Source organism: Salinigranum rubrum (assembly GCF_002906575.1).
GTDB lineage: Archaea > Halobacteriota > Halobacteria > Halobacteriales > Haloferacaceae > Salinigranum > Salinigranum rubrum.
Genome location: NZ_CP026309.1, coordinates 2604092 through 2834777, shown reverse-complemented (window position 1 = coordinate 2834777; position 230686 = coordinate 2604092). Strand labels below are relative to the sequence as shown.

General features: G+C 62.6%; 210 protein-coding genes, 1 tRNA gene and 14 pseudogenes (2 of these 225 cut by a window edge). 114 read left to right on the top strand and 111 right to left on the bottom strand.

Annotated elements, in window-relative coordinates:
* Both C2R22_RS25120 and C2R22_RS13935 read left to right on the top strand, forming a co-directional pair.
* A protein-coding gene (locus tag C2R22_RS25120; protein ID WP_162562504.1) for a DUF7289 family protein crosses the window boundary here: on the top strand, nt 1-232 show its 3' portion. The gene continues 1799 nt to the left of window position 1, outside the view; only the last 232 of its 2031 coding nucleotides appear in the window; its start codon lies beyond the left edge, outside the window; the stop codon is at nt 230-232.
* 135 nt (nt 233-367) lie between these two features.
* Nucleotides 368-442, top strand: a tRNA-Val gene (locus C2R22_RS13935).
* A gap of 110 nt (nt 443-552) precedes the next feature.
* Here C2R22_RS13935 and C2R22_RS13930 read toward each other — a convergent pair.
* Nucleotides 553-744 carry a hypothetical protein gene (locus C2R22_RS13930; protein ID WP_103426292.1) on the bottom strand — a complete coding sequence of 64 codons (192 nt, stop codon included), beginning with the start codon at nt 742-744 and terminating at the stop codon, nt 553-555.
* 405 nt (nt 745-1149) lie between these two features.
* On the opposite strand from C2R22_RS13930, the gene C2R22_RS13925 reads away from it, so the two are divergent.
* Nucleotides 1150-1428 (top strand): hypothetical protein, encoded by a 279-nt coding sequence (locus tag C2R22_RS13925; RefSeq protein WP_103426291.1) that lies wholly within the window; start codon nt 1150-1152, stop codon nt 1426-1428.
* 399 nt (nt 1429-1827) lie between these two features.
* Here C2R22_RS13925 and C2R22_RS13920 read toward each other — a convergent pair whose 3' ends face one another.
* The 13 genes and pseudogenes from C2R22_RS13920 to C2R22_RS13860 all read right to left on the bottom strand — a co-directional run bounded on the left by C2R22_RS13920 (nt 1828) and on the right by C2R22_RS13860 (nt 13176).
* Complete coding sequence (locus C2R22_RS13920) at nt 1828-2538, bottom strand: hypothetical protein (RefSeq protein ID WP_103426290.1); 711 nt, start codon at nt 2536-2538, stop codon at nt 1828-1830.
* The gene (locus C2R22_RS13915; RefSeq protein ID WP_162562503.1) at nt 2475-3068 is read right to left on the bottom strand and encodes a DolP-mannose mannosyltransferase; all 594 of its coding nucleotides are present in this window, start codon (nt 3066-3068) and stop codon (nt 2475-2477) included. Before C2R22_RS13915 ends, C2R22_RS13920 begins: the two co-directional genes overlap by 64 nt.
* 430 nt (nt 3069-3498) lie before the next feature.
* On the bottom strand, nt 3499-4263 hold the full coding sequence (locus C2R22_RS13910) for a glycosyltransferase family 2 protein (RefSeq protein WP_245902770.1): 765 nt from the start codon (nt 4261-4263) through the stop codon (nt 3499-3501).
* A 141-nt stretch (nt 4264-4404) separates the two neighbouring features.
* On the bottom strand, nt 4405-5574 hold the full coding sequence (locus tag C2R22_RS13905) for a Gfo/Idh/MocA family protein (protein ID WP_103426287.1): 1170 nt from the start codon (nt 5572-5574) through the stop codon (nt 4405-4407).
* A 365-nt stretch (nt 5575-5939) separates the two neighbouring features.
* Complete coding sequence (locus tag C2R22_RS13900; protein ID WP_103426286.1) at nt 5940-6830, bottom strand: energy-coupling factor ABC transporter ATP-binding protein; 891 nt, start codon at nt 6828-6830, stop codon at nt 5940-5942.
* Nucleotides 6827-7642, bottom strand: coding sequence for an energy-coupling factor transporter transmembrane component T family protein (locus tag C2R22_RS13895; protein ID WP_103426285.1), 816 nt, complete (start codon nt 7640-7642; stop codon nt 6827-6829). The genes C2R22_RS13900 and C2R22_RS13895 overlap by 4 nt, the downstream gene beginning before the upstream one ends.
* Before the next feature lie 2 nt (nt 7643-7644).
* The gene (locus C2R22_RS13890) at nt 7645-7968 is read right to left on the bottom strand and encodes a cobalamin transport operon protein (RefSeq protein ID WP_103426284.1); all 324 of its coding nucleotides are present in this window, start codon (nt 7966-7968) and stop codon (nt 7645-7647) included.
* On the bottom strand, nt 7968-8648 hold the full coding sequence (locus C2R22_RS13885; protein ID WP_103426283.1) for an energy-coupling factor ABC transporter permease: 681 nt from the start codon (nt 8646-8648) through the stop codon (nt 7968-7970). The genes C2R22_RS13890 and C2R22_RS13885 overlap by 1 nt, the downstream gene beginning before the upstream one ends.
* Nucleotides 8649-8804: 156 nt before the next feature.
* Nucleotides 8805-9478 (bottom strand): annotated as a pseudogene (locus tag C2R22_RS13880) (ABC transporter ATP-binding protein).
* Nucleotides 9479-9582: 104 nt separating this feature from the next.
* Entirely contained in the window at nt 9583-10425 is an 843-nt protein-coding gene (locus C2R22_RS13875; RefSeq protein WP_103426282.1) for an ABC transporter permease, read from the bottom strand.
* Nucleotides 10422-11453, bottom strand: a complete 1032-nt coding sequence (locus tag C2R22_RS13870) for an ABC transporter substrate-binding protein (protein WP_103426281.1) — start codon at nt 11451-11453, stop codon at nt 10422-10424. Before C2R22_RS13870 ends, C2R22_RS13875 begins: the two co-directional genes overlap by 4 nt.
* A gap of 96 nt (nt 11454-11549) precedes the next feature.
* Nucleotides 11550-11987 (bottom strand): annotated as a pseudogene (locus C2R22_RS13865) (erythromycin esterase family protein); the annotation flags it as partial.
* A gap of 13 nt (nt 11988-12000) precedes the next feature.
* Nucleotides 12001-13176: an FG-GAP repeat domain-containing protein gene (locus C2R22_RS13860; RefSeq protein WP_103426279.1), complete on the bottom strand. Its 1176-nt coding sequence runs from the start codon at nt 13174-13176 to the stop codon at nt 12001-12003.
* Between the two features lie 216 nt (nt 13177-13392).
* Between C2R22_RS13860 and C2R22_RS13855 the strand changes: the two genes are divergently transcribed.
* Entirely contained in the window at nt 13393-13692 is a 300-nt protein-coding gene (locus C2R22_RS13855; protein ID WP_162562502.1) for a hypothetical protein, read from the top strand.
* A gap of 151 nt (nt 13693-13843) precedes the next feature.
* Here the strand turns inward: C2R22_RS13855 and C2R22_RS13850 are convergent, their stop codons facing one another.
* Complete coding sequence (locus C2R22_RS13850) at nt 13844-14599, bottom strand: glycosyltransferase family 2 protein (protein ID WP_162562501.1); 756 nt, start codon at nt 14597-14599, stop codon at nt 13844-13846.
* Between the two features lie 598 nt (nt 14600-15197).
* On the opposite strand from C2R22_RS13850, the gene C2R22_RS13845 reads away from it, so the two are divergent.
* Entirely contained in the window at nt 15198-15530 is a 333-nt protein-coding gene (locus C2R22_RS13845; protein ID WP_162562500.1) for a hypothetical protein, read from the top strand.
* Entirely contained in the window at nt 15515-16951 is a 1437-nt protein-coding gene (locus tag C2R22_RS13840; RefSeq protein ID WP_103426275.1) for a carbohydrate-binding domain-containing protein, read from the top strand. Before C2R22_RS13845 ends, C2R22_RS13840 begins: the two co-directional genes overlap by 16 nt.
* A 25-nt stretch (nt 16952-16976) precedes the next feature.
* Here the strand turns inward: C2R22_RS13840 and C2R22_RS13835 are convergent, their stop codons facing one another.
* Nucleotides 16977-18230, bottom strand: coding sequence for a sulfatase (locus C2R22_RS13835; protein ID WP_103426274.1), 1254 nt, complete (start codon nt 18228-18230; stop codon nt 16977-16979).
* A 711-nt stretch (nt 18231-18941) separates the two neighbouring features.
* Between C2R22_RS13835 and C2R22_RS13825 the strand changes: the two genes are divergently transcribed.
* The 3 genes from C2R22_RS13825 to C2R22_RS13815 all read left to right on the top strand — a co-directional run bounded on the left by C2R22_RS13825 (nt 18942) and on the right by C2R22_RS13815 (nt 21503).
* Nucleotides 18942-19889, top strand: a complete 948-nt coding sequence (locus tag C2R22_RS13825; protein ID WP_103426272.1) for a glycosyltransferase family 2 protein — start codon at nt 18942-18944, stop codon at nt 19887-19889.
* Nucleotides 19890-20161: 272 nt separating this feature from the next.
* Nucleotides 20162-20497: a hypothetical protein gene (locus tag C2R22_RS13820; RefSeq protein ID WP_162562499.1), complete on the top strand. Its 336-nt coding sequence runs from the start codon at nt 20162-20164 to the stop codon at nt 20495-20497.
* Entirely contained in the window at nt 20448-21503 is a 1056-nt protein-coding gene (locus tag C2R22_RS13815; RefSeq protein WP_103426270.1) for a right-handed parallel beta-helix repeat-containing protein, read from the top strand. Before C2R22_RS13820 ends, C2R22_RS13815 begins: the two co-directional genes overlap by 50 nt.
* A gap of 77 nt (nt 21504-21580) precedes the next feature.
* On the opposite strand, the gene C2R22_RS13810 is transcribed toward C2R22_RS13815, so the two are convergent.
* Both C2R22_RS13810 and C2R22_RS13805 read right to left on the bottom strand, forming a co-directional pair.
* Nucleotides 21581-22705, bottom strand: a complete 1125-nt coding sequence (locus C2R22_RS13810) for a glycosyltransferase (protein WP_103426269.1) — start codon at nt 22703-22705, stop codon at nt 21581-21583.
* A gap of 74 nt (nt 22706-22779) precedes the next feature.
* Nucleotides 22780-24651: a hypothetical protein gene (locus C2R22_RS13805; protein ID WP_103426268.1), complete on the bottom strand. Its 1872-nt coding sequence runs from the start codon at nt 24649-24651 to the stop codon at nt 22780-22782.
* A gap of 503 nt (nt 24652-25154) precedes the next feature.
* On the opposite strand from C2R22_RS13805, the gene C2R22_RS13800 reads away from it, so the two are divergent.
* The 6 genes from C2R22_RS13800 to C2R22_RS13775 all read left to right on the top strand — a co-directional run bounded on the left by C2R22_RS13800 (nt 25155) and on the right by C2R22_RS13775 (nt 32785).
* Nucleotides 25155-26654, top strand: a complete 1500-nt coding sequence (locus tag C2R22_RS13800; protein WP_103426267.1) for a lipopolysaccharide biosynthesis protein — start codon at nt 25155-25157, stop codon at nt 26652-26654.
* Between the two features lie 176 nt (nt 26655-26830).
* Nucleotides 26831-27055, top strand: a complete 225-nt coding sequence (locus tag C2R22_RS13795) for a hypothetical protein (protein ID WP_103426266.1) — start codon at nt 26831-26833, stop codon at nt 27053-27055.
* Between the two features lies 1 nt (nt 27056).
* Nucleotides 27057-28277 (top strand): glycosyltransferase family 4 protein, encoded by a 1221-nt coding sequence (locus tag C2R22_RS13790; RefSeq protein ID WP_103426265.1) that lies wholly within the window; start codon nt 27057-27059, stop codon nt 28275-28277.
* Between the two features lie 146 nt (nt 28278-28423).
* A complete protein-coding gene (locus tag C2R22_RS13785; protein WP_103426264.1) occupies nt 28424-29431 on the top strand; it encodes a DUF1616 domain-containing protein in 1008 nt (335 codons plus the stop codon).
* Between the two features lie 224 nt (nt 29432-29655).
* The gene (locus C2R22_RS13780; protein WP_103426263.1) at nt 29656-30837 is read left to right on the top strand and encodes a glycosyltransferase family 4 protein; all 1182 of its coding nucleotides are present in this window, start codon (nt 29656-29658) and stop codon (nt 30835-30837) included.
* A gap of 148 nt (nt 30838-30985) precedes the next feature.
* Nucleotides 30986-32785 (top strand): heparinase II/III family protein, encoded by a 1800-nt coding sequence (locus tag C2R22_RS13775; protein ID WP_103426262.1) that lies wholly within the window; start codon nt 30986-30988, stop codon nt 32783-32785.
* A 181-nt stretch (nt 32786-32966) separates the two neighbouring features.
* Here C2R22_RS13775 and C2R22_RS13770 read toward each other — a convergent pair whose 3' ends face one another.
* The 6 genes from C2R22_RS13770 to C2R22_RS13745 form a co-directional block, all read right to left on the bottom strand.
* Nucleotides 32967-34301, bottom strand: a complete 1335-nt coding sequence (locus C2R22_RS13770; protein WP_103426261.1) for a right-handed parallel beta-helix repeat-containing protein — start codon at nt 34299-34301, stop codon at nt 32967-32969.
* Nucleotides 34302-34582: 281 nt separating this feature from the next.
* Nucleotides 34583-36454, bottom strand: a complete 1872-nt coding sequence (locus C2R22_RS13765; RefSeq protein WP_103426260.1) for an asparagine synthase-related protein — start codon at nt 36452-36454, stop codon at nt 34583-34585.
* Between the two features lie 186 nt (nt 36455-36640).
* Nucleotides 36641-37483 carry an ABC transporter permease gene (locus tag C2R22_RS13760; RefSeq protein WP_103427682.1) on the bottom strand — a complete coding sequence of 281 codons (843 nt, stop codon included), beginning with the start codon at nt 37481-37483 and terminating at the stop codon, nt 36641-36643.
* A gap of 8 nt (nt 37484-37491) precedes the next feature.
* On the bottom strand, nt 37492-38535 hold the full coding sequence (locus C2R22_RS13755; RefSeq protein ID WP_103426259.1) for an ABC transporter ATP-binding protein: 1044 nt from the start codon (nt 38533-38535) through the stop codon (nt 37492-37494).
* A 102-nt stretch (nt 38536-38637) separates the two neighbouring features.
* The gene (locus C2R22_RS13750) at nt 38638-39705 is read right to left on the bottom strand and encodes a hypothetical protein (protein ID WP_103426258.1); all 1068 of its coding nucleotides are present in this window, start codon (nt 39703-39705) and stop codon (nt 38638-38640) included.
* Between the two features lie 257 nt (nt 39706-39962).
* Nucleotides 39963-41237 (bottom strand): beta-propeller fold lactonase family protein, encoded by a 1275-nt coding sequence (locus C2R22_RS13745; RefSeq protein WP_103426257.1) that lies wholly within the window; start codon nt 41235-41237, stop codon nt 39963-39965.
* Between the two features lie 352 nt (nt 41238-41589).
* On the opposite strand from C2R22_RS13745, the gene C2R22_RS13740 reads away from it, so the two are divergent.
* A complete protein-coding gene (locus C2R22_RS13740; protein ID WP_103426256.1) occupies nt 41590-42426 on the top strand; it encodes a hypothetical protein in 837 nt (278 codons plus the stop codon).
* A gap of 123 nt (nt 42427-42549) precedes the next feature.
* Here the strand turns inward: C2R22_RS13740 and C2R22_RS13735 are convergent, their stop codons facing one another.
* A complete protein-coding gene (locus tag C2R22_RS13735; protein WP_103426255.1) occupies nt 42550-45030 on the bottom strand; it encodes a PGF-pre-PGF domain-containing protein in 2481 nt (826 codons plus the stop codon).
* 221 nt (nt 45031-45251) lie between these two features.
* On the opposite strand from C2R22_RS13735, the gene C2R22_RS13730 reads away from it, so the two are divergent.
* A complete protein-coding gene (locus C2R22_RS13730; RefSeq protein WP_103426254.1) occupies nt 45252-46328 on the top strand; it encodes a hypothetical protein in 1077 nt (358 codons plus the stop codon).
* Between the two features lie 220 nt (nt 46329-46548).
* Here the strand turns inward: C2R22_RS13730 and C2R22_RS13725 are convergent, their stop codons facing one another.
* Nucleotides 46549-47103, bottom strand: coding sequence for a metal-dependent hydrolase (locus C2R22_RS13725; protein ID WP_103426253.1), 555 nt, complete (start codon nt 47101-47103; stop codon nt 46549-46551).
* 236 nt (nt 47104-47339) lie between these two features.
* Between C2R22_RS13725 and C2R22_RS13720 the strand changes: the two genes are divergently transcribed.
* Both C2R22_RS13720 and C2R22_RS13715 read left to right on the top strand, forming a co-directional pair.
* The gene (locus tag C2R22_RS13720) at nt 47340-47681 is read left to right on the top strand and encodes a HalOD1 output domain-containing protein (RefSeq protein WP_162562498.1); all 342 of its coding nucleotides are present in this window, start codon (nt 47340-47342) and stop codon (nt 47679-47681) included.
* Between the two features lie 109 nt (nt 47682-47790).
* Nucleotides 47791-48804: a DUF1616 domain-containing protein gene (locus C2R22_RS13715; protein ID WP_103426252.1), complete on the top strand. Its 1014-nt coding sequence runs from the start codon at nt 47791-47793 to the stop codon at nt 48802-48804.
* 10 nt (nt 48805-48814) lie between these two features.
* On the opposite strand, the gene C2R22_RS13710 is transcribed toward C2R22_RS13715, so the two are convergent.
* Nucleotides 48815-49540 (bottom strand): hypothetical protein, encoded by a 726-nt coding sequence (locus C2R22_RS13710; RefSeq protein ID WP_103426251.1) that lies wholly within the window; start codon nt 49538-49540, stop codon nt 48815-48817.
* The gene (locus C2R22_RS13705; RefSeq protein ID WP_162562497.1) at nt 49540-50679 is read right to left on the bottom strand and encodes a hypothetical protein; all 1140 of its coding nucleotides are present in this window, start codon (nt 50677-50679) and stop codon (nt 49540-49542) included. Before C2R22_RS13705 ends, C2R22_RS13710 begins: the two co-directional genes overlap by 1 nt.
* 117 nt (nt 50680-50796) lie before the next feature.
* Between C2R22_RS13705 and C2R22_RS13700 the strand changes: the two genes are divergently transcribed.
* Both C2R22_RS13700 and C2R22_RS13695 read left to right on the top strand, forming a co-directional pair.
* Entirely contained in the window at nt 50797-51363 is a 567-nt protein-coding gene (locus tag C2R22_RS13700) for a zinc metalloprotease (RefSeq protein ID WP_162562496.1), read from the top strand.
* Between the two features lie 84 nt (nt 51364-51447).
* Nucleotides 51448-52752, top strand: a complete 1305-nt coding sequence (locus tag C2R22_RS13695) for an acetamidase/formamidase family protein (protein WP_103426248.1) — start codon at nt 51448-51450, stop codon at nt 52750-52752.
* Between the two features lie 64 nt (nt 52753-52816).
* Here the strand turns inward: C2R22_RS13695 and C2R22_RS13690 are convergent, their stop codons facing one another.
* A complete protein-coding gene (locus C2R22_RS13690) occupies nt 52817-53077 on the bottom strand; it encodes a ubiquitin-like small modifier protein 1 (RefSeq protein ID WP_103426247.1) in 261 nt (86 codons plus the stop codon).
* 177 nt (nt 53078-53254) lie between these two features.
* Between C2R22_RS13690 and C2R22_RS13685 the strand changes: the two genes are divergently transcribed.
* From C2R22_RS13685 to C2R22_RS13660, 6 genes are all read left to right on the top strand, one after another.
* Entirely contained in the window at nt 53255-54940 is a 1686-nt protein-coding gene (locus C2R22_RS13685) for an FtsX-like permease family protein (protein ID WP_103426246.1), read from the top strand.
* Nucleotides 54937-56265: an FtsX-like permease family protein gene (locus C2R22_RS13680; RefSeq protein ID WP_103426245.1), complete on the top strand. Its 1329-nt coding sequence runs from the start codon at nt 54937-54939 to the stop codon at nt 56263-56265. Before C2R22_RS13685 ends, C2R22_RS13680 begins: the two co-directional genes overlap by 4 nt.
* A complete protein-coding gene (locus C2R22_RS13675; protein WP_103426244.1) occupies nt 56258-56884 on the top strand; it encodes a hypothetical protein in 627 nt (208 codons plus the stop codon). The genes C2R22_RS13680 and C2R22_RS13675 overlap by 8 nt, the downstream gene beginning before the upstream one ends.
* Nucleotides 56863-57948, top strand: a complete 1086-nt coding sequence (locus C2R22_RS13670; protein ID WP_162562495.1) for a hypothetical protein — start codon at nt 56863-56865, stop codon at nt 57946-57948. Before C2R22_RS13675 ends, C2R22_RS13670 begins: the two co-directional genes overlap by 22 nt.
* A gap of 368 nt (nt 57949-58316) precedes the next feature.
* Nucleotides 58317-61253, top strand: a complete 2937-nt coding sequence (locus C2R22_RS13665; RefSeq protein ID WP_103426242.1) for a hybrid sensor histidine kinase/response regulator — start codon at nt 58317-58319, stop codon at nt 61251-61253.
* A 353-nt stretch (nt 61254-61606) separates the two neighbouring features.
* Nucleotides 61607-62020, top strand: coding sequence for a DUF7475 family protein (locus C2R22_RS13660; RefSeq protein ID WP_103426241.1), 414 nt, complete (start codon nt 61607-61609; stop codon nt 62018-62020).
* Between the two features lie 33 nt (nt 62021-62053).
* On the opposite strand, the gene C2R22_RS25115 is transcribed toward C2R22_RS13660, so the two are convergent.
* From C2R22_RS25115 to C2R22_RS13630, 6 genes are all read right to left on the bottom strand, one after another.
* A complete protein-coding gene (locus C2R22_RS25115; RefSeq protein WP_162562494.1) occupies nt 62054-63742 on the bottom strand; it encodes a hypothetical protein in 1689 nt (562 codons plus the stop codon).
* A 19-nt stretch (nt 63743-63761) separates the two neighbouring features.
* Nucleotides 63762-64877: a LamG-like jellyroll fold domain-containing protein gene (locus C2R22_RS13650; RefSeq protein ID WP_103426240.1), complete on the bottom strand. Its 1116-nt coding sequence runs from the start codon at nt 64875-64877 to the stop codon at nt 63762-63764.
* 156 nt (nt 64878-65033) lie between these two features.
* The gene (locus C2R22_RS13645) at nt 65034-69506 is read right to left on the bottom strand and encodes an OmpA family protein (protein ID WP_103426239.1); all 4473 of its coding nucleotides are present in this window, start codon (nt 69504-69506) and stop codon (nt 65034-65036) included.
* Between the two features lie 298 nt (nt 69507-69804).
* A complete protein-coding gene (locus tag C2R22_RS13640; protein WP_103426238.1) occupies nt 69805-71814 on the bottom strand; it encodes a bacterio-opsin activator domain-containing protein in 2010 nt (669 codons plus the stop codon).
* A 131-nt stretch (nt 71815-71945) separates the two neighbouring features.
* Nucleotides 71946-72377, bottom strand: a complete 432-nt coding sequence (locus tag C2R22_RS13635) for a DUF5518 domain-containing protein (RefSeq protein ID WP_103426237.1) — start codon at nt 72375-72377, stop codon at nt 71946-71948.
* Nucleotides 72374-73153, bottom strand: coding sequence for a hypothetical protein (locus tag C2R22_RS13630; protein ID WP_103426236.1), 780 nt, complete (start codon nt 73151-73153; stop codon nt 72374-72376). The genes C2R22_RS13635 and C2R22_RS13630 overlap by 4 nt, the downstream gene beginning before the upstream one ends.
* A 223-nt stretch (nt 73154-73376) precedes the next feature.
* Between C2R22_RS13630 and C2R22_RS26400 the strand changes: the two are divergent.
* Nucleotides 73377-73544, top strand: a pseudogene (locus tag C2R22_RS26400) (RNA-guided endonuclease TnpB family protein); the annotation flags it as partial.
* On the opposite strand, the gene C2R22_RS13620 reads toward C2R22_RS26400, so the two are convergent.
* Nucleotides 73545-74312 carry an MFS transporter gene (locus C2R22_RS13620; RefSeq protein ID WP_245902769.1) on the bottom strand — a complete coding sequence of 256 codons (768 nt, stop codon included), beginning with the start codon at nt 74310-74312 and terminating at the stop codon, nt 73545-73547. It lies immediately after the preceding pseudogene.
* Nucleotides 74313-74881: 569 nt separating this feature from the next.
* Between C2R22_RS13620 and C2R22_RS25110 the strand changes: the two genes are divergently transcribed.
* Both C2R22_RS25110 and C2R22_RS13615 read left to right on the top strand, forming a co-directional pair.
* Nucleotides 74882-75067, top strand: a complete 186-nt coding sequence (locus C2R22_RS25110; protein WP_162562493.1) for a hypothetical protein — start codon at nt 74882-74884, stop codon at nt 75065-75067.
* A 133-nt stretch (nt 75068-75200) separates the two neighbouring features.
* Nucleotides 75201-75884: an ABC transporter ATP-binding protein gene (locus C2R22_RS13615; protein ID WP_103426235.1), complete on the top strand. Its 684-nt coding sequence runs from the start codon at nt 75201-75203 to the stop codon at nt 75882-75884.
* Nucleotides 75885-76451: 567 nt separating this feature from the next.
* On the opposite strand, the gene C2R22_RS25105 is transcribed toward C2R22_RS13615, so the two are convergent.
* Nucleotides 76452-76697, bottom strand: a complete 246-nt coding sequence (locus C2R22_RS25105; protein ID WP_162562492.1) for a hypothetical protein — start codon at nt 76695-76697, stop codon at nt 76452-76454.
* Between C2R22_RS25105 and C2R22_RS27500 the strand changes: the two are divergent.
* The 4 genes and pseudogenes from C2R22_RS27500 to C2R22_RS13600 all read left to right on the top strand — a co-directional run.
* Nucleotides 76591-77046: pseudogene (locus C2R22_RS27500) on the top strand (FtsX-like permease family protein); the annotation flags it as partial. The gene C2R22_RS25105 and the pseudogene C2R22_RS27500 overlap by 107 nt on opposite strands.
* A gap of 304 nt (nt 77047-77350) precedes the next feature.
* The gene (locus tag C2R22_RS25100) at nt 77351-78592 is read left to right on the top strand and encodes a carboxypeptidase-like regulatory domain-containing protein (RefSeq protein WP_162562491.1); all 1242 of its coding nucleotides are present in this window, start codon (nt 77351-77353) and stop codon (nt 78590-78592) included.
* A complete protein-coding gene (locus C2R22_RS13605; protein WP_162562490.1) occupies nt 78589-79143 on the top strand; it encodes an FtsX-like permease family protein in 555 nt (184 codons plus the stop codon). Before C2R22_RS25100 ends, C2R22_RS13605 begins: the two co-directional genes overlap by 4 nt.
* A gap of 226 nt (nt 79144-79369) precedes the next feature.
* Nucleotides 79370-80614 (top strand): glycosyltransferase family 2 protein, encoded by a 1245-nt coding sequence (locus C2R22_RS13600; protein ID WP_103426233.1) that lies wholly within the window; start codon nt 79370-79372, stop codon nt 80612-80614.
* A gap of 45 nt (nt 80615-80659) precedes the next feature.
* On the opposite strand, the gene C2R22_RS13595 is transcribed toward C2R22_RS13600, so the two are convergent.
* Nucleotides 80660-81715, bottom strand: coding sequence for an NAD-dependent epimerase/dehydratase family protein (locus C2R22_RS13595; RefSeq protein ID WP_103426232.1), 1056 nt, complete (start codon nt 81713-81715; stop codon nt 80660-80662).
* A gap of 126 nt (nt 81716-81841) precedes the next feature.
* Between C2R22_RS13595 and C2R22_RS13590 the strand changes: the two genes are divergently transcribed.
* Nucleotides 81842-82915: an AAA family ATPase gene (locus C2R22_RS13590; RefSeq protein ID WP_103426231.1), complete on the top strand. Its 1074-nt coding sequence runs from the start codon at nt 81842-81844 to the stop codon at nt 82913-82915.
* Nucleotides 82916-83379: 464 nt separating this feature from the next.
* On the opposite strand, the gene C2R22_RS13580 is transcribed toward C2R22_RS13590, so the two are convergent.
* From C2R22_RS13580 to C2R22_RS13545, 6 genes are all read right to left on the bottom strand, one after another.
* The gene (locus C2R22_RS13580) at nt 83380-83910 is read right to left on the bottom strand and encodes a DUF7342 family protein (RefSeq protein WP_103426229.1); all 531 of its coding nucleotides are present in this window, start codon (nt 83908-83910) and stop codon (nt 83380-83382) included.
* A gap of 566 nt (nt 83911-84476) precedes the next feature.
* The gene (locus C2R22_RS13570) at nt 84477-84998 is read right to left on the bottom strand and encodes a DUF7342 family protein (protein WP_103426228.1); all 522 of its coding nucleotides are present in this window, start codon (nt 84996-84998) and stop codon (nt 84477-84479) included.
* Between the two features lie 71 nt (nt 84999-85069).
* Nucleotides 85070-85987, bottom strand: a complete 918-nt coding sequence (locus C2R22_RS13565) for a hypothetical protein (protein ID WP_103426227.1) — start codon at nt 85985-85987, stop codon at nt 85070-85072.
* Complete coding sequence (locus C2R22_RS13560) at nt 85984-86427, bottom strand: hypothetical protein (protein ID WP_162562489.1); 444 nt, start codon at nt 86425-86427, stop codon at nt 85984-85986. The genes C2R22_RS13565 and C2R22_RS13560 overlap by 4 nt, the downstream gene beginning before the upstream one ends.
* Nucleotides 86428-86649: 222 nt before the next feature.
* Nucleotides 86650-89154, bottom strand: coding sequence for a DUF4350 domain-containing protein (locus C2R22_RS25900; protein ID WP_216824735.1), 2505 nt, complete (start codon nt 89152-89154; stop codon nt 86650-86652).
* A 1-nt stretch (nt 89155) separates the two neighbouring features.
* On the bottom strand, nt 89156-89383 hold the full coding sequence (locus C2R22_RS13545; RefSeq protein WP_394342395.1) for a hypothetical protein: 228 nt from the start codon (nt 89381-89383) through the stop codon (nt 89156-89158).
* A 210-nt stretch (nt 89384-89593) separates the two neighbouring features.
* Here C2R22_RS13545 and C2R22_RS13540 point away from each other — a divergent pair, with 210 nt between their 5' ends.
* Entirely contained in the window at nt 89594-90670 is a 1077-nt protein-coding gene (locus C2R22_RS13540; protein ID WP_103426223.1) for an NAD-dependent epimerase/dehydratase family protein, read from the top strand.
* A 31-nt stretch (nt 90671-90701) separates the two neighbouring features.
* Here the strand turns inward: C2R22_RS13540 and C2R22_RS13535 are convergent, their stop codons facing one another.
* The 4 genes from C2R22_RS13535 to C2R22_RS13520 form a co-directional block, all read right to left on the bottom strand.
* Entirely contained in the window at nt 90702-92564 is a 1863-nt protein-coding gene (locus C2R22_RS13535; protein ID WP_103426222.1) for a hypothetical protein, read from the bottom strand.
* Nucleotides 92565-92938: 374 nt separating this feature from the next.
* Nucleotides 92939-95017, bottom strand: a complete 2079-nt coding sequence (locus C2R22_RS13530; RefSeq protein WP_103426221.1) for an ArnT family glycosyltransferase — start codon at nt 95015-95017, stop codon at nt 92939-92941.
* A gap of 234 nt (nt 95018-95251) precedes the next feature.
* The gene (locus C2R22_RS13525; RefSeq protein WP_103426220.1) at nt 95252-96235 is read right to left on the bottom strand and encodes a lysylphosphatidylglycerol synthase transmembrane domain-containing protein; all 984 of its coding nucleotides are present in this window, start codon (nt 96233-96235) and stop codon (nt 95252-95254) included.
* Nucleotides 96232-96873 carry a PHP domain-containing protein gene (locus C2R22_RS13520; protein WP_103426219.1) on the bottom strand — a complete coding sequence of 214 codons (642 nt, stop codon included), beginning with the start codon at nt 96871-96873 and terminating at the stop codon, nt 96232-96234. Before C2R22_RS13520 ends, C2R22_RS13525 begins: the two co-directional genes overlap by 4 nt.
* Before the next feature lie 126 nt (nt 96874-96999).
* Here C2R22_RS13520 and C2R22_RS13515 point away from each other — a divergent pair, with 126 nt between their 5' ends.
* Together C2R22_RS13515 and C2R22_RS13510 are read left to right on the top strand one after the other, a co-directional pair.
* Nucleotides 97000-98004 (top strand): NAD-dependent epimerase/dehydratase family protein, encoded by a 1005-nt coding sequence (locus tag C2R22_RS13515; protein WP_103426218.1) that lies wholly within the window; start codon nt 97000-97002, stop codon nt 98002-98004.
* 3 nt (nt 98005-98007) lie between these two features.
* Nucleotides 98008-98946, top strand: coding sequence for a UbiA prenyltransferase family protein (locus C2R22_RS13510; protein WP_103426217.1), 939 nt, complete (start codon nt 98008-98010; stop codon nt 98944-98946).
* A 58-nt stretch (nt 98947-99004) separates the two neighbouring features.
* Here the strand turns inward: C2R22_RS13510 and C2R22_RS26395 are convergent, their stop codons facing one another.
* Nucleotides 99005-99361 (bottom strand): glycosyltransferase, encoded by a 357-nt coding sequence (locus tag C2R22_RS26395; RefSeq protein ID WP_245902768.1) that lies wholly within the window; start codon nt 99359-99361, stop codon nt 99005-99007.
* On the bottom strand, nt 99358-99516 hold the full coding sequence (locus tag C2R22_RS26390; protein ID WP_245902767.1) for a hypothetical protein: 159 nt from the start codon (nt 99514-99516) through the stop codon (nt 99358-99360). Before C2R22_RS26390 ends, C2R22_RS26395 begins: the two co-directional genes overlap by 4 nt.
* 173 nt (nt 99517-99689) lie before the next feature.
* Here C2R22_RS26390 and C2R22_RS13500 point away from each other — a divergent pair.
* The 3 genes and pseudogenes from C2R22_RS13500 to C2R22_RS13490 all read left to right on the top strand — a co-directional run.
* A pseudogene (locus C2R22_RS13500) lies at nt 99690-100147 on the top strand (transposase); the annotation flags it as partial.
* Nucleotides 100148-101121: 974 nt separating this feature from the next.
* Nucleotides 101122-103002 carry a DUF2206 domain-containing protein gene (locus tag C2R22_RS13495; protein WP_162562488.1) on the top strand — a complete coding sequence of 627 codons (1881 nt, stop codon included), beginning with the start codon at nt 101122-101124 and terminating at the stop codon, nt 103000-103002.
* 6 nt (nt 103003-103008) lie between these two features.
* Nucleotides 103009-104451 (top strand): flippase, encoded by a 1443-nt coding sequence (locus C2R22_RS13490; protein ID WP_103426215.1) that lies wholly within the window; start codon nt 103009-103011, stop codon nt 104449-104451.
* 31 nt (nt 104452-104482) lie between these two features.
* On the opposite strand, the gene C2R22_RS13485 is transcribed toward C2R22_RS13490, so the two are convergent.
* The 5 genes from C2R22_RS13485 to C2R22_RS13465 are packed head-to-tail and all read right to left on the bottom strand — an operon-like array spanning nt 104483 to nt 109752.
* On the bottom strand, nt 104483-105796 hold the full coding sequence (locus tag C2R22_RS13485; protein WP_103426214.1) for a sulfatase-like hydrolase/transferase: 1314 nt from the start codon (nt 105794-105796) through the stop codon (nt 104483-104485).
* A 33-nt stretch (nt 105797-105829) separates the two neighbouring features.
* Nucleotides 105830-107056 (bottom strand): glycosyltransferase family 4 protein, encoded by a 1227-nt coding sequence (locus C2R22_RS13480; RefSeq protein WP_162562487.1) that lies wholly within the window; start codon nt 107054-107056, stop codon nt 105830-105832.
* Complete coding sequence (locus tag C2R22_RS13475; RefSeq protein ID WP_103426212.1) at nt 107049-108218, bottom strand: glycosyltransferase family 4 protein; 1170 nt, start codon at nt 108216-108218, stop codon at nt 107049-107051. Before C2R22_RS13475 ends, C2R22_RS13480 begins: the two co-directional genes overlap by 8 nt.
* A 10-nt stretch (nt 108219-108228) precedes the next feature.
* The gene (locus tag C2R22_RS13470) at nt 108229-109524 is read right to left on the bottom strand and encodes a sulfatase (RefSeq protein WP_103426211.1); all 1296 of its coding nucleotides are present in this window, start codon (nt 109522-109524) and stop codon (nt 108229-108231) included.
* A 12-nt stretch (nt 109525-109536) separates the two neighbouring features.
* Nucleotides 109537-109752 carry a CopG family transcriptional regulator gene (locus tag C2R22_RS13465; RefSeq protein ID WP_103426210.1) on the bottom strand — a complete coding sequence of 72 codons (216 nt, stop codon included), beginning with the start codon at nt 109750-109752 and terminating at the stop codon, nt 109537-109539.
* A 362-nt stretch (nt 109753-110114) separates the two neighbouring features.
* Between C2R22_RS13465 and C2R22_RS13460 the strand changes: the two are divergent.
* Nucleotides 110115-110441 (top strand): annotated as a pseudogene (locus tag C2R22_RS13460) (IS4 family transposase); the annotation flags it as partial.
* A gap of 191 nt (nt 110442-110632) precedes the next feature.
* Here C2R22_RS13460 and C2R22_RS13455 read toward each other — a convergent pair.
* Entirely contained in the window at nt 110633-111208 is a 576-nt protein-coding gene (locus tag C2R22_RS13455; RefSeq protein WP_162562486.1) for a hypothetical protein, read from the bottom strand.
* Complete coding sequence (locus C2R22_RS25095) at nt 111205-111612, bottom strand: hypothetical protein (RefSeq protein WP_162562485.1); 408 nt, start codon at nt 111610-111612, stop codon at nt 111205-111207. Before C2R22_RS25095 ends, C2R22_RS13455 begins: the two co-directional genes overlap by 4 nt.
* A 312-nt stretch (nt 111613-111924) precedes the next feature.
* On the opposite strand from C2R22_RS25095, the gene C2R22_RS13450 reads away from it, so the two are divergent.
* Nucleotides 111925-112131, top strand: coding sequence for a winged helix-turn-helix transcriptional regulator (locus tag C2R22_RS13450; protein ID WP_103426208.1), 207 nt, complete (start codon nt 111925-111927; stop codon nt 112129-112131).
* 105 nt (nt 112132-112236) lie between these two features.
* Here the strand turns inward: C2R22_RS13450 and C2R22_RS13445 are convergent, their stop codons facing one another.
* Entirely contained in the window at nt 112237-112941 is a 705-nt protein-coding gene (locus tag C2R22_RS13445; protein ID WP_103426207.1) for a hypothetical protein, read from the bottom strand.
* Nucleotides 112942-112948: 7 nt separating this feature from the next.
* Nucleotides 112949-113272 carry a hypothetical protein gene (locus tag C2R22_RS13440; protein WP_103426206.1) on the bottom strand — a complete coding sequence of 108 codons (324 nt, stop codon included), beginning with the start codon at nt 113270-113272 and terminating at the stop codon, nt 112949-112951.
* Between the two features lie 1235 nt (nt 113273-114507).
* Here C2R22_RS13440 and C2R22_RS13430 point away from each other — a divergent pair.
* From C2R22_RS13430 to C2R22_RS13405, 6 genes are all read left to right on the top strand, one after another.
* Nucleotides 114508-115608, top strand: a complete 1101-nt coding sequence (locus C2R22_RS13430; RefSeq protein WP_103426205.1) for an ABC transporter ATP-binding protein — start codon at nt 114508-114510, stop codon at nt 115606-115608.
* A complete protein-coding gene (locus tag C2R22_RS13425) occupies nt 115605-116516 on the top strand; it encodes an ABC transporter permease (RefSeq protein WP_103426204.1) in 912 nt (303 codons plus the stop codon). The genes C2R22_RS13430 and C2R22_RS13425 overlap by 4 nt, the downstream gene beginning before the upstream one ends.
* Nucleotides 116516-117316, top strand: coding sequence for an ABC transporter permease (locus C2R22_RS13420; RefSeq protein WP_103426203.1), 801 nt, complete (start codon nt 116516-116518; stop codon nt 117314-117316). Before C2R22_RS13425 ends, C2R22_RS13420 begins: the two co-directional genes overlap by 1 nt.
* Nucleotides 117317-117468: 152 nt before the next feature.
* Nucleotides 117469-118764, top strand: coding sequence for an ABC transporter substrate-binding protein (locus C2R22_RS13415; RefSeq protein ID WP_103426202.1), 1296 nt, complete (start codon nt 117469-117471; stop codon nt 118762-118764).
* A 204-nt stretch (nt 118765-118968) separates the two neighbouring features.
* The gene (locus tag C2R22_RS13410) at nt 118969-119931 is read left to right on the top strand and encodes a DUF6885 family protein (protein ID WP_103426201.1); all 963 of its coding nucleotides are present in this window, start codon (nt 118969-118971) and stop codon (nt 119929-119931) included.
* Nucleotides 119928-121457 carry a M20 family metallopeptidase gene (locus tag C2R22_RS13405; protein ID WP_162562484.1) on the top strand — a complete coding sequence of 510 codons (1530 nt, stop codon included), beginning with the start codon at nt 119928-119930 and terminating at the stop codon, nt 121455-121457. The genes C2R22_RS13410 and C2R22_RS13405 overlap by 4 nt, the downstream gene beginning before the upstream one ends.
* A gap of 165 nt (nt 121458-121622) precedes the next feature.
* Here C2R22_RS13405 and C2R22_RS13400 read toward each other — a convergent pair whose 3' ends face one another.
* Both C2R22_RS13400 and C2R22_RS13395 read right to left on the bottom strand, forming a co-directional pair.
* Nucleotides 121623-122723, bottom strand: a complete 1101-nt coding sequence (locus tag C2R22_RS13400; protein WP_103426199.1) for an amidohydrolase family protein — start codon at nt 122721-122723, stop codon at nt 121623-121625.
* A 136-nt stretch (nt 122724-122859) separates the two neighbouring features.
* Nucleotides 122860-124179 (bottom strand): aspartate aminotransferase family protein, encoded by a 1320-nt coding sequence (locus C2R22_RS13395; RefSeq protein ID WP_103426198.1) that lies wholly within the window; start codon nt 124177-124179, stop codon nt 122860-122862.
* 93 nt (nt 124180-124272) lie between these two features.
* On the opposite strand from C2R22_RS13395, the gene C2R22_RS13390 reads away from it, so the two are divergent.
* Nucleotides 124273-125058, top strand: a complete 786-nt coding sequence (locus C2R22_RS13390) for a M14 family metallopeptidase (RefSeq protein WP_162562483.1) — start codon at nt 124273-124275, stop codon at nt 125056-125058.
* A gap of 24 nt (nt 125059-125082) precedes the next feature.
* Here C2R22_RS13390 and glnA2 read toward each other — a convergent pair whose 3' ends face one another.
* Nucleotides 125083-126429: a gamma-glutamylputrescine synthetase gene (gene glnA2 / locus C2R22_RS13385; protein WP_103426196.1), complete on the bottom strand. Its 1347-nt coding sequence runs from the start codon at nt 126427-126429 to the stop codon at nt 125083-125085.
* A 132-nt stretch (nt 126430-126561) separates the two neighbouring features.
* Nucleotides 126562-126921, bottom strand: coding sequence for a MarR family transcriptional regulator (locus tag C2R22_RS13380; protein ID WP_103426195.1), 360 nt, complete (start codon nt 126919-126921; stop codon nt 126562-126564).
* A gap of 137 nt (nt 126922-127058) precedes the next feature.
* Here C2R22_RS13380 and C2R22_RS26385 point away from each other — a divergent pair.
* Nucleotides 127059-127241 (top strand): annotated as a pseudogene (locus C2R22_RS26385) (transposase); the annotation flags it as partial.
* A 134-nt stretch (nt 127242-127375) separates the two neighbouring features.
* Here the strand turns inward: C2R22_RS26385 and C2R22_RS25090 are convergent.
* Nucleotides 127376-127546 (bottom strand): hypothetical protein, encoded by a 171-nt coding sequence (locus tag C2R22_RS25090; RefSeq protein ID WP_162562482.1) that lies wholly within the window; start codon nt 127544-127546, stop codon nt 127376-127378.
* 176 nt (nt 127547-127722) lie between these two features.
* On the opposite strand from C2R22_RS25090, the gene C2R22_RS13370 reads away from it, so the two are divergent.
* The gene (locus C2R22_RS13370) at nt 127723-129531 is read left to right on the top strand and encodes an SLC13 family permease (protein WP_103426194.1); all 1809 of its coding nucleotides are present in this window, start codon (nt 127723-127725) and stop codon (nt 129529-129531) included.
* Between the two features lie 151 nt (nt 129532-129682).
* Nucleotides 129683-130411 (top strand): hypothetical protein, encoded by a 729-nt coding sequence (locus C2R22_RS13365; protein WP_245902766.1) that lies wholly within the window; start codon nt 129683-129685, stop codon nt 130409-130411.
* Nucleotides 130412-130696: 285 nt separating this feature from the next.
* Here the strand turns inward: C2R22_RS13365 and C2R22_RS13360 are convergent, their stop codons facing one another.
* From C2R22_RS13360 to C2R22_RS13350, 3 genes are all read right to left on the bottom strand, one after another.
* The gene (locus C2R22_RS13360) at nt 130697-132022 is read right to left on the bottom strand and encodes an MFS transporter (protein ID WP_103426193.1); all 1326 of its coding nucleotides are present in this window, start codon (nt 132020-132022) and stop codon (nt 130697-130699) included.
* Between the two features lie 562 nt (nt 132023-132584).
* The gene (locus C2R22_RS13355; RefSeq protein WP_103426192.1) at nt 132585-133916 is read right to left on the bottom strand and encodes a hemolysin family protein; all 1332 of its coding nucleotides are present in this window, start codon (nt 133914-133916) and stop codon (nt 132585-132587) included.
* Nucleotides 133917-134284: 368 nt separating this feature from the next.
* Nucleotides 134285-135004, bottom strand: coding sequence for a YIP1 family protein (locus C2R22_RS13350; RefSeq protein ID WP_162562481.1), 720 nt, complete (start codon nt 135002-135004; stop codon nt 134285-134287).
* Nucleotides 135005-135350: 346 nt separating this feature from the next.
* Between C2R22_RS13350 and C2R22_RS13345 the strand changes: the two genes are divergently transcribed.
* The 5 genes from C2R22_RS13345 to C2R22_RS13325 all read left to right on the top strand — a co-directional run bounded on the left by C2R22_RS13345 (nt 135351) and on the right by C2R22_RS13325 (nt 141428).
* Nucleotides 135351-136673: a hypothetical protein gene (locus tag C2R22_RS13345; protein WP_103426190.1), complete on the top strand. Its 1323-nt coding sequence runs from the start codon at nt 135351-135353 to the stop codon at nt 136671-136673.
* 107 nt (nt 136674-136780) lie between these two features.
* The gene (locus C2R22_RS13340) at nt 136781-137140 is read left to right on the top strand and encodes a winged helix-turn-helix domain-containing protein (protein WP_103426189.1); all 360 of its coding nucleotides are present in this window, start codon (nt 136781-136783) and stop codon (nt 137138-137140) included.
* Nucleotide 137141: 1 nt separating this feature from the next.
* Nucleotides 137142-137486, top strand: a complete 345-nt coding sequence (locus tag C2R22_RS13335; protein WP_103426188.1) for a DUF7521 family protein — start codon at nt 137142-137144, stop codon at nt 137484-137486.
* A gap of 775 nt (nt 137487-138261) precedes the next feature.
* Entirely contained in the window at nt 138262-138729 is a 468-nt protein-coding gene (locus C2R22_RS13330) for a plastocyanin/azurin family copper-binding protein (RefSeq protein WP_103426187.1), read from the top strand.
* Between the two features lie 278 nt (nt 138730-139007).
* Nucleotides 139008-141428, top strand: coding sequence for a heavy metal translocating P-type ATPase (locus tag C2R22_RS13325; RefSeq protein WP_103426186.1), 2421 nt, complete (start codon nt 139008-139010; stop codon nt 141426-141428).
* Between the two features lie 38 nt (nt 141429-141466).
* On the opposite strand, the gene C2R22_RS13320 is transcribed toward C2R22_RS13325, so the two are convergent.
* The 3 genes from C2R22_RS13320 to C2R22_RS13310 form a co-directional block, all read right to left on the bottom strand.
* Nucleotides 141467-142168 carry a hypothetical protein gene (locus tag C2R22_RS13320; protein WP_216824734.1) on the bottom strand — a complete coding sequence of 234 codons (702 nt, stop codon included), beginning with the start codon at nt 142166-142168 and terminating at the stop codon, nt 141467-141469.
* A gap of 133 nt (nt 142169-142301) precedes the next feature.
* Nucleotides 142302-144032 (bottom strand): cytochrome c oxidase subunit I, encoded by a 1731-nt coding sequence (locus C2R22_RS13315; protein ID WP_103426184.1) that lies wholly within the window; start codon nt 144030-144032, stop codon nt 142302-142304.
* A complete protein-coding gene (locus C2R22_RS13310) occupies nt 144029-144574 on the bottom strand; it encodes a cupredoxin domain-containing protein (RefSeq protein WP_103426183.1) in 546 nt (181 codons plus the stop codon). The genes C2R22_RS13315 and C2R22_RS13310 overlap by 4 nt, the downstream gene beginning before the upstream one ends.
* Nucleotides 144575-144999: 425 nt before the next feature.
* Here C2R22_RS13310 and C2R22_RS13305 point away from each other — a divergent pair, with 425 nt between their 5' ends.
* From C2R22_RS13305 to C2R22_RS13290, 3 genes are all read left to right on the top strand, one after another.
* Nucleotides 145000-145473: a redoxin domain-containing protein gene (locus C2R22_RS13305; protein ID WP_103427679.1), complete on the top strand. Its 474-nt coding sequence runs from the start codon at nt 145000-145002 to the stop codon at nt 145471-145473.
* Between the two features lie 560 nt (nt 145474-146033).
* A complete protein-coding gene (locus C2R22_RS13295) occupies nt 146034-146420 on the top strand; it encodes a cupin domain-containing protein (protein ID WP_103426182.1) in 387 nt (128 codons plus the stop codon).
* 23 nt (nt 146421-146443) lie between these two features.
* The gene (locus C2R22_RS13290) at nt 146444-146722 is read left to right on the top strand and encodes a cupin domain-containing protein (RefSeq protein WP_245902765.1); all 279 of its coding nucleotides are present in this window, start codon (nt 146444-146446) and stop codon (nt 146720-146722) included.
* Nucleotides 146723-146955: 233 nt separating this feature from the next.
* On the opposite strand, the gene C2R22_RS13285 is transcribed toward C2R22_RS13290, so the two are convergent.
* Together C2R22_RS13285 and C2R22_RS27495 are read right to left on the bottom strand one after the other, a co-directional pair.
* Nucleotides 146956-148224, bottom strand: a complete 1269-nt coding sequence (locus tag C2R22_RS13285; RefSeq protein ID WP_103426180.1) for an RNA-guided endonuclease InsQ/TnpB family protein — start codon at nt 148222-148224, stop codon at nt 146956-146958.
* 216 nt (nt 148225-148440) lie between these two features.
* A complete protein-coding gene (locus C2R22_RS27495; RefSeq protein WP_103426179.1) occupies nt 148441-148857 on the bottom strand; it encodes an SRPBCC family protein in 417 nt (138 codons plus the stop codon).
* A 271-nt stretch (nt 148858-149128) separates the two neighbouring features.
* On the opposite strand from C2R22_RS27495, the gene C2R22_RS13275 reads away from it, so the two are divergent.
* The 4 genes and pseudogenes from C2R22_RS13275 (at nt 149129) to C2R22_RS13260 (ending at nt 151209) form a co-directional block, all read left to right on the top strand.
* Nucleotides 149129-149452: a CGCGG family putative rSAM-modified RiPP protein gene (locus C2R22_RS13275; RefSeq protein WP_103426178.1), complete on the top strand. Its 324-nt coding sequence runs from the start codon at nt 149129-149131 to the stop codon at nt 149450-149452.
* Between the two features lie 92 nt (nt 149453-149544).
* Nucleotides 149545-149820: pseudogene (locus C2R22_RS13270) on the top strand (NifU family protein); the annotation flags it as partial.
* A 110-nt stretch (nt 149821-149930) separates the two neighbouring features.
* The gene (locus C2R22_RS13265; protein ID WP_103427677.1) at nt 149931-150524 is read left to right on the top strand and encodes a hypothetical protein; all 594 of its coding nucleotides are present in this window, start codon (nt 149931-149933) and stop codon (nt 150522-150524) included.
* Between the two features lie 100 nt (nt 150525-150624).
* Nucleotides 150625-151209 carry a cyclodeaminase/cyclohydrolase family protein gene (locus C2R22_RS13260; RefSeq protein WP_162562480.1) on the top strand — a complete coding sequence of 195 codons (585 nt, stop codon included), beginning with the start codon at nt 150625-150627 and terminating at the stop codon, nt 151207-151209.
* A gap of 119 nt (nt 151210-151328) precedes the next feature.
* Here C2R22_RS13260 and C2R22_RS13255 read toward each other — a convergent pair whose 3' ends face one another.
* Nucleotides 151329-152699 carry a hypothetical protein gene (locus tag C2R22_RS13255; protein ID WP_103426175.1) on the bottom strand — a complete coding sequence of 457 codons (1371 nt, stop codon included), beginning with the start codon at nt 152697-152699 and terminating at the stop codon, nt 151329-151331.
* A gap of 282 nt (nt 152700-152981) precedes the next feature.
* On the opposite strand from C2R22_RS13255, the gene tnpA reads away from it, so the two are divergent.
* The gene (tnpA, locus tag C2R22_RS13250) at nt 152982-153374 is read left to right on the top strand and encodes an IS200/IS605 family transposase (protein WP_103426174.1); all 393 of its coding nucleotides are present in this window, start codon (nt 152982-152984) and stop codon (nt 153372-153374) included.
* Between the two features lie 2 nt (nt 153375-153376).
* Nucleotides 153377-154690 (top strand): RNA-guided endonuclease TnpB family protein, encoded by a 1314-nt coding sequence (locus tag C2R22_RS13245; protein WP_103426173.1) that lies wholly within the window; start codon nt 153377-153379, stop codon nt 154688-154690.
* A gap of 509 nt (nt 154691-155199) precedes the next feature.
* On the opposite strand, the gene C2R22_RS13240 is transcribed toward C2R22_RS13245, so the two are convergent.
* Nucleotides 155200-156963, bottom strand: a complete 1764-nt coding sequence (locus tag C2R22_RS13240) for a cbb3-type cytochrome c oxidase subunit I (protein WP_103427676.1) — start codon at nt 156961-156963, stop codon at nt 155200-155202.
* Nucleotides 156964-157057: 94 nt separating this feature from the next.
* On the opposite strand from C2R22_RS13240, the gene C2R22_RS13235 reads away from it, so the two are divergent.
* Nucleotides 157058-158044 carry a transcription initiation factor IIB gene (locus C2R22_RS13235; RefSeq protein ID WP_103426172.1) on the top strand — a complete coding sequence of 329 codons (987 nt, stop codon included), beginning with the start codon at nt 157058-157060 and terminating at the stop codon, nt 158042-158044.
* 45 nt (nt 158045-158089) lie between these two features.
* On the opposite strand, the gene C2R22_RS13230 is transcribed toward C2R22_RS13235, so the two are convergent.
* The 4 genes and pseudogenes from C2R22_RS13230 to C2R22_RS26375 all read right to left on the bottom strand — a co-directional run.
* Entirely contained in the window at nt 158090-158569 is a 480-nt protein-coding gene (locus C2R22_RS13230; protein ID WP_245902763.1) for a DUF7321 family protein, read from the bottom strand.
* A 184-nt stretch (nt 158570-158753) separates the two neighbouring features.
* Nucleotides 158754-159818, bottom strand: a complete 1065-nt coding sequence (gene cyoE / locus C2R22_RS13225; RefSeq protein WP_103426170.1) for a heme o synthase — start codon at nt 159816-159818, stop codon at nt 158754-158756.
* A 133-nt stretch (nt 159819-159951) separates the two neighbouring features.
* Nucleotides 159952-160260 (bottom strand): glutamyl-tRNA reductase, encoded by a 309-nt coding sequence (locus C2R22_RS13220; RefSeq protein WP_103426169.1) that lies wholly within the window; start codon nt 160258-160260, stop codon nt 159952-159954.
* 102 nt (nt 160261-160362) lie between these two features.
* Nucleotides 160363-160536: pseudogene (locus C2R22_RS26375) on the bottom strand (radical SAM/SPASM domain-containing protein); the annotation flags it as partial.
* Nucleotides 160537-160779: 243 nt separating this feature from the next.
* On the opposite strand from C2R22_RS26375, the gene C2R22_RS27490 reads away from it, so the two are divergent.
* Together C2R22_RS27490 and C2R22_RS13205 are read left to right on the top strand one after the other, a co-directional pair.
* On the top strand, nt 160780-161043 hold the full coding sequence (locus C2R22_RS27490) for a DUF2249 domain-containing protein (RefSeq protein WP_103427675.1): 264 nt from the start codon (nt 160780-160782) through the stop codon (nt 161041-161043).
* Between the two features lie 163 nt (nt 161044-161206).
* A complete protein-coding gene (locus C2R22_RS13205) occupies nt 161207-162481 on the top strand; it encodes an RNA-guided endonuclease InsQ/TnpB family protein (RefSeq protein WP_103426168.1) in 1275 nt (424 codons plus the stop codon).
* Between the two features lie 59 nt (nt 162482-162540).
* On the opposite strand, the gene C2R22_RS13200 is transcribed toward C2R22_RS13205, so the two are convergent.
* On the bottom strand, nt 162541-162774 hold the full coding sequence (locus tag C2R22_RS13200; protein WP_103426167.1) for a DUF2249 domain-containing protein: 234 nt from the start codon (nt 162772-162774) through the stop codon (nt 162541-162543).
* A 49-nt stretch (nt 162775-162823) separates the two neighbouring features.
* Complete coding sequence (locus C2R22_RS13195) at nt 162824-163060, bottom strand: DUF2249 domain-containing protein (protein ID WP_103426166.1); 237 nt, start codon at nt 163058-163060, stop codon at nt 162824-162826.
* Between the two features lie 142 nt (nt 163061-163202).
* Here C2R22_RS13195 and C2R22_RS13190 point away from each other — a divergent pair, with 142 nt between their 5' ends.
* On the top strand, nt 163203-163859 hold the full coding sequence (locus tag C2R22_RS13190; protein WP_103426165.1) for a helix-turn-helix domain-containing protein: 657 nt from the start codon (nt 163203-163205) through the stop codon (nt 163857-163859).
* A 158-nt stretch (nt 163860-164017) separates the two neighbouring features.
* Here C2R22_RS13190 and C2R22_RS27485 read toward each other — a convergent pair.
* A pseudogene (locus C2R22_RS27485) lies at nt 164018-164152 on the bottom strand (TetR/AcrR family transcriptional regulator); the annotation flags it as partial.
* Nucleotides 164153-164336: 184 nt separating this feature from the next.
* On the opposite strand from C2R22_RS27485, the gene C2R22_RS13180 reads away from it, so the two are divergent.
* Nucleotides 164337-164927 (top strand): TetR/AcrR family transcriptional regulator, encoded by a 591-nt coding sequence (locus tag C2R22_RS13180; protein ID WP_103426164.1) that lies wholly within the window; start codon nt 164337-164339, stop codon nt 164925-164927.
* A 123-nt stretch (nt 164928-165050) separates the two neighbouring features.
* On the opposite strand, the gene C2R22_RS13175 is transcribed toward C2R22_RS13180, so the two are convergent.
* On the bottom strand, nt 165051-165899 hold the full coding sequence (locus tag C2R22_RS13175; RefSeq protein WP_173862832.1) for a formate/nitrite transporter family protein: 849 nt from the start codon (nt 165897-165899) through the stop codon (nt 165051-165053).
* 194 nt (nt 165900-166093) lie between these two features.
* On the bottom strand, nt 166094-166735 hold the full coding sequence (locus tag C2R22_RS13170; RefSeq protein WP_103426163.1) for an FAD-dependent oxidoreductase: 642 nt from the start codon (nt 166733-166735) through the stop codon (nt 166094-166096).
* A 180-nt stretch (nt 166736-166915) separates the two neighbouring features.
* Here C2R22_RS13170 and C2R22_RS13165 point away from each other — a divergent pair, with 180 nt between their 5' ends.
* Both C2R22_RS13165 and C2R22_RS13160 read left to right on the top strand, forming a co-directional pair.
* On the top strand, nt 166916-167938 hold the full coding sequence (locus C2R22_RS13165; RefSeq protein ID WP_103426162.1) for an LLM class flavin-dependent oxidoreductase: 1023 nt from the start codon (nt 166916-166918) through the stop codon (nt 167936-167938).
* A gap of 56 nt (nt 167939-167994) precedes the next feature.
* Nucleotides 167995-169629 (top strand): potassium channel family protein, encoded by a 1635-nt coding sequence (locus C2R22_RS13160; RefSeq protein ID WP_103426161.1) that lies wholly within the window; start codon nt 167995-167997, stop codon nt 169627-169629.
* Between the two features lie 31 nt (nt 169630-169660).
* Here C2R22_RS13160 and C2R22_RS13155 read toward each other — a convergent pair whose 3' ends face one another.
* Together C2R22_RS13155 and C2R22_RS13150 are read right to left on the bottom strand one after the other, a co-directional pair.
* Nucleotides 169661-171838, bottom strand: coding sequence for an amino acid permease (locus C2R22_RS13155; protein ID WP_103426160.1), 2178 nt, complete (start codon nt 171836-171838; stop codon nt 169661-169663).
* Complete coding sequence (locus tag C2R22_RS13150) at nt 171835-172329, bottom strand: NAD(P)-binding protein (RefSeq protein WP_245902762.1); 495 nt, start codon at nt 172327-172329, stop codon at nt 171835-171837. The genes C2R22_RS13155 and C2R22_RS13150 overlap by 4 nt, the downstream gene beginning before the upstream one ends.
* Nucleotides 172330-172498: 169 nt before the next feature.
* Between C2R22_RS13150 and C2R22_RS13145 the strand changes: the two genes are divergently transcribed.
* The 3 genes from C2R22_RS13145 (at nt 172499) to C2R22_RS13135 (ending at nt 174284) form a co-directional block, all read left to right on the top strand.
* A complete protein-coding gene (locus C2R22_RS13145) occupies nt 172499-173002 on the top strand; it encodes an Lrp/AsnC family transcriptional regulator (protein WP_103426158.1) in 504 nt (167 codons plus the stop codon).
* 353 nt (nt 173003-173355) lie between these two features.
* Complete coding sequence (locus C2R22_RS13140) at nt 173356-173532, top strand: hypothetical protein (protein WP_245902761.1); 177 nt, start codon at nt 173356-173358, stop codon at nt 173530-173532.
* A 200-nt stretch (nt 173533-173732) separates the two neighbouring features.
* Nucleotides 173733-174284 (top strand): hypothetical protein, encoded by a 552-nt coding sequence (locus C2R22_RS13135; RefSeq protein ID WP_103426156.1) that lies wholly within the window; start codon nt 173733-173735, stop codon nt 174282-174284.
* 31 nt (nt 174285-174315) lie between these two features.
* Here the strand turns inward: C2R22_RS13135 and C2R22_RS13130 are convergent, their stop codons facing one another.
* Nucleotides 174316-174837 (bottom strand): GbsR/MarR family transcriptional regulator, encoded by a 522-nt coding sequence (locus tag C2R22_RS13130; RefSeq protein ID WP_103426155.1) that lies wholly within the window; start codon nt 174835-174837, stop codon nt 174316-174318.
* Between the two features lie 241 nt (nt 174838-175078).
* On the opposite strand from C2R22_RS13130, the gene C2R22_RS13125 reads away from it, so the two are divergent.
* Nucleotides 175079-175399, top strand: coding sequence for an ArsR/SmtB family transcription factor (locus C2R22_RS13125; RefSeq protein WP_245902759.1), 321 nt, complete (start codon nt 175079-175081; stop codon nt 175397-175399).
* Nucleotides 175400-176278: 879 nt separating this feature from the next.
* Here the strand turns inward: C2R22_RS13125 and C2R22_RS13120 are convergent.
* The 4 genes from C2R22_RS13120 to C2R22_RS13105 form a co-directional block, all read right to left on the bottom strand.
* A complete protein-coding gene (locus C2R22_RS13120) occupies nt 176279-177427 on the bottom strand; it encodes an ABC transporter ATP-binding protein (protein WP_216824732.1) in 1149 nt (382 codons plus the stop codon).
* A 133-nt stretch (nt 177428-177560) separates the two neighbouring features.
* Nucleotides 177561-178418, bottom strand: a complete 858-nt coding sequence (locus C2R22_RS13115; protein ID WP_103426153.1) for a carbohydrate ABC transporter permease — start codon at nt 178416-178418, stop codon at nt 177561-177563.
* Nucleotides 178415-179260: a carbohydrate ABC transporter permease gene (locus C2R22_RS13110; RefSeq protein ID WP_245902758.1), complete on the bottom strand. Its 846-nt coding sequence runs from the start codon at nt 179258-179260 to the stop codon at nt 178415-178417. Before C2R22_RS13110 ends, C2R22_RS13115 begins: the two co-directional genes overlap by 4 nt.
* 142 nt (nt 179261-179402) lie before the next feature.
* On the bottom strand, nt 179403-180950 hold the full coding sequence (locus C2R22_RS13105; RefSeq protein WP_162562478.1) for an extracellular solute-binding protein: 1548 nt from the start codon (nt 180948-180950) through the stop codon (nt 179403-179405).
* Nucleotides 180951-181119: 169 nt separating this feature from the next.
* On the opposite strand from C2R22_RS13105, the pseudogene C2R22_RS13095 reads away from it, so the two are divergent.
* Nucleotides 181120-182183, top strand: a pseudogene (locus C2R22_RS13095) (Ldh family oxidoreductase).
* Here C2R22_RS13095 and C2R22_RS13090 read toward each other — a convergent pair.
* Complete coding sequence (locus tag C2R22_RS13090; RefSeq protein ID WP_103426148.1) at nt 182184-182948, bottom strand: SDR family NAD(P)-dependent oxidoreductase; 765 nt, start codon at nt 182946-182948, stop codon at nt 182184-182186. It abuts the pseudogene before it with no gap.
* Nucleotides 182949-183013: 65 nt separating this feature from the next.
* Nucleotides 183014-183418, bottom strand: coding sequence for a PPC domain-containing DNA-binding protein (locus C2R22_RS13085; protein WP_216824731.1), 405 nt, complete (start codon nt 183416-183418; stop codon nt 183014-183016).
* A gap of 248 nt (nt 183419-183666) precedes the next feature.
* Here C2R22_RS13085 and C2R22_RS13080 point away from each other — a divergent pair.
* Together C2R22_RS13080 and C2R22_RS13075 are read left to right on the top strand one after the other, a co-directional pair.
* Nucleotides 183667-184538: pseudogene (locus C2R22_RS13080) on the top strand (fumarylacetoacetate hydrolase family protein).
* An 854-nt stretch (nt 184539-185392) separates the two neighbouring features.
* Entirely contained in the window at nt 185393-186157 is a 765-nt protein-coding gene (locus tag C2R22_RS13075; RefSeq protein WP_103426146.1) for an IclR family transcriptional regulator, read from the top strand.
* Between the two features lie 53 nt (nt 186158-186210).
* Here C2R22_RS13075 and C2R22_RS13070 read toward each other — a convergent pair whose 3' ends face one another.
* Nucleotides 186211-187251, bottom strand: a complete 1041-nt coding sequence (locus C2R22_RS13070; protein WP_216824730.1) for a mannonate dehydratase — start codon at nt 187249-187251, stop codon at nt 186211-186213.
* A 249-nt stretch (nt 187252-187500) separates the two neighbouring features.
* Nucleotides 187501-188475 carry a mannonate dehydratase gene (locus C2R22_RS13065; RefSeq protein WP_103426145.1) on the bottom strand — a complete coding sequence of 325 codons (975 nt, stop codon included), beginning with the start codon at nt 188473-188475 and terminating at the stop codon, nt 187501-187503.
* Between the two features lie 107 nt (nt 188476-188582).
* On the opposite strand from C2R22_RS13065, the gene xacF reads away from it, so the two are divergent.
* Nucleotides 188583-189989, top strand: a complete 1407-nt coding sequence (gene xacF / locus C2R22_RS13060; RefSeq protein ID WP_103426144.1) for a 2,5-dioxovalerate dehydrogenase — start codon at nt 188583-188585, stop codon at nt 189987-189989.
* A 741-nt stretch (nt 189990-190730) separates the two neighbouring features.
* Here the strand turns inward: xacF and gvpO are convergent.
* Both gvpO and gvpA read right to left on the bottom strand, forming a co-directional pair.
* The gene (gene gvpO, locus C2R22_RS13055) at nt 190731-191213 is read right to left on the bottom strand and encodes a gas vesicle protein GvpO, halophile-type (protein WP_103426143.1); all 483 of its coding nucleotides are present in this window, start codon (nt 191211-191213) and stop codon (nt 190731-190733) included.
* A 12-nt stretch (nt 191214-191225) separates the two neighbouring features.
* A complete protein-coding gene (gene gvpA / locus C2R22_RS13050; protein WP_394342364.1) occupies nt 191226-191519 on the bottom strand; it encodes a gas vesicle protein GvpA in 294 nt (97 codons plus the stop codon).
* Nucleotides 191520-191693: 174 nt separating this feature from the next.
* Between gvpA and C2R22_RS13045 the strand changes: the two genes are divergently transcribed.
* From C2R22_RS13045 to C2R22_RS13010, 8 genes are read left to right on the top strand one after another with little or no spacing between them, the layout of a single operon-like run.
* The gene (locus tag C2R22_RS13045; RefSeq protein WP_103426141.1) at nt 191694-192314 is read left to right on the top strand and encodes a GvpL/GvpF family gas vesicle protein; all 621 of its coding nucleotides are present in this window, start codon (nt 191694-191696) and stop codon (nt 192312-192314) included.
* 6 nt (nt 192315-192320) lie between these two features.
* Nucleotides 192321-192572 (top strand): gas vesicle protein GvpG, encoded by a 252-nt coding sequence (gene gvpG, locus C2R22_RS13040; RefSeq protein ID WP_103426140.1) that lies wholly within the window; start codon nt 192321-192323, stop codon nt 192570-192572.
* Nucleotides 192569-193492 carry a hypothetical protein gene (locus C2R22_RS25085; RefSeq protein WP_162562477.1) on the top strand — a complete coding sequence of 308 codons (924 nt, stop codon included), beginning with the start codon at nt 192569-192571 and terminating at the stop codon, nt 193490-193492. Before gvpG ends, C2R22_RS25085 begins: the two co-directional genes overlap by 4 nt.
* Nucleotides 193485-193985 (top strand): gas vesicle protein GvpJ, encoded by a 501-nt coding sequence (gene gvpJ / locus C2R22_RS27480; RefSeq protein WP_103426139.1) that lies wholly within the window; start codon nt 193485-193487, stop codon nt 193983-193985. The genes C2R22_RS25085 and gvpJ overlap by 8 nt, the downstream gene beginning before the upstream one ends.
* Nucleotides 193972-194322 (top strand): gas vesicle protein K, encoded by a 351-nt coding sequence (locus C2R22_RS13025; protein WP_103426138.1) that lies wholly within the window; start codon nt 193972-193974, stop codon nt 194320-194322. The genes gvpJ and C2R22_RS13025 overlap by 14 nt, the downstream gene beginning before the upstream one ends.
* Nucleotides 194319-195170 (top strand): gas vesicle protein GvpL, encoded by an 852-nt coding sequence (gene gvpL / locus C2R22_RS13020; protein WP_103426137.1) that lies wholly within the window; start codon nt 194319-194321, stop codon nt 195168-195170. Before C2R22_RS13025 ends, gvpL begins: the two co-directional genes overlap by 4 nt.
* The gene (locus C2R22_RS27165; RefSeq protein WP_394342363.1) at nt 195160-195444 is read left to right on the top strand and encodes a gas vesicle protein; all 285 of its coding nucleotides are present in this window, start codon (nt 195160-195162) and stop codon (nt 195442-195444) included. Before gvpL ends, C2R22_RS27165 begins: the two co-directional genes overlap by 11 nt.
* A 51-nt stretch (nt 195445-195495) precedes the next feature.
* The gene (locus C2R22_RS13010; protein ID WP_103426135.1) at nt 195496-196014 is read left to right on the top strand and encodes a hypothetical protein; all 519 of its coding nucleotides are present in this window, start codon (nt 195496-195498) and stop codon (nt 196012-196014) included.
* A 242-nt stretch (nt 196015-196256) separates the two neighbouring features.
* Here the strand turns inward: C2R22_RS13010 and C2R22_RS13005 are convergent, their stop codons facing one another.
* On the bottom strand, nt 196257-196448 hold the full coding sequence (locus tag C2R22_RS13005) for a DUF1328 family protein (RefSeq protein WP_103426134.1): 192 nt from the start codon (nt 196446-196448) through the stop codon (nt 196257-196259).
* Between the two features lie 508 nt (nt 196449-196956).
* Between C2R22_RS13005 and C2R22_RS13000 the strand changes: the two genes are divergently transcribed.
* Nucleotides 196957-197241 (top strand): AbrB/MazE/SpoVT family DNA-binding domain-containing protein, encoded by a 285-nt coding sequence (locus C2R22_RS13000; protein ID WP_103426133.1) that lies wholly within the window; start codon nt 196957-196959, stop codon nt 197239-197241.
* Complete coding sequence (locus C2R22_RS12995; protein WP_103426132.1) at nt 197234-197701, top strand: type II toxin-antitoxin system VapC family toxin; 468 nt, start codon at nt 197234-197236, stop codon at nt 197699-197701. The genes C2R22_RS13000 and C2R22_RS12995 overlap by 8 nt, the downstream gene beginning before the upstream one ends.
* A gap of 451 nt (nt 197702-198152) precedes the next feature.
* Here the strand turns inward: C2R22_RS12995 and C2R22_RS12990 are convergent, their stop codons facing one another.
* Entirely contained in the window at nt 198153-198938 is a 786-nt protein-coding gene (locus C2R22_RS12990) for an SDR family NAD(P)-dependent oxidoreductase (RefSeq protein ID WP_103426131.1), read from the bottom strand.
* Nucleotides 198939-199127: 189 nt separating this feature from the next.
* Here C2R22_RS12990 and C2R22_RS12985 point away from each other — a divergent pair, with 189 nt between their 5' ends.
* Complete coding sequence (locus tag C2R22_RS12985; RefSeq protein WP_103426130.1) at nt 199128-199481, top strand: winged helix-turn-helix transcriptional regulator; 354 nt, start codon at nt 199128-199130, stop codon at nt 199479-199481.
* 7 nt (nt 199482-199488) lie between these two features.
* On the opposite strand, the gene C2R22_RS27475 is transcribed toward C2R22_RS12985, so the two are convergent.
* Nucleotides 199489-199665: a hypothetical protein gene (locus tag C2R22_RS27475; RefSeq protein WP_394342394.1), complete on the bottom strand. Its 177-nt coding sequence runs from the start codon at nt 199663-199665 to the stop codon at nt 199489-199491.
* A gap of 175 nt (nt 199666-199840) precedes the next feature.
* Here C2R22_RS27475 and C2R22_RS12975 point away from each other — a divergent pair, with 175 nt between their 5' ends.
* From C2R22_RS12975 to C2R22_RS12965, 3 genes are all read left to right on the top strand, one after another.
* A complete protein-coding gene (locus C2R22_RS12975) occupies nt 199841-200035 on the top strand; it encodes a heavy-metal-associated domain-containing protein (RefSeq protein ID WP_103426128.1) in 195 nt (64 codons plus the stop codon).
* 152 nt (nt 200036-200187) lie between these two features.
* Nucleotides 200188-202527, top strand: coding sequence for a heavy metal translocating P-type ATPase (locus C2R22_RS12970; protein ID WP_103426127.1), 2340 nt, complete (start codon nt 200188-200190; stop codon nt 202525-202527).
* A gap of 216 nt (nt 202528-202743) precedes the next feature.
* Nucleotides 202744-203628 (top strand): arginase family protein, encoded by an 885-nt coding sequence (locus C2R22_RS12965; protein ID WP_103426126.1) that lies wholly within the window; start codon nt 202744-202746, stop codon nt 203626-203628.
* Between the two features lie 15 nt (nt 203629-203643).
* Here the strand turns inward: C2R22_RS12965 and C2R22_RS12960 are convergent, their stop codons facing one another.
* On the bottom strand, nt 203644-203880 hold the full coding sequence (locus C2R22_RS12960; RefSeq protein ID WP_162562476.1) for a hypothetical protein: 237 nt from the start codon (nt 203878-203880) through the stop codon (nt 203644-203646).
* A 236-nt stretch (nt 203881-204116) separates the two neighbouring features.
* Between C2R22_RS12960 and C2R22_RS12955 the strand changes: the two genes are divergently transcribed.
* A complete protein-coding gene (locus C2R22_RS12955) occupies nt 204117-204656 on the top strand; it encodes a DoxX family protein (RefSeq protein WP_216824729.1) in 540 nt (179 codons plus the stop codon).
* A 152-nt stretch (nt 204657-204808) separates the two neighbouring features.
* Here C2R22_RS12955 and C2R22_RS12950 read toward each other — a convergent pair whose 3' ends face one another.
* Nucleotides 204809-205087, bottom strand: a complete 279-nt coding sequence (locus C2R22_RS12950) for a hypothetical protein (RefSeq protein ID WP_103426124.1) — start codon at nt 205085-205087, stop codon at nt 204809-204811.
* Nucleotides 205088-205476: 389 nt separating this feature from the next.
* Nucleotides 205477-206139 carry a helix-turn-helix domain-containing protein gene (locus C2R22_RS12945; protein ID WP_103426123.1) on the bottom strand — a complete coding sequence of 221 codons (663 nt, stop codon included), beginning with the start codon at nt 206137-206139 and terminating at the stop codon, nt 205477-205479.
* An 88-nt stretch (nt 206140-206227) separates the two neighbouring features.
* Between C2R22_RS12945 and C2R22_RS12940 the strand changes: the two genes are divergently transcribed.
* Nucleotides 206228-207250, top strand: coding sequence for an NAD-dependent epimerase/dehydratase family protein (locus C2R22_RS12940; RefSeq protein WP_103426122.1), 1023 nt, complete (start codon nt 206228-206230; stop codon nt 207248-207250).
* A gap of 342 nt (nt 207251-207592) precedes the next feature.
* Here C2R22_RS12940 and C2R22_RS12935 read toward each other — a convergent pair.
* Nucleotides 207593-210198: pseudogene (locus C2R22_RS12935) on the bottom strand (heavy metal translocating P-type ATPase).
* A 457-nt stretch (nt 210199-210655) separates the two neighbouring features.
* Here C2R22_RS12935 and C2R22_RS12925 point away from each other — a divergent pair.
* Nucleotides 210656-211003 (top strand): hypothetical protein, encoded by a 348-nt coding sequence (locus C2R22_RS12925; protein WP_103426120.1) that lies wholly within the window; start codon nt 210656-210658, stop codon nt 211001-211003.
* Here the strand turns inward: C2R22_RS12925 and C2R22_RS12920 are convergent.
* The 3 genes and pseudogenes from C2R22_RS12920 to C2R22_RS12910 form a co-directional block, all read right to left on the bottom strand.
* Nucleotides 211000-211746 carry a nucleotidyltransferase family protein gene (locus C2R22_RS12920; protein WP_103426119.1) on the bottom strand — a complete coding sequence of 249 codons (747 nt, stop codon included), beginning with the start codon at nt 211744-211746 and terminating at the stop codon, nt 211000-211002. The two genes, C2R22_RS12925 and C2R22_RS12920, sit on opposite strands and share 4 nt — an antisense overlap.
* A pseudogene (locus C2R22_RS12915) lies at nt 211743-212953 on the bottom strand (molybdopterin molybdotransferase MoeA). The gene C2R22_RS12920 and the pseudogene C2R22_RS12915 overlap by 4 nt, the downstream one beginning before the upstream one ends.
* A gap of 109 nt (nt 212954-213062) precedes the next feature.
* Nucleotides 213063-213485 carry a hypothetical protein gene (locus C2R22_RS12910; protein WP_103426118.1) on the bottom strand — a complete coding sequence of 141 codons (423 nt, stop codon included), beginning with the start codon at nt 213483-213485 and terminating at the stop codon, nt 213063-213065.
* A gap of 122 nt (nt 213486-213607) precedes the next feature.
* Between C2R22_RS12910 and C2R22_RS12905 the strand changes: the two genes are divergently transcribed.
* From C2R22_RS12905 to C2R22_RS25890, 11 genes are all read left to right on the top strand, one after another.
* On the top strand, nt 213608-213769 hold the full coding sequence (locus tag C2R22_RS12905; protein WP_103426117.1) for an AbrB/MazE/SpoVT family DNA-binding domain-containing protein: 162 nt from the start codon (nt 213608-213610) through the stop codon (nt 213767-213769).
* A gap of 180 nt (nt 213770-213949) precedes the next feature.
* Nucleotides 213950-214540, top strand: a complete 591-nt coding sequence (locus C2R22_RS12900) for a CoxG family protein (protein WP_103426116.1) — start codon at nt 213950-213952, stop codon at nt 214538-214540.
* 12 nt (nt 214541-214552) lie between these two features.
* Nucleotides 214553-215413 carry an FAD binding domain-containing protein gene (locus C2R22_RS12895; RefSeq protein ID WP_103426115.1) on the top strand — a complete coding sequence of 287 codons (861 nt, stop codon included), beginning with the start codon at nt 214553-214555 and terminating at the stop codon, nt 215411-215413.
* Nucleotides 215414-216028, top strand: a complete 615-nt coding sequence (locus C2R22_RS12890; protein WP_103426114.1) for a (2Fe-2S)-binding protein — start codon at nt 215414-215416, stop codon at nt 216026-216028.
* Complete coding sequence (locus C2R22_RS12885) at nt 216025-218508, top strand: aerobic carbon-monoxide dehydrogenase large subunit (protein WP_103426113.1); 2484 nt, start codon at nt 216025-216027, stop codon at nt 218506-218508. The genes C2R22_RS12890 and C2R22_RS12885 overlap by 4 nt, the downstream gene beginning before the upstream one ends.
* A 234-nt stretch (nt 218509-218742) precedes the next feature.
* Nucleotides 218743-219849 (top strand): XdhC family protein, encoded by a 1107-nt coding sequence (locus C2R22_RS12880; protein ID WP_103426112.1) that lies wholly within the window; start codon nt 218743-218745, stop codon nt 219847-219849.
* Entirely contained in the window at nt 219846-220823 is a 978-nt protein-coding gene (locus C2R22_RS12875; RefSeq protein ID WP_103426111.1) for an AAA family ATPase, read from the top strand. Before C2R22_RS12880 ends, C2R22_RS12875 begins: the two co-directional genes overlap by 4 nt.
* A 12-nt stretch (nt 220824-220835) precedes the next feature.
* Nucleotides 220836-222158: a VWA domain-containing protein gene (locus C2R22_RS12870; protein ID WP_103426110.1), complete on the top strand. Its 1323-nt coding sequence runs from the start codon at nt 220836-220838 to the stop codon at nt 222156-222158.
* Nucleotide 222159: 1 nt separating this feature from the next.
* Complete coding sequence (locus C2R22_RS12865) at nt 222160-223002, top strand: Rossmann-like domain-containing protein (RefSeq protein ID WP_103426109.1); 843 nt, start codon at nt 222160-222162, stop codon at nt 223000-223002.
* Nucleotides 222999-223586, top strand: coding sequence for an XdhC family protein (locus C2R22_RS25895; protein ID WP_216824727.1), 588 nt, complete (start codon nt 222999-223001; stop codon nt 223584-223586). Before C2R22_RS12865 ends, C2R22_RS25895 begins: the two co-directional genes overlap by 4 nt.
* Nucleotides 223583-224179, top strand: coding sequence for an XdhC family protein (locus tag C2R22_RS25890; protein ID WP_216824726.1), 597 nt, complete (start codon nt 223583-223585; stop codon nt 224177-224179). Before C2R22_RS25895 ends, C2R22_RS25890 begins: the two co-directional genes overlap by 4 nt.
* A 19-nt stretch (nt 224180-224198) precedes the next feature.
* On the opposite strand, the gene C2R22_RS12855 is transcribed toward C2R22_RS25890, so the two are convergent.
* A complete protein-coding gene (locus C2R22_RS12855) occupies nt 224199-224792 on the bottom strand; it encodes a 5' nucleotidase, NT5C type (protein ID WP_103426108.1) in 594 nt (197 codons plus the stop codon).
* A 401-nt stretch (nt 224793-225193) separates the two neighbouring features.
* Here C2R22_RS12855 and msrA point away from each other — a divergent pair, with 401 nt between their 5' ends.
* Nucleotides 225194-225730, top strand: a complete 537-nt coding sequence (msrA, locus tag C2R22_RS12850) for a peptide-methionine (S)-S-oxide reductase MsrA (protein WP_103426107.1) — start codon at nt 225194-225196, stop codon at nt 225728-225730.
* Nucleotides 225731-225768: 38 nt separating this feature from the next.
* Nucleotides 225769-226059, top strand: coding sequence for a polysaccharide biosynthesis C-terminal domain-containing protein (locus tag C2R22_RS12845; RefSeq protein ID WP_162562475.1), 291 nt, complete (start codon nt 225769-225771; stop codon nt 226057-226059).
* 94 nt (nt 226060-226153) lie between these two features.
* Here the strand turns inward: C2R22_RS12845 and hpt are convergent, their stop codons facing one another.
* Nucleotides 226154-226729, bottom strand: a complete 576-nt coding sequence (hpt, locus tag C2R22_RS12840; protein WP_103426105.1) for a hypoxanthine/guanine phosphoribosyltransferase — start codon at nt 226727-226729, stop codon at nt 226154-226156.
* Between the two features lie 65 nt (nt 226730-226794).
* On the bottom strand, nt 226795-227235 hold the full coding sequence (locus tag C2R22_RS12835) for a CBS domain-containing protein (protein ID WP_245902754.1): 441 nt from the start codon (nt 227233-227235) through the stop codon (nt 226795-226797).
* Nucleotides 227236-227335: 100 nt separating this feature from the next.
* Here C2R22_RS12835 and C2R22_RS12830 point away from each other — a divergent pair, with 100 nt between their 5' ends.
* The gene (locus C2R22_RS12830; RefSeq protein ID WP_103426104.1) at nt 227336-227635 is read left to right on the top strand and encodes a hypothetical protein; all 300 of its coding nucleotides are present in this window, start codon (nt 227336-227338) and stop codon (nt 227633-227635) included.
* Between the two features lie 154 nt (nt 227636-227789).
* Here the strand turns inward: C2R22_RS12830 and sucD are convergent, their stop codons facing one another.
* Together sucD and sucC are read right to left on the bottom strand one after the other, a co-directional pair.
* Nucleotides 227790-228662: a succinate--CoA ligase subunit alpha gene (gene sucD / locus C2R22_RS12825; RefSeq protein WP_103427670.1), complete on the bottom strand. Its 873-nt coding sequence runs from the start codon at nt 228660-228662 to the stop codon at nt 227790-227792.
* Between the two features lie 70 nt (nt 228663-228732).
* Nucleotides 228733-229878 (bottom strand): ADP-forming succinate--CoA ligase subunit beta, encoded by a 1146-nt coding sequence (gene sucC, locus C2R22_RS12820; RefSeq protein WP_103426103.1) that lies wholly within the window; start codon nt 229876-229878, stop codon nt 228733-228735.
* Between the two features lie 403 nt (nt 229879-230281).
* Here sucC and C2R22_RS12815 point away from each other — a divergent pair, with 403 nt between their 5' ends.
* Nucleotides 230282-230686: the 5' portion of a hypothetical protein gene (locus tag C2R22_RS12815; protein ID WP_103426102.1), read on the top strand. Its footprint extends 129 nt past the window's final position; the window shows 405 of its 534 coding nt (coding positions 1-405); the start codon lies at nt 230282-230284; the stop codon falls past the right edge of the window.

Below are 230686 nucleotides of genomic sequence, written 5' to 3'. Positions count from 1 at the left end.
CGGCGACCTCGCCGGTGTGGAGATCATCGTCGAGGACGTCAACGGGACCTGTGGGGTACAGACGCTCACACCCGGCGCGACCGGTAGCGCCGCCACGGGCGTGGAGACGATCACTTTCGGGAGCCACACGGGTCCGTCCCAGTGTACGCCCGGCGGCGAGTACGAGGTGACACTCACGGCCACGGACGCGAACGGGAACACCGCAAGCGAGACGGGGTCCGAGAGCGCCTGACCCTCTGGGGTCGCGTCGGACGACCGCCCGACGCGCGCCGCGGAATCGCTTGCCGACTCCTGACTTCGCAACCCTTAATTAGGTCCCCGGGATACGGAGTAATGCGTTCGAGACGAACGCCGCACGCAACCGGATGGGTTGGTGGTCTAGTCTGGTTATGACACCTCCTTGACATGGAGGAGGCCGGCAGTTCAAATCTGCCCCAACCCACTCCTTTATTGCGGTTTCACCTACACAAGTAGGCTCTTCAAGTACGGACTTGTCGAACTCCCGAGTAGGCTGTGGAGCGCTCGGTGGTGGTGACCCGCTCCGTCGGACTCCTAGTCGCTCTCGGCCTGCTCGCTGACTCCCTCGATCTCGTCCGCTCCCTCGCAGTCACGGCAGAAGAAGTCCATTCGTTGGACGTGACCGTCCTCCAAGCGAACGTCGACGACGACCTCTTCCGACCCACAGTACGGGCATTCGGCCCACGGTTCGGGAGTTACGCGCACCGGAAACGTCTCGCGTTCCATACGTCACCGTGTCACCGCTCCCGGTCAAAAGGGTGGTGCCTGCCTCTGACACGTGGCCCACGTGGTGAGCGGGAGACACGTCTATAGGGGACGCTCACCGACTCGCTCTCACCTGCCGGTCGTGGTCGTGGCTCCGGCCCGCCGACCGTCGTTCGCGGTTCAGCAGCACCGACGCAGTCGCATCGCCACTGCTTCAGGAGAGACTGTGTTGACGTGCGCCTCGGCCAGAATGTGTCAATTTTATAAATTCACGCCCCGAAACGTGGGTCGGCCCCTGACAACGTGCTCCCCTCCATTCCACAGTCGTCCGGCCCCTCCGTCAGCGACAGCGCCCGTCCCTCGGGTGCTGTTCGGCGAGCGTCGGGCGCGAGCACGGACGTGCAGGTGCGCTTCACGTCACCACGTATGATCGAAGACATCACCACCTTGGTCCCCGGTGACCTGGTCAAGGTCCCCGTAGAGAACCAGACGCACAAACGACTCCTCATCGTCGACGACCGGTCCCCCGACCGCGACGGCGCCGTTCCGCTCCTCGGCGAGCGGGGCGGGCAGTATCACTTAGAGCAGACGAAGGACGTCGTCCACCTGAACCACCTCACACAGCGCCGCGGTGACTGGATCGGCGAGGAGACGTTCACCGTCGATCAGATAGAGGTCAACCCAGAGGTCGAACTCGAACACTGAGCGGCCCGACGGCGTCGATAGCGTCACTCGGCACAGGTAGGGCCGCCTGCCTCAGTGCCACACGAGAGCGCCGCGGTTCCGGTCGGACGGTGAGCGTCTCGGACTCCGACTGTGCCTCGTGGGCGAACGGGCGCTACCGTCACCGGAGACGACCCGTTCGGCGATGAACGTTCCCCGAAGTACGTCGGCCCCTCGAACGATTCGGCCAGCAGGCGTCACCCGAGCGGCACGGCACCGCTCCCTGCCGGGTACACCGTCTCGGGGACGAGCGGTTCGAGAGAACGAAGCGCTCGCGCCGTCACAAGCGGCTCCGGCTCTCGGACGATTCCGAGGGCCCCGCACTGTTTCCCCCGCGGCCGCATCGACTCCGATTCGAGCCCCGACCGGACGGCGTCGCCGTCACAGGAGGTGGAGCAGCCCCCCGCTCCCGCGGTCGCGTTGAACCGCCCGGACCTCCTGGAGGTCACTACAGCCCGATAGGTCGCCGCCTCCGACTGACTGCAGCCAGTTGACCTCCATCAGCGAGAGCCGGTAGTGGCACGTCTCGGGCACCTCTCGGTTCCAGTAGTAGTACCTGACGTCGTGGGTGTCGTCCGAGACGGCCGAGAGTTCGAGCGCACGCTCGTTCGTGCGGAGGTCGTCCATCGGGACGGGCGCAGGCGTATCCGTGGCGGGGAACACCAGTCCGACGGAGCCGAACGCGACGAGGTTCACCACGACGACGCTCACGAGCGCGGCCGTCAGCGCGTACCGCAGTCGCTCCGTCGTCAGTTTCGCCGACAGGAGGCCGACGCCGATTGCGACGAACGCGAGCCCCGGAATCAGATCGGTGTATCCCCCGACGTCGAAGTCGACGAACAGGATGACGAATCCGAACCAGCCCGCACCGACGAGAAGCCACCAGTCTTCACGTTCTAGTTGATCGCGTGCCCCGCGCCAGAGCCCGTACACTCCGAGGAGGACGAACGGGGACGCCCACTTGAAGTGAACGACGCCGGCGACGAGACGCTCGAAGAGCCTCGCGCTGTCGTCGGCCAGCATCGGAATCAGCACCACCTGTGCGACCATCTCCGAGGTCGAGTGCCACAACACGACGGTCGGGGCGAGCATGACGACGGTGAAGACGACCCCCCGAGTACGACGGCACCGGCCGTCCGCACGTCCGACCGGTGGAACGCGAGTCCGACCACGAGCAGCGGAAAGATGGCACCGAGTTGCCAGTAGCCGACGCTCGCGGCGGCCAGGGCCCCGCTCGCGAAGGGATGGTCGTTGAGAATCAGATAGATCGCGAGTAGACCAGTGAGGAGAAGCAGATACTTGGCTTTGAACCCGTACGCCGGGCGAATCGCGAAGCCCGGGAGGAGCAGCATGGAGAACCCGGCGACAGTGCTCGCGAACGCGTTGCCCGTCAACTGGTGAGTGAGTGCACCGACGAGGAGGACGATTCCGATGACCGCGAGCACCATCAACCCGACGTTGAGATACTGGTAGAGGTACATGTCGTCGCCAGCGATCAGCGAGAGAATCGCCGTGGTCTCGAACGGCAACGGTAGTTTGGGCTCCCACACGTCGACGTAGAGTCGTCCCCCGTTCGCCAGGTGCCATCCGATGTGCTGAAAGACACCCGCATCTGGAGTCATCGGCGGTCGTTCGTACGCCGAAGTCAGTCGCCATACCTCGACGAACTCGACGAGCGCCGTTATGACGACCAGTGTCGTCACCCACCACCGCTGGTTGGACGAACTTCCTCGACTGCGTAGCAGGTCTAACGGGAGGGCTTGACGGAAGCGATTCATGTGTTGGAGGGGCGAGGGGAGAGAGGGCTAGCCCGTGCGTGGCTGCCGCTATGCTGGATGTGCATCGGTTATCTGTGGGCGGGGAGGGCGCGTTGGTCTGAATTCGTTTCGTAATCTTCGCTATCGTTCGGTTTTCCTGTCACTTGTTCTACTTTTTCCGAGGCCGTACGTCAGTAAAAGCCTTCTGGCCCGATCCGATCCCACTCCGTCTTGAGCGCACGAATCTCCAGCTTCCCACGTAATATGTGTGTCAAAGAGATACCGAACGATCAGATTATCGCTGGGACCGTCGTTTCGAGGCGAGCCCCATGATGCGCCCGGCCCCACGCGCGAGCGTCCCACCGGCTTTCACCAGCGTGAGCTTCGGGGTTCGACGAACGTAGTGAAGCGGGTTGAGTATCGATTTGATGACGGCGAGCCACTGTTGCTGCACCGGCATTCCCCGTCGATCCCAGTAGTACGGGGTCTGTTTTTCGAGTTTGTACTGCTTCAGCCAGTAGTCCGAGATCGAGTTGGCGTACGGGTGGTCGACCACCGCCTCGGGTTCGTAGTAGATCCGATACCGCTCGATGACCCTGTCGGCGAGTTCCTTCTCCTCGTGTCCCCAGCCCATCTCCTCGTCCCACCAGCCGACGTCCGCGAGTACCTCCTTTCGGATCGCCATGTTGCACCCCCAGAACCGGTTGATGTACCGCGGTTCGTCGCCGAAGTCGTAGTGACTCGTCAGTTCACTCTCGAAGATGTCGTTATGCGGGTGAACCGTGCGCCCCGAGAGCGCGTCCTCCGTCTCGAGCGCCTCCGAGACACGGCGCAGATAACCCTCCCGCGGTCGGGAGTCATCGTCTATGAAGACGATTTTTTCCGCTTGGGCCGCCCTCGCTCCCTCGTTGCGGGCCTTCGTGACGGGATACTCGTCCTGTATGAGGACTTCGTAGTCGTCGAAATCCCCCTGCTCGAGGTGTTCTATCGCCTCTACCTCTCCCCGTGGTTTTAACGTTGGTATTACAACGCTGATGTCCATCCTTCCCTTTCCACTCATCTGGTTGTTTGTGTCCAGTCGTTTAAATATTCGGTACTTTCTGTCTCACGCTGCTTTCCCGGTTGAGGGTATCGTCCCACAGGGCGGCAGTCCCGCGCGGCGAGTCGGTAACCGCCACTGGGGATTGAACGAGCGGTTCGCTCACGAAGACGAGGCACTCGACGACGGCTGAACCGGGAGGTGACCGTCGGTAACCATCTCTTCGAGCGGGTTCGTTTCGACGTCGAGCGGGAGGTCCACCCGTCCGCGTCGACGGGCGGACTCCCACGCCGCGAAGATAAGTTCCGTCGCCTGCAGCGCGTTACTCGCCGAGAGTTCCGACTCGCGCGACTCGGCCAGCGATGCGACGACGTCCGCGATGGCTCGGTCCACGAACGTGGACGGCTCCGGAACGAGGCGGTCGGCGGGGACGAGCGGAAGCCTGTCGGCGACGAACCGGACGGCGGCGGAGGCCCGACTGCTCGTCGGGCCGTGAACCGTATCGCCCTCGGTATCGACGGCCATCCATCCCGTGGTCGAACTCGACCGGAACCGAAGCGGTGGTCCGTCCTCGTGCCCGATTTCGATGACGCCGTCGTCACCGACGAGTCGCATCTGGCTCCGGAGGAGACTCTCGGCTCCGGTCGACGCCATCCCTCCCACGCCGTTTTCGTACCGCCACTGGACGATGGACTGGTTCTCGTTGTGCATCCCGAACTGGACGTTCTCTTCGGAGTAGTCGATCTGACCGAGCACGTACTCGACCGGCTCCTGTTCCGTGAAGTACCCACAGAGATCGAACAGGTGCGACCCGTAGTCGTACAGGTTTTTCCCGCCGACCTCGATGCGTTCGAGCCGTCCGATCGAGCCGTCGTCGACCAGGACCTTCGCCTTCCGAAACGGGTGACCGAACCGTCGCTGGTGGTTGAACGTGAGTTGGATGTCGTGTTCGTCGCAGACGCGGGCCATCTCGCGGCACTCGCCCCACGTGCCGGCCATCGGCTTCTCGCAGTGAATCGCTTGCGGGACGTCACTCTCCGCACAGCCGATGACGATGTCCGCGTGAATCGCCGGCGGGACACAGACGCTGACGATGTCGGGTTCGGCCTCCTCGAGCATCGTCTCGTACTCTCTGAACACCCCGTCCTCGTCGATGTCATACTCCGCCGCGAACCGTCGTGCGTTCTCGATGACGATGTCCGCACAGGCGGCGACACGACACGACTCCAACCGACTGTACGCCCGTGCGTGACGGTACGCCATCGCGAACCCGTCCGTGCTGGGGTCGTCGGGGTCCGCACCGGTACCGACGAGTGCCACGTCGTATGTCACTGGTAGGACCTGTGGAAACCACATATTTAAAAATAGCCTTGTCGAGACTCGGGACCGTCCCGATTCTGAGCGGCACTGCCTGCTGACCAGGGAGGGCGTATCGGTCGAGCCGTTCTCACCGTCACAACTGCGACGCTACCGGATCACCGTGTCCACGCTTCACACGCAGCGGAACGCTCCTCTCGGCGGTGACGGGGCGTCGTCGGCAGGTATCGACCGCGCGCAGACCGGGGTCCGAGGATACCGATGCGCTGGGCGACCACATCCACGACCACGAACTTCACCCACGTCCGCGGAATCCACCGAGTGAACGGCTCGGTACCCGTCACCCGAGACGTAGTCGTGTGAGCCGCCAGAGGAGGCGCTCAGTCTCCGCCGCTGCAATCGAGCGACCCCGCTCGAACTGTCCCGGACGCAGCAGCGCGGTCGGCGAGGAGCGTCACGAGGTCGGCTTCTGTGACTGGCTGAGTGCTGGTATCGAGCCCCGCGTTCCGGGCGATGCGGACCGCCGCTGGCGGGTGGAGGTTCGCCCGCTCCAGCAGCGCGTCGTCGTAGAACACCTCTCGGGGCGTCCCGCTTCCGACGACGTTGCCCGCTGCCATCACGCAGACCCGGTCGGCGATTTCGGCGGCGAACTCGAGATCGTGGGTCGACACCACCACGCTGATACCCTCCCGGTGGATCTGACGGATCCGGTCGGCGACCAACAGCGAGCGTTCCGGGTCGAGGCCCGCCAGCGGCTCGTCGAGGACGACCACGCTCGGTTCCAACACGAGCACGCCGGCGAGGCCAACGAGGCGTTTTTCACCACCGCTGAGATAGTGCGGGATTCGCTCTTCGAGGTGTGCGGCGTCGACAGTCGCCAGTGCTTCACGTGCTCGTCGTTTGGCCTCCTCTCCCGACACGCCGTAGTTCTGGAGACCGAACATCACGTCGTCCAGCACCGTGGGAGCGACCAGTTGGGTGTCGGCATCCTGAAAGACGAACCCGACCTCCCTCCGGGCGTATGCCTTGTTATCCTCGGTGATCGCCGTGCCGCCGACGACGAGTTCGCCCTCGTCGGGCACCAGCGTCGCGTTCAGATGTTCGAGGAGCGTCGACTTGCCCGCCCCGTTGCCCCCGACGAGCGCGACCACCTCGTCGTGGTGTACGGAGAAGTCGACGTCGTGCATCCCGACCGTCCCGTCTGGGTACGTGTGGGCTTCGCACTGGAGGTCGACCAGCGGCGTCCGTTCCCCCGCGTGGTCGGCGCTCATAGCTGGACCACCCCATAGACCGCGACGAGTCCGTAGAGCACGACGCCGGCGTAGCAGGCGACCACGACGAAGAGTTCACGAGGCGGCGGACGCGGGACGTCGCCGTACAGCGTGATGTCGCCATCGTAGCCGCGGGCCTCCATCGACTTGACGAGCCGTTCTGAGCGCTCGATCGCCGTCAGCAGCGTCATCCCGAGGATCCGAGCGTAGGTCCTGCGGTTCGCCCAGAACTCCGAGAGGGATGCGCCGCGGGCGAGCACGCCCTTCACCAGGTCCTCGAGCGTCTCGATCATGACGAACGTGAACCGGTAGGTGAGGAGGGCGACCTGGTCGACCGGTCGGGGGAGGAGGCGACCGAGCAGATAGGCGATGTCGGCGTACCGGGTGGTCATCGTCGTGGTCAGCGCGAACGTGGCGACGGTGAGCGACCGGCAGGTCAGCTCCCCGAACAGCGAAGCGCCTGCCCACGTGACCGACAGCTCTCCGACCGGGGTGGCGAGCGCCCCGCCGATCGGTACCCCTGGTTCGAGGAACGCGAGCGGTCCCGCCACCGAGACGACGAACAGCAACGGCAGCGTGTACCAGTAGACGAGCCGTCCGTACGGGAGCCCGGAAATCCCGTAGACCGCGAGCGTCGCTGCGTAGAGGCCCGCGAGTACCGCGAGGCTGTCGACGACGGTCACTGCGAGGACGAGCGCGCCGACGACCCCGACCTTCGTCCACGGGTTGACCCGGTGGAGCGGCCCCTCACGGTGCTCGGCGTAGGCCGTGATGAGCCGCGGGTCCGGGACGTGGTTCGAGAGAGTCGTCACGGTCACCGGGTCGCACGGTCCGACTCATCGTGCTCACGGTAGCGGTCGGCGTACACGTACAGGCCAATCCCGATGACCGCGAGCAAGACGACGACGCCGACGAACTCGAGCATCATTCCGCCGTTGCGGATCGGACCGGCGACGACGATGCCGCGACCGGTGTCGACGAGTGCACCGCCGCTCTGCTGGACCCCACGTTGGAGCGCCTGTGCGGAGCGATTGGCCCAGGGGAGTGCGCCGCCGGTCGAGGTGAACCCCCAGAGACCGGCAGCGAGGCAGACTGCGAACAACCCGGCGAGCCCGCCGTACTGCTTCCAGCGGTCCATCAGGCGGTCACCCCGGTGGACTCCTCACCGGCGGTGCGGTCTGCGAGGCCGACGAGGTCGGGCCGAACCGAGGCGAGGAACTGGACGACGAAGCCGGTCAGGACCCCCTCGATGACGGCGACGCCGAGGTTGAGCCCGACTAAGCCGGCGACGGCAATGGTCAGGTCTCCGCGGGGCAGCGCGCTGCCGTTCACGCCACTGATGACGATGATAGCGCCCATCAGGACGGCTCCAGCCGAGAGGCCAAGCGTCGCAGCGCTCGCACCGGCGGGGAAGACGTCCCAGTCCATCCGCAGCAGGGCTTTGAACGCGTAGTAGGCGACGATCGCTTCGGAGGCGTTCACCAGCGTGTTAGCCCCGAGCAGGCCGACAGCGCCGTGGCCAAGCGCGGCCGAGAAGATGTTGACCACCAGCGCGATAAGCGCACCGAGCAACGGCCCAGCGAGAATGCCCACGAGGCCGGTGAGATTCATGTGAATGCCGCCCCACACGGGGATGTTCAGCTGGAAGATCGCGAAACTCGCCGCCGCGCCGATTCCGGCGAGGGCGATCTGGTGGGTCTCAACTCCGCCCTTTCGGACCCGGTAGACGACCGCGCTAACGAGTGCGACACCGAGGGTCGTCCACAGCACGAGCGCCCACAGCGGGAACGAGCCTTCACCGAGATGGATGTGTGCCATATCTATGTTACTAATTCATCCGTCGAATATAATAAATTTGCCATTGTTAGATGGATACAGATAATAATTATTCGGGGTGAGAACGAATACAGTTGATAACGAGTCGGCCGTACCTCCAACGCTTCCGCAGCTATTCGTTACGTAGAGCTGGCAACATCAGCAGCCTGTGCTACGTGGACCTCCGAGGTGGTCCCTGATCCGTGCGACGTAGTCGACGAAGTCGTGAGCCGTCCGTTCGCGCGGGCGCGCTAGGTCGATGGAGACGGTCGAGTGGACGGTGCCGGGGTCGGCGTCCATGACGATGACCCGATCAGCCAGCGTTACCGCCTCGTCGATGTCGTGGGTGACGAACAGGACGGTTTGAGCCGTCTGTGACCAGATGTCGAGCAGTTCGCCGTGTAGCCGGTCCCGAGTACGGGCGTCGACACTCCCGAACGGTTCGTCCATCAGCAGGATCGCCGGATCGACGGCGAGCGCGCGGGCGATCCCGACGCGCTGTTTCATCCCCCCGACAGTTCCTTCGGGTACGCGCGCTCGAACCCGTCGAGCCCGACGAGGTCGATCAGTTCTCGGACTCGCGCCTCGCAGTCCGGACAGTCACACGCGGGCCGATCAAGGCCGAACCGGACGTTGCCGCGCACGGTCCGCCACGGGAACAGCGCGTACTCCTGAAACACCATCCCCCGGTCGAGACCGGGACCGGTGACCGGGTCCTCGCCGACGAGCACTGACCCGCTATCGGGCGTTTCGAGCCCAGCAATCGTCCGCAGCAGCGTGGTCTTTCCACAGCCAGACGGGCCGACGACGCAGCAGAACTCGCCTTTCGCCACGGAAAACGAGACGTCTGCGAGCGCCTGCGTCGAGTCGTACGTTTTACTGACGTTCCGGACGGTGATCTCCCCGCCGGCCTCCCGTTCGGACGCGGAGGCGCGACTCAGCGCCACGCGAGAACCCTCCGCTCGACGAGTCGAAAGCCGACGTCCATACACAGGAAGGCGAGGCTGATGAGAAACATGTAGGCGACGCTGGTCGCCATCGCGAGGTTGTTCGAGGCGTTGACGATTTCGTAGCCGACGCCGGGCGCGCCGAACAGTTCGGCCCCGACGACGATCATCCAGCAGCGACCGATGCTCGTCCGGAACCCGGTCAACACCTGAGGCGCGGCGCTCGGCAGCGCGACGAGTCGTAGCATCGAGAGGTCACGCTCGACGCCGAGCGTCGAGGCGGCGTCCGTCAACTCGCCCGAGACGCCTTCCACCCCTCCGTAGGCGCCGTAGAAGTTGATCCAGAACGCCCCGACGAAGACGATGAACGCCGCGCCGGTGTGGTGAATCCCGAACCACACGATGGCGAAGACGATCCACGCCAGCGGGGGAATCGGGCGAAGCACCCGAACGAGCGGCTGTATCCAGTCGTCGAGGGTCTCGTTCCAACCCGTCGCCAGTCCGAGACCGATCCCGGCAGTCGCCCCGAGGAGCAACCCGGGAACGTAGTGAAACAGCGTCTGTGCGAGGTGTGCGAGCCCAGTCGGGAGGACGACCTCGGCACGCACGACGGGCACGACGACGGAGGTCGAGGTCGCGAACAGTTCGAGGAACGCCCGGGTCGAGTCGAGCGGCCCCGGCACGAGGTACGACGGCTGGGTCGTCGCCGCGCCGACCCACCAGACGGCGAGAAAGATGCCGAGGCCGCCGAGCCCCCGGAGATGTCGACGGAGTTCGCTCTCGAACCGGGTGGGCTCGGTCGTCTCGGTGCTGACACCCGTCCTGAGACTCATGACTGGAGCGCGTCGTAGGCCTCGACGGCGAACAGGTCCTCCGTCGGGACTGGCTCGTCGATGTTGCCGACGCTCGCGACGAACTCGCCCATCGTCGCTGCCTGGTCGGTGACGGTGTGCGGATTGGAGAGGAAATCGGCGGCGCGGGACTGCATCGCCGCCGCAGCGAGGTCCTCGTTCACCCCGGCACCGATCACGGACGCGGCGTGGCTGGCAGCGATGTCCGGCGATTCGGTCGTGAACTCGGTCGCCGCGACGTGCTGTTCGACCAGCGATTGGGCGACCTCGCTGGCGTCGATCACCCGCTGGTTCGCGAACAGCACCGTGACGGGATGATCTTCGAGGACGCTGCCGGACCACGCGAGTTCATCGAACGCGTCGTCCTGGCCGATGATCGTCGCGAAGGGCTCTTGCACGACCGTCGCGTCGATGTCCCCGGACTGAATGGTCTGGACTGCCTTCGCTGGCGGGACCGTCGACTTGGCGATGACGGACTCCATCTCGCCGACGCCGAGGGCCTCCTGGACCCAGTACCGGAGGACGATGTCAGGGACGCTTCCGTCCGGTGGGGCCCCGAATCGGATCTTGCGCCCCTCGGCGTGTTCGAACCGCGCGAAGGTGGCCGGGCCTTCTTCTTCGAACAGGTCGGCGATTTCGGCCGTCGCCATGATTTTGAAGCCGTTCCGGGAGTTCGCTGCGAGGATTCCGGCCCGGGTTCCCTTGTCGACGAGCACCATCGCCGGGGTGATGCCGAACAGGGCGACGTCCACGTCGCCGCTGGCAAACGCCTTCACGACACTCGGGCCGGAACTGAAGCGTTCGAACGTGACGTCGGCCGGGACCTCGTCGTAGTAGCCCTCCTCGGCCATTACGTAGTGTTGCATGTTCGGATAGATCGGCACGTACGCGACAGAGAGGGCGTCGAGCGTTCCACCCTCGCTCCGACCGAGACAACCGGCGATACCTGCAACCGCGACCATGCTCGCGCCGGCACTGTGGAGCGCCTTCCGTCGAGTGAGGGGCGTCATCTGATTATTAATTCTATACAACAAAATAATAAAGGCTATGATTATGAATTAGATATTTATTATCTCGGGAGGAGAACGGGTGAACGAGTCGAGTCGTCACTCCGACAGCGGTACCCCTGAGAGACGGACGGGCTCACCGAAGACGCGTATTCTCAGACGCGTTCTCCGCGGAGACGGCTCCGTTCGAGCGCTTTCTCCGAGCGATAGCGGCGACGTCTCGTCGACGAAGACGACCCAGTCGAACCCGCTGAGGTCGGAGGAGCGATAGTGTACGGGGCTGTCGCCATCGGGATGTCCGCCCCAGATATCGTGTCGTTGTGGCTGTGTCCGAAGCCACTCCCGTACTGACGGAGCGTCGTAGAGTTCGTCGACCGAGACGGAGAACAGCGGGTCGTCGACCCTTCGGAACACGTCTGGAATCGACCCTGGCGGTGGAGACGGGATGGGGTACTCGACGATGTCCCTCGTTTCTCCGTCCAGCGCGGCTACCACCCCGCCTCCGAGTTCGAGTCCGACCGGGGTCAACCGTCCCCGCGTCCGCTCCCGGTTAGGGTTCGTTGTACCAGACGTCCACGTGGGCGGTCTGGAGGGTCGGACCGTACGACTTCCCGGCGACGTCCAACCGACCGTCGTCGTTCATATCGACGGCCTTGGCCTCGTGGGTGGCGACGCCGTCGGCGACGACCCGCTCTTCGAACTGACACTCTCCGTCGTTCACGAAGAGGTAGTGTGTCGGGTTCTCGTTGTCGCTGATACCCATCTCGGCCACGTAGATGTCGACGGAACCGGAGCCGGTGAAGTCGCCGACCTGAAGCGAGTGTGGGTTGACGAGCTCCTCGTGGAGGAACGTCCCGGTCCAGTCGTCGCCGTCTCGGTCGAACCAGGCGACGCGTCCCAGGCGGGAGCCGAGCGCCGGCGAGTCCCCCTCGGAGTAGACGAGTTCGAGCTCTCCGTCGCCGTCGAGGTCGGCGACCGCGACCCGGTTGTCGTCCCAGCCCGTCGCAACCGCCTCGCGCGTCCACTCCTGACCGGCCGACGAGGGCTGGTGATAGATCTGCGTCCCGGCGAGGATCTCGTTTCGCCCGTCGTCGTCGACGTCGACGATCGCCAGCCCCTCGACGCGGATGTCGTCGTCGACGACGGTGAGATGCGAATCGGGCCACGGTTCCTGGAACGGGTCGTCGGGGACGTCGTAGTAAAACACCGTCTCGCTCTCCTGTGACAACCCGACCAACTCGGCGTCCCCGTCGCCGTCGACGTCGCCGAACGCGACGTCGTGATACTTCTCGAACCGGCTCGTGACGTGGTGTTTCGACCACTCCGCTCTGGGGTCCGTGGGCTGTTCGAACCAGTAGATGTCGTGGTCGTTGAGTCCCTCCCCGGCGACGATGTCGAGGCGGCCGTTGCCGGAGACGTCGTGGAGGGTCCCGGCGACGTCGAGTTTGAGCGTCGGGTCGGGTGAGATTACGTGCCGTTCCCACCCGGGATTCTCGTACCAGAAGAGCTTGGTCTGTGTCTCGTGGACCGCACGGAAGCGCCGTTCGATCAGCGAACGGAGCCGTCGAAGCGGCGGGTCGTCGGAGGTGATGGGCTCTCGTCCGAACGGGCCGTGCCCGCCGACGATGACGTCCGGACGACCGCTTCCGGTGAGGTCTGTCGTCAGACAGAACCCGAGGTGATCACAGGGCGGATGTGAGTCGATTCGCTCGTGCCGAAAGCGCATTCTGTCCCTTCCGTCCGCCTACCGGATAATAAATCGCCCGCCTCGATAGCGTGTGCGACCCGCTTGCCCCGTGTGACTATCGATCGCTGGCGCGACGGGTGGCGTCTCGTCAGACGGGGGAGTCGCTGCTCGGAACCGTCGTCCGCTCCGCGGGACGAATACACAGGATAAATACGCACCCGGAACGTACCGGTGCTAACACGTGGAACTGATACGATGGTCGATTGGGACACAGCCGAATCCGACGGAATGAGTCTCACCCGAGGGCAGTTGGTTCCTGTCGTCGTAGCGGTGTGGCTGGGAATCGCGTACGGACTGCTCGTGTTCATCGGCGCCTACACCGTCGAACTCTACTTCACCGTCTCGTTTATCGGCTTTCTCGTCATCGGGTTCCTGTTTGCGCCCCCGCAGACGAGCCGACGGTGGTGGTCGCTGTTCCGGTTGGTCACGGTCCCCGCCCTCCTCGTGTTCGGGTACATCGTCTTTCAGCGCATCATGGCCGTCGTCCAGGGTTAGGGTCACAGTCCGGTCGTTCTCGTGTCGGCCGAGCGTTCGTCGCACGCAGTCTCCACTCCGAACGAACGTCACACGTCTCTGAGACCGTTCGACGGCTGTTCACGTCGGTCGCCCTCCCGTCGGACTCACCTCGCTCGACGAACTGGGGCGATCAACCCAGCCGACGCTCGTTGTACACCCGCGAGAAAATGTTCACGAGCAGCACGAGGCCCTGAACCACTGGATTGTGCGTGTTCGCGTCCTGGACGTCGTACGTGATGTTGATCGGGGCTTCGACGATTTCGTGGCCGGCCTCGGCGGCCTCGAAGAGGATGTCGATACTGGCGTCCATCCCCTCACCGAGCGTCTCCGACTGGCTCATCGTCGCGATCGCGTCGGCGTCGTAGATCCGGAAGCCGCTCTGTGTGTCACTGATGCGCGGGGTCGCGTACGCCAACTGCAGCCCGAAGTTGGTGAGCGTGTTGATCACGCTCAGGCCGAAGCGACGGTACAGGGGGGCGTCGCTCTCGGACCCCGGTGCGAACCGACTCCCGATGACGACCGATGCACCGGTCGAGTGCTGGGCTTCGACGATTCTGGCGAGGTCGCTCGGGTCGTGTTGCCCGTCGGCATCGAGGATCGCGAGGTGGTCGACGTCGCGCTCGTCAGCCTCCGTGAATATCGTCTGGAGGGCGGAGCCGTAGCCCCGGTTCTGCCCGTGTTCGACGACCGTCGCTCCGGCGGTACGCGCGAGCGCCGCCGTTCGGTCGCTGCTTCCGTCGTCGACGACGATCACGTCATCGACGTACGCGTGCGCCTCGGTGACGATGTCCTCGATGGTCGCTTCCTCGTTGTACGCGGGGATGCCGACGACGACCGAACAGGTGGTTTCGGCCGTGGGCGCCGGAGAGACGATCTCCCGTGTCATATTAGCTGGTGAGTCCGCACGGCCGTCGATACGAGTCGGCCGAGACGTTCGGTTTCGGGTAGGGAACCATGTATGTGCATGTATTGGGGGCATTTGGCGGGATGAATCCTGCTCTCTTAACCGTTGGCAAGTCTATTGGACAAGATCTGGTATCCTGCCATCGTGAACGTTTGATGTGCTTGAACGATTGGGTGCGCGCTATATCGGTATAGTCCAGTTACCCCAGTCTAACGACTAGTTAACTGCCCCGTCCGCTCCGGTGACACGCGCGTTCACGCAAATTTCGCCGGATGATGGACCGTCCTTCCCGGTGAACCGGCCACGGCCGCGGTGAGTGAACTCCCGCGCTCGTTTCCCGGCGTCGCGCGACGCGGGAACCGACGCCGAACGGTCGTCGGCACGGATAAACGACGGGCGGAGTCGGGACCGGGAGAACGCGACTCGATGTCGTCGAAGCGACTCGTTACAACGTCGTTAAAATCTGTTTTGATTGTCTCAAAAGGGCGTGAATGCCTCAATTATCGATGCTAGCTAGGTAGATATCTGATTTGATATTTTAAACTGAACGCTTAACTTTAATCTCCGTCTCGTGACCCTCATGAGAAGGGAACAATCCGAAGAACCAGACCAAGCTAGCCAAGACGATACCGTTCGGTTGAGTCGCCGGTCGTATCTGAAGATGGCCGGGCTCTCGGTCGCGGCGGCAGCGGCGATAACCAACCAGTCGAACGGGGCCACGGTACCGGACGCGACGCGGATGGGAATCTACGGCTACGGCGGCAATCAGGTCTTCGAACAGCAGGGGTCGCTCACCGTGAGCGGGTTCTCCGGCACGGTTCAGGACCTCACCCCACGAGCGAGTCCGAGTCGAACGACCGACAGGCGACGGCGGACAAGGTCAGTCTCGGGTCGACCGTGTCGGCGGCGCTGACGCCGGCAGAGGTCGACTGGTACGCGTTCGAGGCGGCCGCCGGCCAGACGGTCGTTATCGAGTTGGACCGGGACGAGGACGACGGCATCACGGCGCTTATCCTGTACGACTCCGACGGCGACTACCTCAACCTCAAATACGTCGGAACGGGTCAGCCAGAGCGGATCGACCTCGATTCGGCGCCGAAAGCCGGGACGTATTTCGTGCAGGTCGTCGACGTTCAGTCCGGGAGCGGCCCGTACACGCTCACCGTGCAGGACGCACAGAACATCACTCCTGAGCCGACGGCGACGCCGACGCCCGAACCGACGGCGACGCCGACGCCCGAACCGACGGCGACGCCGACACCCACGCCGGTACCCGAGCAATCCCCCTACTACGGGACGGTGCGGGACGGAACGGACCGCATCGAGGCAGAGCAGTACGACGAGGGAGGCGAAGGCGTCGCGTATCACGACACCACTGACTCGAACCAGGGCGGCGCGTACAGGGACGGTGGGGTCGACATCGAGCGGACGGCCGACGACAACGGCTACAACGTCGGCTGGATCAAAGACGGGGAGTGGCTCGAATACACGATCACACTTCCGGCGGGGTCGTACGACTTCGAGGCTCGCGTCGCCTCGTGGGGAACCGACCGCAAACTGCGCGTCCTCCTCGACGGCAGTGAACTCGGCGTCGTCGACGTTCCCGAAACGGGCGGGTCACAGAACTGGCAAACCGTGACGCTCCCGAATCTCGAGGTCAGCACGGACGGGGAACACGTCCTCCGCGTGGAGGCTGTCGGCAGTGGCTTCAACCTCAACTGGGTTCGGTTCGTCACGCGTGTCCCCGAGGTCGAACCCGGACAGACGCCGTACGGTGGGGCCGCACGGGCGATTCCGGGACGCATCCAGGCCGAAGACTTCGACGAGGGCGGACAGGACGTCGCGTTCAGCGACACCGACGACGTGAACCGACTCGGGGAGTACCGCGCTGCCGGTCCGGACATCGAACTGTCCGGCGAGGCGTCCGGCGACTACAGCATCGGATGGACGGCGAGCGACGAGTGGCTCGAGTACACCGTCGACGTCACCGCGGGGACGTACGACGTCTCCCTGCGGGTCTCGTCGGCCCGGAGCGGAAAGCGGATTCGGGTCACGCTCGGCGGTGAGGCGCTCGGCGTCATCGAGGTGCCGAACACGAACGGATGGAAGAACTGGACGTCCGTCACTCTCAGCGGCGTCGATATCAGCGCCGAGGGGCTGCAGATCCTCCGTATCGAGTCGCTCGACGGCGACTTCACCTTCGGCTGGATCGAGTTCACGCAGGCGGTCGTCACGCCGACCCCCACGCCGACCGTGACGCCGACACCCACACCTGAGGCCACCTTAGGTTCACAGGGATACGGCGAGTTCGGCTACGGCGGCATGGGCGATTAGTCGCCGGATTGAGTCGCTCTGTGCATCAGGACGGCTGAATCGAGGCGCGCCCGACCGCGGAGATGGTCGCGCCCTGGGTGTCCTGCTGGGACGTCCGCTGCCGGACGATAGCCTCGCACAGGTCGAGCAGGTCCTCGTTGTCGATCGTCTCGTGCTCGTTCGCCGCGAGCGAGTAAAGCGCCGACGAGTCGGCATCGCCGATGTATTTCCACGACGACCCGACGACCGCGACGTTCGAGGCGTCGAGCGTCTGCGAGACGACGTACGGTCTCCCGAACGCGTCGAGGGAATCACCCTGACGGAGGGCGTGAATCATCCCCGGGAGCTCTTCGAGCGTCACGGGCGCCTCGACCGTCCCGCGTTCGGCGCCGGACACGAGGAACGGGACGTGGATGTTCTCCTGGTAGAGGTCGTAACCGTGGCTGTACGAGCCGTGTTCTCCGAACCCCTCGCCGTGGTCGCCGTGAAAGACGACGATCGGGTCGGTGTCGGCGACGTCCTCGTACAGCCGTTCGACGAACGCGTCCGTGTACCGGAGCGTGTCGTCGTACGCCGTGAGCAGCCGCTCCGTCGTCCGCTCGTCGAGCGACGTGCCGTTACGGAGCGCCTGCCAGAACTTCCAGTTCGCCTCGTGCATCCGCACCCACGACTGCGACCGGTACTCCGACGGGACGAGGAACGGGAAGTGCGGATCCATCAGGTGGACCCAGAGGAAGTACGGCTCCTCGGCGTCCGAGAGCCACGCCTCGATCTCGCCGTAGTAGTTCTCCCACGGCTTGAACACCTCCTCTTGTTTCACCGCGTTGAGCCCCATCCGAGCCAGCGAGACGACCGGGCCGAGCGTGTCGATCTTCTCGAAGAGGAACTCGTAGAACGACGAACGCGAGTCGGAGATGAAGTCCTCGAAGTGATCGAACCCCTCGTCGAAGCCGGTGAACCGCGACGTGTACGGGTTCGGCGTGAACCCGCCCGTTTCGTACCCGTCACGCGCGAGTTGGTCGGGGATGGTCTGGCGGGCTCGCATGTGCGGCTGGAAGAACTCGCGTCTGGCCTTCAGTTCCGACGACGTGTCCGTCTCCCGTTTGACTGGGTAGTCGCCCGTGAAGATCGCAGGCATCGACTGCGTCGTCGACGGTCCGGGAGCGATCGCCGACTCGAACACGAGACCGTCGTCCGCAAGCCGATCGAGCGTCGGAGTCGTCTCCGCATCGTACCCCATAAACCCGCAGTGGTCGGCACGAATGCTGTCTGCCGTGATCAGGACGATGTTTCGGGCCATCGTTCCTCACTTGTCCAGATAGCCGAGCGCCTGGAGTCGTTCTTCGACCTCGTCCTCGTCGAGGGTCTCCCCGTTCGGTTCCGACGCCTCGTCGAGTTCGAGTAGCACCTCTTCGAGGACGAACGTGATGTACTCGCCGGCCGACTCGAAGGCCGTACCTCGGATACGACCGTCGATGTCGGAGACCAGCGTGTTCGGAAGTTCGACCGACGTGCGTTCTCCCCCGGATATCTGGAGTCCTGCTCACTCCCAGATGACATACTTGTGTATTCTGACACGGGTAGTTAGTGTTTACCACGGTTATACCGGGTCGCGAGACACCCCACCGGGGTCGGTCTCGGGACGGCTCCGACAACAGCCGAACCGACCACGCCGGCTCGTTTCGAGACGGCACGCGTCGTCTCAGCGCCTCCCCTCCGTCGTGACCGCCCTGCGGCGGAGTCGCTTGGCTTCCGTCCGACGTGTCCTCGCGTCTCGGACAGACCTTTTTAATATCCCCGTCGTCTACCGTCCGGTGACGCGGACCGTCAGTTCGTCCATGATTCGCCAAGCACAAACGACAGCGACCGGCCTCAGAGCACACGGCAGCGCGGACGACGGCGACGCACGCCGGACGGCGGGACATCCCAACTGTTGGCGCGTCGGCGGGGCCGAAACAGGCCCGACCGACAGTTCGGTCGGAGCTCCGTCCACGGCTGCGGGGAGACGAGAATGAGTGACTCCGGGCCGCTGGTCAGCGTCGTCCTGCCCACGTACAACCGCCCCGACTATCTCACCGCCGCCGCGCGGGCGGTGAACGAACAGACGTACGACCGGATCGAACTGGTGGTGGTGGACGACCACTCGTCGGTACCCGCCGCGGACGTTCTCGAGGACGTCCCCCTCGACTCGCTAGAGCGCCTCACGCACGTCCGTCACGAGACGAACAAGGGCGCGAACGCGGCCCGAAACAACGGGATACGGACGGCCGAGGGCGAGTTCGTCGCCTTCCTCGACGACGACGATCAGTGGGACCCCCACAAGATCGAACGGCAGGTCGAGACGTTCCGGACCGCCGGACCGGAGACGGGCGTCGTCTACACGTGGCTCCAGTACTGCGACGCGGACGGGAACCCACTCAACACCAAAACCCCCGACACCCGCGGTGACGTGACGTACGCGCTCCTCACCGGCAAGCGGGTCGCGGAGTTCTCCGCGCTCATGGTCCGAGCGAGCGTCGTCGAACCCGCCGGGCTCCTCGACGAGCGCTTCGAGAGTTGGCAGGACCGGGAGTGGCTCATCCGACTCTCGCGCCACTGCGAGTTCCAGCCCGTCCCGGAGCTGTTGACTACCCGTTTCATGGAACACGGCGACCAGATATCGGACGACTTCGAGACGAAGCGGGACCTCTCGTACCCGCTCCTCGTCGAGAAGCACCGCTCGCTCGCCGCCGAGTACGGAGCCGTCTGCGAGCGGCGATTCGTCGCCGAACACTCGCGGATCCTCGCCTCGTCGGCGATCCGAAACGGCTACTACGCCGATGCACGTCGATGTCTCCTCCGGGCCATCCGTCTCTACCCGCTGTCGACGGAGTCGTACCTCTACCTGTTCGCTTCCCTCGGTGGGAGACACACACACCGGATCGCACGACGCCTCAAACAGACGGTCGCGTCGTCGTAGCGCCCCGTTCGGCGCGGGAGGACCCGATTCCGCCACCGTGTCGACGCGGCAGGCACTGACCGGACAGCGACTAAACGTAGTGCATAAGTAGGTTCGATTAGATATATTTGATAACAGTGCAGGGTCCCCGAGGGTCCCTCCAGACCAGTTGCAACACGAGCGACCGTCGCAGATGTATATGATCGACACCCGCAGTTTCCAGCGTGAGACGCCCTTCGCTGGTGAACGCTTTCTTCGACCGATGAGCCTCGGCCACGCACCACCCATACACGATGCTAGACTCTGACTCTGATATCCCTCGTCGGAAGGCGTTGGCTGCGATCAGTGCAACGGCCGCCAGCGCGCTCGCCGTAGGATACGGTATCAACGAGATCACGTCCACGCGGTCGGGACCCCAGAATCCTCCGTCTGGGTCGAACTCCGAGACCGACTCGGGCTCGGGCTCGGGGTCCGGGTCCGGCGTCACGACGGCGGACCCCGACGCGCTCGACCTCACGGACTTCGGAGCGGCAGTAGACGGAGAAACCGACGACACGCCGGCGTTCGAGGAGGCGCTCGATGCGGTCGAGCCCGGGGGACACTCCGCCTCCCGCCGGGCGATATCATGATCTCCTCGCAGCAGTTCGAGGAGCAGGCCGCGATTCTGTTCACCGAGTCCATCCCCAACCTGACAATCGAGGGGGCTGGCCCGTTGCGCACGCGGATCAACATGGCGTCCGGGCACGAGAACAACTACATCGGTTTCCGGGCCATGGACTCGGTCGACATGGGGGGCTGACGTTCCGGAACCTCCAAATCGACGGGAACTGGCGGAACCAGTCCGCACCGAACGGCTTCGGCGTCGAGATTCGTGGAACGGGGATCGACCCGATCACGTTCGAGGGCTGTCGAATCTCCAACTGGGGAACCAACGGGGGCAACCTCAACACGAACGCCGTCATTCGCTCCTGTGACTTCATCGGAAACGGACACGGCGCGGCACGGTACGACCGACTCGGACACGGGCTCAACGTCACGCTCGACGCGTCGAACGACGAGACGCTCCTCGTCGAGAACTGCCTGTTCCGCAACAACACCGGCGCCGCGATCGACAGCCAGCAGGGCGAGATCACGTTCCGAAACACCGTCGTGGAGGAGAGCGGCTTCGGCTTCAAACACCACAAGGACACCCACCTGACCGTCGAGAATTGTCGGTTCAGAAATATTTCGAGCCGGCCGTGGTACATGATTCCGGGTCGGCAGCGGCTCGGGACGGTTCGGTGTATCGACACGGTGTTCGAGAACGCCGGGTGGCCGGCGTTCGACTTCCCCTCCCCCGCCGACTTCCGGGGTGACAACATCCTCATCATCGGGGCGAACCAGAACAACGAGCGGGACGGGTCGTTCTACGCCCGCGCGGGAGGCAACTTCGACCTGGGTCGGCTCTCGATTCACGACAGCGCACACGGCGCTGCACTCGAGTTGCTCGACTGCTCCGGGCGGATCGAGGAACTCGTCCACAGCGGGAACCCCGGTGGTGTCGGTGTCACCGAGGGTGTCGAAATCGGGACGGTCACGCGAGGCGATCCGATCTCTCTCGACCCCCCGGTCGCCGAGGACGTCGGCGCGAGATAGGGCGACCGTCTTTCCCGCGCGTGAGTGTGAGCGTGCGCGAGCGTCGGAGCGAGAGTTATCGGCGAGCCAGACTCGCCTCACCGAGCGTCGCTTACGTCCCTGATGTACGTCTCGTAGCGGTCGAGCGAGTTGGCCATCGAGAAGTGGTCCGCGCGCTCGAGACACCGCTCGACCGGGGTCGGGTCGTCGAGGGCCTGGAGGATGCCGTCGGCCAGCGCGTCGGGGTCGCCGACGGGTGTGAGACGGCCGTACGTCCCGTCGTCCAGGATCTCCCGTGGCCCGTGGGGACAGTCCGTCGAGACGATCGTACACCCGCACGCGAGCGCTTCGATCAACACGGTCGGGAGGCCCTCGAACTCCGAGGAGAGGGCGAAGACGGAGGCACCGTTCATGTACGCGTACGGGTTGTCGACGAAACCGGGGAAGTCGACGACATCGGAGAGGCCGAGGCGTTCGGTCCGGTCGACGAGTCGGTCGCGCTCGGAGCCCTTCCCGACCACGACGAGTCGAGTGTCGGGACGCGCATCGTGGACCCGGTCGAACGCCGAGAGGAGCGTCGTCAGGCTCTTCTGTGGTTCGAGGCGTCCGACGCTCACGATCGGACTGACGTCGTCGGAGCCGAACCAGTCGTGATCCACCGACGCCGCCGCCTCCCGCTTGACCTCTTCGACGTGGATCGGGTTGTGGAGAACGGTCGTGTCCGCGATGTCGATGTGCGTGTTCGCGGCGACGCTTTCGGCGACGCCGGCGGAGACGGTGACGACGTCGTCCGCGTACCGGTAGAGATACTTCGCCATCGCGCTCGTGATCCGCTTTTTGAGTTCGGTGTCGGCACCGAACGCGAGGTGTTCCGTGACGGCGACGTGCGTCGACGAGTTCGAACCGAGCGAGGCGAGGACGGCGACGTCGTTCGCGTGCGTGAGACAGGCGAACATCACGGCGGGGTTCTCGGCGGCGAGGTACGACCGGAGACGGGGGATTACGGCGAACAGCCCGATCCCCGGGACGGACGGCGCGTCCAGATCGACGACGGTGACCTCCTCGCTGATGTCGGAGACGAACTCGCCTTCGAGGCGCGCGACGACGAGGTCGACGTCGTGGCCCCGCTCGGCGAGTCCGTTCGCGATCGTGATCGTGACCTTTTGTGCACCGCCGTAGGTGGGGGCCGCCATAAAGAAGGAGACGTGAAGCGACGTGGACATGGGGACTTACCTCCCGGTTCGCACAGGTGCGGTGAAAAGACTGTCGTGTCGACGGCTCGTCTCGACCGCTCAGGTCAGACGGCTCGCCCGTGAGAACGCGTCGGGAGCGGCGTGACCACCGACGAGGCCGTGGCGTTCTGCTGGGTCGTGCTGTTCGCCAGTCCCTCGACGCCGTAGGCGGTGAAGTCGCCGTTGTCGTAGAGGCGGTTGACGCTTTGGTCCCGCTCGAGGCGGTCGAACTCCTCGGGGGTGTACCGCCAGAACCGCTGGTAGTTCGGGAACTTGGTCGGGTAGGTGATTCGCCCGAGCCGAGCGAGGATGAGGTAGTTGTCCTCCTCGTAGTCCATCCCGTACTGCGAGTGGACGGTATAGTTGAAGTGGGGTGGCGGATAGGTGTCTTCGATCCGTACCTGGTCTCCGAGCGAGATACCGTACATCGCGTGGTAGAACCGGTACTGGCGGATGCCGAACTCCTCGATCTCTCGGCCTTCGTCGCGGTTCTCGAAGAGCCACTCCGAGCCGTCGAGTTCCATCTCCGTCACCTGCTGGTTCACCCGCGACGACAGCGGCGACCAGTAGAGGGTGAACGTCGCGAGGTAAACGAGGAGCAGGAGGACGAAGACGACCGAGGCGGTCGCCCCGACGTCGAACTTGCGCCCGACGGTGAACTGTCGGCTGAAGCGCCAGAGCAGGTAGACGAATCCGCCGCCGAGGATGACGCCGAACATCTTCGCGAACTGGAGCGGGCGCCGCGTCCCGACGATCAGGTCGAACAGCAAGAACGCGGCTGCCCCGGCAGCGAACGCGAACATGGAGATGCCGAAGACGGTCGTGAAGAGGTCCATCTCGTGTTCGTCGCGCCACCACATGTACACCGAGAGCGCGAGGGCTGCGGTTCCCAGCCCGACGAGGACCATCGCGACCCCGTACTTGTACGTCGCGATCCGTGCCAGATCAGACAGCTCCGGGCTGGTGGACGAGATGGTGGAACTGTACTCGTTGATCGGTGCGTCCCCGCTGTCTTCGAGGAACACCTCGACGATGCCCTCGAAGCGGATGATCATCCCCGTGAAGTTGAGATACCACGCGGCGAAGACGACCGAGAGGAGGGTGACGATGTTCGTCCGCTTCGTCTCGTCGGCTCTGAACCACTGCGTCCACTTGGCGACCACCCAGGTCAGGAACACCATCAACAAGAAGACGGCGGTCAGCGGGTGGTAGATGACGAGCGAGACGAGCGCGACCGCGAGTGCCGCACGGACCGAGACGGCCCCACTCTGCTGGTCCTTCACGAACAGGTACAGCACGAAGGGGACGAACAGGATGCTGAGTCGGAACGGGGTCGTCCCGAGGTGTGCGATGTCGTACGCCGGGAGCAGAATCAGCGGGAGGCCGACGAGCGCCCGGGTCCGGGACTCGAACACGTGTCCCAGGAGGAGGAACATCGACCCGAAGTAGACGAGCGTAACCGCGGGCGCGACCGCGTTGAGGACCGCCATCGGCTCCAGTCCGGTCGCGTAGGCGAAGATCCGGATCAGCAGATGCGTGTTCGGATAGATGTTCCCGCCGCCCGCGACGCCGGTCTCGGTGATGATCCGGATGTACCCGAGGTGGCTCATCGGGTCCGCGCGTCCGTACATCGGGTACCCCCGAATGTACGGCATGAGCACCAACACCGCGTTCGTCAGGAGGACCGTCGCTGCGCCGAACAGCCAGAACCGGTCGCCCTCGCGCTCGGAGAGCGCGCTCGTGAGTATCGTGAGGCTCCCGACGAGGAGACTCCCGACCACCAGCACCCAGTAGTACCACGGGAAGCTAGTGTAGATCGAAATCTCGTACTGCTCCGCGGGCGGGATCGAGATCGTGATCGCGACGACACCGAGAAGGAGTGTCACCCCGAGCAACGCCAGCGCCCGCCGGGTGTTTGCCGTAGAGGAGAGAATCATCCGACGGCCCTCGGTGTGAGCTGTCGGGTCGACAGGTCCATCTGGCTCATAGTGTTCGTGACCGTCCTTTCGTGTTACGGCCCTCTTGAGCGTTCGGTTATCCGCTCTCACAGCACGTCGTGCGACGTCGCAGCCGAGACTCGGCTGCGGGCAGCTGTTTCGACGGACGTGCTCCACACAATTATATTCTCGGAATACAGTCACCGAATCGAACCAGTCTTCCGTCTCGGTCGGTGTCGCAGACCGGGGACGGGCCGACGGTTCTCGGCGCGTCCCGGGGAGGCGCACTCGATCAGCCCGCTTCGACCCGGTCTCGTGAACGGCCGGCTTCGGAACTCGGGCTACGCACAGCGACGATTCGGGGCTGGACCCGGCAGGCGTGGTGCGTGAGACACCGTACCGGGGCGATATCGAGTCGGTGGATTTATTCAGAGTACCGGCCTGACTTCACGGGAGATGCACTGTCGACGGGCGTGCTGTCTCGATGGATCGAGCCCTCAACCATGAAGCGACTCTTCGAGCTGATCAGACGGCTCACACCGACGGGAAACGCGGGGTCACAGATCGCCAAGAGCCTCGTGTGGGTGGGGAGCCAGAACGCCCTCGGGCGCGTCATCCAGCTCTCGATGCTGGTCATCCTCGCGAGGCTCGTGGGTCCGACGGAGCTCGGGCTCGTCGGGATCGCACTCCTCGCGCTGAGCGCGCTCCGGAAATTCACCGAGATCGGACTGAACGCGGCGCTCATCCACCAGAAAGAGGACAACGTCGACAGCTACCTCGACACCGTCTGGCTGCTGGAGATCGGGAGGGGAGTCCTCGTCGGCGGAATCATGTTCCTCGCCGCACCGCTCATCGCTTCGTTCTTCGGCGAACCACGAGCCGTCGGACTGCTGCAGGCCACTGCGATCGTACCGGTGCTCACCGGGCTGAAGAACCCCGGGATCGTCTACTTCGACAAGAACCTCGACTTCCACAAGGAGTTCGCCTACCAGATCGGCGCGGAGATCGTCCGGTTCGTCGTCTCGGTCGCGTACGCCCTCGTCGAACCGACCGCGTGGGCGTTCGTCGTCGGGTTCATCGCGGGCAACGTCACCCGGTTCGGGCTCTCCTACGCCATCGACAGCTACCGGCCGTGGTTCCGGTTCGATATGGACGCCGCCAAGGAGCTCATCGACTACGGCAAGTGGATGACGGGGTCGTCGATCCTGTTCTTCCTCAACACCGAGGGCGACGACGCGTTCGTCGGCTGGTTCCTCACCCCGGCCGCGCTCGGCTTCTACCAGTACGGCTACCGGCTCTCGAACGCCCCCGCGACCGAGATCACGCAGATCATCGCGCGGGTGATGTTTCCGGCGTTTTCGAAACTGCAAGACGACACGGAGCGGTTGCGTGAGGTGTACCTGAAGATGCTCCGCATGACCTCGTTCGTGAGCTTCCCCGCGGCGTTCGGCATCGCGGCGGTCACCCCGACGTTCGTCCGTGCGTTCCTCGGCCCCGACTGGACGGGGATGATCGTCGCCATGCAGATCCTCGCCGTCTACGGTCTCTTGCGGTCGGTCGGGAAGACGTTCGGCCCCGTGTGGAAAGCGACGGGACGGCCGGACATCATCACGAAACTCAGCGCGTTCCGACTCGTCCTCATCGCACTCCTGATCTATCCGCTGACCGCCCGCTACGGCATCGCGGGCACCGCACTCACCGTCACGCTCATCTACGTCTTCCCGATGATGCCGATCGACATCTACATCATCAGAGGCACTATCGACGCCACCTACCGGGAGATCTTCTACGAGTTCGTCTACCCCTTCACCGCGAGCGTCGTCATGTTCGCTGGCGTCTGGCTGGTGCACCTCAACCTCGCCATCAATCCCATCCTCAAGTTCGCCATCCTCACGGTCACCGGCATCGTGCTGTACGTCGCGAGCGTCCTCGTGCTGGAGGTACAGTTCGACTGGGGGATCCGACAGAACCTCAATACGCTCATCACGAACGTCAAGAGCTGAGCGGGCAGCTCTCCCGGTCGGGTCGACTCCTGCGGACCGTTTCGGGCGCGTCCGTCGACGAACGGTCGCGCGGATGCGCGCGTGCGCGCACTCGTCATTGAGATTGTCACAGTCCGTCGGTGTACGCGAAGCTATCTCGGACGGATTAAGTTGGGGTCACACCTAGCGGGAGACGAATGAGTACAGTCTACGTTCACGGTCCCGGCTGCGCCAGCCCTCCGACGGCCGCGATTTCGGCGAACCACGGCCGCGGTGTCATTGGGAACGGTTCCTCAGAGGCGGTCATCGAACGGCTCGAACGCGGGAGCGACTGTCCGGACGAATCCGGCCTCCCGTGCGTCGGTACCGCCTGGACCGTCGACCGATTCGAGAGTGTGGGCTTCCGCCGCACCCGGACCTGACATGTCCGGCGACACGCGCCACGTCGTCTTCGTCTCGCAGCGCTACCCGCCCGAGCAGGGGGGGAACGCCTCCCGCATCCGCGACACAGCGACGAACCTCCGAGAACACGGCTGGGACGTCACCGTGCTGTCACCGGTGAAGTCCTACCCGTTCGGCGAGTTCGAACGGTCGCGGTCGTGGCACACGACCGAGTCCGACGAGGGGATCACCGTCCACCGGTTCTGGACGTGGCAGCCACGGACGAACGACCCGAGCATCGTCAATCGGCTCGCGTACTTCCTCGTCTTCACCCTGCACGCGCTGTGGTGGCTCCTCCGCAACCGGGGGCGGTACGACATCGTCGTCACGTCGAGTCCGCCGATCACGACCGAACTCCCGGGCATCGTCCTGTCGATGCTGGGGACGCCGTGGATAGCCGACGTCAGGGACCTCTGGATCGACGCCGCGGTCGCGCTGGGACACATCGCCGAGGGGAGTGTGCCCGAGCGAGCGGCCCGGCGGTTCCAACGGTTCGCGTTGCGGACGGCCGACAGGATCAGCGTCACGACCGATGCGACGACCGAGGTGCTCGAAGAGACCTACGGCCCCGGGCTCGAGCACAAGACCGTGTTGATACCGAACGGTGTCGACATCGACGACTTCTACCCGACCGGCACGGACGAGCGTCCGGTGATCGTCTACACGGGGAACATCGGCACCGCGCAGGACCTCCACGCGTGCGTCCGAGCGATGGCGCGGATATCGAGCGACGAGGCCGTCCTGCGACTCGTCGGGAGCGGGGACGTCGAGCCGGAGCTGAAGACCCTCGCCGATGAGCTCTCGCTGAACGGCCGCATCGAGTTCACCGGACTCGTCCCCCGCCAGCAGGTCCCGGAGATTCTCAACGAGGCGACGGTCGGCGTCGCCCCGCTGAAAGACACCGAGGCGCTGGAGTACGCGATGCCCACGAAGGTGTACGAGTACCTGGCGTGCGGCCTCCCGGTGCTCGCGACCGGGGGGAGTCACCTCCGGCAGTTCGTCGAGGACTCCGGCGGCGGCGTCCACGTCGAGAACGACCCCGATCGGATCGCCGAGGCCATCGACGCGCTGCTGGCCGACGACGCGTACCGAACCGAACTGGCCGAGCGGGGCCACGAGTACGTCCTCGACCGGTACACGCGCGACAGGATCGCCGAGCGGCTGAGCGACGAACTGAACGCCGCTGTCGACGAGAAGACGTGACGACGGCGGCCGGCGTGACACCGCGCGTCGCCCGGCGCCCGTGCGGACCGGTGCGGGCCGCGGTCCGACGCTGGCGACGGGTCGCATCGACTCACAGCACAGGAGCAATCGGTTGATTAATACAGCCGAGACGTCCTTGTCGGAGTATGAACGCGAGTTCGAACGGCGGCGGCTGGCCCCTCGATATTCTCGGGGTCGCCGTCGTCGCCGCCGCGGGAGCCGCCGTGTCGCTCGCGCCCGACACGGGTCTCGTCGGGTCACCGCTGCACGTCTTTCTCGGTATTTTGTTTATCTTCGTCGTGCCCGGCGCGGCTCTCACCGCGGCGCTGTTCCCGAAGACGAGCCGAGAGACCACGCACCAGGGCTTCGGCCTCGACGCCACCCGTCAGCTGGTCTCACGGAGTCGGATCACGACGGCGGAACGCGTCGTGTTGTCGCTCGGCCTGAGTGTTGCGGTCGTCCCGTTGATCGGGCTGTTGCTGAACTTCATGCCCCAAGGGGTACAGCTGGGGACGGTGATTCCGACCATCGCCGGTCTGTCGCTGCTACTCGCCGGGATCGGTCTGGTTCGCCGCCTCCGCCTCCCTCGCGACGACCGATTCGGTGTCACCCTCGCCTCCGTGACGGACGCGACCGCGTGGATCGCGCGGCCGGACTCGTCGACGGATCGGATCGTCAACGTCGTGCTCGTCGTGGGGCTGGTGCTGGCCGCGACCGGTGTGGCGTACGCGGTCGTGGCTCCCCAACCCGGAGAGCGGTTCACCGCGCTCTATCTCCAGACGCGCGACCCCGAAACGGGGGAGTTCGTCGCCGACGACTACCCCTCCGAACTCGGGCCGGACGACGAGGCGACGCTCTACGTGGGGCTGACGAATCAGGAGCACCGCACCGTCTCGTACACGGTCGTCGTACAGCTTCAGCGCATCGAAGACCGGGACGGTTCGCGGACGTTGCTCCTGCGCGAGGAGGTCGACCGGTTCAGCACGACCCTCGAACACAACGAGTCCTGGCGGCAGGAACACGTCGTGACACCGGCCTTTTACGGGGAGGACCTCCGTCTCACGTACCTCCTCTACAAGGGTCAGCCACCGGCCACCCCGACCACGGAGAACGCGTACCGAACGGTCCACATCTGGGTCGACGTCAACAGATGACCCCGGTTCCCCCGAACGCACCGCAGCAGAGACGCCACACCGACGCCGCGGACGAGGCGCTGAACACCCAGCGTACGGAGCACGTCTCCCGTGTCGTGTGATCCGCGCGCCCGGGCGACGGACGCCACCCGTCGACGGCTTCGACGCCCGCCGAGGAGACAGGCTCCGATCCGAAGCACGAACCGTTTATGCCCTCCCACACGTCACCCGACAACGGAGAACGAATGTACTCGATAGTCGCGAGTGCAGTGAACCACCCGGATTCGGTGAACCCCTACCAGGGGCTGTTCAACCAGCGGATCCTGTCGTCTCTCGCCGAGACCGACGTCTCGCTCGACGCCGTCTCCCCCCGCCCGTTCGCCCCGCCGGTGGGGCCGTACTCCGAGTACAGCGAGTTGCCACGAGTCGAAGAGTGGGGGTCGTACGAGACGCATCTGCCGCGCTTTTGGTACCTCCTCCCCAAGCGCCTCTTTTACGGGCACGCGGGGCGGTCGTTCGCCAAGCGCGTGCCGCCGTACGTGGAGCGCACGTTCGACGTTCCCGACGTCGTCCACGCGTGTCACATCTACCTCGACGGCTACGGGATGCTCCCCTACTGCCGGGAGCACGACCTGCCGCTGTTCGTGGTCGGACACGGCGCGATCCTCAACGACTTCGACGACCTCGCGTCCGACGTCCGCAAGCAGGTCCGAGAGACGCTGGACGAGGCGACGGGCGTCCTGTGTGTCAGCGACGCGCTCGCGGAGAAAGCCCGACAGCACACCGACGCCGCCAAGGTATCGACGGTCCCGATCGGTGCTGACCCGGAGAACTTCCCGACAGAAGAGGAGGCCACACTGCGGCGGGAACTCGGGATCGATCCGGAGACGACCGTCGTCCTGTTCGTCGGCCAGTTCATCGAGCGGAAGGGCGTGGGCGAACTCGTCGAGGTGCTCCCGACGCTCGACCTGACGAACACCGAATTCGTCTTCGTGGGCTCCGGCGGCGAGATGGAGTCCGACCTCCGAGCCGCCGTGTCGGAGAGTCGGAGCCCCGCGGGGGCCGTGCGTACCGGGATATCCACGGCGAAGCTCCGACAGTGGTACGCTGTCGCCGATCTGTTGGTCCTCCCGAGCCACGCGGAGGGACGCCCGACCGTCATCTACGAGGCGATGGCGAGCGAAACCGCGGTGCTCGCCACGCCCGTCGGAGGCGTCTCCGAGCAGGTGGTCGACGGCGAGACCGGCGTCCTGATTCCGCCGGGGGACGTCGACGCGCTCGAAGCTGAACTCACGCGACTGACCGAAGACCGGGAACGGCTGGGCGAGATGGGGCGACGCGGACACGACCGACTTCGAGAGAACGAGTGGACGTGGGACGGACACGCGCGACGCGTCCGCCGACTGCACGAGGCGGCTCTCGAATGAGGCGTCCGCGTGACCGACGGCCCCTTCTCGAACGGGTGTGCGGACGCGCCGTGAGCATTGCCGAACCGACCCCGACGGGCGCGGACGACACCGACCGCGTGACCGGCCGACCCGGTGACGACAGCCCCTTGCCGTTTCACAACCCAGCATGACCGACACGAATCCGGACGTCGCCCGACACGGCCCGCTCACGACCGCCAGACTGGGCCTCCAGACGGTCTCACGGTTACAGCCTCGCCAACTCGCCGGTGTCCTCGAACGGAAGGCCAGACACGCGGTCCTGCCGCGGCTCCCTGTCGACTTCGACGACCGGTACGAGCGCCGGGTGCCGGGGACGCTTCGCGTCTCGTTCGCCGGGGTGGCAGACAACAGTGACCTCCTCCGCGACTGTCTCGAACCGCGGACCAGGGTGTCGTCCCGGTCGCGCCTCGCGGAGTTCTCCGAGGGCCGGCTGGCGTTCCTGGGCGAGGAGGTCCGGCTCGCGTCGGACCTGACGATCGATTGGGACGACGACCAGCTCACCGACGTCCCGCTCCTCTGGTGGCTGAAGTATCAGTCGCTCGAAGTGCTCTCCTGGTTCGTCTTCGGCGACGAGGAACCGGCTCGGGACCCGGCGGTCGTCTCGAACACCCTCGATCCGTGGCTCCGGGCGTTCATCTCCACCACAGAGATCGGCTCGCCCGACTACCTCCGGCGCGACTGGATCCCACACGCGGTCTCGCTCCGGATCATGCATCTGTGTCGGTACTGTGCGTGGCTCGCAGCCCACGACATGTTGGCCTCGCGTGGGTATCTCCTGACGTTCCTCTACAAGAACGCGCTCTTCCTCCGGAACCACGTCGAACACGGCGTCGGCGGGAACCACCTCGTCGAGAACGCCGTCGCGCTCCTCATGGCCGGCTTGGTGTTCGACGACAACCGCGACTGGCTTCAGACCGGTCTGACGGTGCTCTGTGAGACCGCGGAGACGCAGTTCCTCTCGGACGGCGGGCACTTCGAGCGGAGCCCGATGTATCACGTCATGGTTCTCACACGATACCTCACCGCCGTCGACCTCCTCGACCGCTACGGGCGGCCGGTTCCCCCGGCCGTTCGGCGGACGGCCCGGGATGCGACCGCGTTCCTCCGAACGCTCTCGCCGCCCGACGAACGGATACCCCTCCTGAACGACGCCGTCTTCGACGAGATGCTCGCGCTCACGGAGGTGTTGCGGTACGCCGACGCCCAGTCCATCTCACCCTCGGGTCACCGTGAACTGGCGGCGACGGGCTACTACTGGCTCGGCACCGGTGACGACCGGATGCTCGTCGACGGGGGTGCGGTCGGCCCGCCGCACCTCCCGGGGCACTCGCACGTGGACCTTCTGAGTATCATGCTGTGGCTCGACGGACAGCGGGTGCTCACCGACACGGGCGTCTACCAGTACACCGCGGACGACCGACGCATCTACGCGCGAAGCGCGCGCGCACACAACACGGTCCAGGTCGGCGCCTCCGGACCGATCGAGGTCGGCGGCCAGTACCTCATGGGTGCGCGTGTCGAACCCGAGGTCGTCTCGTACGACCCCGAGGAGGGCCGGTTCGTCGGCCAGTACCGGTGTCCCGGCTGGTCTTCGCGGTCGATCCGACATACACGAGCAATCTCCGCGGAACCGGGGCTGTGGACCGTCTCGGACACCATCACCGGTGACGTGGACCAACGGATCAGTTCCCGTCTCCACTTCCATCCCGACACGCGCGTCGACCCCGACGGCAGTGGCGCGTTCCGAATCTCGCGGCAGTCGGGCGACACACTCGGAACCGTGCGGGTCGACGACGACGTTCCCACGGAGCTCCGGCGGACACCGTACTTCCCGAGGTTCGGCGTCGTGCACGAACGCGATGCGTTAGAGATGACCTACAGTCGCGGGGAGAACACGTTCACGGTGTCCGTAGACGCAAACCGGTAGGTCACGGGTCGTCGGCGCGTTCGCGTGGGTCGTCGGCGCGTTCGCGTGAACTGACGGCGCGCGAGCGCCTGCGGTGAGGGCGCTCACAGCGAACGCCCGTGGCTCCGCAGCGTGGCTCCGCACCCAGAAACGTCTCCCCACGAGCGCCGCCGCCGGGCGAGGGGGAGAGATGAGTGGACCGTTATTCGAGTTCTTCGATGCGCTTTGCGAGTTCGCGCACTTCGGTGCCGATCGAATCGAAGTTCTCGTTGAGCGGGATGTGCCAGTCGAGTTGCCCCGCCTTGGGAGTCTGGTACGCCCCGTACTGGTCGGCGCTCTTGTAGGAGGACCCGGACCCGTCCCCGGAGCTCCCGTCTGAGCTGTCGACGGCGTAGACACCGACGTCGCTGGCCGTCGGGGTGCTGACGCTGATCGACCCGGACTTCGTGGTCGTCGAGACGGAGACGCCGCTCAGGTCCCCGATCCCACCGCTGTTGTTGCTGTGTATGAGTTCGTCGATCGAACCGCTCGCCCCGCTCTCGAACTGCACCGCGCCACCGTACTTGGTGTCGTGGACGGCGATCCGAGTGAGGTCGACGGAGGCGCTGTTCCGGTCGTACCACGCGCCGTTGCGGTAGTCGCCCGAATTACAGTTCTCGATCACGATGTCGCCCCCTTTGTACGTACACGGCGAGGGCATGTCGATGGCGGGCCAGCCGATGTTCTCGAATCGGCTCTGGGTGATCCGAAGCGTCCCCACGTAGTCCCCGGACGGGATGTAGTAGATCCCCTGGTTCGGGATGTTCTTGAACAGGCAGTTGTCGATGTGGAACTCGCCCGAGCCGGGGTTGAGCTTCGCCCCGTACTCGGTTCCATCGACGACACATTTGCGCATGGTGACGAGCCCGGCGTGGGTGTCCTGCACGTCGACCGACGTGCCGGTCATGCCCGTGAAGTAACACCGTTCGATGAGCACGTTCGAGCCTGCCCCCTCGTTGACGGCGATTCCGTGGCCGTCGCGTTTTGCGACCTTGTCGGCACCGACGCCGTTGTCGACGAAGCTGCAGTCGCGCGCGGTCCAGCCGCCGCCGAGCATGGTGAGTCCGTTGGTCGTCCAGTCCTCGAAGCGGACGTTCTCGAACAGCATGTCGTTGTCCCCCTGCGACTGCAAGAGCACGCCGAACCCGGGGTCGTCGTTCTGGTTCGCGCCGTTTCCGTCCAGCGTGAGGTCGCGGTACACCGCTCCGTCGTGGTTGTAGTCCTCCTCGTGCTTGCAGAACACCTGGTTGTGGGTGTGACCGCCCGTCAGCCGGATACGCGTCTTGTCGGGACCCGCGCCGATCAACGAGATACCGAGACGTCCCGGCGTGATCTGGAGGACCGAGTACGATTCGCCCGACGTCGCACTCACGGTGAACGTCCCCTCGGGTACCGTCACCGTTCCGTTATCACCGGCCGCATCGAAGGCATCGCGGAACGCCTGCGTGCAGTCCGAACCGTCATTCGGCGTCGCGCCGTAGTCTGTGACTGAAACCATACTATCCCGCTTCTCCACTCCGAATATATCTTTGTTGCACCGGATATCAATACCAATAGTGAAACTGGACGACCTGAAGTTCTATCCGTACAGCGATATTGAATTTCACAACAATCCAAATTATCACTTCATAAATTATCATTTCGCGTAACGACCGAAAGCGACTGAGCGGCCGAGGCTCCGAACGAACGCCTCTCGTGCCGCCACTCCCCGGAGTCGAACACGTGGCGTCCGCTTCGAATCCGTGTGCCCCCGCCGTCGCACGTGGCTCGTCCGTCTCGTTATCGGCCTTCGACCGGCCGCGCCGACTCCCGCGTCTCGCCCGCCACCCGTTCGACGACGGGCATCTCGAGGAACGACAGCAGTGTGTACAGCTCGAAACTGTTGTCCGCCCCCTCGAGATGGGCCTGATAGCTTCGCCACGCTCCGTCGCGGTCGAGAAACGGGAGGCTGTCGATGCGGTCCGCTCGTTCCCGGAGTCGCTCCGGGACGAACTCGTGTGAGCGGGTGAGTCCCTCCGTGCTGATCCACGGCCCGTGTGAGAGGTGTTCCGCCGGCGTGTCGTCGCCGGTCAGGAACTTCCACCGGAACTGGTTGGCGTACCGCCAGACGTATTCGACCGGGAACGACTGCTCGACCGGGACGCCGGTGTTTCCGTGTGGAATCGCGCCGAGGCGCTCGTCGAGTTCGGTCGTCGTCGCGTCGATCAGGTTCCGTCGCGACCGGTGTTTCAGGGGGATGCGAAGGGCGAGGTCGACGAGGCGGTTGTCGAAGAACGGACTCCAGTGCGGCATCATGCCGTTCAGCGCGTGGAAGAAGAAGTCGGACTTGTTGGAGAACGGATAGAAGTCGTCGAAGAAGACGAGTTCGTCGACGGAGCGACACTCGACCCCGTGGTGAGAGAGTCCCCCTTCCGTCGTGACGTTTCGCCGCAGGATGTCCGACAGCCGCTGGTTCGTGTCCAGGTACGCCGGGAGGGGTGCGTCGCGTCGTTTGAGAAACTCCTCGAGACTCTCCGTTCGCTGTGCCATCGGGAGGTCCACGCTCCCGAGGGGACCGATCCGGAGCGACGGGACCGGGAAGGCGTGGTCTCGAAACAGCGTGTCAGCAGCCAGCCCCGAGACGAGCACGTCGACCTCCTCGCGGAGTTGGTCACCGAACTCGTGCACGTGTGCCTCACAGAACCGGCCGGTGAAGTTCATCATCCGAGGGACCGCGTCCAACAGCCGTCGGTGCGTGTCCCGGTCACGGTGGAGTGTGTGTAGCTCCCGGTCCGCGACGTCGGCCACCCGCTCTGTGATCTGCGTTTCGCGGCTCCGCCAACTCTTCGCGTGGTACGTGCGGATGTCGACGTCGGGGTCCGCTCCCGCCAGGATGGCTCGTGAGTCGCTCCCACCGCTCAGGAGCAGACCGTACCGCGTCTCGGGGTCGAACCGCTCGTCGAGGATGCGCTCGAACCGGTCGACGAACTCGTCGACGAAGTACGAGAACGGTCTGTCGAGCGGGTCGAACCGCGGTCGCCAGTAGCGGTCCGTCTCGATCTCACCGCGCTCGAGACGGACTGTCGTCACCGACGACGGGGGTAGTTCCTCGATACCGGTCAACGGTGTCTTCACGCCACCGACGGAGCCAGTGGCGAAGTACTCGGAGAGGTACTCCACGTCGAACTCGGTGTCGACGGCTGGATGTGCCGGGAGCGACTGGATCAGCGTCGAGAACACGACCGTCTCCGGCGTCGGACGCGCGTAGTAGACCGGGTGCGTTCCGAGTCGGTCGGTGATGAGGTGGACCTCTCGTCGGTTCCGGTCGTAAACGACTCCGGCGAAGGTCCCGTTCAGTCCCGCGACGAACTCGATTCCGCGCTCCGCGTACTCGCGTGCGCAGAACTCGGCAGCCGTCTCGGACGACTGACACCGTGGTCGGTAGCCGTCTGCCCGTTCACAGCCCCACACCTGCCCCGAGACCCACACGAGCGTCCCGTCCGGCGTCCGCGCCGGCTGTGTCCGGTCGCGGCCCGGATGGACGGCACTGTGAAGCGCCACCTCGGCGTCGGCGTACGTCGTCGTCTCCTCGTGACCGGTCCACCGGAGGTCTTCCGCCATCGAGTCGATTCGGTGGTTCGGGTCACCGAGAACTCCACAGAGGCCTGTCATTGTCTTGATAGATGAAGCATGCGAAACATCCGATTAGTGGAGGGCCGTTCGCGTCTGTTGTCTCCATTCACGAGGGAGCTACTGATTAACGTTACCTTTCGTGTGGTGGGTGTGTATGTACCCTTAACAACATTTTCTGGGTACGACTCGCCGACGGCGACCGATTACCCGTGGACTACCCCGAAATCAGTAGTCGCCCAGCACGCCGAGCCGTCGCGCGCGACGCGTCGCGGCCTGAAATACGACGTAGCCGAGGAGCAGGTAGCCGAGCGCCACGACGCAGAGGACGGCGAGGTCGCCGACCGAGAACTCCCACAGCCGGGTGCCGTCGACCATCGCCCGCTGGAGCAGCGCGCTCCCCTGCGCGAGCGGGAGGAACCGGGCCCAGCCGAGGTCGAACGCCGGCAGCGAGATGAGCACGATGAACCCGAACTGCAGGAGGTTGAGCCAGTTGCCGATGCGTTTGTAGAGGATGGCGACCCCACCGGCGGCGAGGCCCAGACCCAGAACGGAGACGACGGCGAGCGTCGCCACGGGAACCACGGTCACGAGGTTCAACTGGAGGCCGGTCCCGCTCACGAGAAGCATGACCGCGAGGATGATCGAGGAGGTGACGAACGTGCGGACGACCTTCGCGACGCCCTTGAAGAGGACGACGGGGGCGAAGCCGAACGGGGTCATGAGGTGCCGTTCGAGGGTGCCCCACTGCACCTCGCTCGCGATGTCGTTCGAGATGGCGCTGTACGCGCCCACCGAGAGCGTCCACAGGAAGTAGCCGACGATGATGCCTTCGAGGGAGTCGGTGAGCGCCTGTCCGGCGACCATCTGCCCCCCGTAGAAGAGGAGGCCGAAGAAGAACAGCGAGATGACGATGCCGCCGACGGCGTTCGCGGGGTAGCGGACGAAGATGAGATACTCGCGGGTGAACACGGCCCGCGCGAGGTGACGGTAGCCCGCCGGACGCGGCGTCTCCGTGTCGTCGCGTTCACGCCCCGTCCCGCTTTCGACCTCACCGTCGACGGCGGTCAGCCTTCGGGTCACCGACTCCCTCCCCTCTCCGTCCCGTTCGTTCGGTCGGTGAGTTCGACGAACACCGATTCGAGATCGCGCGCGACGCTCGTCACGCCGTCGATGGTCACCCTGTTCTCGCGGAGGGTGTCGACGAGACGGTAGAAGCCGTCGCTGTCGACCCGGACCTCGACGTGGGTTCGACCGTCGCGGCGCTCCACGTCGGTCACGTCGAACCGCGCTTCGAGCGCGTCGATCACTTCCCTGTCGAGGTCGGGACTGGTGACGCGGTACGTTCCCGTTCCCGACCGATGCAGGAGGTTCGACACGGTGTCGTCGGCGACGACCCGCCCCTCGCTCATGATGATCACCCGGTCGCAGACGTCCTCGATGACGTCCATGTCGTGGCTCGAGAGGACGACCGTGAGGTCGCGCGCCTCGACGATGCGCCGGAGTTCCCGGCGGAGGGTGAGCGAACTCTCGACGTCGAGTCCGAGCGTCGGCTCGTCGAGGAAGACGACGTCGGACTCGGTGGCGAGGACGCTCGCGAGCGACACCTTCTGCTTCATCCCGCGGGAGAGCTTTCGCACCGGTTCATCGGCCTTGTCGGCGAGGTCGAGTTGGTCGAGGAGGCGGTCGTGTCGCGCGGTCACGGAGTCGGGGTCGACGCCGCTGATGGTCGCGAAGTACCGGAGGTTCTCCCGGACGGTCAGCCGCCAGTAGTCGTTGCGGGCGCCTTCGAGCATCGCGTCGACGTGGGCGTACGCCCTCCGGGGCTCGGCGGACACGTCGTGGCCGTGAATCGAGACCGCCCCCTCGTCGGGCAGCACCATCCCGAGGATACACTTGATGAGCGTGGTCTTGCCGGCCCCGTTCGGTCCGAGTAGCCCGACGACCGACCCGCGCTCGATGGCGAACGAGACGTCGTCGACGGCCGTCACCGCCTCGGGACCGCTCCCGAACCGCTTTCGGACCCCGTCGACGACGACGGCCGACTCGGGGTCGACGGCGCGCGTCTCGGACGGGTCGCTCCACTCGCCGTTTCGCACCCCTCGGCGCTCCGATGCGGTCATCACCAGTAGCAAGGGGTTGAGACGGAAAAGACAGTCGCCGACCCGCGTGGGTCTGTCGCAGTCGTTGGTGTGCTTCGAGAGCTGGGGTCGGTCGTCGAGTACTTACTCCAGGATCTCTTCGGCCTCGTCGATCTTCGCGAACCCGAGCTCCCGGAAGGCGAGCAACACCGGGGTGAGCGAGGTGCCGTCGGCGTTCCCTCGGACCGAGTCGGCCGCTTTCCGCGCGCTGCGGAGCGTGTTCCGCGCCTCCTTCGCGGCCTCGTGGGCCTTCTGGACGTTCCTGTCGTCGCCGTTGATGTGCGCTTTGGCCCGCCGGAGCCACTTCACCCCGTCGGCGAACTCGCGGACGACGGCGTCGAGAGCGTGGTAGGTGCCGATGTCCGCCTCGAACTGCACGACCTTCCCCTCGTACTCCTCCGTGGAGATGGAACTGACGGCGACGGTGTCGTCGACCGACGAGACCGCGAGGGCGTTGGACAGACCGCGGTCGGCCGCCGTGAGTATCGTCTGTATCTCGTCCGCGGCGGTGAGTCCGCCCTCGTAGTAGTCGCGCTCGAAGTCGGTGAGGGCACTCACGAGCTGCTCGTGGGCCTCGATGACGGCGACCTGTGCCTTCGTCGCGTGTCGGAGGAACTGCCAGCACGCGATCAGTTGCTCGGCTCGCAGCTCCTGTTCGGCGTTGGCGGCGCGCTTCGAGGCCTTGACGTAGTCCTTCTGTGCCGCCGCCAGCGCGAGTCCGACGTCGTACTCGGAGGTGAGGAAGCCGACGCTCGCCGCCGTGACGTCGGTGAGTTCCGTTCCGTACCCGTCGGTGAACGCCTCGACGACGGCCGTGATCTTCCGGTCGGCGTTCTGCAGCGTCTCGAGCCCGCGGATCTCGCTGTCGGTGAGTTCGCGCTCGGCGACCGGTTCGTTCTCGTCGACGACCTCCTCTTCGACCGGGTTCGGGACCTCCGGCTCGGGTTCGGGCTCCGGTTCCGGTTCAGGCTCGGGTTCCGGGGCCGGCGTCGCAGCCGGTATCGGTGTCGTCGTGTTGGCGACGTTCACGTTCGAGACCGGTCCCGGCGTCCGGACTGACCCTGTCGGCTCGTCCGGCCCGTCCTGGAGGGGCAGACGGGCAGAACAGCCCGTGAACAGGGCGAGAAGTCCGACGAACCCTCTTCGATTCATACGTAGCAGGGTTGTCAACCGCGGGCAAAGCTATTCTCCGCGTAACGGCGGTTCGGACGGGCGTAACCGGCCAGTGCGGCGTACCGTCCGTCCGGCCGTCGCGTCCGCGCCGTTCACGCCCGGACGGGCGGTCTTCGACCGGACGGTTAGGAAGCCGATGTGGTCGGTACGCCGCCGGGTAGGAGCGACTTAATCTCCGCCTCGATCGGTCGCAGGCGGTCGGTTCGAGAGAACGTTTTCCGCGCGCCGAGCGCCCGTCACAGTTCGTGTCCGCACGCGCAGTTGCCGATGCAGTAGGTCGTTTCGCTCTCGTGAAACGAGACGCCCATCGTCGCCAGCGCGGTGACGATGTCGTTCGCCGTCTCGAATCGCGGGCGGACGTTCGCGGCCGTCGCGCCGTAGGGCCGTGCGCCGACCGGAATCGTCGCCGTGACCTCCCCCGACGCGTGGTCGACGACCGCCACCTCGTCGTTCGTCTGGATCGGGACGTACAGTTTCTCGTGGGTCGGCTCCCACGTGCCGACGAACGCCGACCCGCCGAGGTCGATCCGCCCGCTCACCTCGTCGGCGACGAGGTCGACGACGGTGACGTCGTTCGACCCCGGCGTGAACACGTACCCCGTCTCCGAGTCGGGCCCGATCTCGCTCGTCAGCGGCCGCTCGCCGAGACCGTCGTCGGCGGTGAGTCGAACGCGCTCTTCGGGTGCCGCGGGGTCGGAGACGTCCCAGACGCTCTCCGTCCCGCTCCCCTCGTTGTGCTCGACGAGGAGCGTCTCGCCGTCGGGGGCGACCGTCGCCATCCAGGGCCGTGACTGTTCGCCAACGACCGGTTCGACGTCGACCTGTGTGACGATTTCGAACGTCTCGACGTCGATGACGGTGAGGGTGTCGCCGAAGATGTCCGGGACGTACGCGTGGGAGCCGTCGGGGTGGATCGTCACGTCGCACGGTCCCGGCCCCGCGTTGTCTCCGGTTCCGCCCTCGCTCCGGCGGTCGAGTTCGCCGGTGACCTCGCCGAACGTACTCGAAGCGGGGTCGGCGTCGAGGCGGAACTGCCTGTGGGCGGGTTCGCGCGCGCTGACGACGAGATGTCTCCCGTCCGGCGTCTGCTCCAGCCAGTTCGCGCCGGAGCCGGTCTCGAACGCGACCCGTTCGGCGAGGGACCCGGCGCGGAGGCCGCGCACGCCACGGCCGACGTTGAGCCAGAGCGTGTCGTCCGCGCTGTCGGTCAGCGTCGGCGTGTACTGGTTCGACGGGAACGACGAGGTCAGGCCGAGGTGCTGGGTCGTGAGTACCTCGTCCGTCGTCGGGTCGATGACGCTGACGGTGCTGTCGCCGGTGTTGAACACGAGGACGGTCGGCCGGGTGCGGCCGTCGTCGTCCCCGGTGGCCCCGCTCCCCGAACAGCCCGCGGTGGCTGTCATCCCTGCCGCGACGGACCCCGCGAGGAGCCGTCGGCGGGAGACGCCGAGACGGCGGCGGCCTCCCTGGGCGTTCGGATACAGGACCGGGTCTCGACGCGGAGCAGTCATTGTCGAGTGCAGTGACCGCGTCGGCTTAAGCGGTCGTCCCGGTGACCGACCGCACGCACGACCTCGGTTCGAGACATCGACGACGCTCGGTCGACTCTTACCCGATCTCCGGTTGGCTCAGTAGTCTCAAATCGGATACTCGAACGTCATCGTCGGGCACTCCCACAACCGGCCTGTGTCCGTATCGATGCCCTGTTGAACGACACGTGACTCGACCCGTCTTCAGTATCTGTTTTGATTCTCAGCCCGGTTGTTGTAAGTACCAGTCGGCCGCAGAGTCAGTATCGATGTCACGCGGATGGACACACCCCCGCCTCGTGAGACCCATCTCCGGTCCGCGAGGCGAGCGGCCATGAGCAACGGACACGACCGTCGGAACGGTACTCCGCAGTCGGCACCGACGGGGCTCCCCGGCGACGGGAGCTCTCCGGACGCCCGGCACCACCGAGACGCCCGCGTGACCGGTGGCCTCCCCCGCCCGACCCGGCGCGAACTGGCGACCATCTGGTCCGTTCCTCTCGTACTGCTGGTCGTTCACTTTCTGATCCAGCCCGCGTTCGCCGCGTGGATTCGGCTCAGATACATGCGCTACACCGTGGCGCAGACGGCGTCGCCACGCCGGCTCGCCCCGGAGCCGCTCGCCCCGTACGCGTGGGCCTGGCACGAGTTCACGCGAGTTGCCCACGTGCTGATCCACGCCCCCAGCGAGTACCACACGCACGTCTTCGGGAACGTCGCACTCATCGTGGTCGCCGCCTGGGCGCTCCTCGTCGTGCTCACCGCGCTTGGACAGCGCCGGTGGTTCGTCTTCTGCTACTGGGAACTCGTCGTGGTCGCGCCCGTCGTCGGCTCGTTCTCGTTCGATCTCTTCGGGACGACGGCGACCGGGTACGGCGCGTCGACCGTCGGCTTCGCGTTCCTCGGCGTCGTCGCCGTCGTGAGCTTTCTGGCGCTGGCGAGCGCCCTCCGCCGACGGCTCGACGAGTGTGTCGGGGCGGGTCGGCCGGTCCGTCTCGACGGCGGTCACGCGGTGAGTCCGCTCGTCGTCGCCGGCTTCTTCGTCCTCGTCGTGGCTGTCGTCGTCCTCGACCTCCTCGCCGCGTCGCCCGCGATGCCCGTCCACCAGGCCGGCGCGGGGTTCGGGATGCTCGTCGGAGCGGCGGTCGTTCCGCTCACACGTCGGTCCTGAGTGGCCGGGTTTCGGGGCGGATACGACCCGTTCGGCGTCCAGTGTTCTGAGCCGTTCGCGTGGCTCGACGTCTCGTGATGACGCGAAGCGAAAAGAGAGAGAGAGACGAGTTTGTCGCGTCGGTCAGCGCTGTCGGCGCCGCCAACCGAGCAGCAGGGCGAGGACGCCTGCGACGAGCGTCGCGGTGACGCCGAGACCGGGGAACCGCGTGTCGGTCGACGTCGGCTCCGCCGTCCGGTCGGGCTGGAGCGTCGGCGTCCCCGTCTGCGTCTGCAGCGGCTCCGCGGTCGGCGTCAGCGTTGCCGTCGGTTCATCGGTCGATTCGTCGGTCGTCGCCGACGTGCTCGCGGTCGTCTCCGCCGTCGAGACGAGGAACGTCCCGAAGGTCGAGACGTCGGCGCTGAGCGTCACCGTCTCGTCGTCCGCCGCGACGACGTCTGTGGCGAACGTCTGCCAGGTCCCGCTCCCCTCGTCGTACTGCTGGATTCGGAGGCTGTCCGCCGCGACGCCGGTCGCGTCGACCGCCGATCGCTTGAGCACGAGCGTGACGGTACCGGGCCGGTCTGCGACCTGGTTCGGCGGCGTCGTGTCGACCACCGTCAGGACGGTGTCGTAGTTACGCGGGTAGTCGGTGTCGGCTCGCGGGCGGTCGCGCTCGCCGATCGCGGTCTGGCCGGCGGTCTCCTCGGAGAACGTCAGCGAGACGCGCTGGAGCGCCTCGCTCGACTGGCCGACGTCGAAGTCGATGGACGTCCCGCCGTAGAGGAGCTTCGTCACCGAGAACAGGGTGCGCGACCCCGTCGAGACGCCGCCGCCCCCACTCCCGCTACTGACGCTGGGGCCGCTGTCCGGCTCTTCAGGCTCGGGTTCCGGCGTGACCGTCCCGGTCGGTCCCGACCCCTGAGCGATGGCGAACGGCGAGAAGCCCCCGGTCGTGGCGACGTACGTCACGTGGGTCGCGTTCTGCGACCGGATGCGCGTGTCGAGTTCGGTCCAGCGGCCCTCGGTGTAGTGCCACAGCGACACCTCGTCGGGCGCGAGACCGGCGAGGCTCGACTTCCTGACCGTCACGTCGATGGTCGACTGGTGGTCTCGAAGCTCCTCCGGCACCTCGATGTCGAGGTAGAGGGGGTCCTCCCTGTCCTCCTGTGCTTTCACCGACCGGATGCCGTTTCCGGGCGAGGAGCGCTGGGCGATCTTGACGTTTCCGCTCGCCCCCTCGCCGAAGTCGATGGTGAGGCTCGGGACGTCGTCGGAGAGCCGTGCGATCGAGACGCGGCCGTTCTCGACGCCGCCCGACTTGCTCCGTGCGGGCGTGATCGTCAGGTCGCCCCGGGTAGTCGTGAGCTCCCGGGAGTTCTCGCCGGTCGCCACGTAGAGGTAGCCGTACTGGCCGGTCGACCAGTTCTCGAACGTCTCGACCGTTACTTCCTCGGTGTCGCCGCCGTCGACGACGGTGACGCTCGCGTCGAGCGTCACGGCGTCGTTCGTCGTCCGGTCGAGCGGCGCGTCCGCCTCGGCCTGTTCGGCGACGAAGTCGACGAGGCGCGCGCCCGAGATGAGGCCCGAGACCTGCCCGTCCTGGAGGTTGCCGAGGCCGAACACGCCGGGCGAGCCAGACACCGTCGCCACGCCGTTGACGTCCCCGACCTCCCGTTCGACGCTGACGTCGTCGGCCGTGAGCCCGTTCAGATCGCCGTCGACCGTGACGGTGACGTCCTTGTTCTCGAACTGCCGTCGGTTGTAGACGACGACCGCGTGGGTCACGTCGCCGTCGCCCTGTTTGGCGTCGACGTCGAACGTGAGGTCGTCACCCGCGGTGTAGGTGGTCCGTTCGAGGCTCGCCTCCGCGGGCTGTTGGTGGACGGTGGCGACGTCGACGCCGAGGACGCGACTCTCGTTTTCGACGGCCAGTTCACCGTTCGACTCCTCGAACCCCTGGTCCGTGACGCCCCAGGTGTTCCCTCCGCGGTGGTCTTGGACGAGGAAGAAGACGTAGAAGCCCGCCCCGCGGTCCTCGTCACCGAGGTCGTACGTCCCGGTGATCTCGCCGCTCCCGTCGAGCGTCCCGTACCCCTCGACGAGGTCGAAGTGGACGTTCTCGTTGACGTCGCTCCCCGTGAGGAGGTCGAGCGCGCGCGTCGTCGTCAGCGCCGAACTCGACGAGAGGAGCTCCCGTGCCGTCTGGGTGTCCTCCTCGACGTGGGCGGCGACGAGCTGGACGTCCGCTCCCGCGAACGCGCTCGTCCCGTAGCCGGTGCCGCCGCGGAACTGCAACTGTATCTCGGCCTCGTCGTCGTAGACGGCGACCCGGTCCTTGTTCAGTCGGACCTTCCCGGGCGCGACTGCGGGGACCTCGACGAAGGGGTCGACGTTCTTGACGACCGTGTCGCCGTCGTTCGGGTCCGTCCGGAGCGGGAGCGCCGCCCGGTTCCACACCTCGACGTCACCCGAGGCGTCGACGAACTCCGACCCCGAGATGGCCGCTCGCGGCTCGGTCGGCTCCTGCGTGAACGCCCCGGCCGTGACGGCCGGCACCGTCCCGGTCACGACCAGGACGGCGACGACCGCTGCGAAAAGGCGTCTCGATGATCCGTCTTGCATACGGAACGTTCTCTACTCCCGTCACATATGTGTTGTGTTCTTCCGAACATTATCTGAGGGGAGAACGTCGTCCAACTGTCGACACCGTCGAACCCCGTCAGCGGCCGAGTCGATTCCAGAATCAGCCGGAACGAACCCGATCCGACGAACGAGACGTTCAGCAGTACTGCCCGTTTGTCTCTCGAAAGCTTCTTGCGAGTTGTCAGCGCAATAGAATCGAAATGGTATCTCGTTCGACTATCGGCATCTGTCTCGTGATCGCCACGGTCCTCGCCGTCGGGATGTTTCCACTCTCGGTCGGCGCAGCGACGTACGAACTCTCGTCACCCAGTGGAGTCGACACGCCCGACCGCACCGTGACGGCCGTCGGAACCGAGTTCGAGGTGAGCGAGACGGCACGCGTCTCGAAGGGTGATCCCATCCGGCTGGATACCGTCGGGCCGTCGGGCACGACGTACTCCGTCGAACTCCGCGACAGCGACCGGGCCTACCGGAACGACGCCGAAGCGACCGGGAACGACCGCGTGTCGTTCTCGACGGCGTCGCTCGCGCCGGGGACGTACTTCGCGGTCGTCTTCGCCAACGGCAGCGTCCAGACGCTCTACCCCATCGTCGTCAAGAAGTACGAGGTTTCCTCGATGAGCGTCCCCTCGACCGCCGAAGCCGGGGCGTCGTTCGACGTCTCTGCGGAACTGACCCAAGAGACGAGCGGGCCGCCGCTGGCCGCGGTCGAAGTCGTTGTCACCGACGAGTCGGAGGACGCCGTGGTTCAGGAGGAACTCTCCTCGGACGGGTCGAACCAGTACTCGGGGACCATCTCGGTCCCCGACGAGGGTGAGTACAACGTCTACGTCTTCCCCCGCGGCGAGGACGAACTCGACGGCGAACGGGTGTTCCTCGGCCTCTCGGACCCCGCGTCGCTCGAAGTCGAGGCGGCCAGCACGGACGACACCAGCGACGACGGTGGAAACGGTGGCAGCGGGAGTGGCGGTAGCGACGACTCCGACTCGACGGAGACGCCGACTGCGACGCCGACGGAGACGCCGACACCGACCGCGACGCCGACGGAGACCCCGGTGCCGACCGAGACGCCCACCGAGATGACGTCGACCCCCACCGAGGTGCCGACCGAAATGACCGAGGACGACAGCGCGGGCTCGTCCGGTGACTCCTCCGGCGACTCGACTGCGGAGTCGACGACCGAACCGGCGACGGAGACGTCCGCACCGCTCGGCGCGGTGCCGCTCCTCTTGGCCCTCCTCCTCGTGAGCGGCCTCGCGCTGCGACTCCGTCGGTAACGTCGCTCCTGTCCTCGGCTCGGTTCGGCTTCTCACCCAGCCGTCCCGACCGTCCTGGTTTTAATGTCAACGATATTGTTTTAATATCCGCCAGCCGGCCGTCTCCACCGTTGACGGGGCACGTTGATGGTCGAGCGAGTCGGAGCGCCACGGTTCCGCTCCGTGGACGGCGGAGGCGCGCCTGCGACGTCCTCGCGCGTCGAGGGTCGGCCGCTCGATGCTAGACTCGCACTTCGTCCTCGCGCCCGAACACCAGGGGGAGGAGCACGTCGCGGACACCGGGGTAGCCGTCGCGGGCCCAGACGACGAGGCCGACGGCGGTGAGGCCGAGGCCGAAGAGCACCCAGCCCGACGGTTCGAGCGTGGTGAAGAACTCGACGAAGCTCATGCCCTCGTCGCTCAGCGGCGCGGACGTGAGCGGCCAGAAGAGGTAGCCGAACTGAGCGAACTCTCCCTCGAACGCGGGGTAGACTCCGTCGGCGACGAGGTGTGAAGCGAACCCGAGCGCGAACGCGAGCAGTGTTCGATGGTGGCTCTCGTCGAAGAGGACGTACAACACGCCACAGACGAGGAGGAGCGCGAACACGGAGTGACCGAGACTCCGCCCGGAGGGGAGGACGCCGAACGTCCACGCGAGCGGCTTGTCGACGAGGTCCGGGAACTGCGTGCCGAACACGAGTGCGAGCGCCGCGAACCCGGCCGGCCGCGAGTTCGCTCGCGTGGTGTAGACGTGATAGAGGAGATACCCGAACGCCGCGTGAGCCCAGGGGAGCATTCGGCGGAGCGTACTGCTCGGGAACGCAAACAGGCTTCGGTCCGACGGGAGTCTCGAAAACAACTCTCGAACGAATTAATAAAAGTTTGATATTTCCGACTCGTGGCCGTGGCCCGACGTGACCCTTCGTCGTTGCCGACTGTCAGCACTATTGGTACTCGAAACGGGCCGAAGAGTCAGCTAGTGTCATCTGATATCCATAATTATTTGTGGGTCGGATATCGACGATACGTGAGATGAGGACGACGGTCGATTGTGTCTCGGTCGAGTCGCTTGCCGCCGCGGTCTCCACGGTGGTCGCGGATGTAGAGTCGTGTGAGTCTCTGGACCTTCCCCCGTTGAACGAGTCCATCGACACCGACGCGTTACAGTCGTTCTGTGAGACCGAATCCCTCCGAACCGACGGTGTGGGCGGCACGGTTTCGTTCGCCTACTCGGACTCCGTCGTCCGTGTCGCCACGGGAGACCCGGTCCGCGTTAGCGCCGCTCCAGCGACGGACGAGACGACCGCGCGGGACGTCGTCGCTCGGGACACCGACCTCCTCGACTCCGAGCACGCATCCCAGACAGACTCCTGACCGGGGACGTGCGGGTCGCCTCGGGGGGAGGCGGCTCGGTGTCCGTAGACGCTGGACGCTGAGCGTTACGACCGACTGACTTTTGTCCCGTGACCGATTCGGTCGGTGTATGGATGACGACGTCCGGTGGGGCCTCCTGGCGCCGCCGTGGCTTCGCCGCGTTCCCGCAGACCTCGCAGCGGTCGTCGTACTCACGCTCCTGACGGTCGCTGCGGTGTTCCTCCCCGTCGTCCGCGAGACGCCGCTCCGCGTCGTCCTCGGGTTGCCGTTCGTCCTGTTCGTCCCGGGCTACGCGCTCGTCGCGGCGCTGTTCCCCGAGCGGGGCGCCGAACCCATCGAGGACGACGAGACCGACGAAGTCGACAGCTCCGGTATCACGGGGCTCGAACGCGTCGCGCTCTCGTTCGGCGTCTCCATCGCGGTCGTACCGCTCGTCGGTCTCGTCCTCAACTTCACGCCGTTCGGCATCCGCCTCGTCCCCATCGTGGTCTCGCTCACCGCGCTCGTGCTGGCGCTCACCGCCGTCGCCACCCGTCGGCGACTGGCGCTCTCGGCCGACGAGCGATTTTCGGTTCCGTGGCGCGAGTGGATTCGAGCCGGCAAGACGGAACTGCTCGAACCCGAGACGCGGACGGACGGCGCGCTCAACGTCCTGCTCGTCGTCTCGCTCGTGTTGGCCGTCAGCAGCGTCGGCTACGCCGTGGCCGTCCCCAAGCAGGGCGAGTCGTTCACCGAGTTCTACCTCCTCACCGAGAACGACGAGGGCGAACTCGTCGCCGACGGCTACCCGACCGAGTTCGTCGCCGGCCAGTCACAGTCGCTCGTCGTCGGGGTCGGCAACCAAGAACACCGACAGCAGGCGTACACGGTCGTCGTCGAACTCCACGACGTGGAGGTGGAGAACAACTCCACGCGCGTCCTCGACCGGGAACGCCTGCGGACGTTCGACCTCCAGATCGAACACAACGAGACCTGGCAGCAACCCCACTCCGTGGCCCCGGAGACGACGGGCGAGCGACTCCGCCTGACCTACATGCTGTACCAGGGGAGTCCTCCCGCGACGCCGACGACCGAGAACGCCTACCGAGAACTCCACCTGTGGGTGAACGTGACGGCGCAGTAGGAAGGCTCTGTTATGCTCGGTCTCCACTCCGTTCGGAGAGTTGTTGGGACAGGGCAGCAACCTCCCTCCCTCGGGTGAGGACCAGATACGACGCCACGACGAAGCCGACGGCGAAGAAGGCGGTGTTCACGAGGTACAACGTCAGTTCCTGCGCGAGCATCGCGAGGTTGTGAATCTCCGCTCCCGCGACCATCACACTGAACCCGACGATAATCGCCGTCGACGTCCTCCCCTTGACCGCCCAGAGCTTCGAGCTCATTCCGATTACAGCGGTCGCGGCCGTCGCGACAGTCCACGTGATGATGACGGTCGTGCTCAGGCTCCCGGGTGTCTCGGCGAGAATCAGTCCGACGAAGAGCCAGCCACTAACGAACAACACGAACAGGCCACTCAGCATGAAGAAGGCCTTTGCTTGGAGACTCACTCGCCCCGGCAGCGACCGCCTCTTCGCGATGTAGTGGAGTTTCTGATACGACCTGACCACTGCGACCCCTTCGAGGAACTTCCCCGCAAGAGAGAGCAGCACCACGGACGCGAGTTGGAACCGGAGGTGGAACGGGAGGTACACGAGACCGATTCCGACAGCGATCATGAGGCGACGTAGGACGCTCCCGTCCCGATATCGCTCGTCGACCGACAACAGCCCGTACACCAGGACGACACTGCCGAGTACGAGGAGTGCTGGTGGCAGCCACGGCGGCTCGAAGTCGACGAACCAGTCCAGGCGAACGGCCATCAATCAGCCACCTCCGGGTGCAGTTCTAGCAGATGCACCGTCAGCAGGGCGACGGTGATCGGGACGTACAGCAGGATGATGACGTCGAACATCGTCCGAACGGTTGGCAGGAACTCGAAGTACGCGGTCGGATTGAGGACGAGCGCTCCGAGTACGGCCACGAGGCCGAGAACCGTGACGAACACTCGTTCAGCGACGAACTCCCCGACTGAGCTAGTGGTGGTAACGGACCGGCCGTGCAGTATCAACAACACGCCGACGACAGTGAACAGGAGGTCCGGAGAGAACCGTTCCGAGGCCAACCCGTACAGTAGTTCAGACTGGACTCGTAGCCAAGATGAGTCCCCTCCAGAGAGGACGTTCGATGCGAAGAGCACGACGACGCCGACGAGGAGGACCGATTCGAGCCGTGACCCCCAGGTGACCACCTGGTACCGGCGCTGATTCACGCCCGCGAAGAACCGTTCCCAGTCGATGTCGTCGTCGAAGTGCCAACTCGACCCGCCGAGGACCGTCGCCAACACACCGAACAACGGTTTCAACAGCCTGCGTGCCTCGGTGTGGGTCGCGACTCCGGGAGTGAGGAGATACCGTATCTGCCGGTGTATCTTGAAGACGAACGCGCCGACCACGAACAGCGGGACCGAGACGACGAAGGGGATTCCCTTGAACTTCGTAACGACGGCCACGAGCAGTCCGTTGGCGACGGCGTACGGAATCGACGAGAGAAAGAAGAAGCCCACTCCACCGACGAGGAAACAGAAAAGCAGGCCGGGGAAGTAGACGACGTGGACGAGCCCACCCAGCGTGTCCGCCATCGATTGATACGCGACGAGTCGGACGACGTCGACGTTCAGTGGAGTGCCGAGAGACGCGAGGATTCGTCGTGGCCCGTCGGTCGTGTAGACGTAGAGGTACGCGATCAGCCCCACGAGTTGCCACGTACTTCCGACAAATTTGCTCCCCGTCCGACTCTTGAACGGGTTCACAGAGACCTGATCGGCGACTTCGTCTAGCTCGTAGTCCGGCCTGGTCGCTTTCTCTCGCTGAGAGATGTTCATCGAGAACGCAAAGGAGATGAAGTACAGGACGAGTGGAACACCGAACAGCGCCACCTCCATCGGGTCCGAGGGAAACATGTCTCTGTATGATGTATTATGGAAAGCCGTGAATCTAGGGGTTCGAACAGCTTGATCTCACTCTATATTTCTCTCTCGAAGTAATGTTTATGTGCGGATATGTCCACCGTTGAACTAGTGAATCTCGACATCCTCCCGATCGGAGACGTTTCCTCGAACGACCTGGATGTGATTGCGAGCGCGCTTCGTGACCATTACCGGGTCGATGTCTCCATCCACGCACCCTACTCGTTGGCTGATCTGCCGGAGGGGACGTACTCCGCCAGCCGTGACCGGTACAACGGTAACGAACTCGCGGCACTCGCAGGCGCCAACGGCGACGGTGAGCTCAACCTCGTCGTCACGTCGGCGGACCTGTTTGCCGCCGAAACGGAACACATCTCGGAGAAGACGTTCGTCTTCGGCTGTTCGTTTCTGGAGGGTAACGGGGCGGTGATGTCGACTCACCGGTTGAAGCCACAGGGGGTTCGGTCGCTCCTCTCGCGCGGTTCGAACGAACTGGTTACGAACCGGTTGCGAGTACAGGCGGTCAAGCACGTCGGACACATGATCGGACTGGACGGCTGTACCGACGCCACCTGCGTCCTGGCTCAGTCGACCGACCTCGACGCGCTCGACGAACGGGAGCCACGGTTCTGTCGGTCGTGTTCGCGGTCTACCACGCGGTTCGACGTGGTTCGCTGAGACGGTTGGCAGATGCAGCGGCGGGCTTGTCCAGGTACCCGACAGCACCAATAGCTAACACACTGTAGTCGAATCGAACACTGTATGTCTCAACAGATAGCAGACGTCCTCGACGTAGACGAGTTCACGCTGGGCCTCGTCGGTCCCGACCAGGAGTGGGCTGGGACCGTCCGCGACGGCGGAACGGTCAAAACGCACACGCCCGCGGGGTGTTGGGGGCCGATGATCACCCCCGAGTTCCGCGGCGGCCACGAAGTGACCCGGCCCATCTACGTCGAGAACGCCGAACCCGGCGACGCACTCGTCGTCCGCATCAAGGACGTCGAGGTGACGAGCATCGCGACCAGTACCGGGAGCATGGCCGAACGCGAGGGAGCCTTCGGCGACGACCCCTTCGTCGACCACAAGTGTCCGGAGTGTGGGACGCCGTGGCCCGAGACGGTCGTCGAGGGGACGGGCGAGGAGTCGATCCGCTGTGCGGAGTGTGGGGCGAACGCCTCCTCGTTCGGCTTCGAGTACGGCTACACCGTGGTTTTCGACGACGACCGGACCGTCGGTATCACCGTCGGTTCCGAGGGCGCACACGACCTGGCCGAACGGGCAGACGAGGCGATGGCGCTCCCGGAGAACTCGCGACAGCACCCCATCCTCCTGTACGAACCCGACGAGATGCCCGGGACGCTCGGCCGCCTCCAGCCCTTTATCGGCAACATCGGGACGACGCCGACTGTCGAACTCCCCGATTCGCACAACGCGGGCGACTTCGGGCAGTTCCTCATCGGTGCGAGCCACGACTGGGGACTCCCCGACGAGGAGGCACTGGAAGCGCGGACGGACGGCCACCTGGACTCGAACGACGTCCGCCCCGGCGCGACGCTCATCTGTCCCGTCCGCGTCGAGGGTGCCGGCCTCTACGTCGGCGACCTCCACGCGAACCAGGGCGACGGCGAACTCTCGCTGCACACGACCGACGTCAGCGGGCGGACGGAACTCGAAGTCGAGGTCATCAAGGGCCTCGACCTGCCGGGTCCGTTGCTCCTCCCGAACGAGGAGGACCTCCCGCACATCGCGAAGCCGTACACCGACGAGGAGCGGGCGGCCGGCGAGGACCTCGCGGCCGCCTACGGCGTCGACCACCTCCACGACGCCGGGCCCATCCAGTTCATCGGGTCTGGCGCGACGGTCAACGACGCGACGCAGAACGCCTTCGACCGCGCCTGTGAACTGTTCGGTCTCTCCGAAGGAGAGGTCCGCTCGCGGTGTACGTTCACCGGTGGTGTCGAAATCGCTCGACTCCCGGGCGTCGTCCAGTTGTCGATGCTCGCCCCGATGGAGTTGCTCGAAGCGGCCGGACTCGCCGAGACGGTGAAGGCACAGTACGACCTCTGAGGATTTACGGAACCCCGCGCCGTCGACTCCCGATACGCCGTTTTTCTGTATTGTTCGTCGTCGGTCAGCCACCACGCATCGCCGGGAACAGTTGCATCGAGTCCGCGTCGGCGACGGACTCATCGAGGTCGACCTTCCGCTCGCCGACCAGTACGCGGACGCTCGGCCGCAGGGCTCCCTCGTCGTCGGTGAGATGCGCTCCGGCGCGCGGGTACGCGTCGACGAAGGCCTCGAGCACGTCGCGGACCGTCTCGCCCTCGGAGTCGACCTGTACCGTCTTCTCGCCGGTCGCAGAGCGGAGCGGGCCGTAGACGGTGAGTTCCATGTGGTCGAGTCCACCGACCGAACGCAGATAACAGTTGTCGCACCGTCTTCAACACGGCTCTGGTTTCGGTGCGAGTACGAATCCGAGAGACACCGCGGTTCCGATGAAACGTCCTCAACGATTTAAGACGATCAGAGCGCACACTTTATTCTCGTCGCGGTGACAGACTCTACCTGAATGGGGTATCGCCAGGCACTCGCCCTCCGCTGGTCGCGCCGCGACCGTCTCGCCGTCCTCGTCATCGCCGTCACCATCGCGTTCCTGACGGGGGTGACGCTCCTCGGGTTAGCGATGGCCGGGCAGACGACCGCCATCGCCGCCGACTTCGACTCCCCGGGGACCGTCGAGTCGTTCGACTCGGTCGCTGACGCGCGGGCCGCGGCCGGGAGCGGCGAGTACGTCCTCCCCGTCACTTCGGTCTCGCTCGACGGCGAACGGCGGACCGTCATCGGGATTCCCGCGCCGCCGCCCGAGGTGAGCATCCGCGAGCAGACCGTCGCCCTGCCGACGGGGAGCGACGGCGTGCTCGCGGCGACGACACAGCAGCAAACGGTACAGGGGTCGGTCGAGACGGCGTCCGGCACGCAGCAGATCACGCTCGCGCCGCGGCCGTCAGGGGACGTGGTCCCGGACGGGTGGTACGTGACGACTGCCGCGACGGTCGAATCGCTCGGCCCGACGGGGGCGTTCGTCCTCTCACCCGACAGTCCGGGGCTCGTCCCCTCGGGTGAGGCGGTGCCGCTCCTCTCCGTCCTCGCCTTTTTCGTCCTCGGGACGCGCCAACTGGTCGACCTCCTCCTCCTGACGAGCCTCGCGGGCGGCGTCCTCGTCGCGGTGACGACGTTCAGCGTCACCCGCGTCGTCGTCGAGGACCGCCGCGAGACCATCTCCGTCGTGCGGTCGACCGGGGCGTCGCCCCTCTCGGTCTACGCCATCTTCGGCGTCCGTGCCCTCTTGCTCACCGGAATCGGTGTCGCGCTCGGCTACGCGCTCGGCCTCGTACTCGTCCGGAGCGTGGTCAACGCCGCCGTCTTCGTCGGGGCACCGACCTCCCTCTCCGTCTCGGTCTCCGCGGAGGCGGTTCGACTGCTCGCCCCGACGAGCGCGTTCGTGGTTCTCCTCGGGGGACTCGCGGGCGTCGTCGCCGCTCGCCCGGCCGTCCGACCGCCGCCAGCGACTGTCGCGCGCCCCTCGACCACGCTACCGACGAGAGGTGGCTCCCTCAGCGAGGTCCGCCGACGGCTCCGGCCCACGCTCTTGAGTTGGGACGCGCTCGTCCCCTCGACGGCGACGCTCTCGGTGTTCGTCCTGTTCGTCCTCCTCATCGCGGCGTCGGGCGGCGCGCTCGCGTCTCTCACTCCCGACGACCAACAGACCATCACCGAGGCGGACGCCTCTCACCCCATCGAGAGCAAGGTCCCGGTCTCGTACGCCGAAACGCTCCAGCAGCAGGGCATCGCCGCGAGCCCCGAGATACTGCTCTTCGAGGTCTCCCGTGGCGAGCCGTTCCTCGTTCGCGCCGTCGAGTACGACTCGTACGCGTCCGTCTCGAACCCCCAACTGGTTCGGGGCCGCACGCCACAGACCGCCGACGAGGCCGTCATCGGTGCGGACCTCGCCCGGACGCTGAACGTCGGCGTCGGCGACACGCTCACGCTCGGGGGCAGCACCAGACCGGCGTTCACGCGCGTCGAACTCGTCGGCGTGTTCACCGGCGAGGGCGTCGAGGACGACCAGCTCCTCGTCTCGCTCGAAACGGGGAGCGCCTCACAGCCACCCGAGAGGGCGAGGTCAACTTCATCCGAACCGAGCCGATCGAGGCCGATGCGGGCGGCGGACCGACCCTTTCGATACTCGGTGTGACGGCGAACTCGAACGACGACGAGACGTCGCTCCGGCTCATCGTCCAGAACTACGGCCTCGCGCCCATCGACGAGCAAGTCACCGTACAGTTCGGCGACGACACTAGCGACCTCGACCTCGACCTTCAGCCCGGACAGACACGCGGGGTTTCGCTCACCTTCCCGCCGCGAGAGCCCGGTGAGTACGACCTCCGCGTGGCCGGCTACAGTCAGTCGGTGCAGGTCGGTTCGGGCGGGAACAACGCGCTGACCGTCGACCTCCCGGCCGAACTCCCCCCGGGGTCGGAGCCGCAGGTGACCGTCGTGCGCGGCAGCCAACCGGTCGCCAACGCGACGGTGCAGCTTCAGGGGCGCGAGGGGACGTGGACGACGAACGACGAGGGCGTCGTCCGCGTTCCGTTCCCCGAGGGGGGGAGCTACACGGTCGTGGCGACCCGTGGCGAGGAACGGGCACGCGCAGATGTCCGGGTGGTCGAGGGAGCCGAACGTCGGTTCACCGCGAGCATCCGCGTCCAGCCCTCGACGCCCTCCATCGCGACGCGCCCCACCGCCGTCGCCACGCTCAAGAACCCCTGGGAGCAACCAGTCACGCAGACTGTGACGCTCGTCCAGGGCGAGAACGCCGCCGAACGCGACCTGACCCTCCAGCCCGGCGCGAGCGCGGAGCACCGCCTCCAGCTCCCCCCGCGTGCGGCCGGCAGCTACACCGTGATGCTCTTGCAGAGCGGGCGGAACACCTCCGCGACGACGTTCGAGGTCCAGGGTGACGAACGGCTGGCCGCGGCGCTCGCCAGCAGCGGCCGGCAATCGAGCGGTGGGGGAATCGCTCAGGCGATCACCATCGTCTTCGGAAACATCCGGGTGCTGGTCGCGGCGATGGTCGCGCTCGTGGGCCTCATGACCGTCGGCGCGACGACGGCCTCGTTCGCCCGGAGTATCCACGCTGCCCGCGACGAGGTGGGCGTCCGCCGCGCCGTCGGTGCCTCGCCCGGAGGCATCTACCGACTCGTCATCGGCGACGTGCTCCGCGTGGGCGGTGCGAGCGCCGTCCTCGCCGTCGGTATCGCCAGCGCCCTCGTCTGGCTCCTGCTCTCGCTCGGCGAACTCCGCCTCTTCGGCATCGTCCTCCGCCCGACGTTCTCGCCGACGCTCCTGCTCGCCGCGGGCGGCTGTGCGCTCGCCCTTGCACTCCTCAGCGCCATCGTCGCCGCGTTCTCGCTCGTCTCCGCCGCTCCGGCGACGCTGCTCGCGCCGGTCTCCCGGGAGGCACCCAAGCGCCCAGATCGTCCGGGGATGACCCAGTCGGAGGTGGGGAGCGATGACTGACGTCGAGCACCACGGCTCGACGCGCGGGTCGACCGAGCCGAGAACGCGAACCACGACCGCGCTGGGCCACGGGCACGGCCTGGGCACGCGCGGTCGCCGCGGACTCGCCATCGCGTTCCTGCTGGCCGTCGCTGCCGTCGCGCGATTCCTCCCGCTGTACTGGAGTCCGCACCCGGCGACGACGGACGGCTTCCAGTACGCGTGGTTCGCGACCGAAGCGCTCCGGACGGGCGCGTATCCCATCCCCGAGTTCCGAGTCGACAGTTTCGTCTACACCGGCCTCATCGCGAGCGTCTCGGCCGTCGTCGGTGTGGACCCGCTCCGCGTCACCCAGCCGCTCTCGTCGCTCATCGGGGTCGGGGGTGTCTTCACGGGAATCGCGGTCGCCCACCGCGTCGCGAGCGAGTTCGACTGGCCGCGCCGACGCGTCTCGGCCGCCGTCGTCGCGACGGGGGCGTTCCTCGCGCTCGACGGCATCTACCTCCGCCGAACGATGGTCGCCGACGAGGAGGTGATGGCGTACGTCCTCATCCCGCTCTTGCTGCTCGCGTTGCATCTCTGGCTCGCCGATGGGCGCAGGACGAGACGCTGGGGGTGGTGCTCGGCCTCCTCCTCGTGACGATGCCGCTCTTGCACATCCTCTCGACGCTCGTCGCCGCCCTTTCGATGGTCGGCCTCGTCGTGGCCCACGCCGTCCGCAACCCGGGCCGTCGGACGCTCGTCGGCGGTGGCCTCGTCGCCGCCGGGTTCTGGCTCTACTTCGGGACCTACTACCAACTCGCCGCCACGGTGATGCAACTCGCGTACGTCGACCGCATCACGGCGTTCCCGGGGCTGTTCCTCGCGTGGGTCATCATCCTCGTCGTCGGCGTCGCGTGGGCGTGGACCACCTCGTCGCGGGCGCGCGCTCTCGCCGTGGTCGTTCCCCTTCTGGTGTTTTACGCCGTCACCGTCGTGAACGTCTTCATCGCCGTCTACCCGGGGACGCCGCAGACGCCGCTTTTAGTACTGGTTCCGGTGCTGTCGCTCGCGCTTCCGTTGCTCGTCGGGGCACTCGGCATGGGGCTCCTCTCGCCGCAGCGTCCTGCGGGTGCACTCGTGGTCGGCCTGCTCGCGGGACCGCTCGCCCTCCTCGGCTTCTCGCTGACCGCCGCGCTGACGCCCGAGTACGTCGGGACGGCGATTCGCGGTCAGACGTTCGGCCACCTCCCGCTCGCCATCCTGGTCGGCCTCGTCGTCGCCCGTCTGCTGGCTCGTGGCGTCGACACGGGTAGCGTGTCGCTCCCGGGTTCCCGCTCTGTCGTCCGCACGCTCGTCGTCCTCGTCGTCCTCGTCGCCACCGTCGGCAGCCTCCCGTTCGCGTACATCAATCTCGACACGGGGTCGTACCCGAGTACGACGTTCGACTCGGAGTTCCGGGGCGTCGCGTTCGCCTCCGAGCGGACGGAGGGGCCGTGGACCACCGACCACTCCCTCTCTCGGTCGGGTATCCACTACTTCCGGAGCGAGACGGGCGTGTCCGCGACGGCGAGTTGGGTCTCCGGCGGTGCGAGCCCGACGTGTCCCGTCTTGTCGCAGGAGTCGTGGACGACCACGGGCGCACACCTGTTCCCCTTCGCCCCGACACCGTCTCCGAGGAGCGATACGAGGAGTGGCTCGGGGGTCGGCAGGTCGTGTACGTGAACACGGGCCGCGACCCGGTGACGATTTCACTGCCGGTGGACCCCGCCGGGCAGGGGTGTTGAACTGCGCACACGACCACGACCGACGCGGATCTCTCTCCGAGAGAATTGACATCCTCTCATCCCTGAAGGGGTGGGCTGAGAGAGGTTGCCGAGTGATCGGGGGGACCGATCGGACGCTTCGCTTCGGTCATCGCTCCCGTTATGGACTGAGTTGATATGAAATAGCCAAATAAAATATCGTATCGGGTATTTTTGAACACACAATATAACTGTCCTTTCATCCCTCTCAGACACTCCTGAACTATACTCGCCTCCCCGTGAGTTTTTACGCCGGTGTGTTTATTCGTTTCAGGGGAGTCCAAACGGATGCAATCTATCGGTGGGGATATCCACGTTCTTCACGTCGACGACGAACCGGACTTCGCAGCGTTGGCGGGAGCCTTCGTCGAGCGAGAGGACGACCGGTTCACCGTCGAGTCCGCGACAAGTGCTGAAGCGGGGCTCGAAAGACTTGCCGACGGGCACTTCGACTGCGTCGTCTCCGATTACGACATGCCGGGAACGAACGGGCTCGAGTTCCTCGAAGCCGTCCGCGCTACGTATCCTGACCTCCCGTTCATCCTCTTCACCGGCAAGGGGAGCGAGGAGATCGCGAGTCGCGCGATCTCTGCCGGCGTGACCGACTACCTCCAGAAGGAACACGGTACCGACCAGTACACGATCCTGGCGAACCGGATTCGGAACGCCGTGGAGGGAGCGCGTGCGGAGCGTGAGCGCAGGCGGATGCGCGAGCGGATGGAACTCGCTCTCGAAGAGACCGAGTCGGTGATCTTCGAGATGGACTTCGAGACGGGTACGGTATCACGACACGGTGCGGTCGAATCGTTTTTCGAGCTGGATCCCGAGCGCATCTCGACCAAGCGGGAGTACTTCGAACGGTTCGTGCATCCGGACGACCGTGCACGGATTCGAGCGTCTTACGAGCGACTCCGAACGAGCGACCAGGACCACGCCGTCATCGAATATCGAACGAACCCGGACCTCGGGAGCGTGCGCTGGTTGCAAGACCATATGTACGTCACCTCGGATGACAGCGGCACCCGCGTGCTCGGGTTAGCCAGAGACATCACCGAGCGGAAGCAACGGGAACGCGAGTTAGAGCAGTACGAGGCCTACCTGCAGAACTCGACGGATATCGTCACCGTCCTCGACGACTCCGGGACGATCAAGTACGGGAGTCCGTCGATCACGCGGATACTCGGCTACGAACCGGGGGAACTGATCGGCGAACACGCGTTCGACTACGTCCATCCCGACGACGTCGATCGGGCTCTCGAGGCGTTTCGTGAGCTCGTTACCGAACCCGGAGCGACGCTTACCGCCGAATTCCGCTTCCGCACCGCTGCCGACGAGTGGTGCTGGCTCGAGGTTCGCGGGACGAATCAGCTCGACAATCCCGCAATCGAGGGTGTCGTGGTCAACAACCGTGACATCACCGAGCGTAAGACGCGCGAACAGGAACTCCAGCTGAAGGAACGGCGGTATCAGGCGGTTTTCAACGACCCGAACATCCTGGTCGGGTTACTCGATACCGACGGCACCGTCCGTGACATCAACCGGACGGCGATGGAGTACGTCGACGCGACGTCGGAGGAACTGATCGGAATCCCGTTCTGGGAGACGCCGTGGTTCGAGCATTCGGACGCGGTGCAGGATGACATCCGGACGTGGATCGATCGAGCAGCCAACGGTGAGTACGTCGAGTTCGACCTCGACCTCGTGCGACCGGATGGTGAACCGTACACTGTCGAGGGCGTCTTTCGACCAGTCCTCAACGACGTCGGCGAGGTCGTTTCACTCATCGTTTCCGACCGGGAGGTCACCGAACGCAAGGAGCGCGAACGCGACCTCGAACGGATCTGGGAGTTCTTCACCGAGGCCGAACGGCTCGGGAGTCTCGGCGCGTGGGAGTTCGATGCCGACGACAACGTCGTGTGGACAGACGGCACTCGTCGGATCCACGAGGTGGATGACTCGTTCGACCCTACCCTCGAGAAGGGGCTCTCGTTCTTCCACCCGGACGACCGTGAATCGGTCGAGCGAGCCGTCACCAGCGCGCTCGAGCGCGGCGAGAGCTACGACCTCGAAGCGCGACTGCTCACCGCCCAGGACAACGAGCGGTGGGTTCGAATCCACGGCAAGCCGATGGAAGATAGCGACACTTCGTCAGTGGTGCGCGGCTACATCCAGGACATCACCGACCAGAAACGGCGGGAGCAAGAACTGGACAGAGCGAAGTCACAGTTGGAGGCCGCGGTCGAAGCCGGTGAGGTCGCGACATGGGAATGGCATGTGCCAGAAAACGAGTTAGTCGCCGGTCCAGAATTCGCCAGGAAGTTCGGTGTCGATCCCGACGAAGCCCGTGACGGTGTCTCGCTCGACCGTTTCCTTCGATCGATCCACGAGGAAGACCGCGACCGCATCGAACGACGGATACAGGCGGTGCTCGACGAATGTGGCTCCTACGAGGAGGAGTATCGTGTGTGGAACGCTGCTGGTGAACTCCGCTGGGTCGTCGCCCGTGGACACGTCGCGTGTGACGACGACGGGACGCCGCTCAGGTTCCCCGGTGTCTTATCGGACATCACGGAGCGAAAGGAGACCGAGCGCGAATTGAAGCGGAAGAACGAACGACTCGACGAGTTCACGAGTATCGTGAGCCACGACCTTCGAAGCCCGCTGGCTGTGGCCGAGGGGAACCTCGAACTGGCTCGCCGGGAGTGTGACAGCGAGCGACTCGCCAGCATCCGCCGGGCGCACGAACGGATGCGAACGCTCATCGATGATCTCCTCACGCTGGCACGACAAGGCGAGAGTCTCCACGACGTGTCCGCTGTCGACCTCGCGGGGTTCGTGGACACCTGCTGGCGCACTGTCGAGACGGGCACAGCGACACTCTCGGTCGATATCGACCGAACCATCCGTGCGGACGAAAGCCGACTCCGACAGCTGTTCGAGAACCTCTTCAGAAACGCTGTCGTACACGGCGGTGCGGACGTGACGATCACCGTCGGTGAAATGGACGGCGGGTTCTTCGTCGAGGACGACGGTCGCGGCATTCCCGACGACCTGCGCGAAGAGGTCTTCGACGCCGGCTTTTCGACCGAAACGGGCGGGACCGGGTTTGGGCTCTCCATCGTCGAACAGGTGGCTGTCGCACACGGCTGGGAGGTCTCTGTGACGGAGGGTTCTCTGGGCGGCGCACGATTCGAAATCACTGGTGTCGCGTTCGTTGAGGACTAGGCCGGCTCTCGCATCTCTTACCGTGCAGAGCCTGGGTTCACGCCGTTGTTTTCAGCATCCAGGGCGCGACGGTCAGTCGGACGACTGGGGTGTGCGGCTGTCCGTACCGCCGACTGACTCCGACTCGCTTCTCCGTCCGAGGCCCATCCAGCGCCGACGAACAGGCGACCGGAGCGCGTCCGAGTCCGAGTCCGAGTGCTCGACCCGACTCGAAACGGAGCGAAACGAGCGTTTCGACACGAGCGGAGGTTTTTGCCACCGCCGACTCGCCAGAACCGGGCCACCCGAGTCGAATTCTCAGGAACTCGGAAGTGTAGCCTCACTTTTTTATCAGAATACACACAGTAACTACCATGGCCGCAGAATCGACCGCAGTGTCAGGCAGCGACTCGCTCGTTAGCTTCCCCTCACACCCGATCGGCTACGTCGCGATCCTCGCCGCGCTCGTGACGGCCGTCATCCACCTCGTCCTCGGTCCGCGTGTCATGGGCTTCAGTCAGACGCTCGGTATCCTGTTCATCCTCAATGGACTCGGGTTCCTCGGCGGGGTCGTCCTCTTCCTGAGCCGGTACTGGCGACGGGAACTGTACCTCGTGGCCGCCGGCTACGCCCTCGTCACGATTCTCGCGTTCTTCGCGTTCCAGGGCTTCGGTGTGGACGCGTTCTACAACCGTGGCGGCCTCAATCAGATGGCCGTCACCGCGAAGGCAATCGAACTCGTGCTCGCGGTCTGTGCCGGGTATCTGTACACGAACACCCCGCCGTAGCCTGTTGGAGTCCGCCAGTAGCCTCCAGTCCAGTCACTCACGAGCGCCTTCCATCACCAACTCCTTCAACAGGCTCCGCTTGAACAGCGGGAACTCGATACCGCTCCGTCTGTCGGCAGGGTCGGTCCGACACAGGGCACCCCAGCGGCCGTCGTACCCCTGTATCGGCCGACCCTCATCGTCAGTCACTTCGGGTGTCGTGGGCCACCATCGCTGCTCCCGTCGGTCGACGATCCGGTCGCTCACTTCTCCAGTCCAGGGCCGAACGTCGGTCGCGGTGAACTCGCTTTGCAACTGCGACACGAGGTGTTCGGGTGCCAGAACCACGCCGTAGTCGTCCTCGGCGGCCGTCTGGTCCGTCGCGTCTCCAGCGTCGACACCACTCCCCCCGCCAAGGACGCCACCATCCCCGTCACCGTTTCCATCGCCGTCGAGGTCGACACTGGACTGACTGGCCTCGATTCCGGCGGAGACAGCACCGACTCCGGCACCCAGTGCAGCCCCGGCGCCTCCAGCGATGGCGGCGCCCGCGCCAGCCCCGGCTGCGACCTTCGCCAGCGTGACCGCCGCGTCGCGCGCGTCGTCCGCGACCTCTTCGGCCACCTCGACCGTTTCGTCAGCTTTCTTGTTCACTTCCGACGCCACTTTCGCGGCCCCTTCGACGGCCTCGCACGTCGTATCGCTGAGATCCGACGAGGGTGGCGACTTCTCCCCCGCTGTCCGGTAGTTGTTGTGACTGCCACGTGCGACGTAGACGACTGGGTGGGTTCCCGCTCTCCGACCGACCTCCTGCCAGCGGTCGACCTCCATCCGCGGCCGGAACGTTCGCTTCGCGACGTCGATGTCGAGCGATTCGAGAACGCCCTTGCCCCGCCGACCGAAGCCGACGTACAGCGGTTCGGGGATTCGGTCGTGATCGACGTCGAGGTCACCGTCCTCCGCGATGTCTTCGAGCAGACTGAGCCACCCTTCCCGGTGGACGACGACGCCGACCGCCGTCCAGTCCCCCTCGTAGTTCCCGTGTCGGCCGACACCGGCGACCCGTTCACACCCGCGCGTCTCCTCTTGATGGACGGGATACAGGAAGTAGTACCAGACGACGAGGACGCTCCCGCTGAACAGTGTCTTCAGGTTTTCGAGGCTCACCGCGTCCGAACTGCGGACGAGCAGTTCTTCGAGTTCGTCCAGGTCGACGACCTCGGCCGAGTACCAGTCGACGACAGGACGAGTTCCGTCCTCCGTCTCTTCTCTCCACGACTGGTACTGGTCTCGTGCCGCGTCGATGCTGACCTCGCGGTTCGCGGTCTCCTCGGTGACGTCCGTCGTCCACGGCGGAACGATCCACTCGTCCGTGTCTCGTTTCCACCCTGTGGTGTCCAGCCAGAGGAGTCGCTCGTCGCCGCTCGTGAGATACTGTGGCCGGTTCAGGTCGTCTCGTTCGCCGATGTAGACCGGATCGGACGGCCCGCTGTCGCTCGGGTCGGTGCTGAGGTTGGACCGCTCGATGAGTGGTTTGCGGGGGAACGACTGCTGGCCCGAGCAGTCACCCCAGTTGTCCTTCGCGTGTATCGCGTCTCCACTCCCCGGCTCCGTACACCACATGGCACACGACTCCATGTAGACGCGCGGGTTCACCGGCGTGAATTTCTCTCGGGGATGGAGGACGAGAATCGGTTCGTAGGTCGCTGCGAGCGTCCGCTTCTGTTCGGGTGAGAGTTGCATTGGTGAGCCTCCTTCGCGTTCAGGTCTCCGGTGCGTCCGGCCCTCCGAACACCTCGTACACGAGGTCGAGATACGAGACGAACTCGGGGTCACACTCCGCGAGCCGATGGCCGTCTCCGGACTGGAGCCACTCTTCCGCTCCGTACTCCTGATAACACGCCCAGAGCGTCCGTTGGAACTCCCGGATACGAACCTCCCCGACCAGTTCTGCCAGCCACGCGAACCACTCCTCGAGGAGATCACGCATCGCAGCGCCCGCGATGGCGCCACAACACCACAGGTCCTGGTAGCGGCTGACGAACTCTCGGTGCGTCTGTCGGGCGGCGACGCCCTGGCTTCGCACCGCTCGCACGAGGCGCTCGACCTCCTGCCAGATGCAGTTCATCGTCTTGATCAGCGCCAGCGACCGGTCCGGGTCGTCTGCGGCCTCGCCCATCCGGTCGAAGACCGCCTTCCAGCAGGCGCGTTGCTCGCTGTCCAGCGGTCGGCAGAACAGTTGGTCGAGCCCCGCCTCGGGGTCATACTTCCACACCTTCACGTCGTCGATGAGCCCCGAGAACGTGTACCGACCGTCCCCGACCCAGTGGCCGATCTGGACTCCTTTCGGCTGGACCGACCCGACGCCGGCGTACAGGTCGTCGTTGACGGCGACGAGTTCGCCGTCGATGTACAACTGGAGCGAGGAGACGCCGTCGTGGAGATACGAGAGCCTGACCCACTCGTCGGTCGGCACCGTCCGCGTCGTCCCGTCGGGCGAGTCGTCCTCGCTGTTGGCGCCGTGCCACGTCGGGTCCGCGTCCGCGCGCGGCGGGGCGAGTATCGTCCCGATGAGGGTCCCATCGGGCTGGATGTAGAAGGCGAAGCAGCGGTCACCCTCGATGAGGTTTCGCCGCTGTCCCAACTCGTCCAGTTTCACCCACAGTTCGAGCTTCAGCGCCCGTAGTCGTTCCCACACGGGTCCCGTGGGGACCGTCACGTCGCTACTCGGCTGGGTGTACTCGAGAGCCCCCGTCTCTGCGGAGCGCCCGTCGGTGACGTGCTGTGTGTCGGTCCGCCGGCCGTGGGTGTCGTTCCCGGAGACGTCGATGGCATCACCGTTGAGTTTGTACGTGTGATGGAGTATCTGTGTGAACATCGGTTGTCTCGTGTCGGTCGGTGGTTGACAGTGCTGTGCGCTGATCTGCCATGAGTGATGAGAACGTATCGCATACACACGCTCGTAAATCGTGACGCTACGAGCGTAGGGCGTCGTTCCCGCGGTGGCGAGGCGGTGGAAGGGAAGTCGCGTCCGTCAGGGGCTCCACTCCCACTCCCAGGTGGTGTCCGCACCGGGTCGCTGCGTGGGCTTCGGGTCGGTGAGCCACAACTGGGCGTCTAGCGGCGTCAGAAGGCTGCTCCCGCCCTGGACGCCGATCGCCTCGTCGTCCTTCGTCAACCGCACCTTCGTCTTGATCGTGCTCTTCATCGGGGCCAGGTCCAGTACGACGGCGTGGACACCCGACGTGTACTCGTTGGTCGTCGCCACGCCGAACTGAATGTCGCCCATGACGCCGTGCCACGCCATCTCGGCCATCGGTCCGTCGGTCTCGAAATCGAGCCAGTCCGTCGACGTCGGCCCCTCCGGTGGCGTGTTGAGCCAGATTCCGACGTGGATTCCCCGGAAGAGGATCTTCCCTTTCAGCGTCTGCGGGTTCTCCTCCTCCCGGTTCTCGAGGATAACGTCGATGGTCTTCTGCTTGAGCGCCTGTTCGATCAGTCCCTCTCCCGAGACGAGTTCCTCGAGCGTGTTCTTCGGTTCGAAATCGAGTCGCATCCGCCACTTCGTATACTTCTTCTGGCCTTCCGGGTCGACCGGCGTCTCCGGCCGGTCGATCACCGGGACGGGCGTGTACGCACGGTACTGCAGGACGACGCTCCGCTCGGCGGGGTCTTCGATGGGGCCACCAGCGTCGACCGGTTCGGACTCCCCGACGCCCGTTACGTCTAGGATGCGGTGTGCGGGGAGTCCGAGTTCCTCGACGAGGAAGTCACGTACGGCCTTCGCTCGGTCCTCCGAGAGTTGCTGGTTCTCGTCAGCGGGCCCAGTTCGACTGGCGTGGCCTTCGATGAGCGGGATCTTCCCGTCTTCGAGAACGGGCATGAGCTGATCGCGGAGGAAGGACTTGTGCTGTTGTTTGAGCGACGACGAGCCCACGTCGAAGTCGGCCAGAAGCACCTTGCCTTTCACCCACTGGTCGCCGTGTTCGACGTCGAACTGCTTCACCGTGGGGAAGTCGCGACCGGAGGCGGGCGATTTCGTCTCGTCGGCGTTGTGAAGACGCTTCGTGCTGCGTTCGTGGTCTTCCTCACTGTAGGACCCCTCGTCGCGGGCCTTGTTCTGCGCCCGCTGGAGGTCCCGAACCCTCACCGGGTCCGCCTTCCGGTACGCCTCGTTGGCGGCGTTCTGGACGGCATCGCGTGCCGCCTCGAACGCGGCGGACTGCGACCCGCCGCCGCCACCGCCGCTCCCGCCTCCTCCGTCGCTACTGCTGGCACCGCCGCTGCCACTGCTTCCACTCCCTCCATCGCCGGAAGCGCCCCCGAGCATCGACGAGAGTGCCTCGAGCGTCTGCTTGCGGGCGTCGCCGGATTCGGTGAGCGCCTGCTTCGCGAGCGTATTCGCCGCGTCGACTGTCTCGCTCCCGAGCGACATATCACGGAAGATGTCGGGCGTCGCGAGGAGTTGGAGCGCCTGTGACAGACCCGTCGGCTGGGGCGCGCTCGGGGGTTGCTGGAGACTCACTGTCGACTGCGGAACGGTCGGCTGCAGTTGCTCGTCGGACTGTCGCGACCCGGGGGAGACGCCCGTGATATCGGGCGCCTCCGTCTGACAGCGACTCCGCTCCGTGGGCATCCGGTCGAGGTCCCGCATCTCCGTCGCGTTGCAGTGCGACAGCAACGTCTCCGCGTACACCCCGCGGGTGGGGAGGCTCACGAGCTTGCTGCTGCGGAGGTCGTCGTCGGTCACCTCCTCGTAGTTCTCGAGTTGGTCTTGGTCGAGCAGTCGGAACGCGACCGAGTTCCCCACCACCCCCAGCGGCTCGTTCTCGATGAGGTCGAGCAGCGGAACCAGTTCCGTCGAGCCGTTCTGCCTGATCGGATAGCGGTACGGCTGGAAACGAAGCGCACGCTTGTCGGGGTCTTCGTTCAGCCAGAGCCGCCGCAGGTACGCCATCCGGTTGGCCTGGACGTGGTTGATGAGTTCTTCGACCTTGCTGTAGTCCTCGTACCGACGGGTCTCCGTTTCGAGGATGTCCGGCTCCCGGACGTGGACGTTCGACCGACGGAGCGACGTATCGTCAGCCGTCAGCGTCTCGTCGACGTTCGACTCATCGAGGAGCTGGTACGACTGCGACTGCGGGAGCGACTCCATCGGGTCGGTGTGACCCGTCACGCGGAAGCGGTCGACGTCGTACTTCCGCGCCTTCTTGACCTCCTCGGTGAGGGGTGCGTCGTCCTGACCGGTGAAGAACTCACCGACCTCGCCGAGCGCGTCTCCGAGGTCGTCGACCGTCTCGCCGACGCTCTTGACGACCGTCTTCGTCGCCTTCTCCGGCGCGAAGTTGATCTCGAACGCGCTGATGGCTCCCGCGTCGACCGGGGGTGAACTGAACGAGGCCACTGCCGACCCCTCGGTCGCCTCGTCGTGCCGGAGACTGACCGTCTGCCCGTTTGTCGTGTGGACGAGAATGCTCACCCCGGGGCGCCACGCCTCCCGGAGTTCGACTGTCCAGTTCGAGATGGTGACCGTTGGCTTCGATGCCTCGTACACCTCCGGCGTGTGGACTAAGCGATACAGCGCGTCGAACGCGTCGTCGTACTCGGCCGGCACCATCTCGCGAAGCGACTCCGCGTGCTGGTCGAGCCACCCGACGAGCGGCGACTCCTCTCGGGGATCGGTACGGTCCATCACGGCCGCGGTGGCTTCCAACACCGTCTCGAAGAACGCTCCACGGTCGAAGTGCTCGGCCTTGATGTTGTAGTTCCCAAACAGGACGTTCTCGTCACCCTGGATTCGGCGCCGAAGATCCGCCCACGCCTTCGTAGCGAACTTCACCGGGTCGTCCTCGACGATGTAGATGTCCGACTCCTCGTCGATGAGGTCGCGTCCCGCCGTGAGGACGGCCTCCTGAATCTCGTTGATCGCTGTCTGTCTCTCGTTGACCAACTGCGTGTCACCGATCTCGTCTTGTCCCGACTGTGAGAGGAACGAGTCCATCCGGTTGCCGACCCGTGTCGCGACGGTCGCGAGCAGCGAGATACGCTCGGTCTCGTCGATCACGAACGCACTGAACGCTGGCGGGTCGTTCCACAATGCCACCGGGATTTCGTAGGGGATCATCAACACCTCGGTCTCCCGTTCGAAGTCCGTGTGGACGTTGTAGTGTTCGAGAACCTGGAAGTACTCGACGGTCAGCGCGTGGTTGCGGTTGTGGTTCTCGACCGACCGGGTCCGGACCTCGTCGCGTTCGACCTCCTGTGACTGGGTGACGACGGTCGAGCGGAGCGACCGCATACTCGACGCCCCCTGGACCACGTTGTCGACCAGGTTGTGGACGGTGCTTGCCTGGAGCTGTCGGCGGCCACCGGTCTGACTGGCCGAAGCCGCCGCACCGCCGCCGATGCTGAGTCCGACCGATCCGAGAACTCCCTGGGCCACGCCAGCGAGGCCACCGCTCACGCCGACACCGCCCTGCACCGACCTGCTCTTCCCCCACTGTTTCTCCTTGACCATCCCCTCGACGATCTCCTCGATCATCCGGTTGCGGTGGAGTTCGTGACGCTTCTGCTCGCTCACGCCCGTCCGCTCCTGTCGCCGCCCTCGCTCCGTCCGTGACCACTCGACGATAGCGACCTCCGTCGACTCACAGGGCGCGAGCGTCAGCGAGTGCAGCAGTTTCCCGAGGCTGTGACCCACCCGCGTCCACGACTGCTTGTAGACGTTCAGCGTCCCGAACGTCGGTGTGCTCGCGTGGTGGAGATACGACCGCTCCTCCTCAGGCAACTCCGCTCTGTCGGGCGGGAACGCCGGCGAGAGCTCGAAGGGAATCTGTCCGTCGAGGACGTTCTCGCCGCTCGGTCTGTCGACGGCGGTCTCCTCGAGCGACTCCGGTTTCAACCGGACCAGTTGGTTGAAGAAGTTCTCGTGGACGTCGACCTTCGCGGTGAAGTCGATCGAGCAGGTCCCGTTCTCCTCGACGACCTTCGGGTTGAACAGTTCGGGCGCGGTGAGCAGGTCGTCGATGTCCGGTGGGAGCGGGAACACCTGCTCGTCGAAGCCGTCGAAGACGGAGTCGGGGATGTCGAGCATGCCACGCTCGAAGCCGAGGTTCAGCGCGTTCGACCCGTTTCCGAGGAGCGACGACGGGTCGACGGTCGTCTGTTGTCCGCCGGTGGTGGGGGTGAACGTCACCGACTCCGCGGTGTTCAGGTCGACGCCAGAGAGGTCGACCGTCGTGAATCCGGTCGGTCCCGGAGTGGCCTTGATCGTCTCGGTCTCTCCCTCGACAGACGTGACGGTGATGTTCATCGGAACCCCACTCACGGGCTTTCCGTCGGAATCGAGGAGACGGAACTTCGCGCGCTCGCTCCGGGACGGGAGGGGATCGGTCGGGAGGTCGATGTGGTCACGCCACGTCCCGGTGACCGTCTCCTCCGACCGGTCGACGACGGGAATCGTCGACCCGCCCTCGTCACCCTCTGTAGGACTGTCGTCGTGGCTCATGCGGACTCACTCCCTCGCTCGTCGTGCCGTTCGAGCACACCATCGTCTCGGCGTTGCGTCGTCCCGACTTCGTGGTCGACCCACGGTCGCCACGCTCTCGCACTCGCCCCTCGCTGGCGTCCTCCGTTTCGATCCCCGCGGTCGGTTCTCCTGTGCTCGGTTGCGATTCTTGTAAACCATGGCTCCCTCCGATGAGGGACCCGGCTACATCCGGAAAGAAACAGACGCTACGAGTGTAGCGTCGAGACACGGCCGACGATCGACCGCGTACGTATCGGGACGAACGCGTGTTCAGCAGTCAGAGCGGTTGGTCCTCGCCGAAGTAGACCGACAGCAACTCGGCCTGTGCCTTCCGGAGGTGGGCGTGGAGCGTTGGTCTGGAGATGTCGAGCAGTTCCGCCACCTCGTCTGCGGTGCTCTCGCGGGGCCACTCGAAATACCCTGCCCGGTGTGCGGTCTCGAGTGCCTGTCGCTGACAGTCGGTGAGGTCGACCGGGAAGTCCTTCGAGAGCCACGCGGTCCGCTCGATCGGTCGTTCTCGACAGCGTTTCGCGGCGAGATGCAGTTGGGGGAAGTCCGACCGGACCCGCTCGACGAACTCGCTGCTCCCGACCGCCCGCGGAACCTCGACGACGAACTGCCCCTGACTGTCTTCGGCGGTCATCGACGTGATCCGCCCGCCGAGTCGAGCGATGGTATCGAAGAGCGGTGACCGCGTCGTCACCGCGACGATGCGTCTGTCGCCGTTCGTCCCCACGAGGCGACTCGTCTGCACGGTCGAGCGCTCCATCGCCGCGTCTCGAAACCGCTCCGCGTCGTCGGTGGGGACCGAGACGTAACACAGCCACAGCCGTTCGCCCGCGTCGACGTACCCAGTGAGCGAGAGGGAGCCGAAGAGTTCGTCGGACGTGTCCATGAGTACCCCCACCGGGGTACGGGCGTGAAACTCGAGTTCGATGACCTGCCCGGCGAACAGGAGTCGGTGGGTTCGAACCGCGTTGATCGCGAAGCCGATGGTCTCGCCGAGTATCTGGAGGGTCTGCTGTTCGCGTTCTGTGAACCCGAGCGGGCGATCCGCGTACACCGCGAGGATCCCGTAGACGGTTTCGCCGGAGACGAGCGGGATGGCAGCCGCGGACCGAACCCCGCGCTCCAGTGCGGCGTCCCGCCACGGCTCGAACGACGGGTCCGAGCGGACGTCCTGACTGACCTGCACCTCACCGGTGTTGAACGCTCGTCCACCGGGCCCACCACCGGTGTCTGCCCCGTCAGTCCTGACGACGATGCTCTCGACGTAGTCGTCGTCGACGCCCGCACAGACCTGCGGGACGATTCGGTCACCGCTCGCGTCAGGCTCGCCGATCCAGGCGAACAGGTACAGCGACGACGTCGCCAGCCGGTTACAGACGGTCTGTCTGATCACCTCCAGTGACCGTGTCCCGACCAGTTCGCGAACGATGTCGAAGAGGAGTTGGTTGATCCGGTTCAGCGTCTCCAGTTCGTCCCGTTGTCGTTCCAGTCGCTGCTCGCGTTCCTTGCGTGCGGTGATGTCACGGACGACGCCGACAGAGCCCGCGAACCCCTCATCCGGTGAGGGGTGGAGTCTGAACCGCGCCTCGGTGTGGATCGGCGTGCCGTCAGCGGGCTCGTAGGTTCCCTCGATCGTCCCCGTGCCAGTGTCGCCCGCGACGACGCGCTTGCGAACCTCGTTCGCGAGGCGCTTCTCGGCCTCGGCGTTGAACAGCTCCATCACGTCCGTCCCCAGCAACTCCTCCTCCGAACGGCCGAGCATCTCACAGAGTGCCTCGTTGACGAACGCGAATCGTCGGTCCTCGTCGAGCGCGTAGATGCCGTCCTGGACCGTCTCGATGATGGTCTCGTAGCGCTCGCGTCCCTGCTGTCCGGCCCAGTCCTCGGCGCGCTCGTCCACTCGATTCGGCCGTTGTCGCCCGGGAGTCTCGCCAGAGGAACTGTCCCGAACGACGCAGACGACACGGCCATCGCTCGTATGCAGCGAGAGGTCGACTGGAACGTCCGTGCCATCACACCGTGTGCCGACAGCCGACCCACACCACTCACCGCTGTTCCGTGCTCGATTCAGCACGTCCTGTGACGTCACCGTCTCACTCGTCGGCCGATACAGGTCCTCCCAGACGCGCCCGACGAGGTCGTCGGCCGTCTCGCACCCGTGTATCGTCACGAGTCGCTCGTTCACAAACTCGTACTGGTTATCGCTGACGACCCCCACGCCGTCGATCGATGCAGCCGCAATCGTCGCCCCATCGACGGTGCACGACGCATCGGTCATATGTTAACATGAATACACCAACAAATCAAGATTGGCACGGACGGTCGACGGAGCGGTACCGGTTGCGGTTGTACACTACCTCATCGAACGTCTCGTCACCCGTGCGACGACGCGGCTCGTCCCGAAACCGGTCACGCTCCGCTCGCGGACGACCGCTGTCGGAGCTTCTCGACTGCCCACCCGCCGACTGCGCCGCCGAGATAGCCAGCCACCGCTCCGATGCAGACGACGGCGACACCGACGAAGACGACGGATACGACGGCGACCTGTGACGACAACGCATCTCCGCGTTCGACGATACCCCGGAGAAACCAGCCGAGTCCCGGCAACGCACCGACGAGACCGGCACGGGTTCCTGCAGACTTCGCCGCTGCGGCGTCTCGCTTTGCGAGGTAGCCGGCGACGAATCCGCCGACCGTCACCATGTTGAGTGAGAAGTGACTCTCCGTCCCGGCGTACCAGTAGAGGCCAACGGTGAGCGGCATCGAGACGATTCCACCGATGAGGGCGTACCTCCACGTCCGGGGGACGAAGTCGGGGAGGACGCCGTCGGACGTGTTCACTGGTCGGCGACGGTGTTGCCCAGTGGCTGGGACGTCACCGACCCGTCGAAGCCGTCCTCGTCGTCGTCTCGAAGCTGCAGGTACGCGGCCGCCATAATTCCGTAGAGCAAGACGAACAGGACGCTACTGATCGTGTTGGTGACGAGGTCGCCGACGACCGGCGAGCCAGCCAGGTCGAGCACCGACCCGACGGCTCCGGTCACAGCACCGATGACGCCCGAGAGGATCACGACGACGGTGAGTTTCAGCCGGTTCCCCCGTGACAGTCCCCAGCTTCGCTTGAGTGCGTCGACGAACCCCCTGTCTTCGACGCTGACCGCGAAGATGAAGAACAGGAAGCAGACGGCGAGGAATATGCCGGGGAGGAAGAACAGCATCAGGCCGACCGTGACCGAAACCGTGACGATAGCTCCGCCGACGAGCATCGAGAGCGTCGCGCGTCCGAGTCGGCGCGTGAACAGGTCCGCAGGGAACGTGGAGAGTTCGGGCAGTGGTCGGGCGAGCGCCCTGGACAGCCCCACGAAGTAGACGGAGCTGAGGACGAGCGTTGCGAGGAACAGCGCGGTGGCGACAGTCCCCGAAACCGGGAGGGTGAGTCCGATCGTCTCTCCGAGTTCACCGGCCGCTTCGGGAGGGACGAAGCCGACGACCGCCGTGTTGATCGATACTTGGACGAGCAATTGAATGACGAGCAGTCCGGCGAACAGGATACCGCCGGTTCGGGTGAGTACCCGTCTGATACCGTCGCTGAACATCCGGCCGAGTTGGAGGGCCATGTGTAAGATGCTCCTCCCCTCGTGAATGTAAATATGGCTGAATGTTAAAACGAAATTTCAGCGTAATGTATGGTGGAGCCCCCGACCTCAAGGAGCGAACGAAGTGAGTGAGTAGGTCGGGGAGGAAACCGTCATGGGGACTACACCAACCACATTCAATGGCCGACTGACTCCCCTTCGAATCATTATAAATATAAAGACAAGAGCTACGTCTGAAACACGGATGGAGGTACGTCGCACCGTTCCGGTCAAGCTCAACGTGGCCGACAGCGATGCTAACCTCCTCGAAGAAACCATCTCCGAGTTCCTGTGGGCCGCCAACTACGTCGTAGACCACGCGTGGAAAGGCGAGTACAAGACTACGAGCAAAGCCGAACTCCAACGGGAAACTTTACTCTCCCGGCCACGACGGGCGCGACGAACGACCCCAGCCACCCGGCCACGCTCGCGAGCGAGACTGCCGTCCCGGCGACACTGGTGTCGACGAACTCCTGGATGGACTGGTACAGCAGTCCGATCTGGAGCTGGATGAACACCCCGCGAGAACGAGCATCGCGACCAACACGGCGACGGTGGTGCTGTAGAAGATGGCGACAGCCGCTCCCACTGCACCGGCGAACGAGGTGGCGAAGACGGGCCGTCGCCGCTGGCCCAGTACCCGATCCGACAGCCACCCACCTACGGGTCGGGCGAGGATTCCGACGGCCGGAAACAGCGCGACGAACGAGCCGCTCTCCGCCAACGACACGCCGAACCGACGCGTGATGTACGTCGGCATCAGCGAGTTGAACACCATGTACAGCGAGTAACCGAGCATGGTGATGGCCACCACCGTCCAGACATTCCGGTTCCCGAACACCCGTTTGAAGTCGGAGCGAGTGGGCACCTCGGAGGCCGTCTCGAACCGTGAGACGCGGCCGACCGCGAGGGAGAACGTGACCGACGTCAGCAGCACCGCCCCGCCGAAGACGGGAAACACCCCCGGCCACCCAACGACGCCGGCAATGCGGGGCGCACCGAGTTGCCCGAGTGCGTACCCCGCCGGATAGCCGGAGATGAGCACCGACGTCGCCGTCGCGCGCCGGTTCGGTGCAACGGTACTCGAGACGATGTTGATACTGACCACCCACAGCACGAACATCCCGACGCCAGCGAGCAACCGCGAGGCGACCAGCAGCGAGACGTCCCCCCCGACTGGCAGCGAGCCAGTCGCCGACACTCCCGCCTAAGAGAACGGCCGCTGCGACCGGCACCACCGCGCGGGTCTCGACACGGTCGAGATACACACCGACCGGGATGCCGATCACCGTTGCCGCGACCTGTGGCATCGAGACGAGTGCGGCGGCCGTGGTCTCGGTGATATCGAGGTCTTCCATCACCAGCGGGAGGATGCTGGCTGGCGCGATGAGATAGGCACCGACGAACAGGAGCATGACCCATCCGGCCGCGAGCGTTAGGCTCCGCCACGCCTGACTCCCGCCAGAACGACGGCCGTCAGCCAGTTCGGTCACACCCACACCACCGTTAGCCGGAGCCGAAAATGAATTCCATCGGTCGCGACTGACGGTTCCAGGTCCGGCATCGATTTCAACTCGTTCTTGTGTGGTCGAAATCACCGAGGAAACGACAGCGAGCGCGGTCGCCAAGCTCCTGGCGGAGAACGGTATCGGCTCAGCGGTTGTCGTTGGCCTGGAGAGTGGCCTTCCGGATTAGCTGTCCGGTCGAGGCATGGATTCGACCTCTTCGATTCGCGCACCCAGCGAGCGTCCTGCCTCCGATGCCCTCCGAGCTATGGAAGGCCTCGTCCACATCGAGACGGCAGAGAGCCAACGGCTGATCCTCGTGTCCGACGACGGTCGACAGGGAGAGACGATCGACCTCCGACCGTCGGATCCAGTGACGATCCGGTACTGACGACCTGAGCCTCTCCACCCACTCTGATCAGTCGGAGCCTTCGTGAGCGCGAGCAAGAACGAGACGGCCGTGACAGAACCCGTCTCGACGCGCGACAGGATTACGTACCGTGGGGAGATATTCACTCCCATCAATGGCTAACCCGGTCCTCCAGGGTACCGACCTCGTCGTCGAGCGCGCCGGCGAGCGGATCCTCGACGGCGTCTCCATCGCGGTCCCCGCCGACGCGACGCTGCTTATCCAGGGACCGAGCGGTGCGGGGAAGACGACGCTGTTCAACATACTCGGACTCTTGGACGTCCCCACGAGCGGGTCGCTCGTCATCGACGGGCGCGATGCGAGTTCCCTCTCGGAGAGACAGCGCGCCGTGTTGCGAAGAGACCTCATCGGCTTCGTCTTCCAGGACTTCCAGCTCATCCCCGACCTCACGGTGCGAGAGAACGCGGCGCTCCCACAGGAGCACGCGGGCGAGCGCGACGACGCGTGGCTGAACCGACTGTTCGAGGCGCTCGGCATCTCGGACCTGACCGAACAGTACCCACCGACGCTCTCGGGCGGGGAGAAACAGCGCGTGGCCATCGCGCGGGCGCTGGCGAACCGTCCCGCCGTCGTGCTCGCCGACGAGCCCACGGGACAACTCGACCCCGACACCGCCGAAGCCGTCCTCGACCTCCTGTTCGAGACGAAGGCACAGGCCGGGACGGCGCTCGTCGTCATCAGCCACGACCGTCAGCTCACGGGCCGGTTCCCACAGACGCTCACCCTCCGCGACGGCAAACTGTTCGAAGAACGCCGCGCCGCAGAGCAAGGACCATAGCACGGGTGAGGAACGCAATGTCCCCGTCTTTGCTTGTTGCCCCCCACCCGTCGCCCTCCCCGGTCGCCTCACCTACCCACCGACGACCAGTTCACGCTGCCCACGCCAGCACGCGACACCTCGACAGACAGCGATGAGTTACGCTCGCGTCTTCCTCCGGGGCTGGTCGCGACGCGAGTGGCTTACTGTTCTGGTCGTCGCCATCACGACGGCCTTCCTCCTCGGGACGGCGCTCCTCTTGGCGAGTGCGGGCGCGTACACCGAAACGCTCGAAGACGACCTCTCGGGGACCGCGACCGTCGCCGAGTACGACTCGCTCGCCGCGGCACAGAGTGCCGCTGGGGAGGGAGACGTGGTCGTCCCGCTCGCGACAGCGACCGCCGACGGCGAGGATGTCACGGTCGCGGGTATCCCACCCGATGCACCGGACATCCTCTCGGGGGCCTCCGTCGACTGGCGACAGGCGCGCTTCCCGAACGTCGAGAGGGGCGCGGCCGGTCCCGTGAGCGAGACGCGGACGGTGAACTTCGTCGGGCAGCAAGCCAGTGTGCAACTGTCGGTTCGGCCCTACGCCGAGGCGGCAGCGGGCGAGGACCCCCGCACCATCCTCCCGCCGTGGTGGTACGCCGCCCCCGCGTCGGACGTGGAGGAACTCGGGGTGTCGAGCGTCCTCGTCTTCGACAGCGACGGTGGCATCGCTGGTGCGGTGCCGACCGGCCGCCCCGCCCCACCGGGGACGCCACTGCTCGCGGCGTTGCCGTTCCTGCTCGCGGGCGTCCGTGAGTTGCTGACGGTCCTCTCGGTTGCGACCATCGGCGGTGGGGTACTCGTCCTCGTCGTGGTCTACAGCGTCACCCGGATGTCCATCAGGGATAGACACGATGACATCCGGGTGGTCCGCTCGACGGGCGGGTCGCCCCGAAGACTGTTCGCCGTCCTCTGTGCGCGGGCCGGCGGACTCGTTGTCACGGGTGTCGCGCTCGGCTACGCGCTCGGAGTGGTGTTCACGAACGCCGTGACGAATTTGGCGGTCGTTGCGGGATTGCCGGTGAACCTCACGGGGACCGTGACGCCCGCAGTGGCTCGGCTGTTGCTCACCCTCTCCGGCGTGTTGATCCTCTCGGGGCTCGTCGCGGGCGCGCTCGCGGCGTGGCCGACCGTGCGGACCCCGCCCGCGCAACTCCGTCTCCGCACCCGGAGGTCGAATCGTCCGCGGGAGGGCTCTTGTCCTCGACACGGGGACCAGCTCGGAGCGCACGGACGGTGGTCGCCCCGCTGGACTGCTCGCTCGGATTCGGGGAGGGCTCAGCCCGACGCTTCTGGATCCGCGAGCGGCGATTCCGACGACGGCCACGCTGACCGTCTTCGTCTTCGTCGTTCTCCTGGTCGGGTCGCTCTGGGGGGCGTTCGTTCCCCTCGCCGGCACTCAAAGCGGGACCATCGTCGAATCTGGTGCGGCCCACCCCTTGAACAGTCGCGTCGACGCCGGCACGGCCGAGCTGCTCCGCTCGCAGGGCATCAACGCGAGCGCGGAAGTCATCTACGCCGCCGTCCGCGACGGCCAGCCGTACATGGTCCGGGGGGCCGACTACGACGCGTTCGCGTCGGTTTCGGACACGAGGCTCGTCAGGGGGAGAGCGCCACAATCGCTCGACGAGGGAGTCATCGGCCGGCAGTTGGCGTCGACGCTCGACGTCGAGGTGGGCGACACCATCGTCCTGGGTGGGAGCGTCACGCCCGGCGTTCGGCGCGTGACGGTCGTCGGCGTGTTCGACGCACAGGGGGACAGCACGCTCAACGACATGCTGGTGATCCCGCTGGAGGCGGCACAGGGGCTCGCGACCGGGTCGGGCGACGCCCACATCATCCGGACCGAGGACCTCTCAGAAGCACAGCGCGCGCTCGTCGAGCCCGCAGAGGGAAGCGGTGTCGTCGTCACAGGTGTCGACGCCCCGTCGAGGGTTCCTCTCGGCGAGTCGTTCACGGTCAACGTCTCCCTGCGCAACCTCGACGAGACACAGGCGCGTTCGACGGTCGTCCTCGAAGGGGCGAACAACGAGACGCTCGCTCGGCAGTCGGTCACGCTCGGTCCCGAAGAGGAACGCGAACTACGGATCCCGGTGACGCTTTCATCGGCCGGGACGACGACGCTCGGCGTCGAGGGGTACACCACTCGAGTCCAGGTGTTCGACCCGAGCGCGCTCTCGATTCCCTCGGAGTTGCCGAGGCGCGCACCCCCGGGTGCGACGATGATCGTCCCCGTCGAAGCGCCGAACGGCTCGTTCTTGTCGGGAGTCGAGGTGACCGTCGGCTCTGAGTCGTACACGACCGACGGCCAGGGGGTCGCAATCGTCTCGCTTCCGAGCGAACCGGGAACGTACACCATCACCGCGGAGCGTCAGGGCTTCGCGGGGACGACGCGCGAGATTCGCATCGAAGAGGGCGCGACTCGACAGCTCTCGGTGCGCCTCAGCGTGACGCCGAAGGTCGGCAACGCGCTCACGAAGCCCACGGTCGACATCCAGGTCGGGAACCCCTGGGACCGGCGTCTCAACCGGACGCTCGTGCTCGTCTCGCCGGAGGGTCGGACGACCCGCACGGTTGAATTGGCCGCGGGTGAGGTGGCGCGCGTGGACGTCCCGACGACAGAGGCCGGACTGGACGAGCGGTTCCCCCGGGCGAGTACGAAATCCGTGTGGATTCAGTGAGCGAGAATGAAGGGACGGTGACGCTCGCGTCGACGACGTACCGAGTCCAGGGTGACAGTCGGGTCCTGTCGGTTGTGACGAGCGGCGCGAGCTACTCGCCGGGGACGCCGGTTGGCCAGGCCATCGAGAACGTTTTTGGCAATGTGCAGGTGCTGTTCGGCGCGATCGTGCTCCTCGCGGGCTTCGCCACTATTGGCGGAACGACCGCGGCCTTCGCACAGGCCGTTCACGCACGGGGGCGGACCATTGGGATTCACCGGGCGACGGGCGCGACCGACAGGCAAGTGTTGTGGATGCTGGTCCGCGACGCCGTGGTGATCGCACTCCCTTCGACGCTCGTGGGCGTGTTGATTGCGTATGTGGCGCTGCGCGTCCTGGAGTTCTCGGGCTTGCTAGTGGTGTTCGGGATTCGGCTGTCGATTCCCGCGGTTCCGTGGCTCGTCGCGATGGTGATTGTTGGCGGGTTGCTGTTGTCGATGACGAGCGTCGTGGCTGGAGCATTAGGGTTCCTGCGCGCGCCGCCGACGCGGCTGTTGCGGCTGCGGGAGTGATGACGGTGTGTCGAGCGCGTAATCTCGACTCCGGTTGCCGACCGAACACGACAGAGCTACTCCATTTTATAATATAATTAATATAGCGGGATACGGCTTAACCACCTATTGAAACATCTCATGTATTTATATAATATAGACAGCAGAAATAGCAAGCATTTTGTCAACGCTCTCGGTTACCACGACATAACAGGGGCACTCGTATCTCAACATCAAATATGAACCTATGGTAAAACAAAACGCCGCCACCACGACGGTTCCTCCCGATGCCCGGACGAACGGCACGAGCAAGGTAGAACAGAAGAAGCGCTCTGGAGACGAACTGCTTCTCGGAGCCGACAGCGACCAGGTGCCGACGCTCTCGGTGGTGATGCCGACGCTCAACGAGGAGGAGGGCATCGCTGAGTGCATCGAGCGCATCAAGAACGCGCTCGAGGAACTCCAGATTCACGGTGAGATCGTCGTCTCGGACGACTCCACGGACAGAACGCCCGAAATCGCCCGGGAGATGGGTGCTATCGTCGTCACCCCCGACAAGAAGGGGTACGGCTACGCCTACCTCTACGCGTTCGAACGGGTGAGAGGCGACATCATCGCGATGGGCGACGCCGACACGACATACGACTTCGAGGAGCTTCCCAAGCTGTACGAACTCGTCGAGTCGGGACAGGCCGATATGGCGATGGGCTCTCGACTCGACGGTGAGATCAAACCCGGGTCGATGCCGCCGCTCCACCAGTACGTCGGCAACCCGCTCCTGACGAAGTTCCTCAACGCCTTCTACGGCGCTGGCGTGTCGGATGCCCACTCGGGGATGCGGGTGTTCACTCGAGAGGCGTATGAGGTCATGAACCCCGAGACGACCGGGATGGAGTTCGCCTCGGAGATGATTATGCGCGCCGGTGCGGAGGACCTGGAGATCAAAGAGATTCCGATTACGTACCACCCGCGTGAGGGGGAGGCCAACCTGGAGAGCTTCCCCGACGGCTGGCGGCACGTGAAGTTCATGCTCGTGAACGCGCCCGGTTATCTCTTCTCGGGGCCGGGGATCAGTCTCGCGCTCGCCGGACTGTTGGTGATGCTGGTCGCGCTTTCGGGTCTGAGCATCGGTGGGATGACCCTCGGCGTGAACTCGATGATTGCGGGTGGCCTGTTCACCATCGTCGGCGCACAGGTCGCGTCGTTCGGTGCGTTCGCTACCGTCGCGGGTGAGCCGATTCGGGAGGCGACGGACCCGCTCACGACGCTTCTCGTCGAGCGGATCAACCTCGAACACGGGGCGACCGCAGGTTTACTCGTGTTCGCGGTTGGGGCTGTCTACTCCGCGTACGTCCTCTGGCAGTGGACGACAACCGGGTTCGTCGCCGTTCCCGTGGCTGAGGTGAACGTCGCGGCGTTCACTGCAGTCGTCCTCGGCGTCCAGCTCGTGTTCACCTCGTTCTTATTGAGCACGCTCGTCGAGAAGGCGTAAGTGTCGATTCGAGCTGGGTTTCCAGACCAGTTTTCGTCGAAGGACTCAGGAGACGTTCCGTAGCAGTCGAAGAATCTGTTGTTTGGGGGCTGTCCGATGAGCGCTCCCGCTATCGCTCGTCGCTTCGATGTCGTTCTGGGCGTACCAGTCGTACGCCCGCTCGAACACGTCGAAGTTGCTGTCGACCGGCTCCCACCCCAGTTCGTCCTGCGCCTTCGAGATGTCGAAGTAGTACGGGCGATGCACGGTTTTGTAGTGCCACGCGGCGAGCGGCGAGATCTTGAGCGCGTCCAGCGCCTGTAAGAGGAGGCTCGCCGGTTTCGCGGGAATCCACTGGATCGTCGACTCGGAGTCGGCGTAGTCGATGACGTGTTCGAGGTCCTCGCCCAAGGTCGTGTAGTCGGCGTTGCCGATGTTGTAGATCTCGCCCGTGTGTTCGGACTCCGCGGCGCGTTTCGAGGCGTCCGCGATGTCACGTGCGCTCACGAGCTGGAAGAGGTTCGACCCGTCGCCGAGCATGTAGACCCGCGCGTCGCGGTCCATCCAGTCGAAGAGGATCTGATAGATGCCTGCACGGCGCTCGTCCACGACCGTCCGCGGCCGGATGATGTTGACCGGGAGGCCCTTCGCCGCGTGTTTGAGCGCGACGTGGTCGGCTGCGAGCTTGGACATCCCATACTGCCCGATGGGGTTCACGGGCGTCTCCTCGGTCACGGGCATCGTCGAGAGGTCGTACACTGCGCTTGAGGAGACGTGCGTGACTCCCTCGACGCCCTCTTCGTGAGCGAGACGCAACACGTTCTCCGTCCCGCCGACGTTCACCTCCCAGAACTCCCTGCCCGCCTTCGTGAGTGGGACCAACGCCACGTTGTGATGGACGTAGTCGACGTCGTCGAGTGCTCGACGGACGGCGCCCTTGTCGCGGACGTCGCCTCTGACGTACTCGGCACGTTCGCCGATATCTGTCCCGGGAATATCCGGCGATGCGCGGTCGAAGAGGCGGACGTCCTCACCCTGGTCGAGAAGATACTCGGCGGTGTGGCTCCCGACGAAGCCGGCTCCGCCCGTAACGAGATGCAGCGGCACGTCTGCACGCTCCATCGGGCGGCACTTGAACGTACCTCCGTCTCGGTTAAAGGGACTGTCACCTCCTGCGTGAGAGCGTGGTGACAGTGGCACAACAAAACAAACAAAGTAATTTAACGGTTCAGTCGCTCGTTATGGCTAATGAAAACTCCCGCGGAGATCTTCGCGGCCCTCCGAGACGAGGCGGGGACGGTTCTCATCGGGAACGAGGACATCGTCGAACACGTCCTCATCGCGACACTCACCGAGGGCCACGTCCTCCTCGAGGGGCCGCCCGGTGTCGCGAAGACCACCATCGCACGCCTGTTCGCGAGCCTGACCGACCTCGAATACAGCCGGATCCAGCTGATGCCCGACCTCCTTCCGAGCGACGTCACCGGGACGGACGTCTACCGCGAGCAGACCGGCGAGTTCGAGTTTCGCGAGGGACCGGTCTTCGCGAACGTCGTCCTCGCGGACGAGATCAACCGGGCAACGCCGAAGACCCAGTCGGCGCTGCTCGAAGCGATGCAAGAACGCATCGTCACGGTCGCGTCGACGACGAAGCCACTGCCGGAGCCGTTCATCCTCATCGCGACCCAGAACCCGATCGAAACGGAGGGGACGTATCGACTTCCGATCGCACAGCGTGACCGCTTCCAATTCAAGCTGCAGGTTGACCTTCCGGACAGGGACGACGAGCGGGAACTCTTCGACCGGTTCAACGCCGAACCGGATCTCGCACCCGAGAACGTCCATCCGGTCATGTCCGCAGAGGCCATCCGTCACGCGAAGGAGGCCGTCAACCAGGTGTACGTCGACGACAAGATTCGCGAGTACGTCCTCGATATCGTCGAGGCCTCACGCGAGCATCCGATGATCGAACACGGCGCGTCGCCGCGTGCCACACTCGCGTTCCTCAGGGCGGGGAAAGCGAAAGCTGCTATCCGCGGGCGCGAGTACGTCATCCCGAGCGACGTCAGGTCACTCGCACAGCAGGTCCTCGCACACCGACTGGTGCTGGACGCCGACGCGGAGTTCGGGGGGCAGAGTGCTCGTGACGTCGTCGACGAACTCGTCGATAACGTGGAGGTCCCCGGTGCCAACATCGGTGCCGACGAGACGTTCGAGGAGGCTGCAGTGAGTGACGGTGGCGATCCGGAATCCCGTGAGCAACCAGTAGATGACGGATTCGAGTACACTGGCGAAGACGGTCCGGAGTCGGACGGTCGCTGAGCGTTTGCGGTATTTGCGGTCCACTCAAGTATCGAATTCGTCCCAGACTGCTCCCATTCGTTCGTACATCCATGGCGCAATCACCCGAGAGACCACCGTCCACAACGCCGCCGGATACTCTCTATTCTCACCATCCTCGTGTCGGGCGTCGGGTGGCGGGTGAAAATGGTCCCGCGTGTACTCCGTGCTTTCGTGTCTGTCCCATCGACAAAGCCACTCCTTTCCGTGGTGGTTCTCGACGTACGAAATGTGGAAGTCCCCATTCGTGTACGACTGGATTTCGATGTATGCCGCAGAAATGTGCCGACGCGGATAGTACGACTGCTCTAGCGAGAGGACGATCGAATCGGGTCGGGTCGACGGGAAGACGTCGACGCCCTCGATCCACGACTCTGCTGCGAGAAGTGATGCGAGTTCGCGGAGCTGTGCTCGATTCGGTGTTCGGCCGTGCTGCCCATCCACACCTACACCACTCCCTCGTCGAGCGGCTCGTCCTGGCGTGAACGCCGTAGCTCACGAACCTCACGCCGAATCGCGGTCCAGTTGTTCAGGTCGAGCCAGACCTGCTCAGGGTCGCCGAACTCACTGTACTCCAGCGCGTCAATGTCGCTCGGCTTCTCGACTCCGTACTTTTCCTTGTACGTCTCGTCCGCAGAGAGGAGTTCCCCGAGGCGATCGCGGTACTCGTCCTCGTCGAGTCGGGAGAGTCGGTCGAGCCGGCGCCACTCGAAGTACGACTCGTTCCGTTCGAACGCTTCCGGGTTCGCCATCACCTGATTCAATACCCCGATGTCCGCAAGTCGTCGAAGATGTCGCCGAGCCGCGTTCTTCGAACAGTCCGCGCGGTCGGCCACCGCTGCGACACGTGTTGGTGTGGTGAGTTCGAGAGCGACGCGGTACACGCGTTCGTCGGCAGGTGCGTCCCTGAGCTGCTCACCGAAGTCCTCCGAGAAATCTGCTGGTGGTGGACCGTGTTCGTCGTTCGAGGTGGTCATGTGTGTATATCCGAGTGAGTGCTCAATATATGTACCGGATGATCGTAATTCTGATTCCCGAGAGAAATTCGAGAGCGTCTCTGTCTATTTCCCGGGATAGGTGCACAGATCTACGAAGAAGAGGGCAAAGCCGTCGTCGAACCTGTGACGAACCCGAACAGACCGTCGAACGCACGGATCTCTCATTCGGATTCAAGTCTGGAGGCAAGAAGAAGCATAATCTCCCAAACAAGTTGCGTTGGATTGTTGGAGGGGAACGTATAGGCCTCGTATGAATATCCCGCTCCAGCGGTGTTCCGCTCCTGAAAATGGCCCCATCCATCGATGTGTGGATTAGGCTCGTGATGCCACCCGAAATCAGTCCTCCCATCGCGTAACTGTGGCATTGTCACGGTCGACACCCCACCGCTCTGTCGCCACGTGTGCGACAACCCGGGTGAACTCGCCTGCCGGAAATCCTCCTACCTCGGTGACTACCGGATGGCGTTCGAGTTCTTGCTGGATGCCGCGAAGCACTCGGTGAGACGCTTCCGCCGAGTCGTATGACCCGCCGTTCCCACCCATCCCTACGCAGATGCTCGGAAATCTTGATTGTAGGTCGTGTAGTTCTCAATGGCGTCCTCGACAATAGACAGACGGTATCGCACGAGTTCCCAATCACTTGCGGTCGATCGGAGGTCGCGTGTTTGTGCAGCAGTTTCCGTGTCTGCAGCACGGCCACGGAGGTCGGTAGGTGAGTCAACGCCGTACTCATCACGCCACGCTTCGATCCGAGATTGTAGTTCAGCCTTCAGCTCGATGAGTTCGTCGCGGTCGTATTGATCTAGCAAGTCCCGGAGCGTCTGCATTCGTGTATGTAGCGGGTCGGGCGAGTAGAGCGTCGTTCCCTTCCGTTCGCTCTTCAAGAGGACGTTCAGGTCGACGAGTCGCTTGAGATGTTTGCGTGCAGTGTTCTCCGCAACGTGTGCCTCGTCTGCGATATACGACGCCGGACGAGGTTGCGAGACGGTACTGGCAATCGATTGAACTCGATCAAATGCACTCGTGTGTTCCTTCCACGCCTCGATTCCAGGAGTGGTTTCGGACATGCGTCTACCCACGACCAGAACCGCAATAATGCTATTCGCGAGTCAAATAATTGACTGTGCTGCCGTTTTAACTACTGCTGCTCTTGTTCGTCTCCGTTGGAACGCGCCGTCCAGACGTACGAGACGACCGCCTCACTCTCGTCACGGCGTGCATCGGCGACCGAGACAGATGTACCAAGCGCAGTTGCCAACCCGACACCGACGAACGAGACGACGGGGTGGTCCACCCGGTCGACGGCCCCGAACGGGACGTCTCGCAGGCGCAGGGAGACACGCCGGCCCTCCCGATCGACGTCTACGTCAGCACTGTCGACCAGTTCCAATCCATCTGTCAGTCCCTCGGCGAGCTCCTGTGCCGCCGAGCGCGGCGTCTCGCTCAGTTCTCCCTGAAGCGTGTCCTCGAACTCGCGAAAGAGCGTTCGACCCGTTGGAGTGAACGCGACGCCTCGTCGGGACGCGTCCTGGGAGACGACCAGCGTCGAGCGGAGGTCGTCCGCGTTCGAGAGCGGAACCTCGTCGTTCTGTGGGACGAACAGACGGACCGTCGCCCCGTCGTCGAGGGGGACGTACCGAGCGCTGCCACTGAGCCCGAGTTCCGCTACCAGGGCACCGCGACTCTCGTCGACGGCGTCGTAGACGCCCTCGGCGATGTCGACCGGGAGGAACCGACCGGGTGTGACGAACCGCGTGAGGACGGCCGAGAAGAGGCCGATGGCTCCGATGATGAGGAGGACCTCGCGGGCGCTCGGGAACACCACCCCCGCGCCGACCGCCACGAGACCGACGAGACCCAGCCCGAGCGCTGTCCGATTGTACTCTGCACGTCGTGTGTGCCGATACTCCCGTCGGAGTCGTTCGTTCTCCACCCGGAGTCGTTCGAGTTCGTCTGCATCCCGCAGCTCCTGCGACGACACGGTCCCCTCCTCGTCGAAGCGGATGTCGGGCTGCTCGCCGTTCGCCGGCCCACCTCGATTGTCGGCTTCGCTCATTCGACACTCCTCTCGTCGTCAGCGAGGCCGAGCGCGACTCGTTCGTACCGGTGGAGCGCGTAGGCAACGAGGACGCCCACGGCGACGAGAAGCGTTGCGTTGAGCCAGAGCAGGTCGACGGCTGCGAGGCCGACCACGACGACGGCGAAGAGGGCACTCCCCGCACCGATCACTGACCGCGAGCGGAGGCTGCGAATCCGGTTCTCGGTCCCGCTTTCGTCCCGTGGGGTGATCAGCGGCCCCAGAAGCACCGCGACGAGACCCATCTCGATAAACAGCAGTTCGACGGCCGTGACCGCCTGTGCGGAGATCCCGAGCGCGAGGACGTGACCCAGCGCGTAGCTGTACACTGTGGGAGCAAACAGCCAGATGACGCCGAACACGAGTGCGAGGAGAGCGCCGAAGAGACCGCCAACGAAACTGAAGACGACTCCTGTCACTACGAGACCGAACAGACCCAAGAGCGTCCACTCGTCGCGTGGACGGGCGTCAGGAACGAGATTCGAGAGGGACACCCCCGAACGGAGTCGACTGGCTCCAGACCGAAGCGACATCACGTATCCAAGGGTGAGGCGCGACACGAATAAACACTCCTATCCACGGAATCTCACGAACGAGGTCCCTCCGGAGTGTACGCATGGGAGACCGACGCCAAACGAGCGCTACTGCGACTGTGTTCGTCTCGACTCCACGACCGTTCGGAGTCGGTCGCTGGGGGCGACCTCGAACGCTCGCACGCCACGCATGCGGTCGAGCTCGGTTCTGAATTCCTCGAACGTCCGGTACGCCTCGTAGGCCGCTTCGAGGTCGGCGAGCCCGTCGGGGGCGAAGAGGACGTGTGGCGTGAGAAAGACGCTCACGTCGTCGGCGACTCGCGTTCCGAACTGGACGCTGTCCCAGACGCGTCGCGGGTCGGAGTCGTCGGTGACGATGAGGACGCTGAGTCGGTCGTCCACCATTGCCTGCTCGCGCTGGATGGCGAGTTGGATGGGGTTCTTCTCGCCCGAGACCAGCTCGCGATGCTGCAGGCGGAAAAACGGTCGGAGACGCTCCTCGAACGACGAGTCGCCGCTACCGAGTCGGCCCGCGACACGTTGCCGTCCGACGGGCGAGGCGTACCTCCGAGTCGCGGTATTTCTCTCCCCCGTCGACTGTGGCGTCATCCGGAGCAGCGCTTCGTGAAGCGAGGTCGCACCGCCGCCCGTCACGGCCGACTGGGTCCGAGAGACGATTCCCTCCTCGTCGACACCGTAGATCGCCAGCGAGTCGAAGGCGGCGTCGGCACTGCCGACGAGTGCGAGCGCGAACTCCCGTGCGTAGGCGAACTTCGTCTCGCCTTCGGGACCGACGTTCATCGCCGGTCGCTGGTCGATGATGACGACCGCGTGACGGTCGCTCTCCTGACCGTACTGTCGGACGTGGAGGTCTCCCGTCCGCGCCGTCACGTTCCAGTCGATGTTCTTCATGACGTCACCAGGAACGTACGCGCGGATGTCCTGGGGGTCGAGTCCCCGTTCGGCCAGCTGTTTATCCTCGTCGCCGTACCAGTTCGCCACGTCCTCCGCGCCCTGCCCGACGTGGATTCCCGTCGGTCCACTGGCGTTGACGACGAGTTCGACCGGTGACCCCCGCTCGACGGTCTCAGAGAAGGATCCGTCCGTGTCCGTGAGGGTGAGTTCGAGCGGTCGGAGTTCGTGTGTCCCCGCGACGTGGAACTCGACCGTGTACGTGAACTCCGTGCTCGTCTCCCCCGCGTCGAGCGTCGCGGGGACGTAGTCGGAGATGGTCGCAGCAACTGGCGTCTGCGGCTCGATTCTGAGCGGAAGCGGGGCAGGTTCGTCGAGTTCGACCGTCACGGCCACGGGGACCTCCCGGCCGACTGTCGTCCGTTGTTCGGCCGGGTGGATCGACACGCTCAACGAGCGGTCCGTGGCTCTCACGGCACTGACGAACGCGCGCTGGTGACCGATGAGCCACCCGCCCACGCCGGCGGCACCGAACAGGAGGAGCGGTTGCGTGAAGACGACTCCACAGACCGCGAGGACGACGCCGACCGCTCCGATCTCGACCGGTCGTCTGTTCACTCTCATGTGTTCGGCCCTCGTTCGCTCATCCGTCGTCCTCGCGTCGATTCCACGCGCTCGCCACGCGTTCGATTCGCTCCTCGTCCCACTCGGGATGTTTCGCCCGTAGTCCCGCGATGAGTCGATTCGTCGCGAGCAGTGACGTCTCGTCTCCGGTGGCCCGTCCCGGACGAGGGTTCCAGCGCGGCTCACGAGGACGGCGACGACGAGGGCGGCGAGTCCGACGAGGACCTGGAGGGTTCTCGATTCCTGAACCACGACGTAAGCATAACTGAGCGGGGGAAGCGTCGCGGCGTGTGAGTAGTCGAGAAGGACCTGTTCGCGCGTCTCGAAGAGGTTCCGCACGAACTGCTGGTTCCCCGGCCGGTCGAGCATGGCGTTGATGAGCAGGCTCGGGTCCGAAACCACGACGACCTGTCCCTGGCCCACCGGTTCGACCGTCGCGACGGGCCGCTGGTTGAGCGACTCGTCACCGTCGAGTTCGGCGTTCCGGTTCGTGTCGAGATACGCGAGCGACGACGAGTTCACGAGGATCTCCGTCTGGGGGTTTTGACTCTGGTTCACGACCAGCGTCGTCCCGTGATTGAGCGTCAGTTGGTCGACATCTTCGGTGAGGGGATGCTCCGTCACGTTGTTCGCGACCGTGATGTTCGGCGACTGGTAGTAGTAGCGCTCGTCTCGGAGGAGTCGTCCGTCGACGGTAGTGCTCGCGCCGATGTCTTCGAGGAGTGTATTGGAGTGGGGTCCGAAGTCCTCTGCGACGACGAGCGTTCCGCCCCGTTCGACGAACGCGCGGACTCGTGCTGCCTCTTCGGAAGTGTAGGCTCGGTCCGGGGTGAGAATCACGGCGACGGTCTCGTTGGGGTCGACGGTCTCGTAGGCGGTGACGTTGAGTGTGAGCCGACTCTCGGTCCCTACTGCAGTCGCTTGACCCTGTAGTCCCGACGCGCCGTCCCACGCGGGGTTGTACGCGCCGAACGACGCCGAGGAGGTGCTGGCCGCCACGCCGACGGTCACAAGGAGGAGGACGACGAGACACGCGAGCAGTGCCTGCGGCGACTTGAGCCACGAGAGGTCAGCCACGTCAGAGCACCCCACTCGGGAGGATTTCGAGGATGCGCCGGACGACGATGTAGCCGAACACTAAGAGTGCAGGTGGGATGAGCCAGCGGAGTCGCCGTCGCCACGTAGGGGTGATTCGGATCGGTTCGGTGAGTTCGACGACGACGAGGAAACCGATGAGCGAGACGACGAAGAACAGCTCGTACGAGAGAGACTCCAAAAGCGCGAGGACGAGTGCCGCCGCGAGCATCCACGCTAACTGGGCGTGGACGAATCGGCGGCGACGGTTCGCGGGCACACGAAGGAGTATCTCATCTGCTCTTGTTAACGCATCGGTTGGGTCGACGGCCGTTCTCTCGACCTCGGGGCGGTGCTCCTTGCCTTCTGAGTGTCGGGTCGCACGACGATCGAACGCGGGTGAATCGATACGGTATTACACATCGACTCGGAGACTATCCGCATGAGCGGTACTGGACAGAGTAGCCAAGAGTCGATGCTCGTCACGGGCGGCACGGGCTTTCTCGGCCTACACGTCTGTGACCATTTTGCCACTCTAGGCTGGGACGTCACCGCGCTCGACCTCAAGCCGTTCGAGGAGGGCGACAACCTGAGTGACGTCGAATACGTGAAGGGAGACATCAGAGACGAGGAGCTGATGCGCGAGGCGATGGAAGGTGTCGACGTGGTGGTCCACGCCGCCGCCGCGCTCGCGCTCTGGGACGACGAGCGCATCCGGTCCGTGACGGTCGACGGGACCCGGTCGGTGCTCAACGCAGCCGCCGAGGCGGACGTCGACCGCGTGATGTTCATCTCTTCGATTACCGTCTACGGCGATGAGGCAGACTCGCCCATCACCGAGGACGCACCCCTCTCGGCGATTGGGGCGTACGGGCAGTCGAAGATCGACGCCGAACGGCTCTGCGAAGATATGCGAGACGAGTTGTGTATCTCGATCCTGCGTCCGCCGAGTTTCATCGGGCCCCGTCGATTAGGAATCTTCGAGATCCTCTTCGACTGGATCGAAGACGGTGCGAGCATCCCGCTCATCGGCTGGGGGAACAACCGCTACCAGCTATTGCACGTCGCGGATCTCGTCGACGCGATCGAACTGCTCGTCGAGGCCGACGAGGACATCGCGAACGAGACGTACAACGTCGGCGCTGACGAGTTCGAGACAATGAAGCGCGACTTCCGGGCGCCTATCGAGTACGCAGGGACGGGAAAGCGGACGATTGGAACTCCGGTCACGCCCGCCGTCTGGACGCTTCGGGTACTCGAACGTCTCGACCTCTCGCCGCTGTATCCGTGGGTCTACGAGACCGCCCACCGCGACCACTACCTCTCGGTCGAGAAGCTCAAGGCGGTCGGGTGGGAGCCGCAGTACTCCAATCGGGAGGCGCTGATCGAGACGTACCGGTGGTATCTCGAGAACTACGACGAGGACGCAGAGACCGACGAGGCGGGCGAACTGGGTCACCGCGTCGGGTGGGACCAGGGAGCGATCGGCCTCGTGAAGCCGGTGTTCAAACTGCTCTGAGCGGTTCCGAGCGTCGATATAACGGGTGAGTTCAGTTGTCCTCTCTCGACTCGGGCCGTGAGATCCGAGGATCCGAGTCGGTGACGGCCCGCGTTTCAGTCCCTGCCGCCGTTTCCGCGTCGAGTGCGTCGCGGATCTGTTCTGCGAGTAGGTACGCCTCTCCTGCAGTCGCGCGTTCGACTGGTTCTCCGGCGAACGCGGCGCGTTCGTAGAGCGCGGTGAGCCGCTCGAGGTCGTTCAGATCCTCGCCCGAGACGGCCCGGCAGACCTGGTAGAACTCCCAATGCGTCTTCGTTGCAGAGACATCGTAGGCTTCGACGAATCGAGCGCGTGCAGCCGCGTACGCGAACTGCACTGCCACGCTCGTCCGGCCGGCTTCGAGCCAGCGGTCGGCCAGTTTTAGCAGCGCAGCGTCGTCGGGGTCGTCCCCAGCGTTTGGTCCAGATCCCTGGGACGCCATCGCCGTGTCCGGAACCTCTTCGACTTTCGCTCGGTCGTACCGTCGTCGGAGTGCGACGGCCGACCCGAGCACGAGGAACGCGGCGATTGTGCGGGACCACGAGAGGTTTCGCCCGACGACGTTGAGTAGTTCCGCCTGGAAAAGGATGCTCGACGTCGCGGTGGTGTCCTCGAGGTTCGTGTCTTCATTGTCGTAAATTGCAGTAACTTCGATTGCTTCCTCGCCCCCAGCGGTCGACGGCAGTAATATAGAGGGGACCTGAATCGTCGTGTTGAATCTGCCATTTTCGTCAGTCTGTACGGTCGTGACCGGGATTCCTCCGACCGCTATCTCGACGCTTTGTCCGCCGACCGATACCCCGTTCGCCGTCGCGAGCCGCCCCCGCGTGATGACGGCTCGTCGCTCGGGTCCAGTGGCCGACGCGTTCACCCGAATCGTTTCCACGACGAGGCTCGCGTTCGTCGGGAGGAGTGTGATGTTGGTTTGTGCTTGCGTTCGGCCGATGGCGCTCGTAGAGTTCCCGACCGCGACGCGGATCGGTTGTTCGTCGACGGCGAGTTCAAGTGGCACTCGAACGGTTTTGGTGTACTGTCCCGTCTCGTCTGTCTCTTCTGTAGTTGTATTCGTGGTGACGCGCTCTCCACCCACGAACATTGAGACAGGTGCAGCAGGCACGGCTACATCGTCGGCCGACACCTCGACCGAGACTTGAACCGTGTCGTTGAATCGTGCAGTGGAAACGTTCGACGAGGCGGTCACGTCCGGGGTGACCTGTGAGATGGTCACACCGACAGTGTCGTTCGACCGCTGGTAGTCGGACTCGTTTTGCGGGACGTACACCACGTCGACCTGCTGAGTGCCGAGCGGTAACGTGATGGGACGATACTCGGTGGTGAAGCGCCCGTCATCGTCGGTTTCGGCTTCGATGCGCTGCGCCCCGATTTCGAGCTGGATGCTTCGATCTCCGAGTGGTTCTCCGCTCGCTGTCAACTGACCACGGAGCTGGACGGGATTCGTGAACGAGACGTTCGTCGACGAGGACGTGGTCTCGACAGTGAGTGACGTCGGCTCGAACTCCGCGTTCTGAATCTGTTCGACCTCGGCGGTCCGCTGGGCAACTGTCTCGTTCACGAGATCAGCGTCGTCGGAGAGGTCGACGGACGTTCGATTCGAGATTTGATCGTACTCAGAGACGAGCTCGCCTCGTGTCTGTTCGAGGTCGTCGGCAGTTCGTTGAAGTTGACGGGCGAGCTCCCGAGCACCCGACTCGTTCCCCTCTTGTCTCGCCTCTCGGTACCGTTCTCGGGTTCGACTGAGGTCCTCCAGTTGGTTCGCGAGTTGTCGCTGGTCTGTCGCCGCCTTCTTGAGTTGCTCGGCCGTCTGGTCGTCGGATTCGCCCGGCGTCTCCTCGGAGAGTTCGACGTACCGCCCCACCTCCTTTCGGTACTCTGGCCCAACGTACCCCTTGGCGAGTTCGTACTGGTCGCGGCTAATCTGGACTGAACTCTGTTCGAGACGGCTCGCAAGTGACTGTGAAAGACGGAACGAGATCGCGTCTAGATTACCCTCACTGGACTCGTTCTCCGGGTTCTCGTGCCGGACTACCGACGAGTTGTTCGGAGATGGTGATTGCGTCTGATGCACACCGACGGAGACTATCTCTATTGAGGACTGCGCCGCAAGTGTTGCAGGGTCGCTCGTCTGTTCTCCGGACGCGACCGGTGTAAGCGAGATGAGAACGAGCAAGATTACTGTAGCCACGACTATTCTGTGGCTTCTGGTCGGCGACAGTAACAACCTCAAATTGCTCACCGCTCAACCTCCACAAGGCTCACCCGTTGGTTATCGCCGATTGTACTGTTCATTATGACTCTCGTGGCCGTATCAGTCTCTGACAGAGATTCTTCGGTAAGTATAGCGTATCGCGCCCCGCTTGACTGGAGTTCGGACACTGGACCGCTCTCTAGCGGGCGCTGTGCGTAGAACGAGAACGTGTGGAAGGGCCGGTCCATCTCGCTCTCGATAAATACGAGTTCTGGCTGGGGCGACTGACGGTTCAATTCCTCTGCGAGAGACTGTTGCGCCGGATCCGCCGAAGTCGGGGGGACGCCGACGAACGAACCGACGAGGATCATCGCGACCAGAAGTGGGACGACCTTCGAGAGCGCGCTGAATGCGACCGTCGGTATCCACCCATCCAGCCGCTCCCGAATCGGCGTGGCCCACACGACAATAATCACTCCGGCGGTGAACACTACCCCCGGAACGGTGAGTTCTCCTGAGGTCGGTGTGAGCGAGTAGGCTGGCGAAACGATGAGAAGGAGTCCTGCACCGAGTGCGGCAACGAGAGCCTCAGGTCTTCTTCCACTGATAGCGTCGTCAACGATTCCCCCGACGAGCACCGCTGCAGGAACATACATCGGAAGGATGTACCACACCTTGTTTCCGATGAACGCGAACAGTCCCAATGTGGCTACCGTCCACCAGATGAGGAATCCAGCCTCCAGCTTGGAGTCCGATTTTTCGGTTATGATCCGCTGGTATGCGTAGACAGGAATTCCAACAAGCAGAATGAATGTCCATGGATGAAGTAGGTCTGGTGAAAACAATAGTTCAGTGACATACGGGTACTCCATGAACGAGAAGAGCGTGTTTGTATTTGTTCCGAAGGCTCCTCCAGCCGCTCGGTCGAACACGTATCTGACAAAGAATTCTTGAACGAAGACGTCTCCAAACCGTGAGTAGATGTAGAGTGGCCACGGGAGCGTAAGGAGACCTGTGAGACCAACCGCGAGACCCATCTCCTTTGAGATGAACACCCGTTGTGCAAAGAATGCCAGTGGGAGCACGACGATGAGGAACACACCCGCGCCGAAGCCTTTGGTGAGGACAGCAAGTCCGGCGAACAGTCCCATCGGGAAAAGCCAGCGGCGATTTCCCCGTGATGCAGCAAGCCAAGTAGTGTAGACGAACACACTCCCGAAAAACACGAGAAGACTGTCGAGTGCCCCATCGCGACCGGCGTTGAAGCCCGCGTAAACGTGTGGTGTCGTGAGGTAGACAAGCCCGGCAACGAACCCCGCTCGTCTCGACTCAATACTTCGCCCGATGAAATAAACTATAGCCACGGTGAGGACGCTCGCCGCCGCGGACGGAAAGCGGGCGGCGAACTCGTTCACTCCGAAGACGAGCATCGCTATTGCCTGAAGCCAGAGTCCGAGCGGTGGAAGTCTCAGCCACGGTTCGAAGTCGCTCGGTTGGAACCCGATCGTATAGTACATGTGAGGAACGATCCAGTAGCCATTTTGGACCATGTGTCGAGCGAGATTCGCGTAGAAGCCTTCGTCCCAGGTCGAAAGTGAGAAGTCCCCGAGTCCGTAGAAGAATACGAACACACCGCAGGCGACAAGCGGGAGGAGGTATGCGACGTCGGAACTCGTGAACGCGCTTCTGAGGAACTGACTGTCCCTTTCCGTTGTCTGAGTCCAAGAACGGGACGACTGTCGTAACCGTTCGGTCCTCGGTGTCGACGGCGTCGAGTCTTCGATCTGCACGTACTCGAACGGGTCGCGCTGTCCAGTACCCGACGACGCAGTTGCACTATCTTTTGCCGAGATATGCATCCTCTGATTTTCGCCTGACTCGGCCGCTTCGGGACCGAGAGTGCGATTACAGATCTCTATGATTTCGCGCTTTTCGGCGTCCGAGAGAGTGGGTTCCGGCGCGAAGAGTTCCTTCTCTGCGAGTGATTCGAGTCGCTCGCGGTCAGACTCGTCTACGCCGTGCGTCTCATCGAGTCGCTCGAAGTAGTCGATGTAGCTCTCGTCGGGTCGTCGACGAACGTTCGTCCGCGAGGCAATTGCTTCGACGACGCTGGACGTACTCATCTGTACGACCCTCTCACCACCACGGGAGAAGAGAGACGGCTACTCTTCTGGGAGTAGCCGAATCCGAGAGTCTGCGTGCGGGCGTTCGACGGCGACGAGAGCGAGATGGTTGTTCTCTCACGCAGCCATCGGCAGAGTCGAGCGTCAGGGCGGCCCATCCATCTGGGCGAGGGTTGTGGAGGCATCTATTTATTTGTGACTGGTATCTCGAAACCCATCTCATCACCCAGCTACTCACGAGCGCGCTCGCCAGAGTTTGAACACTCCGAATCCGACAGCTCCGAAGACCGCACCGTACCAGAGCGTCCCGACGCGGACGACGATCGTCGCGCTCGTAGCGACTGCAGCCGAGTATCCGAACGCAAGCAGGAGACCGGCGATGCTCGCCTCGGCAGCCCCCAGTCCGCCGGGGAGCATGCTCACCCCGCCAACGACGGACCCAATCCCAAAAACGGACAACGCGAAGAGTGGCTCTGCGGGCACGTCGAACCCACGAAGCACGAACCAAAGGCTGATTCCCTCGGTCGTCCACGCGAAGAGACTCAGAACGTACGAAATCGTGAGCGGGCGGAGCTGAAATAACGCGTACGAGTCCTCGTACGCGATTCTCAAGGGGTCTGTGTACCTCCCGACGACCGGAAGGGATCCGACCCACTCCAAGACGGTGAGGCAGAACGCCCGCCACTGCACGAGGAGGACGATACCGACGAACGCGGCAACGAGTCCGACGACGACCACCGCCGACCGGTTGTAGAGGACGATACCGATGGCCGCGAGCGCGGACAGCGCTAAGAGGTCAGTCGCGCGCTCGGCAAAGACCACCGGGATGACGCGACTGATGGGCACGTCCTCGGTGTCTTTCAGGAGCCACCCTTTCCAGACGCCCCCGCCCTTCATCGGTGTGATGACCATCATCAGCCCGCTGACGAAGACGAGGAGGCTCGTAGCGAGTGGCACGTCTATGCCGAGGCGACGGAGGTAGTACTCCCACTTGAGAAAGCGAAACGCGAACCCGCCCGTGGTCAGGCCCGCGACAACGAAGAGGATGGTCCAGTCGAACGCGCTGAACGTCCGTCGAACCGCCTCGGCGTCGCCGGCGACGATGAGACCGAAGAACACGGCGACTCCGAGGAGGACCGTGAGTTCCACACCGTGTTTCCGGAGGAGACTACCCATCCGGGGAACCAACGTACTACCCCCGTTCGTCTCGGATTTCATCGTGAGAGTGCCGTCCGTGCCTGGTGTATCTTCGTCGCGACGTGGCCGGAGAGATAGCCACCACGACCGCACGCTCGGACTTCGTTACTCCGGATTGAATCGATGAGGTCTCCCTCACACTTCGTGTACGCTCGTCCCACCTCTCGTGGGAAATGTGCGTCGCTCCCACCTGTGATCGGGAGCGAGTGTGCGACCGCGAACGACTGTGCGCGTCGATTAAACTGTGGGAAGACACACCGGGAGTTGATCCCCTCCACCGCGTCGACGAGTGTCGCGATCTCCTGCAGGTTCTCAGTGTAGTACTGTCGAAGGGTGTCGAACGGGTGCGAGAGGACGGCGACACCACCGTGGTCGTGGATCCACTCGATGACTTCTACCGGAGTCGTCTGCGGTGGGGGGGCTTCGACGTCGAGTGCGAGGAGGTGACCCTGTGTCGTCGTTACCTCGACCCCGGAGATAACGTTGAACGACGCTGGTGCAAGACGTTCGACTACCGCGGTGTTCTCGACGGTGTCGTGGTCCGTGATCGCAATTCCGTCGAGACCAGCCTCGACCGCCGCAGTCACGACTGCTCTCGGCGCGGTGTCCGAGCAGGGCGAGGCGTCCGTGTGGACCTGTAGATCGTACCGTCGCGTCATTCTTATCGCGTCTACCGATGTGTGGGACCGACCACAGATTAAATCCGTAGGATTAGTCCTTGCGCACGTCGTCCACAATCGCGAATCCCACACGTATAAGTTCCGCTATACATACCGCTCATTCATATGAGTATCCTCGTTACGGGTGCCCCGGGTTGGCTCGGGAACGAGCTCATCGCCCGTCTCGATGACTCTGCAGAGGAAATTCGGTGTCTCACGCTCCCCGGAGTCGACACGACCCCGCTCGACTCCTACGACGTCGACGTCTACTACGGGGACATCACTGATCAGGAGTCTCTCGACGAGGCCTACACCGATGGAGTCGATACGGTTTTTCACTGTGCGGGCATCATCCATCCGCCGAAGCTCCTCGGAGTCGATATGTTCTACGACATCAACACCCGGGGAACGCGCAACATGCTCGAAGGCGCTCGGCAACACGGAGCGGACCACTTTGTCTACATCTCCTCGAACGCGGCCCAGGGATTCAACGATTCGCGCGACGAACTGATGACCGAAGGCATGCCGTGCCGACCGGAGAGCCCCTACGGACGCTCGAAGTACCTCGCCGAGGAACACGTCCGTGGGTACGAGCGCGAGTACGGCATCGACTACACCGTGGTCCGACCCTGCTGGTACTACGGACCGGGCCAGCCAGAACGGATGGATACCCTGATGGAGATGATCGCCGAGGGGAACCCCATCATGTTCGGTGACGGGACGAACCTGCGGAGTATGACGTACATCCCCAAGCTGGTCGAAGCCCTGCAGCTCGTCATGGAGCAGTCGTCGACGGCCAAGGGTGAGACGTACTGGATCGCCGACGAGAAACCGTACACGACGAACCACATCTACGAGACCATCGCTCGGCTGATAGGCGTCGTCGACAGCTACAGTCCTCGCCGCGTCCCGAAGGTCGCGTCACAGGTACTTGAGGTCGCGGACAAGACGTTCGCGAAGCTCGGGGTATACGAGAAGAACGTCCACGTCGGCGGGGAGATGAGCCGAACCATCGCGTGTGACGTGACGAAGGCAAAAGAGGAACTGGGCTACGAACCGGCCACTGATCTCGAATCGGGCATGCGCGAGAGCATCGAATGGGCATGGGAGCACGGAGGGCTCGACGTATAACGAATGAGTGACGAGTCGTTGACCTACAGCGGGACAGCCAGCTCCACCGTCACGGGAATCGTCTACTCGCTTCGTCCGTGGCAGTGGTACAAGCAGCTCATCATCTTCGTCCCGGTCGTGTTCTCGTTTCAGTACTTCGATCCGCTTGACGTCGCCATCTGGCTCCGCGTCGTGGTCGGGGCTACCGTCTTCTCACTCACGGCTGGCTGTGTGTATATCGTCAACGACATCATGGACATCAAGGAGGACCGGAATCACCCGCGAAAGAAACACCGTCCGATCGCGAGCGGACGGGTGAGCGTTGCCGTCGCGGCAGGGGTCGCGTTTCCTGGATTGGTCGCTGGGCCGGCCGTTGGCTGGGTCATCGATCCGGCGTTCGGGTTCCTCCTCGTCGTGTACGTCGTGCAGAACGCGCTGTACAGTGTAGGGCTGAAAGACTATATTTTCGTTGACCTCCTCATCCTCGGCGTCGGCTTCGTGATCCGCGCGATTGCCGGGGTCGTCCTCGTCGGTGCCCCCATCAGCCCGTGGCTCGTGCTGTGTACGTTCTTGACTGCGCTGCTTCTCGGGACTGGAAAGCGACGGGCTGAGCTTGGTAGCGTGGAGAATGGCGAAGACATCCGACAGAGCTTGGACGATTACTCAGGTGAGTTACTGCAGGTCATGTTCATCAGCGTGTGTGCCGTCCTGTTGGTCTCGTACTCGTTGTACACGTTCTTCGTCCGCTCAGATGCGATGATGCTCACGATTCCGTTCGCGCTCTATGCCGTATTCCGGTACGGGTATTTGACCATCGAGAAGGGCATGAAACAGCCCGAGCGGATGTTCGTCGACCGGCCGATGATGGTCAATCTGCTGTTGTGGGCGCTGGTGACGTTTGCCGTGTTGTATTTCCTCCCAGTGAAAACGGTCGACGAGTTTCAGGCGATCATGTTCTCGTAGTACTGTCCGGTTGTTTCCTTCAAACGACGAACCCGAGGCGCAACTCTGGTTGGGGTCCTTATCGGGTGTCGATTGCTCGCTGATACACTTCCTCGGCCTGCTTCGCAACCGTATCCCAGTCGTACCGTGTCGCATGTTCTGTCGGAGTGGTCGGTGGTCGTTCTCCCGACAGTGCGTGGTCCAGTGCCTCAGCTACGCCATCGACCGTCGGCTCGACGAGGTATCCTGCGTCGTCGACTACTTCACCCACTGCTGAAGTGGGGTGATCCGCTGCGATGACAGTACAGACTGCGGCCATCGCTTCGGCGCGGATGATTCCAAAGACTTCTCGCGTCGACGGCGAGGCGAAAACGCGAACAGCACGCATGTGGCCGAGGACGTCCTTGTAATCGTCGAGGAACCCGAGGAAGGTCACCCGCCCTGCATGGTCGAGGGCCGACCCCCGGTCTCGAAATGCGTCGACCTGTGGACGTCCCCTACTCTTCCCAGCGTCACGTCGTACTCTTCGGCGACTCGGTTGAGCGCGTCCAGGAGCGCGTCGACACGCTTCTCTTCGATTAGTCGCCCCACGAATAGAATATCGAACCCCGGCCGTCCGTCAGCACGGTATGATTCGGTGGGAAGCGGTACGATCTGAATTTGATTAACATCACCGCTCTTCTGTAGGAGATTGCTGATGCTGTTCAGCCGTAGCTGTGGAGCCGAAGAGGACAAGGGCACCGCGTCAGCGGTGCCCGACACTGATGATTCCACTGGAAGTGTTTGGGTCGGAATCGGTCGCAGCGGACCTGCTCCAACAGGTTCGCTGGCGTGACAGTGTGACTTGTCTCCGCTGCCGTTCTGACCTGACGGTCAGAAACGGCAGCTACGGGCACTTTCAGCGGTATCTCTGTAAGGATCGCGACCGAACCTTCAACGATAAGACTGGTACGATTTTCGCTCACTCGAAGGTCGCGCTTCGGAAATGGTTGTTCTCGATCTACATGTTCCTTCGGTTCAACACGACCCTTCGCCAACTTCAGCGAGAGATCGGTGTCATCTACAAGACGATGCACTGGCCGTTGAGCGCTTCGTCTCAGCGCTTGATGTGTCTTCCCTCGCCTTGGAGGGACCGGTCGAGATGGACGAAGTGTACGTTTCTGCCGGGAAGAAGGGTCCTGAGCGCGACCGCGAGTCGCGCTCGCGTGGGGTGTTCACGCGCGAGGCGTACGAGATTATGAACCCCGAGACGACCGGTATGAAGTTCGCCTCGGAGATGATCATGCGGGCTGGGGCCGGATTTCCACATCGAGGAACAGCCGATTACGTACCACGGGCGTGAGGGCGAAGCGACCTTGGACTCGTTCCGGGACGGCTGGCGCCACGTGAAGTTCATACTCGTGAATACCCCGGGTACTTATTCTCCGAACATGAGATACTTCTCGCAATAATCGGCGTCTCCATACTCATGCTCTCGATCTCGGGAATCCAACTCAACAACGTCACATTGGGCCTGAATTCCATCATCGTCGGAAGCCTCTTCGTAATCGTAGGCGCGCGAATCGTCTATTCGGGGCGTTTGCAACCGTCGCGAGTGAACCGATCCGCACCGCTCAAGATTCCGTAACGAATCTCCTCGTCGAGACTGTGAATTTAGAGCACCGGACAACGCTTGGCCTGTCGCTACCGATTCTTAGAGGTGGTGACTGGGATAGTCATAACGATCCAAGCGATATTCTCCTCGTTTCTGCGGAGTGCGATCTCAGAGTAATCCGAGTCGCCATTGTGTCCTCACCCATCGAAGTTTATATATCACCAACAGCCTCACCTGATAACAGGACTACTCACGTGGAAACTACTTATAATAAGGGACCATAATAATGAGACGCACGGATAACATTCGGTTCTCGGTATCCCGTTCGACTCTACAGTAGTATGCTGACCGAACGAATTTTCCATAACCGGGCTCACAGACCACCGTTATTCGACAGTGTGATATTCTGGGTCGGGGTCTTCCAGCTCTGCACTATCCTTTCGACTCTTTTCGATATACCTTTACTCAGACCCGCTCTCGGGTTCGTTTTCGTGTGTCTACTCCCCGGTGCTATCGTTTCGTACTACGCGTATCCGGTATCGGATCTCGGTCCTCGAATCTTGGTCTCGGTGACTCTCAGTTTGGTGATTTCCATATGTACAGTGGTTGTGCTGAACTTTTCACTCCCACTGCTTGGAATCGCCGAACCACTCACGCTAATCAACGTTCTTTGGGGTTTAGGCGGCGTGAACACGTGTCTGGTGATTATACTCTCGACCGTGAGTGCAACCGATGAGCGTAATCCGGTCGTAACGAGAGACGCCTTTCCTTCCCTGAAGGTGCTGACGATCGGTGGCCTGCTGCTTTTGTCCGCGGTTATGGGAACGTCCGTTCTTCTCAACGACCTGGGTTTTCCCGTTTCCAACATCCTCCTTCTACTGACAATATCGAGTTTACCGATTGTGGCCGTGTTCGTTGATGAATCGAAAACTAGGGTGATGATCGTCTGGATTGCATCGATCGCGATTCTTCTGAACATGAATCTCGTTTCTTCGTATATCTGGGGGTGGGACATCCATCGGGAGTTGTTCATCTCCAACGAAGTCCTCCGACAGAGTTACTGGAACTACCAGTACCAATTCAACATCAACACCATGCTGACGTACGCAGTTCTGGCGCCGACACTTGAGTTGGTTCTTGGACTCGACATCGTCTGGGTGTTCAAGCTGGTGTACCCGGTTCTCTTCTCGCTGGTCCCTGTCGGCATCTATTACGTGTCGAAAGGGGTGTTCAAAGACGCGACCGTCGCTACCCTCGCCCCCTTCGTCTTCATCTTTTACTACGGATTCTTCAAAAACATGCCACACAAACACTACATCGCTGAGATCTTTATCGTGACGCTGCTGGTCGTGGCGTTCGAAGAAAGAATGCGAACCACTTGGAAGAGGCCGCTTCTCCTCCTCGTCGCGGCCGGCATGATAGCCTCGCATTACGGATCAGCAATACTGGTATTCGGTATTCTGACGCTAGTCGGAATAGCCAGCGTCGTGGTTCCGTTCCGCGGTACGCGAACGGTCAACTACGTGTTCAATCTCTGGTTTTTGAGCATCGTCGGAATCATGTTGACTTACTGGTATTTACAGATAGGGGATGGTATCATGGCCAATTACATCGTGGCGCGGGGCGTAATGACCGCTCAATCCATTCCGGAGTTCCTCACGTCCCCTCCGACCCGGAGCGGCGCCGGGTACGTAACCAAGGGGCGTTCTACACTACTCTGGCAGATTTACAAGGTATCCAGCATCTTGCTGGTAGGCGCCATAGGGCTCGGCGTTGCAGCGACGAGTATTCGAGCGGCTAAAGAGCAGTTGTTGAGGGTCAGGAAGAGCAGTGATGCGAGACCAGTTCCGCTTTCTAATATATCCGCCCCGTACGCGATGCTCGGTGTACTGGCCTTCGGTCTTACTGGATCCTCGGTAATACTCACGTTCGGAATGGGATTCGATCGGATCTTCCAGCTGATGTTGGTTTTCCTCTCGCCGTTCTTCGTCGTAGGTGTGAAACTCTTGATTGACACCGTGGCCTACCTGACGTCCGTGAGGCCTGGCCGGATCAAGAGCGCTCTCGCTGTTTCCACGGCGTTGTATCTCGGTCTGTATCTCACGGTGAGTTCCGGAGCCGCGTTCGTAATCGTGGGTGAACCTGCTCCCCCATACAGTATCAACATCACCGAGGAAAATCAAGAGTGGCGTGTTTACTCCGACTCCGAGACTAAATCACTCGATTGGGTCGATCGGTACGCGGGCGAGGGTGGCCCTGCGGTGTACAATCCGGGAGGCCATCTGGGTACCAGGGAAGGCGTGTTACTCACGGGCAGATTCCCACCTTCCGAAATCGACTCGCTCTCACGGTACGGCCCTCCTCCAGGGTCGCTGCTGTTGATCTCTCAGCAGCATAACGCGACGTCAAGTCCAAGTGTCGAGTCCCGGGTCTCAAGGGTTTTCGTCTCGGATGAGACGAGTCTGTTTTGGGCTTCGTCGTAATCGTCCATGACGATCCGACAAAAAATCAGCGGGTCGATTTTTGAACAGGCTTCTATCTCCTTTACCGGGCGGATTCTCGGTCGCACTGCCGATTACGGGTTGACCGCTTTCCTCGCGGCCGTTCTGGGTCCAGAGTCGCTTGGCGAGTTTGCCTTCGTACTGATCCTCTTGCGGTTCGCGTCTCTCATCGGCCGATTGGGAATGGGAACCGTCGGCCAACGCTACGTTACTATCCTCGATGGTGATGATCTGGGCGAATACGTGGCGCTTTCCATCTGTATTCCGTTAGTTATCGGGACTGTAACTGGAATAGCGGTGTTCTTCTTGCTGGTTTACTCAGGCAGACCGCTTGGAGAGAATCCAGCAATCGTGTTGGTCCTTGTGACACCGTTGCTGGCACTCTCTGAAACATTGAGTGGTATCGCGGAGGGGTTGAAGCGAGTAGAAATCAGCGTTTACGTTCGGGAAGTAGGAATATATATCCTCGGACTGGTCTTCGTAGCGATTGCGGTGTGGCTAGATGGGGGACTGATGGGTGTAGCGATTGCTTACGGCGTGGCGATTTCGATGAGCAACATAATCGGTATCTATCTGTTGTCGTCTTACCTTCCGTTTCCTCGCGTACCCGCTCTGGACTCGTCACGCGAACTGATCAAGTATGGAATCTATGCAGGGACGGAGAAAGTGGCGAACAAACTCACGGGGTGGACGGATATTCTCATGTTGGGTGCGCTCGTAACCTCCGCGTCCGTGGGGTTGTACCAGCTGTCGTTCCAAACTGCCGCGTTGTTGTCCTTCGCAATCGTTTCCGTCAACTCGATCTTCCCCTCCGTGGCATCGGGCATGTTCAACGACGGAAGGGTCGACCACCTCGAGTCGCTTTACCAGACGACTACGAAATGGATTTTCTATTTGACGTTGCTGGGAGGGGTATGGCTGATTTCGTGGAGTCCGGTCATTCTGGGCGTTTTCGGGGCAGAGTTCGTCGACGCTCGAATCCCGTTTGTCATCATCGTAGTCGGACAACTCATTGGTGCCTTGGTCGGTCCTGCCGGGTACTTGCTTCTGATGACTGATCACGAGCGACTACAGGCCACAAACGCGATCACTGCTGCCGTCATCAACGTGGTGCTGAATTACGTTCTGATACTGGAGTACGGCATCGTAGGGGCCGCGGTGGCGACGACGATCTCAATCTCTCTTCTGAACCTCGTGAGGCTCATTGAGGTAAAATATGTGTTAGGGTTCTGGCCGTACTCGAAGTCCTACATCGGTCTGCTGCCCGCACTGTTCTTGGGCGGATTGATATCTTCGGGGAGTACGCTGGTGCTACCAAACACTGTTCCGTTTGCCCTCATTAGCGGGGTCGCTGCAGTGTCAGTATTTCTTTTACTAGCGTTGAATAGAGTCACCGCGAACGATCTGTTCTTGATCGAATCCCTCCGGTAGGGAGACGAACGGTCCATAGATGTCGATTTGATTACTTGTATCCGAGTTCTTTGAGCCGCGCCTCGACCGCGGCATCAACCTCTACTTCTTGGGGTGGACCTTGTCTCGCACGCTTGTACGCGTCGTGAATCGAATCGGAGAACAGCTCTGCACCCCAGTCACAACGGTGGTCTTCGTCCAGAGTCCACACCACCTTCTCATCTCCACGCCAGGCTGCCCTCAGGGGTCGATCCCAGTGTATCATCTCTTCTGGGGGGTCGGACCCGGCGGCCATACCCAGTGTTTCGGCGCCCACTACATCCCGACCGATCTCTGGAACACTACCTCTCCTAAGCGAGCAGACGAGATCTCCTAAATCTAGATGACTTACCAAAGTCGGCTCCGTTCCTACTGACGCTGGACCGTTTAACACGTCCAGAGGGACGTGGCAAACTCCCTCGGAAAGACTGCTGGTGTGCCCCCACAGATTGTCCTCTTCCTCGTATCCCATATTCTCACCGTGATCTGCGGTAATGATGAAAACCGTGTCTTCGAGTACTTCAGCCAGTTCGCGGATCTTTCGGGTCGTGTAGTCTATCGTCGCTTCGTGATACTGTCTGTACAGTTTCTCGTCCTCTGGATCACACGAGCCACTGCTTAATTCCCATCGGTCGAGGCCTCTCGAAGACCAACTCACATCGTCCACAAAGGCCGAATTCAGTCCCCGAAAATAGCTATACGGGACGTGAGTCTCCATGAGGTTTAAAAATCCAAAGACGGGCTCGTCCGAACTCTGGAGGTATCTCTTTATCATGCGTAGTGATGATGACGTACCGTGGTCGATCGGCTCGGGGAATCTCGTGTCCATCAAGGACTTTTTCAGTTGAACGGAGGCGCCGTTCACCATACTTTTTAGAGGGTGGTCGCTTTTGATGCTCTCCCGTATAAATTCGAGATACAGCCCCATCCCGTCAGCAGTTGAGTTCCTGAACACGGACGTCGCATCAATGCCGTCCGGGAACGGCTGATACCGCGGGACATCCACGAAGTCGTCAAAGATTCTGTCGAAGCCGTACGCAGAGCTAGCGTACACGTTGCTACTGATACCAACCGTTTTACCCTCCCATCTGTCGCAGATCGTAGTGAACGCTGAGAGGTCCATGTTCTTGTTGTAGGCATGGACTCCATGTTCACTCGGCAGTCGTCCCGTGAACATACTCGCATGACTGGGGACACTCCAGCAGGAAGCGGACCGAGCTTGCTGGAACCGAATATCGGCGACCTCTCTGGTTTTCGCAACTCGGTCGTATACGTCCTTTCTTGCACTATCTAATACTATCAGGACAACATCGTTTGCTTCTGTCATTATTTTTCTGTTTTATTGATCATCGACTACGGATCACGACTGTACGAGCATCGTAGATTCGTTCAATACATCCAAATACGTCGACAACACTTCGTCGCAACGTGTTTCCCAACTGTGCTCCCGTACGACGTACTCTCTAGCAGACTCGGCGATCCGCTTTCTCGACCCGTCGTCAGACAAGAGGTCAACAATCGCCTCACTCAGCTCCGCAGGATTCTTCGGTGGCACGAGCACTCCGGTTTCACCGTGAGTGACAATCTCCGGAACACCTGCGACCGGAGTCACGACTGCGGGTAGACCACTAGCCATTGCCTCTAACACCGTCAATGGCATCCCCTCGGATAGAGATGGCCGACAAAACACGTCCGCTGACCGCATCGCTTCAGCCACACTTTGGACATACCCTACGAATCTGACCGACTCTTGTATTCCGAGCTCCTCAGTGCGGGCCTTCAATGTATTCTCCATCGGCCCCGTTCCTACTATTTTCAGGTCAGCGTCGGGTACAGACCGAAGTACCATCGGCATAGCGTCTATCAGTGTCTGAGGCCCCTTATTTTGAACCAGTCTGCCGACAAATAGAATACTATTGCTGCCGGTTCTCTCCGGGTTCGGATGGAACCTCTCTGTATCGACCCCGTTCGGGATGACGTTAGTCCGTTCAGGAACTCCACCGAGGGAGTACGAATACTCTGCAACAGCTTCACTGACCGCGATGATACGATCGCTCCGTCGAATCATTATCCGTCCGACCGTCTGTTCGAACAGTCGGGCGATGTACCCCGATAGACCCGTGATATTACTAATGTCGCCCAGATGAAGGGTCGTCACGGTGGGAACTGCAGACCTCAGTGTTGCTTGTGCGACGGTTGACGATACTGTGGTGAAGAAGAACCTGTTATGCAAATGAATAACATCAGGGTCAAAACGTTTGATCAACTGTCGAAGGTAAAACGGTGCTTCTATCGAAAATTGACTCTGTAGTCCGATTTTCTCTGTCAGGCTGATCGATTTAGACGTGTATACACTGACGTTATCGATGTCTTGGATTTCGCTGTCCTCGTTATCGACCAATGAAAACACTGCAACATTGACCCCCTTGCTCGCCAATCGAACGGCGAGGTTTTCGACTACAACCTCGACCCCTCCACCCTCCGGTGGCAGATAATCAGTACAGATGAGTACCCGCAAACCGGAGACTTCCTCTCCTGTTAGCGCTGCATCAGATTTGTCTCCGTGGTCCGAATCCGTGTTATACATGCGATTCATACATATTCATGTGTTCTTTTGCGACGTTCGACCACGACAGCTTCTCACTCATTCGCTTCGATGACTGTTTCATCTCATTCCTGTCTTCGTTACTCAGAACTTCGTGGATTGCTTCAGCTAAGCGTTCGGGGTCCTCCGGGGGTACTATCCGTCCGCTGCCGGATTCTTCTACCAGCTCCGGGAACTCACCGATGTTCGTTGCTACGACAGGCTTTCCGAAGGAAAATGCGATAGTTAGTGTTCCACTATGGCCGGCTTGAACCTTCTGAGGGATTGCTACCACAGTGGCTCGAGAGAACAGTTCAGCGACCTCTTCGTCGGGAATGTAATAATTATATACTTCGAATATTTGTTCGTATTCTTTGATTAATTCCAATAATTCCTCGGATATTTCCCCGCTTCCGGCGATTACGATTCTGAGATCCGGGAGGTCAGTCTCCGCCAGAAGCGGCGCTGCCCGTATCAGAGTGTCAAATCCTTTACTGGGAACCAGTCGTCCAAAGAGGAGTACAGTGTTCCGTTCCTCGTAACACTGGGCATCGTACGAAGAGAAGATCTCATAAGCGCCATGAGGGATTCTACTCGTGGGGACGCCGGAGCGTGTCTGTAAGATTTCCTTACTTGACTCCGTGTGGACGATATACCTTTCTACCCGCGGTCTTGGTAGAGCCGTGTTGAGAACCTTTTCGAGAGTTACGGCCGTCGCACTCATCAGTGATTCGTCTTCGCTCAAATCGTCTCCCCTGGACATCAAGCCACCCGACCGGACTGCATGATGTGTAACTACGATTGGGTACTTTTCATCCATTGAGTACCACTTCAGATAGAACGCAACGTGAGGGAGAAGGTTATCAGTAACGTGAATAATATCTGGATTAAAATCATCAATTAATGAGATGTTACGATACGATACGACGCTTCTGAAGTTCTTTATCGGTTGCAGCCCTTTCTCATTCAGAGCGACGTGTGAGAGACCGTCCGGTCTGAATACATCACGCTGTGTAACTTCATCGGAGAAGATTTCGTCCGCGGAAGTCGTAACCGGTTTGAACACATGGACATCCGTACTCTCACTTTCGACGTGGTTTGCCAGTTCCGCCGTGTATTGTGGGAGACCTCCAGTGGTTCTCGATAAGAGGTACGCGATTTTCATCGGTTTATATTTAAACGAGCAGTCTTTTATCCGCAGATTGCTCTTGGATTATGTCTTGTAGTCTCAATACCTCGCTTTCGTGCTGTCGCTGTAACTGCACCAACCGGCGGAACTGGACGACTCCGTTCTTGTACTCGTCGGATATATTCTCCAATTCTTTCGGATCCTCGGTGAGATCGTAGAGTTCCTCCTTGGTGTTGGCGTTTTCGATCACCGAATGGAATTTCAGTTGGCCCTTCCTTATAGACCTCACTTGTCGGTCTCGAACCCCATCGTACTCCGAGAGGAAAATACTCCCCTTGGATGGGTATGTTTCGGGTGTGAACGCCCCGGCAGAGATGTCATTTATCATTTTTCTAAGCTGGAGCAAGCTGATCGGTGATTCAATCGTGGAATCAGGTATGTTCTTTCCCGAAACTACGAGTGGAACGTGAACGTTCTCCTGATACAACGACGGATAAAAATGACCGTAGAAGCCGTGTTCCGCAAGGGCTTCTCCGTGATCAGCATGGATGACGTACGTCGGCTCGTGAGGTTCCAATCTCCTTTTCAGTTCTGAGAGAAACTGGTCCGCAAATTTGATGCTATCATCGTATATGTCCCGAATGCATTGCATCGTTTCGTCTGAAACTTCGATATCATAATTGTCGAGAATTCTGTAGCAAATGTAGTTATAATAATACATCTCGAGAAGATTGCTGAACTTGCGGTGGTTCTTTGGCGTCAAATAGGGGTAATGCGTGTCCATTGAAAATACCCAGAGAAAGAACGGCTCTCTACTCTCGTTCACCCATGTTTCGATTCGGTCTATGTACGACTCCCACGTCCGAAACGCCTCTTCCCTCTGGACGAAGTTTCTAATATTTCGGAGCGTAGTGTACAGATCGGATTCGGAAATGTGTTTGTCGAAGAGGCTCTGATACGATTCATTGGTGAACATGAAGTCATTAAATGAATCAAACCCATAGTCGAATCCGTAATATCTTGAGGCATAAGCGTTTGGACAGAATGCCCCGGTTCTATATCCACTACTCTTGAGATCCGACGCTATAGTCTCGTGCTTCTGAAGATGTGCACGGGAGTGTTTCGGATTCTTGACTGGCCCGTCGTAGATCATCTGCTCGCCGGTAAAGATACCCGACATTGACGGGTTCGTCCGTGAAGCGGGCGACATCGCATCGGTGTATCCGCAACCTTCGCTGAAAAACTGATCCAAGTTAGGGGTGGTATTCCTCTCATACCCCATGTGTCCGCAGTGATCTGCACGAAGACTGTCGAACGTGATCAAAACAATATTTTCTTTCATGAGTACTGAGTGTTAACTATCAATATATCCTAAGGACTCGAGACGCGATTCGACCTCCTCTTTATCAATGCGCTCCCGAGTATCGGCGCCGTCGTCCTGTTCCAACGCCGAGAAAATTACTTCAGCTAATATGAATTCTACGTACTCGTCTACTCCATCGAACCTATTCTGTGCTATTCTATCTTCGATTTTTTCATAAATAGAGTCGTCTATTTCTACCGTTTTCATTTACGATTTGTGCATTGACGGACTGGTATAAATTAGTTCGGATAACACACCTGACTCGTCACGTTTCGAGAAGCCGCCCATCCGGAAGTCACCACAAATAAACAGATGAATTTCTGCCCTCAAAACTAGAACGAGGCCGGTGCTGATAGGACTGTGGGGTGACCGCTACCTCCGAAGGGGTCACCTCTCTCAAATCAGGGTATATCGACCATCCGTGTTCGGTTAAGACGAGAGACCGAGAGACTTTGCTCTGGTGACGAAGCTATCGATGTAGACTGCGTGGGGGTGTGCTGAAGGAACTCTCACCGGACCTCATACAACGGCGATTCACGTCGCGTTTCCAGCCAAACTTATCGTAAGACATCGCGCTCGCGCGCGATGTAGTCCAACGCAACCGAGAGGTTTACATCACGACACTCGTTTGGACGCTTATCATGGGCCTCGCCGTTGAAGGCGAAGCCTGCACTATTGCCGTGTTTTAGCGCGCTTACTCTGCAACAACCAACCAGACACTCTCCCGTTCCAGCCTCTATGACCGGCTCACACCAGCTCATGCTGCATTGCTGAACGACTTCCTCAAACACGCTCTCAACGAGGTCGCGGTCCCCCACATGATAGCTTCACCGATTGAGTTGTTCCGTGAGGTGCTGATCGCCGATGCAACCGTCTTCAGGTTGCATCGGCTCCTCAGCGAGTTGTGAGCAAGCTCACCACCCGACTCGCCGAGCGGCAGTCGGGTCACAAAGAGCGCGGATGAGCGCTGTCACGACGACCCATCCACTAATCGACCCACCATCAGACGGACAGCCGCCACGCCTTGGCCGTCCTCTTCTCGATGGCCTCTCAAAACACCGAGGAAACGCCGTAGGTTTCTCCCGGTCTATTCGTCACCCCCCGTGGTGAACTCGCTCACGTCCACCGATTCATGTTGAACTACCTCACAGTCGACCAGCAACGCCTTCGACTTCCGTCGTGACCCCTTCGCCGTCTGGACGACCTCGGACTCGCGCACCCGACAGCCGGTGACGGACTCACCCATCGCCTCAACCAACTCATACGCGTAGCGTCGAGACACCCCGGTACACCCACGGATCTCCTCGGGCGTGACCGTCACCTTCGAGCCGTCGCCGCGCTTGTTGAACGCGAACGCCAGCACGGCCGCGAACTTCTCCTCCTTAGAAGTTCTTCCCGTGCCGATATCCCCGAGCGCAGCCACCCGATTCGAGAGCTCATTAACATCCTCTCGAAGCGCTCGCCGATGCTGCGCTGAGCGACGCGCTGCGGCCGGGAGTCCGTTGAGCTCTGAGATGTCCTCGTCGACGAGTGCACGCACTGCCCCGATGACGAGCGGGAGATCGTGGTTGACCAGCGGCCGGAGTTCCGACTCCAGCGCAGACACTTGTCGCTCAAGCACGGTCACGCGGTCCGCGAGAGATTCATCTGAGTCGTCGGTCACGGCGCCGACCCTCGCGTCGGTGGTGAGAACGACCGTCGCGTCGGCGTGGACACACAGAGACTGTGACGCCGTTCCCATGGGAGCGACACGACTGCCAACTGGGCGCCGACGAGGACTTCAGTCGTCCCGAGCGTCGGATTCCGGATCCCTGGCGGCGCACACGCCTCACAGTAACACCCCGCGAGGGACCATCGGGGTGCCTCTGCGGCCCGGTACGCGTACACGAACACGTCTGCTCCCTCACCCATACTGGTCCCACACGTGTCACAGAGTGCTTCGAGGGTCGCCAATCCGAGTGGGAGCCCAGTGAGTATCTGCTCGGGTGTCGTCAACACTTGCAGGCAGTCCAGGTCGTACTCGTCCGGTCGGTCCCACGGGTGGACGGAGTCGTCGCTGACCGTCATCACACCGTCCTCTTAGGAGTCTCCTTCGCCCCGACCTCGAAACACGCGAAGCAGGGGAACGGTTCAGTCTCGGTACCCTCACACCATGACTCGTCACAGGCGGTCTGGTCGTCAATATCCTTTTCAGGACGTGCAGTTGTAGTTGTCATTGCTTCTCTTCAGGGGAAGCGCGGGCGGTGTCTCCAGCACCGTCCATTCCGTTATCCCGCGCTTCATTCGTAGTACGATTTCCGAGCCCATGAAGTTTACTGACGTAAGTTTACTACGTCAACTAAGTGCACTCAAGTATATCCCTGACATATCGGAAATCGAATGAGCGATATCCGACTCAACGACACTGATATTACTCTCATTGAACGTTTGAGCCAGGGTCGGAATGTGCCTGCGAACCTTGCTGAGGAAATCGGTGTATCACGGCAGTATGTCCAGCAGCGTCTGAAGAGGATGGAAGAACACGAAGTCGTCCGGAATATCGGTCGAGGTGTCTACGAACTCGTCGAAGACCCTCGCGACGACTGACCCGATTCAGAACAGAATCGTCTCAACCGCTCCCTCCTCTCCAACGAGCGCCCGATACCACGCCTTGAGGGTCGTCCTCTCCCTGAATCCGCACACTCGACGCCCTCACCTCGGGCTTTCTTCGGATTCTTCTGGCAACTCGAACCGCTTGATCACCTCCGCCGCCAGCGAGTCCGCCTCGGCCGCGAGCGTCTCCCGAGTGAGGTCCTCATCGGCACCGTGTTCACGATACCGCTCGATGGACACGTCGACGTCCCCGAGCACCCGCTCACAGAGCGCCTCATCGACCGGCTTCCCTACCGAGCCGAGGCCGGCCTCGGCCACGTGGGTGAGCGCCAACAACTCCGCGAGCGATATCCCGAGGTGATCGGTCGCGACGCGTCGCCACACGCAGAGCCACCCGTACAACGCGAGGCGTGTGCGGACCACCGCGCGGTCACACGCTGTCACCTCCGTCGCGTCGCCGGCCCACACAGCGTCACCGACCACCTGTTCGATCACCTCGTCGACCCACCCCACACGCTCTCTGTCTACCCTGTCGTCGTACACCCTCCGAACGACGGTCTCGAGTGTTTTCCCCTGCCCACCCTCCCTATCCGACTCCGAACGCCCGCGGATCGATCCTCCCAACAGCACAGCCATCACCGCCGCCTCACGCTGTGACTCAGCGAGCGTCACCGCCTGACACCCGTGTGCCAACTGCGCGTTCGCGACCACCGACAGCGTCGACAGCATCCCCACCCGTTGGGCATACTCGAACTGGGCCATCTCGTACCGTTCCCACGGCGTCGTCCGCTCCAGTAACCCCACCCACTCGTCAATTCAACGTCGCGTCGAGAAACAGCTCGTACGTCTCGGCAAGCTCGTACTTGCCCTCCGTCTTGAGGACGTCCACCACCAGCTGCAACCGGGACACACGAAAGAGACCGCGGTCGTCCTGTTGGAGCGCATTGGCCGCCGCTTCCACCGGGCGGACCGGTTGGGGCAAGCCTTCAGTCGCCGGCGAGTAATCGAGCAGCCGCAGGTCGGTTGCATCGATGGTGAAACCGTACACCGAGTCATGAAGCGCGATCTCCACGAGTGCCTCCTCGTAGCCTTCGGTCGTCTCGTCGAGTTCGGTGCGCTCACAGTCGGAACACATGAGATGTGCAGGTGAACCCTGTGGAGTCGATTCTGTACGTGGGACACACACCTCCTTCGCGAGTGTAACTAGTGGCACCTGCTGCCCGTAAGCGAGCCTATGGAACGTTCGCATGAGCACGAGCGCATCGCCAGCTCTCCACAACGCGCAGGAGTCCCGAAGATGGGATGCCATCGATCTTGGCCATCCCAATGAATGAACCGTATTCTACACTCGCGACGGTGGTGTGTGAGTGGTGTGAGTACTGTTTTCTTTTCGACCGATACACTCGTGATGGGAGTGTGTCCACCTGCACTCAGTTCTTGTTCCGACCAATACACTCGCGACGGTGGTGTGTGAGTGCCTTACTCTTCGTCCACACATTCGCTGATACACCCGCGAGAGTGGTGTGTCCCAGCGAGTCGGGAGCAGCGTGTCGAATCGGCGACCGGGAGGGCAACGACGAACTCGACAGTGCCACACGTACCGAATGCAATCTGAGACGCAATCTCCAAGGGCGACGAGGGAATTCTCTTTCGCCTCAATCTCACGGCGAGTCCGCAGATGCCGTCGCACACCAACGGCATCCCATCATGTTAACCAACACTGGCCGGTCGTGTTGGTTACTATTTCGGGGACGGATGGAACTGAGCCCTCCCATACGCGATATAAGGTACCACACAGTCGCTGTATCGGCCTTCTGAATGCCAAGAGAGCGCTCGGGCTTCCGAGTGAATCAGAGTATCCAACATCAACACCATCCGAGTGACACGTCCCGAATACGCATCGTTGAACTCGGGTTCTCGGCGCGCCAGCTCCTCGGCACCGTATTCGAGGACGTCGTGTCCCATTGCGGTCAGTCGGTAACACGTCTAGAGGCCTTGGCTGTCGACGGTCCGTCGCTGGCGTGGCCGTGTCGCTCAGATGAGCACCTACTGCTTCAGTCACCGACCGGAACAGCAAGTCCCACCGATTGCACGACGCGGCGAAGCGAGGATAGCTCCGACGACAGTCGCGCCGCACACGACACTTCGACGGTAGCTCGACGCCGATCACTACGAGAGTGATATGATAGCTGTTAACATAATTGTTTTAGCGTTCCACTGAATCGGTCCATCCGTATCGATGAGATCGCGTCAGCAGGCGCCCAGGCGACCCGGCATTGAAGCAGCACGAACGGCACGGCAGGGCCGTGTGACGTGGACCGACGAGCGTGAGTATGGGCGTGGCCTGATAAGTGAGGGTAGGCTCCGCATATGAGTTCGTCGGCTGCAGTCGAGATCGATGGCCTCCGCAAGGAGTTCGGTGACGTAACCGCCCTGAACGGGGTGTCGTTCGACGTTCGGGACGGAGAGTTCTTCACGCTCGTCGGTCCCTCCGGGTGCGGGAAGACCACCCTGCTGCGGATCCTCGCGGGGCTCGAACGAGAGACCGAGGGGACGGTCTACATCAACGGCCAGGACATGACGGGGACGCCGGCGGAGAACCGGCCCACGAGTATGGTGTTCCAGAACCTCGCCCTGTTCCCGTACAAGAGCGTCTACGCCAACCTCGCCTTTGGACTGAAGATGGACGGCGTCCCGAAGGCCGAACGGCGCGAGCGGGCCGACGAGATGCTGTCCGTCCTCAACCTGGAGGGATACGGCGAGAAGTCGACCGACGAACTCTCCGGAGGCGAACAGCAGCGCATTGCTCTCGGACGGTCGCTTCTCACGGAACCGGACATCCTGCTGCTCGACGAACCACTCTCCTCGCTGGACGTCCAGTTGCGCAAAGAGATGCAGATCGAACTGCGGCGTATTCACCGCGATCTCGACTCGACGTTCTTCTACGTGACCCACGACCAAGAGGTCGCACTCACCGCGAGCGACCGCATCGGCGTGATGCGTGACGGGGAACTGGTCCAACGCGGGACGCCACAGGAGGTGTACGAACGGCCCAACTCGCCGTTCGTCGCGCGGTTCATCGGGAAGACGAATATCTGGCGTGGCGAGGTCGCGTCCGTCACCGGTGACGCCGTTGAGGTAATTACCGCTGACGGCCTGCGTATCCGGACGACGACCGACGACCCCGACCGTGGTGACGTGATCAAAAACGGCGAGGTCCACGTCCAGGTTCGCCCCGAACGGGTGACCGTCGGCGAGGACGCACGCGACATGGAGAACGTCTTCGAGGCGACGGTCGAAGACCGCATCTACCAGGGTGACGACATCCTCTACGAGGTACGCGTCGGCGAGACCTCTCTGCAGGTCCAGCAGCCGTCGAAGGAGCGGACCGTCCTGTACGACGTCGACAGTTCGGTGAACGTCGGGTGGAGCCGCGCGGCGAGCTATCTCATCAAGGACGGGGGCCGATGAGTTCGGAAGAGTCGGTCGCGGGGCGGCTCGAAGGGGTCGTCTCCAACCTCCGACAGCTTCCCGAGACGCGCAAGGGTCTGCTCGTCGCGCTCCCGCCGTTCCTCTTTTTAGCGCTGTTCTTCCTGATCCCGCTGCTGACGGTGTTGAGCTTCAGCGTCCGCGTCCAAGAGAACCTGCAGATGACGAGCCAGCTGACGATCGAGCCGTATGTCACGGTCCTCACGGGGGAGACGTTCCAGGCAGCGTTGCTCTACAGTATCCGAATCTCGCTCATCACGACGCTCATCACGCTCGCGCTGGGGCTGCCGGTCGGCTACTACCTCGCAGTGAAAGTGCGCGATCGCTTTCGCAACCTGCTGGTATTTCTCATCATCGCGCCGCTGTGGATCAATTTCTTCGTCCGGGCCTACGCCATCATCCAGATCGGCGGGGCACGTGGCTTTCTCAACGGGACGCTCCTTGCTGTCGGACTCGTCGACGAGCCCATCCAGTGGTTCGTCTACAGTCAGCCGTCGGTCATCTTCGGGCTGACGACACTGTGGCTCCCGCTGATGGTGCTGCCCATCTACGCGTTGCTCCGACAGATGGAGACGGCGTGGCTCGAGGCCGCACGCGATCTCGGTGCGGGCCCGCTCCGCGTCCACCGCGAGGTGACACTGCCCGCGGCGCTCCCCGGTATCATCCTCGGGTCGCTGTTCGTGTTTTTGCTGTCGCTCGGCAACCAGGCCGTGCCACGCATTCTCGGCGGCGCGAAACGGACGACGTACTCCGAGACGATCCTCCTCCAACTGGAGTCGGGTGGGTTGAACTGGCCGGTCGCGTCCGCCGCGTCGGGCGTGATGATGGTGTTCGTCATCGTTGTCCTGCTCGGCGTCTTCAGCGTCTTCGACATGGAGGAGTTGTTCTGATGGCACAGACGGTGACCCACCGAACGCTCGGGTGGCTCCTCCGCGCCGTCGTCGTGGGCGTCTACCTGGCGCTGTTCGTGCCGATCATCGTGATGGTGCTGTACTCCTTCGACGGGAGTCCGATCCCCATCTACCCGCTGAACGACCTCACGCTCAGCTGGTACACCGACCTGTTCGGGCCGTACTACAGCGACTTCATCGAACCGTTGCTCAACTCACTGTACGTCGCGTTCCTCACGAGCGTCGTCGCGACCACGCTCGGCGGCCTGGGGGGGTTCGCGATCTCGCGGTACGACTTCTACGGGAGTTCGGTCTATCCGTTCGTGCTGGCGACGCCGGCGATGGTACCGCCGCTCATCTCCGCGTTCGGCCTCTTCGCGTTCTTACAGCAGACGCTCGGGCTGCAGATGAGCGTCTACACGACCGTCGTCGGACACGTGGCGCTCACCCTCCCCTTCGCGGCGTTCATTATCGCCGGAAAGCTCGGCCCGGAGGAGGAACTCGAACGGGCGGCCCGCGACCTCGGAGCCGGCTATGTCCAGATGATCCGCGAGGTGACCATCCCCGTCCTCGGCCCCGCACTCGTGGCGAGCCTTCTGTTGACCTTCACCATCTCCTTCGGAGAGTCGGCGATGGTGTTCCTGCTCAGTGGGAGCGAGACGCTGCTGCCGGTGGCACTCAGCGAACGGTTCGCCGCCGGTGTCAGCCCCCGGTACAACGCCGTCAGCACCATCGTCATCCTGATCACGTTCGGCCTGTTCACGCTCGCAGAACTGGTTCGGCAGAACGTCGGGGAGTGACGCGGACGCACGACACCGCCTCCGTCATCGTCCACCTTTCGCCGACGGAACCCGACTAACGCCCATCCCGTCCTCACGTGCACCGATTTACATCGATATTTCACACCTTCCGGTGAACAAATACTTATAATGGGGCTTGAGAACATGTGACTATGAGCCACGACGAGATGGACTGGCGGACGCGGCGAAAGATACTGAAGGGAATCGGACTCGCGGGGATCGCGGGGCTCGCGGGGTGTAGCAGTAACGGCTCTGGAGGGGAGTCAGAGTCGGGGTCGGGGGGCGGGAGTACAGCGACCGAATCGGGCGGCGAAGCCACCGAGAGCGGGGGAACGAGCACGGCCGGCGGGGACGGGATGTCCGGCGAGTCGTACTTCGGCGTCGAGGGGCCGTTCGCCGACAGCATCCAGGGGCTGACGTGGTCCGGTTGGGACGTCCCGAGCGTGACTGGGCGGTTCCAGAACCAGACGGATCTGTCCGTCTCGACGGACTTCATCGGGAGCGACCTGCAGGGCTTCCAGAACATCCAGGGTGGGGGTGACTACCAGTTCATCGTCCCCGACACCGTCTGGGTCCAGCGGCTGGGCGAGGCGGGACTCGCTCGACCCGTCGACGAGGACCTGTTCTCCGAAGAGTTGTCGAACATGCCCGAGGGCGTCCGGAATCACCGCTCGATGTTCTACGACGACACCCGCTACGGCATCCCACCCCGGTGGGGGATCAGCGGCCTCATCTATAACAAGGACCAGGTCTCCGCCGAGGAGGTCCAGTCCTGGAGCGTCCTCTGGGACGACAAGTACGCCGACCGGTACGAGATCTTCAGCCTCCCGCTGTGGGCCGGCCCGAAAGTCGCGCTGTACCTCATCGAGGAGGGCGAGATCTCTATCGACGGCGATGTGACCGCAGAGAAGGTGTACGGCCTCCCGGAGGAGGACATGGCGAAAGTCGAAGACGCCGCAGCGGAGCTGCTCTCGAACGCCCGGCTGCTGCCCGCGTCGGCGAACGAGGCCAACCGTCCGCTGATAAACGAGACGGTCTATCTGTTCGACGGCTTCCTGTTCAACTACGCCCAGTTGAAGACCGTCGAGGCCGGCCTGGGGACCGACAAGTTCCGGTTCCAGCCCAACCCCGGGCTCGGGGGACTGTTCTGGGTGGAAGGGATGACGATGACAACCCAGGCCGAGACCGAAGAACAGCAGAACACGACGAACGCGTTCTTCAAGTGGGCAGCCTCGAAGGAGGGCCAGGCGAACATCGCTTGGACCGAACTCCGCAAGTCGCCGCCGGCGAACGACGCCGCACGAGAGTTCCTCACGGAGAACCAGATCCAAACGCTCCAACTCGACAGCCTCGACGACATCATCGCCAACTCGATCGACTACTACCCCATCGAGGAGGACAAGTGGGTTGAGACCTGGGAACGTGCCAGACAGCAGGCTTCGTCGTAAGCGTCCGATCGCGGTCTTCCGCTCGGTTCGAATCACTCGAACCCCGCCACCGTCCCCGACCGTCGTATCGTCACCCACAGTGAACCGCCTCTCACCGCACCGTCTTCCCGACAATACGATGAATCACGACCGTTCACCCGTCACCGACCGTCCCGACCCGTCGATTACCCCGGGGTCCAGAGCCACACCGATTCGAGGCGACTGATGGACCGAGACCCCCCACCGACGTATCCGCCGATCGATCTCGACGTCGCGCTCCCAGCCGGGTTCCCGGCCGTCCACGAGGCCTACCGGGTACTACGCGACCAGAAGGACATGGTCTGCGGCGCGTACGCCCTGACGTACCTCCTGCACGCGTACGGGCAGACCGAACGTGACGGGGTACCGGTCTCCGTCGACGCCGTGGCAGCAGCTGCAGGCACGACGCTGGAGCCCCGGAACGAAGCCCGGCTCGCCGCCGTCCGCGAGGCGGTCGCCGCCGGAGAGGTCCCTCCGGCCCGTGCTGGGCTGTGGTATCCGCACGACCACTTCGCGTACGACCTCGCCACCGTCGAGGACGAGGGAGGGACGAGTCCACACGGCCTCGTCGTCGCGTGCGAGGCGGCGAGCGATGGGGCGCTTACGGCCATTCCCGTTCCGGCGTGTCGGAGCGACGACGCCGCCGACGCGGTCCAGTTGACCGCAGACAGGTTCGACGACCTCCTCGAGGCAGTCTGTGACGACACGATACACGCGCAACTGATACTCAACTACAACCTCACGCAGACCCTCGCTCCCGCGAGCCTCCTGGGTCATAAGTACAACCTTGTCGCACTTCTCACTCGGTGGGATGATCCCGAGTACTTCCGGCGTCTGAACTGGGACGTCGGCCACTTCACGACGCTGGCAGGGCGGCTCACGCGCGGGTCGAGCGACAGGCGATACCTGCTCATCCGGGACTCGTACCGTTCGTTCGGCTGGCGGGGTTACCACCTCCAGCCCGAGGCGGCCATCCACGCCGGCCTCGTGCGTGCGGACGACCACCGCGACGGTGGACTCTTGCTGGTGACGCCGACACGAGATGTCGACGACGCACTCGCCTGGCTCGACAGCCACGACCTCGAGACCGGGGCATGGGACAATGGAAGCGCATACAAACCACGGACGCGCCCGTTCGACAACGAATGAACGAAGGCCTCACGTCGACGGAGCAGACGGTGCTCGACGCCGGAACCGAGTGGATCGACGCGAACACCGACCTGCTGCTGTCGTTTCTCGACGCACTCGTGGGACGTCCCGGACTCTCAGGTGAGGAGGGTGTGAGTGACGACCCCGAGACGCCCGTCGGAGTGCTGTCCGACCAGCTCGACGCTACGCTCGACGCACCGGGGTTCCACGTCGAGACACAGCGGATTCACCCCGAGCACGACTACGTCGACGCGCCCCGGGAGAACCTGTATACGATCGTCAACGGAGCCGGTGACGGAGGGTTCGTCTGCACCAGCCACACCGATGTCGTCCCGGCAGGCGACCCGACCGCGTGGCCGAACGACGACCCGTTCACTGTGACCGAGGGGACGGTCCACTGGCGTGGTGGGACGACGATCGATATCGAACTCGACGGGGAGCGCTACACCCGGGAGATACGGGAGAAGATGGCCCGCGTGTGGCGACTGCGCGACCGTGCGTCCGCGCCGGTCCTTGTCGGTCGGGGCGTCTACGACAACAAGTCGTCGAGCGTCTGCCTCGTCGGGAGTCTGCTCGGGCTACAGGCCGCGCTCGGGGCGACAGACACGCGACTGGGCGGTGACCTCGTCCACGGCCACCTCGTCGACGAGGAGGTTTACCAGATCGGCGTCAAGGAGATGGTCGGCTGGCACGGGGGCGAGAACTGGCTCGGTAACCGCTACGACTCACTGGCTGACTTCACGGCGGTCGTCTTGGAAGGGTCGTACGGGTTCGTGCCGGTCATCGGCCACCGTGGGCTCGCGTGGGTCGTCCTCGAAGCGACGGGGACGGCCGCTCACGCGTCGACACCGGAACTCGGGACGAACGCCGTCCTCGGAATGTCGCGTGCGCTGGTCGCGCTGGAGGAGGGTCTGCCTGCTCGGCTCGGCGAGATATTCGTCGACGAGGACGTCCTCGGACGGTTGACGGTTGCACCGGGGACAACCGTCGTCGGTGGCGGTGTCGAAGCCGTCGAGGCCGACAGCCGACGGGTAGAGCGCAGCGGTCTCAACTCGGTCCCCGACTGGTGTGAGGCGACGCTCGATATCCGCCTGCCACGGTGGACCGACTTCCCCAAAGGAGTCGACGACATCTGCGGCCGTCTCGTCGACCGCGTCGAATCGGTCGCGGCCGAGGCGGCCCCGGACGTCACGTTCGACGCACGCGTGCCCGACGACAACTTCTTCCCCCCGGTGGCGCTGGCCGGTTCGACCGAGGCGGCGACGGACCACCCGTTGGTGCGGACGGCGGCGACGACGACGGCCAGCCGGCTCGGATTCGACCCCGGCGTGGACGTCGCACCTGGGGCGACGGACGCCGCGTTCCTCTATCATGGGACTCGGATTCCGACGCTCGTCGAGTACGGCCCTGCGGGGGGACTCTCACACGAGGCGCTCGAGTATGTGGAACGAGACCAGGTCGTCGAGGGAGCGAAGGTGATGCTCGAACTGACGCTCCGAGAGCTCGGGATCGTCGACGCCGAGTGACGCCCTCCCGAGGCCGTCACCGCGACGACCGTCCCCGAGAGTGGCGACCGCCGCTCCGTACCGTGGCCCTAGCGGCATGTGTCACGCCACGGCCAATGACGGACATATCGTCGGGGGCTTGTAGCTTGACAAACACGAACAGCCCGCAGACGAGAGTGAGTCGTCTCAGAGGCCGTATAGCGAGTGCGCGTTCTGACGGAGCACGTTCCGCGCCACCGTCTCGGCGTACTGTTCGTCGAGGAACCCCTCAGCCACGAGGTCCTCCAGTACCGTGGTGAGGTCGGCCCGGATGCGGTCCGCGGCGAGTACGTAGAGTTCGGGAATGCAGAACGCGTCGCTCCCGTACATGACCTTGCTCGTCGGCGTCACCTCGAACACCTGTCGGAGCAGCGGTTCGACGCCGTTCTGTGCGAACGGAAGGGCCAGCGAGACGTCGAGATACGCCTCCTCGAACGTCGAGGTCACGTACCCAGCTTGGCGGACGTACGGGTAACTCGCGTGCAGAAGGACGACGGGCGTCTCGCGGTGTGTCCGCAGCAGGTCGTAGAGATACGTCGGGTCGACGAAGTGTGGATGAGCGTCGGCGTCGCCGAAGCCGGTGTGGAGCTGGACAGGGGCGTCCGCAGCTCCGGCGAGGGTACAGGCTCTGTGCAGGAAGAAGTCGACGAGCGGCTTCGATTCCAGGCGACCGTCCCAAGCGTCTCCGAGTGTATCGAAGGCTTCCCGAGCGTCACTGCGCTCGGGCGCACCGACGTTCAGGCCGGTCCGGTAGGCGACGATGGACTTCAGTGCCACGTGGTCGCCGGCCAGCGCCTCCGTCACGGTCGTCTCGAACTCGTCGACCACGTCCTCGAACGTGTCGTGGCCGTCGATGAGTTCCTCGATGACGGGTTCGATACGGAGGATAGGGCGGACGTCGGCGTCCGTGTACGCCTGGAACTCCGTCGGTGAGAGGTCGGGAAAGCCATCGTCGGCCAGGATGACCTCCGTCCCCGTCTGGCCGATGAGTTCCTTGCTGTACGACTCGAGGTCGACCTCCGAACGACGGCGCAGGAGCTCCGCCTCGTCGTCCGTCCCGAAGTGGGAGTTCAAGAGCGACAGAGCCGCCCGGTAGTTCAGCGTGTGTCGGGCGTGGTGCGGGGAGAGTTCGCCCTCGGTGAAGAACGTGCTAAACGCCTCGCGGATCGTTTCCACCGATTGTGGCTCGACCGCGTGTGCATGATTGTCGATCAGTGGTGTGGAGTCGACGACCCCTGCAATGGTCATACGTGACGATGTGTGACTCGGGACTTGAAGCCTCGCGTCGCTGGTCTCCCGAGTCCGCGTTCACGTCCGCGCTCGTTCTCGGTACTCGTAGTGCCGTCCCCGACGCTCAGCCTCGCGCTCTCGACACCGCGACCACTCACCAGCCCGCGTATCGCTCTAGGAGTTCTGAATCGAGCGTCTTCGTCCGTGCATCGGCGATCGCGGCCGCGAGCAGTTCGCACCCACGGTCCAGCTCCGTCTCGGAGATGGTGAGTGGTGGCGTCAGTTCGAGGACGTTCGACTCCATACCGACGTAGAAGACAGCGAGGCCGTGCTTCCGGGCCCAGAGGCAGGTCTTCGCGGCGAGCTCCGAGTCGGGGGCGTGGCCCTCGGCGGAGACGAGTTCGACACCGTGCATGAGCCCACGACCACGGACGTCACCGACGACCGGTGACTCCTCGGCGAGGCCCTCAAGCGACGCGCGGAGGCGCGCCCCGAGCCGTCGTGCACGCTCCGTGAGTCTTTCGTCCTCGATGACGTCCAGCGTGGCGTGTGCTGCGGCGACCGGGAGCGGGGCGGCGGCCGTGGTCATCATGTGTCCTGCGGGCTCGAAGTCCACGAGGTCGGCCCGACCGACGACCGCGCTGATCGGCAGTCCACTCCCGAGCGGTTTCCCGATGACGACCGCGTCGGGCTCGATATCGGCGTGCTGGTGAGCGAACAACTCGCCCGTCCGGCCCAGCCCCGCCTTGACCTCGTCGACGACGAGATACGCCCCGTACTCGGTGCAGAGGTCCGAGAGTCCTTCGAGGAACCCATCTGGAGGGACGAGCAGCCCGCCGTCGCTCTGCAGCGGTTCAGTGACGATACCGGCGACGTCGTGATCTCGAAGGGCCGACTCGACACTGGCGAGCGAGCGCTTAGTGAGTTCTTCTTCGTCGACGCTGTCGAGACGAGCGCGATACCGATCCGGAAACGGGAGGGTCACGACGGTGTCGGCGTCGAACCCCGCGAGCGCACTGTGTCCAGAGATGGTCGCCGCGCCGGCTGTGATGCCGTGGTACGACCCCTCGAAGGTGATGACCGTGTTCCCCTCGCCCGCTGCCGGAAGCGCCTTCGAGATCAGCTCGCCCGCTTCGGACCCCGAGTGACCGAACCAGACCTTCGTCTCGAACTCGGCGTCGAGAAGATCACGGAGTCGTTCGGCGAGCGCGATCACCGGTTCGTGCGGAACTGAGAGGACCGAGTTCGTCGCGGCCCGGTCGAGTTGCGCCGTTATTCGTTCACAGACGAGCGGGTGTCGGTAGCCCGTGTTCGCCACCGCCCACGACGCGGTGAAGTCGACGAGTGTGTCTCCGTCTACCCCGGTGAGTGTCGATCCCTCCTGCGTCTCCATGACGAACGGGAAGAACCGGATCTTCATCGCATCGGAGAGGACGTCCGTGTCGCGCTCAAGAAGGTCGCGCTCTCGGGTCATGGCACAGATGCAGTAGACGAATCAATAAATCGGTCGCCCACGTGATCCCCTCCGACCCATAACCTTTTGTGTCGCTCTCACACCATCGCCAGTGTGCGAGTCGAGACACTCGGGTCGGGTACCCCGGCGATTGCGGTCGTGGGCGGTGTACACGGCGACGAACCGTGCGGCCAGGTGGCCATCGACAGGTTCCTCGAACGCGACCCCGACCTCGACCGCCCAGTCCGGTTCGTCGTCGCAAACGAGGAGGCACTCTCCCGTGGGAGTCGATACGTCGAGCGGGACCTGAATCGTGTGTTGCCGGGGGACCCCGAGAGCGATATCCACGAGGAACGACTGGCCGTGGAGCTTCTCGAAGCGGTCGAGGGTTGTACCCCGCTTGGTATCCACTCGACTCGGTCGTACGCGGAGCCGTTCGGCGTCCTAGCGGACCCCACACCCGCAAAGCGCCGGCTGTTCAGACGAATGAACGTCTCGGCCGTGCTGGACACCACCGGCCTCTCGTCGGGGCGGTGCGTGGACCACGGCTTCCTCGACGTCGAAGCGGGGTTGCAAGGGACGGACCAGGCCGCTGACAATGCGGTCCTGTGTATCGAATCGTTCCTCGCAGCGACAGGAGCCCTCGAATCCGATGTCTCCATCGCGGAGACGGGGACGGAGACGATCCTCTACGAGGTGACCGACATCATCGAAAAAGAGCCCGAAAGCGAGTATCGGTTCCTGGCAGAGAACTTCGAGTGGGTCGAAGCCGGGACGGTGTACGCCGAACGCGACGACGAGCCGATGACCGCCGACGAGGCGTTCGTCCCCGCACTGTCCTCCAGCGACGGACACGCGTCCATTCTCGGGTACCGAACCCGTCCTGCTGGCGTGCTGTGAGGCGAGCCACTGCGACTCGACTCCTCAGAACGGGTCCGTCTGGTGCTCCAGTTCCCAGTCGGTGACGGAGCTGTTGAACTGATTCCAAAGGTACCGCTTCACGGCGAGATACGACGCGTGGAGCGGCTCACCGAGCGCCTCACGGAGCACGTCGTCGGCCTCCAGCGCATCGAGCGCGCCCGCGAGCGTCTCCGGATACCGTTCGATTCCGCGCTCGGCTCGCTCTGCGTTCGATAGTGCCGACGGGTCCGCTTCGAGCGGGGCACCTGGGTCGATCTCACGGTCGATGCCGTCTTGTCCGGCCGCGAGGAGTGCGACGAGCGCGTGGTACGGATTGGCGGTGTTGTCGATGGCCTTGAACTCGATCCGTGTCGAGCCCTCGGGGTTCGACGCCGACGCCGACGGGATTCGGACCATCGCCTCCCGGTTATCGTGACCCCAGCAGGTGAACGCCGAGGCCCACGAGTGTGGTTGCAGTCGCGTGTACGAGACGACCGAGGGCGCGGTTAGCGCCAGGATTGCCGGTCCGTGTTCGAGGATTCCACCGATGAAGTGTCGTGCTGTCCCGCTCACCCCGTACCGGCTCTCTGCGTCCGGGTCGTAGAACACGTTGTCGTCGCCGTCCCACAGCGAGATATGCAGGTGACAACCGCTTCCGGGCTTGTTTTTGAACGGTTTCGGCGAGAAGACCGCGCTCAAGCCGTGGCGTTCTGCGACCGCCTTCACGGTGAGTTTGAACAGGATGTGCTGGTCCGCAGCGGTAATCCCCGGGGAGTGCTTCACGACGAGTTCCTGCTGACCAGGGCCGTACTCGGGGTAGTACGTGGCCAACTCCATTCCCTGTGCCCGGAGGGCGTCGACCATCTCGAGGATCAGGTCGTGGGTGTTCTGCATTCCGTCGGCGGCGAAACAGCCGCTCTGGTCGAACGTCTCACGGCCCTCGTCGGTCTCTTTCGCGAGGTAGAACTCGCTCTCGAACGCGCTGACCGCTTCGTAGGGGAACTCCTCCAGAAACTCCACGAGGTTCGACCGCGGGTCGTACGCCCAGTAGTCACCGTCGAGTTCGTGGAGGTTCGCCAACATCACAGCACCACGGTCTGCGTACGGAAGCGTCGTGAACGTATCCGGGTCCGGAATCAGGCGTACCTCGCCGACGGGACCACCGACTGCTGAGTCGGGCACGGGGACCTCCGTCGCTGTGAACGCCTGCTGGACCTGTGCCAGGTTCGCCCCCTCTGTGAGCACTCCCTCAATATCGTTCGCCGGCACGACCCGTCCGCGGGTCACGCCTCCACTATCGGTGTAGAGCACGCGGACGAGAGCGATGTCGTCCGCCTCACACTGTTCGATGACCGCTTGAGTCGAAGGCATGCGGAACTTGAAACACCATCTCGCCTTAGTGTTTTCCCGCGCGCTCCCCTCCTATGAGAGTCTCATCGACTTAGACTTCGACCGGGTCGGTCACCCAGACAATGTCACCGCGTTCCAGCTCTTCGAACGCAGTCATTGTATCTCTTCGATCTCGTCGGTTCGGAGGTCTTCAAGACGCTCTTCACCGTACTGATCGTCTGCCGTCTCATGCTGTCGGTGAAGCCGGTAGGCCGACTGAAGTCGTTCTTCGTCGTCCGTGATCGCCCAGTACGGGCGCTTGTGCCGCACGAGCTCACGTTGCTTCAACCGTGAGAGAATCGCACTGACAGCGTCCGTCTCCAGCCCGAGCCGTTCGGCAATCGTCGCCGCCTTCCACGCCCGGTCGTCATTCTTGTCGAGGAACAGTACGATTCGCTCGGTATCATTCCGTTCCTCGAATTCGTCGGCGTCAGCGTCTTCGAACTCGTCGATATCGATCGTACCGCTCGACATAGACTAGTGTTGGGACTGTTGGAAGTTAGTTGTTTGGTATGTTTGTTACTCTCGACGGGAGCATTACCGTTCCCAGAAATGCGGATTAGTTATCCACGACTGAAGTCGTGGGTTCTCTCCGCGTCAGCGTATAAAAAATCGCTCGTAACCTGCTCAAGGCCCTCCACTCGGGGCAGACGTCTTCGGGTGGAGGCGTACCCTGTCAGTGTGCGCTGACGTCATGATTACTGAACCTGAACGACGAGTTCCACGCCTCTGTCGAATCGGCGGCAGAAGGAGAGTCCACTGACAAGCCCATGAATTCACTCGTGGGTTACTGACTCCGTAGAGAGAGAGAGGGGATTTCGTGTGTTTTCTGTCCACACTCAGGCGGTCTCGGCTTCGGTTTTCTCACGGGTTTCGAGCACGACTGAGCCATCGAGGTCGAGTTCGTACTCGTAGGAGTATCCACCACTCAGCCCTTCGTTTCGTTCGGTTCGGACGAGGCAAGCATCGTGAGGTCGGACAGATGTGTCTGGATGCTCTTCACCGTCGTCAGCGGCCCTGTCGCGTGAGAGCGCGCAATCTGCTCGTACCGTTGCTGGATCTCTTTCGACCGGTCGGGAAGCTCGCTCGCCCACTCCATGGAGGCGCGTGTCTCCGTCGTCTTGTGCCGGGTCGATCAAGCGCGTGTGGACCACCAGTCGTCCAGCGGGTCGAGATACCAGACCTTTTGCCACGTAACGACCTCTAGACAGTGTGTCTTTGTTTTCACTTCCGCTAGCAATCGATGGCTTGGCTTCGACACCGGTGACAGCGGAGATGCTCGTTGTCTTCGCCCTCATTCTCCTCGCTCTCGTACTCTTCGCGACCGAGCGATTTCCGATCGACGTCACCGCCATCTTGATCATGGTGCTGTTGATGGTGCTCGAACCGTGGACACAGATCTCTCCACGGGAGGGGATTTCGGGGTTCGCCAATCCCGCTACGATCACCGTCCTGGCGATGCTCATCCTGAGCACGGGAATCAATCGAACCGGCATCGTCCAGCTGATCGGCCGGAAGATGGCTGCGTTCGCGGGAACCGATCGGCGCAAGCAACTCGCCGCAACGGTCGGTGTCTCCGGGCCGATCTCGGGGTTCATCAACAATACGCCAGTCGTCGCAATTTTGGTCCCCGTCATCAACGACCTCGCCCACAACGGCAAGACCTCACCGTCGAAGCTGCTCATGCCGCTGTCGTTCGCCTCGATGCTCGGCGGGACGCTCACGCTCATCGGGACGTCGACGAACATCCTCGCAAGTGACATCGCAGCCCAACTCGGTGCGGAGTCGCCCGAGCTCGGGTTGCACGCGTTCGGGATGTTCGAGTTCACCAAACTCGGGGTGATCGTCTTCGCGGTCGGCGCGGTCTATCTGATGACGGTCGGCGTTCGACTCATTCCCGAGCGAATCCCAGCCGACGAAGACCTCGTCGAGGAGTACGCCCTCCAGGAGTACCTCGCAGACGTCGTCGTTCCGGCGAACTCGTCGTTGATCGGACAGACGGTCGGGGAGGCCCTGGGAGACGACGAACTCGACATCGACGTGTTACAGCTGATCCGATACGGCGAGCGGTTTTCCGAACCGCTCGCTCGTAAGGAGATCCGCGAGAGCGACACGCTCCGGCTCAGGACGAACCGGGAGACGCTCGAACGCATCATGGACGCGGAGGGACTCACACTGTCGGGCGGTCCGCGAACCGAGGACGACCTGCACCCGGACGAGGAGGAACCAGTCCTCGTCGAAGTCGTCATCCCGTCGGGGTCGTTCCTCGTCGGGGAGACCCTCACGAGTTCGTCGTTCCGACAGCGCTACGACGCGAACGTCCTCGCGTTTCGAACCCGCGGCGACGTCGTCAGAGACCGGTTCGAGGACATCCGTATCCGGGTCGGTGACACGCTCCTCGTGCAGGCACCGCCGGACAGTCTCACCCGCCTCGTCGAGAACGAGGACTTCATCGTCGCCCACCAGTTCGACGAGGTGGCCTACCGGAACGAGAAGATCCCCTTCGCAGTTGGCATCATCGCCGGTGTCGTCGCGCTCCCGGCACTGGACATCCTCCCGATCGTCGTCTCTGCGTTAGCAGGGGTCGTGGCGATGGTATTCACTGGGGTTCTCAAACCGACCGAACTCTACTCGTCCGTCGAGTGGAACGTGATCTTCCTGCTCGCCGGCGTCATCCCCCTCGGCATTGCGCTGCAGCAGACCGGGGCAGCAGGGCTGCTGGGCACTGCTGTCGCCTCGACGGCGACGTTCTTGCCGGCGATCGGTGTCCTGTGGGTGTTCTACGTCGCGACCGGACTGCTGACGAGCGTCATCAGCAACAACGCGAGCGTCGTGTTGATGATTCCGGTGGCTGCCAGCGCCGCCCAGTCGATCGGTGCGAACGCGTTCGCGTTCGTCCTCGCCGTGACGTTCGCCGCCTCGACGGCGTTCATGACGCCCGTCGGCTACCAGACGAACCTCTTCGTCTACGGGCCTGGTGGCTACACGTTCTCGGACTTTCTGCGGGTCGGTGGGCCGTTGCAGTTACTGCTGTCAGTCGTCACCGTCCTCGGAATTGCGTTCTTCTGGGGCGTCCGTGTTTGACCCATTCCCAAGGGATGCAGAGTAGGCTGCCCTCGAATACGAGCGACACCATCCCCCACGAGATATCGAATCCTGCCGGGTGCTCTGGCAGACGGGAGAGTGTACGACACAGCTATCGCTTCAGCGGACAGTGTCAGTGTCGCGGAACATTATGGCATCAACAACGGACCAAGCAGTGGCGGGCATCGAGCAATCGCCGACGGTGGGGCGGTGGAACTATCTGACGGTCGGCGGTCTTGCTGCACTGATTGAGGCGGCCATCTATGTGGCCGGAATCGTGTACTTCCTCGTGATTCTTGATTTTGGGGGCGTTTCCGGGCCGCTCCAACAAATCGAACTGTTCGTCGCAAATGAGACCAGTCTGTACGCGATGTACCTGCTCATATACGTGGTATTCGGCGTCATCCTGGTGGCGCTCGTCATGACAGTCCACGAGCGGCTCAAGAGCGACGCACCGATGCTGATGCGGGTAACGACCGCATTTGGGCTGATTTGGGCCGGGCTGGTTATCGCCAGCGGGATGGTCGCCAACCTCGCGACAGGCGTCGTCGTCGACCTCTACAGTACAGACCCGATACAGGCGACCACAGTCTGGCTGGCGGTCAGCCCAGTTATCGAGGGGTTGGGCGGCGGCAACGAGATGGTCGGTGGTCTCTGGACGTTGCTTGTGAGCGTCGTCGCGTTGCGGACGCGGGCGCTCCCCCGATTGGTGAACTACTTCGGCCTTGTGGTCGGGACGGCAGGCGTCCTCTCGGCTATTCCAGCGCTCGGTGAGGTCGGCGGTGGTGTCTTCGGCCTCACCCAAATCGTCTGGTTCGTTGCCCTCGGTATCCTCCTGCTACGCGCGGGTCGCCGTGAGCCGGTGTCTGTGTCGCGATGAGCCGTCCACCCCTGCGTGACGAGTGCTTCCACCGGAAGGGGTGAGAAACGACCACGGGCGGTTTGCTGACTACTCTCTGTCCCGGTCAAACGGTTACTGACGGGGATTGATCAGTTGACGAAGGCACTGCTGAAATCACAACGAAAACAGCCAGTAGTCGTATCGAATTCACTGTTCTTGGAAACCAAGAGACATATGCCGTTGCTGCCGCGAAGCGTACAGATAGACGATGGTCCCGACACAGTCCGCTGGCGGCCACACGAACCCGAAGAGAGCATCCGTCGGTCAGTCGGCCAGTCGCGGAATCACCGCCTGCCAGGAGTCCGCGTCCGACTCACGGTAGTGGAGCCACGCCGCACAGCATACCGCGGCGAGGCCCGCGGCCGTCGCGATGCCGAACGCCACCCGGTAGCCTGCCGCAGTGTAGACGCGTGCACCGGCGACAGTCTCGCCGGTCCAGTAGGTGTCGAGCGTGTACCCCATCAGCGCGGGGAAGACGGCCGCACCGAAGTACCCGATGCTGTTGACAGTGCCCGTGACGGTGCCGCTCGCACTAGCGTCGTGTCGTTCCTTGGCGACGGTGAAGTTGATAATGGTGCCGCCTTGGACGAAAAGCGCGACGAACAGCACGACGCCGATGAGCAGAAGCGGCGGGGTCACGAGGAGGAACACCAGGCCGTACGCGAGCGTAAACAGCACACAGGAGCCGAGGATGAGCTCCGTCCGCCGACCGATACGGTCCGAGACGATGCCGAGCAGCGGCGACCCGAGCAGGTAGCCGACGTTACCGGCGAAGACGAACGTCGACGCACGTTGCACGGAGACGTCATAGAGGTCCGCGATGTAGGGGACGCCCCACAGGCCGAGGACGGTGAAGTTGACACCGAAGACGAGAAACAGCATGACGCCCATCAGCCACGTCTCCCGTTCGCGGACGATCTCCTTCGTGTTGACGAGGACGGTCTGGATGTCCGTTTCTGTCTCCGGCGGCTTGACGCCGTCAAGCGGTTCGAAGCCGGCGTCGCTCGGTTGGTCGCGGACGACGAGATACGTGACGATGGCGAGGCCGAGGCCACCCACGCCGATGACACCGAGGACGGCTCGCCAGTCCGCGGCGTCGACCGCGACCGCCAGCGGTGTCGTCGCGAGCACGCCGCCGACGCCCGAGGCTGCGACGGTCCAGCCGGTCATCGAGGCGAACTCGTCCGGCCGGTACCAGCTCGCGAGAAAGCGCAGGGTCGCGGTGTAGATGACGCTCCCACCGAGCCCGAGGAGCGCACGCGAGACGAACGCGATGCCGTAGGTGGGGGCGAGCGCGAACCCGACGACCCCGAGCGTCATCACGGCCAGTCCACCCCCCGCAACGCGGCGTGGGCCGACGCGGTCGACGAGGACTCCCGCTGGGAGCTGTAGCCCTGCATAGATGTAGAAGAAGGCCGCGTGCAACAGCCCGAGTTCCGCGCCCGTGGTGTCGAACGCCCGAGTCAGATCGTCGGCTAGCACCGCGGTAGTGACGCGGTGGAAACTCACGAGGAGAAAGCCGGTCGCCAAGAGCGCCCACAGAACCCACCGCCAGCGGGTGGGTGTCGAACGAAGTGCCCTCGTCGTCACGTCTCTCGTTTCCCCTTGCATCCAGTATGAAGGTATCGCTCAACCGATGGCGTGTCGACTCCGCCGTGGTGGCTGTGGAACCGTTCCACGCCGGCATCGACTGTTCCGGGGCGTCACCAGCGAACTTCGAACCGTTCACTCGACCGGCGAGGTCGCCGAACGTCTCCGTATAAAACGCAGAGGCGTTTTCGACCGGGTCGTCGGCGACAACGGCGGGACTGTCCAAGATACCTGCCTGCGATAAGCGACACCGAACGTCGCGCCGCGCTCGACGCACCCCCACGTGTTCGGGGCGTCCTGACGACGTGCTGCATCCACCCTCTGTCTGTGTCACACCGCTCCTGACAGAACTTGGTGAGGTCTCTGCGGTCGTGCTGCATTCAGCGCGCGAATCTGGCACTGATTCCGCTATGTATTCCGATGGATGAGGCTCTGGCATTGGAAACAGGACGTATCGAGCGTCGAGCCGGTTGTAAGCGACTTCGAGTCGGACCGTGACGCGACTCCAGTGCGAAGACGGGGAGAACTCAAACGGGTCTCACCGGCAAGTCCGCACCCACACTCAGTCCACCACTGAATCATCCACCTCACGTTCGTGGACCCAGACCGTCGAAATTCGGGTCCCCTCGACGCTCGTCACCTCGATGACGTGCCCGGCGATCTCGACACGATCGCCACGTTCTGGCGCACGGTTGAGTTGTTCGAGCACCAGTCCACCGATCGTTTCGACTTCTTCACTCGCGAAGTCTCCCTCCAGTGTGTCGTTGATCTTCGACAGCGGGACGCCGCCGTCGATGTCGTACCCGCCGTCGTCACGCTGGCGAATAGAGGGTTCACGCTCGTCCACATCGAACTCGTCTCGGAGGTCTCCGACGAGCGCCTCGACCACGTCTTCAACCGTTACAATCCCCTCGAACGCCCCCCATTCGTCGATAACTGCGGCCATCTGCTGTTGATCTTCCCTGAACTGTCTCAGGAGATCGCTCAGTTCCATCGTCTCGGGGGCGATGACGATCTCGCGGGCGATGTCGCCGACTAACTCGGCGTCCCCGCCCTCCACCTCCGCTCGCAGCACGTCCTTGATATCAACGAAGCCGACCACTTGGTTGCTGTCGTCGGCATCAAGAACTGGATAGCGTGTATGACCCGCCTCGAGGATGATTGATTGGAGGTCGGAGAGCGAGGCATCAGCCGGAACGCTCACTACGTCCGGTCGTGGAACCATGACTCCCCTCACCACGGTATCGTCGAGATCGAAGACCCGCTTGACCATCGTCACTTCCGCAACGTCGATGTCTCCTTCCTCGCCGGATCGCGTCAGTACCCGAAGGAGCTCCCGCTCGCCGAGCGTCTCGTCCGTTTCGGAAGCGGGTGGCACGCCGAGCGCTCGCGTGAACGCGTTGGCGGCCCCGTTGAAGACGACGATTCCCGGATAGAGGAGGTAATAGAACATCTTCATCGGCGGGGCGAGGAACAGGGAGAGTCGCTCAGTCTGGGCGATTGCGAGCGTCTTCGGCGCGAGTTCTCCAAAGACGACGTGGAGGAACGTGATGAGACTAAAGCCGATCGCGAAGGCGACCAGATGGATGAGGTCCACGGGGAGAATCGGTGTCAGCACGGGCTCGATAAGCGACGCCACGGCTGGTTCGCCGACCCACCCCAACCCGAGCGAGGCGATGGTGATGCCGAGCTGTGTCGTCGCGAGATAGTCGTCGAGATTCACCATCACTTCTTGGAGCGTCCCCGCGCCCGGGCGCCCCTCCTCAGCGAGCTGTTCGACCGATGTCCCCCGTATCCGTACGAAGGCGAATTCTGCAGCGACAAAGAACCCGTTGAGTACCACGAGAGCCAGTGCAACGATGACCTGCGCCAGCGAGAGCGCGACGTTTACCATCGGTGAGGCTGGAAGCCCCGGCTCCTTAACTGTCCTGTGTCCATATCGCTGCATCCCGCTCCATCTACTAAAATCATTGAAAAGCCATCCCCAGAAATGTGCGACTGCGCTTCCTCCACTACAGACTCGTCTCTGAACGCTGTTCGGGAGTCATCGTCGTTCTCGACGTGCTGGGCAGTGGGCCCGTCCTGGCCGACGGACTTGGTGCAGGTGGGCTTCCGCTCCCAATCGGAACAGCGATTGCGACCACCTGTGTCGGAACGTTTCAGGCGTTTCTGGTCGGGCTCGCGGCGATTCGGTTCGCGGAGGCGATGCCTGGCCTGGGTCTAGCTGGACGGGAGACGCGCGTGTCTTCGGTCCGCTCTCTCTCATAGCATGCCGCCGATGACGACCAGTATCGCCACCGCACCTGCGATGGCCGTCGCGGCAGCGCCACTCACTTCTCGTTCGTGTTCGAGACCGTATCGCCAGATGGCCGCACTCCAGAGACTGCTCACGGCTGTCGAGACGGTCCCGATCCACTCATTCGCTCTGAGCTGCTGTTCCAGACCGGCGAACGCGCTGGAGGGAGTCTGTGCGGCTGAGAGCGTCACCGGCTCGAGAACGACCGACATGGCTACCATCGAGACTGGAATCACGAACAGCATCGGAGCCAGTCCCCACACGGTCACCGCGAACGATGCCGCCACACCGTTCGTCCCTTCTGCGAGCCACGACCCCGCGTGTATCACCGCGGTGAGGCCAATAACGAGTATCAGCATCCCGCCGAGCATCGGTCCGGCGAGTTCGCCGATGGCGTCCCAGATGATCGAGTCGATATCCCGTTCGACCTGTTGAGGCGCGTCACAGTCGCTCTCGTTGAACGGCATCGAGTCCATCTCGCTATCACAGAACATTTCGGGCGGCCGCTCGGGGTTGTCCACCATCACCGTCCCATCGATATGGGTGACGAGGAGGTAGCCGACGCCGTACACCGCTGCGAGTCCGGCGAACACCACGAGGGCGAATACGAGGATGATCCGACCGAAGTGGCGACGTCGTTCAGCGAAGAATCTACCGGGGTGGAGGAGGGGCGTACGCGGGGCCATATATGGATGCATCCGCGTGAACGGAAAAAGAATTCCGACAGCGACTGTCTGGCTGTTTCGTGCCCCCAGTCGTCTCTGTTCGACTCGTTGAGCGCCTCAGGAGTACCGCTGTGTCGACGTCGGCAGTGACCACGTGAGGCTGTTGACTGGAGGTCCCCTTCTCTGTCTTCGATCTCGGGAGTCGATGTGGTGTGTGGCCACTCGGGAGGACATCACACCCGCTGGGTTCGTACCAAAAAATACAGCACGGAGCATGAATACAACTACATCAATCTATCGCCGACCTGAGCGCCTCCGTTACTCAACGTAACAGCTGATAGTCCTGTACAACAGAGTTCAGAGTGCGATGGTTCCCACTGACGACCCGCCCTCCACCGGTGACCACACGCGTCGGGAGGTGCTCCGCGGGGGTGCGGGGCTGCTCGCGACCGGGGTCGCCACGCTCACAGCTGGTTGCACCGGTTCGTTGCCCCCGCTGGGCTCACCCCAGCAGTTCGGCCGTGTCGACGTTCCGCCCGCCGACCCACCCGAGTATCGACGGTGGCTTCCCGCGCCCTCAGCTGTCGGTGCCGGCGAGCGACCGCACTACCCGTTCCTCTTTCGGCGACCGGGGACACTCGACTATCCCGCACCCGTACGCTTTACCACTCCCAGAAAGCGACTCCTCACCGAACTCGACTACTTCGGTGTCGGATACGCGAACTACGACCGCCTGCTCCGCACCGAACTCGGGACGGTCCTTGTCGGGGGATTTGATTCGGCCACTGTCACGGACAGCCTCACTTCGAGCGGGTACAACACTGACGGCCGGTACCAGGGACACGAGCGATTCGTTCGGTCGGATGTCCGACGCCAGGCAATCGTGACCGACGATGCCATCGTCTGGTCCAGTCGACGTGTACACGAGCGTCCGAACATCGAAGCTCTCGTCGATGCACGCGAGGGTCGCGTCCCGCGATACCACGAAGAGAACGAGGCCTATCGGCGATTGAGCGACGTCATCGGCGAGAGCAGGATGGTCGAGTTCGTTCCTCCGGACGGCGAACGTCGATGGACGAAACTCGAAGGATTTCGATTCGACGGTGACGTCGCCTACCATCTCATGACGTTTCTATACCCCGAGGGGATGGCCGTTCCCGAGGACGAACTCCGCGAGCGAAGCATCGACCGAACGGTCCTCACTCGAGAAGTGGACAACGCCGACCTCCGCATCGACGGACAAGTAGCTGTCTTCGAGGGTCGCATTCCTCCGGGAGAGGGAATCCCGCCGGCAGAGATCCATCCACCGTATCCACCTCAGATCACGTGGGGCTTCACTCGCGATGACACCGAGGAAACCATCACCATCACACACCACGCGGGTGCATCGGTCCCCACTGACGACCTCCACCTCGGGTTCGAAGCGGACGTCGCCGACGAACTGTGGTCCATCCCGGAGACGCGGCCGCTTCCGACCGTCCTTGCCGAACTCGGACCGGGTGATTCAGCGACGATCGATCAGCGGGACATCCCCGACGTCTCGGTTATCCATCCAGACGACATCGACTGGGACGCCGAGGACCAGTACGCCGCCAGCGAGCCGCGTCCAGCGACGCGGATGGAGCTCCGCTATGCACCAGCCAATGGCTACCGTCCCGTCTTTGCGATCGAACTGGAGGGGGAGGCGTGACAGTCGCGTGTCGTCTCGATCGTCTCTCGGCAGTAGCGCCTCGAGACGCGCCTTCGACAACTGTTCGTCAGCCGCACTCACACACCGTCGATTTATTCCCTCTACGAATGACTGACGATTCTGTGGTGGACGACGTCGATCTCTCGGACATCGTCGGCCTGCTCGACGACGAGCACGTCCGAGTCATTCTCGCCGAGACGAGCGCCGAGCCTCTCTCGGCCGGGGCGCTCAGCGACCGCTGTGGCGTCTCGACATCGGCCATCTACCGGCGAGTCGATCGACTCGTCGAGGCCGAGCTGCTTGACGAACAGACGCGGCTACGCAGAGATGGGCACCACGATACGGTGTACGTCGCCTCGCTGGACCGATTTGAACTCGTCATCCGTGACGGTGAACTGAGATGGACCGTTGAACGGTCCGAGACGGATATCGCGGACGAACTGACTCGGTTGTGGGGGAAGTTCTGAGATGGTGCTTGACGGACTTCTCGACGGGTCGCTGCTAAACACGCTCGCCGGGGCGGCGGCCACAGGGTCGGCACTTGTCGGACTGTATATTGGCTACCAGGCGTACCGTGGCCTCCGTCGTAACGACGAACCGGCCATGCGCTATCTCTCGGTCGGGATGATCATCCTGTTCGGCGTCACGTACCTGCTTGCCGTCCTTGGCCAGGGACTGATCGCGTTCCACATTGTCACCCTGTCTTTCCAAGACGTCTTTCGATTCCTCGTCCGCGTCCTCCAACTCGTGGGACTGTCGCTTATAGGGTACTCGCTCCATATCGCGACCAAGACTGAGATGTCCGGCGGATGAATCCAATCCCCGATTTGACTCACTGTCTCATGAGGCTGTTTCGCCTCCACGGTCCCTTACGCCCACACGCCGATGCTCATGGGAGACATCGACGTGTTGACGAGGTCCGGCCCCGACCGAAGGCCCGTGGCACGGGTGTGCTTCTATCGGTCAGGGCAAACTCTCAGTTCTCGTGCCAGTGGATTGAAACCACCGAATCCGGTGATACGCATGCTATTCCAAGCTATTTGATACGCATGCTGTTCGGGCTTGCCCACGTGCGCTATCCTGACGCCGTCAGTATAGGATCCGCTCCTGGCGACACTTCAAGCGTACGGAGGTACTCAACTGCCTCTGCAATACGGTTGTCATTTCCAACATCTGTCCGCAGTCAGGACACTCCTCATCGACGATACTGACCTGTGCATCGCACTCGGGGCAGAACTCTCGATAGCAGGCTCGATCTCCCATACCCGCCAATGGAAGGCTACCGTGTAAACTGTGTCCTCCTGACGCCGGGGCTCAGTATCCTCGTAGACAATCTCCTCGGCCACTCTCACCAGATTCTAGCGCGATGCGGACCTGCGGACGAATACCCCTCATGCACCGAACATGTTCGAGACTAGCATTAACATCGTTCCATGGCTGTCATCTGTATGGAACGCACACTGAGGGAAACTGTCGGGATTACATCTCTAACTGCGAACCAACCGGTTCGCTATCCGCCCATACACAGGCGATTGGCCGAAACAGCTGATTCTCACGAGACAACTGCTCGACTGCGGGAGGACCAGTCATGAAGTTCCGACATACTCGTCGACGCGCTGTCAAATGTGTCGGGGCAGTGCTTCTTGGGGTTACGCTTGCCGGTTGCTCAGGGGATGGTGGAAACGGCGGGTCCGATGGCGACAGTGGGAACGGTAGTGGCACGACGACCGTTGAGATGACGGATGAACTCGTCTACGACCCGGAGCAGGTCACCGTCGGCGAAGGTGACACGGTAGTCTGGGAAACCGTCGGTGCAGTCGGCCACTCAGTGACCGCGTACGAGGATGGAATCCCCGAGGGGGCTGAATACTTCGCTTCAGGCGAATTCGATACGGAACAGGCTGCGAGAGACGCTTATGTCCCAGGAGACACCGACGCTGGCGACGTTCCCAGTGGAGAATCGTACGAACATACGTTCGATACCGCCGGTACTTACGAGTACTTCTGTATTCCACACGAGAGCTCGGAGATGGTTGGTACCGTGGTGGTTGAATAGTCGTGCCTCTCAACTACTAAGCCAAGACCGAGAGACCGAGGATGATTCGGCCCAGTGGAAGGTAAAGGTAGATCCGTTCGGTCGCTTCAAGAAACCGACGTGATGTGAGAGCATTATGACTGCGTTTGTGGCCCTCTCTGTCACCAAGACGGATGCGACAGGGACGGTTCGGAACGTCGTTCGACCCGCCGAGCCGTTCCAACCCTCGCGCGTGTGTGACTTCCCGGAGCCGACGTCCCGCATGTCTAGTTATCGTTCGACCAGCAGGTACTGAAGTCATGACCGACACCTGTACCCTGTGTGGGTTGCCAATCACAAACCATCCAGTCGTGGATCCGGAGGTCACGGGGGAATTTTGTTGTCGTGGCTGTCTGGAAGTCTCGCGAACGATCTGCGACGTTGAAGACGTCTCGACGGCCGAGATTCGGGAACGGACCCAGTCCAGTCCATCTGAGGAGTCAGCAACCGATCACGCTGTCGAGACAGCGGAAGCGTTTCTCGAAGTCGATGGAATGCACTGTACGACCTGCGAGTCATTCATCGCACTTCGTGGTGAGGCGTGCGAGGGCATTCGTTCGGTCGAGGCTAGCTACACGACGGATACCGCTCGCGTCCGGTATGATGCAGAGACGGTTGACCCGACCGATCTGCCTACCCTCCTGAGCGGCTACGGGTACACCGCCCGGATTCGGCATGGTACGACGACTGATCGAACTACACACGACGAGGAGACGCTTCAGCGACTGCTACTCGGTGGGTTCCTCGCGCTACTCATCATGCCGTGGTACGTTTTCTTCCTCTACCCGAGCTACGTCGGCCTCGACACCGGCGTCATCACAGTCGACATGACGACACCCGTCGGTCTCTACCTCCCCATGACGGTCGTTGGACTGTTAGCTGGGGTCGTCGTATTCTACACCGGGTGGCCGATCCTCCGTGGTGCATACGTAAGCGTCAGGACAGGACAACCGAATATGCACCTACTTCTGACAGTCGCGATAGTATCAGCTTTCGCTTACAGTACCGTCGCACTTGTGAACGGTAGCATCCACCTCTACTACGACGTCTCGGTTGCGATCGTCCTCGTCGTCACAGGAGGCAACTACTACGAGCGTCGACTGAAGCGTCAGGCCACAGGACTCCTGTCCTCCCTGACGTCGATGCGGGTAACGGAGGCGACTCGCCGCTGTGAGGACGGGTCGACAGAGACAGTCGACGTGACCGAACTCGAACCACGAGACGAAGTCGTTGTCCGTCCGGGTGAGCGCGTCCCGATTGACGGGATGGTCGTCGAAGGTACCGCCGCCGTTGACGAGGCGGTGTTGACAGGTGAATCGCTTCCAAAGACGAAACGGCAGGGAGACGATGTCGTTGGTGGAAGCGTCGTATCAGACAGTGCACTCGTCATTGCTGTTGACGCCGACGCCGAGAGCACTCTCGACCGGATCACATCACTCCTATGGGCCGTACAGAGTGAGCGACCGGCCGTTCAGCGGTTCGCCGACCGACTCGCCAGCGTGTTCGTCCCACTCGTTCTCGTCGTGGGAGTGAGTATCACTCTCTGGCGACTGAGTACCGGGGACTCGGCCTCCGCTGCGTTGCTCGCGGGGCTCACGGTCTTGGTTGCCGCTTGTCCTTGCGCCATGGGACTGGCGACTCCGCTCGCCATCGCTAGCGGACTTCGTGATGCGCTACAGCGTGGAATCGTCGTCACCAACAGCTCGCTGTTCGAGACGGCACCTGCGGTCGATACAGTGGTCTTCGACAAAACGGGCACGCTCACGACGGGCGAGATGACGGTCCAATCCGTCACCGGAGACCCAGAGGCGCTGGAGGTGGCCGCGGCCGTCGAACGACACTCGTCTCATCCTGTTGCATCCGCAATCATCGAATATGCGACTGTGGTGATTGACGGAGGGGCGAGAGGGAACGGACAGACATCACACGTCGGCTCTTCAAAGTCTGCTGCGACGGTGACCGAGTTCGAACGACACCCCGGCGACGGTGTCAGCGCCCGCGTCGACGGTGAGCGCGTCGTCGTCGGGACACCGGAACTTGTCGGGCGACGCGCCGGGTCGCTCTCGGAAGATCTTCAGACCGCGGTCGGGGAGGCTCGCTCGACTGGCCATCTACCGGTCGTGGTTGGACGCGGCGGCCAGGCTGTCGCCGTCGCCGTCGTCGGTGACAGAGAGCGCGACGACTGGCAAGCGGTGTTCGAGACGTTCGACGACAAACGAATCGTGGTCCTCACGGGGGACGACGAGGCTGCAACAACGCGTTTTCGCGACCATCCTGCCGTCGATCAGGTCTTTGCCGAGGTCCCTCCAGACGGGAAGGCCGCGACCGTTCGCGAACTGCGAACCACCGGAACAACGGCGATGATCGGAGACGGAACGAACGACGCACCGGCGCTCGGAGTCGCCGATGTCGGTATCGCGATTGCGGGGACAGCCCACGCTGCTGATGCAGCCGATGTCGTCATGGTCGGAGGGACCCTGGGTGACGTTCCAGCGGTGTTCGACCTCGCGTCGGCGACGCGGAGACGGATACGAGAGAACGTTGCCTGGGCCCTGTGTTACAATGGGATCGTGCTTCCGCTGGCGGCTTTCGGCGTCCTCAATCCACTCCTGGCGGCACTCGCGATGGCGGCAAGCAGCGTGCTCGTGGTAACCAACTCCCGGCGACCACTTCTCCGATAGGAACTGCTGTACGTCAGTTTTTGACCGGTCGTCACCCGTCACGTCATAACGGACATATCGGCAATGACTTCTGATGAGTCGCCGGGAATCAGGTCCACGCGACGGATGTACCGACGGATTGTGTCGCCGTTCTCGTCGCGGAGTTCGACTGTAAACTGTCGGTCTCCGTTTATCGTCTCGATGTCGTTGACGTTCACGTCGAAGTCGAACGGAGGCTCCTCGATTTCCTCCAGCGTCTTACCGCTGGTGGAGACGACGACGCTATCGATGCCTCGGGAATCAGAGAGGTGACAGTGAATTACGTCACCCGACTGCGTACACTGGAGCTGTGGGTTGATATTGGTGCTTTCCCCGTCCCCAGCAGGCACTTGGAACTCGAAGGTCATCACACCGAGGGGGAGGCTCCCGAGAACAAGTACCAGTAACAAGAACACTGTGATATTGGCTTTCGATCCGTGTCGAGCGAGCACGTTCCGTACGCCACCCTTTCCGGAGCGACGGAACCGGATAATCGTCGGGACCACGACCAGGTGCGTGAAGGGACCCCAGAACAACAGCGCAAAGCCGTACGCCATAACATAGTAGAGGAATCCCCAGTCCGAGCGGTACGAGAGCACGAGATTCGCGCCGGTCCAGCAGAAGAACCCCAAGAAGACGAGCGCTGCAGTCTTGAGCAACCTCCAGATCATCGTGTTCGCGTAGTACACGCTCAAGAGGTCGTTCCACGCACTTCGGAGCACCTTCCTCGTCCATGCGACGGGAGAGCCGGGATGCGTCGGTGTACTCGGTGAGTCGGCCATGTGTTTCGTGTTAGATCACGTGTTCGGGGACGATTCCGGTTGAGGGGCGTTGTGGATCGACGATGAATACAGTCTACACACCGACCGACCAGAGCTCCGTAAGCACGTACCAGTTGATCACGTACGACCCGATGAAGACGGCCATAAAGACGAGACAGATGAGGAACGTCCCCCGCATTTCGTATGCGTGCACCGGCTTGTCGTCGGTGGCTGCCCCTCCGTCTGGAACGAGATCAGCGTTGTCCTCTGGCCCGGTGACCCGGTCACCGATCAGGAGCGAAGCGACGGCGACTACGACGAAAATCGTTCCCGCCGTGATAGCAAGAATAGCGAACACGCCGAAGATTGCGAACAGTGGGGAGGCCGCCTGCAAGCTGAATTCGGTCCCAGGGATGTTCCGGACAATCTCGGCAGTCCGCCGCGGGACGCCGTACAGGATACCGACATACATCATCATGATCACTACGATGCCCATCGCGCCGGCATAGAAGAACGGCTGGAGACTCGCCATCCGGCCGAACGAAAGTCGGCGCTGGAACATCGTCCGAACGACGAAGAACACCAATCCCATGAAGGCGAGTGTCGTCCCGACTGCGACAGTCCCGTGGAAGTGTCCCACGGTTGCGAACGTGTTGTGCCAGGTCATGTTGACCTGCATCTGTCCCATCACGACGCCTGTAATTCCGCCGAGGAAGCCGAAGAGGATGATACTGAAGATGGTCGCGGAGAACACCGGATTCGCCCACGGTGCATTGGTGAGCCACCCAAACGTCCCTCCACCCTTCCCGCGTTTGCGACGTCCGGCCTCGAGACCCGCAGGGATAGCGAAGGCGTGGATCATACTCGCGAACGCCGCACCATAAAAGGCGTACGACGTGTTGAAGATTCGCCAGCCGACGGAGACGGCTGGGTCCGACATCAGGTGATGAGCGGCGCCTAAGTTGATGAAGAAGAGATAGAGGATGAACGCCGTTCGCGAGACTTTTTCGCTTATCACCTCCGCGCCGCCGACGACGTGGGTGAGGAAGTACCAGACAGTGACCATCGCAGCGAGGTTGATCTGTTGCGTGCCGTGACCGATCGTCCAGTACATCTGGCGATACCAGGCGGCGTCCATCCACTGGATGAGGTCGATCCGCCAGAGGAAGGTGACCACGAACGTAATCAGTCCTCCGACAAGCGCTTCAACGGCAATAATTGAAGTCACGAACGCTCCGAACGCAACGAGCGGCAACGATCTGTTCGGGTACTCACGTCGCTCACGCCACAGCGTCAGAAAGAACGGAAGCGCTGCGACGACGGCCCCGACGATGAAGAGGATGACGCCAGCGTAGAACGCCGGCGGTGACTGGAGGGGTGCGTATGCGGTCAGGAGCGGTGCGGTGTCGGGCGGGCTGGTGAGGAATATGGAGACGTTGATGACGAGCGCACCGAGCACCATCGAAACATACCCTGTCTGTGCCACACGCGTGATGGGAAGTCGCCGTCCCAAGACCATCGGGCCGCCCACATAGAGGATGGCGATCTCCATGAACACCATCCAGAAAATGAGGAGATTCCAGGCGTGCAACGAAAGGTGGATGTAGAAATCGGATGGCTGGAGGAGACCGACCACCTCCCAACGGGTCATCGCGACGGTGAACGCGAAGATACCGCCGACGAGGAGCGCCACCACGGCGGTCAATCCGAACAGTTTCACGTAGTTCTCCGCGCTCCGGTGGATTTTCAGCCCGGTCACAGAACACGTCCGGAAGCCTTCCGTGTCGTAGTCATTGTCGAAGAGGCCGAGCACGTCGAGATTCATCGCTCGTCCACCACCTCGATGGTTCCGTGCATCGTACGGTGGCCGTTTCCACAGTATTCGTTACAGATAACGTGGTACACGCCTGGTTCGTCGAACGTCATCGGCAGAATCCATTCGTAGCCGGGGAGCACCTGGAAGTTCATCTGTTTGCTGAGTGCGTGCTCCGGGCGGATCGAGAACCCGTGCTGGACGTCGTACGAACTGAGATGGAAGTCGTATTCGGTCCCGGCTTCGAGAACGACTGGCGTCCCGTCCCAGCTGAAACGGAACGCAGCGATAAAGACATCCGTGTCCGGCGGGACGAGTGCGTCCCCCCGTTCGCTCGCGGCCTCTTTGTATGACTGCATTTTCTCCTGATACTCCCTGGCGCTGACCTGGTACGTTACGCCGATCGGATTCTGTTCACCAATGCGAGTGAACGCACTCATCCATGCGAAAATGATGAGGGACCAGATCCCACTCAGCCCCAGCCATATCGACTCACGACGATTGATATTTCGATCCCACCACCCGTCTTCGGGGATCTCAAGCGGTGACGACATCGAATCACCCCGCTGGCACCGAGAATATATCTAGCAAGCCCCATGCGATGTACGTGAGCGCCCAAAAAAGAAGTGCGGCCGCAGCTAACAGCCAAACTCGGTCATAAAGGCGCTGAAAGAGTGGTACATCCTCTTGACTGGTTGACGACATAGTGAGACAATCCGTGTGGATTAATGATAAAGATTTGAGCGAACATGTACGGGCGAAACGGAGTTGGTACTATCGCACAAAGGATCGATCATAGAGTCGAACTGACATCTGGAAACAGAAGCTCATTATTGGGACCGGAACCAGCAGAAATTGCCCCTCTCCTGCGACCTGGTCTGCGGTTCGAACGGGGGAACTACGAATCCGTCCGCAGATCAGAGCAGAGTGAATATGTTCGGCTTTAGCTTATTGATTTTTCCGAACCACGGGTCTAATGATGTTCGAGCCAGACGACACCGCACCGATGTTCGCCGCGACGCGCGGAACGAGCGAGCACGAACCGTTTTCGCTCGAAGAACACTTGGGGGACGGTCCAGTCGTACTTGCGTTCTTCCCGGGAGCGTTTACGCCTCCGTGTACGAACGAGATGGTCGCCCTCCAAGAGCATCTCACTGCGTTCCAAGATGCAGGTGCAACTGTTTTTGGGGTGAGTGCTGACTCGCCATTCTCCCAAGGTGCGTTCCGCGACGAACATGGCATCGAGTTCGATTTGATTAGTGACATGGCCGGGGATGCAATCCGAGCCTACGACCTCGAAATCGACATCGAAGACCTCGGATTACATGGAATCGCAAATCGAGCTGTGTTCGTTATCAGTGAGAACGGGACGATATCGTATTCCTGGGTGGCCGATGATCCGACAAACGAACCTGATTACGACCAACTTCTCGAAGCTGTTCGAACTGCTTAGCGTTGCAGGCATCCATTGGGCCGTGCTCTGTACAATAGTGAAACCAGAGCGAAGACTGTATTCGTGAGAATATACAGCCGGTAGCTTCGCATGCAATGGAAGTCAGTTGATCTCATCGACGAGGGGATTCACCCTCGGAGAATTCGATACGTGCGTGGCTAATCTCCTCTCTTGGGGGAACATGTTCGCGGCAACGCTTTTTATCTGTCTCGCCCCAGCTTGACCTGATGAGTTTAGGCCTACCTAAAACAAGGCGTAGTACAGTTCTGTACGAATTCGCCCATATCGATTCTCTCGAGGTGAGGACAATTGATTCGTAATCACGCCCGGCATCTTCACGATACGATTGATAACCGGTCGTTGCCGATGCGGGGTGCTATAACTGTCGTCGCGCTCCTCTCACTCCCACTTGTCGGAACCGCTGTTCGAACCCTGAGGAGCATGCGTGGTCTCGGTCGGCTTGTCCTCCCCTTGTTGGTGCTCGCACACGTTCCGGCTGTGATCGCGCTCATCGCCGGCTGGTCGATTGGGTGTAACATCTGCCGAACGGAGGAAACAGGATGACCGCGACTGATTTCGATACGGAACGCGAGTACGACGGGGAGCGATTCTCTGCGATCGAGGTGTTTCGTACCGACCGGATGAAGGTCGTCTGCGGATACTTCGAACCTGGGCAATTCATTCCCGTTCATGCACCATCGAGCGATGTGGCGATTCACGTTCAGACTGGAACGGGTATCGTCCGCGATGGGACTGAAGAACACCATGTGGAACCAGGAGACGTCGTGGTCGTCGAGGCAGATACTGACCGCGGTGTCAGAGCCGATGACGATTCAGAACTGGAAGTACTACTCATCACTGCGCCACCGCCAACTGATGCCGAACACGAACCGGTTCGAGCTGGACTTCAGCGCGGCCAGTTCGATCCACAGCCACGAAATACATGACCCCAATCCGTACACTGGCCGACTTGGATGGACAGCCCCACGCGAACGTCTTCCCGGATGCGGAGCCGAAGACGATCCGGCTTACCCTTCCCGAAGGCGAGGAAGTCGCACCGCACTCTCATCCCGGGCGCGACATCGTGCTTTACCTCATCGAGGGAACAGTCGAGTTACAGCTTGGCGACGCAACTCACGAGATGACTGCCGGTGATATCGTCCGATTCGATGGAGACCAAGAGATTTCACCACACGCGGTCGAAGATAGCACAGCGCTGATCGTCTTGGCGAACCAATCTGACGACTGATCCGAACGGGTTCAGATACTGTCCTCTCTTCTCAGGCATCAATCGTCCTCCGCGGCTCTGGGGTGCCTGTGCAGAGCAAGCATCCGTGGCCCCGTGAGATGCTCTCACGTGTACGTTTACAATCCTCGTCGAAGCGTCCGACTTCCGTGCATTCCAGCATCGTGTCCGATCCTACAAAGCAGATTTGACATCCTCCCGCGCCTGAAGAGGCGGGAATCCCGAGCGTTGGGATATTAAGATTTGCAACTCACCTGTTCGCTCGGTGCGAAACGCCCCGAGCTTTGATTGAACAGGTAAGCTACTGGCCGTGCCAAACGACCGTTACTCATATCCTCCGACGGAGGATTCTGAGTTATCTTTCTGCGAATATTCACCGCACCATTCACGTCTGCGTTCATCGTCGCTCCGCACGACTCACAGACGTACAAGCCACGCTCTACACGATTCGCGTCACGCTTCTGACCACAGCACGAACACGTCTTTGATGTGTCTCGCTCGCTCGTTCGGTCTACGAGGATGCCGTGTTCTTCTGCCTTGTATTCGAGCAAGTGGGTGAAGCGGTCGAACTCCCATCCGTGGAGTTTCTTGTTCCCACGTTTGCCCCAGTTCCGAGAGTCACCGTTCTTGTCCTCACGAATCTGGCTCAAGTCACCGATGGCGATACGACCGACCTCGTGGTCGATGCACTGCTCTACGATGTGTTTGGAGAGGGCGTGCAGGAAGTGGTCTTTCCGCCGAGACAGCTTCTGACGGGTACGAAGCGCACGACGAGAGGGGCCGTTTTTGCCCTCGGTGTCGTACTCGTCGCGTGTGAAGTAGTGCTTGTCCTGTTTCAGCACGTTCCCCGGATACAACCTGGCGTCACCATCGTCGTAGGCGATAGCGAGGTAGTTGTTGATGCCGAGGTCAATCCCAGCGGTGTTGTCACCGGGTGCGGCCTCGACGGGGATTTCGACCTTGCAGACGAGGTGGAGTTCCCAGCGGTCGCCGTTCCACACGGCTCGAACCTGCTGGATGGTTTCGACGGTCACGTCCGGTCGGGTTTCGTACTCTGCGAGGATGAAGTCCGAGCGGTGGTTCTTGAGGTTGAAGCCTTTGCTCAGGCGAAGTTTGTTGTGCTTGGAATCGTGCTTGATGCCGTTCTGCTTCCACGTCACGGTGGAGCGTGGATGATTGTCGCCTCGCTTTCGGTAGCCGGGAGGGTGTGCGTCTGTGTCGCCGTTCTTGCGCTTTTTGAACCAGCCGGTGAACGACTCAGCGAGTTCTTCGAGAACGCGCTGACTTGACTGAGAATGTAGGTCACTGTATCGCTCGTGGTCTTTTAATTCGCGCTTGAGGTCGGCTTCGGACGGAATCTCACCCGTGTCATCCCATTCTTGTTGGATGTGGTAGCGGGCGACGTTCCACAGTTTTGATGCTGAGTGTCCGCAGTCATCGAGGTCGTCACTCACTTGGTGGTGGTTGACGATTTTCGCTCGATAGGTGCGGGTTGTTTCCAGCATTGGACTGTATTCATAAGCACTTATGAAAATTAGTGAATTAAAAGTAGTGATTGTGGCGTGGAATATCCAGCCGTGCCAGCGAACGTAGAAGGCGTCAGAGTTGTCGGATTCATCCTGACCCTAAAGGGGCAGGTATTCTCCTCGATTTCGTATAATACAGCCAAATATTATAATATTTTTGCCATTTGTTACGTCTCAGAGATCGTCCGTGGGTAGTCAGATTCCAACAACATCTTCGATATAGTCGACCTGGGCTTCTAGTTCTTTTTTGCGTTGTCGTGTTATCACAGTGGCATCGAGCACCTCTCCAACGAGAGCGACATCCAGTGCGAACTCCGTTGTCGCCGTCAGTTCAGTCCCATCAGCAACCGGCCGAAGTGTGAATATCGTCCGCATCTCCTCGAAAATCCCCTCTCGCTGTTCGTAGGCCAACGTGGCATCAGGGTCGTCCACGACCTCCAAGTCAAGACTGATCGTAGCTATTCCAACTTTGTTCGCGACGTGAATCGTCTGATCATCCACGACGACCTCGTCGAATCCTGCAGCCCGTGTGAACGGCTCGAGATCAAGCATCGCATCACGAACCTCCTCTACTGATGCGGGAACTGACCGAGTCACTGTGACAGTTTGCATATCTACTGTGACTCCGGGGAGTAGGATATCTCCCGTGGTGAACATCTTCGGGATGTCAATTCGTACTGGTACAGTACTAGAGAAAGTCAAGACCGTAGTAACGGTGATTGGTGAGCGGTTGGTGATTTTTGTCGCCTGTAGGACACTGGTGACCTCTATGCCAGAGATTACCCAGTCCAGAAATAACGCTTGACTGTTGGAAATTACTGGTACGAATCGAAGATGTTCGGCCCCACTGTTTTCAGTATCCCCTTCCTCTATACGGACGACTATGAGCACTTCTCACAACCACGATCACGAACACAGCGAAGCCGAGCCTGTGACCGACCGCACACACGACAATTCGTGGTCAGCAAACCTCGAGAAACCGCAGCATGCTGCTGATATCGATCTCGTCATCTCACAGGCGATCGATGCGATCGAACACACTGAGCCGGGGAATCACGTCAATCTCGTCACACACGGGGACCATGGTCATCCCTCAGAGTATCTCTTCGAAGCGTTCGATGAAACGGTTGATACCAGCGATATAGAGTGGGAGTACATCGAACAGTGCGGATGCGGAGGCCACGTAACGCGTGTATATGTCAACTGATTAGCGTTGCTCTATTTTATCGCGTGCTGAGACACGATAGAAGATGTTCGGGCGAATTGATTCACCCCATGGCGTTGAGGTAGGTAGTAGCCATGGAAGCCGATACTTCGACCACCTCAAATAGGGCGTCAGAAGACGTGGATGCGCTACTTGAGGAAGTAGCGTCGTTCTTGAGGCGGAATTTCCCTCAAATTGCAATGCATGGGGGGAATGCAGCAATTCAGGACCTTGATCCGGAATCAGGTGAAGTATGGATACAGCTTTCCGGAGCCTGTGGTGGATGTGGTATCTCGCCAATGACAACGCAGGCGATTCAAAGCCGTCTCCCGATGGAAATCGATGATATCACCGAGGTTCATATCCATACCGTATAACCCTTCCAGTCACTCGCTGTTGTGTTCCCTATTCCTACCCCAGCCGGCCGCTGGTGAACATGTCCGGGACCAACGATAGGAACCACACGTACGTATCGGTGGATATGGCTGGATTCCCCTCCCCCTTTGGTGGTTCCAAGGACGACGGTGAACTCTTCGACGAATACGACGAGTTCGTTCCAGAGCATCTTCCGAACCCCGGAGAATTCCTCGTAGATCACCGTGTCCTTGCGGGTGAAGACCATGTGGTCTTTCATGAACTCACTCGCGAGCTGTTTGAGGAACGAAGAGTGTACGATATGACATTCAACTATAATTTGGCGAGGTTAAATCTTGATACCCGCCACAAGAACGCCGGCTATCGATATGCAGAGGAGCAGAATGACTCAACTATCCTCCGCGCTGAATTCACGCCGACGACCCCGTTCTGTCCACAGACCCACACGCTCACCATCGGTTCCTTCCGCGCGTGGAACGACCTTTCGGAACGTCACGGGTACGAACTCATCCGTGTTCGAGCTGCTCGGATGCATCACCAGAGCGATGCAATCAACGAACAACTCGAAGAGCTAGAGAATAAATTCCTCTCAACCGGATCCGTTATGCATGTCCCCGAAGGAGATGTCGGATCGACTCCTATCGAACGTACCAAACAGAACGAACGCCAGAGCCGCGGTAGCCCGGACGCTCCATTCTGAGATGCCCTCATGACGATCTGAATCGGCTGTTGATACGCAACGAAACCATGTGGGAGTGGAGGAAAACAACCACACCAAAGCGGTCTGTGTATACAGCCGTATGAGCTACGGTGACCAACCAATCAGTGATTTTCTTGATAACGTCGCATCGGAGAGGGTGACCCCTGCTGGAGGCTCAGCTGCGGCCCTTGTTGGGGCTATCGGCACAGCCCTCTGCGAAATGGCGTGCCTGCATACCATCGGTAAAAACGGGTATGAAGACGTAGAAGAGGAGATCGCCGAGATACACGAAGCCCTCCTGAAGCAGCGGAGCTTTCTTCTAGACCTCGCGGACAAAGACGCCGAAGTAGTCGATGAACTGCTCGTGGCCTATCGTGATGGATCAGACCAGACGGTCGCGATGAAGAAAGCCACAGGAGTTCCTCTCACGATCGCTGAAGCGTGTTTACCTGTCATCGAACATGCGACTGTCGTGAGTAAAAAGGGCAACGAGAACGCCGTTCCCGACGCCGGGACTGGTTCATTTCTCGTGTATTCAGCACTCCAAGCGTCTATTTTCACCGTGCAGAGCAATCTAGACCAGCTCTCGGATTCGGAGTTCACCAAAGAGATGGAGACCCGAGCAGCCGCTATTGAGCAATCAGCCGAACTCGAATTCGAACGGGTGCTCTCAAATATCGAGTGAACAATGGTGCCGACTGGAAACGACGAGTTTGACCCCTCTATTTATCGGTGGTTAGTCCCCCTTCAGGGCGCTTACGCCAACGGCCGTACTCGATTCTGTGTATAATCATCTCACTCCCCTTACCGACTATCAGCAGTGTCAATCGGCTCTTTCGATGAGGAATCCTGATCAGTCTGAAACGTGGTGAAGAGGACACCAGGAAGTGAATGTGGGCTATGGTTCCGGATGGTTCTCACCATGTTTGTGAGGAAGAGGAGCGCGCCGACCAGCACTAGTACGCCCCCAACTGCGGCACCGATCGATGGAAGCGGAAACAGGTCGGCGATAACCAGCACCCCTGTGCCACCACCTAACAGAGCGAAGTCAACAGCCGCAATTCGATCACTGTAAAGCTCGTCGATCATCGGAACCGCTTCGTGCCCCAACAAGTCGCTATATCGGTGGACCCAGATGATGAACGGCACAATATGATAGAGCGTCCCGAGTACGACGAAGCCGATGACTCCCAAGAGGAGCAGGTGGACCGTGCCCGGTGCGCCGAACACTGTGTCTCGAGCTAATGGGTTTGTAAACCAGTACGGTATCGTGAGCACTGCCCAGACCATCATCGCAGGGACCACGACGGCGTACCGCGAAAGCATCGGCGTCCAGTCAACCTGTGATTCGTAGAGTCGCCGTCCGAGTATTACGCTGAAGCCGAGGAGTGACAGAAGAACCAGCGCCCCACCGAGACGAGCGAGTATTCCCGCGCCAATCAGTCGACCAGTCGCGAGGAATATGACACCGAAGGGATAGCCTACTTCTTCGATCCGACGCAGCTGGATATCGATTCCGTGGAGCTTGGTTTGGGTGAACATCGTCGCGAGCTGATAGAGCGCTCCGAGAACGGTCGTCAGTACGGCCCCGAATACAGCGAGTGTCGCGTGGCTCTGTACCACAGCCGAACGCGACACTGACAGCGATGGAAACACGGGATGGACGAAATCGAGCGCGAGAAGAAATCCGAGGGTCGTCAGGAGGAGGAAGAACCCGAGTGCAAGCCCAAAGTGACGCTCGGTCACATCGTAAGAGGGCAGTGACCAGAGGGTCCGTCCGATATTGTAGACGAACATCCAAAACCCGAGTACCATCGTACCTCCGAATAGCGGTAGCCATGTCAGAGCACCACTGATGAGACAGCCCCCGAACCCGAGCAGACCGACCGTCACCAGCCACAGTTGCAGGGTCGACAACCGTCGCGAGTGGAGTTGTGTACCCGACCAGACAGGGACGAACTGCGTCATCGCACCCATGATAGTGATACAGATCCAACCAGCGAGAAGGAAGTGCACATGAGCGAGGGTCATTAGGCCAGCTGTTACGTCAAGGGTGGTCGTGGTACCGATGAGTATCCCTAAGAGCAAGAACCCGAGTCCGACAACGAAATGCCGGAGCGGGACTGTCATCGGTGGCTGTTGCGTGGTTTCGAGATTCCCTGGAACGGCGCTCATTGGTGGTATTACATCTTCAGGACCCGTCTCCGTACTCCCGAACACGTTCGTGAGTAGACCTTAGCAATCAGTTCGTGTACCTATCAGCACCCCGTGCCAATCGTCCGACAGACAATGTACCGTGCCAAGACCGTTCTATCTTTTTTTCAAGGCGAGAATCCCGCCGTTCACGGCGGGCGTGAAGCCGACAACTGCCTCACGTTCCACAGTCGGTTGCAGGCCGAATACCCCACGCCAGCAACTCTTTACTAGAATTGGGTATATAGAAATTAGTACGGCCAAATGAAGTACAACCTCGAAACCGGGTCGAACACCGTCTACGCGCTCCAATATCACTTTGTGACCGTCACGAAGTATCGCGCAGACCTCCTCACCGACGAAATCGCAGAACGCATCGGTGAGATTGTCAGCGACATCTCCGAGGACTTCGGCGTGAACATCCAGAACGTCAACGGCGGTTCCGACCACGTTCACATTCTGTTCACGGCGAAGCCAACGACCGACCTCACCAAGTTCATCAACTCGCTCAAGGGGGTCACCTCCCGCAAAATCCGTGACGAGAATCCCGAGGTTCGGCAGGCGCTTGACAAAGCGTTCTGGCAACCGGGATACTTCCTCGCCACCACCGGCCAAGTGAGCATCGACGTACTCATGAAATACGTTGAGGAGCAGTAGCAATGTCCACGACCGTCACGAAGACGTTGCAGGCGACGTTCGCGCCACCTACCGCGCACAAGCAGTCGAAACTCATCGACCTGCTCGACACGTACCGTGACGGTCTGCAAGAGGCGTTCGACTCCGGGGCAAGTACCATGTCGGCGGTGAGCGACATCGTGACGCCCTACGACCTGCCGTATCAGGCGAAGGCTGCCCTCTGTAACTACGTCCCGAAACTACGGAAGACGTACAACGCGAAAGAGTTGGACGACGAACACCCGATACGGCTCACGAACCAAGCCGCGAAGTTCGACCACTCCGACGAACGCGACTACGAGTTTACGTGGTGGGTTCCCCGCCCCGGCCGGGGAACGAACTTCTGGATACCGCTCCGTATCAACCCCGAGCAGGAAGACCTCTGGCACGACCTCGTATCGGAGGACGCGAAGGCGGGCGAGATACGGCTTCAACAGCATCGACAGAACTGGGTACTACACGTCACCGTTGAGTACCCAGTTGAAGAACCAGCGACAGACGGTGACGCCACGCACATCGGCTTAGACATCGGAGAAACCGCCCTCATCACGGGCTGTGCCCTCAAGGACGGTTCTCCGACTGACCCGCTCGTGCGTAGCGGAAGCAGAGCGAAACATCTCCGCAAAGAGATGCATACGACCCTGAAACGACTCCAAGAGCGTGACGCCTCGGAGTGGCGTACCGACGAACGATTCGACCACTACCAGAACGCGCTTACCGACATCGTGGAGAAGGCGTCTCGGGAAGCCGTCGAGTACGCCACGCAGTTTGAGAACCCGGTGTTGGTGATGGAGACTCTGACGTACATCCGGGAACGACTCGACTACGGGAAGTACATGAACCGTCGCCTTCACTCGTGGGCGTTCGCCCGACTCCAAGGGCGCATCGAGGACAAGGCGACGGAAGCAGGCATCCCGGTCGAGTACGCGAATCCAGCGTACACCTCGCAGACGTGCCACTCGTGCCACCGTATCGGTCGGCGGGACTCCCAAGCCGAGTTCCGGTGTCCGCACGACGACTGTCACGTTTCGACGTTTCAGGCCGACATCAACGCTTCCGCAAATATTGTACGACGGGTTGACCCGTGGGGAGAGAGCGTCCCGCTTGACAAGGCGGAACGCGATGACTCGCCTCGGGATGGGAGCGGTAGTGACACCGCCACGACTCACCGTGAGACGAGCGAGACACCCTCACAGATGACGCTCACGGCGTTTCAAGAGTCGAAACCCTCTACCAGCGTTCACGAGACAGTGTCTCGTGAGCCAACCAGAGCCGGAGATTCTGGTGACGACGACTGACTGGTATTCCCACTGTGTGGGAAGCCCCGTCGTTTACGACGGGGAGGATGTCACTTCGTGTTATGGCGCTCGGGTGCTGTTCTGGGACTTTCGAGACGGACAGAAGTCATACTAGCATTGTTCGGGTTCGTCTTTCATATGGTGTTCCATCACTGAGGGAGTGAAGCGAACGACAACGGCTTGTTGCATCCACCCTCTGTATCTTGCACGCACTCCTATCAAGGGCTGAGGAATTCAACAGAGCCGATGATCGCTCTCATCCTACTCGCACTTATGTTTCTCCGAGATTTGCGCCGGGAGTCAGAAACCGAACACATGGTGGAGTCGAGCGAGCGAGTAGTCGACGAGAATTGGTCTGCACTCGTTCCAACCGAGCGCGAGCACGCTTTGCTTCGAGACGTCTCTGGTGCGGTGATTTAGGGTCTTCTGCTCTTTCCCCAGCCTCGAATGACGGTTGTTGCGAGCTCATTGTAACGGGCTACTGTGAGTTCCACGTGACGCAGTTCAAATCATTCTGTAGATTGATCTTCGTTTTCCATATTGGTCCCCCCGTCCATGAGTGCTGTTTCTCGCTTTCTGTCGAGCCAGTGCCACTCGTTGGTGACCATCCCGACTTCACCGAGTTCCCATGGATCGCCATCTACTATTTCCGGACCTTCCAGCCACGACGTGACGATGTTCCACGCGAAGATTAGTTGGCCGACGGCTAAGATGTACACACCGAGGGTGGCGAGTTGATGGAGATCAGTAAAGTAGGCGACTGGACCCACGGTCAAGTCATAACTGGCGTATCGACGTGGCATGCCGCCGTAACCGAGGAGGATCATCGGGAAGAAGGTCAGATTCGTTCCGATCATTGTGAGCCAGAAATGCCACTTCCCGAGCGTCTGCTGGTACCACTTTCCGGTGAATAAGGGGAACCAGTAATAGACACCCGCGAAAATCGCGAACGCGATTGCGCCCATGATGACGTAGTGGAAGTGCGCGATGACGTGATACGTGTCGTGGAGAACGAGATCAACCGGGATTGCAGCCTCGAAAACACCCGTCACACCGCCGATAATGAAGTTGGCGATGAACCCGACACAGAACAGCATCGGTGTTTTGAGTCGAAGGCTACCGTTCCACATCGTCGTCATCCAATTGAAAGTCTTGACAGCACTGGGTATCGCGATTGCAATCGACACGGCCATGAACGACGCCCGGATTCGTGGATCGATGCCGGTTGCGAACATGTGATGTGCCCAGACCCCGAAACTCAATACACCAAGTGCAAGTGTGGAATAAACCACAAATTTAAACCCGAACAGTTTCCGTCCGGTGAACCGTGGGAGGATATAACTGATCAGGCCCATCGGCGGGATGACGAGGATGTAGACCTCCGGATGGCCGAAGAACCAGAAGAGATGCTGCCACAGGATGGGGCCGCCGCCGTCGATGGTAAAGAACGTGGTTCCGAAGTTTCGGTCGAGGAGCAACATGACGAGGGCGCTTCCAAGCAGCGGAAATGCGAAGAGGATCTGACCAGATTGGACGAGTACCGTCCACGAGAAAAGGTCGAGGTTCGCCCACGTTACGTTCTCACCACGTTCTGTGAATATTGTCGCGATGAAGTTAATCGCCCCCATAGTGGCACTCACCCCGGTTAGATGTAATCCAAGGATCATCAAATCGACACCTGGATTCGTTTGCTGAATCGAAAGGGGGACATACAGTGTCCACGCAGTCTGTGCCCCTTCGATACCGATGTTCAGTGGCTCGAGTATTAGCCCACCCCAGATGAGCAGTGCTCCGGGAGGTAGTAGCCAGAATGCGATCGCATTGATCCGTGGGAACGCCATATCATCGGCACCGATCAGTAACGGGATCATATAATTCGAGAAGGCTGCCAGCATCGGCGTTCCGAATAAGAACAGCATCGTAATTCCATGTGTTGTCATGAGAGCGTTGTAGAATCCAACTCCGAGAAGATCTGCTGGTGGTGTGGCGAGCTCTGTCCGCAGTAGAACCACGGCAATGCCACCCCACGCAAAGGACAGCAGCGCAAACGTCCCATACATGAGACCGATGTCTTTGTGATCGACAGTTGTAAGCCAACGAATGAGGCCGCTCGGTTTCTCTTGGACTTTCGTTTCGTGCTGATCTGTCTCTGTCCCGCTGGCAGATACCGAATACGAACGCCACTTCTCAACGTGCATTACCCACCGAAAAACCACAATCAGGAAGAGCCCCATTACACCTGCGAGCACGAGTTGACCGGTTCCGATCTCCATGTCGTGCGGTTGTTTGTATGGCTCTATGGTGGTTATCGGGAACATCTTCGGTTCAAACGTGAAGAGTGTTCCAACAGATGGTTCCTGTACACAGATGAGTCAAGAGTGGCAGATCAAAGATACGAATCGTATCGATGGCGAACGTCAGAATTCGCATGCGTTTGAGTCAGATGCCAGTCGACATCAACCAGAAGGACATTCCTACTGCCCAGAATGTGGCGAGGATCTCATCTACGTGGCTAATCAAGCCGAGATTGTGTGTGAAGGCTGTGGGTTAGTAGTCGATGAAGAGTCGATTGATCACGGCCCAGAATGGCGGGCGTTCACTTCGACAGAAAAAGACGAACGAAGTCGTGTTGGGGCACCGATGACGAATCTACTCCATGATAAGGGGCTGAGTACGACGATTGGCTGGCGAGATTCTGACGCCCGTGGTAAGTCGATCACGTCCCGTCAGCAGAAGTTGATGCAGCGACTGCGGACGTGGGACGAACGGTTCAGAACGAAGGACGCTCACGAACGGAATCTCAAGCATGCACTGAGTGAAATCAACCGCATGGCGAGTGCCCTTAGCTTACCAGACCCGGTCCGGGAAACTGCGGGAGTGCTCTATCGACGAGCAGTTGAAGATGACCTCCTCCCCGGCCGCTCAATCGAAGGGATGGCGACTGCTTGTCTGTATGGATCCGCTCGCCAACAGGGCAATCCTCGAAGCCTCGCTGAATTCTCCAGCGTCAGCCGTGTTGACAGGCTCCGTATTCAACGGGCCTACCGATATCTCTCCCGTGAGCTCGAACTCGGGATTGCTCCGAGCAAACCCTCTGCGTATATCCGACGATTTGCCTCAGAGTTAGCCCTCAGTCAAGAAGCACAAACCGTTGCGAGTGATCTGCTTGAGACCGCAGCGAAACAGGGGGTACACAGCGGAAAAAGTCCGGTCGGTCTCGCTGCTGCAGCTCTCTACGCGGCATCGCATCTCACAAACGAGACCGTCACACAAGATGCAGTCAGCGAAGTGACTCAAGTGAGTACTGTCACGATTCGTAAACGGTACCCAGAACTCCTCGAAGCTCAAGAATGACTTAGGTGGCATAGACGACGAGCCTTCGAATTAGCTCCATAATCATCACAGGAGATACCGGTTGAGGTAGTATATGCCACCGAGGAAATACGAGCCAACCCAGAAGGTGAGATAGCCGACTATTCCGATACGGAGGCGGATTCGCCAGGTGCGGATATCTTCGTGAAGGTCGTCTATCACCACATCCGCGCCTTGGCCGGTATATAATTCGTGTCGTCTTTTGACACGGATGATTGGAACGATTCCTGAGACAGCAAATAGAAGAAATGCGTATGCTTGGAGTCCCAAAATGCCGTGTATCGTAAGGATGCCTCCAAATCGGGAGAGCAACCTAGGAAACATCCAGCCGAGAAGTGGGGCTGTGGTGAGGACAAGCCCGATTGAGATATACTGGAGATGTCTTGATAATACCCTCCACGTTACAGGGTCTGAAGTTATTATCAGCCAGGATCCATAGATGTAGAACCCTAAACTGATCGTTATCATTCCGAGTGTGGACGATGCAATGACGAAATCTGAAACCACATCGTGACCGTCTCTCGGAAGCCGTATGGTCATATATCCGAACATCATCGGGAGAAGCGTGTTTGAGACATCTCTCGGAGTCTCGCGAATAGTGATCGTCTCCTCACAGCGGTTGATGCAGACATGGTTCGAGAGGTCTGTTCTTTGTTCGCTCAGTAACCGTTATGATCGGCAGAATCACTCCTCACTCGGAGCGCGTGTCGGAATCGACCGTGAAGTCTTCCCGAACACGTTCACCCGATGGCCGGTTGATTTTTTTCGATAGCAAGCTGGTGAGTCGACTCGGCTCGTTGCCGGGAGCCCCGTTGACGCCCCGAAGCGACAGACCGAGCGTCCAGAGACGATAGAACGCAAACGGGAGGACGATAACTACTCCCATACGCACCAGCAGTTCACCTGAATCGACGACTCCGCTGAGCCCCCATGCTAAAAATACCGTGGCAAGGAAAAGATTAGAGGTAAAAAACGCTCGTACAGCAGCAGCCTCCGTTCCCTCTCGATAAAACTGAGAATAGCCGAGGACGAGACACGTACCTCCAACAATGACGGTTATCGCATACGGCGGTCGTGTAAATGGAATCGCGACCACAGCGACAAATAGCGTCACCCACACAGAGACCCACACTGATCGCTGAACACGTTTCACTGAAGCGATTGCGGGAAGTGTCGGGACGTCAGCAGCGATGAAATCGCTCCGATAGACGTACGCGAGCACCCAAGCATGAGCGGGGGTCCACGCGAACACGAGGAGTGCCAGCAAGAGCGGCTCCAACGTGAGTGGGGCGACAGCGGTCCAGCCGGCAAGGACAGGGAACGATCCTGCGGACCCCCCGAGAACGACACCGATCCAATGGCGTCGCTTCAGGAGCATCGTATACAGCCCGACGTACGAGACCAATCCGAGCCACATGTACACCACGGACGTAATCGGAAGCGTTCCGAGCGCGATTACACTTCCGAGGAGGAACAGTGCGACTGCGAAGCCGAACGCGACCCTGGGATCGAGCCGGCCGCTCGGGAGAGGTCGGTCCGCAGTTCGATTCATATACTGGTCGAGATTACGATCGTAGTAGCAATTGAACGCGGCAGCACTCGCGGCGATACAGGCTCCTGCAGCAGTAAACCCAAGACCGACTGTGAGAGATGCTCCACCGGCTGCAAACAGTGCTGTGACACCGGTTATACAAAGTAGTGCAACGATTCGTGGTTTGATCAATGACCACAGATTAGCGACTGATTTTTTGTTCATTGAGACGGTGTTTTTCGGGTTGTTTCGGCGATATGTTCGACTATGGTGGCATCGGTCATCTCCATCATCTGGTTGATTGTCGTTCTAACCCAACCAGTCAGACAACTCCGATGTTCTCCCGAAGATGTTCGTCTCACTCCCGTCGTTTCCCATCTGGATGGAAGAGTTCAATGGCGATGCGTACCGCCTCTGGATCGGATTCAGAGGCCTTTGCAAGCATCGACTCCGGAGCTGTCAGTATCTCGTCCGTAATCGTCGTTGCCATTTGGGTGATGATTTGACGCTGTTCGGTGGTGAACGTCCCACACGCTTCGAGTCGATTGAATGCCCGTTCGACTTCTCGTCGTTTGATGTCCTCGGCACGAACCCGAATCGCTTGCCGAACAATCTCCGGGTCGATCTCATCGTGGTCGGATTGTGGCGAGGACGATTTCGGGTTCATTATTTGGTCAATCAGCGGATGATACGTCACGGCCCGTGGGAGACTGTCGGGGGCGGGGACCAATGGATCACCACCGGACAAGACGACGAGTTGACTACCCTAAAATCGGCGAGCCTCATCGAAAAACCGCTTTCGTTCGCCCGTTGTGAGCTCGTCTGGATGTCGACGGATACCGGCATCGGCTCGACAGTGTTTGCAGGCTAATTCACACGCCTGAGTGAGTTCGCAAATGAGGACGAAGGGTCGCTGAGTCGTGTCAATCTCTCGTGAGTTCATCGCGAATACGTGGAGGGACTCGTAATGATTTCCCTAAGTCGTTCATCGTATTCCGAGCGCTGCACGTGATGAAACCCACTCGTCATGAAGCCGCTTTCGGTGCCTTCGAGGAAAAACGAAGCGCCGAACGTGTTCGACATCGAGTCCTGTGACTTCGCCACGGCACCCTCGGGCAATAAGATACCCGAGCACCTGAACATCTTCGGGATAATCGTCTGTATTGGCCAGGTACGACAAACGGGTATGATAGACGCGCCCGCGATCATATCGAAGACGTCTGCGCCGGACAACCATCCATGGGAGACGCTGGACGCGAGAGACCTGCCCCCACCACAGCCACTTCAGAACACACTAGAGCGGTTAGCCGACTTAGACACGGGCACAGTTCTCGTTCAGTTGAACGACCGTGCGCCACAACACCTGTACCCGAAATTAACTGACCGTGGGTACGAGTACGAGACGCTTGAGATGGACGGGATCGTCGCTACGGTCATCTGGCGCGGGTGACCGGTCGATTATACGAAATCAAGGAGAGTACCTGATCCTTTAGGGTCAGAATGAATCCGACACCATCCTACACAAAATTACCACTCGTTTGCACGGCTGGATATTCCATGATAGCCGACACTATTATCAAAACTACATTCATGACTGGTTATGAATCCAGATAATGGGTCGAACCGTCCGAACATTCGAGGCTATGATTACGACTCAGCAACAGGTTCGTGACGACCTCGACCAACTCGGATGGGCCGCCTCAAAACTCTGGAACGTCGGTCGCTACTATGCACAAGAACAGTGGGACGAAACAGGCGAGATTCCCGATGACAGGGAACTCAAAGCCGAACTCAAACGCCACGAACGCTACACGGACTTACATTCTCAATCCAGTCAGCGATTTCTTCGAGAACTCGCTGAAGCGTTCAACGGCTGGTTCAGTAAGCGTCGGAACGGCGACGACCGTGCCCGACCCCCTGGCTACCGCAAACACGGAGACTCCCACCCGCGTTCAACCGTGTCGTTCAAAACGGCTGGCTTCAAGCACGACGCACAGTTCGCCCGTGTTCGTCTCTCGAAAGGTCGCAACCTCAAACAACACCGTTCGGACTTCATCCTCTGCGAGTACCAGATTCGCCCCGATGTTGACCTGACCGAGTGGGACATTCAACAGGTTCGTGCGGTCTACACGCGCGACGAGTGGCAGCTTCAGTTCGTCTGTCGCACCGTCATCGACCCGAAACCGACGGGCAGCGAGGTTGCTGGTGTTGACCTCGGGATGTGCAATTTCGCCGCTGTCTCCTTCGGTGGTGACTCAGTGTTGTACCCCGGCGGTGCACTCAAAGAGGACGAATACTACTTCCTGAAGCAGAAAGCCAAGTGCGACGATTCCTCGTCTCGTGAAGCAACTCGGCTTGACCGCAAGCGAACGGGTCGCCGGACACACTTCTTGCACGCACTCTCGAAAACAATCGTGGAGGAGTGTGTCGAACGGGGTGTCGGAACCCTTGTCGTCGGCAATCTCGGGGGTATCCGAGAAGATGACGTGAGCAGTGAGTCCCGCAACTGGGGCGACCACGGCAACCTCGACTTGCATGGGTGGGCGTTCGACCGCTTCACGACACTGCTCGACTACAAGGCGAAAGCCGAAGGCATCGATATGGAGTTGGTGTCGGAACGCGATACATCGAAGTCGTGTTCGGCGTGCGGCCACACCGACGACAATCAGCGTGTTGAACGTGGGTTGTACGTCTGTGAGAAGTGCGATACGGTTGCGAACGCGGACGTGAATGGTGCAGAGAGTATTCGGCAAAAGGTACTCCCGAGTCTCGCCACAGATGGCGGCGATAGGGATAACGGCTGGTTGGCACAGCCAGCGGTTCACCTGTTCGACCGTAGTGAGGGCTGTTTCGCCCCACGAGCACAGGCTGCTAACCGCGAACTGTAATATCCCAACTCAGCGGTGCGGTGCCGTGGGATTCCCGCGTCTTCAGGCGCGGGAGGATGTCAATTCTTCGGAAATATCGCGATGTACTCCGCCGGTCCACGGTGTTCGACCGTATACCCATCGGCGTCGAACGCCTCGACCTCTGCTTTCATCTCGTAGAACAGTGGTTTGGGTTCGTGATCGTTGATTAGCGTTAGACTGTCTCCGCTTTCGAGCTCGGCGAAGGCGCTGTGGATCTTCGGATGCCGTTCCGCTGGCGGGATATCTCGGACATCAAGCCTTGTATCGGACATACACATCACAATACCACTCGTCCTCATAGAGGCATTGTTCCGAACATGTTCACGCTGTGGTGATCGTCACACGCCATTCGTCATCCGCTGCCTGTGACGTCATATATGTGTATCCACGCCGTTCAAGCACCGAGTAGAGCGGTTCTGGTTCGAAGCTATTGATCAGGACAAGCGTACCATCCTCGGGAAGTGAATCAAGTGCACTCATAATCTGGTCGAAAGGTTCACCATCGATGTCCCTGGCATCTAATTTTCGAGTCTTATCATCCGCTGCGTCTGGATTCATATACCTCCATTCGTGATGAGTTGACAAACTCATTCTGCCGATGATGTTCGTGTATCAAAGACTTAATCGAACGGTCGGGGTGGGCGAACATGTTCGGCAATATTTATTGGTTGCAGACCTGTATTCATATAGACGAAGTCTGATGCCACAAGCCAACCTCACAATTACGATCCCCAACGGGATCTGGATTGGTGATATCTCTCGAGGACATCCGAACGCCAGTGTACGAATATTGGCTGCTCTTACAGGTGAGGACTCCGGCGTAGGCCTCGCAGAGATCACAGCTTCCGACGTAATGGATATCGTCACCGACGTTCAGACCAGCGATTCAGTAACTGAACTCGAAATCCTGCAACGGTCGGAGAACACAGTCCTCCTGCAGTTCGAGACGACGATGCCTCTTTTGCTCTTTCCAGTTCAGGACTCCGGTGTTCCACTGGAGATGCCGTTTACGATCAATGACGGACAGGCCGAATGGGAGATCACGGCACCACAACACCGTCTCTCCGAACTCGGCACCCAGCTGAGGGAATTCGGGATACCGTTCACGGTGAACGAAGTACATCATCGCATTGAGCCTGAGCAATTACTGACAGCACGGCAACTGAGTCTCGTACACACAGCTGTCGAGCACGGCTACTACGACACGCCTCGTCAGTGCTCACTCACTGAGCTTGCAGAAGACATCGGGCTCGCCAAATCGACGTGTAGCGAGACGCTCCACCGGGCTGAAGAGAAGATAACGAAACAGTTTCTCGAGAATATCGATGAAGCGACCATCGAATCGGTCTGCCCATGAAATGATACTTGATGTCTACAGGAGCAACGTCTCACAGACTGCGCTCTGGTTACGAGAGTACTTTCGGTCAACAGTTGGGACCCCGATAACCTGCTCTCTACTCAAGGGATTATGGACCAATCAACAAATCGTGCTCACTCGCCCTGCGTCCATGGCACGTAATAGTAGTGAATGGTTGCTTTGCTCCGGTCTCCCTCGGTAGCGATGGTTTCGAGAGTCAGGTCTGCATGTCCGTACCGGCAGAGAGACCGATACGTCGCCTCTAGAATTTCAGTCGCTGTATCGTCGTCCATTGCGGTTGGTGTCTTAACTTACTAACTGGTTAGTCAAAGAGTTTTGGAGACCGCATACAGTTGCATCAAGTGTCTAATTTACGCCCCAAAGCCGCAATAAAGAGACTAATCGAACGGTAACTATATTGGAAATCATCGCACAGGTCACAACCGTTATCCAACCACAAGTAAAACTCGACATCAAATGACCGAACCATCGGACCGAACGTTCTCGGAAACTGAGGGGGCGATTATGGAGGCAACATACCGGGCTCTACGCGAACACGGATACGCTGATCTCACGATCAAACGGATTTCGGACGAATACGGGAAATCCACGGCTGCAGTGCACTACTATTACGACACGAAGGACGAACTCCTCGCGGCCTTTCTCGATTATCTCCTGAAACGATTCGTCGATTCGATTCACCACATCGATACAACCGACCCGGAGGAACGACTGGAGTTGCTGCTCGACGAACTCCTCGTCAAACCACAGGAGAACCCGGACCTCTCTATTGCGTTGCTAGAAATGCGGAGTCAGGCGCCGTACAAGGCGACGTTCAGTGAGCGCTTCCAGCAGAACGACGAATACGTTCGGTATATGCTCAAAGCAGTCGTTAACCACGGAATCGATGAAGGCGTGTTCAACGACGTCGACGCTGACCACGTAACTCGCTCACTGATGACCATCGTCGATGGTGGCCGGACTCGGGCAGTGGTGTTGGATGACCTCACGGAGCTCGAAACGGCACGACAAACAGCACGTGAGTACGTCGATGCGATGTTACGGTAGTTCGCCGCTCACTCGAGTCGCGCTCTATCGAGCGACGTCAGAGCTTTTGAGGGAGGTATCTTATCTACTGGGCCCTTTCGGACAGCGGAACCGTAGATCCGTGGATGGGTTCCTGACCGGAAATCACGCGTCCTCATCTCTCTTGGATTCGAACTCGATATCCTGATCTTCGCCAGCCAGTGCGACGTGACCATAGTTGAGTAAGCCGACGAAAATCGCGCCTCCGATGACGTTTCCAAGTGTAGTGAAGAGCAGGAATGACCCGAACTCGGTTACGGAAACAGTCCCCGTCAGAACCATCGCGGAGAGTACTTCCGTCGTTCCGAGGATTGAGTGGTGAAACGGTCCGAAGCCGATCGACGCTGTTACGAGTAACACGAGCACGACTCGGCCGATTGTATCCCGACTCGCGGCTGAGAGCCAGGTCGCCAGCCCCATCAACCATCCGGCGATAACACCGGAGAGGAGTATCACCCACCAGGGAACCCCTAAGAGCGCATCGGCGAGCGATCCGAACGAGGCCGGTTCAGCGATTCCCATCTGCGAGCTAATCACTGCGGTCAATCCGACGAATGCAGCACACCCGAGGAGATTTGCGGAGTATACCACACTCCAGAGACGGGCGACCTCTCCCAGCGATGCACGGCCGTCCAGCAGCGGGAGGACCGCCATCGTCGTGTGTGCGGTGAACAGTTCCGTCTGCCCGACGACGACGAACAAAAACGCGATCGCAGAGATACCAGCCAGTGCAACCTGTTTCGTGAGCACCGAGTCGAAACCACCGGAAAACGTCAAGACCATCGCCATGAAGAGCGCCCCAAAGCTCAGATTGAGGCCCGCTGAAACTCCCGAGAGAAACACGCCTTTGACTGGCCGGTTGATCTCTTTGAGCGCGTTCTCCATCTCCCGTTCGAGGATATTACGAGACGAGAGCGTAGCGCCGGTCGGGCCCTGGTCAGAGTCGGAAGTCATTGGTCGAACCTCATAGCCATCGAACGTACAGCCCAACGGGTGAACACGCTTGTGGTGGCTGGTCTCCGTCTCGATACCCTGTAACATCGCGAACGGAACGAAGACCAACGCCAGCGTGACTCTCGCAGCCGCGGCGTCGATACCGAACGTGTCTCTGAAGTACACAATGCCGGTCAATGCGAAGAATCCGGCAGTCAGGCGATCGGTGTACCCGAACGCGAACAACACGAGTAGGGTCGGATGCGAGCGGACGCGGTCGACAACCATGTCGACAGGAAGTCCACCGCTGGCACGTCGAAGTCGTGGAATTGCTCGCCGTTCTCTTTCGTGAGGATATTGAGCGCGGCAGCCGCGCCGTCACCAGTGGAGATGACGGCTTGCCACTCCTCGACCCGGACCATCGCACCCGTTGGGTAGGCGTCTTCGACTGACGTTTCCATCGTTACGTCTGCGTCGATAACCTCTTCGTCGGTGCATACACAGTCGAGTTCGTCGGTGAGTTCACGATTTGCCCCGGTCGCGAGCACGACGTAGTCCGCCGTATACTCGTTGTCAGCATCAGCAGTCTCGACGACGAATCCGTCATCGGTGGGTGAAACGGCAGTGACCGGGGTCTCTTGGTGACGGTCGACATCGAAATCGTCGACCTGTTCACGGAGCGTGACTCTGACGTTCGATCCGTCAGCCGACCCGATTCCGGGGTAATTGAACAGATGAGCGTTATGCATCCACGTCTCGTCGGTGTCGAAGACCGTCGTATCGAGGCCGTTCTTCGCCGTGAACAATGCGGTCCTGAGGCCCGCTGGTCCGCCGCCGATAACGAGTACCTCTGGCACAGACGCTAATTAAGTAGTTAGTACGAACATCCGTCTCATCCAAGACCCTCAGAACCGGTACGGGCGGCGTATTATGGATGAATATTTCTTTCGAATCTCTGCATGAGACTTCGATTATTTCGGCCATACAGGCTAAGCGACTAACCAAACCGTTAACCCTTGGTATCCCCGAGCCTTAGTATGGACCTTTCTGTCGTCGATCTGTCTCCCGTTCCGAACGATGGGACGGGGACAGAAGCGTACGCCAACACCGTCGAGGCCGCCAAACGGGCCGAGCAACTCGGCTACTCACGGTTCTGGGTGGCCGAGCACCACGGCATGGCCGACTCCATCGCTGGGGTAGCTCCCGAAGTGCTGATGGGCTATCTCGCCGGCGAAACGGACTCGATCCGGCTCGGATCCGGTGCGGTGCTCCTCAACCACTACAGCCCGTTCAAGGTCGCCGAACAGTTCGGTGTACTTGACGCGCTCGCGCCGGGACGTATTGACGCGGGTCTTGGGCGGGCGAACGGATCGCCTGCTGCTGACCGGGCACTCGGAACGGACCGACACGTCCAGCATCCCGATGCGGATCATGCAGAGAAGATCGAAGCCGTCGTCAACCATCTCTACGACGACTATCCCGACGGACATCCCTACAGCGACTTACAGATACCCCGTTCGGGTAAGGACGTCCCCGTTCCGTGGGTGCTTGGATCGAGTCCGTCGAGCGCGGAGATTGCAGCTACACTCGGGCTCCCGTACTGTTTTGCGGCATTCATTCGACCACAGCTCGCTTCCCACTCGTTCGAGACGTACCGCGAGCAGTTCCAGTCATCGTCACTGGCCGGCAGTGTCGACGAACCCCACGGAATGATCGCTGTCAACGCAGTCTGTGCAGAGACCGACGAGGAGGCGGCGCGGCTTCGGGCCGTGGCCGAGGCGTCGTACAAGCGTATGCAACGCGGTGTCGTCGGCACGAGGCCGTCCATCGACGAAGCCGTTGACGAACTCGGTGGGGTTCCCGACCCAACCCCTCCGACGCTCTCCACGAACGAGTGGCCGCGTGCAATCTCGGGTAGCCCGGGAACGCTCGCCGGGCTACTGGAGCAACTCGCTGCCCGTGTCGGTGTCGATGAGGTGATGATCCAACACATCCATGCAGACCACGAGGATGCGCTCCAGTCGCACGAATTACTGGCCGATGGCGTCGGACTCCGTTAGAAGTGAAGCGCGTTCACTCATGATGGTTTAATGGAGTCGACCGTGTGACACTCGGTATGGACAAATGGCAGCGACGGACTGTTTTCTATTCGCTCCTTCTCATCGGGGTGATGCTCATCTACGCGGTCCTCTATCATCATGGAATGCGAATCTACGAAGGAGAGAATCTCACGTTCCTCCATTCTTTGCAGGTCGTTGTTGAAACCTTTACCACGACTGGGTTCGGGTCAGATGCCCCCTGGGACAGCCCCGAGATGAACGCGCTAGTCATCGTGATGGACCTCACCGGCGTGGCTCTCATCTTCATGGCGCTTCCCGTATTGGCGTTCCCGTTGCTCGGGGAGGTCCTCTCGACGACGGTCCCGAAATCGGTCGACAACGGAGTCGATGACCACGTCGTCATCTGCTCGTACACCCCCCGTGCCGAGGCGCTCATCGCCGAACTCGGATCTTGGGACGTCGACTACGTCATCGTCGAACCGGATCGTGACCGTGCGACTGAACTCTACGAGGATGACTATCGCGTCATTCACGAGGATCCCGAATCAGTGGCTGGTCTCGAACAGGCAGGACTCACAGCCGCTCGGGCACTCGTCGCCGACGTCTCTGACCAGGTGGATGCAAGTATCGTCTTGACCGCCCAAGAGGTCGCCGAAGACGTGCCGATAATCAGTGTCGTCGAGGAGCCCGATCGAAGGGCGTATCATCGCCTCGCAGGTGCCGATGAGGTACTCTCTCCGCGACCGATCCTCGGCGAGAGTCTCGCGTCGAAAGTAACGACATCCGTCACAGCCGATCTGGGAGAGGCGGTCGAAATCGGCGACGACTTCGAGATCGCAGAACTCCCGATCCATCGGGGCAGTCGACTCGTGGGCAGGACGCTCGCTAACAGCGGGATTCGCGAGCAGGCGGGCGTCAACGTCATCGGGGCGTGGTTCCGCGGTGAGTTCGAGACCCCACCATCCCCGGATGCGACGCTCACGAACGGCACAGTGCTCCTCGTCACTGGACGTGAGGACCAACTCGAACAGCTTAAAAAACTCACTCTCTCGGAGGTGCGACGCTTCGACCGCGGGAACACAGTCGTCATCGGATATGGACAGGTCGGCCGCACGATCACTAGTGCTTTCGATGAAGCCGGCCTGCCGTACACGGTGGTCGACCAGACAGAAGTGGAGGGTGTCGACGTCGTCGGTGACGCGATCGAACCGGACACCCTTCAAGAAGCGGGGATCGACAGTGCCCGGTCGGCGATCCTGGCGCTGCCCGACGACACGACGGCAGAATTTGCCACGCTCGTGATTCGAGACGTGAGTCCGCAGACGGAGATCATCGCCAGGGCCGAGGAAACAGAGAGCGTCCAGAAGATGTACCGGGCCGGCGCTGACTACGTCCTCTCACTTGCCACCGTCAGCGGCCGGATGATCGCATCGACCATCCTCGAAGACGAAGACGTGCTGTCGTTAGATCAGCAGGTCGAAGTCGTCCGCACGCATGCCCCCAAGCTGGTCGGACAGACGCTCGGCGAAGCACTAGTCCGATCGAAGACCGGCTGTACAGTCGTCGGTGTCGAGCGTGACGGCACCGTGATCACCGACGTGGGTCCGGATCTCCGCGTCGAATCCGACGATGAACTCGTCATCGCCGGTACTGACGACGGAATCCGACGATTCAATGAGCAGATGACCTAAAGTGTACGCTCCGAGATACCCTCGTATTAGGTCAGAATGTAAGGCGTTCGAGTAGTCGCTGTGCGAACCGTGGTCGACGTGACTCGCGGGGATACACAGTGATCGTCGTACATCCCGGGCTTGGGAAGACCGGACGGTCATCGAACAGTATATTGCGCATTCTCTCGTCGGTGCCACGACGCACTACTACATCAGAGTTCGATGGCCTCCCCCCATCAGCTCTGATGGATTTCGCACGGACCGGAACGGAGAGCATCTCGGAGAGTTCGGACTGGTAGTCATCGATCGTCCGCTTGTACTGGGCAGTGTCCTTCCGCTCGGCAGGATACCAGAGTGAAATGTCACCGTCGTTCGCAGCGGCGATTGCTTCGGCAACGTTCACTGACAGCGGCGGGTACGGGCCACCGTCTCCGGAGAGAGCGACATGCGCTGGCCGTTCGTATCCGAGATTATCCACGAGAAGCACATCACACGGGGCATGCCGAACAACCCAGTCGATCGGATCGCCGAACAGTCGGGACCGAAGCCGAAGTGGCTCGTGTTCGGCGACGATTGTATCTACTCCCCGATTGCCCGCGAAGTTGACGATCGCATGTTTCGTGTCGTGGCTCACGATCTCGTCAGCTTCAATATCGATGTCTAACTCGGTCGAGAGCGATTCAATTCGCGTTTCGTACGAGATATCGGACGGCGATTGAACCGTCATATTCTCCGTGAGGGGGGCCTGATCAGGGACCTCTTCGAACCGAACGACAACCACACGACCGTCATCCGGACGAACCAAGTCGGCAGCGAGCGCGACGAGCGATCGTTCCCGATTCTCATCGAGATTTTTTGTGAGCGCGACGAGCACTTCACGGTGGGTGTCGTCTACAGTGGATCGAGTTTCCGTGAGTACGTTCCGTCCGACGCGACGACGAACCGCGTCCGTCGCCGCTCCCTCTCGGCTCACCCGTGGGCGGACGTAGAACAGGTACCAGCCGATGCTCCCGATGGTGATCACGACGGCACCGACGAGGGCAACCGTCCCCATCTGTGTCAACAAGAGTACCCCGGTAATCGCACCGAAGACCTGCACCCAGGGGTACAGTGGTGAGGTGAACTCGGGTTCGTACTCGGCGCTACCCTCACGGAAGGCGACAACGGCCAGGTTGATGAGTCCGAACACCAGTATCTGGAACGCGCTGGCGAGTTTGGCGATGTCGAGAATCGGGACGAACGCGATGAGCACCAACAGTACCGCACCGGTGAGCGTGATCGAGTTCACGGGTGTCCCGAATCGCTCACTCACGGTCGAGAAAGACGGCGGAACGAGGTTGTCTCGGCTCATCGCGAACGGGTAGCGCGACGAGGAGAGGATTCCCGCGTTGGCCGTCGAAATGAGCGCGAGGATCGCTGCAAGGATGACGATGACGACGCCGGTTTGACCGAGTGTCGACTCTGCAGCGACCGCGACCGGCGTCAGTGAACCGGCGACACTTCCCGGATCCGTCACGCCGACCAAGACTGCCACGATAGCCACGTACAGGACCGTCGTGAACGCGAGCGACCCGAGAATGCCGAGCGGGATATTACGGCCGGGATCTTCTACCTCCTCGGCGATACTCGCGACTTTCGTGACACCGGCGTAGGAAACGAAGACTAACCCGGTTGCAGCGAGGAGTCCACCGAGTCCGTCGGCGAAGAAGTTCACGTAATTTGCCGACTGAACGCTGGGTGCGCTCCCGGCGGCGAACCACCCGAGAGCAGCCAACATGACGACGACGATTGCGACCTGTAAACGGCCCGTCTGCTTCGCGCCGACGACGTTTATCAGTATCAACACGCCCGCGAGTCCCAGCGCAACCGGTTTCAATGGCAGATCGAACAACAGGAGCAAGTACGGGACGCCACCAACGAGCGCGAGTGCGCCCTTGAACGAGAGGGAGAACCACGTTCCGACGCCGGCGATGGTGCCAAGTAACGGGCCCATCCCTCGCTCGATGTAGATGTACGTTCCCCCGGCCTCGGGCATCGCAGTCGCCATCTCCGACTTCGAAAGTGCTGCCGGCACGACGAGTAGTCCGGCAAGAGCATATGCGAGAATCACTGCTGGCCCCGCGATCTCGAGGGCGAGAGCAGGCAGAATAAAGATACCACTGCCGATCATCGCGCCGATACTAATCGCGAGGACGGAAGGCAGACCCAAGTCGCGTTCCAGTTCTTTCATATGGCCTCACCGACCGTCTCAGACAGCGCAGTCGTCACACAGAACGGTTCGTGACCCGCATCGACAAAGAGCGAGAGACGGTCGGGATCGTTTACCAATGTGATGACCCGCGGAACGTCGAACCGCGCGCGAACGAGCTGTGCGATAAGCAGGTTCCGACGGTCCGAGCGTGTCGCAACAACGACTGTCGATGCGGCCCCTACTCCAGATTCTGAAAGGGCATCGGGAGCCGATGGATCACCGACAAATCCGGGGATATCATGAGAGTCATACGACTCATCGACGATAGCTATCCGGTGACCGTTCGCCTCTAGCTGTTCGGCGATCGCGACACCGACGTGGTCGCCGCCCAGAATGTAATGGGTGATTTCTTCCGCTTCCTTGGACGCGCCGCCTCTCTGAGATCGAGTTGGAATCATGATACTTGGTGCGAACGGTATCGATCGAACGGATTTCACGTGTTTCGTCTTCACTTTGATGACGGAAGGCATTAAACTAGCCGATTATTTTGACGACTCGTCAAAATGAATGTCATGAATATTCTCTCCCGTCAATAGACGGTGGGGGAGAGACGGACGCACGGCGAGAAAACGATGGCGGAGCACTAGCAAAGAAACGGACCAAGGCTATATTCTTCCGGCGCACCAGCGGTCAGTATTGATGAAAGACGGCGAACTGGACTCCGTTGATCGGCACATATTATACTATCTCCAGCAGGACGCGAGGGCGACGTCGTCCACAGATATCGCAGAGAAGCTCGGACTGTCGTCAAGTACAGTTCGAACCCGCCTTAACAAACTGGAGGAGAGTGGGATTATCCGAGGATATCACATCGATATCGATTATGACCTCGCCGGATATCCCCTGTACACCAAGATTATCTGTACCGCACCGGTGCCAGAGCGAGATGAACTCGCAAATGAGGCACGGGATATCCGAGGTGTGACAGCCGTACGCGAGATTATGACGGGGGAACGGAACGTCTACGTGAACGCCATTGGGAAAGACCACGACGACCTCAATCGGATCAGTAAACAACTGGACGCAGTCGGCCTCAAGATCGTCGACGAACAACTGATACGCGACGAGTACGTCTGTCCGTACCACGGGTTTTTAGACGAAAATGAGGAATTGGACGATCAAAACAACGACATACGGTCATAGAATTGGACAATGTCTTATCCCCGACAAATACATCTCGTCTTCGTATTGAGTTAATAGAGACTGAAGGGTGAACAGCACGGAGAGTTTCCAACGCTCGATGAAAGTGGCCACTAGCGAGCACAGCGAGCGGTCTACGAGTCACCCGACCCGTGGTCGTTCACATCACCCAATCACACGAAGAGGAGCAGGTGGGACGAACGCCAGAAATACGCTCTCGAACGGCGAGATAGTCTCGCTCTCGGTCCCATCGACGGTTCGAGTCGGTGAAACGAATCATTGGCAGAGCGACGTACAGCACATCTTGATTTCTCGGTGGTAACCCGCGAATCGAGGTCCGACACGGTGCGGCTTGGATGGTCGATAGTGGACAACCCTTTGTACACGTCGCGGACCTGCTCGGCGTCTCCCTCGCGAGCGTCTCCGAGGCGCTGTCGTACTGCGCACACATCGACGAACTGCGCGAGTTCGGCCGTGAAAACGCGGCGGCGTTCGACCTCCCTGTAGACGCCACATCGAGTCTGGAATGCTGAGCAGCACATCGCCCCCAGCCTACTGTTGATGACCGGATTCCCTCTTCGGATAGTCGGACCTTGCCCAGCTGTGTCGAAGGCTCTCGCGTTACTCCCCCAATTATGAAGCAGATCGCGTCGACGCGGGAGCTGTCTCGAACGACCGCGACATCTCTCGAACGGTCGATGGGATTTTGACAACCGGACAGACACTTTGTACAATGGCAACGTACGAGGCGTTCGACCCAGATATCGAGGTTCACGGCCGGACTATTCGAACGGTGGTCGACGACGCTCTGACGCGGTTTTCCGACGAGTACCAGCAGCTGGCACTCGACGCGCTGGCCGACAACGGCGTCGAAGACCCCTCGCCGGACGAGTGGTATCCCCAACAAGCTTGGCTGAACACGTTCGAGAGGATTGCTGAGGCGACGGAGCCGCACATTCTCGATCGGCTCGGCGAACAGATTCCGGATGTCGTCGACTGGCCCTCAGGCGTCTCGAGTGTCGAGGCGGGCCTCACAGCGATCGACGACGCCTACCAGTTAAACCACCGCGGGAGTACGAGTGGGGCGTATCGATTCGAGCCGGTCGACGATCAGGTCGGGAAGATGGTGTGTGAGAATCCGTATCCGTGTCCGTTCGACCGGGGGCTCATCCGCGCTGTCGCTCGCCGATATGCGCCCATCGAGGCGTTCGTCTTCGTCGAGGAACGAGGCGAGACGTGTCGCCGAAAGGGTGACGACGAGTGCACGTACACCGTCTCGTGGTAACCCTCTGGGTACGACCGTCCGTCTCGGAGTACTAATCTTCGTCTGCCGCTTGAATCGCGGAGATCAGTTCCTCGGGTGAGTGGTTCGTCGTCAGGCGAAGGAGGGTCTGGAGGCGTTCGTACGTTTCGGATAACTCTTCGATACGCTCACGGTCGCGGTCCACGTGGGCTCCGTCCCGCTGGTCGAGGTCGGCGAGTGCTCGCTCGAGCGTCCGCTGCGTCGTCTCCATCTCGCGGTCGACGTACTGTCGGAGCACGTCCTGGATGATGAACCACGGATCCGTTTCGGGGGCGAAGCGAACGCGACGACCACCGCCCTCGGACGATCGACGATGAACCATTCCGATTCGGGTGAGTTTGCGCGTCACGTTGCTGATGGTCGACTTGGCGTAGCCCGTTTCTTCGACGAGCTCAGAAATCGAAAGAGGCTCGTCAGCAAAGTAGAGTACTCCGTACACACGCCCGGCACTCCGGCTGAGGCCATACACCTCCGCGGAGCGCTCGATCGACTCGATCACGTCTTCCCTGACGGCTGCTGTCTCGTCATCTGTCATTGTCAGAGAAACCGCGAAGGAAACGCGCTCGGTTGCCAGCCATCATCCTCATCAGTGAAGCGTAAGTATTAAACTGTTTGGTTTGTTTGTTCGGTACGAGCCGAACAAAACGAAACGGACGGCTCGACAGGTCCCAGAGGTGCACGATACCGTGTCAAACCAGCTCCCACTTCGGCCCTCCATCGAACATACGCCACAATCTCGGTCAGCCCTCGTCCTCGGCGACGAGGAGTCGACAGCAGTGCTGGAGTCGCTCGCTCCGGAGACTGCCCGCAAAATCCTCTCCACACTTGCGGACCGTCCCGCGACTGCATCGGACGTGGCCGACCGCGTGGATACGTCCGTCCAGAACGCTCACTACCACCTGAGCAAACTTCGCGACGCAGATCTCGTTACCGACGCTGGCACGTGGTACTCCTCGAAAGGCAAGGAGATGACGGTCTATGCACTCACGAGCAACCGTCTCGAACTCCGGATCGGAACCGGAGAGTCAGCGACGTCTACTCCGACGGATCGTCTGCGCGCTCCGAACTCCCCGTCGTGCAACACCACCGGCGACTGATCTTCGCGGAGGCGGTCATCGTTTCCTCAATCGACTGAGTGCGTTTGCTGTTGCGAGATAACGAAGTATTCGACTGTCGGACACGAAAGTCTCTGAGCTACGGCCGGTGGCACGGCCTGTGCATCGTAACTGGGACGACCACGACTAATCGAAGCCACTACTCTCCCCGTTCCAACGAGGAGCGTCCGAACCCGCACGGGACGAGAACGCGCCCCACCCTACAGCGTGAACAACCGACACTGAGAGCGCGGTCACGAGGTGGTGTGGAACGTACTTTCTGCCGGAGATGCAAACACTGCGATCTACCGAAAAGAATCAAATTCATTGGACTTTCTAAACGACCTGACTCGCGCGCTCGACAATCACGTCTTCCGAAATCGAAAAAACCGCCGCGAGCGTCTTCGGCGACCACGCCGAGTAGCCCAGTCTGCTCGCCTTGATCGGGTCACGCTCCCGTCAGTCGCGTGGGGGACGGAAAATCACGTACGTGCGAGTTGAAAAATCTCGTCTAACGGTTCAACGCACTCTAGACGCTCGGTTTGCTCGTGACGATTCGTCTCGACAAAGCGATCTCACACATGCGTCCTTCAACAGTCGGCAACGAGTCGGACAGAATACTCGATATCGACGGTGTACCCGGAGAACGGTTGGAAACATCACCGGCGTCTACGTGAGCGCAACGAGTCCCGCTGTAGCCGGTAGCACGCAGAAGAATAATACAATTACTTCTATCTAATTTTCGAACAGAAACGAATCAATGACGCGGGTGAGTCGTCGGACTCACAGCGCAGCAGGAGGAAGTCAACGACTCACTCGTGGGTCACTGACTGACGCGGATGCCCGTGTGGCACTGCGGCGAGTCGAGACGGGAACCGCCACTCAGAGGACCCTCTCTCCGTGGTCGTCGAAGATCCAGAACTTGTCCTGTTCGATGGTGAGCGGGAGTTCTTCTCGTTCCGGGGTAACGGTGTTCTGCGGGACGACCGCTCGAATCTCGCGACCGCCCACGTCGAGATAGATCGTGTCACGGTCGCCCTGTGGTTCGATGATCTTGACCGTTCCGGAGAACAGCTCCTCACCCGGCTGTGCGACGTGGATGTACTGCGGCCGGATACCGAACATCACGACGTCGTCGGTGACGGCGTTGAAGGACTGTTCAGTGTTGATCGGCAGCGAGAACACGTCATTCTCCAAGCGGAATCCGTCGTCCGTGGGTGTGATGCGGCTCTCAATCATGTTGACCGAGGGAGAGCCGATGAACTCCGCGACGAACTGGTTCGTCGGTTCGTTGAACACGGCATACGGTGAACCGATCTGTTGGATGAGCCCATCGTTCATGATGACGATCTTGTCGCCGATCGCCATCGCCTCCTCCTGATCATGCGTCACGAACACCATCGGCGTGTCAAGACGGCGCTGGAGCTCTTTGATCTCCGTCTGCATCCGTTTTCGGAGGTTCGCGTCGAGCGCAGAGAACGGTTCGTCGAGCAGGAACGCCGCGGGTTCCATCACCATCGCCCGTCCGAGGCTCACGCGCTGTTGCTGCCCGCCGGACAGCGAACTCGGCTTCTGATCGAGTTTGTCCTCGATTCCCAGCATCCGGGCGATGTCTTCGACGCGCTCTTTCTTCTCGTCTTTCGAGAGTTTCGTCGACATGTCGAGCCCGAACCGGAGGTTCCCTCGAACGCTCTTGTGTGGAAACAGGGCGACGCTCTGGAAGACGAACGCGAGGTTCCGGTCTTTCGGTTTGACGCCGACCATGTCCACCCCGTCGATGACGATTTCGCCACTGTCGGGGACTTCCAGGCCGGAGATGCACCGGAGCGTCGTCGTCTTTCCACAGCCGGACGGGCCGAGGAGAACGACGAAGTCCTCCTGATTGATCGAGAGGTCGACTTTCTCGCAGGCGATGATGCTTCCACCGTCGTACGTCTTGCGCAGGTCGGTGATCCGGATGACTGGGTCGGCAGCCCGCTCGGCTTCGCTTCGCGTTTCCCGGTCAGATTCGCCGCTGACGGCCTCGTTCATACGCGTGTCACCATGAGGAGTGGTCTCGAAGTGCATAGATAAGCGTTTCGTCCACGGTGGCCACTCTGACCGGTGACCCGAACCGAACGAGGGGTTCCGTGTGGTCTCACGGTCGGACTGCACCAGGAGGTGCTCATGGACCGAACGCACCTCGCAGCCCCTTCTGTGCGACGAAGTAGAGAATCGCGGGAGGCGTCCCGATGATGAGTGCCTGCGCCATCAGCATCGCCCACGGGATGCTCTCGCCCTGTCCGGAGTGTAACGTCGCGTACAGCTGGACGATCGCGGGCTGGACGCCGCTACTCGTGGTGAGGAGGTTCGCAAAGAGGAACTCGTTCCATCCGTTCAGGAACGCGAGGAACCCGACAGCGATGAGCGCGGGTTTGGCAATCGGAAGGATGACACGAACGAAGGCGCCGAATTCGGTGCAGCCGTACACCTGCGCCGCTTCCTCGAGGTTCTCGGGGAGGTTACTGAAGTAATCGCGGAGGATCCAGATCGCAAACGGTGTGATGAAGATCTGGAACGCGATCCAGAGCCCGATGTACGAATCGTACAGGCCCCACTGGAGCCAACGCGCCGTGATCGGGACGACGAGAACGATCGAGGGGAACAGCAACGACAGGATGATCGCGTAGAACACGAACTGTTTGCCGACGAACTCTTTCCGGCCGAAGACGTACGCGCCTGGAATGGTGACGACCAGTGCAATGAGTGCGGTGCCGGTCGAGATGACGAAGCTGTGGAAGAGACCCTCCTGCAGTTCACCGAACCCGATCGACCACCACTCGAGCGTCGGGTTCGTCGGGAGCCAGAGCGTTGGATTCGCGAACAACTCGCTTGTCGGCGTGAACGCGACCGAGACGACGACGAACAGTGGGATGACGATCAACAGCACCAGCGTGGCGATCACACCGTAGACGGCGAGCTTGAACAAGACGTCCTCGAGATGGAGCGTCGGGCCGCCGATCGTGTCAATGCTCAGCCTCATGCCATCCCTCCGGTGTCGGCGTTGCGTTCGAACGACCTGATGTACGGAACGACGAAGAGCATCGTCAGCAGCACCAGGATCACGCCGATGGTCATCGCGAGGCCGAACCGCTGTGAGCCCTCGGTGAACCGGTAGACGAGAATCCCGAGGACGGACGTGTCAAAGCCGGGACCGCCACCCGTAATCTGGAGCGGCTGGCTTACCTTGGTGAGGTTGTAGATGGTCCGCAAGCTGACGGCGACGAGGATCGCACCTTTCAGCTGCGGGAGCGTGATGTGGAAGAACGCCTGGACCTTACTCGCCCCGTACACGCGGGCGGTCTCGTACTGCTCTTCGGGGATGCCGTCTAACGACGCGGTGAGGATAATGAACACCAACGGCCAGTACGCCCACGTCGCGGCGAACATGATGACGGCCATCGCCGAGTCACCCTGCGTCCCCCAGTAGATCGTCTGGTCGAGCAGTCCGATATCCACGAGCAACGGCAGGATCGGACCGAGGTCCGGGTGCAGAATGTACACCCAGAGCGTCCCGGAGACCAACCCTGGGATCGTGTACGGAACGACGAAGAGGGCGCTAATGTAATCGCGGAACCGGGCGTGTTTCACTGCCACGGCGGCCACTAGCGCGATTGCCAGTTGCGAGAACGTGACTAGACCGAAGATGATGGTCGCACGAACTGACGTCCAGAAGGTGTCCCATCCGAAGACGTATCGGTAGTTATCGGCGCCGACCCACTGGCGCTGGCCGAGGAAGTTGAACTCGTGGAAACTCATCCAGATGCCGTCGAGTAGTGAGCCCCAGACGAGCGTCCCCATGATGAGGAGGACCGGAAGGAGCATACTGTACGTCAACCAGTCGCGCCTGAGGACCTGTCTTACGTGACCGGCGCGCTGTCTGATCAGGTCCAAATTAACGTCAACAGTCGACATTGAGTGATGGTATCATTGATCGTTGATAACTGTTTCTAGGAAACGGCACCGCTCAGAAGAACTGGTCGCGCGCCTCCTGTGCGGCCTGATCGAGCGCCTCGCTGGCGGTTATCTCGCCCTGGAGTGCCTGCTGGATGTACCCCGGCATGATCCCCTGCTGGATCTCGCCGAAGAAGGGGGCGGCCTCCTGGATGAAGTAGCCACTCTGATCGGTGATGCAGGTGTTCGTGGCCTCGATGATCTGCGTCTGATCGTACCCCGTGGGGTCGTCGACCGCAGACCTGATGTCGTCCGGTGTGACGTCCTCGCGGATGTTCGCGCCCCCGATGGTACTGAACATCGTCCGCTGGAACTCCATCGAGTGGTACAGGTAGTTCTCGAGCATATCGGCGGCCGCCTCCTGTGCGCGGTCCCACTCGGCTTCGTCGGCGCCGTCCGTCGGATTGATGAACACGACACCGTCGCCGCCTGTGATCCCTCTCGCCCCCGACTCACCCTTCCACGCGGGACCGAAGATGAAGTCACCGTTCATCACCTGGTCTTCGGCGTTGGCCAGCAGGTCCGCGTAGGTCGCGGCGGGGACCTGCGTCATGCTCGCTTCGCCCTGAATCAGGAGCTGGGTGCCGTCCTCGTCTGACATCGACACGGTCCCCGGACTGGACAGTTCGTGCTCGACGTGGAGCGAGACGAAGTTCTCGTAGGTCGTCTTGATCGGCTCGTCGTCGATCTGTGTGTCGGTCCAGTCCTCGTTCAGGATCTTTCCGGCCTGGCCAGCCTGCGCGACAGGCCAGTCTTCCGTACACGTGTCGGTGACGTCACCCGACGACCCGTAAATCTGCCAGCCGTAGTTCCCCGGTCCGTCCTCCTGAAGCGTCTGAGCGATGCGAACGCTGTCCTCGAAGTCTGTCGGGGGGAAATCGCTCTCTGGGTCGAGGCCCGCCGCTTCGAGGTGGTCTCTCCGTGCGAGGAGGAGCCGCGGCGGTTCGCTGCTGAATTTGAACTCGTAGGCGGTGCCGTCGTACCCGCCGTACGCCTGTTCGCCGAGCGGATCCATCAGCCAGGCGGTCTGCTCGAGGAGATCGTCGCTGAACAGGTCTCTGTACTCGGGGAACGGTTTCGCGATGCCCAACTCGACGAACGGACCGACGAACCCCGACACCTGGTCCATGATGTGGGGACGCTCCCCCTCGCGTGCGAGCGTGAGCCAGCGCTGTCCCGGGTCGCCCGCGGAGTAGTTCACGTCGACGGTCGCTCCCGTGTCGTCCTCGAACCGGCTGATGGCGCCTCTGATCGCCTCGGCCGCTCTGCCCGAGTTGTTGTGGAACCGGTTCCAGTACGTGATCGTCAGGCCGTCGTACTTCCCACCGGTCGAGCCAGTGGTCGTCCCGCCGTCGCCACCGTCACCACCACTGTTGCCGTCACCGCCTCCGTTGCCGCCGCCACCACCGCCACTACCGCCTCCACCGCCGCTCCCGCCATTGTCACCGTCGCCGCCAGCACACCCTGCTAACGCGGCGACACCCACCGCACCGGCTCCCTGGAGGAACCGTCGGCGCTGCACAGTTCTATCCCTGCCTCTCGGACTGCTGTCTTGTACCATGACTCCGTCTCTCCAATGATTATTCCTAACACACATATATCTATCTGACGTCAAACCGACACAGTTCGTCTCCCTGTGCGGCTGCAAACCCGGCGAACCCGGCAAAAAGAGAGCGTCCGCCCCATGCGAATACTTATTACAAAAATGATGGTTGATGTAGCTGGAGACGATGACGCAATCAGCTACACTGCGATTCGAACCTGAGGCACTGGAACAGTTCGCCGAGGACGTCCTCGCGGGTGCAGGTCTCACTGCGCCACACCGAGAAATCGTCGCAAAGGCGCTCGTGCGTGCGGATCTTCGAGGGGTCGACTCTCATGGCGTCGCCAGACTCGAACCCTACGTCAAGCATCTCGAGGCGGGCGGGTACAACCCGGACCCGGACATCGTGCTCTCCGAGCGGAGTCCGAGCGCGCTGGTCGTCGACGCCGATCACGGCCCGGGACAGAGCGCGGGACAGAGACCATGCGACGACTCATCGAACTGGCGGCGGAGTCGGGAGTCGCGGTGGGCGTCGTCAAGCACAGTAATCACTTCGGGACCGCCGCCTACTACACCGAGATGGCAGCCGAACACGACTGCATCGGGTTCGCGATGACGAACGTGCCCGCAGAGGTGATTCCCTTCGGCGGCAGGGAGCCGTATCTCGGGACGAACCCCATCTCGGTCTCCGTCCCGTCCCCGCTCGACTACCCGATCACGCTCGACATGGCGACGAGCGTCGTGGCGATGGGGAAGATCGATCACGTCGCGGCCGAGAAGGGCGAGTCAGTGCCCGAAGAGTGGGGCGTCGACGCCGAGGGGTCTCCCACGACGGACCCGACTCGAATCGAGGCCCTCAGACCGCTCGGAGGTGCGAAGGGGTACTGTCTCGGGGTCATCGTCGACCTCCTTTGTGGCGTACTGTCCGGCGCGAACATCAGCGCAGACGTCGGCTCGCTGTACGACGACTTCGACCAGTCGATGGACGCCGGTCACTTCTTCCTCGTGATCGACATCGCCACGTTCAGAGCGCTCGACGAGTTCCTCGCGCACGTGGGTCGGTTCGTCGAGGGGCTGAAGGCGATCGAGCCGGACGCTGGCGTCGAGGAAGTACTGCTGCCGGGCGAGATCGAATCGCGGGCCCTCGTGGAGAACCGCGAACGCGGTGTCCCGGTCAACGGGAACGTTTTCGAGAAGTTGACGTCGATCGCAGCGGGATACGGGGTTGAAACACCCCCTGTGCTCGACTGATTACAGCGCGTTTCTGGTGAACCCACCGTCGACGAACAACACTTCTCCCGTGGTGTAACTCGCCGCGTCGCTGGCGAGGTACAGCGCGGAGCCGACGATCTCCTCGCGGTCGGCGACGCGACCGGCCAGCGCTCGCTCGTCGATGCCCGCACGGAGCTCTGTCCCCTCACCGTACTCCTCTTCGGTGAGTGGGGTCATCACGAACCCCGGCGCGATGGCGTTGACCCTGACGTCCGGGGCGAGTTCCCGGGCGGCACACCGCGTCAATGCGTTGACTCCGGATTTGGCCGCACAGTACGGCATCAGCCGAGCGCGAGCGAGGTCGGCCGACATCGAAGAGAGATTGACGATGCTGCCGTCGGTCATCTCTCTCGCGAAGATCTGACACGAGCGGAAGACGCCAGTGAGCAACACGTCTATGACGTGGCCCCAGTCGTCCTCTTCGAGTTCGAGAAACGGCGTTCGAGCGGCGGCGGCGCCGGAGTTGACCAGTACGTCGACACGACCGAACTCGCTGAGGACCGCGTTGCAGAGCACCTCGATGGACTCGCGGTCGGTGAGGTCACACGGCTGTTCGATCGTTCGAGCGCCGTACGATTCGATCCGCTCGGCGGTCGCCTCGACTGCAGCAGGGGTTCGACTCGTGGCGACGACGTCCGCACCGTCCTCGGCGAACGAGAGCGCGATTGCTTCCCCGATACCGCTCGTGCCGCCGATGACGACGGCCGTCTTTCCCTTCACCGTGACGGGTGGATAATCAGGCATGAGCGACAGGCTGTGTTGGGTATGTCTGCATGGATAAATACCGAGACGTGTCTCTCCCGGTTGGACTACCGACGCTGAAGCGTGTTGACATTCTTCTCGTTCGGCCTGCGGGTCAGTTCAAGCCCGTCGACCTTCCGGATGACGATCTCGCTCAGGATGTGCACTTCACACCCGTCTTCGAGGTGACCCGCGATGGTCTCTTCACCGTTGTATGCGACGAGGTGGAGGTGTGGGTCGCCGTCCGCGATTGCGCCGTCGATCGTTCCCACCTCCCACGCGCCGTCCAGATTGAGGAACGTGTTCCGCTCGGACTTCTCAGCGGGGAAGTCGGTCGTGGGCACGTAGTGGAAGTTGAGATTTCGGAACGTCCCGATACCCGAGACGATCACCCCTGAATCGACCTCGTGTTTCTCGCACGCTTCGGTGATCGATTCGAGGGCGAGGTCGCCCGGGTGGAGCAGTACAAACACGTGACCATCGTCTGATTCGAAAGTTTCCATAGGTGATTTCCTACGACCCCACCCTTAGGGGGTGAGCACTTAATGATTGTGTCTGTCAGACATGGCAGCGAACATTCCGAACCGTATTCACTGGCGTGTCAGGCTGAGAGGGAGGCCGACGGCAGGACATCGAGTCGAGTCGAGTCGAGTCGGGTCAGGTCCGTCGAATCTACCAAGTGACCACTATGTATTTATGTGATAGCAGGAATGTAGTCAGCATGCGGTACTACCAGCTAACGGGGGACAGACGCGTCCAGCGCTTCGTTGTCGAGACCGACGACGGTGTCTTCGACCTGACAGCCGCCCATCCCGGCGTGACGAAGTTCAGCGAACTCGCTCATGCCGCGTCCGTCGCGGGTGTATCGATCGATGAACTCGCCCGTCGGCAGTTCGGGTCGGCCGACCGTGTCCCGAGAGAGGCGCTTGTCAGGGACCGATTGCTCCCGCTCGTCCCCGACGAGGTCTGGGCTGCGGGTGTGACGTACGAGATCAGTGAAGCAGCGCGAAAGTCGGAGAGCTCGATGGCCGAGATCTACATCGACGTGTACGACGCCGAGCGGCCCGAAATTTTCTTCAAAGCGACAGCGGATCGGACCGTCGCCCCCGACGAACCGGTTGGAATCCGGACCGATTCGAGCTGGAACGTACCTGAACCGGAACTCGCGGTCGTCCTCTATCGCGGAGACATCGTCGGGTACACCGTCGGTAACGACGTATCGAGCCGATCGATCGAGGGGGCGAACCCGCTGTATCTCCCACAGGCGAAGATCTACGACCGCTGCTGTTCTATCGGTCCGTGCGTGGTCTCCGCCGAGTCGATCGACGACCCTCACGACCTGCGAATGTCGATGGAGATCATCCGAGACGGCGAGACGGTCTTCTCGGAGGCGACCTCGACGGCTGAGATGGTTCGGTCGTGCGACGAATTGGCCCGCTGTTTCGTCGCCCACAATGCGGTTCCGGAGGTCGCGGTGTTGATGACCGGTACGTCACTCGTTCCCCCGACGAGTTCACCCTGCACGAAGACGACATGATTCACATCGATATCGAAGAAATCGGGACGCTAGTGAATCCCGTCGTGGGTGTGTGAGCGGACCTCTACGCACCACCTGACGGCCGAACGGTTTCCAGAACCCCACTCCTCCCGACGTCAGACGACTGGTCCGACGCCACACGCCGACCCAGCCCCGGCCACCTCGTCCGACCCCAGGTCGCGGGTGTGAGTGAGCGGAAGTCGGCACCCGTAATTCGTCGAATTCGACCACTTCGACATATATTTACTAGAATACGAGTTACTCCTCGATCGCTATTGACGAATGTCCATTTTACGTGTGGTTCTTTCGAGAACGTTCATTCCGTATTACTGAACGAGCTACCGACAGTGTCGGCGTTCGGCTCAGACCCCGGAACCGATACACGTCCATGGCATAGACACACATGATTTACAGTTATACTGGTGTAATCTATGCGCGTCCTACGATACTGAACGAGGAGCTATATTGTGGAGCCATCACATCAAAACCGACCGAAACCGGGATTGAGGACCGATATCCGGAAGTTTAGAACGAAGAGCCGGATGGACGAACAGTGACCGGTATTGTAGTGTATCGTTCAGTAGTATCGAATAACCCCCATCGGCCAGGTGCGGCAGTCTGAAACGCAGGCCGTCGAGTGAAGCGGCGCTGTCGCTGGCAGACCGACTCAGTAAGTGGTTCACCGAGGAGGCGCAGTGAACGTCGGGAGTGTGAGCGGACGGGGACGCTCGAGGGAGCACGTTCGTCGACTGTGGGTCGGCAATCGGGCTGCCGACGTTCAGCGGTTCGGGCTGCTCACGTCCGACGGTGACACGAACGCTCCAGGAGGCAGGTGCCCGAACGCTATCGAGGGTGTTAGCTAGATAATATCAAACAAAGCTATATGCCCCGGACACATCGTACCGACTGTATGACTCAGAGAATCAAGAACTCGGTGAAGTCAGTCGAAACTGCATTCAGCATCCTCGATGCGCTGATGGAACTGGATGGGGCCGGGGCCACCGAACTCGCGACACACTTCGGGATGCCGAAGAGTACGATTCACAACTATCTCAGCACGCTCCACCAAGAGGAACTCGTGGTGAAAGAGGGGCCGACGTATCAGGTCGGTATTCGCTTTCTTGAGTACGGGGCGTACGCTCGGCAGCGATTGAAAATATTCGGGATTGCGACCCCCGAGGTGGACAAACTGGCCGAATCGACGGGCGAACTCGCGAACCTGATGATCGAAGAACACGGCCGAGGCTCGTACCTCCACCGTGCCCGGGGAGAGAACGCGGTCCGGGTCGAAGCCCACGTCGGGACGCGCGTAAGCCTGCACAGCACGGCGCTCGGAAAGGCTATCCTGGCGCACCTCGACGAATCGAGAGTCGAAGAGATCATCGACACTCATGGGCTAGAGCAGTCGACTCCGAACACGATTACCGACCGGGAGACGCTGTACGAGGAACTCGCGGCGATCAGGGAACGTGGCCTCGCGTTCGACGACGGCGAGCGTATCCGTGGGCTCCGGTGCGTTGCGGCACCGATCCTGAGCAACAACGACCGCGTCCTCGGCGCAGTGAGCGTCTCCGGCCCATCGAACCGCGTGCAAGGCCACTACCTCGAAGAGGAACTCGCACAAAAGCTCATGGAGACGGTGAACGTCATCGAGTTGAACGTGACGTACTCGTGAATCGCCTCTGCCCAGGCACTCGTCTCGCTTTTCTGTAGAGCTTCACGGGGTGCTCACGCGTCGTCGCGGGCGCGGTACATCGCGAGCAAGCCCTGCAGGTAGCCGACGGCGTGAGCGCGGCCGCGGTGGTCCCACTCCGAGTCGCCTTCCACGTGGGGGACGTGATCGGGGATGATCATCCCGCGAAACCCGACTTCGTCGAGCAGTTCGAAGATCCGCACGGCGTCGTAGTTTCCCTGATCGATGAACGTCTCGTTGAACCGGGGAACGGTGCCGTCGACGTCTCGAAAGTGGACGTAGAACAGTTTCTCTCGCACACCGAAGTACTGGAGTGCCGATTCGATGTCCTCACCCATCTCGGACCAACAGCCCAGACAGAACTCGAGTCCGTGGTTGTCACTCGGGACGAGTTCCATCGCACGCTGGAAGTTCTCGAAGTTCCGGAACAGCTGTGGGACGCCTCCGAGCGACGGCACGGGGGGATCGTTCGGGTGGAGGCACACCTTCAAGCCGACCTCCTCGGCGACCGGGAGGACTGCCCGCAGGAATCGTTCGTAGTTTTCCCACAGCTCCGCTTCGGTGTACTCCCGGCCGTGCGTGAACTCGTCGTCGACCGCATCGAGGTCGAACCCCGAGGCTCGCGCGTCGCCACGGACCGTCGCTTCGACGTTCCGCCACACCCCGCTCGGCATCCAGTGGTAGCCGAACATCGGAATTCCCGCCTCGCCGAGGTTCCTCACGATCTGTCGGAGGTCATCGAGCTGTTCCTCGCACCGGTCGCCGCCGAGCATGACGTGGTCGTAGAACGCGATGGGGACGTTCTCGATGGCGTTCAGCCGGATGCCCGCTCGCTCGACGCGCTCGCGGAGTTCGACCAGTGCGTCTACGGTCCACTCCTCAGGGGTGGCGAGCAACGGACGGTCGCGGTTCGGCAGGTGCGGGTAGTCCGGTGAGTACCGGTACATGTTGAGGAGCACGTCGTCTACGCCGAGTTGTTTGATGAACCGGAGTCGGGCGTCGGTCGGGTCCCTGAACTGCCCGAGCCCGATCCGCATCGGCAACTCGTCGAACGGCACGCTGTCTCTCTGATCCATGGCTCACCTCTCGTCGGGGAACGCGATAAGCGTACGCCCCATGAGCGCCCGTCGGTATCTCGTCGACATCGTTCGCACTTGCCGTCCAGCATGCTGTGAGGTGGCGCCTCCGCCCCCGAGGAGCGGGCATTGCGAGTGGGGTGGGTGGAGTTCACCGAGGTGTCCTCCGTTCGTGCCTGGCAGTCACGGAGACGCGAGGGGACGCCTCCGACTCAGTCGGGGGTCACTGACAGCGTCGCGGGCCGTCGCTCAGCCTCGGTCCGCCCGGGCGGCTTCGAGGAGCCCCCTCATGTAGCCGATGGCGAACAGTCGACCCTTAGTGTGATAGCCCGGGTTCGAGTTGTCCTCGCCTCTCATCGTCGGAACGTGGTCCGGCCGCATCGGGACGCCCTCGGCGACGTGATCGACGTAGGCGCACATCGCACTGAACATGTCTGTCGGACCCGCGTCGTGCCACGTCTCGACGAACCGATCGGCGTCACCGTCGACGTCCCGGAAGTGGACGAAGTGAATGCGCTCCGAGAATCGCTCGATCGCCGCGGGGATATCAGCGCCCATCGCCGCGAAGTTCCCTTGACAGAACGTGATGCCGTTGTACGGACTCTCGTGGAGGTCGACGACACGGTCGTACGCGTCGACGGAGGTGACGATACGCGGGATCCCTCTGAGCTCGGAGCGCGGCGGGTCGTCCGGGTGCAGGCCGAGCTTGACGCCTGCTTCCTCCGCGACGGGGACGACCTCTCCGAGGAAGTAGTCGAGCGCCTCCCACAGTTGTGCCGCATCGACGTCCTCGTAACCGGCCGTCGTCGGATGCCCCTCGGTGTCGTCGATGTCGTACGCTGTCACGTACGATCCACCCCTCGCCTCGACGTGTGCGCGCGTCCGCGCCCACCGGACCCCGACCATCCAGTCGTAACAGACAACCGGAATGCCGACGCTACCGCACGCCCGCAGGAACCGTTTGAACGTCTCGATGTCCTCGTCGCGTCCCGGTTGCCCGAGGCGGACCCGGTCCGAGATGGGGACCGACCCTTCGAGGACGGCGAACTCGAGGCCGACCTCCGCGAGCCAGTTGCGCAGGCCGAGGAGGTCGTCGTACGTCCACTGCGTTCGTCCGTCTCCGATCTCGATCGGGTGGATCACGGCCTTCGTCACACCCAGTTGGGTGGCGAGGTGCCATCGGTCGTCCGGGGTTGGGGGGAGAATCAGTGCTGGTTCGACCATGCGAGGCATCCGCGGGCAGGTGTCAAATAGTCACCGCTGACGAACAATCGAGGACCTGGGCCAGCGGACCGAAAGAAGTCTATACTGGCTGTGCATACCGGTTGCTGATGGGTAACAGTCACCACAACTTCGTCGACGGCGAGTGGATCGCAGCCGAGACGGGGGAGACGTTCGAGAACGTCAACCCGGCGGACGCGACTCGGGCAGTGGAGGCCGCGGTCGCCGCGGCCGACGGGTGGGAGACGACGCCCGGACCGGAGCGCGGTCGCATCCTGCAAGCGGCCTCCGAACGCCTCGCGGCTCGAAAAAACGAACTGACCGAGGCGCTGATTCGCGAGGAGGGAAAGGCGAGACCAGAGGCGGCAGGCGAGGTCCAGCGGGCGGTCGACATCTTCGCGTACTACGGCGCGAAAGCACGGGACTTTCGCGGGACGGTCAAGGCCGCGAGCAGTCCCGATACGACGCTGTACACCGTCCAGGAACCGATGGGCGTCGCGGCGCTCATCACCCCGTGGAACTACCCGATCGCCATCCCGGCGTGGAAACTCGCCCCGGCACTGGCAACGGGGAACGCCGTCGTGTTCAAGCCCGCGACCAACGCGCCGGACGTCGCACGAATGCTCGTCGAGTGCCTCGACGATGCCGGGTTACCGCCGGGCGTCGTCAACATGGTGACTGGGCCGGGAAGCGTCGTTGGGTCGGTGTTCACCGAGCACGAGGGCGTGGACGCCGTCTCGTTCACCGGGAGCACGAGCGTCGGCCTGGCGGTTGGCGCCGCCGCACAGGAGGCCGGCAAGCGGGTGCAGTTGGAGATGGGGGGTAAGAATCCGACGGTCGTCATGCCGAGTGCGGATCTCGAGCGGGCGGTCGACATCGTCGCGAGCGGCGCGTTCGGCGTCACCGGCCAAGCCTGTACGGCCTGCTCACGCGCAATCGTCCACGAAGACGTCTACGACGAGTTCCTCGAAGCGCTCGTCGTGGCCGCCGAGTCGATCACGGTCGGTCCCGGGCTGGACGGTGCCGACATGGGACCCCAGGTGTCGGCTGACGAACTGCAGGGTACGCTGGAGTACATCGACATCGCTCGCGGCGAAGGGGCGACCTTGCTTACGGGAGGTTCCAGACTCACCGGCGCGCCGTACGACAACGGTCACTTCGTGGAGCCGACGGTCTTCGCCGACGCCAGCCCGGAGATGCGAATCTCGTGTGAGGAAGTGTTCGGCCCCGTGCTCGCGGTCCTTCCGGTCGGCGACTTCGAGGAAGCGATGGAAGTCGCTAACGACGTGGAGTTTGGCCTCTCGGCCAGTATCGTCACGCAGGAGTTGACCGAGGCGAACCGGTTCGTTGACGAGATCGAGGCCGGCGTCGCAAAGGTCAACGACAAGACGACCGGGCTCGAACTCCACGTCCCCTTCGGCGGACAGAAAGCCTCCTCAAGCGAAACGTATCGAGAACAGGGAGACGCCGGACTCGAGTTCTACACCCTCTCGAAAACGGTCTACATGAACTACTGAATAGCTGGTCTCCTGCACCTTCGATGCCCCTGTGGAATTCGGTCGGTGTCAGTGTTTGGATTTAAGTAATTGGATTAATCGCGTGCGGCTGGGCTACCGCCGGTTCGTCTTTGAGGAGCGATGCGTAGCAGTGAATTCGTGACCGGGTTGGATTAGTTGGCTCCGAGCACCTTAGAAGTCGACATTTTCGGGTTATCGTTCTATTGCTCGTTACCTTGTCTATATCGACATAAAAATACTCTATAGTGGATATATGGTCCGATTATCTGTATTAAATACAATATTATATCTATATTCTATACATTCGGGTAGAAATAATCTCAATTTATTGTAATAGTACTTTTTCCATCGCAAGGTTATCCCCTTTGATCTTAGTTTATTTAATTACTAATATCAAAATAATCGTGGGCGGACCTCGACACGTTCGCGGAGGTTCCCGACGACGGATTCGGGTCGCTCGCGTTCGGCCGCGTCCAGTTACGCCTGCCGCCGAGACGTGACTCGCCTTCTATCAAACGTGCTCCGGTGTGCTCTCATCGACTGACAGCAGCGTATTCGATGCCATATGCAATGTTGTCGACCCCGGTTCGGACACGTCTCTCGGGGCGTACCTCCGCTCGGGGCCGGTCGTGTCCCCCCTCTCCCCCCGAAAACGAGACGGGCCGATGCTCGCGGCCGAACGCGAGCGCGACCCGGTTATCGACTCCTCCTGGGACCGGCTTCAGCGAGTCCGTGTCGCCTTCAGAGCTGTTCTTCCTGCTCCGTGTCCCCTCGCCGGGAGCGACCGACTCGGCGATACTCGGTGACGACCGGGGAGTCGTCGAGCAGGAGTTCGTACCGTCCGAGGATGTCCTGTGTGTCGGGAACGGCCGTCCGTTCGACGACCTCGACGGTCGCCGTCCAGCCCTCGTCGCGACTCGTGATCGCGACGACGTTGTCCAGCGGGTGCCCGACGAGACCGGCCGCGTTCGCGACGACCCGCTCGCGGACCTCGACGAGCGGTCCTCGCTCGACGCTCCGGTCGTCGTTCGAGCCGTCCTCGGTCTCTTCGTCCCCGTCGGTCTCCTCGCTCGCGCCGGTCTCTTCGTCCCCGTCGGCCTCGTCGACCGTCGGGTCGTCCGGCCCGTGTTGGTAGCAGAAGCCGTCGTCCTGCGCGGTGCGCTCGCATCGGTCGCCGTCGTCGGTGCGTGCCCGGCAGCGAGAGCCGTCTGAAGCAGTGGCCATCGTTCGGCGGTGTTACTGCGTCGGCGCCTGCTCGTACGAGGACGGTCGCGTCGGCGTCTCGATTTCGATGTCCTCCATGTCGGAGAGGTCCCCCGACTGTGACGCCATCTCCACTTTGGATATGCTCTGGGCGTAGTGGAGGAACGTGTCGACGGAGGAGGCGACCACGCGTGCTTCGACGGTGAGCAGTTCGATCCCGACGACGGAGATCCGTGCCCAGACGTCGATGACGATTCCTTTGTCGAGGATGCGGTCCAGCACTTCGGCGAGACTCGAAGAGTCAGGTCGTGCCATGAGACTACCCACACGGGGTTCGTGCTTGCGGCTGTTGCTTGCGCGTGCACCCTGCCGGCGCTCGCCGTCGCCCGAAACGCACCCTTCGTCGGACTCCCTCGATGGCCGCGCGTGCCACGAAGCTCTCGCTCTTGGCTGCATGTGCAAGCGACGGGTTGGTGGACGTGCGTGCGAGTGTACAGTTCTATGAGCAAAGTGTACGTCTACGGGGTCACCGACGCCGCGCCGTTCACGGCGTCCCTCGACGGAGTCGAGGACGCAACGGAAGTGCGGACCGTCGAACACGACCCGCTCGCGGCCGTCGTGAGCGACGTCGAAGAGCGGGAACCGCCGCGAACGGACGAGAACGTCCAGGCACACGACGAGGTCCTCCGTTCGGTGATGACCGGTGGCGACGGGCGGACCGTGGTCCCCATGCAGTTCGGCATGGTGTTCGAGGGGGAGGGACCGCTGCGGAACGTTCTCCGGAGCGGCCGCCCCACGTTCACCCGCAGCCTCAACGAGGTCGACGGGACCTTCGAGTTCGGGGTGAAGGTCGTCGCACCCGACGATGGGGGAGTCCCGCCGGCGGTCACGGAGTCGGTCTCCGAGGAACTCGCCAGCGCGAGCGTGGCGGAAGCAGACGGTGACCAGTTCAGCGACCGACTGGTGCTGAACCGGTCGTATCTCGTCGAACGGGCCGAGCGGGAGGCGTTCGACGACGCGATCGACCGGGTTCGCGAGCGACACGACTCGCTGACCGTCCGCTACACCGGACCGTACGCGCCGTACAACTTCGTCGACATCCACATCGGTGCGGAGCGCTGACACAGGATGTTACTGCTCGATGACCTCCTCGTCCGGCCGTTCACCTTTCTCCTCCGAACGCTTCACGACATGGCGCTCGAAGAGTGCTACGACGTCGAGGGGATCCGAGACGACCTCAAGGAGAACCAGTTGCTCTACGAGATCGGCGAACGGTCCGATGCGGAGTACACCCGACGCAAGACCGAACTGGAGGACGCACTCGACATCGCGATGGAGGCTCGCGACCGCCTCAGCGGCAAGGTCGAGGTGATGAGATGACTCCGTCCGAGCGGACCACGGACGCGCTCAAACGGGTTATCGAGACGGTCGGTTCCCTCACCGAGACCGGTCCCGACGACACGCCCGAGGGTGGCTCCGAGCGGGACGGCGGGGATGCCGACCGAGCTGCGAGTGGTCCCGATGCTGACGGGAATGCCGACCCGTCTGACGGGGACGACGGACGAACCGACCGGGTCGACGCGGCGCTCGACGAGCTATCGGCGCTCACCGCGGCCGTCGAACACGCCGACAACGTCGAGGACGTCGTCGACGAACTCGGTGACCTCGCGGGTACCGTCGACGCGCTCGACCTGCTGGCGGCGCTCGACTGGGGCGACCTCCCGGACGTCGCCGACGAGTCCGACCTCCCCGTCGTCGACGGGGACGGCGCGGACGACGATGCACACCTCGACGTCACTTCGTTCGTCGACCCGAGCGACGTGTGGAGCCACGTCGACGTCCGGGAGGCGTGGCGACAGCTTCGACAGCTCGAATCGGAACTGGAAGAACTCGTCGGCGAGGACGGTGGCGGTGACAGCGACGACTCGGACGACGCCCTGCCGGACGGTTCCGCCGTGTCGTTCGTCGAGGGGTCGGAGCTCCACGGCGAGACCGCCGAGAACGCGATTCAATCGGGCGTGAGCGACGCCGTCAGCGAGTTCCGCGAGGGGCTGCTCGACCTCCACGACCGTCTCGAAGAGCTGTACGAGGCGAACCGTCAGGAGTCCGAAGCCCGGCGGTCGCAGGCGTCGCACTCCCGAAACCCGACGGCCGTCTCGACGATGTCACGGACGGGTCTCGGGCGGAACGCCGTCCGGCACTCGACCGTTCCCGAGGAGACGAGATACTCCTCCGCCCCGAACCGAAGACGAATCTACGGCCGGCGGTTCGACGACGCGAGGGGTGAGAGCGATGAGTGACCCCGGTCCCGTCAGAGCGCAGAGCGACCTCTCCGACGTGGTCGAACTGGTGCTCGACAAGGGCGTGGTCGTCAACGCGGACATCGTCGTGACCGTCGGTGACACGGAACTCCTCGGCGTCCGCGTCCGCGCGGCGATCGCGTCGTTCGACACGGCGGCCGAGTACGGGCTCGAGTTCCCCGCGGGGACCGACCAGAGGCGGCTCGAACGAGCCTCCGGCCGTCCGCCGATCACGACCGAAGGCGGCGTCGACCGCGGCTCCGACCCGTACATCTCGGCCCGGCCGGTCTCCGACGGCGAGGAGACGGGCAACGACGGCACGGGCCGTGGTTCCGATCCGTACATCTCGGTCCGCCCGACCTCCGACAGCGGGGGAGCGGAAGACGACGGCAGTCGGTCGAGCGAGCGTGAGGCGAACGACGCGGGCGAGGCCGAGAACGTGGCCGACGCCGACGCCGAGGCGCCTTCGGGGGGTGACGATGACGCGGATTGACCTCCCCGCGTCCGCCGACGGGACGGCGGAGGGCGGGGCCAACGGCCTGGTCGCACTCGTCATCGCGGTCGTCGAAATCCTCGTCGAGGTGCTCGAGCGCGAGGCGGTCCGCCGGATGGAACGCGGCGATCTCACCGACGAGGAGGTCGAGCGCCTCGGAACCCAACTCGCGACGCTCGAGACCGAGATCGAACAGCTCGCCGCCCGCGAGGGCGTCGACGACGAGGTCGACCGCCTCCGCGGCCGGCTCGACGGTCTCGTCGAGAGCGCCATCAGGCGCGTCGACGACTCCGGCGTCCCACAGCGACAGGGAGCGGCGGGAGGTGACGGTCGATGAGCCCCGAACCCGAACCCCGGGGACGGTCGGACGGCTCGGACGCGACGGCGTCGTTCGAGACGGGTCGCTACCTCTACTGCGTCGTCGAGGACGAGCCGGGTGTGACGCTCGAAGACACGGCCGGCGTCGGTGGTGGCGACGTCACGCTCGTCCGTGACGCCGGGTTCGTCGTCGCTACCCACCCGTGTCGCTCCCTCTTCGACTCGGACGACGTCGACACCGTGCGACGGTGGCTCCTCCAGCACCAGACCGTCGTCGACCGGATGGGAGAGGCGTTCGGCACGCCGCTGCCGTTCCGCTTCGACACGGTGCTCCAGGGGGACGACGCGGCGGTCCGCGCCTGGCTCCGCACCCACGAGCCGAAGCTGTCCGACGCGCTCGACTCGCTCGCGGGGACGTGGGAGTACCGGATCGAGGTGTCGTGGGACGAGTCGACGCTCGGCGACCGGCTCGCCTCGGACGACAGCCGACTCGCCGAACTCCGTCGAAAACGCGACGAGGCCAGCGACGGGCGGTCGTTCCTCGTGGGGAAACAGTACGACCGTCGGCTCGCCGAGGTGAAAGCGGCGCACCGGCAGGGGGCGATGGACGACCTCCGCGACCGACTGCGCCCGCTGGTCGACCGTCTCGAAGCGTCTTCGGGGTCGGGGTCGACCGACCTCGGCTCGGAAACGCGGGCGGACGACGACCGGGTCCGGAACACGCTGACGGTGCTCGCGCGGGAGGCTCACGAGTCGGAACTCGGCGACCGGTTGGAGGACTTCGCCTCCCGACCCGGCGTCGAAGTCCGGTTCACCGGCCCGTGGCCGCCGTACTCGTTCGCGCCGTCGCTCGGGGGTGAGCCGTGACGTGCGGCCGACGCGCGAGTCCGAGGACGCCGTCGTCGACCTCGCCGACGTCCTCCTGCGCGACGGCGTCGTCGTCGAGGCCGACGTGCTCGTCAGCGTCGCCGACGTCCCGCTCGTCGGCCTCGAACTCCGCGCCGCCGTCGCGGGCATGGCGGCGATGCGCGACGCCGGGATGCTGACCGCCTGGGACGAGGAGGTACGCCTTCAGGCGCAGCCCTCCTCCGAGTTCGAGTCCGAGTCCGGTGTCGAGCGTGGTGACGACGCCGACCGGTGACTGCAGGTGCAAGCAGAACCTACTGGCCACGTCGGTGCGACCTCCACCCGCATGAGCGATAGCCAAGCGGAACCAGCGCGTACCTGGTCGACCGACTTCGTCGAGCGAGCGATCAAACAACCCGTCCGGGAAGCCGTCCGGGAGGCGCTCGCGGAACACGATGCGACCGAGACACGCGAGGGGGTGTACGCGGACGAGACCGACGCATCGGACGCGGACGACTCGGGCGGCCACGAAGCCGACGGTGACGACGGAGACGACCCCACGTCGTCGGGCCGACCGAGCGGGAAGCGATTCCTCCTGCTCGTCGGTTTCTTGGCGGGAGGCGCGTACCTCGCGACCCGTCGACGACGAAGCGACGACCCGAGCACGGACGACTCGCTGTCGGGTGATGATGGAACCAGTACCAGCGGAGACGAGGACGCCGTCGACACCGACGACTCCACTGCGGCCGACGGCTCCGAAGCGGACGACGACGACGTCGACGCTGACGCCGACTCGGACGACGACGACGAGATTCCCGAGGGCGAACGGCCCACGGCACCCGCCGAAGACGCGGCGACGAACTGAGACCGGTCCGCGCGGACCGCGTTCGAGCCGATTCGTCCACCCGTTCCTGACACTACCTGACACTACCTGACTCACGGAGAGCGTCCCGCCGTTCACGGCGAGGAGGACGTCGTCGACCTGCGACACGCCTCTCGTCTCACGGCTGTGACGCTGGTCGTCTCTTCGTACGGTCCGCACTCTGTCGAACGAGTCGGGTCAGAACCGCGAACCTCGACGGCGGACCCGGCCGCGACACCGCCGAACTACAGGAGGAGCGAGACGACGGCCAGGACGAGGAAGACGACGACGAGTATCTTCGCGATACTCATCGTCATGCCCGCGACGCCCCGGAACCCCGCGAGGGCGGCGATTATCGCGATGATGAAGAACGCGATGGCCCAGCCGAGGAATCCGCCGGACTGCAACGGAAGCAGTGCGACCGAAGTGGGGTTCATTTGCCACCTCGTCGTGACGCGTTCTCCGTCCGGTGGTGTCTCGTCGTCTGTTCGTCTCGGTGTCGTCGTACGCGCGGGTCGGACCGACCCGCTGCGGCTGGCGTGATTCGTGTCGACTGCATCGGCTGTAACGACACCCTGTAGCTCCCAGGAAGTTGTGCTTGCAGAGCCAGCCTCGGCCCGATTTAACTCCGTCAGGGCCCATCCAAATTCTGCACGATCGTGAGCCAACGGATTCTTAGCCGAGAACCGCTGTATCCACCAATTTCGTGAACCGACGCTTGGATCACGGTGTTGGGGTTCGTTTGGCCCATCCAACTGCTGGATAGGGGTCGTTGCTGTCGTGCCTTCTAACAGAGTCGAGACCGCCTCTCCACAAAATCAATCGGTGGTTGCGATTGACAGCATATTCTCAGTAGTCGGTGAGGCGGTCTCTTTATTCAGACCCAAGAGTGGGATCGGCACTCTGACCGCAACAATCATATCTGGTCCCACCTAGAGTGGGAATATGGCTAAAGTGGATTCAAAAGGGCGAATCGTCCTCCCCAAGGAGGTTCGGGAACGCCTCGGGATCACCCCTGGCACAGAAGTGGATGTTCGCGAAGAAAACGGGAAAGCTGTCGTCGAACCCGAAGACGACCCCGAAGAAGTCCTTCATCGGATGGACCAACTGATTGCAGAGTTCTCGAAAAAGCGAGGAGAGACGAGGCCGTTCTCGGACAACGCGGACCCGATCAGCGAGGATTTCCGCGACAACGTCCGAAACGGTGCGAAGGACGAATTCGATGAGTGACGACTCTGAGCCGTACCTGTTTGACGTGGGTGTTATCGCCCTCGCCCACGCAGAGACTCCGGTTCAAGAGAACGCACTCGGGTACGTCCGTGATGCAATCGCGGGAGAAATCGACGCGATTGTTCCCCGTACAGCAGTTCTCGGAGCGCACCACGTGCTACGGAACCACCTCGGATACTCGAATACAGAGGCGGCAAAGCTGCTTCAAAATTTCTTGAGTGCGAAACGAATTCACTGGTACGATGGAATGTCTGAGGCTCTTGTCCACGAGGCTCTGTCTCGTGCAGGCAGCGCGAACATTGAGGGGTGGGACGGATACTACGCTCAGGTAGCGATCGCAGAGGGTGTGAATACTGTGTTGACGATTGACGACGACTTCGAACGATTCGATGCGTTCGACACTGAGATCATTCTCTCTCCCTCTGAGTTCACCGAACTGAACCGCCTTCTTGAAAGTTGATTCCACTCCTAAGGCTGGATAGAGGAACTGTACTGCCAACTACTGTTCGTCAAAATACTGTCCCTCACTCAGATCCACGAGCTCGCTACCTTGAGGTGATTTCCTAGAACTGATCGTTGAGGTTTCTAGCTAATACGTGACCCCGTTCAACAAGGCTGTCAAGGCGGTCAGATGTTAGCGGTAATTGATCTGGCTGTTGTTCCTCGTGATCCTCGACTGTCTCCCAAGCCAATCCAACGACGTCCAGTCACAATTAGAGGGGTTGTAACCAGTATTTTTTCCCGATTTATTCACCGATCACTATCCCCTCGATCGGTTTGAGTACCGATGAGGAACAGTGTCAATCGGTAAAAATGCCCGAGGAACCGGAAGCCTGAAAATCGGTGTCGTTCTCGTGGATGGAGAGGCTGAATCTATTGTCGGTCGACATCCCGCTGAACCGATTCGGTTTCTATCGAGCCGCCTTTCCCCCATCTATCCGAAGTGCCTCCCCAGAAACGAACGACGCCGCGTCCGACCCGAGCCAGACGATCGCTTCGGCGATCTCCTCCGGGTCAGCTATCCGGCCGAGCGGGTGATTAGCCGCGGTTTGCTCGCGGACCGCTTCGGCACCGCCGAACACGCCCTCGGTCATCGGCGTGAGCACGATTCCGGGGCTCACTGCATTGACACGGATGTCATCGGTCGCCCCTTCGAGCGCGGCCACGCGCGTGAGGGCGACCACGCCGTGCTTCGCTGCCGCGTAGGCTCCGAAGTTTTCGGCCCCCACGTGCCCGAATTCCGAGGCGGTGTTGATGATGGTTCCACCGCCGTTCTCGCGCATCGCCGGGAGCTCGTACTTCAGCGAAAGCCAGACACCGCGAAGGTTCGCATCTAGTGTGTATTCCCAGTCCTCGTCCGTGAGGCCCTCAAGCGGTCCCGGCCGGCCGACGTTACCGGCGTTGTTGACTGCGATGTCCAGTCCGTCGTAGCTCTCGACGGCCCGATCGACGAGGTGCTCGACTGCGGACTCGTCGGTTACATCAGTTCGGACAAAGATCGCGTCGCTCCCCGTCTGTTCGATCTGCTCGACCGTCTCTTTGCCTTCGGCCCCGCGCCGCCCGGCAACGACGACGCTTGCTCCATTCCGTCCGAGTGCGAGCGCCGCTGCGCGCCCGATCCCCGACGTAGCGCCCGTGACGAGCGCAACCTTGTTTTCGAGTCCCTGTACTGACGTCGTGTCTGTGAGTGTTACCATTTCGAGTATCTCCTCTCTAATCGTGGTTCGCTGTTCTGCGTCTTCGTCGCTTCCCGACGCGGTTCACCACGCTCCTGCTTGTATTGGCCCGAATATATCAATTTGGTAATATGAATGGAATTAGGTTACACCTGTGTAACCGAACCTATACATATTGCAGTTGTCGTAGTACTCGGGTAGGATTCGACCATGGAATCATGTACCCCCTGCGGCGGTTCGTCCTCACTCCAGAACCAGAACAGTAGCACCACGTGTTCTCTAGTTCACACGTTCGATCAGATCGGCTCGAAGTGGCAGTGGATCGTCGTCGACACTCTATTGGAGGGTGAGAAGCGATTCAACGAGTTGAAACGGTCGACGAACGCGAGTTCGCACACACTATCGCGGGTACTGGGTGATCTCGAAGAGAACGACCTCGTCCAGCGCCGGGTGGATGCCGATGGTGCGGTGTCAGTCCACTACGCTCTGACTGAGAAGGGACGCTCGCTCTCGTCTATGTTCGACGAGATCGATTCGTGGGCCGGTAACTGGCTAAATTTATAGAGACACCTCACGAAACGGACCGTATCGGGAGTCTCCATCGTCTCGCCGCACTTGGGGCAGTAATCTTCGATCGTGTCGTTATCTTTCTTTCAGACTGTAGTCTCGTAACTCGATCCGAGAGGGCCGGAGACGAGAGACCGACGACGTCCGTAATATCACTATACGGACAACGAACGTTCGACATCAAGATCTGGAGAATTTCGAGATCCGTTTCGTCGAGATTGCGCATGGCGGATCAACGTTTACAGGCGACTAAATCACGACGTCGGAATTACTTCGATTCTAAAGTTTTTCTGGGGGTATTGCCGATTAATCGAAGGAGAAATCCGCTAAAGGGAGGGTGACGTATGTGCTCCTGTATGACGACTATCACCGTAGAGGGAATGACCTGCGGTCACTGTGAACAGACGGTCGAAGAGGCGCTTCAAGATGTCTCTGGCGTGACCGACGTGACCGTCGACCGAGAGGAAGAACAGGTGAGCGTCGATGGTGACGCGGACGCCACGACACTCGTAGAGACCGTCGAAAACGCGGGGTATACCGCTCACATCTGACTAATACGCAATCTGAGGATAGCATCGAACACTCCTAGATGAACGACTCTCCGTTCTCTTCGGAGTTCGCCCACACCGACCCTGTCGCACGGTTTCAGGGCCCGAACGTACAGGAAGCCTGCGGAACCACCACAAGAGAGAGAAAATGACTCATGGATGATAACAAAGACGAAAACAAGAACCCCACAGGAGGGAAAAACCAGCAGGATAACGGCAGCCACCGCCAGCACAGACCCAGCGACCACGACAAAGTTGTCGACGAGCCAGACGAGCAACAAGTAGAACAGGGACTATTGGAGGAGAAAGCTCAACCTGCCGCTGAGGGTGAGACGGCTCTAAACGGGCACCACGAGCACGCAGGACACGAGGACGAGGGCCACGAAAACGGTGCCCACGGGGAGCACGGCGAGGGCCATGGCGGCATGCACGAGGGTCACGAGCAGATGTTTAGACGGCGCTTTTTCGTCTCGTCACTCCTGTCGATTCCCGTCCTTCTGTACAGCGAAATGCTACAGGAGTGGCTCGGGTTCTCTGTCCCAGCGTTCCCGGGTAGCGAATGGATCAACCCCGTATTCGCGGTACTCGTCTTCGCGTACGGTGGGGTTCCGTTCCTCCAAATGGCAGTGCCGGAGCTGAAAGATCGGTCGCCGGGGATGATGACGCTCATCTCGATGGCAATCAGCGTCGCGTTCGTCTACAGCCTGGCCACCGTCATCTTCCCTGCACAGTCGGCGTTCTTCTGGGAACTCGTCACGCTGATCGACATCATGCTATTCGGGCACTGGATCGAAATGCGGTCGGTGCGACGTGCCTCAAGCGCGGTCGACGAACTGGCGAAGCTGATGCCCGACACCGCCGAGCGGATCACCGACAACGGTGAGACCGAGGAAGTCCCTGTCGGTGAACTCACCCAAGGTGACCTCGTGCTCGTCCGACCGGGCGCGAGTGTCCCTGCTGACGGAACCGTCGAGGAGGGTGATTCAGACGTCGAGGAGTCGATGATTACGGGTGAGTCGAAACCGGTCTCGAAGGAGCCCGGTGACGAGGTCATCGGCGGGACGATCAACGGTGACGGCAGCCTCCGTGTGCGTGTCGGTGCGACGGGCGAGGAGACGACGCTCGCGGGCATCATGCGACTCGTCGAGGAAGCCCAGCAGAGCAAGTCTCAAACGCAGGTGTTGGCCGACAGAGCGGCCGGCTGGCTGTTCTACGTCGCCCTCGCGGCCGCAGTCGTGACAGCAATCGGATGGACAATCGCGGTCTCGTTCGACGCAACGGTTATCGAGCGCGTCGTAACGGTGCTCGTCATCGCCTGCCCGCACGCGCTCGGACTCGCGATCCCGCTGGTCGTCGCGATCAACACGTCTCTCGCCGCTCGTAACGGGATGCTCGTTCGCGACCGCATCGCGATGGAAGAGGCGAGAAATTTGGACGCCATCATCTTCGACAAGACAGGGACGCTCACCGAAGGCGAGCACGGCGTCGTCGATATGGCGACAGTCGACGGCGTCGCCGAGGAGGATGCGCTCGCGCTGGCGGCGGCCGTTGAGAGCGACTCAGAGCACATGATCGCGCGAGCCATCCGCGAGGCCGCCACGGAGCGAGACCTCACCGCTCCTGACGCGTCCGACTTCGAGGCCATCAAAGGGAGGGGCGTCCGTGCGACAGTCGACGTCTCCGGCTTCGCCGGAGGCCCATCGGACGGGTCCGACAGCGGAAACGAGGTGTACGTTGGCGGGCCGAACCTGTTGACCCAACTCGATAGCGAGGTTCCCGACCACCTCCAGCGCTTCGCTGACGAAGCCGGCCAAAACGCCCAGACTGTGGTGTACCTCGTTCGCGGAGGGGAGTTGATCGCCGCATTCGCGATGGCCGACGTGATCCGCGAGGAGAGTTTCCGAGTCGTCGACGCCCTGCACGACCTGGGCATCGAGGTAGCGATGCTGACCGGTGACTCCCGAGACGTCGCCACCGCCGTCGCCGACGACCTGGGCATCGACACGGTGTTCGCGGAGGTCCTTCCCGAGGACAAGGACGAGAAGGTGCGGGAACTCCAAGATCAGGGCAAGCTCGTGGGGATGGTTGGCGACGGCGTGAACGACGCGCCGGCGTTGACGCGAGCGGACGTCGGCATCGCTATCGGAAGCGGCACCGACGTCGCAGTCCAGTCGGCCGACGTCATCCTCGTCCAGAACAACCCGATGGACGTGGTTCGGCTCGTGAAGCTCAGCAAGGCGAGTTACCGGAAGATGCAGGAGAATATCGTCTGGGCGGCCGGCTACAACGTCTTCGCACTCCCGCTCGCAGCGGGCGTGTTGGCTCCGATCGGGATTCTGCTGTCGCCCGCTGTGGGCGCGCTCCTGATGTCGCTGAGTACGGTCATCGTCGCAGTCAACGCGCAACTGCTCCGGCGGGTGGATCTGTCCATCCCCGAGCTTCCAGGAGGGACACTACCGATTGACGCGCAACCTGAAGACTCGAACTCTCTCTAATCGCTTCGGGAGGACTGCTTTCGGTCAAGTGTCGCTATGCAGTCATCGATCCCGCGGTCTGCAGATACTGCTATTCCCACCACGCCACGCCTCGATTTTGTATTGTCGACGCTGTGTGGCTGTGTACACGTCCGTCACTGTATCCAGTACTCTCGGCCGAGAGGTGCGAAGATTTACCACGGCCGGTAGCGTCGGAGAACCGAACGAGGTCGTTTCATGAGCGTACAATTACTCCAAGTACCGTACCACCACGGACGGGAACGGTCCGGCATCGGGCGCGGACCCGATCGACTCGTTTCGGCAGGCATGGGGAGGCAGCTCCGCGATCGCGGTCACGAGGTTGTAGTCGAACGGGTCGACCGTCCGAGCGCATTCTCGCATGAAATCGGTGCCGCGATGGATCTCAACTCGGTCCTCTCGGACCGGGTTCAAGCGACCGTACAGGAGCGTCGCTTCCCGCTCGTCCTCGCCGGCGATTGTAATAGCAGTCTCGGCACGTGTGCCGGTCTCGGAGCGGCTGTCGACGGATCCGTGACTCCCCCCGGGATTGTCTGGTTCGACGCGCACGGAGACTACAACACCCCGGACACGTCCGCCTCGGGGTTCTTCGACGGTATGGCGCTCGCGACACTGACTGGGTCGTGCTGGGACGCACTCTGTAGCGGACTTCCGAGTCTCACGCCGGTGCCGGTGCAAAACGCACTCCTCGTCGGGACCCGCGAACTCGACGGCGGCGAAGCGGATCGGGTGGAACACTCGAGGATAGCCCACGTCGACGCAGGAGAACTCACCGAGCCGGATTCTTTCGCCTCGTTCGTCGATCCACTGTCCTCTCTGCAGACACGGGTTGACGGCGTGTATCTTCACATCGACCTCGACGTCCTCGACGCGACCCGGATAGGTCCCGCAAACGGTTTCGCGCCCCCCGGGGGACTCTCCCTCGACCTGCTCCAAGACGCGATCCGAATGGTTGGGAAGCGCTTCGAGATTCGGGCCGCTGCGCTGACGGCGTACGATCCAACGTACGACGAGGACGAACGGGTCCTGACGGCGGCCTTCGAGCTGGCAGCGACTATTTGCGACCAGATCGACGCGGACTGAAATTGGCCAAATTGGTCACGAGACGATGTCTGGAATCCAGTCTTGCACTTCGAGGTCGCCGATGGCGTCGTGTGAGTCGATGGTGTCGAGGATCGCCGCCGGGTCGGCCGCGTGGACCTGCCCAAGTTCGACCGCACGAGGCGCTGCGTCGATACCGGCGAGCAACTCGAAGGTGGCCGCCGGCACGGACCGGGAGACCTCCCCGATCCACAGACCGTCGGGCAGTCGAACGCGGAGTGTGCTTTGTATCATCGGCGGGTCGTCCGTCACGAGTAGTGGACGGCGGCCGGCCTGAGCCTTCCGCTGACGCGGCGCGTCCCCGAGCGGTTCCCACATATGGGTGAAAGTGACTGGACCCCAGAGTCGCTACCGACGTCTGTATGTCACTTGCACAGGCCGCGGAAGTCGTCGGACCGACGGGATTCACCGGAATCGAAAGCGGCGATGGGACGTCAGGATTTACTCAACCGATAGCACTCGCCGAACCGATGAGCACCACCGTAGCGACGGTGACCGAGAACCCGTACTTCGTCGACCCACTCGTTGTTCTCGTCGCGGTGACAGTCGCGACCCGACTCCTGGGTACGCTCGGCGTCGAATCGGCCAGTTCCTGGCGGAACGCGGCCCGCTACGGTCTCGCCTGCACGTTCGCGGTGACGAGCCTCTCACATTTCACCGCCACCCGCTCCGACCTAGTCCGGCTCGTCCCCGAGATCCTCCCCTACCCGGCGGCCATCGTGACGGTCACCGGGGTACTCGAACTGGCCGGAGCCGTCGGGTTGCTCCGGCGCTCGATCGCCCGCGTCACCGCGGTCGGATTGGCGCTTCTGCTCGTGGCGATGTTCCCCGCAAACGTCGTCGCGGCACGAGAAGGGATCGGTGTCGGCGGGACCCCAGCCACCCCGTTCTGGTTCCGCACCCTGGTTCAGCTGGGATTCATCGTCCTGTTGCTGTGGACGGCTCGCTCGGACTCCTCGACGGCACTCGAATCGGATACCGTGGCTGAAGGCGCCACTCCCCGACGGTGACAACCTTCCCGGCCGGGGTGCTGGGAGCGGTTCGACCGCGATGTACGGTTCGTCGCTCCTGGCTCCGGGTGCAGTCTCCGCGTTCGAGAACTCCTTCACGACGAGTGATACCGCCAGCGACATCACGTAGGCGAACACCGGGACGGCCAGCGCTATTCCGGCTGGGAAGCCAGTCGATTACATCGAACAGTTCGAGCAGAGCTGTCACCATGACGAAGGCCACCGCCGTAAATCCCTGATAGTGAGCGGGCACGGAACCAGACCGCCTGGAAGCATACGATGGTGTACAGCGCGGTGTTGATGACCAGCACGAAGCTCTGCACGACGATCATCGTCAGCGAGTATTTCGACCGTAGGACCCCATCGACGACGAGGAGCCCCGCCGGGTCGAAGCCGGCGTCACCTGCGACGTCTTGGCGCAGTGCCAGCATGCCGTCGGCCTGACGACATCAGGACGACTTTGACGGTTCTGAACGCGACGTACACGGGAGTGGCGCTTTCAGCGTACCGTCGCAGGACCGGGGAGAATGCCAGCGCGGTCCGACCGCCGCCGTGAGCAGTTCGAACACGCCCACGCCACGTCTCGGCCGTGCTTCATCGGTCCCGCGGCTAGGGTCGTCGGGGTTGTTCAGTATCGGGTCGAAGGACAGCAGGCCGGCGACAGCGAACACCGCCGCGATGAACAGGGCACCGATGACCCTGGGTGTCGTTTGAATCCTATTGTCGTTCAACGAGATGCACGACGCGGAGAGATACGTTGACGCCCGGAGCTGGGTCGGAGCGACCCGCCGTCGAACGGTCGGAACTGCGCCTGGACGCGTCACTCGGTGGCGAACGTCGCCCGAAGCACTTTCGACTCTGCTTTCCGCAGATGTTCGGCCGCCGTGCTGGGCGCACAGCCCATCCGCTCGGCGATGACTGCGTAGTCTCCTTGGCGTGGGATGTCGTAGTACCCGACCTCGAGGGCGACTTTGACGGCTTCGCGCTGGCGTGGGGAGAGCAACGTTCTATCGAGTCCCGGCGTCGCCCCCAGCCCGCCTACCGCGCTCACCGTTACCTCAAATGCCTCGGGTGCCTCCTCGATCGCGGCCTGCACCTCCTCGGTCGGTCCTACCATCGAGAATGTCACCGAGCCGTCGCCGCCGTAGACCAGCGGCGGCACGACGAGCAGGCTCCCGCGCGTGAACGTGCCGAAAAGGCGCCGCGACAGCGCGTTCAACTCGTTCCGGAGAAACGCGTAGAAGCCCTCCTCGTCCGCCGATACCATCTCGAAGTCCACCACTTCGGGAACCGTCTGAACCTCCTCCCGGAACGCGTCGGCGTCGCCCTCAGCGTAGACCATCAGACCGAGTCGGTCACCCGAGACGTTCCAGTGGAGGCCGACCACGCGGTCAAGGTAGGGGGCGGCCGAGAGCACCCGGTACATGGTAGGGAGGTCGCCCTCGCCGTCGACCGGCGTAACGGTCAACCGGACGTGTCGCATCGAGAGAAGCTACGTTCTCCTCGGCTTAAACCCCCCATAGGATTCCGGCAGTGACGCTTCGACGCTGAAGCGCCTACCTGGAACTACCATGCAAATATTCATTGCGGGAGCGACGGGCGTCATCGGACGCCGGCTGGTCGAACGTCTCACCGACGTGGGACACGACGTAACCGGACTCGTCCGGGACGACGACGGAGCGGCACTCGTCGAGGCTCGGGGCGGAACTGCTCGTTACGGCGACGTGCTCGAACCCGAGTCGCTCACTACCGCGATGGCGGGCGCTCAAGCAGTCGTGGCCGCCCAAACCGCGCTCCCGGTGAAGGACAAGCCGACCGACGAGGACTGGGCCCGCAACGATCGTGTCCGGGTCGAGGGGACCCGGAACCTGCTGGCGGCCGCCGACGAGAGCGTCCAGCGGTTCTACTTCCCGAGTATCGTTTGGATCGCTCGCCTGCCTGACGGGTCGCCGTTCGACGAGGGCGCCGACCGTCACCCGGACCGGGCCACGCAGTCCGCAGCCGACGTCGAAGACCTCCTCACGCAAGCCGCCTCGGAACGCGACTTCGACGTTACCATCCTGCGACTGGGCTTTCTCTACGCCCCGGACGCGGGCCACACTCACCAAATGGGTGAACAGCTCCTCGCCGGGGACTTGCCGATCGTCGGTGGTGGCCCATTGGGTCGTCGGGACGCGGCGCTTTCGCTGCTCCATGCCGACGATGCGGCGTCGGCGTTCGTCGCCGCGATGGACGCCGAGGTGACCGGACTCTACCACGTCGTTGACGACGAGCCGGTGACGGTGGCCGACTTCTTCGACGCGTTCGCGACCGAACTGGACGCACCGTCGCCCCGCCGGGTCCCCGGGTGGCTTGCCCGGTACTTCGTCGGCCGTGAACAGGTGAACGTGCTCACGAAGTCGTTCCCCACCGACGCCGACCGCTTCCGCCGGGCGGTCGGCTGGGAGCCGTCCTTCCCTACCTACCGGGAGGGGCTCGAACAGGTCGTCGGGACGTGGGCGACTGACGGCACGATCCGGGAATCGTCGACCGGGTACGAATGGGGCGGGGCGGGGACCGCCGAATCGCTCTCGGCCGTGATGGCCGGACCCTAACCGGCGGTCGAATCAATCACGGGGAGACGGATCGATGACTGAAGATCGCCCGGGTCGTTCGCGATGGCCAGACCAGTGCTGCCTTGACACGGTTATAGCCATCGTCCCCCTGTTCGGGTGCAACGCTGTCAGACCTGTGGCCCGTCCCGATATCGACTGTGGATCGAGAGATTCGAGTTCGGTTTTTATGGTCTGAGTGGGGAAGGCACAGACAACGCGATTCTGAGCACCCGTCTCAGCCTTTTTATCAGTCTCTCACGACTAGCTGATGCCCCGACAGATTCTGGATTCGCCCCGTCAGAGCCGATGGGCTCCCGACGGCGTCCGCCCCTCCTCGCCTCGCTACCGCCAGCGGTACAGCAGTCGGTAGTCCTCCTCGGGCGCGTACCGCCGGAACAGCAGGCTGTTCGCCAGCACCGACACCGAGGAGAACGCCATCGCCCCGGCGGCGAGCACGGGCTGGAGCAGTCCGAGGGAGGCGAGCGGGATCATCGCCGTGTTGTAACCCAGCGCCCACACGAGGTTCTGTTTGATCTTCGCGAGCGTCGCCTCCGAGATCCGAACGGCCTTCACCACGTCCAGCGGGTCGTCACGCATCAGCGTCACGTCGGCGGCCTCGATGGCGACGTCGGTCCCGCTACCGATGGCGGTCCCGACGTACGCGACGGCGAGCGCGGGGGCGTCGTTGACGCCGTCGCCGACCATCATCACCTTCCGACCCTCCGACTGGACGGCCTCGACCGCGTCGGACTTGTCCTCGGGGAGGACCTCCGCACGGACGTTCGCGGGGTCGATGCCGACCTGCTCGGCGACCGCACGGGCGGTGCGCTCGTTGTCGCCGGTGATCATCATCACGTCGACGCCGCGTTCCTGCAAGGCGCGCACCGCGTCGGCCGCGCTCTCTTTGACCGTGTCGGCGTCGGCGACGACGCCCAGGAGCTCACCGTCGGCCGCGACCAGCATCGCCGTCTTGCCCTCGCGTTCGAGCCGTTCCATCGTCCCCTCCGCCGGGGACGGGTCGACGCCGTTGTCGCGCAGGAGTTTGCGGTTGCCCACGAGCACCTCGCTCCCGTCGACGGTGGCGCGGACGCCGTGTCCGGGGACGTTCTCGAAGCTCTCGGGCTCGGGGACGTCGATACCGCGGTCTCGCGCCCCGTCGACGATGGCCCGCGCGAGCGGGTGTTCGCTTCCGCGTTCGGCGGCGGCGGCGAGGCGGAGCACCTCCCCCTCGGTGCGCCGCTCGGGGTCGTCAGCTGTCCTCCGTCCGCCGCCGCCTCACCGCCGGCGACCGGCGTGCCGTCCTCGAACGCCACGACGTCGGTCAGTTCCATCTCGCCTCTGGTGAGCGTCCCCGTCTTGTCGAAGACGACCGTGTCGACGTCCTTCGCGCGTTCGAGGACGTCGCCACCCTTGAACAGGACGCCGTGCTGTGCGCCGATAGTCGTGCCGACCATCGTCGCCGCCGGCGTTGCCAACCCGAGCGCACAGGGGCAGGCGATGAGGACGGCGCTCGCGAAGACGACGACGCTGAACTCGAACACCGACACCGTGCCCCCGGCGACGGCCGGACCGCCGGCGACGAGCCCCCACAGCGGGAGCCATTCGACGACCCCCGCGAGCGTTCCGGGGAAGAGGAACCAGACGACGGCCCAGAGGAGGGCGTTCGCGATGACCGCGGGAACGAAGTACGCCGAGATGCGGTCGGCGAGGTTCTGGATGTCGGGCTGGCGCGACTGGGCCTCCTTCACCGTCTGGACGATCTGCTGGAGCGCCGTGTCCTTGCCCACCTTGGTCGCCTCGACGACGAGGACGCCGTTCTCGTTGATGGTCGACCCGACCACCTCGTCGCCCTCGCCCTTCTCGACGGGGACCGACTCGCCGGTGACCATCGACTCGTCGACCGCCGACTGGCCCTCCACGACGACGCCGTCCGTCGGGACCTGTTCGCCGGGCCGCACCTTCATGCGGTCGCCGACCTGGACGTCTTCGAGCGGGACCTCCTCCTCGTTTCCGTCCTCGTCGACGAGGGTGGCCGTCTCGGCCTCCATCTCCAGGAGCTTCCGAAGTGCCTCGCCGGCCTGGCTCTTCGAGCGGGCTTCGAGGTAGTTCCCGAGCGTGATGAACACGAGGATGAGCGCCGCGGTGTCGAAGTAGATCCCGCCGGCGATCAGTCCGCTCAGGACGGCCACCGAGTAGACGTACGCCGTCGTCGACCCCAGCGCGATGAGGACGTCCATGTTGGCGCGGCCGTTCTTCACGAGCGCCTTGTACGAGTTCTTGTAAAACGGCCAGCCGAGCACCAACTGCACGGGCGTGGCGAGGAGGAACTCGACCCATCCGAACGCGACTCCGAAGACGCGGTCGGGGAGGACGCCTCCACCCAGGAGGAGCTTCTCGACGAGGAAGAAGAGCAAGGGGAGAGAGAGCGCCGCGCCGAACAGCGTCAGCCGGCGCTGTCGACGGAGTTCGGACGCCCGCGCCGCGTCTCTCGCGCTCGTCCCCGACTCGCCGTCCCCGCTCGTCCCGTCCTCGCGGACCGGCGTGTACCCCGCGTCCTCGATGGCGTCGTAGACGTCGCCGGGGCTCACTTCCCCAGAGTTGTACGTGACCTGCGCCTCGTCGGTCGCGTAGTTGACGTCGGCGCGAACCACTCCCGGAAGGCGTTCGAGCGCCTCCTGGACGGTCTCGGCGCAGTTCGCACACGACATGTCCGTGATGCCGACGGTCACCGACGCCGTGACCGGGCGGTAGCCGGCGTCCTCGATGGCCTCGAAGATCCGGCCGAGCGACACCCCCTCGGGGTCGTACGCGACGGTGCCCTCGTCGGTCGCGTAGTTGACGTTCACCTCCGTCACTCCGTCGAGGGAGCCGACGGCGTCGGCGATGCTCTGCGAACAGTTCGCACAGCTCATCCCCCGGATATCGATCTGACTGCGACGCTGGCTCATTACACTCTAGTACGGGTTCCCTATTCAACGTGGTTTCTCTTTCTGACGTTCGGTAATGTGCCCGTGATTTCTTGGAATCGAAAGTGGAGGTGGGAATCCGGTTCGGTTCCATCCGCCGCACCGTGGCTCCCGCCGCTCGTTCCCGCGAACGGAGCGAGTCGTCACAGCCACCGAGTGCCGAGACGGCAGCGATCCGTGGTTCCGACGGGGCCGTCCGGGTCGAGCCGAACTCTCGAAAGGGACCTCGGCACGAGAACGGACCACGTACTGGTCGGTCTGTCGACGACCAGCGCCGTCGGGAGGACGGGCTGTGACCGCTGTGAGCGGACCGCCGAGGAGGCACACCGGGAGGTCGATGGGGTGACCGACGCGCCCGCCGACCGCTCCCCGAACGCGCGATATTGACCCGAACGGTCGGTTTATATATCATCCAGCGTCCTACGGAGAGACAGACCGCGTGACGCGCCCGTGCGGGTCGGTGCCGTCGCGCCTCCACCTCATGTGTCGAGAACTGAACCGCGAACCGGCCTGGGTCGCCGCCATTAGACTCGCGTATCTCCGCGGCTGGGTCGACGTCGACAGCGTCGTCGAGGAGGCCAACCTCATTTCCGGGCGCGAACGGACCGTCGCCGACGTACTCACGACGATGTGTGACCGGGGCCTCCTCCGTGAGGGGCCGCGGTTCGACGAGACCGGCCGGTATCTCGTCGGCCCCAGCCTCCAGCAGCGGGCACCGTCGCCCGCGGCGGTCAAACGGCTCTCCAGACACGGCCTCCACCAGTGGGTGCGGCCGGCGGACGACTAGCGTCGGTCGAGGTCCGCCGGCGTGTCCACGTCGTGTCGGACGCCTTCGTCCCCGGTTTCGACGAGCGCCGAGCGCTCGCCCTCCCGGAGGATTCGACGGCCGCCCCTGTCCCCCGACACGTCGGTCAGCGCGTCGACGTGGCGGCGGTCGAAGAGGACCGGATTCCCCCGCTTTCCCTCGAAGGCGGCCGCGAGCGCCGTCCACTCCCCCGTTCGAAAGACGTCGACGAGCGCCCGCACGCTCTCGGGGGCGACCGCGGGCATGTCGCCGAGCGCGAAGACGACGGCGTCGACCCGCTCGCCTTCGCGGTCGTCTGTGAGCGCCTCGACCCCGCGTCGAACCGACGTCGCCTGTCCCTCCTCGTAGTCGGGGTTCACGACGACTGTGAAGCCGAGGCCGTCGAGCGCGGCGGCGACCCGGTCCCCGTCGTGGCCGACGACGGCAACGAGTGGGTCGAGGCCGGCGTCGACGAGCGTCCGAGCGGCGTGACGGACGAGCGGGTCCCCGTCGAGGGAAGCGAGTAGCTTGTTCGCCGCGCCGAACCGCGAACTCGTCCCCGCGGCGAGGAGGACGCCGGCCACGCGCGGGGCGGGGTCGTCTCCCGTTGGCTCCGTCGCTTCAGTCGTCTTCGTCGCGTCCGCGCCCGTCGGCGGGTGGACGACCGGCAGTCCCTCCCCTCTCGGGTCGCCGTCGGTGCCTCGCGCGTCAGCGTCTCCCCGACGCTCGTCGTCCCGCCCGGTCATCGCTCGACGACGTCGTACGGCACGACGTCGACCGCGGTTCCGGCTCTCAGGCCCGTGTCGGTGACGACGAACCCGTCCGCGCGGGTCGCGCGCGTGCTGGAGGACAGCACGCTCGGGTCGAACGTCTCGTCGTAGACGGTCAGCGGGGAGTCGACGTGCCCGAGCGGGAGCGCCTCTCTCCCATCCCCCGACAGCGTCACCGGGACGACGTAGTCGAACCCCTCGGCGCCGATGTCGAACCCTCTCGTGAGCGTGGCCGTCACCGTCGGCCGTTCGGTGTCGCCGACGAAGAACGGCCGCGCGACGAGCGTCGTGACGGCGTGCGCGCCGACGGGTTTGCCGGGGATGGCGAAGGCGACGGCATCGAACTCGGGGAGGTCGGCGACGGCGATCGGTTTGCCCGGGCGGATGCGGACGCGGTGAAAGAGCACCTCGCCGAGGTCCGCGAGCGTCCGGACGGCGTAGTCCTTCCGGCCGACGCTCGTCCCCCGGTGGTGACGACGACGTCGTACTCGGCGGCGAGTTCCCGCACGCGCTCGCGGACCGTGTCGTAGTCGTCGGGGACCGACCCCTCGTAGGTCGCCTCGTGTCCCCACGCGTCGACGAGGGCGGCGAGCATCGGCGAGTCGAGGTCGGTGTGTCGCCCCTCGTGTATCTCCGTCCCCGTGGCGAGCAACGCCACCGAGAACCGCTCGTGGACCTCGACGGACTCGTGCCCGAGGTCACGGAGCAAGATGGCGTCCTTCGGCGAGAGGCGCTCCCCCGCGGTGAAGAGCGTCTCGCCCGCCGAGACGTTGCTCCCGCGGCGGTAGACGTACGTCCACGGCGCGAGGGTCGGCCCGTCGAGGTGCTCCTCGCCCTCTCCCGTGACCGTCGCCTCCTCGCGCTTGAGGACCGCGTTCGCGCCCGCCGGGAGCGGTGCGCCCGTGGCGATGCGGACCGCCTCTCCATCCCCGAGTTCCGGGGGGTCGTCCTCGGGGAACACCGAGACGTCGCGGAGGCGGAGCGGGTAGTCGTCCGTCGCGTCGAACGCGAAGCCGTCCATCGTCGCGTGCGAGTGCGGCGGCTGGTCGGCCTCGGCGACGACGTCGGCCGCGAGCGTGCGGCCGCCGATGTCGGAGAGCGGGACGGCCTCCGTCGCGCGGGTTTCGAGGACGGACTGCCGGAGCGCGTGGACGCGCCGCGTCGCCTCGGGGATGGACAGCATCGCGTCGTACGGCGGCGACTCGTCGGCGTCGGGGGTGTCCTGTGTCACGCTCCGCGGGTTGGCGAGGGTGGTTGTTAAATCCTCTCACACACCTGCGAGAGCAGGCGAGTCACTCGTGAGGAACGTCGAGCGCAGCGGCGACCGCCGCCAGCGCCGCCCGCAGGTCGTCGTCGTCCACGTCGGTCTCGCGGATGGCGTAGTGGACGAGCATCACCATCTCGCCGTCCGGCGCGGACGCGCCCCGGTGGTCGGTGCGCTCGACCGGGAACGGTCCCCGTTCGAGCGCCGCTCTGACCCGCTCCTCGTCCGCTTCCGGGATCCGAAGCTGGACGCCGAGTCTGCGCGCCGGCGGTGCCCACACGATGCCGCTGCGGTTGAACGCGGTCACGAGGCTGTCGTCGCCGAGTCGCGCCGCCGTCGACGGGTGGAAGAAGTCGACGACGCACTGCCCTCCCGTCTGTGTCCGTCGGGGGCGAACGAGGGAGTCGTCGACCAGTTCGTCGACCAGTTCGAAGAATGGCGCACAGTCCATGGCCGCTCCCTACGCGTAGTGGGGCATAATACCAGGTGGCGACGGCGCTCACGGCCGAGACGACCGCCGACCACGGCAACGTTGATTACGCCCCGCATCTATGCACGCCCTAGGTGAACCCTATGGGAATGCTCGCGGACACCAAGATATCGGAGAAGAACCTCACAACCATCCCCAAGCCCGTTCGGAACTTCCTCGACGTCGGCGAGGGCGACCGGGTCGAGTGGCACGTCGAGGACGGCCACGTCATCGTCCGCAAGGTCGTCCCGTCGGCGGACGACTGACCCCCGACGGGAGTCGGCGACGACCCGCCCGGCCTTCCGCGTTCCCCGCGTTCACCGCCCGCGCTCTCCCTCATCTGGTTTTCCGCTGATACGAATCGTCCGGTCCTTCAGTAACGTTTATGCGAGTGGATGAGAGTCACAAGCACGAGTCTTAGCACTCGCATAGGGGCTAGTACAAAAATGGAGTTCAGTGGTGAATTCGAATTAGACGGAGTATCGCCAGAGGACGCGTGGATCGTTCTCTCGGATCCAATCGCCGTACGCGACGCCCTCAAGGGGTGTCGCTACATCACGAGGATCGACGGAGAAGACTTCAATTTCGACGAATACGAACCCGAGGAGGACATCGAGACGCTGCCGGACGCGGACCCCGAAGTGGTCGCGGAGCGGGCGTTCGTCGAGGGCGGCGTCTACGCCGCGCTGATGCAGGTCGGCGTCGGGAGCGTCAAGCCGCGGTTCGAGACGCGCGTCACGATCAAGGAACGGGAGTTCCCGCACATGGTTGCGACCGGGGGCGGCGACGCCTCGAACAGCAGCTTCGAGATGGAGTCGTGGATGGACATCGAGGAGACCGAGACGGGGTCGACCGTCAAGTGGGGGACACAGGCGGACGTCTCCGGCCGCATCGCACAGCTGGGCGGACGCGTGATGAACCCCGTGGCGGACAAGATAGTCTCGAACTTCTTCAAGAACATCCAGAAGCAGATGACCGGGTTCGAGGAGTCCGAGAAGTCGAGCGGCATTCGCGACCGACTCAGTGGACTCCTCTGACCCAGCCGTATCATGAAAGCAGCCCAATTCGAACACCACGAACCGACGACGGTCGACGAGGCCGTGAGCCTCCTCGACAGCCTCGACGAACCGGCCATCCTCGCGGGGGGGCAGAGCCTCATCCCGATGATGCGCTTTCGGCTCGCGCGCCCCGAGACCGTCATCGACCTGAACCGCGTCGAGGAACTCGACTTCCTCGAAGAAGCCGAGGGGAGCCTCCGCATCGGCGCGCTCTGCCGGCACGTCGACGTCGAGGAGTCCGACCTCATCGCCGAGAAGTACGGGAGCTTCTTCGACGCCGCGCCGCTGGTCGCGGACCCGCAGATCCGAAACAGGGGAACGGTCGTCGGCAGCGTCGCACAGTCCGACCCGAAGGGCGACTGGGGGACCGTCCTCCTGGCGCACGACGGCGAAGTCGTCGCCAACGGCCCCGACGGCGAGCGGACCATCCCCGCCGAGGAGTTCTTCCTCCTCCCGTACGACAACATGCTGGACGAGACGGAGCTCATCACGGAGCTTCGCGTCCCCGTCCCCGCCGAAGGCGAGGGGAGCGCCTACCACAAGCTGAAGCGCAAGGTCGGCGACTACGCGATGGTCGGGGTCGCCGCCCGCGTCGTGCTCGAAGACGGCGTCATCGTCGACGCCGGCGTCGCCCTCACGGCCGTCGACATCACGAACATCGCCGTCCCGGAGGCCGAGGAGAGACTCGTCGACGAGGAGCCCTCGGGCGAGTTGTTCAAGCGGGCGGGCGAGGCCGCGGCCGAGACCGCCCATCCGGAGTCGGACGAACACGGCAGCGCCGACTACAAGGAGAACATGACGCGCGTCCTGACCCAGCGAGCGCTCGCTTCGGCCGTGGAGCGTGCCAGATAAATGAGCCAGAAAGACATCACCATCACCGTCAACGGCACCGAGCGGGAACTGAGCGTCGAACCCCGTCGACTGCTGGTCCACGCCATCCGCGAGGACCTCGACCTCACCGGCACGCACATCGGCTGTGACACGGGCAACTGCGGCGCCTGCACCGTCTACAAGGACGGCGAGGCGGTCAAGTCGTGTCTCATGTTCGCCGTTCAGGCCGACGAGAGCGACGTGACCACCGTCGAGGGGATGGCGGACCTCCCCGAGGCGGGTATGGGCCGCTCGGACGACCTCCACCCCATCCAGGAGGGCTTCCGCCACATGCACGGCCTGCAGTGCGGCTACTGCACGCCCGGGATGATCATGGCGGGCAAGGCGCTCCTCGACAAGAACTCGGACCCGACCGAGGCGGAGATCAGAGAGAACATCAGCGGCAACCTCTGTCGCTGCACCGGCTACCAGAACATCGTCAAGTCCATCCAGTACGCCGCGGACGTGTACAACGACCGCGAACCCCCCGAGTCGCCGGTCGAGAACCCCCAAGAGCAGGAGGCCGCCGCCGACGGCGGGTTCGAATGTGGGTCGGGCTGCGGCTGTGACGTCGACTTCGGGGAGGAAGACCGATGAGCAGCGAGACCGAGAAACCCGACGCGAAGTACCGACACGACGAGGACGGTGGTCCCGACCCCGAGGCCCACCACGGACACGGTCGCGGCGGGATGGGCCAAGAGGTCAAGCGCAAGGAGGACCGCCGCTTCATCACGGGTCGCGGCAACTACGTCGACGACATCAAGAAGGACGGGATGCTCCACTGCCACGTCGTCCGGAGTCCTCACGCCCACGCGTACGTGAAGTCCATCAACAAGGAGCGGGCGCTCAACGTCGACGGCGTCGTCGCCGTCCTCACCGCGGAGGACCTCGCCGAGTACGACCTGGCGACGATGCCGACGCTGATGGACGACACCCAGGACGTCCTGGTCCAGGACAAGGTGAAGTTCCAGTCCCAGGAGGTCGCCGCCGTCATCGCCACCGACCGCTACATCGCGAAGGACGGCGCCGACAAGGTCGAGGTCAAGTACGAGACGCTGGATGCGGTGGTCGACGCGCGGAAGGCGCTCGAACCCGACGCGCCGCTGGTCCGAGACGACATCGAGGACAACGACTCGAACCACATCTTCACCTGGGAGACCGGCGACAAGGAGGCGACCGAGAAGGCGTTCGAGGACGCCGACGTCACCGTCGAACAGGACATGTACTACCAGCGCATCCACCCCGCGCCCATCGAGACCTGTGGGTGTGTGGCCGACTGGGACACCGCCAACGAGAAGATGACGGTCCACCTCACCTCGCAGGCGCCCCACGCGCACCGAACCCTGTTCTCGATGGTGTCGGGCATCCCCGAACACAAGGTGCGCATCGTCAGCCCCGACGTCGGCGGCGGCTTCGGGAACAAGGTGCCCATCTATCCGGGGTACGTCATCGCCGCCGCGGCGTCGTACGTCATCGGCCAGCCCGTGAAGTGGGTCGAGGAGCGCTCGGAGAACATTCAGACGACGCACTTCGCCCGCGACTACGAGATGACCGGCCGGGTCGCCGCCACGAAGGACGGAATCATCCAGGGCATCGACGTGGACGTGCTCGCCGACCACGGCGCGTACAACGCCGCGGCCCAGCCGTCGAAGTTCCCGGCGGGCTTCTTCAAGATATTCACCGGGTCGTACGACGTCCCGGCGGCGTACTGTAAGCTCGACGCGGCCTACACCAACACCGCCCCGGGCGGCATCGCCTACCGGTGTTCGTTCAGGGTGACAGAAGCGGTCTACCTCATCGAGCGCATGGTCAAAGTCCTGTCGCAGGAACTGGACATGGACCCCGCCGAGATTCGGCGGAAGAACTTCATCCCGAAGGAGGCGTTCCCGTACGAGTCGGCGACGGGATGGACCTACGACTCCGGCGACTACGAGCGCGCGCTCGACAAGGCGCTCGACGCCGTCGACTACGACGGCCTCCGCGAGGAGCAACAGCGCCGTCTCGACGCCGATGACGACAAACTGCTGGGAATCGGCTTCTCGACGTTCACCGAAATCGTCGGCGCGGGCCCCGGCAAGCAGTGCGACATCGCCGGCGTCGAGATGTTCGACTCCGCCGAGATTCGCGTCCACCCGACGGGGAACGCCACCGTCCGAATCGGCGTCCAGACGCAGGGTCAGGGCCACGAGACGACGTTCGCCCAGATCGTCGCCGAAGAACTGGGCCTCGACGTCGAGGACATCACGGTCGAACACGGCGACACCGACACCGACCCCTACGGGTTAGGAACGTACGCCTCCCGGTCGACGCCGGTCGGCGGTGCCGCGACTGCGGTCGCCGCCCGGAAGGTCCGCGAGAAGGCCAAGAGCATCGCCGCCAACGAACTTGAGGTCGCAGAAGAGGACATCGTCTGGGACCGCTCCTCGGGCGCGTTCCAGGTCAAGGGCGCACCCGACCGCGGGGTGACGATGAAGGAGGTCGCGTTTGCCTCCTACACCAACTCGCCGGCGAACGAGGAGCCCGGATTAGAGGCAGTGGACTACTACGACCCGCCGAACATGACGTTCCCGTTCGGGGCGTACGTCTGCGTCGTCGAGGTCGACCGCGAGACGGGCGAGGTGGACATCCGGAAGTTCTACGCGCTCGACGACTGCGGGAACCGGATCAACCCGATGGTCATCGAGGGACAGGTCCACGGCGGCCTCGCGCAGGGCATCGCCACCGCGATGCTCGAAGAGGTCACGTTCGACGACAACGGCAACGTGACGGCAGGAGACTTCATGAACTACCTCCTGCCGACGGCGATGGAGATTCCCCACATGGACACCGACTACACGGTGACGCCGTCGCCGCACCACCCCATCGGCGCGAAGGGCGTCGGCGAGTCCCCCACGGTGGGGTCGCCGCCGGCCATCGTCAACGCCGTCGTCGACGCGATGGCCCACGCCGGCGTGCGCCACATCGACATGCCCATGACCCCGGACCGCGTCTGGTCCGTCCTGAACGAGGCAGGGCTGACGCTCGACCCGGCCGAACGCTTCGAGTTCGACGCCGGCGAGACGCCCGCCGACGACTGAACCCGTCGCCGACGGGACCACGCCGGGGGTTTCGACCCCCGTCCCGTCGACACCTGCCGTTCGCCACACACGATCACACCGACCACGACACCACGCACGCGGCCCGCGAACCGCATCGTACCCGCGCTGACGGTGCTGACGCGCCGTCGGCGGGGGACGCGACCGCTCGCCGCTCGTTTCACCGCGTTACCGGCTCACCGGTTCACGACACGACTCCCAGACACCACCGCTCAGATGACAGACGATACCGACGCCGAGACCCAGACGAACGAGGGAGAACGTTCGCGAGACGCCGCCGCCTCCCCGGAGACCGTCGACCGAGTCGCCCGAGAGTTCACGAAAGAGGGTCGCCCGTTCGCACGGGTGACCGTCGTCCGCCGGGAGGCGCCCGTGTCGGCGCACGTGGGCGACCGAGCCATCATCACGCCCGACGGCGAGTTACTCGGCTGGATCGGCGGTGTCGCCTGCGCTCAGTCGGTCGCCATCCGCGAGGCGCAGGCGGCGCTCCGAGACGGGACGCCGAAACTCGTCGGCATCGCGCCCGACCCCGATTCGGTGGCTCGCCCCGGCCTGGAGGCGTTTCCGATGACGTGTCACAGCCAGGGCACCCTGGAACTGTTCATCGAACCGGTGACGACGGCGGCGCGCCTCGTCGTCGTCGGCGACTCGCCCATCGGGCGCGCCGTGGTCCGCCTCGCGAGCGAACTCTCGTTCGAGGTGACCGCCGTCGTTCCGCGGGGGAGCGAGGTGCAGGGAGCCGACGAGGTGAAGACCGCGACCGACGACGTCGACGCGCTCGCGGCTGAACTCCGGGGTGCCACGTGGGTCGTCGCCGCGTCGATGGGCGCGACCGACGACGTCACCGTCGCCGCGGCGCTCGACGCGGGGGTCCCGTACATCGGCCTCGTCTCCAGCCGACGCCGCGCGGACGAACTCTGCGAGCGCGTCGCCGACCGAACCGGCCGCTCGCCCGACGACGTTCGGGAGGCGGTCACCTCGCCCGCCGGCCTCGACATCGGAGCGAAGAGCCCCGAAGAGGTCGGCGTGAGCGTGCTCGCGGAACTCGTCGCGGTGCGGCGTACCCACGAGACGGGGGGTGTGTTCGCCGAGTCCGTGTCCGACACTGACAAGCCGGTCGAGGACGAGGGCGGGAGCGAGATGGAGACGGAAGAATCGGAACCGGAGGTCGTCACCGACCCGGTCTGCGGGATGGACGTCGTCGTCGGCGAGGCGGCGGTGACCGCTACCCACGAGGGGACGACCTACCACTTCTGCGGCGTCGGCTGTCAGGAGACGTTCGTCGACGACCCCCCGCGGTTCCTGGAGCGTGTCGAGTCGTGACCGTGGTCGACTCCGTCTCCGAGGAGGAACTCCGCGAGCGGTTCGAGGGAGCCGACTACGTCGCCGACGATACGCTCGTCACCACGGTGTACCTCGCGCTTCGGTTGGGTAAGCCGCTGCTCATCGAGGGCGAACCCGGGTCGGGAAAGACCGAACTCGGGAAGGTGCTGGCCGAGAGCTTCGAGACGGAACTCATTCGGCTGCAGTGTTACGAGGGGCTCGCCGCGGAGAACACCCTCTACGAGTGGAACTACACCAAACAGCTTCTCGCCGTGCAGTCGGGCGACACCGTCGAGGACGGCGTCTTCTCCGAGGAGTACCTCTTCGAGCGACCGCTCCTGCGCGCGCTCACCCACGAGGGCGACACCCCGCCCGTCCTGCTCATCGACGAGGTCGACCGCGCCGACGAGGAGTTCGAGGCGTTCCTCCTCGAAGTGCTCTCGGACTTTCAGGTCACCATCCCGGAGTTCGGGACCGTCGCGGCGGAGACGCCCCCCATCGTCATCATCACCTCGAACCGGACGAGAGGGCTGTCGGACGCGCTCAAGCGGCGGTGTCTGTACCTGCACGTCGAGGCGCCCTCCTACGAGACGGAGCGGGAAATCGTCCGGCGGAAGGTGCCCCAACTCGACGCGACGGTCGCCGCCGAGGTGTGTGCCATCGTCGCGGAACTCCGCGAGAACGCGTTCCTCAAGCGACCGGGCGTCGCCGAGACGCTCGACTGGGCGCGGGCCGTGGCCGAACTCCGCCCGCCCGACGACGACTCCGACATCGACGCCGAGGAGATAGAGCGCACCATCGGCACCCTGTTGAAGGAGGTCGAAGACGTCCAGCGGGTGGACTCGACGCTGCTGGAACGCCTCGAACGGGCGGCGCGTGAGGCGCGCGAGGCGAGCGAACACGGCGAGCAAAGCGAGCGAAGCGCGGATGGCCAGGTCGAACAGGCGACGAGCGACGGCACGGGCGACTCCTGAACCTGAGCGCGTATGGACTCCTTCGACGAGACACCCGACTTCGTCGCCGCCCGCGATCACGTCCTCGGGGAGGTGGTGTCGTTCGCCCGGACCCTCCGTCGGAACGGCCTGTCGGTGCCGGCGAACGCCGCGCTCTCGGCGACGGAGGCGCTGTGTACCGTGGGGCTGCGCGACCGCGAGAGCGTCTACGCGGCGACGCACGCCACACTCGTCACCGACGCCCGCGACACGGAGACGTTCGAGGCGCACTTCCCCGAGTTCTGGTACCGCCTCCGCACCGGATTAGAAGCCACTGCCACGAGCGACGACGTCGGCGACCGATCGGGCAGCGGCGCGTTCTTCGGAGCCGACGACGACGCGGCCGAGGAGTCGGTCGCCGCGAGCGGCGGCGACCCGGCCGGGGACGGGCACGGCGGCGACGACTCAGACGACGCGGTTCGAGAGCGGCGACTCGTCGACCACGACACGGACGCGGGTGACCTCGACGAGGCCGCGGGCGAGCGGAGTCGCGCCTCGACGTACAGCGCCGGCGGCGCGGGGAGCGAGGTCGACGAGGAGGGTCGGAGCCGCGCCATCGACCGGGACGCGGTCCGCCAGTTCGAGCGGGCGCTCTCGACGCTCTCGGGCCGTCGGTGGACCGCGGGCGGTGGCCGGCAGGTCGACGCGCGGCGCGCCCTCCGGTCGAGCGTCAGCACCGGCGGCGCAGTCGTCTCGCTGCCGACCCGTGAGCGAAAACCCACCGCGTTCCGCACGTCCGTCCTCGTCGACGTGAGCCAGTCCGTCCTCGACACGGTCGACCGCGGCTTCCTGCTGCAGTTTCTCGACACGCTCGTCGAGGACGGCCGCGGCGTCCGCGTCTTCTTCTTCGACACGGACATCCGCGAGGTGACCGACGTGTTCACGGCGTCGCGCGGGAACCCCGTGCTCGCGCTCGAACGTGCCCAGGTGGCGTGGGGCGGCGGGACGAAGATCGGTCACGCCATCTCGGAACTTCGCACCCGCTGGCCGGACGCCGTCGACCGCCGGACGGTCACGCTCGTCGTGAGCGACGGACTGGACGTCGGCGACGTTTCGGACCTCGAACGCGGGATGACGTGGCTCTCGGGACGGTCGCGGGCCGTCCTCTGGCTGAACCCGCTCGCCGCCTCGGCGAAGTACGAACCGACCTGCCGGGGGATGGCCGCGTCGCTCCCGTACGTCGACGGCCTCTTCGCGCTCGCGGGGCCCGAGGACCTCTCGGAGGTGGCGCGCCAGATCCGAAGACACGGCCCGCACGGTCCCATCGGCTACGAACACGACTTCCGAGAGCGAGCGGGAGAGACGGGGGTGACCTGAGATGTCCCCACCCGTCGACGCCGACGCCGTCGTCCGGGAGGTGCGCGAGGCGCTGTCGGCACGGGCCGCAGCGGCGACCGACCCCCGAATCACGGTCGGCGACCGCGCACTCTTGGTGTCGTGTCGCCACCCCGACGAGGGGACGCTGGCGGGCGTCGCCCATCGACCCTCTGCACCCGTCGCGGACGAGGACGCGAGGGACGCGACCGTCGAGCAACTGGCCCAAGAGGCGACCGACGCCGCTCCCGGCAGCGTCGCCCGGGCGGTCGGCCTCGCGACGCTCAACGCGCTGTCGGTCGGGGAAGTCGAGTGGTTGGCCGGTGACCCGATGGCGGCGCTCGACACCTCGGTGGAGACGGTCGCCACCGTGGGCCTGTTCCGCCCCGCGTTCAAGAAGTTCGGCGACGTCTCCGTCCGGGTCGTCGAGCGCGACGTCGGGGGAATCGACCCCGAGTCGCTCCCCGAGCGCGTCCCGACGGCGCTCTTCTCCCCCGGCGAGGTCGACGCGGCGTTCGACGGCGCGGACGTCTGTTTCGTCACCGGATCGACGCTCGTCTACGGCGGCATCGACGCGTACCTCGCGGCGGCCGGACGGGCGGCGGTTCCGCTGGTGGTCGTCGTCGGGGCGACCGCCTCGATGCTTCCGGGTCCGCTGTTCGACCGCGGCGTCGACCTCGTCGCCGGCGCGCGGGTCCGCGACGTCGCGAGCGTCCGCGACCACGTCGCCGCGGGCGACTGCGGGACCGACCTCCACGACGCGGGGCTACAGAAGGTGTACTGCGCGGCCGACTCGCCCCTCCCGGGGCTACAGTTACCAGCGGAGCGACCCAATACAGAACCATGACCGACACACACGACACGGACGACACGGCCGGGGACGCCAACTGGAGCGTCCCCGAGACGGAGGTACTGACACAGGCACGCCGACTGTTAGAGAGCGACCGCCGCGGCGTCCTCGCGACGGTCATCCGCGTCGAGGGCAGCGCGTACCGTCGCCCCGGCGCGAAGATGGTCATTCCGGAGGACGGCGTAGGCGTCGGGCACATCACCGCGGGCTGTCTCGAAGACGAGGTGCAGGGACTCGCGAGCGACGTGCTCGAAGCCGGCGAACCGCGCGTCGAGCACTACGACCTCATGCCCGAGGCCGATGACGACGACGTCTGGGGGCTCGGTGTCGGCTGCAACGGCCGAATCGACATCCTGCTCGAACCCCTCGACGAGACGTACCGCCCTGCCGTCGACGCGTTCGCGGAGGGGTACGACGTCGGCGTGTTGACCGTCACCGACGGGGACCACGCGGGTGCCCGAGCGTACTACGACCCGCGTGGGGAGACGTTCGACCTCGGCGAGGGGTTCGACGCGGACCTCGCCGAGCGAGTGCGCGGGGTCGCCGCGGAACTCACCGCTCGGGGAAAGCCGACGCCGTGACCGTCGAACTCGACGGGGAGTCAGTGACGGTGTTCGTCGACGGCCTCACCGCGCCCTCGAAGCTGGTCGTGGTCGGCACCGGCCACGACGTCGGCCCCATCGCCGAACTCGGCGCACAGGCGGACTTCCGCGTCTCCGTCGTCGGCTTCCGCGGCGCCGCCGCGAAGGCCGACCGGTTCCCCGCCGCCAGCGAGGTGGTCTCGACCTCGCCCGCGCGGATGACCGACGAGTTCGACTTCGACGCGAACACCTACGTGGTCGTGGCGACGCACAACTTCGTCGACGACCGACTCGCAATCGAAGCGCTCCTCGATACTCCCGTCCCGTACGTCGGCCTGATGGGCCCCCACGAGCGCTTCGAGGAGATGCTCGACGACTTCGAAGACGAGGGAACGACGTTCACCGACGCCCAACTCGCCCGCCTGTACACCCCGGTCGGCCTCGACCTGGGGGGCGGCTCGCCGTATCAAATCGCCCTCTCCATCGTCTCGGAGGTGCTCGCGGTGAAGAACGGGCGCGAGCCGAGACATCTCCGCACGAGAGAGGGGACCATCCACGACCGCATCGAACTGTCGACCGACGGCTCGGGCTGAGTCGCGAGTCGCGACGCGCTCAGGCGAGGTCGAAGGCCGCGAGGACGTCCGTCCACGAGTCGACGACGGTCGCGCCGTCGCAGGCCGCGTGGTCGCTGTAGGGCTGGCTGAACAGCAGGCCGTCCATCCCGGCGGCGAGGGCGTCGGCGACGTTGCCGTGGTAGTCGTCGATCAGCGCTCTCCCCTGCAGTTCGGCCTTGTTCTCGGGGACCTGTTCGACGAACTCGTCGTAAGGGATGTCGTGGTCACGGAGCCACACGCGGGTGTGGTCGTGCGTCTCGGGCGGACGGTGGGTGGCGATAGCGACGTGGTGGTCCTCGCCGAGACGCGCGAGCGCGTCGGCCGCCCCGGGGAGCGGTTCCATCCCGCCGAAGTACCACGCGGGGTCCCGGCGGAACGCCTCGAAGATGAGGTCGCCGATGTGGTCGTGGTCGTCGTGACCCGGAATCCGGTAGTCCCACGCCGTCACGTCTTCGGGCTGGAGCGAGACGCCGTACTCTTCGCCGAGGTACTGACACGCGCGGGGGAGTTGCCACGCGAGCGTGCCGTCGACGTCGACGAGGATGCGGTCGGTGTCGGGAGCGGGTGTCGAAGCGTCGCGTGCCCTGTTCATCTGCGTCCATGTAGGGTCAGGGCGTACATAGGTCTCTCGTCGTGGGTGAGGGCGCCAGGGAGTGACACGCGTCCTCGCTCTGGCGCTCTCAGGAGCGCGCCGGCACGCGCCACCGCGCCGTCTCCCGCCGCTGCGGTCGGCGCGCGATGAGGGAGCGACCGGCGGGAGCGAGTGAACGCGCGAGGGCCGTGGCCGGGCTCTGTCCCGGCCACACCGGGTGGGGAGGGTCGAGGCTGCGGTCCACCGCGCCCGTGTACCGTGCGGTCCGTTGCTGTTCACTCGCCGGGTCCGCCGCTCTGTCGGGTTCTCGTGGTTCGCGTCTCGGTCGCTGCCGATCCCCTTCCTGCACTCGCGTCTCAGTGCGCCACGGAGGCTTTACGCGCTGAGTTCCTACCCCTACCATGGCTGAAACCAACCACGCCACGTTCGGCGGCGGCTGTTTCTGGTGCGTCGAAGCGGCGCTGAAGGAACTCGACGGCGTCTCGGCCGTGACGTCGGGCTACGCCGGCGGCGACACCGAGAACCCGACGTACAAGGCGGTCTGCTCGGGGAAGACGGGCCACGCCGAAGTCGTCCAGGTCGCGTACGACCCGAGCGTCATCTCCTACGAGGAACTGCTGGAGGTGTTCTTCGCGGTCCACGACCCCACCCAGTTGAACCGACAGGGCCCCGACGTCGGGTCGCAGTACCGCTCTATCGTCCTCTTCCACGACGACGAACAGCGCCGGCTCGCGGAGGCGTACATCGAGGCCCTCGACGAGGAGTACGAGGACAGCGTGGTGACGGAACTCGCATCCCTCGAAACGTTCTACGAGGCCGAGGAGCACCACCAAGACTACTTCGAGAAGAACCCGAACGACGCGTACTGCAACTTCCACGCGAAGCCAAAGATCGAGAAGGTGCGTGAGCGGTTCGCGGCGAAGGTCAAGCAGGCGTAACCCCGACGGCTCGGCCGGTCGTCGGCGTCTACGTGTTCGTGGCGCTCCCCGTCGATCTGTTCTTGATGCGCCGGCTCATCGGCGTCGGCCCCCGGCGGGTCACGCGGGAACTGGCCGTCCCGTTCACCGCGAGCGCCGGCATGGCGGTGACGACCCTGTTCGTCCGCGAATCCGTCGTCGGCGTCCCCGCGCTCGCCGAACTGGTCCTCCTGGTCGCCGTGGGCGTGCTCTCGTATCTCGTCTTCCTCCTCGGCCTCGACCGACAGTTCTCGTGGGGGCTCCGCGGGAACCTCCGCGCGGTGACGGGGGCGTTCGGTCGCTCCGGTTGACGCTGACACAGACTCGCCCTCGAGGTCGATACCGACGCCGTCGCGTTCCGCATCACGCGACACCCCGTCTGCCGTCGCAGCGGGCGGGACGCGCTCAGTCCCGACGACGGTACTCGTCGCGGACGACCACCTCGCCGTCGACGAGTTCGATGTCGATGAGCGAGGTGACGTCGTATTCTTTCTCGTCCATCGCGCTGTCGGTGTCGGCCTTCCGGACGACGACGACGGTGTCGACGATGTCGGCGCCGATGTCCGCGAGCGCCTCGGTCACGGCGGCGAGCGTCCCGCCCGTCGAGAGCAGGTCGTCGAGGACGAGCACGCGGTCGCCCGGTTCGACGTCGTTGATGTACATCTCCGACTCCGAGTAGCCGGTCTGCTGGTGGAGCGACACCTCGCCGTCGAGGCCGTACTCGCGCTTGCGGATGACGACGAGCGGGATGTCGGTCATGAGCGACACCGCCGTCGAGATGTGGATGCCCATCGCTTCGGGCGTGACGATCTTGTCGACGCGCGCGAGGTCGGCGACGCGCATGACGCCGATGACGACCTCACGGAGGAGTTCGGGCCGGAGCATCGGGACGCCGTTGCTGATCGGGTGGACGACGTACTGGTAGCCGCCCTCCTTCTCGATGATCGGTGCGTCGTCGAACGACCGGCGGAGTCGGTCCATACCCGAGGTTGCCAAACCACTGCTAAAAGGTGCCGGGTCTCCCGCTTCGGGGCGTGGGGCAAACGTCAGCGTGCGTGTCTGTCGTCACCGTGTTCCCACGCGTGACCTTCGAGGGCGAGCCGACCGGCCTCGCGCTGGAAGTCGGAGAAGTGCCACACGAGGTCGGTCACGGTCACCACGCCCACCGGGTCGAGCCCGCGGGCGACGAGGAGTTTCTTGATACCGAGGTCGTGCATCCGCTGGGCGGCCTTCCTGACCGTCGCCGTCGGCTCGATGCGCTCGACCGGGTGGGACATCGCCACGTGGGCAGGGATGTCCCCGAGCGGTTCGTCGATGTCGCACGCTGCGCGGAGGACGTCGCTTTCGGTTACGATACCGAGGGGACCGTCGTCGTCGATGATGACGCTTCCTGTCCCTGCCATGAGCATCCGGCTCACGCAGTCGGCCAGCGTCGCCGAGGACGGGACTGTCAGACAGTCCGTCGTCATCACGTCTCGGACCTGCATTGGTAGGAACTCCTGAACGGCGATACTTAACCCTCTACCTCCCGCTATCAGGTGTGAGAAATCCCGACAAGACCATAGGTATGGGTTCCTTTCACGGCGTATGGACCTGGGTATTGTCTTCAGACTACTCGTGGCGGCGTTCTGCATCGTCGCCCCCTCCTTGCTGTTCATCGGGTTCGTCCGCGTCCTCGACCGCATGCGCGACGACGCCCTGGTGGACCGCATCATGGAGCGGGTCGACGAGCAACCCTCCGGCGCGCCCGGTCCGGCGGCCGTCCTGACGGGCGGCGCCGTCTCCGGTTCGTCGAAGTCGGATCTCGTCACGTGTTCGTCCTGTGGGCTCCCGAACCACGGCTTCGCCGGCTACTGCGGCAACTGCCTCGCGAAACTCGACGGCTAGGCCCACCAAGACTGCCTCGCCATCCGCGACGTAGCGTGCTGGCTTCGACTGCGCTTCGAGACGACCCCGTTCGGCGTGATCGACCCCCCGTAGCCGCCTCACGCGGTCGCCGCCTCGTTCAGAACCCGAACGCGTGCCGCGCCGTCGCGGGAGTCTACGAGAGGAAGTGCTCGATGTGGTCGGCCACTTCCTCGGGCGTATCGCCGACCGGGGTCCCGGCGTCGTTGAGCGCCTCGATCTTCGATTCGGCCGTGCCGGTGCCCGACCCCGAGACGATTGCACCGGCGTGACCCATCCGCTTGCCCGGCGGGGCGGTCCGCCCCGCGATGAAGCCGGCGACCGGCGTGTCCATGTTCTCGGCGATGAACTTCGCCGCCTGCTCCTCGTCCTCGCCACCGATCTCGCCGCACATCACGACGGCCTCGGTCTCGGTGTCGGCCTCGAACAGTTCGAGCGCGTCGACGAACGACGTCCCGATGATGGGGTCGCCGCCGATACCGATAGCCGTGGTCTGGCCGATGCCGCGCTGGGTGAGGTTATCGACGACCTGGTACGTCAGGGTACCCGACCGCGAGACAAGTCCCACATTACCGTCGGAGAAGATGTTGCCGGGCAGAATTCCTAACTTCGCCTCGCCGGGCGTGATGATTCCCGGGCAGTTCGGCCCGATGAGGTGGGTGTCCGTCTCGTTCAGGCGTCGGTACACCTTCGCCATGTCCTGGGTCGGGACGCCCTCGGTGATGGCGACCACCAGATCGAGCGAGGTGTCGAGCGCCTCGAACATCGCATCAGCGGCGAAGGCCGGCGGGACGAAGATCACGGAGGCGTCGGCGTCCTCTTCGCTTACTGCGTCGTGGACCGTGTCGTAGACGGGGACGCCCTTCACTTCCTGGCCGCCCTTGCCGGGGACGGCCCCGGCGACGACGTTCGTCCCGTACTCCATCATCTGCTCGGTGTGGAACGACCCCTCACCGCCGGTGATGCCCTGTACCACGACGCGCGTGTCGTCGTCGACCAGAATGCTCACGCGAACCACCTCGTGGTGAGCGTGAGGTTACCGTGCACGAGCGAACGAGTGAGCGAGTGTACTGTAGAACTCATTGGCTGACCTCCTTGGCGTTTTCAACCGCGCGCTGGACCGCGTCCTCGAGCGTCTCCTCGACCTGTACCAACTCCGTGTTCAGGATCTCCATTCCCTCTTTGGCGTTCGTCCCCGCGAGACGAACCACGACGGGCTTTGGGATCTCGTCGAACGCTTCGAGCGCCTCGTTGATACCCTTCGCCACCTCGTCGCCGCGCGTGATGCCGCCGAAGATGTTGAACACCACGCTGTCGACGTTCGGGTCCGAGAACACCATGTCGAGCGCGTTCGTCACGCGCTCGGCCTTCGCTCCGCCCCCGATGTCGAGGAAGTTGGCGGGTTCCCCGCCGTAGTAGTCGACGAGGTCGAGCGTCGTCATCACTAACCCTGCGCCGTTGCCGATGATGCCGACGTTTCCTGATAACCGAACGTAGTCGAAGCCGTACTTGTTCGCCTTGGCTTCGAGTTCGTCCCCGGCGGCCTCGTCTTCCATCTCCGCGAGGTCCGGGTGGCGAAACAGCGCGTCGTCGTCGACGTTGAGGACGGCGTCGGCGGCGATGACCTCCCGATCCGAGGTGACCATCAGCGGGTTGATCTCGGCGTCGGAGGCGTCCTTGTCCTCCCAGAGGTCGTACAGGGTCGTGAGGATACTCGACACCTGCCGCGCGATGTCGCGGTCGATACCGGCGCCGTAGACGGCCTTGCGCGCCTGGTACGGGTGCATCCCGAACGCGGGGTCGATGTGCTCGCGGGCGATGGCCTCGGGTTCCTCGGCGGCGACCTCCTCGATGTTGACCCCACCCTTCTCGGAGACCATGGCGACGGGGCGGCCCTCGCCGCGGTCCATCGTCACGCCCACGTACAGTTCGTCCTCGAAGTCGACACCGGCCTCGACGAGGACGCGGTCGACGGTGTACCCCTTGAGGTCCATCCCGAGGATGTCGTCGGCGTACTCCCGCGCTTCCTCCTCGCTCGTCGCGATCTTGATGCCGCCGGCCTTCCCGCGGCCGCCGACGTGCACCTGTGCCTTGATCGCGGCGGGGAAGCCGATGTCCTCGACCGCCGCTACCACCTCGTCGACACTCGACGCGAGTCGAGAGTCAGGAACGGGAATCCCGGCGTCGGCGAACACGTCCTTCGCCTGGTACTCGTGAAGTCGCATCGTGTGTGACCGGGAGAGGCCGACGCTTAAATCCCGCCGATTCGGGCGAGTGTGACCCCTGGTCGAGGATTCACTCGAATCCGTGTTTCCTCTGTTATGGAGCGGTGTCGTCGGGACGTAAGCGGAACCGCGAGGACATCTCGAACACGTTGGGGATGGAATATGCAATCCGAGAGGAGCCGCTGACAGCACGAACATCCAGACATGCTCTGTGTCACGCACGACTGCTCCCCGTCTCTCCAGTCCTAGTCAAAAATACGGTGCTGAATACAGCGGGTGTATGCTGTACAACGGATACGTTGTAGTCCACTATAGCGAATACCGTCTGAAATAGTTGAGACAGGGGGGTTCTCAACCAGCCACAGGGCGGTATTTTATATCTTCCTCGGAAGAGAACACACTGATGCCAGTCCTCGACTTTGTGGTGGGCGTCCTTAGCATCATTCTGTACATTCTTCTTCTCTTCGTGCTATCGCTCGGAATCTGGCTAGGGATAACCGGCGGTATCGGACTGCTCGGGGGCGTGCTTTCGGTTCCGGTGCTGTACGTACTCCCGGATGTCCGCCGGTTTCTCATCGAAGCTTCGGGTGGCCAGCCTGACGACGAGACACCGTCTTGGAGGGTGGTTCTCAGGCCCCGGTATCTCCTGCTGTCGGTCGCGTTCGGCATCATCTATGGGTTTTCCTTTCTCGCGCTGTTCATCCCGTTCAGCCGGCTGGGGCTGTTTCCGGGTCGTGGCGAGCCAACTCTGTCGGTCGCGCTCCTGCCGGCGGTGTTCATCACGGCGAGCGCGCTGTTTGCCTACGGG

Bases quoted from the DNA above. Each gene is read 5' to 3' on its own strand.
- C2R22_RS12950 (WP_103426124.1), bottom strand. From the start codon at position 205,087: ATGCTGGCACTGCGCCAAGACGTCGCAGGTGACGCCGGCTTCGACCCG.
- C2R22_RS27495 (WP_103426179.1), bottom strand. From the start codon at position 148,857: ATGCAAACTGTCACAGTGACTCGGTCAGTTCCCGCATCAGTAGAGGAG.
- C2R22_RS12945 (WP_103426123.1), bottom strand. From the start codon at position 206,139: ATGCGACACGTCCGGTTGACCGTTACGCCGGTCGACGGCGAGGGCGAC.
- C2R22_RS13245 (WP_103426173.1), top strand. From the start codon at position 153,377: ATGTCCACGACCGTCACGAAGACGTTGCAGGCGACGTTCGCGCCACCT.
- C2R22_RS13305 (WP_103427679.1), top strand. From the start codon at position 145,000: ATGTTCGAGCCAGACGACACCGCACCGATGTTCGCCGCGACGCGCGGA.
- C2R22_RS13340 (WP_103426189.1), top strand. From the start codon at position 136,781: ATGACTGACGATTCTGTGGTGGACGACGTCGATCTCTCGGACATCGTC.
- C2R22_RS25105 (WP_162562492.1), bottom strand. From the start codon at position 76,697: ATGGTCGCAACCGAGAGGACCGTCAGCAACTCACGGACGCCCGCGAGC.
- sucC (WP_103426103.1), bottom strand. From the start codon at position 229,878: ATGCGACTTCACGAGTACCAGGCGAAGGACGTGTTCGCCGACGCCGGG.
- C2R22_RS13295 (WP_103426182.1), top strand. From the start codon at position 146,034: ATGACCGCGACTGATTTCGATACGGAACGCGAGTACGACGGGGAGCGA.
- hpt (WP_103426105.1), bottom strand. From the start codon at position 226,729: ATGGACCGACTCCGCCGGTCGTTCGACGACGCACCGATCATCGAGAAG.
- C2R22_RS27475 (WP_394342394.1), bottom strand. From the start codon at position 199,665: ATGTCGAACGTTCGTTGTCCGTATAGTGATATTACGGACGTCGTCGGT.
- C2R22_RS13630 (WP_103426236.1), bottom strand. From the start codon at position 73,153: ATGGCCCTCCAACTCGGCCGGATGTTCAGCGACGGTATCAGACGGGTA.
- C2R22_RS13855 (WP_162562502.1), top strand. From the start codon at position 13,393: ATGGTCGATTGGGACACAGCCGAATCCGACGGAATGAGTCTCACCCGA.
- C2R22_RS13795 (WP_103426266.1), top strand. From the start codon at position 26,831: ATGAGTACAGTCTACGTTCACGGTCCCGGCTGCGCCAGCCCTCCGACG.
- C2R22_RS13660 (WP_103426241.1), top strand. From the start codon at position 61,607: ATGGCCGCAGAATCGACCGCAGTGTCAGGCAGCGACTCGCTCGTTAGC.
- C2R22_RS13065 (WP_103426145.1), bottom strand. From the start codon at position 188,475: ATGGTCGAACCAGCACTGATTCTCCCCCCAACCCCGGACGACCGATGG.
- C2R22_RS25895 (WP_216824727.1), top strand. From the start codon at position 222,999: ATGACCGACACACACGACACGGACGACACGGCCGGGGACGCCAACTGG.
- C2R22_RS12995 (WP_103426132.1), top strand. From the start codon at position 197,234: ATGAGTGACGACTCTGAGCCGTACCTGTTTGACGTGGGTGTTATCGCC.
- C2R22_RS13070 (WP_216824730.1), bottom strand. From the start codon at position 187,251: ATGGATCAGAGAGACAGCGTGCCGTTCGACGAGTTGCCGATGCGGATC.
- C2R22_RS13220 (WP_103426169.1), bottom strand. From the start codon at position 160,260: ATGAACCCGAAATCGTCCTCGCCACAATCCGACCACGATGAGATCGAC.
- C2R22_RS13525 (WP_103426220.1), bottom strand. From the start codon at position 96,235: ATGAAATCCGAGACGAACGGGGGTAGTACGTTGGTTCCCCGGATGGGT.
- C2R22_RS13285 (WP_103426180.1), bottom strand. From the start codon at position 148,224: ATGCTGGAAACAACCCGCACCTATCGAGCGAAAATCGTCAACCACCAC.
- C2R22_RS13695 (WP_103426248.1), top strand. From the start codon at position 51,448: ATGTCTCAACAGATAGCAGACGTCCTCGACGTAGACGAGTTCACGCTG.
- C2R22_RS13595 (WP_103426232.1), bottom strand. From the start codon at position 81,715: ATGGAGCGTGCAGACGTGCCGCTGCATCTCGTTACGGGCGGAGCCGGC.
- C2R22_RS13515 (WP_103426218.1), top strand. From the start codon at position 97,000: ATGAGTATCCTCGTTACGGGTGCCCCGGGTTGGCTCGGGAACGAGCTC.
- C2R22_RS13825 (WP_103426272.1), top strand. From the start codon at position 18,942: ATGAGTGACTCCGGGCCGCTGGTCAGCGTCGTCCTGCCCACGTACAAC.
- C2R22_RS25090 (WP_162562482.1), bottom strand. From the start codon at position 127,546: ATGGAGTGGGCGAGCGAGCTTCCCGACCGGTCGAAAGAGATCCAGCAA.
- tnpA (WP_103426174.1), top strand. From the start codon at position 152,982: ATGAAGTACAACCTCGAAACCGGGTCGAACACCGTCTACGCGCTCCAA.
- C2R22_RS13735 (WP_103426255.1), bottom strand. From the start codon at position 45,030: ATGCAAGACGGATCATCGAGACGCCTTTTCGCAGCGGTCGTCGCCGTC.
- C2R22_RS13740 (WP_103426256.1), top strand. From the start codon at position 41,590: ATGAGCAACGGACACGACCGTCGGAACGGTACTCCGCAGTCGGCACCG.
- C2R22_RS12895 (WP_103426115.1), top strand. From the start codon at position 214,553: ATGAAAGCAGCCCAATTCGAACACCACGAACCGACGACGGTCGACGAG.
- C2R22_RS13115 (WP_103426153.1), bottom strand. From the start codon at position 178,418: ATGAGGCTGAGCATTGACACGATCGGCGGCCCGACGCTCCATCTCGAG.
- C2R22_RS13920 (WP_103426290.1), bottom strand. From the start codon at position 2,538: ATGCTCGCCCCGACCGTCGTGTTGTGGCACTCGACCTCGGAGATGGTC.
- C2R22_RS12940 (WP_103426122.1), top strand. From the start codon at position 206,228: ATGCAAATATTCATTGCGGGAGCGACGGGCGTCATCGGACGCCGGCTG.
- C2R22_RS12970 (WP_103426127.1), top strand. From the start codon at position 200,188: ATGGATGATAACAAAGACGAAAACAAGAACCCCACAGGAGGGAAAAAC.
- C2R22_RS13120 (WP_216824732.1), bottom strand. From the start codon at position 177,427: ATGAACGAGGCCGTCAGCGGCGAATCTGACCGGGAAACGCGAAGCGAA.
- C2R22_RS25115 (WP_162562494.1), bottom strand. From the start codon at position 63,742: ATGCAACTCTCACCCGAACAGAAGCGGACGCTCGCAGCGACCTACGAA.
- C2R22_RS13105 (WP_162562478.1), bottom strand. From the start codon at position 180,950: ATGGTACAAGACAGCAGTCCGAGAGGCAGGGATAGAACTGTGCAGCGC.
- C2R22_RS13265 (WP_103427677.1), top strand. From the start codon at position 149,931: ATGGCTGGATTCCCCTCCCCCTTTGGTGGTTCCAAGGACGACGGTGAA.
- C2R22_RS13530 (WP_103426221.1), bottom strand. From the start codon at position 95,017: ATGAGTACGTCCAGCGTCGTCGAAGCAATTGCCTCGCGGACGAACGTT.
- C2R22_RS13240 (WP_103427676.1), bottom strand. From the start codon at position 156,963: ATGGAGATCGGAACCGGTCAACTCGTGCTCGCAGGTGTAATGGGGCTC.
- C2R22_RS13180 (WP_103426164.1), top strand. From the start codon at position 164,337: ATGACCGAACCATCGGACCGAACGTTCTCGGAAACTGAGGGGGCGATT.
- gvpJ (WP_103426139.1), top strand. From the start codon at position 193,485: ATGAGTGACCCCGGTCCCGTCAGAGCGCAGAGCGACCTCTCCGACGTG.
- C2R22_RS13150 (WP_245902762.1), bottom strand. From the start codon at position 172,329: ATGCCTTCCGTCATCAAAGTGAAGACGAAACACGTGAAATCCGTTCGA.
- C2R22_RS13705 (WP_162562497.1), bottom strand. From the start codon at position 50,679: ATGTTTCCCTCGGACCCGATGGAGGTGGCGCTGTTCGGTGTTCCACTC.
- C2R22_RS13140 (WP_245902761.1), top strand. From the start codon at position 173,356: ATGGTCGATAGTGGACAACCCTTTGTACACGTCGCGGACCTGCTCGGC.
- C2R22_RS12865 (WP_103426109.1), top strand. From the start codon at position 222,160: ATGTCCCCACCCGTCGACGCCGACGCCGTCGTCCGGGAGGTGCGCGAG.
- C2R22_RS13775 (WP_103426262.1), top strand. From the start codon at position 30,986: ATGACCGACACGAATCCGGACGTCGCCCGACACGGCCCGCTCACGACC.
- C2R22_RS13025 (WP_103426138.1), top strand. From the start codon at position 193,972: ATGACGCGGATTGACCTCCCCGCGTCCGCCGACGGGACGGCGGAGGGC.
- C2R22_RS13675 (WP_103426244.1), top strand. From the start codon at position 56,258: ATGACTGACGTCGAGCACCACGGCTCGACGCGCGGGTCGACCGAGCCG.
- C2R22_RS13470 (WP_103426211.1), bottom strand. From the start codon at position 109,524: ATGAAAGAAAATATTGTTTTGATCACGTTCGACAGTCTTCGTGCAGAT.
- C2R22_RS13350 (WP_162562481.1), bottom strand. From the start codon at position 135,004: ATGGCCCCGCGTACGCCCCTCCTCCACCCCGGTAGATTCTTCGCTGAA.
- C2R22_RS13835 (WP_103426274.1), bottom strand. From the start codon at position 18,230: ATGGCCCGAAACATCGTCCTGATCACGGCAGACAGCATTCGTGCCGAC.
- C2R22_RS25085 (WP_162562477.1), top strand. From the start codon at position 192,569: ATGACTCCGTCCGAGCGGACCACGGACGCGCTCAAACGGGTTATCGAG.
- C2R22_RS13710 (WP_103426251.1), bottom strand. From the start codon at position 49,540: ATGGCCGTTCGCCTGGACTGGTTCGTCGACTTCGAGCCGCCGTGGCTG.
- C2R22_RS13790 (WP_103426265.1), top strand. From the start codon at position 27,057: ATGTCCGGCGACACGCGCCACGTCGTCTTCGTCTCGCAGCGCTACCCG.
- C2R22_RS13875 (WP_103426282.1), bottom strand. From the start codon at position 10,425: ATGAGTCTCAGGACGGGTGTCAGCACCGAGACGACCGAGCCCACCCGG.
- C2R22_RS13890 (WP_103426284.1), bottom strand. From the start codon at position 7,968: ATGGACCGCTGGAAGCAGTACGGCGGGCTCGCCGGGTTGTTCGCAGTC.
- glnA2 (WP_103426196.1), bottom strand. From the start codon at position 126,429: ATGCCTTCGACTCAAGCGGTCATCGAACAGTGTGAGGCGGACGACATC.
- C2R22_RS13370 (WP_103426194.1), top strand. From the start codon at position 127,723: ATGCTCGTTGTCTTCGCCCTCATTCTCCTCGCTCTCGTACTCTTCGCG.
- C2R22_RS13045 (WP_103426141.1), top strand. From the start codon at position 191,694: ATGAGCAAAGTGTACGTCTACGGGGTCACCGACGCCGCGCCGTTCACG.
- C2R22_RS13665 (WP_103426242.1), top strand. From the start codon at position 58,317: ATGCAATCTATCGGTGGGGATATCCACGTTCTTCACGTCGACGACGAA.
- C2R22_RS13380 (WP_103426195.1), bottom strand. From the start codon at position 126,921: ATGTCGAGCGGTACGATCGATATCGACGAGTTCGAAGACGCTGACGCC.
- C2R22_RS13850 (WP_162562501.1), bottom strand. From the start codon at position 14,599: ATGACACGGGAGATCGTCTCTCCGGCGCCCACGGCCGAAACCACCTGT.
- C2R22_RS13010 (WP_103426135.1), top strand. From the start codon at position 195,496: ATGAGCGATAGCCAAGCGGAACCAGCGCGTACCTGGTCGACCGACTTC.
- C2R22_RS12855 (WP_103426108.1), bottom strand. From the start codon at position 224,792: ATGAACAGGGCACGCGACGCTTCGACACCCGCTCCCGACACCGACCGC.
- C2R22_RS13005 (WP_103426134.1), bottom strand. From the start codon at position 196,448: ATGAACCCCACTTCGGTCGCACTGCTTCCGTTGCAGTCCGGCGGATTC.
- C2R22_RS13750 (WP_103426258.1), bottom strand. From the start codon at position 39,705: ATGAATCGAAGAGGGTTCGTCGGACTTCTCGCCCTGTTCACGGGCTGT.
- C2R22_RS13580 (WP_103426229.1), bottom strand. From the start codon at position 83,910: ATGACCACCTCGAACGACGAACACGGTCCACCACCAGCAGATTTCTCG.
- C2R22_RS12835 (WP_245902754.1), bottom strand. From the start codon at position 227,235: ATGCAGGTCCGAGACGTGATGACGACGGACTGTCTGACAGTCCCGTCC.
- C2R22_RS13810 (WP_103426269.1), bottom strand. From the start codon at position 22,705: ATGTCCACGTCGCTTCACGTCTCCTTCTTTATGGCGGCCCCCACCTAC.
- C2R22_RS13540 (WP_103426223.1), top strand. From the start codon at position 89,594: ATGAGCGGTACTGGACAGAGTAGCCAAGAGTCGATGCTCGTCACGGGC.
- C2R22_RS13570 (WP_103426228.1), bottom strand. From the start codon at position 84,998: ATGTCCGAAACCACTCCTGGAATCGAGGCGTGGAAGGAACACACGAGT.
- C2R22_RS13770 (WP_103426261.1), bottom strand. From the start codon at position 34,301: ATGGTTTCAGTCACAGACTACGGCGCGACGCCGAATGACGGTTCGGAC.
- C2R22_RS13405 (WP_162562484.1), top strand. From the start codon at position 119,928: ATGAACGAAGGCCTCACGTCGACGGAGCAGACGGTGCTCGACGCCGGA.
- C2R22_RS12990 (WP_103426131.1), bottom strand. From the start codon at position 198,938: ATGGTAACACTCACAGACACGACGTCAGTACAGGGACTCGAAAACAAG.
- C2R22_RS13685 (WP_103426246.1), top strand. From the start codon at position 53,255: ATGGGGTATCGCCAGGCACTCGCCCTCCGCTGGTCGCGCCGCGACCGT.
- C2R22_RS13785 (WP_103426264.1), top strand. From the start codon at position 28,424: ATGAACGCGAGTTCGAACGGCGGCGGCTGGCCCCTCGATATTCTCGGG.
- C2R22_RS13145 (WP_103426158.1), top strand. From the start codon at position 172,499: ATGAAAGACGGCGAACTGGACTCCGTTGATCGGCACATATTATACTAT.
- C2R22_RS13690 (WP_103426247.1), bottom strand. From the start codon at position 53,077: ATGGAACTCACCGTCTACGGCCCGCTCCGCTCTGCGACCGGCGAGAAG.
- C2R22_RS13410 (WP_103426201.1), top strand. From the start codon at position 118,969: ATGGACCGAGACCCCCCACCGACGTATCCGCCGATCGATCTCGACGTC.
- C2R22_RS13395 (WP_103426198.1), bottom strand. From the start codon at position 124,179: ATGACCCGAGAGCGCGACCTTCTTGAGCGCGACACGGACGTCCTCTCC.
- C2R22_RS12955 (WP_216824729.1), top strand. From the start codon at position 204,117: ATGAGCACCACCGTAGCGACGGTGACCGAGAACCCGTACTTCGTCGAC.
- C2R22_RS13765 (WP_103426260.1), bottom strand. From the start codon at position 36,454: ATGACAGGCCTCTGTGGAGTTCTCGGTGACCCGAACCACCGAATCGAC.
- C2R22_RS12975 (WP_103426128.1), top strand. From the start codon at position 199,841: ATGACGACTATCACCGTAGAGGGAATGACCTGCGGTCACTGTGAACAG.
- C2R22_RS13355 (WP_103426192.1), bottom strand. From the start codon at position 133,916: ATGGTAAACGTCGCGCTCTCGCTGGCGCAGGTCATCGTTGCACTGGCT.
- C2R22_RS13335 (WP_103426188.1), top strand. From the start codon at position 137,142: ATGGTGCTTGACGGACTTCTCGACGGGTCGCTGCTAAACACGCTCGCC.
- C2R22_RS13425 (WP_103426204.1), top strand. From the start codon at position 115,605: ATGAGTTCGGAAGAGTCGGTCGCGGGGCGGCTCGAAGGGGTCGTCTCC.
- C2R22_RS25095 (WP_162562485.1), bottom strand. From the start codon at position 111,612: ATGACGGTCAGCGACGACTCCGTCCACCCGTGGGACCGACCGGACGAG.
- C2R22_RS13800 (WP_103426267.1), top strand. From the start codon at position 25,155: ATGAAGCGACTCTTCGAGCTGATCAGACGGCTCACACCGACGGGAAAC.
- C2R22_RS13160 (WP_103426161.1), top strand. From the start codon at position 167,995: ATGGACAAATGGCAGCGACGGACTGTTTTCTATTCGCTCCTTCTCATC.
- C2R22_RS12910 (WP_103426118.1), bottom strand. From the start codon at position 213,485: ATGGACTGTGCGCCATTCTTCGAACTGGTCGACGAACTGGTCGACGAC.
- C2R22_RS13135 (WP_103426156.1), top strand. From the start codon at position 173,733: ATGGCAACGTACGAGGCGTTCGACCCAGATATCGAGGTTCACGGCCGG.
- C2R22_RS13860 (WP_103426279.1), bottom strand. From the start codon at position 13,176: ATGCGCTTTCGGCACGAGCGAATCGACTCACATCCGCCCTGTGATCAC.
- C2R22_RS12880 (WP_103426112.1), top strand. From the start codon at position 218,743: ATGACAGACGATACCGACGCCGAGACCCAGACGAACGAGGGAGAACGT.
- C2R22_RS13915 (WP_162562503.1), bottom strand. From the start codon at position 3,068: ATGACTCCAGATGCGGGTGTCTTTCAGCACATCGGATGGCACCTGGCG.
- C2R22_RS13480 (WP_162562487.1), bottom strand. From the start codon at position 107,056: ATGTATAACACGGATTCGGACCACGGAGACAAATCTGATGCAGCGCTA.
- C2R22_RS13820 (WP_162562499.1), top strand. From the start codon at position 20,162: ATGCTAGACTCTGACTCTGATATCCCTCGTCGGAAGGCGTTGGCTGCG.
- C2R22_RS13600 (WP_103426233.1), top strand. From the start codon at position 79,370: ATGGTAAAACAAAACGCCGCCACCACGACGGTTCCTCCCGATGCCCGG.
- gvpL (WP_103426137.1), top strand. From the start codon at position 194,319: ATGAGCCCCGAACCCGAACCCCGGGGACGGTCGGACGGCTCGGACGCG.
- C2R22_RS13130 (WP_103426155.1), bottom strand. From the start codon at position 174,837: ATGACAGATGACGAGACAGCAGCCGTCAGGGAAGACGTGATCGAGTCG.
- C2R22_RS13925 (WP_103426291.1), top strand. From the start codon at position 1,150: ATGATCGAAGACATCACCACCTTGGTCCCCGGTGACCTGGTCAAGGTC.
- C2R22_RS13365 (WP_245902766.1), top strand. From the start codon at position 129,683: ATGGCATCAACAACGGACCAAGCAGTGGCGGGCATCGAGCAATCGCCG.
- C2R22_RS13400 (WP_103426199.1), bottom strand. From the start codon at position 122,723: ATGACCATTGCAGGGGTCGTCGACTCCACACCACTGATCGACAATCAT.
- C2R22_RS12960 (WP_162562476.1), bottom strand. From the start codon at position 203,880: ATGATACAAAGCACACTCCGCGTTCGACTGCCCGACGGTCTGTGGATC.
- msrA (WP_103426107.1), top strand. From the start codon at position 225,194: ATGGCTGAAACCAACCACGCCACGTTCGGCGGCGGCTGTTTCTGGTGC.
- C2R22_RS13650 (WP_103426240.1), bottom strand. From the start codon at position 64,877: ATGTTCACACAGATACTCCATCACACGTACAAACTCAACGGTGATGCC.
- C2R22_RS13615 (WP_103426235.1), top strand. From the start codon at position 75,201: ATGGCTAACCCGGTCCTCCAGGGTACCGACCTCGTCGTCGAGCGCGCC.
- C2R22_RS25110 (WP_162562493.1), top strand. From the start codon at position 74,882: ATGGATTCGACCTCTTCGATTCGCGCACCCAGCGAGCGTCCTGCCTCC.
- cyoE (WP_103426170.1), bottom strand. From the start codon at position 159,818: ATGAACAAAAAATCAGTCGCTAATCTGTGGTCATTGATCAAACCACGA.
- C2R22_RS13255 (WP_103426175.1), bottom strand. From the start codon at position 152,699: ATGAGCGCCGTTCCAGGGAATCTCGAAACCACGCAACAGCCACCGATG.
- C2R22_RS13475 (WP_103426212.1), bottom strand. From the start codon at position 108,218: ATGAAAATCGCGTACCTCTTATCGAGAACCACTGGAGGTCTCCCACAA.
- C2R22_RS13805 (WP_103426268.1), bottom strand. From the start codon at position 24,651: ATGATTCTCTCCTCTACGGCAAACACCCGGCGGGCGCTGGCGTTGCTC.
- C2R22_RS13175 (WP_173862832.1), bottom strand. From the start codon at position 165,899: ATGACTTCCGACTCTGACCAGGGCCCGACCGGCGCTACGCTCTCGTCT.
- C2R22_RS13715 (WP_103426252.1), top strand. From the start codon at position 47,791: ATGGATGACGACGTCCGGTGGGGCCTCCTGGCGCCGCCGTGGCTTCGC.
- C2R22_RS27490 (WP_103427675.1), top strand. From the start codon at position 160,780: ATGATAGACGCGCCCGCGATCATATCGAAGACGTCTGCGCCGGACAAC.
- C2R22_RS13110 (WP_245902758.1), bottom strand. From the start codon at position 179,260: ATGCTCCTTCCGGTCCTCCTCATCATGGGGACGCTCGTCTGGGGCTCA.
- C2R22_RS12900 (WP_103426116.1), top strand. From the start codon at position 213,950: ATGGAGTTCAGTGGTGAATTCGAATTAGACGGAGTATCGCCAGAGGAC.
- C2R22_RS12905 (WP_103426117.1), top strand. From the start codon at position 213,608: ATGGGAATGCTCGCGGACACCAAGATATCGGAGAAGAACCTCACAACC.
- C2R22_RS13345 (WP_103426190.1), top strand. From the start codon at position 135,351: ATGGTTCCCACTGACGACCCGCCCTCCACCGGTGACCACACGCGTCGG.
- C2R22_RS13415 (WP_103426202.1), top strand. From the start codon at position 117,469: ATGAGCCACGACGAGATGGACTGGCGGACGCGGCGAAAGATACTGAAG.
- C2R22_RS13640 (WP_103426238.1), bottom strand. From the start codon at position 71,814: ATGACCGATGCGTCGTGCACCGTCGATGGGGCGACGATTGCGGCTGCA.
- C2R22_RS12965 (WP_103426126.1), top strand. From the start codon at position 202,744: ATGAGCGTACAATTACTCCAAGTACCGTACCACCACGGACGGGAACGG.
- C2R22_RS13310 (WP_103426183.1), bottom strand. From the start codon at position 144,574: ATGTCGTCACCGCTTGAGATCCCCGAAGACGGGTGGTGGGATCGAAAT.
- C2R22_RS13780 (WP_103426263.1), top strand. From the start codon at position 29,656: ATGTACTCGATAGTCGCGAGTGCAGTGAACCACCCGGATTCGGTGAAC.
- C2R22_RS13155 (WP_103426160.1), bottom strand. From the start codon at position 171,838: ATGAAAGAACTGGAACGCGACTTGGGTCTGCCTTCCGTCCTCGCGATT.
- C2R22_RS13745 (WP_103426257.1), bottom strand. From the start codon at position 41,237: ATGACTGCTCCGCGTCGAGACCCGGTCCTGTATCCGAACGCCCAGGGA.
- C2R22_RS13510 (WP_103426217.1), top strand. From the start codon at position 98,008: ATGAGTGACGAGTCGTTGACCTACAGCGGGACAGCCAGCTCCACCGTC.
- C2R22_RS13815 (WP_103426270.1), top strand. From the start codon at position 20,448: ATGCGGTCGAGCCCGGGGGACACTCCGCCTCCCGCCGGGCGATATCAT.
- C2R22_RS13205 (WP_103426168.1), top strand. From the start codon at position 161,207: ATGGGTCGAACCGTCCGAACATTCGAGGCTATGATTACGACTCAGCAA.
- gvpO (WP_103426143.1), bottom strand. From the start codon at position 191,213: ATGGCCACTGCTTCAGACGGCTCTCGCTGCCGGGCACGCACCGACGAC.
- C2R22_RS13930 (WP_103426292.1), bottom strand. From the start codon at position 744: ATGGAACGCGAGACGTTTCCGGTGCGCGTAACTCCCGAACCGTGGGCC.
- gvpG (WP_103426140.1), top strand. From the start codon at position 192,321: ATGTTACTGCTCGATGACCTCCTCGTCCGGCCGTTCACCTTTCTCCTC.
- C2R22_RS13545 (WP_394342395.1), bottom strand. From the start codon at position 89,383: ATGCTCGCGGCGGCACTCGTCCTCGCGCTTTTGGAGTCTCTCTCGTAC.
- C2R22_RS13195 (WP_103426166.1), bottom strand. From the start codon at position 163,060: ATGAATCCAGACGCAGCGGATGATAAGACTCGAAAATTAGATGCCAGG.
- C2R22_RS13755 (WP_103426259.1), bottom strand. From the start codon at position 38,535: ATGACCGCATCGGAGCGCCGAGGGGTGCGAAACGGCGAGTGGAGCGAC.
- C2R22_RS12890 (WP_103426114.1), top strand. From the start codon at position 215,414: ATGAGCCAGAAAGACATCACCATCACCGTCAACGGCACCGAGCGGGAA.
- C2R22_RS12985 (WP_103426130.1), top strand. From the start codon at position 199,128: ATGGAATCATGTACCCCCTGCGGCGGTTCGTCCTCACTCCAGAACCAG.
- C2R22_RS13590 (WP_103426231.1), top strand. From the start codon at position 81,842: ATGAAAACTCCCGCGGAGATCTTCGCGGCCCTCCGAGACGAGGCGGGG.
- C2R22_RS13000 (WP_103426133.1), top strand. From the start codon at position 196,957: ATGGCTAAAGTGGATTCAAAAGGGCGAATCGTCCTCCCCAAGGAGGTT.
- C2R22_RS13315 (WP_103426184.1), bottom strand. From the start codon at position 144,032: ATGAATCTCGACGTGCTCGGCCTCTTCGACAATGACTACGACACGGAA.
- C2R22_RS13430 (WP_103426205.1), top strand. From the start codon at position 114,508: ATGAGTTCGTCGGCTGCAGTCGAGATCGATGGCCTCCGCAAGGAGTTC.
- C2R22_RS13520 (WP_103426219.1), bottom strand. From the start codon at position 96,873: ATGACGCGACGGTACGATCTACAGGTCCACACGGACGCCTCGCCCTGC.
- C2R22_RS13885 (WP_103426283.1), bottom strand. From the start codon at position 8,648: ATGGCACACATCCATCTCGGTGAAGGCTCGTTCCCGCTGTGGGCGCTC.
- C2R22_RS13420 (WP_103426203.1), top strand. From the start codon at position 116,516: ATGGCACAGACGGTGACCCACCGAACGCTCGGGTGGCTCCTCCGCGCC.
- C2R22_RS12870 (WP_103426110.1), top strand. From the start codon at position 220,836: ATGGACTCCTTCGACGAGACACCCGACTTCGTCGCCGCCCGCGATCAC.
- C2R22_RS13910 (WP_245902770.1), bottom strand. From the start codon at position 4,263: ATGAGTGGAAAGGGAAGGATGGACATCAGCGTTGTAATACCAACGTTA.
- C2R22_RS13490 (WP_103426215.1), top strand. From the start codon at position 103,009: ATGACGATCCGACAAAAAATCAGCGGGTCGATTTTTGAACAGGCTTCT.
- C2R22_RS13200 (WP_103426167.1), bottom strand. From the start codon at position 162,774: ATGTCCGATACAAGGCTTGATGTCCGAGATATCCCGCCAGCGGAACGG.
- C2R22_RS12830 (WP_103426104.1), top strand. From the start codon at position 227,336: ATGGACCTGGGTATTGTCTTCAGACTACTCGTGGCGGCGTTCTGCATC.
- C2R22_RS13485 (WP_103426214.1), bottom strand. From the start codon at position 105,796: ATGACAGAAGCAAACGATGTTGTCCTGATAGTATTAGATAGTGCAAGA.
- C2R22_RS12920 (WP_103426119.1), bottom strand. From the start codon at position 211,746: ATGACCGGGCGGGACGACGAGCGTCGGGGAGACGCTGACGCGCGAGGC.
- C2R22_RS13325 (WP_103426186.1), top strand. From the start codon at position 139,008: ATGACCGACACCTGTACCCTGTGTGGGTTGCCAATCACAAACCATCCA.
- C2R22_RS13075 (WP_103426146.1), top strand. From the start codon at position 185,393: ATGACTCAGAGAATCAAGAACTCGGTGAAGTCAGTCGAAACTGCATTC.
- C2R22_RS13090 (WP_103426148.1), bottom strand. From the start codon at position 182,948: ATGCCTGATTATCCACCCGTCACGGTGAAGGGAAAGACGGCCGTCGTC.
- C2R22_RS13870 (WP_103426281.1), bottom strand. From the start codon at position 11,453: ATGACGCCCCTCACTCGACGGAAGGCGCTCCACAGTGCCGGCGCGAGC.
- C2R22_RS13900 (WP_103426286.1), bottom strand. From the start codon at position 6,830: ATGAGCGCCGACCACGCGGGGGAACGGACGCCGCTGGTCGACCTCCAG.
- C2R22_RS13730 (WP_103426254.1), top strand. From the start codon at position 45,252: ATGGTATCTCGTTCGACTATCGGCATCTGTCTCGTGATCGCCACGGTC.
- C2R22_RS13565 (WP_103426227.1), bottom strand. From the start codon at position 85,987: ATGAGCGAAGCCGACAATCGAGGTGGGCCGGCGAACGGCGAGCAGCCC.
- C2R22_RS13645 (WP_103426239.1), bottom strand. From the start codon at position 69,506: ATGAGCCACGACGACAGTCCTACAGAGGGTGACGAGGGCGGGTCGACG.
- C2R22_RS13450 (WP_103426208.1), top strand. From the start codon at position 111,925: ATGAGCGATATCCGACTCAACGACACTGATATTACTCTCATTGAACGT.
- C2R22_RS13235 (WP_103426172.1), top strand. From the start codon at position 157,058: ATGAGTCAAGAGTGGCAGATCAAAGATACGAATCGTATCGATGGCGAA.
- C2R22_RS13275 (WP_103426178.1), top strand. From the start codon at position 149,129: ATGAGCACTTCTCACAACCACGATCACGAACACAGCGAAGCCGAGCCT.
- C2R22_RS13165 (WP_103426162.1), top strand. From the start codon at position 166,916: ATGGACCTTTCTGTCGTCGATCTGTCTCCCGTTCCGAACGATGGGACG.
- C2R22_RS13845 (WP_162562500.1), top strand. From the start codon at position 15,198: ATGAGAAGGGAACAATCCGAAGAACCAGACCAAGCTAGCCAAGACGAT.
- C2R22_RS13330 (WP_103426187.1), top strand. From the start codon at position 138,262: ATGAAGTTCCGACATACTCGTCGACGCGCTGTCAAATGTGTCGGGGCA.
- C2R22_RS13725 (WP_103426253.1), bottom strand. From the start codon at position 47,103: ATGCTCCCCTGGGCTCACGCGGCGTTCGGGTATCTCCTCTATCACGTC.
- C2R22_RS13720 (WP_162562498.1), top strand. From the start codon at position 47,340: ATGAGGACGACGGTCGATTGTGTCTCGGTCGAGTCGCTTGCCGCCGCG.
- C2R22_RS13440 (WP_103426206.1), bottom strand. From the start codon at position 113,272: ATGTGTTCCGACTGTGAGCGCACCGAACTCGACGAGACGACCGAAGGC.
- C2R22_RS13260 (WP_162562480.1), top strand. From the start codon at position 150,625: ATGAGCTACGGTGACCAACCAATCAGTGATTTTCTTGATAACGTCGCA.
- C2R22_RS12885 (WP_103426113.1), top strand. From the start codon at position 216,025: ATGAGCAGCGAGACCGAGAAACCCGACGCGAAGTACCGACACGACGAG.
- C2R22_RS13465 (WP_103426210.1), bottom strand. From the start codon at position 109,752: ATGAAAACGGTAGAAATAGACGACTCTATTTATGAAAAAATCGAAGAT.
- C2R22_RS13190 (WP_103426165.1), top strand. From the start codon at position 163,203: ATGCCACAAGCCAACCTCACAATTACGATCCCCAACGGGATCTGGATT.
- xacF (WP_103426144.1), top strand. From the start codon at position 188,583: ATGGGTAACAGTCACCACAACTTCGTCGACGGCGAGTGGATCGCAGCC.